We start from the raw sequence: 230686 nt of genomic DNA on the forward strand, positions 1-230686 counted from the left end.
ACCTACACCGACGCGTGGAGCGAGGCCCACATCGGGCAGTACTTCCTCAACAGCGTCTTCGTGGTCGCGATCAGCACCGCCGGGACCATGCTGCTCGGCTCGATGGCCGCCTACGTCCTGGCCCGCTACAAGTTCCCCGGCAACCGGGCGATCTACTACCTGTTCGTCTCCGGCCTGGCCTTCCCGACCTTCATGGCCCTCGCCCCGCTGTTCGGGATCGTGCAGAGCCTCGGGCTGCTGAACACGTTCACCGGGCTGATCCTGGTCTACATCGCCTACTCACTGTCGTTCACCGTGTTCTTCCTGGCCGCGTTCTTCAAGACGCTGCCCCACGAGATCGACGAGGCCGCCCTGGTCGACGGGGCCGGGCACCTGCGCCGGTTCTTCCAGATCATGATGCCGATGGCGAAATCCGGGCTGATCAGCATCACCATCTTCAACATCGTCGGGCAGTGGAACCAGTACCTGCTCCCCGTCGTGATCATGCAAGGCGCCGGCGCCGACTCCAAGTGGGTCCTCACCCAGGGCATCGCGAACATCAGCACCCAGGCCGGCTACCACGCCGAATGGTCCACCCTGTTCGCCGCGCTCACCCTCTCCATCCTCCCGATGATCGTCGTCTACGCGATCTTCCAGCGGCAGATCCAGGCCGGCCTCACCGCCGGCGCGGTGAAATAGCAATCCTGTCGTACCTCACGAGCAGAATGACCATGTGCTCGTAGCGGTACTCCCCGACGGTCGGCTGCAAGACCTGCGTGCCGATGGCGGGCCGGCCGGTCCACCTCACCCGGTGGCCGGCCTGCCCGCAGCTGTCGCCGCGCGCGAGGCGGCCGACCAGCCACGCTGGGTCTGGCCGGCCACCCCCGACGCCTATCCGGCGCTGCTGCGCGCCGGCGTCCGGGTCGCGCGCTGCCACGACCTGGAGCTGACCGAGGCGCTGCTGCTCGGGCACGCCGGGCGCTGGGGTGAGCCACGGGGGCTCGCCGCGGCGACCGCCCGGCTGCGCGGCCTCCCGGTCCCGCCGGATCGCCCCCGGCCGGAGGCCGAGCCGCCCGGGTTCGCCCAGGCCGCGCTCTTCGACGCGCTTCCCCCGCCGGTGCCGGTGTCGGCCGGCGACGTGCTCGCGGTCTACGCCGACCAGCAGCGCCGGATCGCCGCGACCGAGCATCCCGGGCGCTTCCGGATGCTGGTCGCCGCCGAGTCGGCCGGCGCCCTGATCGCCGCCGAGATGGGCCACACCGGCCTGCCGTGGCGCGCCGATGTGCACGACCAGCTGCTGCGCGAGCTGCTCGGCGCGCCCCAGCCGGTCGGCCCGCCGCGCCGGCTGGTCGAGCTGACCGCTGAGATCAACGCGGCGTTCGGCACCCACGGGCTGCACCCGGACCTGCCGGCCGAGGTGGTCCGCGCGTTCGCCCGGGCCGGCATCCAGATCCCGAACACGCGACGGTGGGTGCTCCGCCAGGTCGACCATCCGGCCGTCGCGCCGCTGCTGCAGTTCAAGGAGCTCTACCGGATCTGGACCGCGCACGGGTGGAACTGGCTGGACGCCTGGGTCCGCGACGGCCGCTTCCACCCGGAATATGTCGCCGGTGGCGTGGTCTCCGGCCGCTGGGGCGCCCGCGGCGGCGGCGCCCTGCAGGTGCCCAAGGTGATCCGCCGGGCGGTGATCGCCGACCCGGGCTGGCGCCTGGTCGTGGCCGACGCCGGGCAGCTGGAGCCCCGGGTGATGGCCGCGGTCTCCGGCGACACCCGGCTGGCCCGGGCCGCCGCCGAGGGCGACCTCTACGCCGCGCTCGCCGCCGACTCGTTCGACGGCGACCGGGGCAAGGCCAAGATCGCCCTGATCGGCGCGATGTACGGGCAGACCGGCGGCGACGCGATCCCGGCCCTGGCCGCCCTGCGCCGGCACTACCCGACCGCGTTCGACTACGTCGAGCAGGCCGCCCGCACCGGGGAGACCGGCGGGCTGGTCCGGTCCTGGCTGGGCCGGACCTGCCCGCCGGCGGCCGGGTCGCAGCGCGACGCCGGGCTGGATCCCCCCGACGAGGTGGCGCCACCACCCGGACGGGCGAGGGGACGATTCACCCGAAACTTCGTGATTCAGGCCACCGCCGCCGAGTGGGCGCTGGTCCTGCTCGCCACCCTGCGCACCGCCCTGGCCGGGACGAAAGCCGAGCTGGTCTTCTTCGTGCACGACGAGGTGGTCGTGCACTGCCCCACTGACCAGGCAGAAGAGGTCGCCGACACGATCCGGGAGTGTGCCGCCCGGGCCGGCCGGATGCTGTTCGGCGACACCGAGGTGCGATTCCCGTTGGATGTCTCAGTGGTTGGTTGCTACGCGGACGCCAAGTGAGGGAGTGGGTAAACTCGGTGGTCCGGCCGAGAGGCGCTGCAGCGGGCCCACCCGTCACGCTCGACCGGTGATAGATCCCGAACAAGGGCGCCTCCGACTCTCTCGGAGGTGTACCCAGTGACTGAGACCGTCACCAAGCTGCGCGACCTGCTCGCCGAGCGGGTTCTGGTCCTGGACGGGGCCTGGGGCACGATGCTTCAGGGCGCCAAGCTGACCCCGGCCGACTACCGCGGCGACCTGATCCCGGCGGACCATCCGAAGGATGTCACGGGCGACCCGGACCTGCTGATCCTCACCCGGCCGGACGTGATCCTCGACGTCCACCGGCAATATCTCGCGGCCGGCGCCGACATCACCACCACCAACACGTTCACCGCGACCAGCATCGCCCAGGCCGACTACGGCCTGGAGCACCTGGTCCGGGAGATGAACATCCAGGGCGCCCGGCTGGCCCGGCAGGCCGCCGACGAGGCCGGTGGCCGATTCGTGGCCGGCTCGGTCGGCCCGCTGAACGTGACGCTCTCGCTGTCGCCCCGGGTCGACGAGCCGGCCTACCGGGCGGTCACCTTCGACCAGGTCAAGGCGGCGTACGCGGAACAGATCGCGGCGCTCGCCGAGGGCGGCGTCGACCTGCTGCTGATCGAGACGATCTTCGACACGCTGAACGCGAAGGCGGCGATCGCGGCGGCCAAGGAGGTCGCCCCGCACCTGCCGCTGTGGATCTCGGTCACCATCGTCGACCTCTCCGGCCGGACCCTGTCCGGTCAGACCGTCGAGGCGTTCTGGCGCTCGATCGAGCGGGCGCACCCGCTGGTCGTCGGGGTGAACTGCGCGCTCGGCGCGACCGAGGCCCGCCCGCACGTGGTCGAGCTGGCCCGCCTGTCCGACACCTTCGTGGCCGCCCACCCGAACGCCGGCCTGCCGAACGCGTTCGGCGGCTACGACGAGACCCCGGCGCAGACCGCCCGGCTGATCGGCGAGTACGCCGACTCCGGCCTGGTGAACATCGTCGGCGGCTGCTGCGGCACCACCCCGCCGCACATCGCGGCGATCGCCGAGGCGGTGCGCGGCGCCACCCCGCGGCGGATCGACCCGCCCGCGCCGACCACCCGGTTCAGCGGCCTGGAGCCGTTCGCGATCGGCCCGGACACCGGGTTCGTGATGATCGGCGAGCGGACCAACGTGACCGGCTCGGCCAAGTTCCGCCGGCTGATCGAGGCCGACGACTACCAGGCCGCCGTCGACGTGGCCCTGGACCAGGTCCGCGGCGGCGCCAACCTGCTCGACGTGAACATGGACGCCGACCTGCTGGACAGCGAGCGGGCCATGACCACCTTCCTGAACCTGATCGCCACCGAGCCCGAGGTGGCCCGGATCCCGATCATGATCGACAGTTCGAAGTGGAACGTGCTCGAGGCCGGCCTCAAGTGCGTGCAGGGCAAGGGCGTGGTCAACTCGATCAGCCTGAAGGAGGGCGAGGCGGAGTTCCTGGCGCACGCCCGCAAGATCCGCGAGTTCGGCGCCGGCGTGGTGGTGATGGCCTTCGACGAGCAGGGCCAGGCCGACACCCGCGACCGCAAGGTGGAGATCTGCGGCCGGGCCTACGACCTGCTGGTCGGCGACGGGTTCGACCCCACCGACATCATCTTCGACCCGAACGTGCTGGCCGTGGCCACCGGCATCGCCGAGCACAACGGGTACGCCAAGGCGTTCATCGAGGCGCTGCCGCTGATCAAGGAGCGCTGCCCGGGCGCCCGCACCAGCGGCGGCATCTCCAACCTGTCCTTCGCCTTCCGCGGCAACGACATCGTCCGCGAGGCGATGCACTCGGCGTTCCTGTTCCACGCGGTCAAGGCCGGGCTGGACATGGGCATCGTCAACGCCGGCCAGCTCGCGGTCTACCAGGACATCCCGGCCGACCTGCTGGAGCTGGTCGAGGACGTGCTCTTCGACCGCCGGCCGGACGCCACCGACCGCCTGGTCACCTTCGCCTCCACGGTCACCGGTAGCGCCGCCAAGCGCGAGGTCGACCTGTCCTGGCGGGAGGCCCCGGTCGAGGAACGCCTCTCGTACGCGCTGGTGCACGGCATCGTCGACTTCATCGAGGCGGACACCGAGGAGGCGCGGCAGAAGCTGCCCCGGCCGCTCGACGTGATCGAGGGTCCGCTGATGGACGGCATGAGCGTGGTCGGCGACCTGTTCGGCTCCGGCAAGATGTTCCTGCCCCAGGTGGTCAAGAGCGCCCGGGTGATGAAGCGCTCGGTCGCCTACCTGCTCCCGTTCATGGAGGACGAGAAGGAGGAGGGCGCCCGCGGCCAGGGCAAGGTGGTGCTCGCCACGGTCAAGGGCGACGTCCACGACATCGGCAAGAACATCGTCGGCGTGGTGCTGGGCTGCAACAACTACGAGGTGATCGACCTCGGCGTGATGGTGCCGACCGCGAAGATCCTGGACACCGCGATCGCCGAGGGGGCCGACGCGATCGGGCTGTCCGGCCTGATCACGCCGTCGCTGGACGAGATGGTGGCGGTCGGCGCCGAGATGCAGCGCCGCGGGCTGACCATCCCGCTGCTGATCGGCGGGGCGACCACGTCGAAGCAGCACACCGCGGTGCGGATCGCTCCGGCGTACGACGGGTCCACCGTCCACGTCCTGGACGCCTCCCGCGTCGTCGGCGTGGTCGCCGACCTGCTCGACCCGGAGCGGGCGCGCAAGCTCGACGAGGCGAACCGCGACGACCAGCAGCGCCTGCGCGAGCAGCACGAGAAACGGCACGCCCAGCCGCTGCTCACGCTGGCCCAGGCCCGGGCCAACCGGGAGACGGTCGACTTCGCCGAGCTGCCCACCCCGAGCTTCACCGGGGTCCGCGAGGTGCAGCCGACCATCGCCGAGCTGCGCGAGTTGATCGACTGGCAGTTCCTCTTCCTGGCCTGGGAACTGAAGGGCAAGTACCCGGCGATCCTCAACGAGCCGGTCGCCAAGGAGCTGTTCGACGACGCCAACGCGATGCTCGACCAGATTATCGCGGAGGGCTCGTTCCAGGCCCGCGGCCTCTACGGCTTCTGGCCGGCGCACGCCGAGGGCGACGACATCCTGCTGGCGGACGGCCGTGGCTTCCCGATGCTGCGCCAGCAGACCGAGAAGCCGGCCGGCCGGGCGAACCGCTGCCTGGCCGACTACATCGCGCCGGCCGGGGACCACCTGGGCGGCTTCGCGGTCGCCATTCACGGCGCCGACAAGCTGGCCGCGCGGTACGAGGCCGAGCACGACGACTACAAGGCCATCATGGTCAAGGCGCTGGCCGACCGGCTGGCCGAGGCGTTCGCCGAGTACCTGCACCTCAAGGCCCGCCGCGACTGGTTCGAGCCGGACGCCAAGCCCAAGCTGGAGGATCTGCACGCCGAGCGGTTCCGCGGCATCCGCCCGGCCCTGGGCTACCCGGCCTGCCCGGACCACAGCGAGAAGCGGGACCTGTTCCAGCTGCTCGACACCGGCCGGATCGGGGTCAGCCTGACCGAGTCGTTCGCGATGACCCCGGCCGCCGCGGTCAGCGGGCTGATCTTCGCGCACCCGGAGGCGAAGTACTTCACGGTCGGCCGATTGGGTAAGGATCAGGTCGAGGACTACGCCGCCCGGCGCGGCGTGCCGGTCGCCGAGGTGGAGCGGTGGCTGCGTCCGAACCTGGCGTACTCGATCGACTGACGGGAGTGACGGGGATGGTGCCGATCGTGGTGATGGGGGTTGCCGGCTGCGGCAAGAGCACGGTCGGCCGGGCCCTGGCGGAGCGGCTCGGCCTGCCCTACGCGGAGGCCGACGCCTTCCACCCACCGGCGAACGTGACCAAGATGCACGGTGGGGTGCCGCTGACCGACGCGGACCGGGCGCCCTGGCTGGCCGCGATCGCCGACTCCATCAAGGACGGTGGAGTGGTGGTGTCCTGCTCAGCACTCAAACGGGCGTACCGGGATGTGTTGCGCGGCGGGAATCCGGAGGCCTTCTTCGTGCATCTGGTGCTGACCCCGGAGACGGCGACCGCCCGGGTCAGCGGGCGGGCCGGTCACTTCATGCCGAGCACCCTGGTCGCGTCGCAGTTCGCGATCCTGGAGCCGCTCGGCCCGGACGAGGACGGCGTCGGCGTGGACGCCACCCTCCCGGTCGACGAGATCGTGGCGAAGGCTATTTCGAGGATGCCCACACATCGAGGTTGAGCCGGTCGAGCAGGACCGGGGCGAAGAGGCCGACCAGCGACACCAGGGAGATCACGGTGAACGCGGTGGTCAGCACGACCGTCTCGGTCTTGCCGCCGACCTTGACGGCGAACTGGTTCGGGATGCCGACCATCCGCCACATCCGGTTGCGGCCGGTCGGGATCGGCCAGAAGATCGGTACGCCGTTCTTGGTGATCATGTCGCCGAGCAGGTGCACCACGCAGCCCGCGCCGACCGCGAAGCCGAGCATCGGATAGCCGCGGTCGCCCGGCAGGTTGGCCGCGGTGAACCAGGCGATCGCGGCCGCGGCGAGGGTGACGATCAGCCAGCCGGCCCGCTCCGCCCACTTCTCGAACAGGCCGCGCAGCGCCAGGCCGGCCATGAAGAAGATGATGCCGACCACGGCCCACTTGCCGTACCGCGCGGCCAGCTCGGTGGTGCCCCAGCCGACCAGCCCGGCGAACGGCAGGGTGTGCGTGAACGTCCGGTGCCCGTGGTCGCGCTTCGGGTCGCGCTTCTGCCGCGTCGCCGCGTAGATGCCCAGCGAGATCTTCTCGATCACCTCGGCCACGAACAGCGAGAACACGCCGAACGTCCGGGCGACGGTGGCGCCGCCCTGGTTGGTGGTCACCTTGCCGGACAGGTCGAAGTCGGGCAGCAGCGCGCCGCCGGCGGCCATCGCGGTGCCCACGCCGATCATCAGCGGCGTCTGGTGGTACCCAGCGAACTGGTCGAGCGCCCAGCTGCCGGCCAGCCAGGCGGCCGCCCCCGACAGTGCGTGCGACGGACCCATCATGTGCGTCGTCCCTCCCCGAACAAACTGCGACACTGTCGCAGAGCGCGGGACGAAGATCAACGACCGTCGCATCGACAGCCGGGTGGAGTCGGCCACCCGACAGCCGGCGGTCAGTGGCGCAGCTGCGCCCGCGGCTCCCAGCGACCCTCGCGGGCGTGCCGCAGCAGGCCCGTCACCAGGAAGAACAGCGGGAAGACCGGCCAGAAGAAGGCGGCTCCGGAGAGAACCCAGAGGCCGGTGAGCAGGCCGGCGACAATCAAGACGAAGCTGGCATGTCGCTGCACCGCCCGGCGTGTCGCGGCACGCCGGTGCGGCATCCGGGCGAGCGCCTGGCGGCCGCCGTGCGGCAGGTCCCGGGTCAGCCCGTCCAGCTCGTCGCGGAACTTCGCGGCATAGGCCGCGGTCAGCCGCTCCTCGCCCTCGTCCAGGCTGAGCCGGCCCTCGGCCATCGCGGCCCGCAGGATCTCGGCGATCTCCTCGCGTTCGGTGTCCGAGGTCCGCAGCCGGGCGGCCGATCCGGACCAGGTGGCGTCTTCGGGATGCACGATGTCCTCCTCGCGGGGTTCCTGCCTCCAGGTTCGCCGTCCGGCGCCGGGTCCGCGTCGGCTCCCGGACGGCTGGTTCCTTTCTTTCCGTACGACCGGGGGCGGAGGACGGCGATCTTGTGTACGCCCGGGGGATGACGCCGGAACCCCGTCCCGGGCCGATGCGGCGGGCGGCTCCGGTGCCGTAGTTTCGGCTGCATGAGCAAGCGCGGCCGGGACTGGCGGCGACCGCCCGGCGGTCATCGCGAGGACGGCTGCGGTCATCCCGGCCGGCCGGCGGAGGCCGGTCCCGCCGAGGCGGGCCCGCCCTGGCGGCGGCGCATCCGGGAGGCGCACAACGGCATGCCGCAGAGCGCCGTGGTGCTCACCGCGGTCGCCAACTTCGTCGGGCTGAGCAACATCATCAGTCACGGTGGGCTCTACCGGCCGTGGAACTTCCTCACCACGCTGATGCTGCTGATCGGGCCGATCGCGCTGGTCTGGCGCAAGCGCTTCCCGATCCTGGTCTTCGTGGTCGCCTCGGCCGCGACCATCCTGTTCGCCACCCAGGCCATGCCGCACGCGGCCTACGCGGCCGCTCCGGGCGTGGCGCTCTACTCGGTGGCCCGGCAGGGCCGCCGGCAGGCCGCGCTGATCTGCGGGGTCACCGCCTGGGCGGTCTGGATCGGGGTCACCGTCGGGCTGTCCGGGCCGCTCGGGCTGAACCCGGGGGTGCGCCCGGTCGCCGGCCAGACGTGTCTCGCGGCGATCGGGCTGGGCCTGATGATCCTGCTCGGCGGCGCCGCCCGGATCCGCGCGGAGAACTACGCCGAGCAGGCCCGGACCCGGGCCGAGCAGGCCCGCGCGCAGGAGGAGCAGCAGCGCCGGCAGGCCTCCGAGGAGCGGCTGCGGATCGCCCGCGAGCTGCACGACGTGCTCGGCCACCACCTCAGCCTGATCAACGTGCAGGCCGGGGTCGGGCTGCACCTGATGGACCAGCGGCCGGAGCAGGCCCGGGAGGCGCTGACCGCGATCAAGAGCGCCAGCGCCGAGGCGTTGCGCGAGGTGCGGTCGGTGCTGGGCGTGCTGCGCACCGAGGGCGAGGCGGCCCCGCGGCAGCCCGCCCTCGGGCTGAACCGGCTGGCCGAGCTGACCGCGGCGGCCGGCATCCCGGTCCGCACCACGGTCACCGGCGACCCGCGCGAGCTGCCGGCCGAGGTGGACCGGGCGGCGTACCGGATCGTGCAGGAGGCGCTGACCAACGTCCGCCGCCACCACGCCGGCCCGCAGCCGGAGGCGGACGTGGCGGTGGGATATCTGCCGGCCGCGCTCTATCTGTCGATCCGCAACGACGGGCCGGTGCTCCCCGAGCCGCCCTCGCCGGCGCCGGCCGACGGCGAGAAGGGCAGCGGCATCACCGGGATGCGGGCCCGCGCGGAGAGTCTGGGCGGCCGGCTGGAGGCGGGCTGCCCGCCGACCGGCGGCTTCCTGGTCACCGTGATCCTGCCGACCGGCCGCCGCCCACCGTCCACGGCCGACCCGGACCCGCCGGCGTCGCCGTCCGCCGGCTCGGAGGCCCCGGCGTCGCCGCCCGCCGGCTCGGACGCTCCGGCGCCGTCGTCCTCCGCGCCGGGCGCGGAGGCGTGCGGCGCGGTGGGGGACAGCGGCGCGTCGCCGGAGGACGGCGGTGTGCGGAGAATCAGCGTGCCCGGAGGCGATGCCGGGGTGGGCGGCGCCGGTGGTGGAGCGGGGACCGGTGGCGGCCCGGGCGACCGGGTGACTTCTGAGGAGAGACGATGATCTCGGTGGTGCTGGCCGACGACCAGGCGCTGGTGCGGGCCGGGTTCCGGGCGCTGCTCGACGCGGAGCCGGACATCCGGGTGGTCGGCGAGGCGGCGGACGGGGTGCAGGCGGTCACGCTGGTGCGGGCCACCCGGCCGGACGTGGTGCTGATGGACATCCGGATGCCCGGGGTGGACGGGCTGGAGGCGACCAGGCGGATCGCGGCCGACCCGGCGTGCGCCGAGACCCGGGTGGTCATCCTGACGACGTTCGAGCTGGACGAGTACGTGTTCGAGGCGCTGCGGACCGGGGCGTCCGGGTTCCTGGTCAAGGACACCGAGCCGGTCGAGCTGCTGCGTGGCGTGCGGGCGGTGGCCGCCGGGGACGCGTTGCTGTCGCCGAGCGTGACGCGGCGGGTGATCGGTGAGTTCGCCGGGGCGGGCGCGGGCCGGCGGCCGGAGCCGCCGCGCGAGCTGGACCAGCTCACCGACCGGGAGCGGGAGGTGATGGCGCTGGTCGCCGAGGGCCTCTCCAACGACGAGATCGCCGCCCGCCTGGTGATCAGCCCGGCCACCGCGAAGACCCACGTCAGCCGCACGATGATCAAGCTGGGCGCGCGGGACCGGGCCCAGCTGGTGGTCTACGCCTACGAGGCGGGCCTGATCCGCCCCGGCTGGCTCGCCTGACGCCGGACCGGTCCTGCCGGCTGCGGCCCGGCTCGGGCGCGAGATCGCCGGCTGCGGCCGGGCCGTGCTCAGGACCCGCCCGGGGAGCGGGGTGGCGTGGGCGAGCCGGCGGAACGGGTCAGAAGCCGCCTTCGCCCGGAGCGGCGAAGTAGGGCGGGGCGTTGTCGTCCAGGGCCAGGGCCAGCATGCGGTGGGTGAACGGGTTGAGGTCCGGGAGGGCGGTCAGGGGGAACCACGCGACGGCCAGCGACTCGGTGTCGTTGACCCGGGCCTCGCCTCCGACGGCCCGGCAGCGGAAGAAGATGTTGACCATCTGGCACTGGTCGCCGTTGAGATAGGTGACGTCGTGCGACACCACGCCGGCCAGCCGCTCGATCTTGACCTGGACGGCGGTCTCCTCCTCGACCTCGCGGACCAGCGCGTCGGCCGGCTGCTCGCCCGGGTCCATCAGGCCGGCGATCAGCGTCCAGTGCCCGTTGTCGCTGCGCTGGTGCAGCAGCACCTCGCCGCGGTCGTTGAGGACGATCGCGGACACCGTCGGGAACATGATCATCTCCTGGCCGACGCGGGCGCGCAGGTTCCGGACGTATTCCGAAGCAGGCATGCCCGGACCCTAACCGGGAGCGGTTGCCGACGCGTGAACGACAGGCGCGAGCGACCAGGTCACCCCCGATCGGGACCGGCCCCGCGCTGCGGGCTCAGCTCGGGGCCGGGGCCGGTGCGGGGGCGGACGGGGCGATGACCGAGCGGTTGCGGCCGGCGGCCTTGGCGGCGTAGAGCGCCTCGTCGGCGGCCTTCAGCAGGGTGGCCGGGTCGGCCATCGAGGAGGTGGCGGCGCCGATCGAGGCGGTGACCGTGATCAGGGTCTGGTCGGTGGCCTCGAAGGGGAGGTCGGCGATCGCCTGACGGGTGCGCTCGGCGATCAGCGGCAGGTCGGCCCGGGTGACGTGCGGGACCAGGGCGATGAACTCCTCGCCGCCGTAGCGGGCGAAGACGGTGCCGGCGCGTCTGCCCGCGGTGAGCCGACGGGCCAGTTCGCGCAGGACGCGGTCGCCGGCCGGGTGGCCGTACGTATCGTTGATCTTCTTGAAGTGGTCGATGTCGATCATGAGCAGGCCGAGCTGGTAACCGGCCCGGGCGGCCCGGCGGCACTCGGCGGCCAGCGCCTCCTCGAAGTACCGCCGGTTGTGCGCCCCGGTCAGCGGATCCGTGTCGGCGGCCCGCCGGTGCGCCGCCACCAGGCCCGCCATCCGGGCCACCACCAGCAGGAACATGATCGCGCAGGCGCTGCTGGTGAGCGGCACGTTGAGGTCCTTGCCGGCCAGATGCTCCCCGAGCTGCAGGCCGGGCACCATCAGCACGGCGGCGGTGAGCAGGGCCAGCCGGGCCGGGCCGGCGTCCGGCGCGGCCACCGGGCCGCGCGCGTCGAAGTCGCGCATCGCCGGGTGCAGCGCGCAGGCGCCGAGCAGGCCGATCGAGACCGCCCACAGCGCGGCGGTGAACGGCTCGGTGGTGTTCGCCCCGCCGAGCAGCCCGATCACCGCGTAGCCGGTGTCCGCCACGAACATCAGCCCGAGATAGCCGAAGAGCAGGTACAGCGCGCCGCCGCGGGCACCGGAACCGAGCATCAGCCGGACCGCGAGGATCAACAGCATCAGGTCGAGGACCGGGTACGACACCTCGGTCAGCTTCGCGGCCAGCGGCAGGGTGGAGTCCTGTGCCACCGGCTCGACCAGGAACTCCCAGGTGAGCAGGCCGGCGCTGAGCGCGATCACCAGCGCGTCGACCGCGGTGGCGAAGTCCCAGCCCGGGGTGCGCCGCCGGATGAAGGTGAGCACCGCGGCGCCGGTGAACAGGTAGCTGCTCAGGTAGAGCACGTCGCCCGGGGTCGGCTCGGCCAGCTCGCCGGTGCTCCACACGTCGAAGCTGTAGACCACGTCGGCGGCGGCGTAGGTGGCCTGGCCCACGGCGAGGAGGACCCAGCCGGCCGGGTGGGCCGGCCGGTGCCGGCGGATCCCGGCCAGGATCATCAGCGGGGTGCCGCAGGTGATGATCAGATAGGGGATCTCGTAGCCGAGGAACGGCGCGCCGAGCGGCTGCCCGAGTGCCCGGAGCAGCGCGCAGGCGGCGACCACGGCGAGCCAGAGCCGCCAGGCCACGCTGCTGGGCCGGATGCGTTCCACCGGAACATCGTCGGCGCCGCCGGTTGCGATCTGGGTGCTTCCCCGGTTTCTCCGAATTTCCGGACCGGCGGGTGCCCGGCCACGTTTCTCAGCATGTCCGGACCCGCAGGTGCTCCGCCACCGACCAGGCCTGGAACGGGCAGCCGGTCGCGGTGTGCGGGGCGTCCCCGTCCGCGGTCTCCGAGATCGACCCGAGCCCGAACTCGGTCAGGTGCCGGTCGGCGTCGGCGAGCACGTCGGTGACGTCCACGCCGAGCCGCCGCCAGGCCGATATGTACGGCCCGGTGAGCCACGGCCAGACGGTGCCGGTGTGGTACGCCGTGTCCCGCTCGGCCGGCCCGCCCCGGTGCCGCCCGTGGTACCCGGCCGTTCCGGGCGCCTGGCTGCGCAGCCCCATCGGGGTGAGCAGCGCCGCCCCGATCCGGGTCAGCACCGCCGGGTCGGGCCGCAGCGGCGCGTGCGGCAGCGACCAGGCGAGCAGCTGGTTGGGGCGCAGGCTGTGGTCGCCGAGCACGTCCTGCAGCTGCCCGGAGAGGGTCGGGAAGGACCGGGCGAAACTGTCCCGGGCCCGGGCGTGCACGGCGGCGAAGGGGTCGCCGAGAGTGGCCAGCGCGTTCACCCACAGGGCGTTGATGTCCACCGCCTTGCCCGCCCGCGGGGTGACCGGCACCCCGTCGACGCGCGCGTCCATCCAGGTCAGGGCCTCGCCGGCGGCGCCCTGGACGAGCAGGCCGTCGGCCGGGTCGGCCCGGATGCCGTACCGGGTGCCGGCCAGGTGGTGCTCGATCACCCCGGTCAGCGCGGGACGCAGCTCGGCGGCCAGGTCGGTGTCGCCGGTGAGGGTCACGTGCCGGTCGACCGCGTGCAGGAACCAGAGGGTGCCGTCGGCGGTGTTGTACTCGACGCTGCCGGTGTCCGCGGTGTTCGCCAGCATCCCCTCGGAGAGCGTGGCGGCGTAGGACCGGAGCAGCTCCCGGCCGGTGTCGAAGCGGCCGGTGGCCAGGAACAGGCCCTCGTAGCTGATCATCGTGTCCCGCGACCAGGCGCCGAACCACGGGTAGCCGGCCACCACGTCCGGGCCGGTGCGGGTGCGGACCACGAAGGCGTCGGCGGCCAGGGTGAGCGCGGGATCGGTGGCGCCGGCGGTCAGGGACCGGTTGCGCGCCCGGGCGGCGTCCACCACCGTGGCGGCCGGCGGCGGCGGTTGCTCCAGGTCGTCCGCCCAGGCGACGATCGGGGCGGTCGCCCCGGGGCGGTCGAGCGTGGCGTGGAAGCTCCCGGCGTACCACAAATTCTCTTGATCTTGGAGGCCGCGCGCCGCCTCCGCGCGGTGCCGGACGTTCCGGAACCACTCGCCGGCCGCGGCGAAGCCCGGCCCGGCTATCCGGTAGGCGTCCTCGACGACGCAGCCGTCCGCGGTCGGCGTGACCGCCAGTGACGGGCCCTGCTCGCCGTGGACGTCACGCCAGGCGCAGAGCGCCTCGACCGCGATCCGGACCGGGCCGCCGGAGATCAGCCGATGGACCACCGCGACCGCCGGCCGGCCGGTGACCATCGCGATCTCCCGCTCGATGACGAGGTCGCCGATCCGCCACCGCCAGCGTGGGATGCCATCGATCAGGGAGAAACCGGACAGGTACATGTGACCGGTCGGGGCGACCACGCCACTCGCCCACTCGTGACAGGCCAGCCGCACCAGCGCGCCGGACGGCAGCGTGACCACCGCGTCGAGCGACGCGAGGCCCAGCATCCGGGACGCCGGTGTGGTCCCGGCCACAATCAGCAGCCCGTGGTAACGACGTGTTCGCAACCCTGTAACGGTCCCCATGGCATAGCCCCCGATACCGTCGGGTACCAGCCACTCTCGGGACGACGCGGTGCCCAGATCAGTACACAGCTGCGGTCCGAACTCGATCGGGCACACGGTGGACACGGAAGGGAACCTCCGACCTATGGGCAGAATCGGCGGAGCCGACACACTTGACACCAGACCGTGACAGTCTCAGTGTGATCGACTCCGGGTCGTAATGGTGGGGATGGTGAGAACGGACGTGTCGGAGCGGGATCGGCTGGCCCAGGCCGACTCCGGCGAGCAACCGTGGCGCGCCTGGGGTCCCTACCTCTCCGAAAGGGCGTGGGGCACGGTCCGGGAGGACTACAGCGAGCACGGGACGGCGTGGGACTACTTCCCGCACGACCATGCGCGGTCCCGGGCGTACCGGTGGAACGAGGACGGGATGGCCGGTGTCTGCGACGACCGGCAGACCTTCTGCTTCGCGCTCGCGCTCTGGAACGGCAAGGACCCGATCCTCAAGGAACGGATGTTCGGCCTCGGCGGCGACGGCGGCAACCACGGCGAGGACGCCAAGGACTACTGGTGGTACCAGGACTCCACGCCCACCCACTCGTGGATGCGCTGGCGTTATCACTATCCCCAGGCCGAGTTCCCGTACGACCAGCTGGTCCGGGTCAACGGCCAGCGCTCGCGCACCGAGAGCGAGTACGAGCTGGTCGACACCGGCGTCTTCGACCACGACCGGTTCTGGGCGGTGACCGTCGATTACGCCAAGGCCGGCCCGCACGACATGTGCATCGCGATCACCGTGTCGAACCGCGGCCCGGAGCCGGCCACCCTGCACGTCCTGCCCACCCTCTGGTTCCGCAACACCTGGTCCTGGGGCCTGCCGAACCGGCCGACCCCGTCGCTGGCCGGCACCCCGGGCCGGCTCGCCGGGCGGCACCGGTCGATCGGCCACATCACGCTCGACGCCGAGGGCGCCCCGCCCGCGCTGGTCTGCGACAACGAGACCAACGCGCAGCGGCTGTGGGGGCTGCCCGGGCGCAGTCCGTACCCGAAGGACGGGATCAACGACTTCCTGATCTCCGACATGCCGACGGTCAACCCGAGCGGGATCGGCACCAAGGGATCGCTGCACTACGAGCTCACCCTGGAGCCGGGGGAGACCCGGACCATCCGGCTGCGCCTGGCCCAGACCGACGCGCTGCCGGAGCCGCTCGACCTCGGCGCCGGCTGGGACGCGGTGATGCGCGACCGGCTGGCCGAGGCCGACGCGTTCTTCGGCGAGATCATCCCGGCGTCGGCCTCGGCGGACGAGACCGCGGTGGCCCGGCAGGGCATCGCCGGGCTGATGTGGGGCAAGCAGTTCTACCACTTCGACGTGAAGCAGTGGCTGGTCGGCGACCCGGGCAACTCGCCGCCGCCACCGGGCCGGCGCTACGGGCGCAACAACGGCTGGTGGCACATGAACAGCTTCGACGTGATCAGCATGCCGGACCCGTGGGAGTACCCCTGGTACGCCGCCTGGGACCTGGCGTTCCACTGTGTCAGCATCAGCCGGGTCGATCCCGGCTTCGCCAAGTCGCAGCTGCTCCTGCTGCTCCGCGAGTGGTACATGCACCCGAACGGGCAGATCCCGGCGTACGAGTGGTCGTTCGCCGACGTGAACCCGCCGGTGCACGCCTGGGCCGCGCTGCGGGTCTTCCAGATCGACGGCGGCCGCGACTACGACTTCCTCGCCAAGGTGATGCACAAGCTGCTGCTGAACTTCACCTGGTGGGTGAACCGCAAGGACGTCGGCGGCAACAACGTCTTCGAGGGCGGCTTCCTCGGGCTGGACAACGTCGGCCCGTTCGACCGGTCCGCCGCGCTGCCGGTCGCCGGGGTGCTGGAGCAGTCGGACGGCACCGGCTGGATGGCCATGTACGCGCTGAACCTGCTCGACATGTCGATCATCCTGGCCCTGCACGACCGGTCCTACGAGGACATGGCCACCAAGTTCTTCGAGCACTTCACCTACATCGCGGAGGCGGCGTACCGGCAGGGGCTGTGGGACGACGAGGACAGCTTCTTCTACGACGTGCTGCGCCTGCCGGACGGGCACAAGGTGCCGCTCAAGGCCCGCTCGATCGTCGGCCTGCTGCCGCTCGCCGCGACCACCCGGCTCACCTCGGACACGCTGAACCGGCTGCCCGAGGTGAACGCCCGGGTCCGCTGGATGCTGCACAAGCAGACCGATTACGGCGACGTGATCAGCGCGCGCCGGCTCGGCGGCGCCGATCGGCGCCGCCAGCGCCTGCTGAGCATGGTGGGGCAGGACCAGCTGTTGCGGATCCTGGCACGGTTGCTGGACCCCGAGGAGTTCCTTTCCCCGTACGGCCTGCGCACCCTGTCCCGGGCTCATCTGGAGAAGCCGTTCACCGTCTCGCTGGGCGGCTCGGACTTCACCGTCGGATACGAGCCGGCGGAGAGCACCAGCGGCCTCTTCGGCGGCAACTCGAACTGGCGTGGCCCGGTCTGGATGCCGGTCAACTACCTGCTGGTCGAGGCGCTCCGCGAGTTCGCCGAGTTCTACGGCGAGGACCTGCGGGTGGAGTACCCGACCGGGGCGCAGACCAAGACGTCGCTCACCGAGGTCGCCGACGACCTGGCCCGGCGGCTGATCGCCCTGTTCGTCCCGGGCGAGGATGGGCGGCGGCCGATCTACGGCGCGACCGAGCTGTTCCACACCCACCCGGACTGGAAGGACCTGATCGTCTTCCCGGAGTACTTCCACGGCGACAACGGCGCCGGCCTCGGAGCCTGGCACCAGACGGGCTGGAGCGCCCTGGTCGTCGACTTGGTCCTCACCCTGCACGACAAGAACCGCTGACGCTCGCGGGACCAGAACCGCTGCGGCTCGCACGACCGGGACCGCTGCGTGGCCCGCAGGACAGGAAATCGCTGCGGTCGGCGCGGCGCGGGTCGCTGCGGCGCCCCGGTCCGGGGCGCCCCGCGGGTGGGTCAGTGGGCGTGGCTGACGATCGCCTCGGCCACGTGGCGCAGCTGGGCGTGGTCGGGGTGGAAGCCGGCGGCGATGTCCGGGTGCAGGCCGGCTTTCGCCTGGTCCAGGAGCATCGAGGTGACCTGGTCCACGCTCTCGCCGGCGTAGCGCTGCCGGATCCGGACCGTCGCGGCCTGGAGCGCCGAACTGAGCTGGTCCTCGAGGGGACCGCGCAGTTTCTCCTCCACCGGGTTGAGCGATTGCGGGTCGAGTGTGACGTGCGGCTCGGCCAAGGTGTCCTCCGGAGGTCAACGACGCCGTGCGGATACCCGTCGACCAACCCCCAGTAAACCCCGCGGACACGCACCGCCGCCGGGTTTCCCCGAGATGGGGGACAGGCGGCACGCGCAGCGGGCCAGGCGGCGCGGGCAAAGGCGCGGCGGACGGGATGGATGGTGGTGCGGCGGGGGAGGCGGGGCACGCGGGCCAGGACCGGGCGGAGCTGGGCCGGGCTGACCAGGCACCCGATGAACGTTGCTGGTGCCACGAGGGGCGCACCCGGCAGACGCCGTCCGGTCGCACAGGGGGGCGCATCCGATAGGCGCGAGTCGATGGCCCGGAGGTGCGGAGGCGGACGCGGGTCGGTGGTCCAAGGAGAGGCTCTCGATCGCCTTGGACCACCGACGGTATCTATCGCTACCCGTTCGTGAGCGGGCTAACCACCTCGGCCAGCAACGGCGGCAGAAGTTCCCGGAGCACGTCGATCCCGTCCCGGCTGAGCACCGATTCCGGGTGGAACTGCACCCCGGCGAACGCCCGGCCGCGCAGCGCGTGCACCGCCCCGTCGGCCGGGTCCCGGGCGATCGCAAACCGCCCGTACGCCGAGTCGAGCGGCCCCTCGGCGGCCACCGCGGCGAAGCTGGAGTAGAAGCCGACCCGCCGCACCGACCCGAACAGGTCCACGTCCCGGGCCAGCCCCTGGTACGGCGACTCCCGCCGGATCAGCGACAGCCCCAGTTCCAGGGCGAGCATCTCCTGCCCGAGGCAGACCGCGAACAGCGGGAGCCCGCTCGCCAGCCGGTCCCGGACGATCCCGCGCATGGCCGCCATCTTCGGGTCGCCGGTGTCCTCCGGGTCGCCCGGCCCGGGCCCGACCACCAGCAGGTCCGCCGCCGGCGCCGGGGCCGACCAGGGCACCACCGACACCGTCAGGCCGAGCGCCTTCAGCTGGTGGGCCAGCATCGCGGTGAAGGTGTCCTCGCCGTCCACGATCACCGCGGTCCGCCCGGCCAGCTCCGGCGCCACGAGCGCGCCGGGCGCCCGGGAGTCCAGCCAGAACCGGGCCAGGTCGGTGTTCCGCGCGGCCAGCGCCGCCAGTTCCGCCTCGCCGGGCACCGGGGCGCTCGAGTCCCGTACCGAAAAAGACGCGGAACCGAGCGCGGCCAGCACCCCGGCCGCCTTCGTGTGGGTCTCGGCCACCTCGCCCGCCGCCGTCGAATGCCGCACCAGGGTGGCCCCGACCGGCACCCGCAGGGTGCCGTCGGGGGTGATCTCCGCGGTCCGGATCAGGATCGGCGCGTCCAGGCTCTGCCGCCCGTCGTCGTCGACCGAGAGCAGCGCCAGCACCCCGGCGTAGTAGCCGCGGCCACGCCGCTCGTGGCGGGCGATCACCCGGCACGCGTTCTCGATCGGGCTGCCGGTCACGGTGGGCGCGAACATGGTCTCCCGCAGCACCTCCCGGACGTCCAGCGAACCGCGCCCGGCCAGCAGATACTCGGTGTGGGTCAGGTGCGCCATCTGCTTCAGGTACGGCCCGGCCACCTGCCCGCCGTGCTCGGCGACGGTCGCCATCATCTTCAGTTCCTCGTCGAGGACCATGTAGAGCTCCTCGACCTCCTTGGGATCGCGCAGGAAGTCGAGCAGCGACCCGGACCCGTGCCGGAACGTCCCGCTGATCGGGTTCATCATCACGATCCCGTCGGTGACGCTGACGTGCCGTTCCGGCGTCGCCCCGACCAGCGTCCGGGTCCCGGTGTGCACCAGGAACGTCCAGTAGGTGCCCTGTTCCTGAGCGAGCAGCCGGCCGAACGCGGCCCGCGCGGCGTCCACCGGATCGCCGTCGACGGACGCCTCGAAAACCCGGTGGATCACGAAGTTCGCGCCCTCGCCGTGCCCGATCTCGTCGCGCAGCACGTCCTCGACGATCCGCCCGTACTCGTCGTCGTCCAGGTCGAACCGGCCGCCGGAGACGCGCAGCTCCCCGGCCGGGAAGTCGCTCAGCGGCCGGGTCTCCCGGGAGTCGACCAGCAGGCATTCCAGCGGCGCGCCGTCGTCCACGCAGGCGAAGCCGCGTTCCCGGATCTGCCGATAGGGCACCACGGCGAGCACCGGGCGGCCGGGTTCCAGCGGGATGCCGGCGAGCTGCTCGACGGTGATCACGTCGCCGGTGAGCACCTCGACGTGGTCGGCGCCGTCGCGGTGCAGGTAAGCGAAAGGCATGGTTCCTCGTTCCGGGCCGGGCGGGCGCCGCCGAGGCCGGACCATGCGAAACGGCCGCCTCGGGGAGGCGGCCGCGGGTGGGTTACGCGCGGGGGATGTGGCCGCCGGTCAGGCGGGCCACCACATGCTCAGTCGCGCGTTCATGCCGGGCAGCGTAACCACCTCCGGGACGCCCGCGCCAGCATCGGCGCGCGCCGTCCCGCATGGAGAGACCGATCACCACCGTTCTCGGTACGACCGGAGCGCCCGCCGCGGTCGTACCGGGCCCGGGTCCTCAGGCGGCGAAGGCGTGCCGGACCGCCATCCGCGCCCACCGCATCCGCCCGATCGCGCAGTCCGGGTGCTCGCCGAACTCCTGCGCCACCAGCGCCGCGCAGCCGTGCGCGCCCAGCCGGTCCACGGTCGCGTCGATCGCCGCGCGGATCACCTCCGCGGTCGGCTGCTGGGAACGCTGCAGGTCCGAGACGAACAGCGCTTCGGTACGGACGTCGTCGATCACTGCGCTCATCGGGTCCTCCTCGGTCCTCGGTAGCTCGGCGGTTGCTCGGGAATCAGCACACCGCCGCCGGGATGCCGGCCGGGCGTACCCGGGTTGCGGCTTGGTTGCGGGTACCCGGCCCGTCCCGGCGGTACGTGTCATACCCGGGGTTCGGGGCCCGGAGGCTCGCGGATGGGTCGGACTTCCGACGTACCGGAAATCGGCGGCCCGTGCCCGGAGCGGGCCCGGGGGAATCCGGCGGACCCGGCACCGTGCCAGAAATAACCGGATATCGTCGGGAAAGTAGCCATGCCGATCGAGGGGAGCTGCCGTGACCACGGTCCTGGTGGCCGACGACGACGCCGACATCCGTGACCTGGTGGCCTTCAAGCTGGAGCAGGCCGGGCTCGAAGTGATCACGGTCGGCGACGGTCAGGCCGCCGTGGAGCAGGCCCGGATGCACCATCCCACCCTCGCCGTGCTGGACGTCTCGATGCCGCTGCTGTCCGGGATCGACGTGTGCCGGATGCTGCGCGCCGACCCGTCCACCGCCGGGATGCTGATCATCATGCTCACCGCCCGGGTGCAGGAGCAGGACGTCGAGGGCGGGTTCAGCGCCGGCGCGGACGACTACGTGACCAAGCCGTTCAGCCCGCGTGAGCTGGTGTCCCGGATTCAGGCACTGCTCACGCGGGCTCGCACGTAGCCGGCTTGCCGGTCGGGCTCGATCGGCGGCTCGCCTATCGGGTGAAGTCGTAGCTTCCGCCGGTGCCGGGCACCTTCGCGGGCTGCCCCTTGCGGGCCTGCTCGGCCTTGCGCGCGGTGTCGAAGACGTCCCACAGCCCGCCGATTACCAGGATCGCGATGATCAGGGTGTTCAACCAGGTCCGGGTGCCGCCGCCGTGGAGATCCAGGAAGCCGTGGAACTCCGGGTTGAAGAACCGGTCGGTGGCCAGCAGCCAGACCAGCGGGACCGTGTACGTCGTGACCAGCACCGCGTTCACCGCGGCGACCGTGCGGGTCCGGGTGCCCAGCCTGTAGACCCAGATGTAGTAGAAGCCGCGGAGCAGGAACAGGGCGATGATCACCGGCCACCAGAACGCCCAGTTCGCCGGGTCGAGCAGCGGCACGTCGGAGAACGTGAACTGCTGCAGCACCAGGCCGGCGATCAGCAGCGCCACCCAGACCAGCCCGGTGGCCAGCTCGACCAGCCGGTCCCGGTTCTGCTCGTACTTCGGCAGATCCTTCGGCGACCAGGTGGTCCGGAGATCGGCCCGGCCGACGCCGGTGCGCTCCAGGATCGCGAAGACCAGGGTGACCCAGAAGCAGATCTGGCCGCCGACGGTGAGCAGCGCGGAGATCGACCGGCCGATGATCTTGCCGATGTCCGGGTCCTCGAAGAGCTGCACGGCGATCCCGATCCCGAGGACGATCGGCAGCACCGTCCAGAGCAGCATCTTGAGGAACCGGCGCCAGAGCGGGAAGAGGTCCGGGCCGATCAGGTAGCCCGGACGGCCGGCGTAGCGGTCGGCCAGCCGGTCCGGGTCGCCGAGCTCGGTGAGCGCCGACTCGACGGCCGCCTCCCGGCTCTGCCCGGCGTCCATCCGGGCCTCCACCGCGTCCTCGATCGAGGCCCGCAGCTCGCGGTCGATGTCGGCCCGCTGCTGCTCCGGGATGCGGCGCAGCGCGGTGAACACGTAGCGATCGACGAAGTCGTTCACTTCTCACTCCCCAGGTTGGTGTCGGACAGGTCGCCGATCGCCCGGTCGAGCCGGGCCCACTCGCCGCGCAGGGTGCCGGCGACGGCGTCGCCCTGCGCGGTGGTCCGGTAGAACTTCCGCGGGCGGGCCTCATCGGTGTTCCACTCGCTGGTCAGCAGCCCCTGCGCCTCGAGCCGGCGCAGCAGCGGGTAGAGCGTGTTGGCCTCGACCTCGAAGCCGGCCCGGCTCAGCGTCTCGAGCAACGAGTAGCCATAGCCCGGCTCCCGCAGGACGGTGAGGCTGGCGACGACGACCGTGCCGCGCCGCAGCTCCTGCAGGTGTCCGGCTAGCGTCGCATCCATTGTCATGCCTCAAACGATAGTGTGCGTCGCACACTATGACAAGTGGATACAGCAAAGTGGCCCGCAACCATATGGTTGCGGGCCACGCTCAGGTCCGGTCAGTCGTTCGCTGCCTGGACGAGTTTCCGCAGCGTGTCGGCGGTGACCGGGCTGCCCGGGAAGGCTGCCATCCGCTTGATCGGGATGCTCGCCATCATCAGCATCATCCCGGGATCGGCGGCCATCGCGGCCATCGTCGAGTCGCCGACCTGCTCCATCGCCGCCGCGAAGGCCTCGCCGAGCACCTCGGCGCCGCGCGGGTCGGCGAACCACTCGCCGATGCTGGACTCCTCGGTCAGCGGCACCCGGGCCTCGTCGCCGGCGACCTCGCGGGTCACCGTGGCCCGGATGTCCCGGGACGAGGCGCCGATCTCGAACAGGTACGGGCCGTCCTCGACCACCCACCGGTGCAGCCGGGTGTCCCAGTAGGCCAGGTCGTCGCGCTCGACGCGCAGCGTGACCTCGACCGTCGCGCCGGCCGCGACCGCCACGTTCGCGAACGCCTTCAGCTCGCGCGGCGCCCGCCGCACCCGGGAGCCGGGCCGGCTCACGTAGATCTGCACCACCTCGCGGCCGTCCCGGTCACCGGTGTTGGTCACCGGCACCCGGAACTCCAGCCCGGAGCCGCCCGGCGTGCCGTAGGCGAACGAGGTGTAGGAGAGCCCGAAGCCGAACGGGTAGGCCACCGGGGTGTCCCGGGCGTCGAAACCGCGGTAGCCGACGTGCAGGCCCTCGCCGTACCGGACATGGCCGTGCTCGCCCGGGAAGTCCAGGTAGGACGGGTGGTCGGCGAGCCGGACCGGGATCGTCTCGGCCAGCCGCCCGCTCGGGTTGACCCGGCCGAACAGCACGTCGGCCAGCGCGCTGCCGCCGGCCTGGCCGAGCAGCCAGCCCTCCACGATCGCCGGCACCCGGGCCTCCCACGGGCTGGTCAGCAGCACCGCGCCGTTGGAGAGCACCACGACGGTGTTCGGGTTCGCCGCGGACACCCGCTCGATCAGCGCCAGATGCTCGGCGGGCAGGTCCAGCGACTCCCGGTCGGCGCCCTCGGTCTCGTGCGCCGAACCGACGAAGACCAGCGCCACGTCGCTGCCCCGGGCCACCTCGGCCGCCGCGTCCGGGTCGACGTAGCCCTCCGCGAACGTGACCGTCGCCGAGGTCGAGGCCCGGATCTCGGTGAGCGCGTCGTCCAGCCGGGTCGGCGTGATCTGCGAGCTGCCACCACCCTGGTAGCGCGGGCTCCGGGCGAACTCGCCGAGCACCGCGACCGTCTGCCCCTCCGCGCGCAGCGGAAGCAGCCCGCCGTCGTTCTTCAACAGCACGATCGCCCGGCCGGCGATCTCCCGGGCCAGGGCGTGATGCGCGGCCGCGTCATAGCTTCCGGGTTCGCGCTTCCCGGCGTTCACCACCATTGTCCGTACGAGGTCAGCGGACCTCCGCAGCGCCGCCGGGTCGAGCGTGCCCGCCTCCACCGCGTCCACCAGGGCCCGGTCGCCCGCCTCGTCCGGGCCGGGCATGGTCAGGTCCAGGCCGGCCCGGACCGCCGCCACCCGGTCGACCACCGCGCCCCAGTCGGACACGACCAGGCCCGCGAAGCCCCACTCGTCCCGGAGCACCTCGGTGAGCAGCCAGTGGTGCTCGCTCGCGTAGACCCCGTTCACCCGGTTGTAGGCGCACATCACGGTCCACGGCTGGGCCCTGGTCACCACCCGGTGGAAGGCGCGCAGGTACATCTCCCGCAGGGTGCGCTCGTCGACGTCGGCGCTCACCCGCATCCGGTCGGTCTCCTGGCTGTTCACCGCGAAGTGCTTGAGCGAGGCGCCGACCCCCCTGCTCTGCAGGCCGCGCACCCACTCGGTGGCCAGCACCCCGGTCAGCAGCGGGTCCTCGGAGAAGTACTCGAAGTTGCGGCCGCCGAGCGGGCTGCGCTTCAGGTTCACGCCCGGGCCGAGCAGCACCGCCACGTCCATCGCCCGGCACTCGTCGCCGAGCGCCTCGCCCATCCGGCGCAGCAACTCCGGATCCCAGGTGGAGGCGCTCGCCACGGCCGGCGGGAAGCAGGTGGCCGGGACGCCGGCCAGCAGGTCGCCGCGGGACGCCTGCATCCGGACGCCGTGCGGGCCGTCGGTCACGGTCACCGCGGGCAGCCCCGCGGAGTCGATCGCGGTGGTCCGCCAGAAGTCGCTGCCGCTGGTGAGCGCCGCCTGCTCGGCGGTGGTGAGCTCCGAAGTCATGACCATCCCTTACTCTTACTGAGTACCTACTAGGTAATAACTTAGGACGCCCCTTCCGGCCCGGGCAAGAGGCAGTTGATAGGAAAGAACCCGTGAACAGCGCCCCGCCCCCACCGGAACCCGGCCTCGCCCCGGGCCGCCCGGCAAGCTCCCCGTCGCGCCGCCGCGACCGGGCCCGGCTGCCCGCCGCCGAGCGCCGCCGGCAGATCCTCGACGCGACCACCCGGCTGATCGCCGAGCGCGGCTTCTGGGGCCTGTCGATGCAGGACGTCGCCGACGACTGCGGCCTCACCGTGCCGGGGTTGCTGCACCACGTCGGCTCCAAGGACAACTTGCTGGTCGCCGTCCTGGAACACCGCGACCAGGAGGACCACCGCTCCCTCGCCGCCGAGCTGGGGATCAGCCCCGAGGAGGCCGGACAAGGGGTGATCCGTGCGGAGGTCGTCGAGCGGGTTTCGCTGCCGGAGATCTGCGCGGCGCTGGTCCGGCGCAACGCCGGGCAGCCGGAGATCGTCCGGCTCTTCGCCGTGCTGGAGGCCGAGTCACTGGCCCCCGAACACCCGGCCCACGACTACTTCAAGGGGCGGCAGGACAGCACCATCGCCCAGCTGACCGCGCTGGCCAAGGACCTGACCCCGGAGCCGGAGATCCTGGCCCGCCAGATCATGGCCCTGATGGACGGCCTGCAGATCCAGTGGCTGCGCGACCCGTCCCGGATCGACCTGGTCGCCGCCTGGTCCGCCGCCGCCTCAGCCCTCTTCCCTGCCCCGAAATGGCCCTGATGGACGGCCTGCGGATCCAGTGGCTGCGCGATCCGTCCCGGATCGACCTGGTCGTCGCCGCCTCGGCTCTCTTCCCCGCCAAGAAACGGCCTTGATGGACGGCCTGCGGATCCAGTGGCTCCGCGACCCGGCCCGGATCGACCTGGTCGCCGCCGCCTCAGCTCTCTTCCCCGCCCCGAAATGGCCCTGATGGACGGCCTGCGGATCCACTGGCTGCGCGACCCGGCCCATATCGACCTGGTCGCCGCCGCCTCAGCCCTTCTCCCCGCCCCGAAGTAGCCGCCCGGCTCAGCGGCGCGTCGTCCACATCAGCGCGTTGTCCACAGGCCGGTCCCGCGAGTTCCCGTTTCCGCGCCACACTGTCTTCGGGCGGCTCCCCCTGGGTGGGAGGGGTCTGGGAAGTGGCCGGATCGCTCCGGCTCCGGCTCCGGGGGTGCCGCGAGGTCGGCGCGGGTCCGGGCCGCGGGCGCGCCTGCGGGTCTCGGCTGGCTCTCCAGGGTGTCTCGGGCACCCCGAGACACCCTGGAGAACCAGCCGGCAGCGGGACCGCGTCACGGCCCTGACCAAGGCGAGCCTCGCGTGGGGAGGCGCGGGCGCGATGGCCGCGGCGGGGCTTGCGTGGGGAGGCGCGGGCGGGATGGGCGGGGCGGGGCTTGCGGGGGTGGGCGACGGGCGGGGCGCTCCGGGCGTACCGGAAAGGGGTTTCAGGCGGCGCCGAGCCAGGAGCGGACCTCGGCTGTCTCCTCGTCGCTGAGGGCGATGGCGGCGGCCTCGGCGCGGTTCAGCACGTTGTCGGCGAAGGCGGAGGCGATCTCGGCGGCCGCGGGTGGCGGCTGGCGGTAGAGCGGCGCGCCGCCGAACGCGGTGCCCCGGGTGACGAAGGCGATGGCGCTGCGGCTCACGTCGACGCCCTGCGCGGCCAGCTGGTCGCGGGCCCAGCGGGTCGCCTCGGTGAGGTTGAAGTGGTGGCCGGCGGCGTACTCGGCGAGCGACTGGTAGACCGGCGGCCACATCTCGCGGGGCAGGCGGGGCAGGCTGAGCAGCGCGCAGAGGCGGCCGACCGGCTCCGGCGCGGGGCCGGTGCTGATCCCGGATTCGGGGGGCTCGTGCCGGGCCGCGTCCCAGACGAAGTGGTTGGAGAATTTCGCGCTGGGCAGGGCCAGGCTCTCCAGGGCGCGGACGAACCCGCCGTTGCCGAACCAGTTGGTCTCGTCGACGCTCGGGCCGAGCTGCCGGCGCAGGTCGTGGGCGAGCGAGGCCAGGTTGAGCGGGCCGGTCGCCGCGGTGTAGCGCCAGGTGACCAGGTCACGGAACTGCTCGTAGGAGACCGGGGTGGCCGGGTCGCCGGGGGACACCGGCGCCTCGTCGCTCTCCACCGGCTCGCCCTGCACCAGTTCGAGCAGCTCCTGGCTGGTGATCAGCCGGTCGGCGACCGCGGTGAACGCCTCGGCCGCGTCCGACGGCGAGACGATCGTGGTCCGCCGGTCGGCCCGGCGCAGCCGGACCAGCAGCGGCGTCATGTCGGAGTCGCCGGACGCGATCACGAACTCCTCGAACGACACCGGGTCGGCGAGCGCGTCGACCGCGTCGACCACCATCCGGATGTCCGCGGCGTTCTTGGTGTGGGTCAGCCGCGGGCAGTCGATCACCTCGAAGCCGGCGTTCACGAAGAACGGGCGGAACTGCGAGTAGTACAGCCGCTGCTGGGTGGCGCCGGTGTCCGGGTTGGGCACCCAGCCGCCCGGGTTCATGTAGCAGCGCAGGATCAGCCAGCGACGGGGGCCGTCCACGGTCAGCGACGTGGTCAGCCGGACCAACCACGAGGCCGGGTCCTTGGCGAACTGGATCGCCACGTCCGGGTCCTGCTTGATCAGTCCGCTGAACACGTTGTCGAAGTCCAGGTAGAGTGCGGCGCGTACGCGGGCCATGACCGTGAACCTACCGCGCCCGCGCCGCGCCGTCTCTCAGGCGAGCGATTATCCGATCTTGCGCCGGGCGCCGGCGCCGGAGACCAGCGCCACCCCGGCCGCGGCCAGGCCGACCTGCAGGCCCAGCTCGATCCAGTCGATGCCCGGCGTCTCGTCGACGCCGAAGAGCGCCGCGAGGAACGTGCCGAGGATCCCGGCCACCACGCCGACCAGCAGGGTGGCCCAGATCGGGATGCTCTGCTTGCCGGGCACCACCAGGCGGCCCAGCGCGCCGATGATCAGGCCGAAGACGATGCCGGTGAAGATGCCGTTGATTTCCATCTCAGCTCCTGTCCGTGCTCCGGGAAGGGGTGCCGCTCAGTCCACGTCGACGATCTCCCGGCCGAGCGGCCAGAACGCCACGGGGACCAGCTTGAAGTTGGCGATCCCGAACGGGATGCCGATGATCGTCACGCACAGCGCGATGCCGGCGGTCAGGTGCGCCAGCGCGATCCACCAGCCGAACAGGACCACCCAGAGGATGTTCGCCAGGCCGGAGCCGACCCCGGCGCCCGGGCGGGACACCACGGTGCGGCCGAACGGCCAGAGCGAGTAGAGCGCCAGGCGGCCCGCGGCGACGCCGAACGGGATGGTGATGATCAGGACGAAGCAGATCAGGGCCGCGAAGCCGTAGCCGATGGCGAGCAGGAAACCGCCGCCGAAGATGAACCACAGGACATTGAGGAGGAAGCGCACCCGCTCAGCATGAACCCGGGTGGCCACCCTTAGGGGTCAGCCGTTCCGCCAAGGTCGCACACTCCGGACGCCGGGCCGGGCCGGATCCCGGGTTGAGTGCTGTCGTGCAGCTCGCCCAGGTGCTCGACGTCCTCCAGGAACTCCACATCGCCGGCGGCCATCCGGAGATCGCCGAGGTGGCCCGGTTCGGCGCGGACGGTGTGCCCGGCGGGCCGTCGCCGGCCGGGCTGCGGATCCGCTACGTGACCGGGTCGGAGGCGTACCTGTGGGGTGCGGTCTGGCCGGGCGAGACGGCGATGCCGGTGCCGGAGGTGCTGCCACCGCCGAGCCGGCGCGCGATGCGGGCCGCGGCTTTCGCCGCGCGGCTGCTGGAGGCGGCCCGGCCGGCCGGCTTCCGGGCCTGGGAGCTGGTCGCGCTGCCCGATCTGGGACCGGTCGGCGAGCGCGGCAAGGTGCCGCTCGGCTTGCGGATCACCGCGGCTGACGGTACGTCCGTGCTGCTCCGCGCGACAGCGGCCGGCGGCCCCACGGTGGAGCCGGACACCGAGCCGTACCCGGACTACCGGATCCCCGGGACGGCTCGGTAGCCGCCGGTCCCGACCGTCCGCCGCTCATCGCCGCGCCGGCGCCGCCGGTGGTCGGTAACCGGTCAGGCGGGCTGTTCCCGGACCAGCTCGCGGGTGATCGAGGCGATGTCCCGGGCGCCGGTCAGGGCCATCGTCAGGTCCAGCTCGGCGACCACGTTGCGGATCACCTCGGCCACGCCGTGCGCGCCGGCCAGCGCGAAGCCGTACAGGTGCGGGCGGCCGAGCAGGACCGCGTCGGCGCCCAGGGCGAGCGCGGTGAAGACGTCCGCGCCGGTGCGGATCCCGCTGTCCAGCAGCAGCGTCGGCTCCGGCCCGAGCGCCGCCCGGATCTCCACCAGGGCGTCCAGCGACGCCACCGCGTTGTCCACCTGCCGCCCGCCGTGGTTCGACACCACCAGCGCGTCCACCCCGATCGCGAAGGCACGCCGGGCGTCCTCGACATCCAGGATCCCTTTGAGTACGACCGGAAGGCTGGTCCGCCGTTTCAGCGTGGCCAGGTGCTCCCAGCTGAGGCCGGGGTTGGAGTAGATGTCGAGGAACGTCTCGACGCTGGCCCGGGGCAGCGGCGACCGCAGGTTCGCCCAGAACGACCCCGGGTGGTTGCGGGACATCGCGAGCAGCGCCCGGATCGCGCCGAGCGTCACCTTCGGCCGCTCCTGCGGCTGCCGGGCCCGCTCCGCGGCGATCTCCTGGAACACCGGGTCGGAGGTGTACTGCGCGATGCCCAGGCCCTTGGCGAACGGCAGCGAGCCCAGGTTCAGGTCCTGCGGCCGCCAGCCCAGCACCGTGGTGTCCAGGGTGACCACCAGCGCGCCGGCGCCGATCGCCTCGGCCCGCGCGATCAGGCTGTCCACCAGCCGCTCGTCCTTGCTCCAGTAGAGCTGGAACCAGCGCGGCGTGTCGCCCATCGCGGCCGCGCACTCCTCCATCGGGTTGCAGCCCTGGTTGGAGAAGACGTACGGGGTCCCGGTCGCGGCCGCCCCGGTGGCGATCGCCAGGTCCGAGTCCTTGCCCATCAGCGCGCCGGCACCGACCGGGGCGAGCAGCAGCGGGCTGGTCAGCCGGGTGCCGAGCACCTCGGTGGACAGGTCCCGGTCGACCGCGCCGGCCGCCATCCGGGGCACGATCGCCCACCGGTCGAAGGCCGCCCGGTTGCGCCGCATGGTCCGCCCCTCGCCCGCGCCGCCGGCCACGTAGGCCCAGGCCTCGGCGCTGCTGGCGCGGCGCGCGCGGCGCTCCAGCTCGGCGAAGTCGGTCGGCACCACCGGGCGGCGGCCCAGCGTGCCGGCCCGGTAGACGGTCGACTGACGAACCAATCCGGCGTCCCGCATCGCCAGTCTCCTTAACTTGTCGTACCCGCTGCGTAGGCTGCGGTTCGTGAGGGGGGATCCGAGCATTCTGCACGTGGACCTGGATGCGATGTTCGCCGCGGTCGAGCAGCGCGACAAGGTCTCCCTGCGCGGAAAACCCGTGGTGGTCGGTGGGCTGGCCGGCCGGGGCGTGGTCGCCACCGCGTCGTACGAGGCGCGCGCCTTCGGCGTGCACTCGGCGATGCCGATGTCCCAGGCGCGCCGCCGCTCGCCGCCCGGCACCGCCTACCTGACGCCCCGCTTCGCGGCGTACAAGCGGACCAGCGAGGTGGTGATGCGCCTGCTCGGCGAGGTGTCGCCGCTGGTCGAGCAGGTCAGCATCGACGAGGCCTACGTCGACCTGGCGGTCACCGGCCACGACCTGAGCACCGCCGGGGTGACCGGGCTGGCCCGGCGGATCAAGGCGGAGATCGCCGCGGCCACCGGCGGGGTGACCGGCTCGATCGGCGCCGCCTCCTCCAAGCTGCTGGCGAAAATCGGTTCCGACCTGCACAAGCCGGACGGGCTCACGGTGGTGCCGGCCGGGCAGGAGCTGGCCGTGCTGCACCCGCTCCCGGTGAAACGGCTGGGCGGCGTCGGCCCGGCCACCGAGCAGCGGCTGCACCGCTCCGGCGTGCGCACCGTCGGCGACCTGGCCCGGGTGCCGCTGGACGACCTGATCGACTGGTTCGGGACGGCGCACGGGCACGGGCTGTTCCGGCTGGCCCGGGCACAGGACGACCGGCCGGTGGTGAGCGAGCGGGAGGCCAAGTCGGTGTCGGCGGAGGAGACGTTCGACGTCGACCTGACCGATCCGGTGCGGCTCAACCGGGAGCTGGACCTGCTGTCCGCGCGGGTGGCCGGGCGGTTGCGGGCCGGCGGGCTGACCGGCCGCACGGTGAACATCAAGGTGCGCCACCACGACTTCACCACGGTGACCCGGGCGGTCACCCGGGACCAGCCGACCGACGACGGGCGGCTGGTGGCGCAGCTGGCCCGGCGGCTGCTGGCCGAGGTGGACACGTCGGGCGGGATCCGGCTGCTCGGGGTCGGGGTGTCGACGCTGGCCGACTTCGCCCAGGACGACCTGTTCGCCGGCGCGTTCCCGGAGTTCGCCGCGACGCTCGCCGGGCCGGCCGAGTTCCCGGTGGCGGAGCCGGGCGCGGTGAGCGGCGGGGCGGGGGCCACGGCGGCGGCCGCGGTCGACCTGAGACCGGCGGTGGACGGGGAGCGGCCGGCTGATTCGGAGAGGGGCGCGACCACCGGAGGCGCCTTGGAGGGGCCGCCGCCGGTGTGGCGGACCGGGCAGGACGTGCGGCACGACGAGCACGGGGTCGGCTGGGTCTGGGGGAGTGGGCTCGGGCTGGTGACGGTGCGGTTCGAGGGGCCGCTGACCGGGCCGGGGCCGGTGCGGACGTTCCCGGTCGGGGATCCGCGGCTGCATCCCACCGACCCGCCGGACTGGACCGGGGCCGGGGCGGCCGGCGGCTGACGCGGCGGCGTGGGGGTCGAGCCACGGGACTGTGCCCAGGGCGTACGGCAAACGGGGGTTGATCTTGGGGGTGGGGTGACGGGGTGAGCCGGCGCGGTCTGCCGGGATGTGCGGATGGTGCTTCTCGGCGGGGTTGACCGGAAACGAGGGGTGTGGCGCGGGTTGGCAAGGCGATTTGCGGGGAGTACGAACAGTTCGAGTGCGTCCTCGCAGGAGGCCTGAATGACGACCACCGCACCACGTCCCGTCCAGACCCGGCCGCATCCGGTCCGCCGGTCGGTGCGCGGGTCGTGGCTGGCCCGGACCATCCGCACCACCGATGCCAAGCAGATCGGCATCATGTACATGGTCACCGCCTTCGGGTTCTTCGTCGTGGGCGGGTTCATGGCGCTGCTGATGCGCGCCGAGCTGGCCCGGCCGGGGATGCAGGTGGTCTCGCCGGAGCAGTACAACCAGCTGTTCACCATGCACGGCACGATCATGCTGCTGCTGTTCGCGACGCCGATCCTGTTCGCCTTCGCGAACTTCGTGGTGCCGATCCAGATCGGCGCGCCGGACGTGGCGTTCCCCCGGCTGAACGCGTTCGCCTACTGGCTGTACCTGTTCGGCGGGACGATCGCGGTGGCCGCGTTCGCGACACCCGGCGGCGCCGCCGACTACGGCTGGACCGCCTACGTGCCGCTCAGCGGCGGGGTGCACTCGCCCGGCATCGGCGGCAACATGTGGGTGGTCGGCCTGGCGCTGTCCGGGCTCGGCACCATCCTCGGCGCGGTCAACATGATCACCACGATCCTCTGCCTGCGCGCGCCCGGGATGACCATGTTCCGGATGCCGATCATGACGTGGAACATCCTGCTCACCAGCCTGCTGGTGGCGCTGGTCTTCCCGTTCCTGGCGGCGACGCTGTTCGCGCTGGCCGCCGACCGGATCCTGAACGCGCAGGTGTTCAACGTGAACACCGGCGGGCCGATGCTCTGGCAGCACCTGTTCTGGTTCTTCGGCCATCCCGAGGTCTACGTGGTGGCGCTGCCGTTCTTCGGGATCATCACCGAGGTGATCCCGGTGTTCAGCCGCAAGCCGGTGTTCGGCTACAAGCCGCTGGTCGCCGCCACGCTGCTGATCTCCGGGCTGTCGATGAGCGTGTGGGCGCACCACATGTTCGCCACCGGGCAGGTGCTGCTCCCGTTCTTCAGCCTGCTCAGCTACCTGATCGCGGTGCCCACCGGGATGAAGTTCTTCGTCTGGATCGGCACCATGTGGCGCGGGCAGATCTCCTTCGAGACGCCGATGATGTTCGCGCTCGGGTTCATGGTGACGTTCCTGCTCGGCGGGCTGACCGGGGTGCTGCTGGCGTCGCCGCCGGTCGACTTCCACGTGCACGACTCGTACTTCGTGGTGGCGCACTTCCACTACGTGCTGTTCGGGACGATCGTGTTCGCCGTCTTCTCCGGGATCTACTTCTGGTTCCCGAAGATGTTCGGGCGGATGCTCGACGACCGGCTCGGCAAGGTGCATTTCTGGCTGACCTTCATCGGCTTCCACATGACCTTCCTGGTGCAGCACTGGCTGGGCACCGAGGGGATGCCCCGGCGCTACGCCGACTACCTGTCCACCGACGGGTTCACCACGCTGAACACCTGGTCGACGATCGGCTCGTTCATCCTCGGGGCGGCGACGCTGCCGTTCCTCTACAACGTGTGGAAGTCGTACCGGGCGGGGCAGCCGGTGACCGTGGACGACCCGTGGGGGCACGGGAACTCGCTGGAGTGGGCCACCTCGTGCCCGCCGCCGCTGCGGAACTTCGACCGGATGCCGCGGATCCGGTCGGAGCGGCCGGCGTTCGACGCGAAGTTCCCGGAGCTGGCGGTGTCGGCGGAAGGCGGGACGCCGGAAGAGGGGTCGCTGGTGAAGGGGGAGAATCCGGCGCTCGACGACGACCCGAACGTGGCCCGGTCGTCCGGCGACAAATCGGTCCAAGACGGTAAATAGCAGCATTTGCCGGTATCACCGGATGGCGCGGGAGTGCGGAAGCGGCCGTAGCCGGACAGAGCGGGCGTCCGATGAAAGGTCGGACAGTTTCTCTCCACCGGTAAGGACGCTTCATGCCGCTCGGCCGCCCTCACTCCCTCAGCGCCGCCACCGCCGCCGCCCTCGCGGCCCTGACGGTGCCCGCGACACCCGCCGCGGCCGGCAGCGCCGCCTGCACCCTCGGGTCGTTCAGCGCCACCTCCCAGGCCGACCTCGCGAAGATCACCGTGCTCGACCCGGGACCGCTCGCCCCCGGCCTGCCGGCCCTCGCCGACGTCCGGCTCGCCCCGGCGCACAGCGACGTCGACACCGGCCGGCGGCTCGGCAAGACCCGGGCCACGGCCGGCTACGCCGACGGCCGGCTGCTCGGCATGCGCCTGCCCGGCCTGCCGCTGCGCGACGCCGAAGCCACCCACGTCGCCCCCGGCCAGCGGCCCGGTCCGGTCACCGTCGCGCTCGCCGCGCTGACCGCGGGCGGGCTGGCCGGGGCCGAGCTCGGCAAGGCCACCGCCGCGGCGAGCTGGGACGCCAAGTACCGGTGCGGCGGAATCGGTCCGCTGACCCGGGCGGCCACCATGGTGGAGGGGCTCAGCGTGCTCGGCGGGGGCGGCGCCGTACCGGCTCTCCGGACGGTCAGCGCCCGGACCAGCCTGCTCAAGATCGGGCCGACCGGCTCCACGCAGAGCGCCACCGACCTGGTCACGCTCGGGGGCGGGCGGGTCGGCGTGCGGTCCGGGGCCGGGCTGGCGCTCAGCGACCTGACCCTCTTCGGCGGGACCCCGCAGCAGATCACCGCGAAGGTGCTCACCCAGCCGACGCTGGAGGTGGTGGCCGGCGGCGACGAGAAGCACTCCACGGTCAGCTACCGGCCGGCCGCGCTCTCGGTCAGCTCGGCGGACGGGGCGGTGACCGGGCTGGACGGGGACCACACCAGCGTCTCGTTCAGCGTGCTCGGGCGGCTCGCCGAGAATCGGCCGGCCGCCCCGCTGGCGGTGCGGTTGTCGCTCGGTGAGCCGGTCCAGCGGGTCGCAGGGGCGTCGGCTTCGGCCTCGGTGGCTTCGCTGCGGGTCGAGGTGAGGGTGGGGGCGGCGCATCTGCTGGACGCGGCGATCGGGTATCTGTCGGTGGCGGCTACCGCGCCGAGCCGGGTGGGGGCTTCGGTGCCGCGTCAGCAGGTGTCCGATTCTGATTCGCCGTCCGACTCCTCTGCTCCCGGTTCGTCGCCCTCCTCCGAGGGTCCGGATTCCTCCGCCGGCGCTCCCGGCCACCGGTCGGCTCCGCGGGCCGTCGCCCAGCACACCTCGCCGGCCGATCCGGCTGCGGGCCGCGACGCGACCTCCGGTCCGCTCGTCGCCGGAGGCACCCCCGATTCGGGTACGCCCTCCGTCGCCGGCCTCGCCCTCACCGGGGCGAACGTGGCGGCGGTCGGGCTCGGCGGGGTGTCGTTGATCGTGGTCGGTCTGGGGGCGTTGTTCCTGACCCGGCGGCGGCGCGGGGCCGGGCACTGATACTCGGCCGGTCCCGCTGGGCTCCGCGCCAGGCTCGGTGGGACCGGCCGTTCCACTCGGCTGGTCGTTCCCTCGCTCCGCGCGTGTCTCGCGACGTGGCGCGAAACGGCCGGGCGTGGGTGGTTGCCTTCCGCCGCCGGACATGGTTGTGTCCGCGTCTACGCCGACCTTTGTTCCGTTGTGCCGGGTGGACGCCGCAGGCCCGCTCGGTAGCCGCTCCGGCGGTCGGCCGCCGCCTCACGGACGTGGGGATTCGCTCCGGCGGCCGGCCGCCGGTATTTCCCGGATGGCCCGCTCGCCTCTCCCGGGTCGGCCCACCCGCCTCTTTCCAGGTGCGCGCTGGCCGTGACCGATTCTGACCGGGCCGGAGGGCTCGGGGAAGAGTGCCGATGGGGCCGGTGGGCAGTTGTGGATCCGGCCATAAGATTGATCTCGTGCCAGCGCAGAACCTCCCGCCTCGGGACGCGATCCGTCGAGCGGCCGGCGACTTGTTCGTCCGGGACGGGTACGGCGCCACCACGGTCCGGGCCATCGCGGCGGCGGCCGGGTGCGATCCGGCACTGGTGATCCGGCACTTCGGATCCAAGGAAGGGCTGTTCCTCGCCACCGTCTCGGTCTCCGGCGACCTCACCGGGATCCTGACCGGCCCGCTCGAGTCGATCGGCCGCGAGCTGGTCCGTTACGTCCTGAACGGCGCCGGCAGCCCGGTCGCCGGCGTCTACCGGGCGTTGCTGAGCGCCTCCGACCGCCCGGAGATCAAAGAACGCCTCCGAGCCTCCATGCACGATGTCTTCGTCGGCCCGCTCGCCGAGCGCATCGGCGGCGCCCGGCCGGAACTCCGGGCCCGCTTGGCCGCCGCCCAGTTCGCCGGCCTGATCAACGCCTGCTGGCTGGTCGGCGATCCGGTCCTCGCCCAGGCCGACCACGACGCCGTGATCTCCCTCTACGGCGACGCCATCCAGCGTCTGCTCACCTGCGAGGACCCGCCCCCGTCCGCCGGCTGACGGCCGCTGCGGGCCGAGCGCGAGGGGGACGGTTCGGGCGGGGAGGGCCATGCGAAGGCCGTCCGGCTTGATACCTCCGCATGGCCCTCCCCGCCCGAACCTGCCTGCTCACCGGGGCTGCCGCGGTTTGCGGAAGTGGACGAGGCGCGCGGCTTTCGCCGGCCGCCGGCCCGGTACCGGCTGGTTCTGGCCGGACCGTGAGGCGCGCTCAATGGCCACCGGAGAGAGCGGTCCAGGCCATCCCGCCGCCGGGTGGACTCACCGCTGGAGGTGCTGGTGGGGGCTTGGAGCCGAGTTAGCTGCGGGCGGTGAGGTGCTGGCGGCGGTTGCGGTGCCAGGTGCGGAGGCGGCCCGGTGGGCGTTGGTTGAGGACGCCGGTGTTGCCGTGGCTGGTGCAGAGCCGGGCGGTGGGGATCGGGGCCAGCGTGCCGAGGCAGGCGAGGGCGGCGCTGATGTTGCCGGTGGTCGGGAAGGCCGGGAAGGTCGTCGGGGAGAACGGCTCACCCGTGGTCCCCGGTTCCGCCGAGCTTGCCCATTGCGGCTTGGGCTCGGTGGCGGCGGTTGCCGGGGCGCTGTTCGGGCGGAAGCGACGCGGGCGGCGGCTGACCGCGTTGCGGCGATCAGGTGGTGTCGTGACGGTCGCTTCGGTCGCGGCGGTGGTGGTCACGCCGGCTTCGGTCGCGACGGCGGTCACGCAGGCTTCGGTCGCGACGGCGGTCACGCCGGCTTCGGGTGCGGTCGTGAGGGTCGCGCCGGCTTCGGCTGCACCCGGGATCTCGGCCAGGGCCGGTGCTGGGGTGGCGGGGGTGTGGCGGCGCGCGGCGAAGACCCAGCTTCGGAGGATGAGGTAGCGGGCGCCGCCTACCAGGCTGCCGGTCAGGGCCAGGATCAGGGACTCGGTGAGGGCGGAGGGGTGCGGGCCGGCGATGGCGGCGAACCACGGGGACGCGGCCAGGTTGGCTAGGTAGACGACGACCGAGGTGAGGCCGGCTTCCCAGTGCAGGCGGGCGATCGCGGAGGTGGTGACGTTGAAGGTGATGCGGCGGTGGGCCTCGGTGTTGACCGGGGTGACCACCAGCAGCGCCAGCCAGCTTGCCCAGGTGGCGGCGACCACCTCGCGGACGGAGACGTAAACGATCGTCTGCAGGACCGTGCTCAGTGCGCCGACCAGCATGAACCAGAGGAGCTGGCGGGGCACGGTCGCGTTCCACGCGGGTGGGCGGGCGAGCCGTCCGGACGGACTTGGCATGACTGAACGCTTTCGGACAGCGATGGTTACCGCCGTAGTGTCAACACCGTTGACGACCCATGTCAACGACGTTGACACCGTGATGCGGGTTACCCTGCGCCATCGCTCGGTGGCGGTATGAGGTGGCTTCTGTCCGTTTTCGCGGACCGGTTCAGGGTAGAAGATGCCGTTTTGCCGGGGCGCTACGCCGCGCTCGCCACACTGGCGGCCGGGGGATCTGCAACCTTGCCGTTATCCGGCCGTTTCCGATCGGCGACGCGGCAACTCGGGTCCGATGGGCGCGGCAGATCCCTCGCCGATCGGTGCCGCTCCGGCTCGGTTCCGAGCGGCCCCGGCACAGCCCTCGGTCGGTCGACGCTGCTTGGGCTCGGGGCGGGTGGCCCGGCGGATGTTCCTCGGGCTGCGCGGGTCTGGGAGATTCCTCCACCCTCGGCGATGCGCGGCTCAGGGGACGAGCGGATCCGGCATCTTGTCCCGACGGGTTGCGGCTTCCAGGTGCGGCGGCACTTCGGCGTCCATTGGCCTATGGGGGTTGGGGCTCGGGAAGCCCGGCGACGGGGGGATCGCCGGGCGGGCCGGTCAGGTTTGGGGGAGGCGGGGGACGTGGCCGGTCAGGGCCAGGTCGACGAGCTGGTTGACGGTGTGGCGGTGCAGGGCGGCGGGGCGGCCGCTGAGGCGGTAGGCGACCAGGCCGTGCCACAGGTCCAGCAGGGCGTCGATGTCGATGTCGGCCGGGAGGTCGCCGCGGGCGATGCCGCGCTGGAGGACGTTGCGGGCGATGTCGCGGCGTGGGGTGAGGACCTGTTCGCGGAGACGGGTGAGGGTGCCCGGGTCGTCGTGGGTGGCGGCGACCAGCAAGGTCATCGTGCGACCGTGCCCGGCGGTCAGGTATTCGATGATCATCTCGAAGAGGGCGGCCAGCTCGGCGCGGGTGTCGCCGGTGTCCGGGACCGGGGTGATCCGGGAGTGTTCCACGATCAGGTCGCTGATCAAGGCGGGTTTGTGTGGCCAGAAGCGGTAGACGGTCTTCTTCGAGACGCCGGCCCGGCTGGCTACCTCGTCGATGGTGACGCCGAGGTAGCCCGCCTCTTCGAGGAGGGCTTCGGCGGCGAAGAGGATGCGGGTGCGGGAGTGCGGGTCCGGTGGGCGGCCCCGGCGGCGGGCGGCCGGTGAGGGTTCCACGGCGCTCGTCGGGATCATGGATCTCCTCGCGGGCTTCGGGGGTGCGGCGACTCCGTGGGCGAAGCCGGTTCCTGTGGGGTGGATCCGGTTTCTCGACGAAGTCGCCCTGTGTGGGGTGGAGCCGGTGAACATCATGCCGATGTGCATGGTGGTGTCAATAAAGGAACGTTATGTTTCCTGATGAAGTCTCAAGCCTTGGAAACTCCACGAGGTTTTAGAAACTTGGCGTGTCCTTTATAAGGGGGCGCTTTTAGGGTTTTGGGCCGGTCTGTCTTATGAGGACGGTCACGTCAGCGGCCGAAACCGGCACGGGACCTCAGGGGAACGCCGGCCGCGCGACGGCTGCACCGTTCCGTAGCGGCGGCCAAGGCCGCGGCGACGGGCGCGGCCGCGCCGCGGTGATGGTCGCGGTGGTGAGGAGGCTGACGGCGACGGCGACGGGCGCGGACGCTGCCGCGGTGATGGTCGCGGTGGTGAGGAGGCTGACCGCGACCGCGACGGCGACTGCGGCGGCGGCGACGGTCGGGGCTGCGGTCATGCACGGTCACGAGTCACCCGCCTCACGGCAACGGCGGACGAGTCGCGACCACAACGGCGGGCGCGCCGGGAGGGGTGTGGTGGCCGGATGAGCGGCAAGGATCGGCTGGGCCTGAAAACGGCCGCCGAGGGGAGGTTCCTATCTTCCTAGGATGCACTAGAGGGTGCTAGGCAGGGCTCGGGGTCAGGCGGTACGGGTGGCGGCGGAAGCGGCGGGGTGGGTGGCTAGGTAGTCCGGGAACGAGCGGGTGGGGTGCCAGCCCTGGGCGCGGGCTCGGGAGATGTCCAGGACTACCGGGGCGGTCAGTTGTTCGAGGGCGTACCGGGAAAGGGTGGGCTCCTGGCGGGTCAGGCGGGAGAGTGCGGTGGACAGGGCGGCGGCGGCTCGGGTCACCGGGATGGGGACGTGCCGGACCGGGACGCCGCAGACCGCCGCGATGGTGGCGTCGCGGCTGTACGGGATGGCGTCAGCGATGTTGTAGGCGCCGGGCGGCCAGGCTCGGGCGGCCAGGCAGGCGTCGGCGAGGTTTTCGACGGCGGTGAGGCTGAGCTGGATGTCTGGGCCGGGCATCAGGACGCGGCCGCCGCGCACGGCCCGGCGCAGGCGGGGAAGCAGGTGCGGGTCGCCGGGCCCGTAGACGGCCCGGGGGCGGAGGACGACCGCTCCGGCGGCCAGGGCCAGGCTTTCGCCGGCGGCCTTGGTTCTTCCGTACGCGGTGAGCCCGCCCCGCGGATGATCCTCCCGGATGGGGGCGGGACTGGGGGCGTAGACGCTGGCGCTGCTCACCCAGATCAGCGGGCGGTCGCCGGCGGCTTCCAGCAGGCGGGCGGTGCCGTCCACGTTGACCTGGTGGAACCGGGCGGCGGCGGCGCGTCCGGGCGGTGGGTCGCCGACCGCGGCGGCCAGGTGCACGATCAGGTCGGCGCCGGTGAGGTCGGGGACGGTTCGGGTGGCGTCCCACGGTCGGTGTTCGCCGAGCGGCCCGGGGCGGCGGCCGAGACAGATGACCTGGGCGCCGGCTGCGGCGGCGGCCCGGGCCACGGCGGAACCGCAGAAGCCGCTCGCCCCGGTGACCGCGACCCGCATCCCGCGCCATGGTCCGGGGGTCATCGGGTGGGGGCCAGGATCAGGCGGGACCAGCCGGGGAGGGCGCTGCGGCGGTCGACCCGGGCGGCGGTCACTCGCGGGCGGTGCCGGGCCAGGGCCTGGAGGGCGTCGGCGATCTGGAGCCGGGCCAGGCGGGCGCCGGGGCAGGCGTGCGAGCCGGCGCCGAAGACCAGCTGGGCGACCTGGGGTGGGGCCGGGGCGGCGGGGCACGGGTCGGTGCGGTGCGCGTCGACGGCGTGGCGGGCCACCAGGATCAGCCGGTCGCCGGCGTCGACCGGGCAGGAGCCGAGTGTGCCGGGGGCGGCGGCTACCCGCGGGAGCAGCGGGGTCGGGGCGGTGACCCGGAGGAGTTCCGAGGTGAGGGCATCCGGGGCGGACTCGGCGTAGGCCCACAGGTCGGCGTCGGCGCACCAGGCCGCGGCCCGGGGCAGGGCGGCCACGGTGGTGTTGACCGCGGCGACGGCGAGCATCGCGGCGAGCGCGGACCCGTCCGCGGAAGCGGAAGCAGAAGCAGGAGCGGGAGCGGAAGCGGAAGCACAGGCCGAGGCGGTGGCGGAGGGAGAAGCGAACGCCGAGGTGGGGGAGTCGGTGGAAGCGGACGCCGGGGTGGGGCAGGTGGAGGGCTGGGTGAGCAGGTCGGTGAGGTGGGCGGTCGCGGTTCGGGCGGCGCGGCGGGCGCCGGGGCGGGGTGGGCCGGGCAGGTGTTCGCGGGCGGCGGCGGCTGCTGCGGAGCGGGCCGCGGCGGCCAGGGCGCGGGGGTCGACGTCCGTGCCGAGCAGGGCGGCGGCGGTGGCGCCGGCCATCTCGGCGGTGACGTCGACCAGGTCGATCGGGGTGCCTTCGGCCAGGGGCGCGAGACGGCGGTCGAGCACTTCGGTCCAGATCGGACGGAGGCGCTGGACGCCTTCGGCGCTGAGCGCGTCGGCGAGACCGCGCCGGGAGCCGCGGTGGTCGGCGCCGTCCTGGTTGAACAGCAACTCGCCGCCGGTCAGGTCGCCGGCCGCGCCGCCGGTGGTGCCGGCCGCCGTGCGGTCCAGCGGGATCCTGGTCAGGCCGTCCCGGAACGCCTCCGGGGAGTGGACCAGGAGGGTGCTGCCGAGCTTCCGGACCGGGGTGCGGCGGGTGGCGGCGAGCAGGGCGAACAGCAGGGGATGGCTGGAGAGGTAAACCTGCCGGTCACGCCGCCGGGCCCGCCGCATGCCGGCGGAGGAGGGCCGCGAGGGAGAGGCGCCGGCGGAGGGCAGCGAGGGAGAGGCGCCGGCGGAGGACAGCGAGGAAGAGGTGTCGGCGGAGGACAGCGGAGGAGAGACGCCGGCGGAGGGCCCCAGCGAAGGCGGGGTGCTGGTGGCGGACGGGGGTGCGGCGGCCGGTTCGCCGGGGGGCTGCGGGATCGGGGTCATCGGACGTGCACCTCCGAGGACGTGGGCGGGCGCCACCGCCGGTCCCAGTACCAGAGCAGCGTGCGCCGCGCGCCCCAGGCCCGCAGGCGGCGCAGGCTCGCCTCGACCACCATGTCCTCGGCGCGGATGATCCGGTCGGTGTGCCGGCGGGCGCGGTTGAGCAGGGTGACATCCTCCGAGCCGGCCTCCAGGGGTTCCCGGGCGGTGCCGCCGCAGCGCCGGTAGAGGTCCGCGGTCAGGGCCAGGTTGTGGCCGTGGACCAGGACGTACGGCGTGCGGTACCCGGCCGCCCGGTGCGCGCTGCGGTACCGGCCGTAGAGCGCGGCCAGCCGGACCACGGCGGGGAAGACGTGGCGCTCGGCGAAGGACGGGTGCTCGTCGCGGCGGGGGACGCTGCGGCCGCAGGCCAGGTCGGTTCCGCCGGTCAGGTGGCGGCGGGCGGTGGCCACCCAGTCCGGGGCCGGGCGGCAGTCGGCGTCGGTGCGGGCGAGCAGGGTGGCGCCGTGCGCGATGGCGTACCGGAAACCGGTGTCCGCGGCGGTGCCGGCGCCGCGTTCCGGTTCGGTGATCACCTCGATCGGGAACGGCGCGGCGAAGTCCCGGACCACGGCCGCGGTGCCGTCGGTGGACCCGTTGTCGACCACGACCAGCGTGAAGTCGGTGTCGGTCTGGGCGGCGAGGGCACCCAGCGTGGCGCCGATCGAGGCAGCCTCGTCGAACGCGGGAACGATCACGGCGAGCGGCGTCATGACCCCACCCGGGAGCAAGCGAGCCGCGAAGAGAGAGGCCGCGCGGAGGTGGGCCGCACAGAGGCGGGCCGCGGAGGGGTGAGGCGCGCGGAGGTGGGCCGTGCGGAGGTGGGCCGCGGATGGGTGAGGCGCGCGGGGGCCGCGCGGTGCGGGGTCATCGGCCCGTCCAGGAGGAGGCCGGGTCCGCGAAGGCGGCATGGGTGGCGGCGAGGTGGGCGGCCGCGGCGCGGTCCGGTTTGCGGGAGCGGCCGGCCAGCGGGACCGGGGCGAACAGGACCCGGTCCGGGCGGGCGGCGCCCATTCGGCGCAGCGGTTCGCGCAGGGCGGCGCGGACCGCGGCCGGGTCGGCGCCCGGGGTGGTCTCGACGATCGCGACCACGTCCTCGTCGCCGTCGCCGGCCGGGACGCCGACCAGCACCGCGAGCGCGACGCCGGGGACGTGCAGGGACGGCTCGTAGAGGCCGGGATAGATGTTCTCGGCGCGGCGCAGGATCATGTCCTTGGCCCGGCCGGCCAGCACCACCCGGCGGCCGTCGAGGCGGGCGATGTCCCCGGTGGACACCCAGGGGTGCGGGTCGGCGCCGAGGTAGCGGTCGCACACCCCGGCCCCGGCCAGCCGCAGCTCGCCGGTCGGCGAGAGGTCGGCGCGGACGCCCGGCAGCAGCTCGCCGACCAGGTCGCCGTCGCCGGTATGCGCGGCTTTCTCGGTCGCTTCGACGGCGGCAGCCGGGAAGACCTCGGTCAGCGCGTAGACGCACCAGGCCTGGTCGGCGCCGGCCGCCCGGACCCGGTTGAGCAGCGTGGCGGAGACCGGTGCCGATCCACTGTAGACGCGGCCGTGGAACGGCACCCCGGCGTCCAGCGCGGCGCGCAGCTGCGGCGGCGTCAGATAGGTGGCCTGCGGGCGCAGCGTGGTCACCTGCCGGCCCAGCGTCCGCGCCCGGCGCGACGGCATGGCCACCGGCGCGCCCGCGGCCAGCGACGGGACCAGCACGAAGAACATCCCGCCGAGGATCGGCACGCCGGCCCGTGGCTGGACCAGCTCGGCGACGGAGCGCATCCCGGTCGCCAGCCCGGACCGGGTGTGCACGACCGCGCGCGGGCTCGCGGTGGTCCCGGACGTGAAGATCACCACCGCGTCGCCGTCGCCGTCGTAGGCCGGGGGTGGCGGTCCGCCGGCGGCGAGCGCGGGCGCCGAGCCGGGCAGGCGGCGGCCGACGGTGACCGTCGGGGCGAGCTCGGTCAGGTCGGGCAGGGCCAGGCCGGCCCGGCGGGCGAGCGGCGCGGCCCAGGTGGCGACCGCCTGCGCGGCCGCGTCCGCGACGATCAGCGCGGGCTTGGCCAGCCCGAGGCGGGCGCGCAGGACGTCCGGCCCGGCCGACGGGTCCAGCACGGCGACGCGCAGACCGTTCCGGTACGCCGCGAGCAGCACCGCCAGCGCCCGGGCACCCGGGCGGACGGCGATGCCGAGCGTGTCGCCGGGACGCAGGCCGTGGGCGTGCAGCGCGCCGGCGTACCGGGAAAGCAGGTGAGCGACGTCTCCCCGGGAGACCCGGCGGCGGCCCAGCAACGCCGGGGTGTCGTCGCCGGGCCGCAGGCCGGCGATCAGGTCATCGAGCACGGCGGCCTCGGGATGCGACGGGAAGGTGAGCGGGCACAGCGGCCCGGGCTGCGGCGGGAAGGTGAGCGGGCACGGTCACCTCGGGTCCGGGGTGCGCGGGCCGCTGCCCTTGTCCAGGTACCACTTGGCGGTGCCGAGCACGCCGTAGGCGCGGATCCGGCGGGTGGAGTTCTCCACCACCATGTCGCGGCGGCGGGCGATCGCCGTGGTGGTGCTGCGGACCCGGTTGAGGAACAGCCGGTCGGTCGGCGACGGCCGGCGCGGCATCCCGCCGCACGCCTGGTAGAGCTCGGCGGTGATCGCCATGTTGTTGCCGGCGTGCATCCGGTACGGCGCGAGGTAGCTCGTGCCGCGGTGCGCGGGGCGGATCCGGCCGAACGCGGCAGCGAGCCCGACCAGCCCGGCGAAGACCGCCCGCCCGGCCGGGCCGTGCTCGTCGCGCCGCGCGGTGATCCGGCCGCAGACCATCCCGGCGCCGTCGTCGAGCGCGGCCCGGGCGGCGGCCACCCAGCCGGGGCGGGGCAGGCAGTCGGCGTCGGTGCGGGCGATCCGGGTGGCGCCGGCCGCGATCGCGTGCCGGATCCCAGTGTCGACCGCGCAGCCCACCCCTTTCTCCGGTTCGACCAGGACGTGCACCGGGAACGGGGCGCAGCCGGCGAAGGCGCGGACCGTGTCGGCGGTGGTGTCGGTGGAGCCGTTGTCGACCACGAGCAGGGTGAAGTCGGTGTCGGTCTGCGCGGCGAGGGCGTACAAGGTGGCGCTGATCCGGGCCGCCTCGTTGTAGGCCGGGACGATCACCCACAGGTCGGTGCCCATCAGCGCTCCCAGACCATGGTCATCATGCTGACCCCGCCGCCCAGGCCCATCAGCAGCACCTTGTCGCCCGGGTCCAGCGCCGGGGCGATCCGGGCGAGCTGGACGCCGAGGGTGGCGCTGGCGACGTTGCCCAGGCCGGTGACGGTGACCTCGAGGCGGTCCCGGGGCACTCCGGTGACCTCGACGAACCGGTCCAGGTAGGGCAGCGTGACCTGGTGCACCAGCACCTTGGCGTAATCGGTGTGCTCCAGCCCGGTGCGGGCCCGGACCCGGTCCAGGATGCTGGCGCCGACCTTCTCGAAGACGCCGCGCAGCCGGTGCCCGTCGCCGGCGAAGTAGGTGTGCTCGTCGCCGCGCGGGTACCGGGAGCCGCCGCCCGGGATGCCGCCGACCGTCCAGTGCTGCGAGTGGGTCTCGGTGTCGATGTCCAGGATGCCGCCGCGGGCGACCGGCTCGACCACCACGGCGGCGCCGGCGTCGCCGAAGGTGAACCCGGCGAACGAGCGGCGCGCCTCGGCCAGGCTGTCGATCCGGTCGCGCATCACCCGGCTCGGGGTCTCGCCGGTGACCACCAGGGCGCGGCGGGCCCGGCCGGCCAGGACCATCGAGCGGGCCAGGTCGATGCCGTTGAGGAAGCTGTTGCAGGCGTTGGTGACGTCCAGCGCGTGCGCCCGGCTGCCCAGCTCGGTCTGCACGATGTGCGCGGTGGCCGGTTCGACCATGTCCCGGGACGCCGAGGCGAACAGCAGCAGGTCGATGTCGAGCGGGTCGAGCTCGGCGTCGGTCAGCGCGGCGCGGGCGGCGTGCACGCCGAGCGTCGAGGCGTACTCGTCGGGGCCGGCGATCCGGCGTTTCTCGATGCCGGTGAGCCGGGCGAACAGCCCGCGTGGCAGGCGGACGCCACCGGCCCGGGCGATGCCGTCCTGCAGCTCGCCCGTGGTGACCTCGCGCTCCGGAAGGTACGCGCCCGCCCCGGTGATCCCGACATACATGGCTGCACATTCTGCCTCAGCCGAAACTGGCTCTGATTTCGGTGAGTTTCGGCAGGCTGATGGCCCAATCGGCACGTGGTGTGCGCCACTCCACGAGGTGTGTCCCGTCGACCAGCTGGCGCAGCACGTGCATCGGGCCGGCCTTCGGGTCGGTGTAGGTGAACTCCCAGACCGGCGCCGGCACCGCCTCGATCCGCACCCGCCGGTAGCTCGGCAGTTTCACCGCCCGCTCCTGGCCGATCAGGTCGGCGAGCACGTCCCCGCGCGGGTGCGGCCAGCGGGTGATCCGCAGGGTGATCCGGTCGGCCGGGTCGGTGAACGACAGCGCGCCGGCGGCGCTGTGCGCGGTCCACCCGGTCGGCACCGCCAGCCGCAGCCCGGCCGGGTCCTGCCACCACATGAAGCCGGCCGGCAGCGGGTCGGGCGGGTTCTCCCGGCCCTGCGCGCTGCCGCCCACGGCGAGCGCGGCGAGCAGGGTGAGCGCGGCGGCCAGCGCGGGCACCCGGCGGCGGATCACCGACCGGGGTGGCCGGGCCGCCTGGCGCAGCAGCTCCTCGGCGGCGGCCGGGTCGAGCCGGGCGGCCGGGTCGTGCCGCATCAGCCCGGCCAGCAGCGGGGTGAGCGGACCGGCCCGGCGCGGCGGGTCGGGCGGTCCGGCGGCCAGCGCGCGCAGGGTGGCCGCGGTGCTGCCGCGCGCGTAGGGCGGCTGGCCCTCGACGGCGTGGTAGAGCGTGGCGCCCAGCGACCACAGGTCGGAGCGGGCCGTCGAGGTGCGGTCGAAGAGCCGCTCCGGGGCGATGTACTTGGGGGAGCCGAGCACCACCCGGGCCTGGGTCAGCGCGGCGATCCCGGCCTCGGTGACCGCCGGGCCGAAGTCGATCAGCACGATCCGGCCGTCGTCGCCGATCAGCACGTTGCCCGGTTTGACGTCGAGGTGCAGCAGCCCGGCGCGGCCGGCGGCGCCCAGCCCGTCCAGCACGGCCAGGCCGATCCGCGCGACCCGGGCCGGTGGCAGCGCGCCGCCGGCCTGGATGACCTGCTGCAGCGAGCGGCCCGGGACATATTCCATGACCAGCCACGGGCCGTCCGGGTCGGGCAGCACGTCCAGGGTGCGGATCACGTGCGGGTGCCGGACCCGGGCCGCGGCGTGCGCCTCGCTGAGCGCCCAGGTGCTGACCACCTCGCGCTGCTCGGGGTGCAGTCCCTGCGGGACGGTGCACTGTTTGATCGCGACGTCGACGTGCCGCACCTCGTCACGGGCGAGCCAGACGTGGCTCATCCCCCCGGAGCCGAGTGGCCGGATGATCCGGTAGCGCTCGGCGATGATGACCGCTTCCACTGTGACCAATTTCGGCCCCCACCCATAGGCCAACAGTAATCAAGACGTTACTGCACGTAGAGGCCCGATGGTTGTCGGATTTCGGGCGGGACGGCGAACTCCGGGCGGCGTACTGTCGACTGTGGCCTGCGCGCGACTCCTCGGGCGGTGAGGCGGATGCGGCGTTCACGGTTCCGGCGGGTGTTGCCGGTCCTGCTCGGCTTCGCCCTGCTCACCGGCGGTCCGGCGGCCGGCGTCTCGGTCGCCGCCGCGCCGGTCAGCGCTCCCGACTCCGCGGTCCGGCTGCAGGCGCTGATGGGCCAGCACGCGGTCCTGGCCGCCGACCTGATGCGCAGCCGGATCCGCGGCGACGACGACTTCGTGCAGGCGGCGAACGCGGCGCTGGGGCAGAACACCGACGCGGTGACGGCGCTGATGCGGCAGCTGTTCGGCGCCGACCTGGCCCGCCGATTCGCTCCACTCTGGTCGGAGCACGTGGTCTCGCTGGTCGCCTACGCCAGCGGGGTCGCCGACCAGGACGACGCGGCCCGGGCGCACGCGAAGGCGGAGATCGTCGAGTACGAGGAGGAGCTGAGCCGGTTCTTCGCCGGCGCCTCGCGCGGGCGGCTGCCGGCCGGCGCCGTGCACCAGGCCCTCGACCTGCACGCGCACCACCTGGTCAGCCAGGCCGACGCGTACGCCGCGCGGGACTACCGGCGCGCCGACCGCACCTACCGCGAGAGCTACCAGCAGATGTACGACCTGGGCCGGACCCTGGCCGACGGCCTGCTGCCGGCCCGCGACCGGGACGCCCTGCGCGAGCCGGTCTGGCGGCTGCGCTCCCAGCTGGGCCGGCTGCTCGCCGAGCACGTGGTGCTGGCCGAGGACGTGACCCGGGCCGCGGTCACCAACACCCCGGACTTCGCGGCGGCCGGCCAGCAGATCAACGCGAACACCCGGGACCTGACCGCGGCGATGGACACCCTGTTCGGCGCCCCGGCCGCGCGCCGTTTCCAGCAGGTCTGGGGTTTCCACGTCGAGCAGCTGGTCGGTTACGCGGCGTCCACGGCCGGTCGCGACCAGGCCGGCCGGGAAACCGCCCAGGCCCACCTGCACGACTACGAGCAGCGGATGGGCGCGCTGCTCAGCGAGGTCACCGGGAAACGGATGGACGCGGCGCGGCTGTCCGCGGAGTTCCGCGGGCACGACGAGATGCTGCTGCGGCACGCGGACGCCTACGCGGCGCGCGACTACGTGACCGCGCACCGGCTGGCGCAGCGCACCTACGAGCACGGGTTCGAGCTGGCCCGGGACCTGGCGGACGCGTTCGGGGCGACGGTCGCCGGGCGGCTTCCGGTGGGCGGCCCGCAGACCGGCTACGGCGGGCTCGCGGGGGATCCGCGGGTGACGGGCCGCTGATGGGCGGACCGCGATTCTTCGGTACGGGCCGGGGCGCGCTCACCGCGTACGGGAAAGGTCTGGTTGTCGCTCTGGCCGCCGCGGGCCTGCTGGCGGGGGCGCAGCCCGCGCGGACCACCGGGGCGCGCGGCGGTCCGGTGCCGCCGCCGGTCGTCGCGGGCCCGCTGGTGGCCGGCGGCTTCCGGTCCGAGCGGACGTTTCCCGAGGTGGCCGAGCCGGTGCGGGTGCGGATCCCGCAGCTGCGCGTGGACAGCGCGCTGCAGCGGCTCGGGCAGGCGGCGGACGGGACGATCGCGGTGCCGAGCCGGGTCGAGGTGGCCGGGTGGTACCGGCTCGGGCCGCGTCCCGGCCAGCCCGGGCCGGCGGTGATCCTCGGGCACGTCGACTCGAGGACCGGCCCGGGGATCTTCGCCGGGCTCAGCGGGGTGCGCCCGGGCGCGCTGGTGACCGTCGACCGGGCCGACCGGAGCAGCGTGACGTTCCGGATCACCGAGGTGGTGCGGGTGCCCAAGGTGGACTTCCCGACCGAGGCGGTCTACGCGCCGACCCTCGATCCGACGCTGCGGCTGATCACCTGCGGGGGCAGTTTCGACGCCGCCCGAGGAAGCTACCGGGACAATGTCATCGCCTTCGCCGACCTCGCGTAGCCGGCGGGCGGCCGCCGCGCTGGCCGCGCTCGTCGTGGTCCTGCCGGGGGCGGCCGCCCGGGGCGGGTCCGAGGTGGTGCCGCTGCCGATCACCGCGGTGCTGGCGCGGGCCGGGGAGACCACCCTGGTGGTGGACGTCAGCGCGGCGCCCGCGGCGAGCCGGGGGAGCGTCGCGGTGAACGTCGACGGGGCGCCGCGGCCGGCCCGGCTGCGGCCGGTAGTGTCCGGCGCGCTCGCGGTGTCCCTGGTGGTCGACGCGTCGGCGGACGGCGCGGCGGCGCTGCCGGGCTGGCTCAGCGCCGGGGCGCGGTTCAGCCTGGCGGCGCCGGCCCGGACCCGGACCGTAGTGATCGCCGACCGGGCGCCGGCCGCGGTGGTGGCCGGGCCGGTCCGCGGGCCGGCCGGGGTCGTGCGGGCGCTGGACACCGTCCGAGCCGGCGGCGAGCGGGACACGGCGGCGGCCCTGACGCTGGCCACCGGGCAGTTCGCGGACAGCCCGGCCGGGGAACGGGTGGTGCTGCTCTACACCACCGCCGGCCGGGTCAGCGGCTTCAGCGCCGGGCGGCTGGCGGACCGGTTCCGGGCCGCCGGCATCCTGCTGGTCGTGGTGGGCACCACCGACCCGGACCGGTACTGGTCGACGGCGGCCACGGCGACCGGCGGCTTCTTCGCGCCGGCCGGCGATCCGGTGGTGGTGCCGGCGCTGGACCAGGTGGAGACCGCCTTGAGCAGCCGGTGCCTGGTCCGCTTCGGATCGCCGGAGCGGCCCGGGGCCCGGGTGTCGGTGTCGGTGCGGTCCGGGGACCTGGTCCTGGCCGGCGAGACGGTGCTCGGAGAGCCGCCCCGGGACGGCTCCCGGCGCTGGTGGGTGCTCGGGGCGGTGGCGGCGGTCGTGGCGGCAGCAGCGCTGATCTTCCTCCTGGTGCGTCGCCGGCGGGCGCGGGCCGCGCGGCTCGTCGCCGCCTCGCCCTACGCGGTGCTGCTCGGCGGTCCGCCGCTGCCGCCGGCCGTGTCGCCGCCGACACCCGGCGTCGAGCCGCCGCTCGGGCCGCCCGCGGCCGGGACGATGCGCCCGGCCGCCCGCGGGCGCGCCCCGGTCCCGGAGCCGCCCGACGAGTGAGCCCGGTCATCGATCCCGCAGCGGGATGTCCAGGTAGGAGCCGCCGGTCACGGTGATCGTGTCGCCGGGCGCGTTCTCGTCGTAGTAGAGCGGGTCGGCGGTGTCCACCACCAGGGTGAGCGAGTGGCCGGCCGGCAGGTCGTAGGCGGTGGCGAACAGGTCGACGTCGACGCTGCCGGTCCGGGTCAGCCAGGTGACCGGGGCGTGGGTGATCAGCTTGGCGTTGCCCAGGGCGTCCAGGTCGTACAGGTAGCTGACCAGGGTGCCGGTGCCGGCCGCGCCGGACAGCTCCAGGTGCACCTTCGGCGTGCCGCGCAGGCGCAGCACGGTGGACGGGCGCTCGGCGGCCCAGACGCCGGCCCGGGCCCGGTCGACGAACGGCAGCCAGACGCTCGGCTGCTGCCCGGTGATCGCCGAGGCGCCGTTGGTCAGCAGCACCACGCCGCCGCCGGCCACGGTGTCCTTGCCGGCGGGCAGCTGCTTGGTCCAGCCGGTGGAGGCCGCGCCGCCGAGCAGCCCGGTGCCGTCCAGCAGGCGGATCCGGCCGAGGCCGTAGCGGCGGGTGCTGCCGGTCAGGGCGGACCAGTCCGGGTACGACTCGGTGGCCGCGTTCAGCGGCTTGACCCGCACGGCCGGCGCGGACTCCACCCCGGTGGGCCGGCCGGCCAGGTAGTGGTCGAACCAGTCGTAGAGGCTCTGCCAGGCGTCGTTGGGCAGCCCGAGCACGCCGGTCAGCTCGGCGATCGCGTGGTCGCCGGGGCGCAGTTCCAGGCGTTTCGGGGTGGTCAGCCTCCCGAAGAAGTCGGTCAGCTGGTTCGGCGGGAAGAACGAGTCACCCCAGCCGTTGGCCAGCAGCACGGCCGGCTGGTTCGCGTTGATCGCGTCCAGGGAGGTGCTCGCCGAGCGGGCCCGGCCCCATGCCTTGACGTAGTCGACGTTCCGGTTGCCGTTGAAGTCGCCGAGCATCTGCGTCAGCTCCGGGCTGGGCTTGCCGACCAGCTGCGCGGCCAGCGACAGCAGCCCGGACGACTGCCGGTGCCGGGTGTCGCCGGAGTAGAGCGAGTAGACCAGGTCGGACCAGCCGCTGAGCGCCGCCACCGCCCGGATCCGCCGGTCCGCGCCGGCGCCGAGCAGGCTGATCCCGGCGCCGTAGGAGATGCCGGCCGCGCCGATCCGGTCCGCGTCCGCGGGGGTGTTCGCGATCGTCCAGTCCACCACCCGGGACAGGTCGGCCATGTCCAGCGGCCCGGCCGTGTCGATCGTGCCGCCGGAGAACCACCAGCCGCGCGGGGTGTAGGAGACCACCACGTAGCCCTTGCCGGCCAGGATCCTCGCCTGCGCGAGGTACTCCAGGTCGTTGAGGCCCCAGCTGGACGGGAAGAGGATCGCCGGATGCCGGCCGGTGCCGGCCGGAGCGATCCAGTTGGCCTTGAGGGTCACGCCGCCGGCGCCGGCTATGTCCACCGCCTGGAAGCCGGTGGTGCCGGCGGCCCGGGCGGGGCTCGCGGTGCCGGCCAGGACGAGGACCAAGCCGATGAATACCGAAAAAAGACGGCGTAATGCCATAGCGCACTCCTCGGGCGGATGGGGCGGGTATGGCGACGCGTCGTGGCGGCAGCGTAGGAAGCCGTACCGAGAAAGTGAAGGTGATGACATTCTCGTTACCGACCGGTAACGTGACTGGTCGGTAAGGGGGTGATGAGGATGCTCTACGGAACCCCGACTGCGCGTCGCCGCGACGCTCAGCGCAACCGGGCGGCCATCGTCATGGCCGCGAGCGAGGTGCTCACCGAGGCCGACCCGGTCTCGCTGATGCCGGAGATCGCCCGCCGCGCCGGCGTCGGCCAGGCCACGCTCTACCGCCACTTCCCGGACCGGCACGCGCTCACCGTCGCGGTCCTGGACCACCACCTCGACCGGCTCGAGCAGGCCGCCGCCGACCTGACCGGGCACGCCGAGCACTTCCGTCACCTGCTGCGCTCGGTGCTGCACACCCAGATCGCCATGCGCGGGCTGGTGGTGCTGATCCGGCGCCTCGACAGCGCCACCCAGAACCGCTACCTGCAGCGCGCGCTGACCGCGCTGGGCGGGCCGCTGCGCCGGGCCCGGGAGAGCGGGCTGGTCCGTACCGATCTCGTGCCGGACGACCTGATCCTGCTGTTCACCATGGTCCAGGGGGTCGCCGAGGCCACCGCGGACGCGGCCGCCGCCCGGGCCGCCGCGGACCGCGCGGTCGACCTCATGCTGGACGGCGTCTGCCGCGTCGTCCCGGACTAAATTTCCGCGGCCGCCCGCCGTAATACCCCTCGGAAGTGCCCGGAGGGTGGAGGTGGCGGTGCAGACGCTGGAGCGGACGGACCTGGAACGGCGCGTTTTGGAGATCATCCCGAGTGCGGTGATCGTCCGTGACCTGGCCGGCCGGATCCTCTGGTGGAACGGCGGGGCCGAGCGGCTCTACGGCTGGACCGCGGACGCCGCCCACGGGCACGTCACCCACCGGCTGTTCAGCACCGCGTTCGTCGACGGCGGCACGCTCGCCGAGCAGACCGCGGCGCTGGAGCGCGACGGGCACTGGGACGGCACCGTGCAGCACCTGACCGCGACCGGACGGCTGGTCACGGTGCTCAGCCGGCAGGTCGTGCACCGGCCGGACCAGATCCTGGAGATCAACACGGACGTCACCGCGGCCCGGGCGGCCCAGGAGGCGCTGGCCCTCAACGAGCAACGGTTCCGCGCCCAGTTCCTGGAGTCCCCGGTCGGCCAGGCGATCCGCGCTCTGGACGGCACCCTGATCGCGGTCAACCGGGCGCTCGCCGGGATGCTCGGCCGCCGCCCGGAGGAGGTCGCCGGGCGCAACGTGGACGACGAGATCCTGCACCCGGACGTGCGGCCGGTGATGCACCAGGAGGTGGCGCGGCTGTTCGCCGGGGAGGCCGACTCGTACACGCACGAGGCGCAGATGCGGCACGCCGACGGGCACTGGGTGGACGTGGAGGCCACCGTCTCGCTGGTGCGCACCGCCGAGCAGCGGCCCAGGCACCTGATCGTGGTGGTCAGCGACATCTCCGCGCGGCGCGCCGCGGAGCGCGCCCGGGACCAGGCGGCGGCCGCGCTGGCCGGGCGCAACGCCGAGCTGGAGGCGGCCGACCGGTTCAAGCTCGACATGATCGGGATGCTCGGCCACGAGATCAACAACCCGCTGCAGTCGATCATCGGGTACACCGACCTGCTCGCCGCCGAGATGGACCCGGGCACCCCGCACGGCCGGCTGATCGGCATCGTGAACCGGCAGGCCGAGCGGCTCGACGAGATCGTCCGCGAGGTGCTCGCCATGGTCAGCCTGGACACCGGCGACATCGAGGCGGTCCGCGAACGCCTGTCGCTGCGCGCCGAGCTGGCCCGCGCCCTGGAGGCCGCCGACCAGCGCGACGTCCCGATCCTCGGCCCGGACGCCAGCGTCCTGTTCCACCCCGCCCACCTGCAGCAGGTGGTGGTGAACCTGCTCTCCAACGCCGCCAAGTACGCCGGCGGCGCGAGCGCGCTGCGCATCGAGCCGGCCGGCGACCGGGTCCGGCTGCGGGTCGAGGACCACGGTCCCGGGGTGCCCGCGGAGTTCCGGCCGCGGCTGTTCGAGCGGCTGGCCCGGGCCGACCAGACCGCCGGCACGGTCCGCGGCACCGGGCTGGGCCTCTACATCGTGCGCAGCCTGGCCCAGGCGAACCACGGCGACGTGCGCCACGAGCCGCACCCGGACGGCGGCTCGGTCTTCGTGGTCGAGGCGGACACGGCGCCGTCTGCCGCCGCGCCGCCCTCTGCCACCGCGCCGCCGCCGTCTGCCGCGCCGCCGTCCGCCGCCCCGGGCCGGGCGGTGGCCGGCGGCGGTTGTCAGAAGACGATCGTCCAGCCCTCCCGGGCGCCCTGGTCGGCGGTGTAGGCGACGCCGTCGACCTTCAGCCCCTGGGCGTCGAGGACGGTGATCGTGCCGCCCCGGTTGCCCAGGGCGAGCGGGGCGCTGACCGCCACCCGGACCGTGGCGCCGGCCGCCAGGGTCCCGGTCAGCGGCTGCCTGTTCTTCGCCCGGTCGAGCAGGCTCCAGCCGGTCAGGTCCAGGTCGGACGGTGACGCGTTGAGCAGGGTCACCGACTCGGCCTCGGGCGCCGGGCCGACCGGGTTGGCCAGGGCGCCGACGATGCGGGCCAGGTGGTCGGGCTCGCCGGGACCGGGCGTCGGGGCCGGGCCCGGCTCGGGGATCTCCGGCAGGCGGTGCCCGGTGATGTCGTCGGTGTGCCAGGCCTGCGACTGGAAGGCCAGGAAGATCGCCACCCACGTGCCGGCGAACCGGAGCAGCAGACCGCCGTCCTGATAGACGCCGTCGTCACCGGTGAACCGGCCGTCGTTGCCCTGATTCATGTGCACGTCGTGGATGCCGTTGCCGGGCGAGAAATGGAAGACCTTGTCGGCTTTCGGCTCCGGTCCCCAGGCCTGCCCGAAAACGTAGACCCGGGCCTCCGGATCGCCGAGCGCGCGGCGGACATAATGATCCAGGAAATCGCCGAGGTCGTTCTCCGGGCCGGGCTCGGCGGTCGGCACCGGGCGCATGTCCTGCCGCTGGAACAGGTTGCCCCGGATGTAGTCCAGGGCCGGGCCGCCGGGGCGGCTGTCCAGCTCGGAGAAGCCGTCCGGCAGCGCGGCCAGCAGGTCCAGCACCGGGTGGGCGAAGGCGTCCACGGCCAGATGGAGCAGCTCCGGCGGGGACTGCTGGGAACGCACGTTGACCGCGGCCCGGTAATCGACGCCGGCCGCCCGCAGATGTATTTGATAATGCGGGGTGTCAGTGGTTTCGATCTTGCGATCGATGACGGCGGCGCGCAGCACGCCGTATCGTTTGATCGGCATGCCGGGAAGTCAACTCCGGTCGTTCCACAGTGTCAATCGGCTGATCTTTCCATTGCTTTCCGGGTCACCTTCCGGACACTTTGTATTTATTGACAGGCATGCCTTTCCGGCCTTTCTCTCATTAATCTTGTCGGTCGATGGTCACCGAGGCGGTGCGGGTCGGGAGGATGGCATGAGCCTGTCGTCGATCGCGGAGGACAGCGCCCTGCGGCTGCGCGGGACGCCCGGCGTCTCGCCGCGGACCGCCGCCGCCACCGCGGCCGCGGTCACCGCCGAGCAGATGGCCAAGGGCGCCCCGCCCGACGACGCCAAGATCGCCGGCGAGCTGGCCGCCCGGAGCACCGCCGGCACCAGCGTCGCCGGGTCGGTCCTGACCCAGCTGGTCAAGTACGTGCCGACCGAGACCATCTCGATCTACCTGGCCGTGCAGGCCGCGCTCGGCACGGTCACCGTCCCGCCCGGCGCCCGCGAGTGCGACGCCGACTACACCTCCCGCTGGCTCTGGCTGATCCTGCTCGGCGTGGCCACCGTGCTGCTCACCCTGGGCCTGGCCTACCGCAGCCAGAAACAGGTCGCGCCGGACGACCGCTTCACGATCCCGCTGGTCGAGCCGGCCGCCGCGGCCGCGGCCTACCTGGTCTGGTCCCTGTCGCTGCCGACCACGCCGCTGAAGGACTTCTGCTCCTTCGACGCCCAGGCGTGGGGCCCGGTGATCCTGCTGGCCGGGACCACGATCATCGCCACCACGGCGTACGTCTTCGGCAAGACGGTCACCTGGCAGAAGGTGCTGCAGGGCGAGGAGCGCTGAGGGCGTACCGAAAAGGCGCGGAGCGCGCCACCCGCGGATCCGTGAGTGGCGCGCCCGCCCGGACCGGCGGCTATCCGAAGTAGTGGCCGGCGGCGAGGTCGTCGAGCAGGGTCGGGCGGGTCGGCTTCCAGCCGAGCAGGCGCCGGGTGGCCGCGCTGGAGGCCGGGGCGTCCAGCGCGAACAGCCGGCCGATCCAGCCGAAGTGCTCGTCGATCCGGTCGGCCGGGACCGAGGCGACCGGCAGGCCCAGGCCGGCGCCGATCGCCTCGGCGATGACCCGGGCCGGGACACCCTCCTCGGCGGTGGCGTGCAGGACCGAGCCGGCCGGGGCGTCCTCGATCGCCAGGCGGATCAGCTCGGCGGCGTCCCGCACGTGCACGGCGGGCCAGCGGGTGGCGCCGTCCTCGGCGTAACCGGAGACGCCCCGCTGCCGGGCGGCCGCGACCAGCGCCGCGATGAAACCGTGGTCGCCGGCGCCGTGCACGGTCGGCGCGAACCGCACCACCAGCGGGCGGACCCCCTGGTCGGCGAGGGCCAGCGCGACCGCGGAGTTGGCGCCGCGCGGGTGCACGCCGGGCGCCGGGCCGTCCGTCTCGACGGCGACCGGGCCGCTCCCGGCGTCCTCGCCCCGGCCGGTGGCGGCTCCCTCGTCCCGGCCGCTCCCGGCGCCCTCACCGCGGCCGGTGGCGGCTTCCTCGGCTCGGCCGGTGGCGGCTTCCTCAGACCGGCCGGTGGCGGCCAGGCCGAGGACGCCGGCGGCGATCAGCAACGGACGGCCGGTGCCGGCCAGGCCCGCGCCGAGCGCCTCGATGGCCGCCCGGTCGGTCCGGGCCGCCTCCGCCATCCGGGAGAAGTCGTGGTTGTAGCCGAGGTGGACGACCCCCTCCGAGTCGGCCGCGGCGGCCCGCAGGCCGTCGAGGTCCTCGATGTCGCCGTGGACCGGGGTGGCGCCGAGCGCGCCGATCCGGGCGGCCGCGGCGTCCGAGCGGGCCAGGCCGGTGACCTGGTGACCCGCGGTGAGCAGGGCGGTGACGGTGGCGGAGCCGATCCAGCCGCTGGCGCCGGTGACGAGAACACGCATGACAGCCTCCGTGGACGTGATGTCACTTGATGACATCACTGTAGCGCGGGTGATGTCACGGTGTGACATGACTACGATCACGGCATGGTGCGTTGGGAACCCGGATCGGCCGACCGGCTCCGTGAGGCGGCGATGGAGCTGTTCGTCGAGCGGGGCTACGAGCAGACCACCGTGGCCGAGATCGCCCAGCGGGCCGGGGTGACCGCGCGGACCTTCTTCCGGCACTACGCGGACAAGCGCGAGGTGCTCTTCGGCGGTTCCGAGACCCTGGAGCGGGCGCTGCTGGGCGCGCTGGAGACGGCGCCGGCCGCGGCGAGCCCGATGGCCGTGGTGGCGGTCGCGCTGGACGCGGCGGCCGGTCCGCTCGGGCGCGACCACGCCTGGTCCCGGCGCCGTCAGTCAGTCGTCGAGGCCAACGCCGAGCTGCGCGAGCGCGAGCTGATCAAGATGGCCCGGCTGGGCGGCGCGCTGGCCGGCGGGCTGCGCCGGCGCGGGGTGCCGGACCCGGCGGCGACGCTCGCCGCGGAGGCCGGGATCGTGGTGTTCCGGGTGGCGTTCGAGCGCTGGGTGGCCGACCCGGAGCCGGCCGGCCTCGGCTCGCTGATGCGCGAGACCCTGGCCGCCCTGCAAGCGGTGACCGCCAGCGAACACCGATCCGCCGACCGAGCCGATCGGCCGACCGCCGGCCGCTGACCGCCGGCTGCCGGCCCCGCGGCGAGCACGCGGGGGCTGCGCGACCGGCCCGGCGGTCAGATGCGCAGGAACCGCAACACGGCGAGGACGCGGCGGTGGTCGGCGTCGGTCGGGGGCAGGTCGAGCTTGCTGAGGATGCTGGAGATGTACTTCTCGACGGCGCTGTGACTGACCTTCAGGGTGTCGACGATGCCGTGGTTGGAGCGGCCCTCCGCCATCAGCCGCAGCACCTCCAGCTCGCGGGGGGTGAGCCGGTCCATCGGGTCCTGGCGGTGGCGGACCAGCAGCTGCGCGACCACCTCGGGGTCCAGGGCGGTGCCCCCGGCGGCCACCCGGCGCAGGGCCGCGAGGAAGTCGGACACGTGGGCGACCCGGTCCTTGAGCAGGTATCCGACGCCGCTGGTCCGCACGGACAGCAGGTCGGTGGCGTACCGCTCCTCGACGTACTGCGACAGCACGAGGACGGCGACCTCGGGGAACTGGTGCCGGATGACCAGAGCGGCGCGGATGCCCTCGTCGGTGTGGGTGGGCGGCATCCGCACATCGATCAGTGCCAGGTCGGGACGGTGCTCGGCGACCGCGCGCAGCAACTGCTCGGCGTCCGCCACCGCGTCGACGACGTCGAACCCGCCGTCGGCGAGCAGTTTGGTCAGACCCGCGCGGAGCAGCACCGAGTCCTCGGCGATCACGATCCGCACGGCAGCTCCACGGTGACCGTCGTCGGGCCGCCGGCCGGGCTGTGCACCGCGAACGTCCCGTCGACCGACGCGGCGCGCTGAGCGAGCCCGCGCAGCCCCGTGCCGCCGTCGAGGGTGGCGCCGCCGCGGCCGTCGTCGGTGACCACGACGCGGAGCCGGTCGGCGACACGGTCGACGGTGACCTCGGCCCGGCTCGCGTGGGCGTGCCTGGCGATGTTGGTGAGAGCCTCCGAGACGACGAAGTAGGCGACCGCCTCGACGACCGGCGAGCAGCGCCCCGGCACGCTGACGGCCACCCGTACCGGGACCGGTGCCCGGGCCGCGATGCCGGACAGCGCCGCGTCGAGACCACGGTCGTCGAGCACCGCCGGGTGCAGGCCGCGGACGAAGTCGCGCAACTCGGCGAGCGCCTGGGTGGCCTCGTCGTGGGCCGCCACGATGGCCTGCCGGGCCGGTGCGGGCAGGTCGGTGAGGTTGGCCCGGGCCATGCCGAGATTCATCGCCAGCGAGACCAGCCGCTGCTGGGCACCGTCGTGCAGGTCACGCTCGATCCGGCGGCGCTCGGCGTCGGTGGCGGCGACGACCTCGGCGCGGCTGCGCGACAGCGTCGCCACCCGCACGGACAGCTCCTCGGTGCGGCTCGGCCCGAGCAGCGCCCGGGCCGCCGCGGTGTCGGCGCGCGCCACCACGCGGGCCACCCACGGCGCGGCGACGAGCGCCGGCACCGCGAGGACCAGGGCGACGGGCTCCGCCCAGGCCAGGAGCGTCGCTGACCAGCAGCCCGCCACCGCGGCCGCGCCGGACACCCCGATGACCAGGCTGAGCACGTGGTAGCCGGCCTGCCGCCACCACCCGTGGGACGGCGGGATCTCGACGCCGAGCAGCGCCCGGAACCGCCGGCGCTGCACCGCGGACAGGCCCCGCACCACCCACGGCAGCGCCAGCGTGGCGGTCACGGTGAGCACGATGAACAGGATCGTCAGCGCGAGGTCGTCGCCGGAGGCGTACAGCAGGCTCCAGATCGCGCTGTAGCCGGCGCCGACCGGCAACCCGCAGGTCAGCGCGAAGGCGGCCACGCCGAGCGGCAGCCCGGTCAGCGCGTGCAGGGTGGCACGCCAGGTGCGCGCCGGCCAGAGGGCTCGCAGCACCGTGCGGAGCGCACCGCCGCGCCGGGGTATCGCCATTTCCACCGAGGTCACCGGATCAACCTAGACAGGGCCGCCGGCGCGGGCCATGGTGCCACCCCACCCGCGGGGTGCGGAAAACCCCACCCCGGACCGGCTGCCCGCCCCACCGACAGCGCGCCCGGATCCGGGCAGGGTGATCACCGTTCACCCCGTCTCCCGAGGAGTCGTACCATGCTCGGACCCGCCCCGGCCCTCACCCGCCGGTCGCTGCTGTCGGCCGCCGTCCTGACCGCGGGCCTGACCGCCGGCCTCGGCGTCGTCGCCGGCGTGCCGGCCGCCGCCCGGCCACGATCGGCCGCCCTGGGGTACACGCTGCCCGCTCCGACCGGCCCCGAGCGGCTCGGCACCGTCGCGCTCCACCTGGTCGACCGCACCCGTACCGATCCGTGGGTGCCCGGCCGGCCGGTTCGCGAAATCATGATCCAGATCTGGTACCCGGCCCGGCACCTTCAGGGCCACCCGGTGGCGCCGTGGCTGTCGCCGGGCGCGGTGCCCCACTTCGCCGAGATGTTCGGCCTGCCCGCCGAGCGGGTCCGGGCGACGGCCACGCACGGCCGGGACGGCGCACCGGTGCGCGGCGGCCGTCCGGTCGTGCTCTACTCGCCCGGTCTGGGCGGCGACCGCGGCACCAGCACCGTCCTCGCCGAGGAGCTGGTGAGCCACGGCTACATCGTCGTCACCATCGACCACACCCACGACGCCAGCGAGGTCGAGTTCCCGGACGGGCGGGTCGAGGTGGCGGCCATCCCGCCGGACATCGACGAGCAGATCATCGCCCAGGCCGTCGCGGTCCGGGAGGCGGACACCCGGTTCGTCCTCGACCAGCTGGCCGTCGTCAACGCCGGTGGCAACCCCGACGCGGGGAACCGCCGGCTCCCGGTCGGACTGCGCGGCGCCTTCGACCTGAACCGGGTCGGCATGTTCGGCCACTCCCTCGGTGGCAGCACCGCCGCCGCCACGATGCACCACGACCGGCGGATCAAGGCCGGGGTCAACCTGGACGGCACTCTCGTCGGCGCGGGCGCCGTCGCCGGCTCCGACCGGCCGTTCCTGCTGCTGAGCAGCGACCACGGCACCGACCCGGAGGACCCGACCTGGGACGCGTTCTGGACCAACCAGCGCGGCTGGAAGCGTGAGCTGAGCCTGACCGGCTCGGTGCACGGCTCGTTCAACGACGGCCAGGTGCTGTACCCGCAGGCCGCCTCGGAGATCGGCCTCACCGCCGAGCAGCTCGCCGAACTGGTCGGCACCCTGCGCCCGCAGCGTTCCGTCGCCATCCAGCGCGACTACCTGCGGGCCTTCTTCGACCAGCACCTGCGGGGCCGGAGCAGCCGGCTGATGTGCGGCGCGGACCCGCGCTATCCGGAGATCCGTTTCGTCCGGTAGCGCCGGTCAGCCGCGCGGGGGCGTTCGTCACCGGTACTAGGAGACGCCCCCGACCCGCAGCGCGGCCCAGAGCGCGACCACCGCCACCACCAGGCACGCCGGCACGGTCGCCAGGCCCAGCAGGAGGAATTCCGCGGTACGCGGGGCGGCGTCCCGGGCGTGCAGGATCCGCCGCCAGAGCAGCGTGGCGAGCGAGCCGACGTAGGTCAGGTTCGGTCCCACGTTCACCCCGATCAGCACGGCGAGCAGCAGCCCCGGCGAGTGCGCGGCGGCCGGCAGCAGCACCAGCGTGGCCGGCAGATTGTTCAGCACGTTGGCCAGCAGCGCGGCCAGCCCGGCCACGGCGAGCAGCCCGGCCAGGTCGGCGTGGCCGGGCACCAGGCCGTCGATCCAGTCGCCGAGCCCGTGCGAGCGGACCGCGAGCACCACCACGCCGAGCGCCAGCACGAACGCGCAGAACATCGGGTTGGCCTCGGCGAGCAGCGTGCCGAGCCGTTCCCGGCCGCGCCGGACCAGCGGGACGGCCAGCGCCACCGCGCCGGCCGCCGCCACCCAGGCCGGCTCCACCCCGAGCGGCTGCAACCCGGCGAACCCGGCCAGCGTCGCGGCCAGCACCGTCAGGGCGTAGCGCGGGGCCGGCCCGGGCGGGTCCGGCTGCTCGGCCCGGCCGACCAGGTCGCGGCGGAAGAAGAACCGGAAGATCAGGTACTCGGCGGCGACCACGGCCAGCCACGGAACGGCCATCAGCGCGGCGAACCCGGCGAAGCTCAGCCCGCTGGCCGCGAACGCCAGCAGGTTGGTCAGGTTCGACACCGGGAGCAGCAGCGACGCCGAGTTCGCCAGATGCGTGCAGGCGTAGACGTGCGGGCGGGGCGCCACCGCGGCCCGGGCGGCGACGGTCAGCACCACCGGGGTGAGCAGCACGACGGTGGCGTCCAGGCTGAGGATCGCGGTGGTCACCGCGGCCGCCGCGAAGACCGCGGTGAGCAGCCGGCGCGGGCGGCCCCGGCCGAACCGGGCGACGACCGCGCCGGCGTACCCGAACACGCCGTGCTGCTCGGCCAGGTAGGCCAGCACCAGCACGGCGGCGAGGAACAGCACGGTGGGCAGCAGCTCGGCCACCTCGTGCCCGGCCGCCGACGGCGTGACCAGGCCGAAAACGACGCAGAGCAGGGCGGCCGGCACCGCGGCGGCGGCCTCCGGGAGGCCGCGCGGCCGGGCCACGGCGAAGCCGAGGACCGCACCGAGCAGCGCGAGCGCGACGATCGTGGGCATCGGGGTGGAACGCTCAGGCGACCGGCGCCGTCTCCTCACTGGGCACCGGTCGGAGCCGCAGCCGGGTGATCGCCCGCCCGGTGATCTCGACGACCTCGGCGGTGTGCCCGTCGATCGCCACCGTCTCACCCGGCGTGGTCGGGATGTGCCCGAGCCGGGCCAGCACCAGGCCGGCCACCGTCGTGTAGTCGCCCTCGTCGGCCTCCTCGATCTCGACGCCGATGTCCGGCAGGTCGTGGATCGGGAAGGTGCCGGGCAGCAGCATCGCGCCGTCCTCCTCCCGGACCACCGACTGCACGTCGCGGTCGGTCTCGTCGTAGATCTCGCCGACCACCTCCTCGACCAGGTCCTCCATCGTGACGATCCCGTCGATCGCCCCGCGCTCGTCGACCACCAGGGCGAACTGCTGGCGCTGGGTGCGCAGCTGGCGCATCGCGTCGGCGATCTTCAGCGTCTCGGGCAGGAAGAGCGGGGTGAACATCTGGGTGCGGACCGGGCCCTCGGCGCCGATCAGGTCGCGCAGGTGCACCACGCCGAGCACGTCGTCCAGGCCCATCGGGCCGGTCACCGGGGCCCGCGAGTGGCCGCCCTCGACCAGCCGCTGCAGGCCCTCGGCGGCGGGCAGCTCGGCCGGCAGGATCAGCACGTCGCGACGGGGCACCAGGATCTCGCGCAGGATGCGGTCGGCGATGTCGAAGGCGCCGCTGATGATGGTGCGCTGCTCCGGGGTGAACTCCTGCTGCTGCGCCACCATGTCCCGGATCTCCTCCGGGCTGACCTCCTCGCGGCCCGCGTCCGGGTCGCCGCCGGCCATCCGGACCACCAGGTCGGTGGACTTGCCGAGCAGCCAGACCACCGGGCGGGAGAGCGTGGCCAGCACGTCCAGCGGGCGGGCCACCAGCATCGCCCAGCCCTCGGCCCGCTGCATGGCGACCCGTTTCGGCGCCAGCTCGCCGACCACCAGGGTGAAGAAGGTCAGGATGACGGTGACCACCACGATCGAGACCGGCTCGGCGGCGGAGCCCAGGAAGCCGAGCGGCTCGATCAGCGGCTGGGCCAGCGAGACGGCCGCGGCCGCCGACGCCAGGAAGCCGGCCAGCGTGATGCCGATCTGGATGGTGGCGAGGAACCGGTTCGGGTCCCGGGCCAGCCGGGCCAGGGTGCGGCCGGTGCGGCTCTGCCGCTCCAGACGCTGGAGCTGGCTCTCCCGCAACGAGATCAGCGCCATCTCACTGCCGGAGAAGGCCGCGTTGAGCAGCACCAGTACCACGACGAGGACAACTTGCCAGCCATATCCGCCCACGGCGGACATCAACTCCCTCACGAGAACGAACCGGGCGCCGGGATCCGGCACCCGAGTCAGTCAAGGTACCCAGCCAACCTGAATGACACTCCCAGGAATCGCCGATCCGCGGCATGCTCGCCGACCGCGCGGATCAACCCCGGTTCTCGGTACGCCGGTGAGGTGGCGCCGCCCGTCCCCGGACTGAGAGGGTCGGGGCATGCAGGTGCTGGTGTGGGTGCGCGAGGGCGTCTGGCCGGCGGCGGTCGACGCGGCCCGCGAGGTGACCGGTCCGGCCGACGCGGTGACCCTGGTGCACGTGGTCGACCCGGCGATCGCGGCCGGGGCGCACGGGGCCTACGCCGGGCTGCTCGGCCGGGGCGGATGGCCGCACCGGGGGCACCCGGACCCCGGCGACGCGGTCGAGGCGGCCGGCGCGGCGGCGGAGTCCGAGCTGATGGCAGCGGCGGTGCGGCGGTTCGCGCGGGACGACGTGCGGACCGTGTTCCGGCGCGGCCGGGTGGAGCACGAGGTGGTGGCCGCGTGCGCCGGGATGGACCTGCTGGTGCTGGCCCGGGACGGCGAGCCGGGGCGGGCCGGTCCGCGCAGCCTGGGCCCGGCCGGCCGGTTCGTGGTGGACCACGCGCCGTGCCGGGTGCTGCTGGTCCGGCCGTGACCGGATCTCCCGGCCGGCCGGCCCGAAGTTCCGCTACATCTCTGCGGGAACGGGCCGATTCATCAGGTGACGGCCGGTTCATTCGGTGAAGGAGAAGCAGCGTGCGGTTGTTCGGTTCCCGGCAGGCGAGCCCGGAGGTCACGCGGCCCATCCCTCGTGACGTCGAAGCCCTGGAAGAACTGGTGCTGGCCCTGGAGTCGGCGATCGACGAGACCACCGCCTGGCGGATCACCGTGGCCAGCACGGTGGAGTCGTACGACTTCGGGTACGGCGCGGTCTGGCTCCCGGACAGCGGCCAGCTGCGGCTGCTGCACGAGGTCGGCCGGATCACCTCGCAGGTGCAGGCGGCCAGCGCCGGTCCGGTGGTCCGCCCGGACATCGGGCTGATCGGGCGCGCCTTCCGGACCCGGCAGGCCGCGGTCGCCGAGTCGCCCGCCGACTGCGACGGCGACCGCCGCTGCGAGGCCGCGATGCGGGGCGGGATGGCCGCCGGGGTGGCGTTGCCGGTCACCCGGGGCAGCGAGGTGCTCGCCGTCCTGGAGTACTACTCGGCCACCCCGCTCTACCTGGACGCGGCCCGCCGGGAGAAGTTCGCCGCCATCACCCGGATCGCCGAGCGCGCCCGCAGCGCCGCGGTGGTCGCCGCCGAGCTGCGCCAGGCCGCCGACGACCGGGTCGCGGTCACCACCGTGGTCAACCGGCTCGGCGCGGCCCAGGACAGCCAGTCCGCGCTGCGGGCGGCGCTGGACGCGGTGCGCTCGGCGTTCGGCTGGGCGTACGGGTCGTACTGGGAGATCGACCCGCAGGACAACGTGCTCAAGTTCCAGGTCGAGTCCGGCTCGGCCGGCGACGAGTTCCGCCGGGTCACCCTGGCCGCCACGTTCGCCGAGGGGGTCGGGCTCTCCGGCCGCGCCTGGCGGTCCCGCGACCTGGTCTTCGTCAAGGACCTGGCGGAGCTCACCGACTGCGTGCGGGCGCCCGCCGCCGGCCGGGCCGGGGTCCGCTCCGGGGTCTGCTTCCCGATCATGAGCGGCGACCGGATCGTCGGCACCATGGACTTCTTCACCACCGAGTACATCGACCTGTCCGAGTCCCGGGCGGCCGCCCTGCGCAACGTGCAGCAGCTGGTCAACCAGCGGCTCGACGTGCTGCGCGCGCAGGAGCGGGCGGCCGAGAACGCCCGCGCCCTGCTGGACACCGTGGAACGGCTGCGCAACGCCAGCGGCGACGCCACCGAGGTCGCCGAGCAGGCGGTCACCCGGGCGTCGGCGATGACCGCCGAGGTGGCCGCGCTCGGCCAGGCGTCCACCGCGATCGGCGACGTCATCAAGATCATCGAGTCGATCGCCGAGCAGACCAACCTGCTCGCGCTGAACGCCACCATCGAGGCGGCCCGGGCCGGCGAGGCCGGCAAGGGGTTCGCGGTGGTCGCCGGCGAGGTCAAGGACCTGGCCCGGGAGACCGCCGAGGCGACCCAGAAGGTGGCCGAGCAGATCGCCGGGATCCAGGCCAGCGCCGAGACGGTGGCGGCCGGCATCCACACCACCAGCGAGACGATCGGGAAGATGGACGCGGTCCAGATCCGGATGAACGAGGTCCTCGCCGAACAGGCGGAGATGGCCCGCGCTCTGTAGGGTCTTCTTCCCCACGGGGGCAGCCGTCGGCCGTGGTGATGCGGCATGGTGGGGCAATGACTGGCGTTCGGTTATTGGTAGGCACACGCAAGGGCGCGTTCATCCTCACCTCGGACGGCACGCGCCAGGACTGGACGATCGACGGGCCGCACTTCGCGGGCTGGGAGATCTACCACATGAACGGGTCCCCGGCCGACCCGGACCGGCTCTGGGCCTCCCAGACGTCCGGCTGGTTCGGCCAGGTCATGCAGCGCTCCGACGACGGCGGGAAGAACTGGCAGGCGGTCGGCAACGACTTCGCCTACAGCCCGCCGGTCGGAGACCATCTCTGGTACGACGGCACGCCCCGCCCGTGGGAGTTCAAGCGGATCTGGCACCTGGAGCCGTCCCGCACCGACCCGGACACGGTCTGGGCCGGCGCCGAGGACGCGGCGCTCTACAAGTCCACCGACGGCGGGCAGAAGTGGGAGGAGCTGACCGCGCTCCGCCAGCACCGCACCGGCCCGCAGTGGCAGCCCGGTGCCGGCGGCATGTGCCTGCACACCATCCTGCTGCACCCCACCGACCCGGATCGGATGTACATCGCGATCTCGGCGGCCGGGGCGTTCCGCACCGACGACGGCGGCGCCACCTGGCAGCCGATCAACGCGGGGCTCCGCTCCGAGGGCATCCCGGACGAGGACGCCGAGGTGGGGCACTGCGTGCACCGGCTGGCCCTGCATCCGTCCCGGCCGGACACGCTCTTCATGCAGAAACACTGGGACGTGATGCGCACCGACGACGCCGGCGGCCGGTGGCGTGAGGTCAGCGGCAACCTGCCCACCGACTTCGGCTTCCCGATCGCGGTGCACGCGCACGAGCCGGAGACCATCTACGTCGTCCCGATCACCAGCGACTCGCTGCACTACGTGATGGACGGCAAGCTGCGGGTCTACCGCAGCCGCAGCGGCGGCGAGCAGTGGGAGCCGCTGACCGCCGGGCTGCCCCAGTCGCACTGCTACGTCAACGTGCTGCGCGACGCGATGGCGGTGGACACCCTCGACGAGTGCGGCGTCTACTTCGGCACCAGCGGCGGCCAGGTCTACGCCTCCGCCGACAGCGGCGACAGCTGGACCGCGATCGCCCGGGACCTGCCGCCGGTGCTCTCGGTGGAAGTGCAGGTGCTGCCGTGATCCGGGTGGTCCTGCCGGTCCACCTGCGGACCCTCGCCCAGAGCGGCAAGGAGGTCCGGGTCGAGGTGGCGGAACCGGTCACCCAGCGCGGCGTGCTGGACGCGGTGGAACGCGACTACCCGATGCTGGTCGGGACGATCCGGGACCGGGAGACCGGACGGCGGCGGCCGCTGGTCCGGTTCTTCGCCTGCGAGGAGGACCTGTCGAACGACCCGCCGGACACGCCCCTGCCGGAGCGGGTGGTGCGCGGCGAGGAGCCCTTCATGGTCGTCGGCGCGATGGCCGGCGGCTGATCAGTCCCGGTCGTCGGTCGGGGTCCGGGCGTGCGAGAGCCACCCGGGCCCCGCGAACCCGGTCAGCCTTTCGGCCGGTCCACCGGGATGGTGGTCGCCCCGGCCGGGCCGTTGATGTTCACCACGCGCGGCAGGTCCACGTGCAGGCCGGTGAACGGCCAGCCCTGGAAGTCCAGGTCCACCCCGCGGTCCGTGGTCGTCTGCCGGACGACCGTGCTGCCGTTCTGCCGGACGGTCACCACGGTGTGCCGGTTGTCCGCCCGCCAGGACGAGCAGTCGTGGCGGTCCCAGAGCCCGGTCTCCGCCCCGACCCGGTTGAAGGTCGCGCAGGCGGCCTTGACGTCGTCCCGGTCGTCGGGCGGGCCGGCCTGCGCCGGGCCGGCGGTCACCGCCAGCGCGGCGAGCAGCCCGCCGCCGGCGACGGCCAGTCTCGTGGTCGTTCTCATGTCGTCTCCCCTCCTCGGCTTCGCGCCATGTCACAGGTCAGCTCAGCACGCCGGCGACGGCCGCTCCCGCCGATCGGCGGAAGCGGCCGCGGATCGTGCTCAGCGCCGGGACGGGGTGCTCGGCCCCGAACCGTTGTCGCCGCTGCCGGTGCCGGTGCTCATGGTCCCGGCCGCCGAGGTGGTGGCCGAGCCGGTGCCGGTCGCGCCGGCGGTGCTGTCGTCGGTCCCGGTCCCGGTCCCGACGTCGTTCGTGCCGGTGCCGGCCGGGGTGTTGTCGACGCCGGTCGCGGCCGCGGTGATACCGGCCGCGGAGCCGGTGGCCGGCTCAGCCCCGGTCGCGGGCTCAGCGCCGGTGCCAGTGCCCGTGCCGCCGGTCGTGGGCTCGGTGCCGGTGCCCGTGGTGCCCGTGCCGCCGGTCGTCGGCTCAGTGCCGGTTCCGCCCGTGGCCGGCTCGGTGCCGTTGCCGGTGCCGGTGTCCGTGCCAGCGGTCGTGGGCTCGGTGCCGGTGCCGGTGGTGCCCGTGCCGCCGGTCGTGGGCTCGGTGCCGGTGCCGGTGGTCCCGGTGCCGCCGGTCGCCGGCTCAGCTCCGGTGCCGGTTCCGCCGGTCGTGGGCTCGGTGCCGGTGCCGGTTCCGCCCGTGGTCGGCTCAGTGGTCGCGGCCGGGCTGGGCTCGGTGGTGGCCGGTTCGCTGCTCCCCGCCGGGCTGGGCTCGGAGGTGGCGGGGCCGCCGGCCGGACCCTGCGCTCCCGGAGCCGACGCTGCGGGGCTCGGCGTGGTCGTTCCGGGCGTGCCGTTCGTGCCGGGGCCGGTGTCGGCTCCCGGGCCACCGGTCGGGCCGGGCCCAGCGTTCTGGTCGCACGGGCACGGCGGCCGGTTCGGGCCGCCTTGCCCACTCGTGGCGTCCGGGCCGCCCTGGCCGCTGGTGGCGCCCGGGCCTGTGGTGGCGCCCGGGCCGCCCTGCCCGGTGGTGGCGCCCCCGTTGCCCGGTCCGGGCAGTTCGGGCCAGGCCGGCCAGGTGGGCTGGCCGTTCTGGTCGAAGTCGACAACCAGCACGAATATTCGCCGGACGCCGTGGAATGCCTGCCTGCAATCGGGGTTGTCCCAGGCTCCGACCGCGGCGCCGAGCCGGCTGATCTGTTCGCAGGCGGCCTTGGTGTCGTAGGACCCGAAGACGTCGTCCGGACGGTGACCCTGTGCCTGGCCCGTCATGCCGCCGGTGTCGGGGCCGTTCGCCGGTGCGGCCTGCGCCGGCCCGGCGAGCGCGGCGCCGGCCAGAAGCCCTGCTCCGGCGATGGTCAGGCCTCGTGTGGTCTTGCTCATGTCATCCCTTTCTGGCAGTAGCCAACTCGGGCAAGCTGACCACGGAAACCGCCGCTGTTTCACTCGATCAGGGGAATCAGCGGCATATTTCCGGAAATGAGGGTTCTGATGCGCTATACGAGGTGCCCGGCGTAGCGCGCGAAGCGGATGCCGGCGAGCAGGGAGGCCGGCGAGGCAGGAGGGGCATGGGTGGAACGCGGTTGCGGGCGTCACCCATCTGGGCCGATCCGGGGGCCGGTCGGTGGCACGGGACCGCTCCGGGCGTACCGAAAGAATGTCTCTGGGACAGTGGGCAAAAGCGGCCCGTGACGGACAGAGCCCCGCAAGACTGTCGTCATGGCCACCGGTGCCGCATCGGACCGACGTGGACCCCACTGGAACGGGCGATCAGTGACACCATGCGCAAAGCCGGACATGACCGGACAGTGCTCGACGAGATCCCGGCCGACGTGGGCGGACGACTGAGCCCGGGACGGGCCTGGGCGATGGGCCGGACGCACCCGCACACCCGGGCCCGGGGCGCCGCCGAGCCGGACGCGATCGCCCGCGCCGACCGGATGCCGGCCGGGGTGCCGCGGCCCGCCTTCACCGGCCTCTGCCAGGCCGGATACGCCCGGCTGGGCGGTGACGCGGTCCGGCCCACCGACTCCGGCCAGGAGCAGTTCGACCGGGTCCGGCCTGCCTGGCGGGGCTGGCTGGAGGACTACACGATGACCGATCCCGGCGACCGCGCGCTGCTGGATCAGGCGCTCACGACCATCGGCACCCGGCTGGTCGGCGAGCCGGCGGCGGCCGGTTCCCCCGGCCGAGCCTGATCCCGGTGCGCCGGGTCGGCTAGGGTTCCGCCGTGGGATTGCTCGACCGGTTCGTGTCGCCCCGGCGCCGATTCGCGGCGCTGGCCCTCCGCGTCGCCCGGCGGACCCCCGGGGTGGAGCGCGCGGTGCACCGGCCGGAGGACTTCGCCATCGCGATCTATCGCACCGGCGCGTCCGGCCCGGCACACCTCTACCTCGCCAACATCTTCCGGGAGACCGCCGACATCCCGGCCGCCGAGCGCCGGGAGCGACTGGCCAAGCTGGTCCGGATCATGGCGGCGCCGCCACCCGACGACACCTGGGAGACGGTCCGGCCGAAACTGCGCCCGGTGCTGCGCCCGGTCACCTTCGGCTCGGCCGGCCCGCCCGGGATGCGGCCGCCGATCTCCCGGCCGGCGCTGCCGTACCTCAAGGAGCTGGTCGTGGTCGACCAGCCGGAGGCGATGGCCTACGTGGTGCCGGACCGGGTCGACGAGTGGGGCGTCTCCGCCGAGGAGGTGTTCAGCACCGCCCGGGCCAACCTGGCCGAGATGGCCCGCACCTCGCTGGAGCACCCGTGGCCCAGCGGCCAGCCGCTGATCAGCATGCTCGACGACGGCGACGCCTATTTCACCTCGTTGCTGCTGGCGCCCGGCTGGCTGGCCGAGGTCGGCGAGCGGCTCGGCGGCCCGGTCCTGGCCTTCGCGCCGGACAACAACACGCTGCTGCTCTGCCCGCTGCCGGACACCACCGCGGAGCCGTTCTACGCACTGGTCGACCAGCATTTCAAGGAGGCGCCGCGGAGCCTGTCGCCGGTCGGTTACGTGGCCGGGCCGCACGGCCGGGCGGTCGCCTACACCCCGCCGCCGGGCCACCCGCACTACCTCTCCGCCCGGCGCGCCGAGACCCTGCTCGCGCTGACCGAGTACCAGGGCCAGACCAACTGGCTGGCCGAGCAGTACGCGCAGGCCGGCGTGGAGGTGCACGTCGGCGGCCTGCTGGCGGCCGAGCCGGTGGGCGGCCCGCCGGAGACGATCGCGGTGTGGACCGCCGGGGTGAGCACCCTGCTGCCCAAGGCGGACACCATCGCGTTCGTGCACCCGGACGCCGGGCCGCAGTTCCGCGCGCCGTGGGACGCGGTGGCCGAGCGGGTCGGGCTGGAGGCCGAGCCGCTGCTCGCGCCGGCCCGCTACCGGGTCGAGGACTGGCCGCCCGCCGAGGTGCTGAACGAGCTCCGGCTGAACGCCTAGGGTGCCGATCCCGCCGGACCGTGCCCGGCGGCCGGAGGGCAGACTGGCGCGGTGTCGCCGATCGATGACGAAGAGCGCCGGCTGCGGGTGGGTGCGCCGGCCGACCACGCCGCCGGACTCCGGGCCGTCCGGCTGAGCCTGACCAACGCGGTGCGGCAGATGGGCGTCCGCAAGACGGTCCGCAACCTGCGCCCGCTCAACCAGCACGACGGCGTCGACTGCATGAGCTGCGCCTGGCCGGACCCGCCGGGCCACCGGCACACCGCCGAGTTCTGTGAGAACGGGGCGAAGGCGGTCTCCTGGGAGGGCACCCGGGCCACCGCCGGTCCGGAGTTCTTCGCCGCCCACTCGATCGCCGACCTGACCGGGCGGACCGATCACTGGCTGGAGAAACAGGGGCGGCTCACGCACCCGATGGTGCGCCGGGAGGGTGGCACGCACTACGAGCCGATCTCGTGGGACGAGGCGTTCCTCCTGGCGGGGCGGCAGCTGTCCCGCTTGGGGAGCCCGGACGAGGCCGTCTTCTACACCTCCGGCCGGGCCAGCAACGAGGCCGCCTTCGTCTACCAGCTGCTCGCCCGCGCCCTGGGCACCAACAACCTGCCGGACTGCTCGAACATGTGCCACGAGTCCACCGGCACCGCGCTGATGCGCACGATCGGCGTCGGCAAGGGCTCGGTCACCCTGGACGACCTGCACCAGGCCGACCTGATCGTGGTGTCCGGGCAGAACCCCGGCACCAACCACCCGCGGATGCTGACCGCGCTGGAGATCGCCAAGCGGGACGGCGCGAAGATCCTGGCGATCAATCCGCTGCCCGAGGCCGGCCTGCTGCGCTTCGACAACCCGCAGAAGGCGCGCGGCCTGGTCGGCGGCGGCACCGCGCTGGCCGACCGGCTGCTGCGCGTCCGCTCCAACGGCGACCTGGCGCTCTGGAAGGCGATCGGCAGCCTGCTGCTGGCTCGCGGAGTCGCCGACAAGGAGTTCATCGCGTCGTCCACGGTCGGCTTCGAGGCCTGGGCCGCGCACGTCGCCCGGGTGGACCGGGACGCCGTGCTGGCCGCCACCGGCCTGGACTGGGCGGAGGTCGAGGCCGCGGCCGACATGCTGGCCTCGGCGAAACGGATCGTGCACTGCTGGGCGATGGGCATCACCCAGCACCGCAACGCGGTTGCCACGATCAAGGAGTTCGTCAACGTCGCCCTGCTCCAAGGCATGATCGGCAAGCCGGGCGCCGGCCTCTGCCCGGTCCGCGGGCACTCCAACGTGCAGGGCGACCGGAGCATGGGCATCTGGGAGAAACCGCCCGCGCTCTTCCTGGACCGGCTGCGCGACGAGTTCGGCTTCGAGCCGCCCCGCGAGCACGGGGTGGACGCCGCCGACGCGGTCCGGGCGTTCCGGGACGGCCGGGCCAAGGTCTTCGTGGCGCTGGGCGGCAACTTCGTGGCCGCGATGTCGGACACCGAGGTGACCGCGGCCGCGATGCGCAACGCCGACCTCACCGTGCAGATCTCCACCAAGCTCAACCGCAGCCACCTGGAGGCCGGGCGGACCGCGCTGATCCTGCCCACTCTCGGCCGCACCGAGCAGGACCACACCGGCGGCCGGGTGCAGCGGATCACCGTGGAGGACTCGATGTCCGCGGTGCACGCGTCGCGGGGCCGGTCCGAGCCGGCCGGGCCGCTGCTGCGCTCCGAGGTGGACATCGTCTGCGCGATCGCCGAGGCCGCGCTGGGCGACCGGCACGGCATCCCGTGGGCGGGTTTCGCCGCCGACTACCGGACGATCCGGGAGCGGATCGGCCGGGTGGTGCCGGGCTGCGACGACTACGCCGACCGGATCGACGCCGGCGGGTTCACCATGCCGCACCCGCCGCGCGACTCGCGGACCTTCCCGACCCCGGAGGGGAAGGCGGTCTTCACGGTCAGCCCGCTCGAGGTGCTGACCGTGCCGGAGGGCCGCCTCGTCCTGCAGACGCTGCGCAGCCACGACCAGTTCAACACCACGATCTACGGGCTGGACGACCGGTACCGCGGGATCCGCTCCGGGCGCCGGGTGGTCTTCATCAGCGCGGCCGACCTGGCCGAGCTCGGCTTCGCCGACGGCGAGCTGGTGGACCTGATCTCCGAGTGGCCGGACGGCGAGCGCCGGGCCGACCGCTTCCGGCTGGTCGAGTACGACACCCCGAAGGGCTGCGTGGCCGCCTACTACCCGGAGACCAACCCGCTGGTGCCGCTCGACTCGCAGGCCGAGGAGAGCGGCACACCGACCTCGAAATGGGTGATCGTCCGCCTGGAGCGCCGCTGACTCGCGGTCCGCGTCCGGTTGCGGCGTCCATTTTCTGGTACGACCGGCGCTCCCGTGCGGTCGGCCCGCGAGGCCCGGCCCCCGCACGACCGCCGCGCGGCTCGTGCGGGTCCGCTCGACCTTCCGGTCAGGGGCGCCCGGTCAGGACTCGCGGGCCGGACTCGGTGATGGCGACGGTGTGCTCGGAGTGCGCGGTCCGGGAGCCGTCCGCCGAGCGGATCGTCCAGCCGTCCTCGTCGAACTTGATCTTATCGGTGGACTGGCAGAACCACGGCTCGATGGCGATCGTCAGCCCGGGGTCGAGCTTCATGCCGCGACGGGGCCGGCCGCTGTTCGCCACGTGCGGCGCCTCGTGCATGGTCCGCCCGATGCCGTGGCCGCCGAACTCGCCGTTCACCCGGTAGCCGTAGGAGTGGGCGACCTCGCCGATCGCGGCCGAGATGTCGCCCAGCCGGCCGCCGGGCTGAGCGGCGGCGATGCCGGCGACCAGGGCGACCTCGGTGGCCTCGATCAGTTTCTGGTCGGCCGGGTCCGGCTCGCCGACGATGACCGAGAGCGCGGAGTCGGCGACCCAGCCGTCGATGCCGACCGCCATGTCGATGCTCAGCAGGTCGCCGTCCCGCAGCACGTAGTCGTGTGGCAGGCCGTGCAGCACCGCGTCGTTGACCGACAGGCAGAGCACGTTGCGGAACGGGCCGCGCCCGAACGACGGGGCGTAGTCCCAGTAGCAGGACTCGGCGCCGCGTTCCTTGATCCGGCGGCGGGCGTGGTGTTCGAGGTCCATCAGGTTGACCCCGACCGCGGCGACCCGGCTCAGCTCGGCGAGCAGCTCGCCGACGAACTGGCCGGTCACCGCCATCCGGCCGATCTCCTCGGCGGACTTCAGCTCGATCACGACAGCCTCCCTCTCTGGTGCGGTATTTTTATACCACGCGGTATTTTTATACCACCGTCGCGCGGGATATCCTGCTGGCATGGTTCGCCAACCGCTCACCGCCGAACAGATCGCCGCGGGCCGGCGCCTCGGGGCCGCCCTGCGGGCCGCCCGGTCCGGCCGCAGCCTCGTCGAGGTGGCGCTGGCGGCCGGCATCTCCCCGGAGACGCTGCGCAAGATCGAGGCGGGCCGGCTGCCCGCCCCGGCGTTCGGCACCGTGGTCGGCCTGAGCCAGGCCCTCGACATCCCGCTCAGCGAGCTGGCCGAGGTCTGGCTGGCCGACACGGCCATCGGCAAGGCGTCCTGACCGCCTCGATCTTGCGCAGCTTCTCCGGGGAGACGCCGGCCGACACGGCCCTCCGCAAGGCGTCCTGACCACTGCCGGCCCGCGGTCCGAGCGAGGTGCCCGGAGATCAGTCGGCGGTCGGCTCCAGCACGCCGGCGAGCGCCTCGACCCCGCCGCCCCAGGCCGCGGCCAGCACCGCGGCGATCACCGTGACCGCGCGCAGCGCGTGGAAACCGCCCCGGCCCATCAGGGCGTGGGCCAGGCCGCGGACGAAGGCCCGGGGCAGGGTCCGCTTCAGGTAGTCCGCCTCGGCGCCGAGCTTCTGCTCCTTCGGCAGCAGCCCGGCCATCTGCACCTTGCCGCGGCCCTCGTGGTAGCAGCGCGACATCAGGAATGCGAACGTCGACCGGGACCTCGGCACCTCGTGGTCGATCACCGCGTCCGGGACGTACATCCAGTGGCCGCCGTTCACCGCGCTCATCCGCAGGCAGAGCTCGGTGTCCTCGGGCCGGTTCCGGTCACCCAGCTTGCCGAAGCCGGTGCGGAACCCGCCGACCGCCAGGAACGCGTCCCGGCGCACGATCATGCTGGCCGACCAGACGTTGCGGATCGGCGCGGTGCTGGTCGGCATCCCGGTGTACGACACGCCGACCGCCCAGAGCAGCTCGTCCGGCCACCAGCGCGGCCGGCGTCCCTCCCAGTTCGGGATGATGCCGCCGCCGGCGCCGACCACCCGCGGATCCCGGAACGGCATGATCAGCCCCTGCAGCCAGGTCGGCGCGGCGACCGTGTCGTCGTCCAGGAAGGCGATCAGCGGGGTGCGGGTGTGGAAGGCGCCGGTGTTCCGGTTGCCGGAGGCGCCCCGGGCGTACGCGTTCTCCAGCACGGTGACGCCGGGGAACTCCTGCCGGACCCGGGTGGCCATGGCCGGGTTGTGGTCGACCACGACCACCACCTCGCCGGCCGGGTATGTCTGGTGCTGTGCCGACCGGATGGTCCGGGACAGCGAAGCCCACCGCCGTTCGGTGTGCGTGGGAACGACGATGCTGACGGCGGGATTGCCGAAAGGCTCCAAAGCTGGCTGCTCCTCAGTCAACTGCACGGGGCGCAGTCATGCGGATCGGGCGGGCCCCGACGCTACGGAGCCGTTTCTGTGCTGTGGAATTGTTGGAACGGGGGACCGGAACTCCGCCGAAAGGCTGAAGCGCTGCACGCGGTGATCGGGCGTTCCCGCACCGTGCACCTTCGTCCGTCCGGAGGGTCGATCCGGCCCTTTCGGAAGTCGAATCTGGCCCTTCTCGCTGTGCCGGACCTGTGGTCCGGCGCTATTCGCCGGGCGATCTTGATCACTGCGGTGACGTGCGAATATGGGGCGGATGAGCCAGAAAAGCCGCGATGGGGACGACAGCTGGCCGGCCGCGGCCGCCGACCGGGTGGTGACCTGGGCGCGGGGTCTGGGCCCGTCCGCGGGGGACCGGCGGGTGCTGGCCATCGAAGGTCGTTCCGGCTCCGGGAAGAGCAGCCTGGCTGCGGCGGTCGCCGATCGGCTCGGGGCGGCGCTGATCCGGATGGACGATCTGTACGCCGGGTGGGACGGGCTGGACCAGGGTGTGTCCGCGCTGCGGGACTGGGTGCTGGCGCCGCTCGCGGAGGGCCGTCCGGCGATCTGGCGGCGGTGGGACTGGGCGGCCGGGGAGTACGCCGAGGAGCATCGGGTGCCGGACGGCAGGTGGCTGGTGGTCGAGGGGGTGGGTGCGGGCGCGCCGCGTTCGTACCTCAGCGGCCTGGTCTGGCTGGCCAGCCCCGCCCCTGTCCGCAAGCAGCGTGCCCTGGCCCGCGACGGCGACCTGTACGCCCCGCACTGGGACCGCTGGGCCGGCCACGAGCAAGCCTTCTACACCGCCAACCCCGTCCACTCCCAAGCCGACCTGGTCCTCGACAACTAACCCGTCCCGGCTGGCAACTGTCCCGGCCCGTCCCGGCCCGTCCCGGCGCGGCCCGTCCCGGAGCGGCCCGTCCCGTCCCGGCCCGGCCCGTCCCGGAGCGGCCCGTCCCGGCGCGGAGCGGCTGGCACGGCCCGGCGTGGACCGGCTGGCGACTGGCCCGTCTCGGCGTGGACCGGCTGGCAACTGGCTTGTCCCGGCGCGGACCGGCTCGCGACTAGCTCGGCCCGGCGCGGACCGGCTGACAGCTCGCCGGGTCGGCCAGTTCGGCGCACGGGCGGAGGCCGTGCGAGCGGAGGATGTCGGCGCCGGTCTGGGTGGTCAGGAAGCGCAGGAAGCTCGCGGTCAGCGACCGGGCTGCCGGCTCGCCAGTGGTGTAGGCGTACTCGGTCTGCCAGAACGGGTAGAGGTGCGCGTCCGCTTCGGTCACCGTCGGCGGGTGATCGTCGATCCGGACCGTGACCACGCCCTCGGTGGCAGCCGCCGCCCCGGCCTCGCCGTAGCCCAGCGCCCCGCTCGTGTCCGCGACCGTGGCCAGCAGTTTCTCGGTGTCGCCGACCTCGCACACGAACGGCTCACGGCCGCTGTCGTGCGGGCAGACGTCGACCGTCGGCGGCGCCTCCACGGTGGCGCCGAGGACCCGCTCCTTGAACGCCGCCCGGGTGCCCGACCCCCGGTGCCGGGTGATCAGCCGGATCGGCACGTCGTTGCCGCCGACCGCCTTCCAATTGGTGATCTTCCCGGCGTAGATGTCCCGCACCTGCGCCAGCGACAGGTCGCGCACGCCCGCGTCCGGGTTCACCGCCAGGGCGAACAGGAAGAAACTGATCGGCCGGCCGAGCAGCGCGGGCATGCCGTCGGCCTTGCGGCCGTCAGAGAACGCGATGAACTCGCCCTTGTCCCCGGCCCGGCCGTGGTCGTCGAGCACCGCGACCCCCTCGCCGCTGCCCTCCATGGTGAACGCGAACGACGCGCCCGCGCACACGTCGCGGTAGGCGTCGGCGGCCTCGGTGACGATCGGCTTGAACGCGGTCGAGCCGTAGATCGTGACGTGCCCGGTGGCGCAGTCCAGCGGCGCCCCGCTGTTGCTGCGCAGGAAGACCGCCAGCTGCGCGACGATCAGCAGGACCAGGAAGCTGACCAGGGTGATGACGCGCTTCGGGGTGTTGGTCCGGCTCTGCGTCTCCTGGATCCGGCCGTCCTTGATCTCGCCCTCCAGGGTGGGCGGGGCCGGCTCGCCGGTGACTCCGGGGACCCGTTCCAGGGCGGCGAGAACCTTGTAGTGCGCGTTCCGGTTCATCGGCACCTTGGGCAGCTCGATGACGCCGCCGGCCGGTCGCCGATCGGTCTCCTCCCGGAAACTGGTCCGCAGATCCCGGAAGTTCGCCCGCAGCGAATCGTTGCTCAGCTCGGTGATGACCGTGCCGACGACCTTCCGATTCGGGAAGAAGAACCGGATGCCGACCCGATCGTCATCGAGCGCCACATAGTCGTGGGTGTCGATGTAGGTGAATCCGTTGTTCTCCACCCGCAACAGCACGAGCGACGCGTGCTTGAGCGGAACGCCGTGATTCTGCAATTCCAGCAGCGCCCCGGGCAGCTCCGCGTCGGTCTCCGCGACGTTGGTCGTCGTGGTGTCCATCTGAACGCGATAGCCGAGGCGTTTCCGTCCTTTGAGCACGAACTCGTAGAACGCCGCGACACTGGGCACCACGATACCGAGCGTCGCGAGCGCCACGCTCCACCAGAATTCGATGACCGCCTCCGCACCCCATGAAGACCCTCGATGCTATGCCGATCGATCCCACGCCCCCGCAGCCCACCCGAACCTTTCAACCAGAGTTCATCCTCCCTTCCGCCCTCCCAGCCCTCCGTTCCTCCCAGCCCTCCGTTCCTGCCGGCCCTCCGTTCCTGCCGGCCCTCCGTTCCTGCCGGCCCTCCGTTCCTGCCGGCCCTCCGTTCCTGCCGGCCCTCCGTTCCTGCCGGCCCTCCGTTCCTGCCGGCCCTCCGTTCCTGCCGGCCCTCCGTTCCTGCCGGCCCTCCGTTCCTGCCGGCCCTCCGTTCCTGCCGGCCCTCCGTTCCTGCCGGCCCTCCGTTCCTGCCGGCCCTCCGTTCCTGCCGGCCCTTTCCGTCCTGCCGGCCCTTTCCGTCCTGCCGGCCCACCGGGCCGTCGGCTCCTTCCGCTCTGCGGCCCCTTCCGCCTTTCCGGCCCACCGGGCCGTCAGCCCTTCCGCCGCGCGGCCCCTTCCGCCTTCCCGGCCCACCTTCGCTTTTCGGCCGCAGTCCTCCCGGCCCACCTTCGCTTTTCGGCCGCAGCCCTCCCGGCCCACCTTTCGCCATTCGGCCGCAGCCCTCACTCGCCCGCGCCTCCGCTGTGGCTCGGTCAGGCGCCGGCTGAGCGACTGCCGTGGTCAGTCCCGCCCGGCGAGCAGCGTGGCGACCGAGGTCGGTGGGCGGCCGGTGAGATCCGCGACGTGCGTCGTGACGCCGGCCAGCTCGCCGGCGGCGATCGCGGTGTAGGTGGACACCCAGGCGTCGAGTTGCCATTTCGGAGCGCCGTAGGACTCGCGGGAGGCGTAGGCCTCCTCGATCGTCTCCGGCTGGTATCTCGCGCCGATGATGGTGGCCACCTCGGCCAGGGTCAACGCCTCCGGCCCGGTCAGCGAATAGGTCTGGCCGGCGTGCGCGGCCGGATCCCGGAGCACCGCGACCGCGGCGTCGGCGATGTCGTCCTGCGCCACCGCGGCGACCCGCCCGTCACCGGCTGGACCGCGGATCACCCGGTCCTCCCCGGCCAGCATCGGCAGGAAGTCGGCATAGAGGTTGTCCCGCAGGAAGGTCGCGGCCAGCCCCTGGGACTGGATGTGCTGCTCGGTGGCCCAGTGATCGCGGGCCAGGGTGAACGTGGCGTCCGGCGCCGCGCCGTAGAACGAGATGTACACCAGGTGCTCGACCCCGGCGTCGACCGCCGCGTCGACGAAGGTGCGGTGCTGCTCGACCCGGTCCGGCGTCTCCGAGGCCGACACCATCAGCACGGTCCGGAGCCCGCGCATGGCCTCCCGGCAGGTGTCCCGATCGTGGAACGGCGCCACGTTGGCGGTCGCTCCCGGCAGGTCCGGCGCTCGGGCCACATCCCGGACCAGCAACCTCTGCGGCACACCCGACTCCGAAAGCCGCCGTGCCACCCGCCCACCGAGCTGCCCGCTCGCTCCGGTCACTCCGACCCGCTGCTCACTCATGCCCCGATGTTGCCTCACCAGCCCACCACCGAATTACCGCGCTGAGAAATTGACGCTTACCGCCGCGAGGAGGAACGCGGCAGCATGGTCGTGCGAGCCCGCCGGGGCCGCCGACAGCTACGAGGCGTGGCAGCCACCACGCCGGTGAGGAGGGCAAGGCACGGCCGTCGCCGCGCTGGTGAGGAGGGCATGGCGCGGCCGTCGCCGCGCTGGTGAGGAGGGCAAGCCCGGCAATCGCCGCGCTGGTGAGGAGGTCCGGACGCGGGACCGCCGGGCCGACAAGGGCGGCGAAGCGCGGGAACCGCCGCGCCGGTGAGGAGGGCCGAGGGGTGCTGGGCCGGTGAGGAGGGCGGAGCACCGAACCAGCGGCCGGGGGCGTCGCGCGGGCCCGTCGTAACGCTGAGTGAGGGAGCGGTGGGATGGGTCCGCAGGGTGATCGAGGGGCCGTCAGATGAGGTGGGTGAGGGGGTGGATGCGGAGCGTGGCCAGGGTGAAAATGGCCTACACCAGACCGGGTCGGGTGATCGACGGCAGGGGATGGTGGGCCGTATGGTGGTCCGGCGGTTGAACGCAAGGTAACGGAGGGTGCTCCGATGCTTGGTTCTGTCCTGGAGATCAGTACCGCTGACGACGGCACCGTGATCATCTGCCCGCACGGGGCCGGTGACTCGGTCTGCGGCGCCGAGCTTCGTCTTGCGCTGGTGCATCTGCTGCGCCGGGTGCGGCCGCTCATGCTGATCGTGGACCTCTGCGGCCTGGCCGAGCCGGATCCGTTCTACGTCGGGTCGGTGGCGGCCGCCTGCGACCTGGGCGACGACCATCAGGTGGCGGTCTTCGTGCGTAGCCCGAGCGGCGCGATGACCGATCGCCTCACCGCGGCCGGCGTGCCCCGCCAGCGAGTGAACCCGGTCTGGTGACCGGCTGACCGGCGGCGTTCGGCGTGCGCTGGTGGTGGGTGAGCCCGGTGTGGTGGCTGGTTGGCCGGCGGCGTTCGGCGTGCGCTGGTGGTGGGTGAGCCCGGTGTGGTGGCTGGTTGGCCGGCGGCGTTCGGCGTGCGCTGGTGGTGGGTGAGCCCGGTGTGGTGGCTGGTTGGCCGGCGGCGTTCGGCGTGCGCTGGTGGTGGGTGAGCCCGGTGTGGTGATTGGTTGGCCGGCGGCGTTCGGCGTGCGCTGGCGGTGGTGAGCCCGGTGTGGTGATTGGTTGGCCGGCGGCGTTCGGCGTGCGCTGGCGGCGGGTGAGCCCGGTGTGGTGATTGGTTGGCCGGCGGCGTTCGGCGTGCGCTGGCGGCGGGTGAACCCGGTCTGGTGACCGCGGCCGGCGTGCCCTGGCGGAGGCCCCCGGGTGGTCGAGGCGGGGCGATCAGAGGCGGGCGATCACATGCCCAGGCAGAAGCCGCTCCACGGTAGGAACAGAACGTGCCGTTCGGTCAGCTGGTGGTGACCGTGTCGGGGGTCTGGGGGACCGGCTCCGCGTCGTGGGCGATGGCGCCGCTCAGCGTGAACGAGAAGATCGTGCCGCCGCCCGGGTTCGGGGCCGCGTCGATGTGGCCGCCGTGCCGCTCCACGATCCGGCGGCAGATGGCCAGCCCGAGCCCGGTGCCCGGGTGCGCCATGCCGTTGCTGGCCCGGTGGAAGCTGTCGAAGACGGCGGCGTGCTCGCCGTCCGGGATGCCGATCCCACGGTCGGCGATCCGTACCCGGACCCCGCCGTCCTCGTCCTCCCGCGCGGTGATGTCGATCCGCGGCGCCTGCCCCGGCGGGGTGTACTTGATCGCGTTGCCGACCAGGTTGTCGATCACCTGGCGGAGCAGCACCGGGTCGGCGTGCACGTCGGGCAGCGGGCCGACGAAGATGTCCGGCCGGGCTTCCGGCTCGTGGCCGGGCGCGTCGGTGCGGGCGGTCACCACCTCGTCGACCAGTGCGCGCAGGCTGAGTCGTTCGACGCGCAGGGTGGCGTCCCGGGCCGCGGTGTAGTCGAGCAGCTCGTTGATCAGCCGCTGCATCCGGCCGGCGCCGTGCAGCACCTTGGCGGTGCCCCGGCGGGCCTGGTCCAGGGTGGGCGCGCCGGATCCGCCGGCCAGGTCGTCGAGCGCCTCGGCGACCAGCTCGGCATACGCGCTGACCAGGGTCAGCGGTGCTTTCAGGTCGTGTGCCACCATGCCGGCGAAGGCGCGCAGCTCGGTCTCCACCCGCTTGCGATCGGTGATGTCGTGGAACACCGCGACCGCCCCGCGCCGGCCGCCGGCCGTGTCGATCGGCCGGGCCGACACGCTGATCAGCCGCCCGTCCGGGTGCGTGGCGTTCCGGACGGTCATCTCCATCTGGTCGACGTTCTCCCCGGCCAGCGCCCGGACCAGCGGCATCTCCCCGGTCGGCACCGGCGTGACGCCGTCCGGCCGGTAGAACCCGAAGTGCTGCTGCCAGCTGTCCGCGCCACCGGCCGGCGGCGCGGCCTGGCCGAGGATGGCGTGCGCGGCCGGGTTCTCCATCAGCAGCGTGCCGTCCGCGCCGGCCACCGCGACGCCCTCGCTGATGCTGTCCAGCACCGCCTGCAGCAGGGTCGCCTGCCGGCCGGTCTCGGCCTGCTCGGCGATCAGCTCGGTGGTGGCCGCCTCGACCCGGGCCTGGGCCCGTTCCCGGCCGGTGGCCAGCACCCAGACCAGCACGGTGAGCAGCAGGGTCAGGCAGACGCCGCCGCCGGCCACGGCGGCCGGCAGCCCGGTCCGCCCGCCGGGCAGATCCCGCCGGGCCGCGGTGAGCCGCAGCGTCCAGGTCGAGTCGGCCACCGGTACGGCCACCGCCCGCTCCAGGTCGGCCCGGTGCCCGGCCGGGTTGTGCACGGTGGCCACCGTGACCACCTGGCCGGTCACCTCGTCCGCTTCCAGCCGCAGGTCGGTGAGCCCGGCGCCGGCCGACTGCAGGATGCCGCCCATGAAGTCCTGGCCGCGGATCCCGAACAGCAGCCAGCCCAGGAAGTTCTCGCCGACGCCCTGGTAGACCGGCGCGGCCAGGACGAACGAGTTCTGGCGCCGCTCCGGCGGCAGCGTCCGGTCGACCAGCAGCTGATAGGTGTCCGAGACGGCGACCTCCCGGCTGCGCCGCGACTCGGCCAGCACCGCGGCCGGCGCCGCGGCCTGGGTCATGTCCAGCCCGGTCCGCCCGGTGCCGCCGTCCAGCGCGGCGACCAGCACCGTGAAGGCGTGCTCGCCGACCCCTTGCGGCCGCAGCGTCAGGCCGGTCGCGCCGCGGTCCCGCCAGGTGCGCTCGACCTGGGCCACCTCGCCGTCGGTGGCCGGCACGACGAGCGCCATCGAGGTGGCACCGGCCAGCCGCATGCCGCGCAGTGGGGCGGTCAGCGCGGCGTACTCGGCGGCGGTGAGCGTCTGCTGGGCGCCGACCGCGGCGGCGGTGGTGCGGAGCGTGTCGACGTACCGGCGGGTCTCCGCCCGGACCGCGGCGACCGCGGTGGCGGTGAGCCGGTCCATCTGCACGGCGGCAGCCGTCCGCTCGTCGGCGCGCAGCACCGCGCCGACGCCCAGCGACACGGCGCCCCCGATCAGGGCCACCAGCGCGCTGACCGCGGCAGCCCGGCGCCAGGGTCGATCCCACCTCCAGCTCACAACTGACCTATCGGAGCGCAAACCGGATCTCTAAGCGCCATCGGGCCGGCCTCAGGGCAGCAGCCACCCGACCCGGCGCACCAGGTCGGCCGCGTTCAGCGGCTTGGCCAGGTACTCCTCGGCGCCGGAGACGAAGGCCAGTTCGATGTCGGTGGGGGTGGCCATGCCGCTCAGCATGATCACCGGGATGTCCGCGGTGGCCGGGTCGGCGTGCATCCGGTAGCAGACGCTCAGCCCGTCCAGGCCGGGCATCGCGATGTCCAGCACCACCAGGTCCGGCCGTACCTCGGTGACCAGGGTGAGCGCGGTGCAGCCGTCCGCCGCGGTCACCGTCCGGTACCCGGCCATCTCGAGTTTGAACGCGGCCAGGTCCCGGATGTTCTCGTCGTCGTCGACGACCAGGATGGTCCGGCCGGTCACGGCCGGGCGAGAGGCGGGGGCGGATTTCAGGGCGACCGTCGTCATGCTGACTCCCAACGTCTCCGGGTGAGGTGCCCGGAGTCATCGGCCCGTGTTCCGCCCGCGCCAGTCAAACCAGAGTTGCTAATGGGATGCGGACTGCCACTGCTCGGAGCCGAACACCTCGTAGCGGATCCGCTCGTCCGGGATGCCGCGCCGGTGCAGCCCGGCCCGGATCTGCTGCATGAACGGGACCGGCCCGCACAGGTAGACGTCAGCCTCCGGGGACAGCGGGATCTGGTCGACGTCGACCCGGCCGGTGCTGTCCTCGTACCAGGTCTGGCTGGTGAACGAGCGCAGGCGGGCGCCGGTGAGACCCATCTCGGCGCGCAGCGGGTGCCGGTCCGCGCTCCGGTCGGCGTGCACGGCGACCACTTCCCGGGCCGGCGTGGTGCGTGCCACGTGGTCCAGGATGGCGGCCATCGGGGTGATCCCGACCCCGGCGCTGACCAGCAGCAGCGGGGCGTCGCCGGGACGCAGCACCAGATCGCCGTACGGCTGGCTGAGCCGCAGCTTGTCGCCCGCCTCGACCCGGTCGTGCAGGAATCCGGAGATCAGCCCGTCCGGGGCGCCGTCTCGGCCGCGGACCCGGCGCACCGTGATCCGCAGCGCGCCGCCGCCCGGCGCCTGGGAGAGCGAGTACTGCCGGAGCTGGCGGGAGCCGTCCGGCAGGTCCACCGCGACCGTGACGTACTGCCCGGGGAGGAAGTGCGGCGCCGGCTCCCCGTCGACCGGCGCGAGCAGCAGGGACACCGTGTCGTCCGCCTCGGCGACCTTGTTCAGCACCAGGTAGTCGCGCCAGGGGTCGGTGCCGTCCACCCCGGCCGCCGCGTAGATCCGGGCCTCCCGGCCGATCAGCCGCGCGGCGAACAGCCAGTACACCTCGTCCCAGGCGGCCGCGATCTCCGGCGTGACCGCGTCGCCGAGCACCGTGCCGACCGCGCGGAGCAGGTACTTGCCGACCGTCGTGTACTGCTCCGGGCGGATGCCGAGGGCGCAGTGCCGGTGCGCGATCCGGTCGATGATGTGCTCGAACGCCGGGCCGTCCGGGCCGGCGCCGATCAGGTGCGCGGCGAACGCGGCCACCGCGCCGGCCAGGGCCTGCCGCTGCTCGCCGGTGGCCTGCGCGCTGCGGCTGAACAGGTTGGTCAGCTCCGGGTTCTCGCCGAGCATCGACTCGTAGAAGACGCGGGTGATGGCGTCGAGGTGCTCACCGACGACCGGCAGGGTCGCCTCGACCACGGGCACGCTGGATGCAGACAGCATTGTTCGGTTTCCTCCCCAGGAAAATCGACATTCAGCGTCTCGCGCGCCGGCGGCCCGGCGATACCTTGGGGGCGGCCCCTCATGGTCACGGAAATGCAGGACTTTGTGCCCTGTTGTTCAGGCATTCGCCGTTGCGGCCGAACTGGGTGTTAGAGCAGCCGGCCACCCACACGAGGCGATCCCTGATGAGTCTTCGGATGTTGCCCAGCACCGTGCGTTTCGCGGCGCTCTACCTGATCGCGATCCTCGCCGGGCAGCTGACCATCCTCGGGAAGCCGGACGCTCTGCCGGTGATCTGGCCGGCCACCGCGGTCGCCGCGGTCTGGCTGGTCAACCGCAACGACTCGCGCTGGCGCTGGGCCGACGCCGGGGTGCTCGGCCTGCTCACCGCGCTCGCCCTGGCAGCCACCGGGACGCCACCCGGGCCGGCCCTGGTGCACGGCGGCGCCGCGATGCTGGAGGCGCTGATCTTCGCGGTCGCCGCGGCCCGCTGGCTGCCCGGCGTCTGGGCCGGTGACGCCGGCCGGCCGCTGCGCACCCTGACCGACCTGCTCCGGGTGCTGCTGGTGGCGACGGCCGGCGCGCTCTGCGGCGGGGTGCTCGGCGGCCTCGGCGACCGGATGATCACCGGCGACCACTCGGTCACCGCGATCGCGATCTGGGTGGTTCGCGACGTGGTGAGCGTGCTGATCTTCGGGGCGGTGGCCCGCCGGCTGCGGGACCTGCCGCGCGGCCAGGAGGCCTGGATGGAGGCGGTGATCGTCTACTTCCTGTCGGCGGCCGCCTACTTCTACGTGTTCTCCCTGAACGAGCGCCTGCCGATCGGGTTCGCCCTGCTCGCCATCACGGTCTGGGTCGGGCTGCGGCTGCCGACCGTGCTGGCGATCGGGCACACCATGACCTTCGGCACCGCCGCCGCGGTCTTCACCCTGCACGGCACCGGTCCGTACGCGATGACCGGCGAACCGGGCACCCGGGCCCTGGTCATCCAGCTCTACATCGGGATCCTGGCACTGGTCGGCCTGGCCCTGGCGTTCAGCCGGGACGAGCGGACCGCGCTGATCGAGCGGCTCCAGTCCTCCGAGCACGAGGCCACCGAGAAGGCCGAACTGATGACCACGATCATCAACTCGATGACCGAGGGCCTGGCCATCCTGGACCAGAGCGGCCGGCTGGTGCTCCGCAACCCGGCCGCCGGGCGGCTGCTGGGCAGCACCAACACGGTGGCCGGCGGGGCCGCGCTGGGCAGCGACTACGGATTCTTCCACCCGGACGGCGCCCCGCTCGCCGACGCCGAGCTGCCCTACCAGCGGGCACTGGCCGGCGAGGACGTGCAGCCGATGGACGTGCTGATCCGCAACGCCGCGGTGCCCGAGGGCCGGATCGTCCGGTTCAACGTGTCCCGGCTGGCCAGCCCGTCCGGCCTGCAGCACGTGGTGGTGGTCTTCCACGACGTCACCGCGGACCGCCGGCACCGGGACGAGCTGATGTCGTTCGCCGGGGTGGTGGCGCACGACCTGCTCAACCCGCTGACCACGATCGAGGGCTGGGCCGAGGTGCTGGAGGCCGAGCTGGCCGGGTACAAGCCGGCCGAGCGGGTCAGCCGGATCCAGCGGGCCGCGGCCCGGATGCGCACCTTCCTGAACGGCCTGCTCGCCTACACCGCGGCCCGCGACGGCAAGCTGATGCCCACCACGATCAACCTGCAGCTGCTGCTCACCGACATCGCCAACAGCCGGTACGACCAGGCCGAGACGGCCGGTGTGCATCCGCCGCAGTTCGCCCTCGGCCAGCTGGACGCGGTCGAGGCCGACCCGGTGCTGACCCGGCAGCTGCTGGAGAACCTGATCGACCACGCGCTGGAGCAGACCGTGCCGGGCGTGCCGCCGGTGGTCAGCGTGGCCGCCCAGCCGGCCCCGAACGGCATGCTGCGGATCGACATCCTGGACAACGGGCGGGGCATCCCGCCCGGCCTGCGCCAGGCGATCTTCACGAACTTCCACCGCGGCGAGGGCGGCAGCGGCTCCGGGCTGGAGCTGGCCGTCTGCAAACGGATCGTGGAGCGGCACGGCGGGACGATCGAGGCGACCGCCAACCCGTACGGCAACGGCACCCGGATGACGTTCACGCTGCCGGCCGGGCGGTCCGCGTACGCCCGCACGCTGGAGAGCCAGTGGCAGCACCGCTCTGCACCCGCGGTTGGGCTCAACCCTGGGGCCAGGTGACCGAACATCCAGCGGTAGGGGAAGCGCACCGCGACGAGGGGACACCGATGGCGGCCACGCGGATTGCCGGCGAGATGCTGGAACAGGAACGCCTTGCCGCCCTGCACGGCTACCAGATCCTGGACACCCCGGCCGAGGGCGACTTCGACGACATCGCGAAGCTCGCCGCGCAACTCTGCGACAAGCCGATCGCCATGATCAGCCTGGTCGATCAGCACCGGCAGTGGTTCAAGGCGCGGATCGGCACCGATCTGTGCGGCACTGCCCGGGACGACTCGATCTGCGCCCAGGCCATGTTCGGCGACGACGTCACGCAGGTCCCGGACGCCCGGCTGGATCCGCGGTTCGCCGGGATCCCGACGGTGGCCGGGCCGCCGTACATCCGGTTCTACGCCGGCGCGCCGCTGGTCACCCCGTACGGCCGGCCGCTCGGCACGCTGTGCGTCGCGGACGGCGAGCCCGGCCTGCTCACCCCGGCGCAGCGGGACGGCCTGCGGGCCCTGGCCCGGCACGTGGTCAATCAGCTGGAGCTGCGCAAGTACGCCCGGGACATGCGCAGCCTGAACGACCGGCTGCGGGACGCCGAGCAGATCAAGGACGAGTTCATCGCCCGGGTCAACCACGAGCTGCGCACCCCGATCACCTCGATCCACGGCTACCTGGAGGTGCTCGGCGACCCCGAGCTTCCCTCCGCCACCCGGGACGGCTTCCTGCAGCGGGTGCAGCGCAACTCCGACCGGCTGCTCGCCCTGGTCGACGACATGCTGCTGGCCGCGCAGGTCAGCGCGGGCAGCCGGGACTTCGAGCGGACCCCGGCCGATCTGGCCGTGCTGGCCCGCAGCGTGGTCGCCGCGAACCTGCCGCTGGCCGAGGCGAAGGGGCTGACCATCGACGCCGAGACGACCGGGCCGGTCTTCGCCGACGTCGACCTGCGCCGGATGGGTCAGGCCCTGGAACGGCTGATCCTGAACGCGGTCAAGTTCACCGAGACCGGATCCATCACGGTCATCGCCGCGACCCGCAACGGGCGGGCGACGCTGCTGGTCCGGGACACCGGGATCGGCATCAGCGGGGCCGACCAGCAGCGGGTGCTGGCCCCGTTCCGCCGCGGCGCCGACGCCGAGCGGGCCGAGGTGCAGGGGCTCGGGCTGGGACTGAGCATCGTGAAGGCGATCGCCGAGGGCCATGACGGCACGGTCACCATCGACAGCGGCCTGGGTCGGGGCAGCACGGTCGGGATCGAGGTGCCCGCGACGGGCCCGTACCCCAACTGATCCTCATCGGTCGCTGAAGGCGGCCTCGAGGTCCTCCTCGCGCAGCGCGCGAGTCCGGAAACCGGTGGTCCCGGTGGTCAGCAACTCGCGCGCCGCGTCGCGCAGGGCGCCATAGGCCGCCCAGGCCAGCGAGCCACCCGTGGAGACGCGGCGCACGCCGAGCGAGGCCATTTCCGGTACGGCCGGAGCCCCCGCGACGGCCAGCACGTTGACCGGAGCGGCCACCTCGGCGACCACCCGGCCGATCTCGGCGGGAGTGCGCAGCCCCGGCGCGTAGACCACGTCCGCGCCGGCCGCCCGGTAGGCCCGCAGCCGGGCGACCGTGTCGTCGAGATCGTCGTGCCCGTAGAGATGGTTCTCCGCGCGGGCGGTCAGCACGATCCCGTGCCGGGCGCAGGCCTCGGCCGCCGCGGCCACCCGCTCCGCCCCGGTCTCCAGCGTCTCGATCCGGTCGGTGGCCGGGTCGTAGTCCTCGATCGAGATGCCCGCCGCGCCGGCCGCGGCCAGCAGGTCCACGGTCTCCCGGATCCCGGCCGCGGTCTCCGCGAAGCAGCGCTCGGCGTCCACGTTGAGCGGGATGCCGACCGCCGCGGTCAGCGCCGCCACGTGCGCGACCAGCTCGTCCCGGGTGACGTGCTGGTCCCGCTTGCCCAGGGTGGCCGCGAAGCCGGACGACGTGGTGGCCAGCGCCGGGAAGCCGAGACTCGCCAGCAGCCGGGCCGAGCCGGCGTCCCAGGGGTTCGGCATCACGAACGTGCCGCTGTCGTGCAACTCCCGGAACTGCTCGCGTACCGTCGTCATGGGGCGACCCTAGACGGTCAGGACCACCTTGGCGCGGGCGTGTCCGGTCTCCAGGTAGCGCATCGCGTCGGCGGCCTCGGCCAGCGGATAGCTCCGGTCGATCACCGGGGTCACCCGGCCGGATCCGGTGAGGTCGCGGAGGGCGTCCAGGGTGGCACGGCCCGGCGGGGGAGCGGGCAGCAGGATCCGCTGCCGGACGAACCGGGCGGTCAGCAGGGCCCGGACGACCAGCGGGAACGGGCCGAGGAGGCTGCCGCCGGTGGAGGTGCCGCCGCCGGAGAGCACCAGGACGCCACCCTTGCTGCGCAGGTCCGGCAGGCTGCGGTTGCCGACGAGGTCGAGCACCACGTCGAACCGATCCCCGGTCGCCACGAAATCCTCGCGCCGGTAGTCGATGACGTGATCGGCCCCGAGCTTGCCGACCAGCTCGACGTTGCGGGTGCTGCAGACCGCGGTCACCTCGGCGCCGATCGACTTGGCGATCTGCACCGCGAAGGTGCCGACCCCGCCGGACGCGCCGTTGATCAGCAGGTGCTGCCCCTCGGTCAGGCCGGACTCGCGCAGGCAGCCCAGCGCCGCGCCGGCCGCCAGCGGCAGCGCGGCCGCCTCGGCGAAACTCAGGTTCGCCGGCTTCGGCGCGACCAGCTCCTGCGGCGCCCGGACGAACTCGGCGAAGGTCGCCTGCAGCGGGCCGAGATCGGCGAAGACCGCCTCGCCCACCCGGAAGCCGGTCACGCCCGGCCCGACAGCGGCGATCTCGCCGGCCACGTCCCGCCCGCGGATGCTGACCCCCGGCCGGGTGAGGTGACGGGGGAGCCGCATCACGTACGGATCGCCGCGCATGAAGTGCCAGTCCCAGGCGTTCAGCGACGCCGCCCGGGTCCGGATCAGCACCTCGCCGTCGCCCGGTTCCGGAGTCGCCACCTCGGTCCAGCGCAGCTGCTCCGGGCCGCCGTACCGGTCCTGCACGATCGCCCGCATGGCCGCCTCCCTCTCCGGTGTACGGCGTACACCTCCGTTCCTCCGAGGGTAGGTGTACGGCGTACACCAGTCAATCGGCGGTATTAGGGTTGGCACGTGGATGTTGCCGAGCGGCGGGTTCCGCTCAACCGCGAACGCGTGCTGCTGGCCGCCGTCGACCTGGCCGACCGCACCGGGCTGGACGCGCTGAGCATGCGCAACCTCGCCCAGGAGCTGGGCGTCGTGCCGATGGCGCTGTACAAGCACGTGGCCAACAAGGACGAGCTGCTGGACGGCATGGTGGACACGGTGGTGGCCGGCATCCCGGCGGCGTCCCCGGCCGGCGACTGGAAGACCGCGGTCCGCGAGCGCATCCTCGGCGCCCGCCGGGCGCTGCTCCGCCACCCCTGGGCCTGGCGCGTGATCAACTCGCGCACCGATCCGACCCCGGCCATGCTCGCCCACCTGGACGCGGTCATCGGCCTCTTCCTGACCGGCGGCTTCACCCCGGACCAGGTGCACCACTTCATCCACACGCTCGGCACCCGGCTGCTCGGCTACACCCCGGAGCTGTTCAACGACGCCACCCCGCTCCCACCGGAGGCGCAGCTGGAGATGGCCCGCGCGATGGCCCCCCGCTTCCCGAACCTGGCCCTGATGGCCATGTCCGCCGCCCACGAGGCGGCCACCGTGGTCGGTTCCGGCTGCGACGACCAGTTCGAGTTCGAGTTCGCCCTGGACCTGCTGCTGGACGGCTTCGACCGCCTGCCCCGCCCGGCCTGACCGCCGGGTCAGCCCGTTCGCACCGTTCCCTGGCCCGGCTGCCGTGCCCCGCCGGACCGCCGGACCGCCGGGTCAGTCGCCGGCGACGGTGCCCTGGTCCGGGCAGTCGTCGGGCGCGGTGGTACCCGACGTCGGCTGCGCGCAGACCGGCTCCGCGTCACCCGACGAAGGGCATCCGCCCAGCGTCAGCCCCACGACGACCGCCACGCCACCGGCCACCACGGCGCGGCACACCCGCCGGAAGATCACTCGCGTCCCCATGGCCACATTGTCCGACGCGGCCACCTGTCCTGCTATCGGCGGAGAAGGCGCGGGATCCGTCGCCACCCGGCTCGACCGGCGTCCCTGGAGCGGTCGCCGAGGACAGGCGGGCCTCGGTCGTACCGGAAGGGTCTGGTAGGAAAAGCGGTGTGACGCCGGAAACGGCAAGGCCGGAAATCGGGTGACGCCCGCCCCGCCGTGTGCGAGGGTCCGACCCCATGGAACCGATCAGTGAGGCAACGATCCGAACCTCGTTCGTCAACTGCAGCAAGGGCGAGGCCTCCCGGATCAAGCTGCCCGCCGACTTCCGCGCCACCCCGTGGGCCGATCTGGACTTCTACGGCTGGATCGACCCGGCCGCCCCGCAGCGCGCCGCCATCGTGGTCCCGCGCGACGAGGGCCCGGTCGCCGTCCTGCTCCGCAAGGCGGAACGCACCGGCGCCGGCAGCGCCGCCCGCTCCAGCATGTGCCAGGTCTGCCTGACCGACCACGCGGCCGGCGGCGTCAGCCTGTTCACCGCCCCGCTGGCCGGCGCCGCCGGCCGCAACGGCAACTCGGTCGGCGAGTACCTCTGCTCCGACCTGGCCTGCTCCCTCTACCTCCGCGGTAAGAAACGGCCCAAGCTGCGCCTGGTCCGCTTCGAGGAGACGCTCACCCTCCCGGAGAAGATCGACCGGTCGCTGACCAAGCTGTCCGCCTTCACCTCCCGCATCACCGCCGCATAACCCGATTTCCGGTACGCCCGACGCGCCGTCCCGTGCGTGCCCTCCGCGAGGCCCGCTCCCGTCCGGGCCGCGCCCCGGCCGGTTGATCCCGGTAGGTGTCTCAGGGGCGCAGAGGCACCCGCTGACCCTCCCGGCGATGCGGCGCAGGCGCGCAGTGATCCGGCCACTTCCCCCTCCCCGCCCACCCAGGGGTCCTGCCCGAAGACAGTGTCGCGCGGATAGGCGGCCGCACCCGGGGCCGGCGTAGGGCGCTGCGCTGACCGAAGAAGGCGGCAGAGCCGGGCGGAGACGGCGTCAGGACGGCGGGCGAAGAAAAGGGCAGCGGGCGAAGAAGGGTGTCAGGGCACCGCGCCGAGCATCGTGAGGACCCCGGTGAACAGGGCGGTGGTGGCCACCGGGTCGAGGTGCTCGGCCTGCCAGCCGCGGGTGCGCACGCCCTGCAGCACGCCGGTCATCACGGTCCGCACGGTGCGCAGGGTGGCCGGGGCGAGCAGCACCGCCGAGGTGCCGTCGGCGTGCGCGGCGCGGGACGCCGCGCCGAGCGCGACCAGTGCGGCCGCCGCCCCGTTCAGGATCTGCGCCACGTGCAGGCGGTCCCGGTCCAGGTTGAAGGCGGCCACGTGGACGGCCAGGCCGAGCCCGGTCAGCAGCCGCCCGGTCTCGTCGCCGCTGAGCACGGCCGGCATGGTCGCCGAGTCGTCCTCGGCCGCCGCGCTGCCGTCGCCGAGCCCGGTGATCAGCTCGGCCGCCACGTCGGCCGGCACCCGCACCTGGGCCACCGGAACGTCCGGGAAGCGGCGGCGCAGCGCGGCCTCGACCGCGTCCCGGATGACGTAACCGGGGACCACCCGGTGCTGCTCGGCAAGCCGCCGCATGATCACCTCGACCAGCTCGTCGGGGGTCATCGGCCGCTCCATCCACCTACCGTATCGGGGCTCAGGCCACGGCGGGCAGGGTCACCCGGGCGGTGGTGCCGGCCGGGCCGCTGGTCAGGGTGAGGTCACCGAGGTGCGCGGCGATCGAGGCGCGGGCGATGGTCAGCCCCAGGCCGACGCCGGGAATGGCCTGGTCGCGTGCGTGCCGGCCGCGGAAGAAACGGTCGAAGACGTAGGCCAGCTCGTCCTCCGGGATGCCGACCCCCTGGTCGGTGACCTCCACGGTGGCCCGCGGCCCGGCGCTGACCCGGACCGTGATCGGCCGGTCGGCCGGGGTGAACAGCAGCGCGTTGCGCAGCACCTGCTCGATCGCGTGGGCCAGCCGGGCCAGGTCGGCCCGCACGATGATCTCCGGCCCGGGCTGCACGTCGATCGGCGCGGCGCGCAGCGCGGTGAGCGCCCGGCACGCGGTCACCGCGGCGGCCACCACGGTGTTCAGGTCGACCGGGCCGACCGGGGCGGGCAGCGGGGCGTCGTGCGGGCGGGTGCCGGAGAGGATGTGGTCGACCATCGCGACCAGCCGCTGCCCGTTGCGGTGGATCGGCTCGATCAACCGCCGGTACGCGGTCAGCTCCTCGTTCTCGCTGAGCAGCTCCAGGTACCCCTGGATGCTGGTCACCGGGGTACGCAACTCGTGCGTGATCGTGGCGACCAGGTCGTCCTCGCGCTGCGCCGCCCGGGCCAGGTGATCGCCGAGGTCGGCCAGCCGCATCCGGTTGCGGATCGCGGACAGGTGGGTGGCGGCCTGCCCGGCGAACGTGCTGAGCGCGTCCACCTGCCGGTCGCTGACCTCCCGCGGCACGTCGTCGATGACGCACATCGCGCCGAGCACGTGCCCGTCCTCGTCGATCACCGGGGCGCCGGCGTAGAACCGGATGTTCGGCGCCTCGATCACGTTGCGGTAGGACGAGAAGAGCGGGTGCGCGGTGGCGTCCGGGACGATCAGCGGGCGGCGGGCCGGCACCACCTGCGCGCAGAACGACACGTCGAGCGGGGTCTGCGCGTCGGCCAGCCCGATGCTGCCGGCGAACCACTGCCGGTCCCGGTCGACCAGCGAGACGGCGGCCATCGGGGTGTCGAACATGGTGGCGGCCAGCCGGGTGAGGTCGTCGAGCACCGCCGCCCGCGGTTCGTCCAGCACCCGGTAGGAGCGGAGTGCGGCGAGCCGGGCTTCATCGTGGACCTCGTCGCTCATAGCCTGACCATCGGCGCGACATCGGCGCGCCTGAGGGTCTGAGATCCGTCACACGGTGAACCAGAGCCGCATCCGGTCGGTGTGCCCGGACCAGGTGAGGGTGAGGTCCCAGCAGCCCGGCTCGGGGATCTTCACCGACGACGGCCCGGCCCCGTTGGGCAGCTCCTGGGTGGCGGTGAGACCGTCCAGCCGGACGCCGCTGATGGTCAGCGGGGCGGCCGTCTCGACCGGGAGCTTGGACACCCAGAGGATCTTGGTGCCGTCCACCGGGTCGGCTCGCGGCGGGGCGAACAGGATCGCCATCAGGCCGCCCTGGTCGCCGAGCCGGTGCGGGACACCGGACCCGTCGAAGTTGAAGCCGTCCCGGGCCCAGACCGGGAGGGCGTCGGTGCTGATCCCGGCGTTGCAGTCGGCCGAGGAGACGGCGGCCGCGGCGACCGGGGCGGCGGACGCGGCGGGCGGGGGCGCCGGGTCGGCGGCCGGGCCGGTGCAGGCGCCGCCGAGCAGCGCGACGACCACGAGCGTGGTGCAGGCGGCGAACGTACGCAAAGGAAACCACCTCCCGCCTGGCACTGTGGCACCCACCGCGACCCACGGACCAGCCCGGGCGCCGTGAGGCGCGCCATCTGACCGTCGGCGGCGGATCGGGAACCGAAGTGGCTGTGCAAGATCCGTGAAACCCGACAAAAACGTCAGATATGCGATAGAACGGCGATAAGTAGGCACGAGGGAACGCGACGAACGGGGCACGAGCGGTGGCTACTCCAACGCAGTCCGAGATCCGCGACGAGGAGCACGAGCACCGGCGCCGCAGCCTGAGCACCGCCGCGGCGCGGAACCTGACCACCACCACCAAGACCGCTCCGCAGATGCAGGAGATCTCCTCCCGGTGGCTGCTGCGGAAGCTGCCCTGGGTCCAGGTCGCCGGCGGCGCCTACCGGGTGAACCGGCGGATGACCTACCGGATCGGCGACGGCCGGCTCAGCTTCACCAACGTCGGCGCGCACGTCCGGGTCATCCCGGGCGAGCTGCGCGAGCTCTCCGTGCTCAGCGAGTTCGACGACGACGCGGTGCTGGCCGCGATGGCGGACAAGTTCGTCCAGCAGGAGTACCAGCCGGGCCAGGTGATCGTCGAGTTCGGCTCGGTCGCCGACCACGTCTACCTGATCGCGCACGGCAAGGTGAACAAGGTCGGCGTCGGCGACTACGGCGACCCGGTGAACCTCGGCGTGCTGGCCGACGGCGAGGCGTTCGGCGAGCAGTCGCTCACCGAGGACGAGCGGATCTGGGACTACACCGCCAAGGCGATGACCGCGGTGACCCTGCTGACCATGCCGCGGTCCGCCTTCGCCGAGCTGCTCGGGCACAGCGACCGGCTGCGCGCGCACGTCGAGCGGTTCCGGGCCAAGAACCGCCGGCCGCAGAACAAGCACGGCGAGGCGGCGATCGCGGTCGCGGCCGGCCATACCGGCGAGGCCACCCTGCCCGGCACCTACGTCGACTACGAGCAGGCGCCGCGGGAGTACGAGCTGAGCGTCGCGCAGACCATCCTGCGCGTGCACACCCGGGTCGCCGACCTCTACAACGAGCCGATGAACCAGCTGGAGCAGCAGCTCCGGCTGACCATCGAGGCGCTGCGCGAGCGCCAGGAGTACGAGATCATCAACAACCGCGAGTTCGGCCTGCTGCACAACGCCGACCTGCGGCAGCGGATTCACACCCGGAGCGGGCCGCCCACCCCGGACGACCTGGACGAGCTGCTCAGCATGCGGCGCGGCACGAAGATGTTCGTGGCGCACCCGCAGGCGGTCGCGGCGTTCGGCCGGGAGTGCACCAAGCGCGGCATCTACCCGCCGATGGTGGAGCGGGACGGCGGCACGTTCCTGTCCTGGCGCGGGGTGCCGATCCTGCCGTGCGGCAAGATCCCGGTGACCGAGACGCACACCACGTCGATCCTGGCGATGCGGACCGGCGAGGCGGACCAGGGCGTGGTCGGGCTGCACCAGACCGGGATCCCGGACGAGTACCAGCCGAGCCTGTCCGTCCGGTTCATGGGCATCGACGAGCAGGCGATCATGTCCTACCTGGTCAGCGCGTACTACTCGGCGGCGGTGCTGGTGCCGGACGCGCTCGGCATCCTCGATCACGTGGAGCTGTCGCACTGATGCTGCTCGCCGACCTGGGCAGGGAGATCCTGCGCGACCTGAGCGGGGCGCCGCCGGCCGATCTCGCGGCGGTGCTGACGGCCGTACCGAAAACTGTCGGTCTCAAGCCGAGCGGACTCGGCACCTCCGCAGCTCGCGCCTTCCTGCCCCCTCCCCAACCGACAGCAGAGCCGCGGCTCTTCTGCCCCGGCCCGGTGCGCGACGACCCGGCGCTCGGCGAGCAGGTCAACGAGGCGGTCGTGCGCTGGGCGGCGGAGGCCGGCATCTACCCCGGGCGCCTGGAGAAGCTGCGGGCGGCGAACTTCGGCCGGCTGGTGATGCTCACCCACCCCGCCACCGACGACCCGGACCGGCTGCTCGCCGCCACGAAATGCCTGGTCGCCGAGTGGGCGGCGGACGACTACTACGTGGACGAGGTGGCGCTGGGCGCGGATCCCGCGGTGGTCGGCTCGCGGCTGGCCAACCTGTACGCGGTGGTCGATCCGCCGGGCCTGCCGCGCGCCTACGCCGGCGACCTGACCCGGCACCACCGGGCCCGGCCGATCTCGGTGGCCTTCCGCGGCGCCCTGGACCACCTGTCCCGCTACACCACCGCGGCGCAGTTCGGCCGCTTCCAGCACCAGCTGGCGATCCAGTCGCTGGGCTGGGGCCAGGAGGCGGACTGGCACGCCAACCGGCGCACCCCACGGGTGTGGGAGTACCTGGTGCAGCGGCACCTGAACAGCTTCCTGCCGCCGATGCTGCTGATCGACGTGCTGGCCGGGTACGTGGTGCCGCCGGACGAGTTCCACGATCCGCGCACGCGTCGCGCCTTCACCACGGCGGGTACCGCCGCCGTGCTGGTCAACGATCTGTATTCGGCGAGCAACGAGTCCGATAACGATCACAATCTGCCGTCCGTGCTGGTAGCCACCGAGGGGCTGAGCCATCGGGACGCCGTGCTGCGCACCGTGGAGATCCACAACGAGCTGATGACCGACTTCGTGACCGCCGCGGCCGCGCTCGGCGCGACCGGGTCGCCGCAGCTGCGCCGGTTCCTGGCGGACACCTGGGCGTGGCTGGGCGGCAGCCGGGAGTGGCACGCGACCAGCGGCCGCTATCACTCGTCCGATTCAGGGGGAATCCTGTGTTAACCGCACCCGTGTCACCGCTGCGGACCGATTTCGAACGCTCGGTCGCCGCCTACTGGAACACCAACCGGGCCGACCCGGTCAACCTGCGGCTCGGTGAGGTGGACGGCCTCTACCACCACCACTACGGGGTGGGCGAGCCGGACTGGACCGTGCTCGACGGGCCCGGCGAGGGGGTGATCGCCGAGCTGCACCGGCTGGAGAGCGCGCAGGCCGACCTGCTGCTCGACCACCTCGGGCCGATCGAGCCGGGTGACGCGCTGCTGGACGGTGGGTCCGGACGGGGCGGCACCAGCATGATGGCCAACGCCCGGTTCGGCTGCCGGGTCGACGGGGTGTCGATCTCCGAGTACCAGGTCGGCTTCGCCAACGAGCAGGCCGCCCGGCGCGGGGTCGCCGACCAGGTCCGGTTCCATTTCCGGAACATGCTGGAGTCCGGGTTCGCCGACCGGTCCCGGCAGGCGATCTGGACGAACGAGACGACGATGTACGTCGACCTGTTCGACCTCTACGCGGAGTTCGCCCGGATGCTCGCGTTCGGCGGGCGGTACGTGTGCATCACCGGCTGCGCGAACGACGCGACCGGCCGGCGGTCCAAGTCGGTCAGCCGGATCAACGAGCACTACACCTGCGACATCCACCCGCGCAGCGACTACTTCAAGGCGCTGGCGGCGAACAACCTGGTCCCGATCACCGTGCTGGACCTGACCGCGGCGACCATCCCGTACTGGGAGCTGCGCGCCCGGTCGGAGGTGGCGACCGGGATCGAGGAGGCTTTTCTCACGGCGTACCGGGAGGGCAGTTTCCACTACCTCCTGATCGCCGCCGACCGGGTCTGACCACCCCGGCCGGATGCGCCGCCGCCGGGGGCCTCGGCCCCCGGCGGCGGTTTGTTTTCCCGCGTCGGGGTACAGGATCGGCATGGCGCTGCCGATCGAGGACTACGCGATCATCGCCGACACCCAGACCGCCGCGCTGGTCGGCCGCAACGGCTCGATCGACTGGCTGTGCGTGCCCCGGTTCGACTCCGGGGCGATCTTCGCGGCGCTTCTCGGCTCGGCCGACAACGGTCACTGGACCCTGAGCCCGGCGGGCGTGGTCACCACCCGGCGCCGCTACCGGGACGAGACGCTGGTGCTGGAGACCGAGTTCGAGACCGCCGACGGGGTGGCCCGGCTGATCGACTTCATGCCGCCGCGGACCGGCTCGCCGTCGGTGATCCGGATCGTCGAGGGGGTCCGCGGCCGGGTCGACTTCAGCATGGAGCTGCGGCTGCGCTTCGACTACGGCAAGGTCGTCCCGTGGGTCTACCGGGAGGGCGAGGCGCTGGTCGCGGTGGCCGGTCCGGACGCCGCCTGGCTGCGCACGCCGGTGGAGCTGCGCGGGGAGAACCTGACCACCAAAGCGGCCTTCTCGGTACGGGCCGGTGACCGCGTCCCGTTCGTGCTGACCTGGCGTCCCTCGCACCTGCCCGCACCCGAGCCGCTCGACCCGTCGCACGAGCTCGGCGTCACCGAGGGCTACTGGCGCGGCTGGGTGTCGGCGTGCACCTACGAGGGCGAGTGGCGGGACGCCGTGGTCCGCTCGCTGCTCACCCTGAAAGCGCTGACCTACGCCCCGACCGGCGGCATCGTCGCGGCCGCCACCACCAGCCTGCCGGAGAAGCTCGGCGGCGTGCGGAACTGGGACTACCGGTTCTGCTGGTTGCGCGACGCCACCATCACCCTGCAGTCGTTGCTCTACTCGGGCTTCCAGAGCGAGGCGATCGCCTGGCGCAAGTGGCTGCTGCGGGCGATCGCCGGCAACCCCGAGGAACTGCAGATCATGTACGGCGTGGCCGGCGAGCGCCGCCTCGACGAGTACCTCGCCGACTGGCTCACCGGGTACGACGGCAACCCGGTCCGGATCGGCAACGCCGCCGCCGAGCAGTTCCAGCTCGACGTCTACGGCGAGGTGATGGACGCGCTGCACCAGGGCCGGCGGGCCGGGCTCAAGGCCGACGACCCGTCCTGGGGGCTGCAGGTCAAGCTGATGGAGTTCGTCGAGGAGCACTGGCAGGACCCGGACGAGGGGATCTGGGAGGTGCGCGGCGGTCCGAAACAGTTCACCCACTCCAAGCTGATGGCCTGGGTGGCGGCGGACCGGGCGGTCAAGGCGATCGAGGAGTTCGGGCTGCCCGGGCCGCTGGAGCGCTGGGCCGGGCTGCGCTCCCGGATCTACGACGACATCCTGGCGAACGGGTACGACCCGGTGCGCAAGACGTTCACCCAGTACTACGGCTCCGAGGAGCTGGACGCCGCGATGCTGATGGTGCCGCTGGTCGGTTTCCTGCCGGCCGACGACGAGCGGGTGGCCGGCACCGTCGCGGCGATCGAGAAGCACCTGCTGGTCGACGGGTTCGTGCAGCGGTACACGCAGCACCCGGAGACCGAGGTGGACGGTCTGCCGCCGGGCGAGGGCGCGTTCCTGGCCTGCACGTTCTGGCTGGCCGACAACTACGCGCTGATGGGCCGGCACGACGAGGCCCGGGAGACGTTCGCCCGGCTGCTCGCGCTGCGCAACGACGTCGGCCTGCTCTCCGAGGAGTACGACACCGAGGCCGGCCGCCTGGTCGGCAACTTCCCGCAGGCCTTCAGCCACGTCCCGCTGATCGACACGGCCCGGACCCTGAGCAGCGCGCTCGCGCCGACCGAGGCCCGGGCCGAGGAGGGCCGCAAGTAGGCCCGGTCCGTCCGGTCAGCGCTTCTCGCAGGCCACCCCATCGGAGTCCCGGTCCATCTTCTTGTTCGCGTTGTAGAGCTTGGTGTTGACGTAGAACGTGGTGACCGGCTTCGTCGCGCCGCGCACCTTGTCCTTCGCGCCCTTCTTGCCGACGCCGTGCTTATACGCCTTGTTCAGCGCGGTGCAGTTCTGGTACGTCTTCACCGTGGCCGCCCCGGCCGGCGCGGCGAGGCCGGCACTGCCGCCCGCGACCAGCGCCAGCACGACCGCCCCGCGAATCAGGTTCCGCATTGGTCTCCTCATCGGTAACGCCTGGAGACACCATGCTGCCCGACCGATTCTGGTCACCCGATCCACTGACCGGCCGACCCCCCATCGGCACAACGTCGCGCGGATCGGCACCGGCCACTGGGGACGTGCGGCGACCGATAACCGACGGGTTAACCGGCGGTTCGATCTTTCGCGTTGTTCCCGGTGCCCGCGGGGACGATCGTGAGTGCCATGCGGGAGATCCGGATCGACATGGTGGTGGGGCGGCGCCGGGCGCTGGCCGGGGTGGCCGGGCTGGGGCCAATCATTCCGCTGGGGCCGCCGACGCCGGTGCGTGGGCGGCGGCCCGGAGCGGACCGGACCATCGGAGGGGTTCACGCTCGCCGGTGGGGGCGGCGTCCGTAGCGTGGGGGCATGCGGGAGAGAAGACTGGGAGACCTGGCGGTCTCGGCGATCGGGTTCGGCGCGATGGGGATGAGCCACGGCTACGGGCCGGGGCCGGACCGGGAGGCGAACATCGCGCTGCTGCGGTCCGCGGTGGAGCGCGGGGTGACGCTGTTCGACACGGCCGAGGTCTACGGGCCGTGGGTGAACGAGGAGCTGGTCGGCGAGGCGCTCGAGCCGTTCCGGGGGCAGGTGGTGATCGCCACCAAGTTCGGCTTCGTGATCGATGCGGACGGTCGGCAGCAGGCCGGGGTGGACAGCCGGCCGGAGAACATCCGGAAGGTCGCCGAGGCCTCGTTGCGCCGGCTGCGGGTGGACACGCTGGACCTGTTCTACCAGCACCGGGTGGACCCGGACGTGCCGATCGAGGAGGTCGCCGGCACGGTGCGGGAGCTGATCGCGGCCGGCAAGGTGCGGCACTTCGGGATGTCCGAGGCGGCGCCCGGGACGATCCGGCGGGCGCACGCGGTGCAGCCGGTCACCGCGGTGCAGAGTGAGTACTCGCTGTGGTGGCGGCGGCCCGAGGAGGAGCTGCTCGACACCCTGCAGGAGCTGGGCATCGGGTTCGTGCCGTTCAGCCCGCTCGGGCGCGGCTTCCTGACCGGCAAGATCGGGGCGGACACGGTCTTCGCGGAGAACGACATGCGCAACGGGCTGCCCCGGTTCTCGGCGGCGGCGCGCGAGGCGAACCAGGCGCTGATCGAGCTGATCGGGCGGATCGCGGCCGGCAAGGCGGCCACCCCGGCGCAGGTGGCGCTGGCCTGGCTGCTGGCCCAGCGGCCGTGGATCGTGCCGATCCCGGGCACCCGCCGGCTGGACCGGCTGGACGAGAACCTGGGCGCGGAGCGGATCGAGCTCACCGCGGCCGACCTGGCGGAGATCGAGACGGCCGCGGCGAAGATCGAGGTGCGCGGCGAGCGCTACCCCGAGCAGATGGAGAGGATGACCAACCTTTAGGGCAGGCCCTAAGCGACCGCGGCGCGGCGCGGGGAGTACTCCTTCTCCTCGTACTGCTCGGTCCAGCGGCGGCTGCTCGACTCCAGCGGGTCGGTGTCGTAGACCGACCGGCCGTGGAACCGCTGGGAGTAGTCGAGCATGCCGTCGACCAGGCGGTCCACGTCCGGCGCGGGGCGCACCACGAGACGCATGAACTGGCTGGTCATGCCGAGCTTGTTGCCGCACTCCCGGGTCATGATGCCGTGGTTGGCGACCAGGAAGTCGCGCAGCGCCACGCCGGACCACTCGGTCGGCAGCTTGACCAGGAAGAAGTTGCCCTGCGACGGGAAGACGGTGAGGCCCGGGATGCGCTGCAGCTCCCGGCCCATCGACCGGCGGTCGCGGCTGAGCAGGCGCAGGCTCTCCTCGTACTCCATCTCGTGCTGCTGGATCATGTGGACCACCTTCTCCGCGAGGGAGTTCAGGTTCCACTTCGGCAGCGCCTTCGCGATCTTGCCGGCGATCGCCGGGTTGGCCAGCATGTAGCCGAAGCGGATGCCGTGCAGGCCGAAGTTCTTGCCGAGCGACTTGAGCACCACGGTGTTCGGCCGGATCACCGCGTCCGGGCCGACCGACGGGTAGCGCTCGGCGTCCGAGAAGTCGATGAACGACTCGTCGATCACCACCAGGTCCAGGTCGCTGAGCTGGTCCATGAACCGGATCACGTCCCGCCGCGGCAGGTAGTTGCCGTCCGGGTTGTTCACGTTGCAGACCACCGCGACCCGGGACCGGCGCTCCCGGATGAACTCGACGTACTCCTCCAGGTCGAGCCGGAAGCCGTCGCGCTCCTGCAGCGGGAACATGTCCACCCGCTTGCCGGTCTCCAGCGGCTGGTCGGTCCACCGGCCGAAGGTCGGGATCGGAATCGCCAGGCTCTCCTTGACCAGCAGGTGGTCGATCCAGGTGATCAGCTCGGTGGAGCCGTTCGCCATCGCCACCGTCTGCGGGTGCAGGTTGAGCACGCTGGCCAGCTTCTTGGTGATGGTGGCCGAGTCGCTCGGGTAGTACTTCAGGATGCTCTTCAGCTCCCGGGTGAGCTCGTCGAACATCTCCGGGGTGGGGAAGTACGGGTTGCACGGGATGCAGAAGTCGACGATCTCCGCGCCGTCGCCGGCCGCTCTGGCCAGGTCGAAGTAGGACGCGCTGTGCGCTCCCTTGTGCAGGATCGCGGTGTCGATTCCGGTCCGTGCCACGGTGTCCTCCCGATGCCTCGGTGACGTTGCCGCACCCGGGTACGCGCCTCGGAGCCCGATCGTTCACACCATCGTTGATCCACCCGGAGGTTTAAGCCGGAGGAAAGGAACATCATGCGGGGGATCGTGCGTACCGGATTGATCGGATGTGTGGTGCTCGGATCGGTGACCGTGGCGGACGAGGCGCGCGCCCGGCCCGGCAGCGGGGAACCGGTGCGGGCCGTGCGGTGGACGGTGGACGGCGCCCACCGGCCACCGCTGCTCGGGGACCTGCGCGGGGGTCGCTGACGCTTTCACCCCCGTCGGATGAGGCGGTCATGGCCGGGGCCCGGCGATCCTCAGCGCCATGACCGTCGAACCTGTCAAACCCACTGTCAACGCCGGGAAGCTGTGGGCCGGCGGGGGCGCCACCGCGGCGGTGGCGGCATTGATCGCCATCGCCGGGATTCTGCTCGGGCGCGGAATCTTCGACGTCGACGTGCTCGCGCCGAAGGGCGAGGGCGCCTGGGGGGACGCCAGCACCGGCTGGTACGCCCTGGGCGCCGCCGGCGCCGCGCTGCTCGCCACCGGCCTGGTGCACGTGCTGATCCTGACCACCCCACGGCCGATGCGGTTCTTCGGCTGGGTGGTCGGGCTGGCCACCGTCTCGGCGATGCTCGCGCCGTTCGTCACCGACGCCAGCCGGGCCTCGCAGTTCTACACCGCCGGGCTCAACATGATCATCGGCATCGCGATCGGCTCGCTGGTCGCCGGCACCGCCCGGGCCGCGACCCGGCTGGTCCGCAGCACGCCGCCCGCGCCGCGGCCCTACCCGCAGCAGTACCGGTAGAGGGCGGCCGCGATGACCGTCACCTATCACGTGCTCACCGTCCCCGAAGCGCTCGAAGCCGAGCAGGTCGACCAGCAGCGGGGGTTGAGCACCGCGGAGGCCGAGGCTCGCCGGCAGAAGTACGGCCCGAACAAGTTCGCCGAGGCCAAGAAGGAGCCCTGGTGGCGCTCCTTCGTCCGGCAGTACGCCGACCCGATGCAGATCGTCCTGCTCGCCGCCGGCATCGGCAGCCTCTACCCGCTGAAGCAGTGGGGCACCGGCGTCATGCTGATCGCCCTCACCCTGCTGAACGCCTTCCTCGGCCTGCACCAGGAGGGCAAGGCGGCGGCCGCGATCGACGCGCTGCAGAAGATGATGATCATCAAGACCCGGGTGCGCCGCGACGGCAAGCTGGCCGAGCTGCCCGCCGAGGAGCTGGTGCCCGGCGACGTGGTGCAGATCGAGGCCGGTGACGTGGTCCCGGCCGACGGGCGGCTGCTCCGGGCGGCCACCCTGGAGATCGCCGAGTCGGCGCTGACCGGGGAGAGCCTGCCGGTCGCCAAGAACGTCGAGCCGCTCGAGAAGGTCGACGCCGACCTGGGCGACCGGTCCGACATGGCGTACATGAACACCAACGTGACCCGGGGCTCCGGCGAGCTGCTGGTCACCGCGACCGGGATGAACACCGAGGTCGGCCGGATCTCCGGGATGCTGCAGGCGGCCAAGGACGAGGACACGCCGCTCACCCGGCAGCTCGCCAAGCTGACCAACCAGATCCTCTACATCGCCGGGTTCGCGCTGCTCGCCTCGGTCGTGATCAACCTGGCCCGGGGCAACGAGTTCACCGTGGTGTTCACCGCCGCGGTCGCCTTCGCGGTCTCCGCCATCCCGACCGGCCTGCCGGCCGTGGTCACCACGATCCTGTCGCTCGGCACCCAGCTGCTCGCCAAGTCGAACGCGATCGTGAAGCGGCTGCGCTCCACCGAGACGCTCGGCTCCACCTCGGCGATCAACTCGGACAAGACCGGGACGCTGACGCTGAACCAGATGACCGCCATCGAGATGGCGATCCCGGGGCGGCGCTACGTGATCTCCGGGACCGGTTACTCCACCGAGGGGACGATCAAGCGGGTGGCCGGGGAGCCGGACACCCCGCTGGAGGAGTACCTGCTGCCGATGATCCTGGCCTCGGACGCGGTGATCGCCGACGGCGACATGATCGGCGACCCGACCGAGGGCGCGCTGGTGGTGCTCGCCGAGAAGGGCGGTCTGGACACCGAGGCGACCCGGCAGAAGTACCCGCGGGTGGCCGAGCTGCCGTTCGACGCCGCGTACAAGATGATGGCGACCTTCCACGAGATGTCCGGGAAGATCCGGTGCTTCGTGAAGGGCGCGCCCGACCAGATCCTGGCGCGCTGCACCGTCACCCCGGAGCAGCACGAACGCTATCTCGCCGAGAACGAGCGGCTGGCCGAGCAGGGCTTGCGGGTGATGGCCACCGCGCGCAAGGACTTCGACACCTTCGATCCGTCGGGCGACCTGCTGGAGATGCTGACCGACCTGGAGCCGCTGGCCCTGGTCGGCATCGTCGACCCGCCGCGCCCGCAGGCCAAGGCCGCGATCGAGGAGGCGCACGCGGCCGGCATCGAGGTCCGGATGATCACCGGGGACCACGCGATCACCGCCGCCGCGATCGCCGGCAAGCTCGGCATCCGCGGCCGGGCGATCACCGGCGCCGAGTTCGCCGCGATGGACGACGACGAGCTGGACCGGGAGATCGGCGGGATCGGCGTGATCGCCCGGGTCACCCCGGAACACAAGGTGCGCCTGGTCGAGGCGCTCAAGCGCAAGGGCCACATCGTCGCGATGACCGGCGACGGGGTGAACGACGCGCCCGCGCTGAAGAAGGCCGACATCGGCATCGCGATGGGGATCACCGGCACCGAGGTGAGCAAAGAGGCCGCCGCGATGATCCTCACCGACGACGACTTCGCCACCATCGTGAAGGCCGTCGAGCTGGGCCGGGCGCTCTACGCCAACCTGAAGAAGTACATCTTCTTCCAGATGGGCGTGCTGGCCGCCATGATCGTCACGTTCCTCGCGGCGAGCATCGGCAACATCGCGGCCGGCGTGCCGTTCGTGCCGCTGCAGACGCTGTGGCTGAACTTCACCACGCAGGTCTTCCAGTCCGTCGGCCTCGGGTACGGCAACGCCGAGCCGGACATCATGAAGAACAAGCCGCGCCGCTCCGACGAGCCGCTGCTGAGCAACCGGGTGCTCGGCTGGCTCAGCCTGCTCGGCGTGTTCATGGGTGTGATCACGCTGGTGGTGATCTGGTTCGCCGAGCGGGACAAGAACGTGGACGTCGCCCGGACCATGGGCCTGACCGCGTTCTCCCTGATGAACCTGATCTTCTCGTTCACCGTGCGCAGCGACGTCCGCTCGGTGTTCAGCCTGGAGACCTTCAACGACCGGCGCTTCGTGATCACCAGCGGGATGTCGCTCGCCGCGATCGTGCTGGCCACCGAGCTCGGCCTGTTCCAGCGGATCCTGAACACCGAGCACCTCGACCTCGGCCAGTGGGGGATCTGCCTGGCCGCCGCGCTCACCGTGATCGTGCCCACCGAGATCCGTAAGGCGGTGCTGCGGCGCCGGGCAGGAGGTTCCTGATGATGGGATTCATCCAGCTGGGAGATGTCGCCATCGGCGTCGCCTTCCGGGTGGGGGAGAAGAGCGCCGACAAACTGGCCGAGCTGCGCTCCCGGCTGGACAAGGAGAGCTTGCGTACGGCCGGCGAGGCCTGGGCCCGGTGGACCGTGTTCGCCGAGCGGGGCGCCGCGGAGCGCGAGCGCGGGGTGCGCGGCGCCCAGCGGGCGGTGGACGCCGCGGTCGAGAAGCTGGCCCACTCCAGCATCGTCGAGCGGGTGGTGGACGCTCAGCTGGACCGGGTGTTCGGGATCCTGGAGAAGGATCCGGACCGGGTCCGCGGGCTGGTCCGCGGCCAGCGGGACAGCATCGTCGGCGAGGCGGTCGGCCGGGTCCGGACCGTCGCCTCGGCCGGGGACAGCGCCGTCGACCGGCTCACTCTGCGGATGCGGCGCGGCGAGGCGCCATGACCGGGTACGCCGGGCTGGTCAGCCGGAGCTTGGCGTACCTGATCGACACCTTCACCGTCGCGCTCTTCGCCGGGGCCGGGGTGGCCGCCCTCGGGATGGTCGCCTCGGTGATCGGCACCCGCGCGCACCAGTTCGCCGAGGCGATCGTCTCCGGCTACCTGGTCTTCCTGCCGGCGCTGCTCGCGGTGTACTGCGCGCTGTTCTGGAGCCTGGCCGGGCGGACGCCGGGGATGGCGGTGCTCGGCGTCCGGGTGATCCGGGCCGACGGGCGGCCGGTGCGCTGGTTCGCCGCGCTGGTCCGCGGGCTGCTGCTGGCCTACCTGCCGATCCTGGCGCTCTGGCTGGTCGTCGACCGGCGGCACCAGGGCCTGCACGACAAGATCGTCCGGACGTCGGTCATCCGCCCTGGATGACGTGTCCGGCACCGGTCGCCACCCACGATCGTCACGTGCTGACGATCGGTGTCGAAGAGGAATTCCTGCTGCTGGAGGCGGACGGCGCGGTCGCGCCGGTCGCCCCCTCGGTGGTCCGCCAGGCCCGGGTGCCCGGCCAGATCAAGCCCGAGTACATGGCCTACCAGCTGGAGACCAGCAGCCGGGTCTGTCACGACCTGGACGAGCTGCGCCGGGACCTGACCCGGCTGCGGATGATCGCGGTGGACGCCGCCGAGCGGACCGGGGTGCACCTGGTCGCCACCGGCGTGGTCCCGCTGAACGGCGGGCCGCGGCAGGCGCTCTCCGACGACGAGCGTTACCGGGAGCTGGCCCGCCGGTTCCCGGACGCGTCGTCGGCCGGCGGGATGTGCGGCTGTCACGTCCACGTCGGGGTGCCGGACCGGGAACTGGCCGCCGCGGTGCTGACCCGGCTCCGGCCGTGGCTGCCGGCGCTGCTCGCGCTCACCGTCAACTCGCCGTTCGCGGTCGCCGAGGACACCGGGTGGGCCAGCTCCCGCTATCCGGCCCAGCTGCGCTGGCCGAGCTTCCGGCCGCCGGGCGTCTGGGCCGGCGCGGAGCACTACGACCGCGCGGTGCGCCAGCACGTCGAGGCCGGTACGGCCCTCGATGTGGCCGGCGTCTACCTGATGGCCCGGCTCTCCCCGCGCTATCCGACCATCGAGGTCCGGATCGGCGACACCTGCCTGGACGTCGGCGACGCGGTGCTGCTCGCCGGGGTGATCCGGGCGCTGATCGGGGCGCTGCTCGACGACGTGCGCCGGAACGAGAAGGTGGTGCCGGCCTCCGACGCGTGGCTGGACGCCCACCTGGAACTGGCCGCCCGGGGCCGGCTCGGGCACACCGACCGGCTGCTCGCCAAGATCACGGAGTACCTGGACGAGGATCTCGGCACGGTCTACACGGAGATCGAGCGGCAGCGCCGGGAGGGGACCGGAGCGGACCGGCAGCGGCGGCTCTGGGCCCGGCACGGCGGCGGGGAGCCGTTCGTCCGCGGGCTGGCCCGGGCCACCACGCCACTGGCCATGGCGTACTGAAAGAGGGGAGCCGGTCGTTGCCGACCGGCTCCCCTCTCGTCGAGCGGCTCAGTTGCCGAGGATCTTGGCCTTCTGCACCTCGACCTCGGCGTCGCTCAGCAGACCCTGCGCCTTGAGGTCGGAGAGCTGCTTGAGCTGCTCCAGCTTCACCGACATCGGGTCCGGCGCCGGGGCGGCCGGCGCCGGTTCCGGCTCATAGGCCGGTTCCTGCTGCTGGTCGTAGTACTCCTGCTCCTGCGCCTGCCGCGACCAGCGGCCGGCCTGCCGCCGCGACACCCGGTTGGACACCGCGGTCGCCGTCCCGGCGATCACCGCGGTCCGCGCGATTCCCCTGATCAGACCCGGCATCGTCGATCAACTCCCGCTCGTGATGGTGGACTGCTCGTCCCGCTGGTGGTCGGCTTCCGTCTCGTCCAGTGCGGCCAGCAGGTGCTGGATCGGGATCCGGCCGCCGGCGACCAGCTGCGCGCCGACCTCCCGCAGGGTCCGGGCCAGCGGCGCCGCCCAGGTGTTCTCGTAGACCAGGACCACCGCGGCCGCACCCGGCGCCAGCACGGTGCCGATCTCCCGCAGGTCGTCCCCGCCGAGGATGCCGGAGGCCGCGCCGTGGAACGCGCCCAGCCCGGCCACCTCCAGCTCGGTGCCGTCCAGGGCGACCACCGAGCCGTCCGTCGCCTTGCGGACGAAGAGCAGGTCGAGGATCCGGATGGTCTGCTGGTCCACCAGGTCCAGCAGCAGCGGGAGGGCCTTGCCGGTCAGGCTGCCGTGCGGGAACTCGATGCACAGGTAGTCGACCGGTCCCATCTCGTCGAGGTCGGGCATCACGCACCCACCGATTCGAGACGGCGGTCGGCGGCGTCGGCGACCTCGGCCACCGGTTTCGGCGCGCGGCGGCGGGTGACCAGTGACTCCAGGCCCAGCGCGATCATCGCGCCGCCGGCCGCGGCGATCAGTGGCAGCACCACGAGAACGCCGTAGGACGGCCGGGCCGGTCGGCCCCGGAGCACCAGGTAGGCGTCCCCGGCTCGTTGCTTCGCGATTTCTCTCCTGGTCATCGATTCCCCTCAGCTCGTGGTGGTCAGCACGACCATGGCCGGGCGCTCCCGGGAGGTGGATCAGCTCGGTCGCCGGCCGGCCTCACGCCGGGTCCGCCGGGAGCCGGCCCCCATGCCATTGGCCCCAGCGTGCTCGCCGACCACAGCGGGGTCCTCATCCGTCGGGGGTGAAAGCGACCGGTCCGCCCGGGGTTCATCCCCACCGGGTGAGGCGGGTCCGCGCGGCGTCGGCGACCGTCGGCGAATGCCGGCGTCCGCGCCTCGCGCGGCCCGCGCCGGCCAGGGCCGGCAAGGGAGAGATCATGACAAGCTCCGCGAGTTCGTCACCAGCCGCGGCATCGGAAGACCCTTTCCCGGTACGCCCGGAAGCCCCGCCCGTGGTGGACACCGTCGACGGCGCCGCGCCGGTGGCGGCCGACCAGCTCGCCGGGGGTGACCCCGCCGGGGGCGACGCCGCCGAGTTGGACCGGCTGCGCGCCGAGGTCGCCTCGCTGCGCGCGCAGCTGACCGGGAGGCCACCGGTCAGGCGGCGTACCGGCGGCCACCCGATCCGCGGCACGATCGCCGCGATCCTCGCCGCGATCGCCGCGTTCGCCCTGGTCACCAGCGTGGTCGGGCTGTGGGCGGCGCGCACCACGCTGAACACCGACCGCTACGTCGCGACGGTCACCCCGCTGCCCCAGGATCCCGCCGTCTCCACGGCCGTGGCTGCCTACGCCACCACCCAGCTGTTCGAGGTGGTCGACGTGGACGCGCGGCTGCGGGCGGTGCTGCCACCGCAGGCCGGCTTCGTGGTCGGCCCGCTCACCGGCCAGCTGCGCGAGCAGGTCGACAAGATCGTGACGAACGTGCTGCGCAGTGACCGCTTCCAGCCGATCTGGGTGGAGCTGAACCGGCGGGTGCACCAGCGGGTGATGGCGGTCCTCAACGGCGACAGCGAGGTGGTCACCGCCTCCTCGGACAAGATCCAGATCGACCTGCTGCCACTGATCAACCAGGCGATCCGGGCGCTCAGCGACCAGCTGCCGACGATGTTCGGCAAGACCATCACGCTGCCCGACCTGAGCAGCGGCGAGATCCCGGCGAACCTGCGGGAGCGGGTGTCCGAACAGCTCGGTGTCACGCTGCCGGCCAACTTCGCGCAGTTCACCGTCTACGACTCGGGGCAGCTCTACGCCGCCCAGCAGGCGGTGGTGGCCGCCAAGCGCTACCTGGTCCTGTTCGTGGTCGCCACCGTCCTGCTGGTGATCGCCGCGTTCCTGATCTCGCCGCGCCGCCGCCGGACCGCCGTCCAGCTGGGGATCTGGCTGGTCGTGGCGGCGGTGGCGATCACCGCGATCCTGCGCGCGGTGCGCCGCGAAGTCCTCGAGCAGGTGCCGGAGGGGGTCTATCGCAACGGTGTGGACGCCGCGATGACCACCGTGTTCAGCCTGCTCCGGGAACGCGGCCAGCAGATCATCTGGATCGGCGCGCTGCTCGCCGTGCTGGCCTACCTGGTCGGCCCGGGCCGCTTCCCGGTCTGGCTGCGCCACCAGCTGGGGCGCGGTGGCCGGGCGGCCGGCCGCGGCCTCCGCTCCGGTTCCCGGGTGCTGGCCGACCGCGGCCCCGGCTTCGTCGCCACCTACCTGGACCCGTTGCGGATCATCGGCGTGGTCATCGCCGCGATCTTCGCGCTGATCCTGTCCTCCTGGACGTCGCTGCTGGTCATCCTGATCCTGCTGGCCGCCTACGAGGTCGCCATCACCCTGGTCGCCAGAAGGCGCGAGGAGATGCCCGCGCAGCCGGTGTGACGAGGCGGCCGGGCGGTGCCGGCGGTCCGTGACGCGCGTCGTGGTCGTGCGGGGCGGTGTCCCGGTGTGACAGCGGACCCGCACGACACGCGCCGCGGTCGTGAGCGGGCCGGGCATCGCGGGCCGATCGCCACGGAGCCGCCGGTCGTACCGGAAGAAGAACCGCAAGAATCCGCGGCGGGCATCGCGGCAGCGGAGATGGTTCTGGCTGGCGCTCAGGGGTGTCTCAAGACTCTTGAGACACCCCTGAGCGCCAGCCGGGGAGCGGGCACCGCGGCCGCGACAGTGACCAACAGCGGAAACCGCGGTGCACCTGGAACGAGAGACGGTCAGGACTTGGTCGCCGCCTTGAAGGCGGCGTGGTCGCGTTCGGTCTGGGTCGCGTAGGACTCGGCGAAGTCGGCCAGCGCCCGTTCGAACCGGTCACTGCGGCCCAGGTAGGCGGCGATCGCGATGCGGTCGCCGCTGCGGGCGTGCGCCCGCGCCAGGGTCCAGGCACAGACCTCGGCGTACGCCCGCAGCCCCTCCGGCACCATGCCCTCGGTGGTCATCGAGCCCTTCCAGTCGCGCAGCTGGCGGACGTAGAAGTCGCGGGTCTGGCCGTCGATGCCGGCGGCCTGCTGCCAGCCCAGGAAGATGTCGCTGGTGGCCTGCATCAGGCGCTGCCCGGCGACCACCCGGTGCCCCTCGCCCAGCGGGTCCGGGGTGTCCGGGCCGAGCACCGACCGGGTCGCCTCCTTGACCTGCAGCAGCAGCGGGTCACTGTCGTCCCGGCCGGTGAGCAGCACGATCCAGCAGCGGGTGCCGACGCTGCCCACGCCGACCACCTTGCGGGCCAGGTCGACGAACCGGTACGCGTCCAGCAGGTGCCGCCGGTCCTCGGCCAGGGTCTCCCGGTACTGCGCCAGCAGCCCGCGGATCTGCTCCTCCAGCTGGATCCGGTCCATCTCGGGGAGCAGGTCGGAGACCGGCACCAGCAGCGGCGGGTCGGCCACGATCCGCCGCCGGTCGCCGACCAGCTCGGTCAGCTTCCGGTACGCCTGCAGGCTGGTCCGGGACCGGGCCTTGGCGCCGGCCTCGGCCGCCTTGCGGCGGCGTTCCTTGTCCAGCCGGGTGACCAGGTCGTCCAGGTCGGCGTGGGCGTACCAGACGTCCAGCTCGCCGAGCTTGGCGAAGGCGGCCATCGCGTCCCGGTAGCGCCGCGCGGTGGCCCGCAGGATCCAGGCCCGGTCCCGGCGGCCGAAGTCGTTCGCCCGGCCGGCCAGCGCGACGCTGGCCAGCAGCCGTTTCACGTCCCACTCGAACGGGCCGGGGAAGGTCTCGTCGAAGTCGTTCAGGTCGAAGACCAGCCGCCGCTCCGGCGAGGCGAACAGCCCGAAGTTGTAGAGGTGGGCGTCCCCGCAGAGCTGGACGGTCAGGCCGGAGTGCTCCTGCGCGGCGAGGTCGGTGGCCATCACGGTGGCCGCCCCGCGGTAGAACGCCAGCGGCGACGCCCGCATCCGCTTGTGGCGCAGGTCCAGCAGCTCGGGGAGCCGGGTCGCCTCCTGGGCGAAGAGCAGGTCCACCGGATCGGGGCGATCGGAGGCGGGCCGGAACGAGCCGTGCCGGTCGAGCGGGACCCGTTCCCGGGCCGCCCGACCGGCGGCGGCGCGTGCCGATGGACCGGCGAGGTCGGTGCTCATGGCCTGTGGTCACCGAAGGTCTCGAGCAGCTCGTCGCGCTCCTCGTCGGTCAGGTTGGTGGCGATCAGCTGGTTGCCCATCCCGTGGAACCGCTCACCCAGCCGGTCCAGGTTGCCCTCGTCGGTGACCAGGAACAGCGCCGAGGTGCCCTCGGTGACCTCGAGCCGGATCTTCTCCAGCGTCTCCTTGCTGATCCCGGTGCCCTCGGTGGCCTTGGCCAGCGCGCCCACCCCGGCGCCGACCACGCCGCCGATCACCGGGATGAAGAACAGGCTGCCCAGCACCACGCCCCAGAAGGCGCCCCAGCCGGTGCCCCGCCAGGTCCGGTCGTGGGCGTGGTGGGTGTCCGGCTTGGCGGCCCCCTGGGGCCAGGTCACGATCGCGTGGTCGACGATCTTCACCAGATCGTCCGCGGCCGCGTACTTGATGGCGTCGAACGCGTGCTCGGCGCCCTTCGGATCGTCGTACTTCCATACCGTGAAGGTCGTCATGCCGTCATGGTTGCGGTGCCGGCGTGGCCGCAGCCTCATCCTGCGCGGGGGAATCGGAGAGCAGGACGTTCATCCACCGCGTGCTCGGGTCGATGTCCACCAGCAGACCCTTGGCCAGCAGGGTCAGCGGGATGGCCAGCAGCGCGCCCAGGCCGCCCAGCACCCAGGCCCAGAAGATCAGCGCCAGGAACGAGATGGTGGTCGACAGGCCGACTGCGTCGCCCACCACCTTCGGCTGGATCACCGACTGGATGATGAAGTTGACCAGGCAGTACAGCACGATCACGGTGATCATCAGCTCCGGCCCGCCCTGCAGCAGGCCGAGCAGGGCCGGCGGGATCACGCCGATCACGAAGCCGATGTTCGGGATGTAGTTGGTGATGAACGACAGCAGCCCCCAGAGCAGCGGCAGCGGCACGTCCAGCGCCCACAGCAGCAGCGTGTCGAAGACCGCCACGATCAGCCCGAAGACCGTGCAGACCACCAGGTAGCGGCGGGTGCCGCCGGCGAACGAGCGGAGCGCGGCGACCACCTGCGGCCGTTCGCCGACCACGGCGCGCAGCCGGGCCGGGAACTCCACCGCGTCCAGGCACATGAACAGCAGCACGGCGACCAGGAACACGGTGTCCGACAGCACCGAGGCCAGCCCGCCGAACAGCCAGCCGATGGCGTGCAGCACCGAGTCCGGGTTGGCGCCCTTGACCGCGGTCTCCACCTGCTGGGTGCTCACGCCCAGCGAGCTGAGGCCGTTGACGATGTCCGTCCGCAGGTCGCTGAACTGGTCGGCGTACGTCGGCATCAGGTCGATCAGCTTGGTGATCGAGATCGCCAGGGCGCCGCCCAGCGCGGCCAGGATCGCGTAGATGACCAGGACCGTGACCAGCGCGGCCAGCCAGCCCGGCACCCGCCGGCTGCGCAGCCACCCGGTCAGCGGGCTGACCGTGACCACCAGCATCAGTCCCAGGAAGACCGGGCCGATCAGGTCGGCCACCCAGCGCAGCCCGGCCACCACGACCACCAGGCAGGCGCAGCCGAGCAGCACCAGCGCCCCGCGCGGCAGCATCGCCGGCGGTGGTGGCGCCGTGCCGTTGCGGCGGTGTCCCGGCCGCACCACCGGGCGGCTCATGACCCGGCCCGGCCGGGGCCGCCTCCTCGTGCGGCCCCGGCCGGGCGGGCGTCAGGCGCGCAGCTCACGGCCGTGCGCCACGATCGCATAGATGCAGATGATGTTCATGGCGACGACGATGCCGCACCAGAACGGGTAGGCCGGCAGGTAGAGCAGGTTGGCGAAGGTGCTCACCATGGCGAGCAGCACGGCCGCCCAGCGGGCCACCGTGACGCCGCGCAGCACCCCGATCCCGACCAGCACGGTCAGCGCCCCGAGGATCAGGTGGGTCCAGCCCCAGGCGGTGAAGTTGATCGGGATGGCCAGCTGGTCGGCGGTGGCCTGCCTGATGTCGTCGCGGTAGAGCGTGACCAGGCCGTCGATCACCTGGAACGCGCCGAGCAGGATCAGCAGCACACCGGCGAACAGGACCATGCCCACCCAGGGCGACGGGGTCCGCGCGGTCCCGGTGAAGCCGGGGGTCGATGAGGTCATCGTGTCTCTCCCAAAGAGGTCAGGCAGACCACCTGCACGCCGGACTTGTCCAGGGTGGTGAGCAGGCGTTCCAGGTCGTCGTCGGAGAGCCGGCCGCGGATCGTGCTCTGCCGGGGAATGGGACGGATCCGCAGATCACCGAGGGTCCTGCGGAGCAACGGGCCGAGGAAGCCGCGTACCCGGATCTCGTAACGCTCCTGCATGACCTGCTCCCCTCGTACGGAAAAGTTGGTCTCCTGACCCTCGCGGTCCGGGCCTGCCCGCTGCATCGCCCACCGGGGATGAACGAACCCGGCGGCGGGCAGCGAATCGGGAGAAGTCATCCGTCCGGAATGAGGATGGGCGCGGCGCGCCGTGGCTGACTTGGCAGCACGCCGCCGGGCCGCGCCGCGGTGGCGACACGATGCGGAAGGAGCACGACATGTCAACACTGGTCGCCATCGGCTACCCCGACGAGACCACCGCGACAGCGGCGTCGCTGGAGGCCGACCGGCTCGCCAAGGATCTGATCATCCAGCCGGACGCGATCGCCGTGATCATCCGGGACCGTGAGGGCAAGTACCACGTCACCACCAACCACCACGCGGTGGGCGGCGGAGCCACCTGGGGCATGTTCTGGGGCCTGCTGTTCGGCATGCTCTTCTTCGTCCCGGTGCTCGGCATGGCGGTCGGCGCGGGCCTGGGCGCGCTCACCGGCAAACTCGCCAAGAACGCGATCAACAAGGAGTTCCAGGAGCGCATCCGCGAGGAGCTGCAGCCCGGCACCTCGGCGCTCTTCCTGGTGGTCGAGGCGGTCACGCCGGACAAGGCGGTCGAGGCGCTGAGCAAGTTCGGCGGCACCGTGCTCAAGTCCTCGCTGCCGAAGGAGACCGAGGAAGAGCTGCAGGACGCGCTGCACGGCGGCGCCGGCCAGTAAGGTCCTCGATCATGGAGAGTGGACGCCGCCCGGCTTGGCTGGGCGGCGTTTTCCAGGTGAGCCGCAAGCACGCCGGCCGGGACGTGATCGCCGGCCTGGTGCTGACCACGCTGCTGGTGCCGCAGGGCATGGCCTACGCCGAGCTGGCCGGGCTGCCGGCGATCACCGGCCTCTACACGAGCATCCTGTGCCTGGTGGCCTACGCGCTGATCGGCCCGTCCAAGGTGCTGGTGCTCGGGCCGGACTCGTCGCTCGGGCCGATGATCGCCGCGGTGATCGTGCCGATCGTCGCGTCCGGCGGCGACGCGGTGGCGCTGGCCTCGATGCTGGCGCTGATGGTCGGCGTGATGATGACCGTGGCCGCGGTGGCCAAGCTGGGCTTCGTCGCCGACCTGCTGTCCCATCCCACCCAGCTGGGCTACATGAACGGGCTGGCGCTCACCATCCTGATCGGTCAGCTGCCGAAACTCTTCGGGTTCTCGGTGGACGCCGACGGGCTGTTCGCCGAGGCGGGCGGCTTCCTCCGCGGGGTGGCGAACGGCGAGACGGTGCCCGCGGCCCTGGCCCTCGGCGCCGGCGGCCTGGCGGTGATCCTGCTGCTGCGCCGGTACGCCCCCAAGGTGCCGGGCATCCTGCTGGTGGTGGTGGCCGCGATCGTCGTGGTGACGCTGTTCGACCCGCCGGTCGACGTGGTCGGCGCGCTGCCGCAGGGCTTCCCGCCGTTCACGCTGCCGCACGCGAGCTGGTCCGACCTGGGTCTGCTGGCGGCCGGCGCGCTCGGCATCACGCTGGTCTCGGTGACCGACACCATCTCCACCTCGTCCGCCTTCGCCGCCCGGACCAACCAGGAGGTGCAGGGCAACCGGGAGATGCTCGGGATCGGCGCGGCCAACCTGAGCGCCGCGTTCTTCCAGGGCTTCCCGGTCAGCACCAGCGGCTCGCGGACCGCGGTGGCCTTCCAGGCCGGCGCCCGCAGCCAGCTCACCGGGCTGGTCGGCGCGGCGGCGATCACCCTGCTGCTGGTGTTCGCGCCGGACCTGCTGAAGAACCTGCCGCAGCCGATCCTGGGCGCGGTGGTGATCGCGGCCTCGCTGTCGCTGGCCGACCTGCCCGGGATGCGCCGGTTGTGGCGCCAGCGCCGGGTCGAGTTCTCGCTGGCCGCGGCGGCCTTCCTGGGCGTCGCGCTGCTCGGCGTGCTGCCCGGCATCGCGGTCGCGGTCGGGCTGTCGGTGCTCAACGTGTTCCGCCGGCTCTGGTGGCCGTACCGGACCGTGCTCGGCCGGCCGGCCGGGGTGAACGGCTACCACGACGTGCGGTCCTTCCCGGACGCCGTGCTGGAGCCCGGGATGGTGCTCTTCCGGTTCGACGCGCCGCTGATCTTCGCGAACGCCCGGACGTTCCGCGAGGAGGTGCGCGCCCTGGCCCGGGCCGAGCAGAAACCGCGGTACATCGTGGTGGCCGCCGAACCGATCACCGATGTGGACACCACCGCCGCGGACATGCTCGAGGATCTCGACGAGGAGCTGAACCAGGCCGGGATCTCGCTGGTCTTCGCCGAGATGAAGGACCCGGTGCGGGAGAAGATCGACCGCTACAAGCTGACCCGGACGATCGACCCGGCGCACTTCTTCCCGACCGTCGAGGACGCGGTTTCAGCCCTCCGGGAGGATGCCCGCTGAGCTTCCACTGCTCAGTTTGGCGGTATGAGCGCAAGCGAGAACGCCGAGCAGCGGCGCCTTCGGGACGCCGACACCGCCGCCGTGGACTGGCGGCACTGGGGGCCGTACCTCAGCGAGCGGCAGTGGGGCACGGTCCGCGAGGACTACAGCGAGGGTGGCGACGCCTGGAGCTACCTGAGCCACGACCAGGCGCGATCCCGGGCCTACAAGTGGGGCGAGGACGGGATCGGCGGGTTCAGCGACGACCGGCAGAACCTGTGCCTGGCGGTGGCGCTGTGGAACGGCCGGGACCCGATCCTCAAGGAACGGTTCTTCGGCCTGACCAACTCCGAGGGCAACCACGGCGAGGACCTCAAGGAGTACTACTTCTACGTCGACGGGACGCCGACCCACTCGTACATGAAGATGATCTACAAGTACCCGCACCGCGAGTTCCCCTACACCGACCTGGTCGCCACCAACCGGCAGCGGGGGCTGAACGAGTTCGAGTACGAGCTGGTGGACACCGGGATCTTCGCCGAGGAGCGGTACTTCGACGTGGAGATCGAGTACGCCAAGACCGGCCCGGAGGAGATCCTCACCCGGATCACCGTGCACAACCGCGGCCCGGAGCCGGCCGAGCTGCACGTGCTGCCGACCGTCTGGTTCCGCGCCACCGAGGACCAGGGACGGCTGGTCGCCGGTGAGGACGCGACGGTGCAGGCCGACCACGATCAGCTCGGCACGCGCTGGTGGAGCTGCCTGGGCCAGCACTCGCTGCTGTTCACCGAGAACGCGGACGGGCGCAAGGACGCGTTCCACCGCTACCTGATCCACGGCGAGAAGGAGGCGCTGAACGCCGAGCCGGCCGGGTCCAAGGCCGCGGCGGTGGTGTCCGGCACGGTGGCGGCGGGCGGGACCATGGTCGTCCGCGCGATGCTCAGCGACCGGCCGCAGACCGTGACCGAAGCGGAGTTCGACGCGGTCGTCGAGGCGCGCCGGGCGGAGGCGGACGAGTTCTACGGCGGGCTGTTCGCGCCCGCGCTGGGCGAGCCGGAACGCCACGTGGCCCGGCAGGCGCTGGCCGGGATGCTGTGGAGCAAGCAGTACTTCGGCTACGACGTGGAACGCTGGCTCAAGGAGCACGGCAAGGACCCGCTCGGCGCGCCGGACATCCGCAACGGCGAGTGGTTCCACCTGGACGCGCACGACGTCATCTCGATGCCGGACACCTGGGAGTACCCCTGGTTCGCCGCCTGGGACCTGGCCTTCCACACGGTCGCCTTCGCCGCGATCGACCTGGGCTTCGCGAAGAGTCAGCTGGAACTGCTGCTCAGCCGCCGCTACCTGCACCCGAACGGGCAGATCCCGGCGTACGAGTGGAACTTCAGCGACGTCAACCCGCCGGTCCACGCCTGGGCCACCTACCTGGTCTACGAGCTGGAGAAGGCGCGCACCGGCACCGGCGACCGGGCCTGGCTGGAGCGGCAGTTCCACAAGCTCTCGAAGAACTTCACCTGGTGGGTGAACCGCAAGGACATCGACGGGCGCAACGTCTTCCAGGGTGGGTTCCTCGGCCTGGACAACATCGGCGTCTTCGACCGCAGCGCCCCGCTGCCCACCGGCGGCCACCTGGACCAGGCCGACGGGACCGCGTGGATGGCGCTGTACTGCCAGAACCTGATCCAGATCGCCCTGGAGCTGGGGGCCGACGACCCGGTCTACGTGGAGGAGGCGCAGACCTACTTCGAGCACTTCGCCTGGATCGCGGCGGCGGTGAACAACACCGGCGGCGGCGTCTCGATGTGGGACGAGCAGGACGGCTTCTTCTACGACCTGCTGCGCACCCCGGACGGGTCGGCGCAGCCGCTCCGGGTCCGGTCCATGGTCGGCCTGTTGCCGCTGGCCGCCGCCACCGTCTACGACCACGGCGTGGTGGAACGCCATCCCACGGTCATCGACGAGATGCGCCATTTCCTCGAGCGGAACCCGGGCGTCATGGCGACGCTCGCCAGCGGCCGGCGCGGGCAGCGGCTGCTGTCGCTGTTCGACGAGGGGAAACTGCGCCGGATCCTGGCCCGGATGCTGGACGAGAACGAGTTCCTCAGCCCGTACGGCATCCGCGCGCTGTCCCGCTACCACGCCGAGCACCCGTTCGAGTTCGACGCCGGCGGCCAGGTCTTCCGGGTCACCTACCAGCCCGCCGAGTCGGACACCGGGATGTTCGGCGGCAACTCCAACTGGCGCGGCCCGATCTGGTTCCCGATGAACGCCCTGATCATCCGGGCGCTGCTCAACCTGTACGGCAGCTACGGCGACGAGTTCACCGTCGAGTGCCCGACCGGCTCCGGCCGGCAGATGACGCTCTTCGAGGTGGCCCGGGAGATCTCCGACCGGCTCACCCGGATCTTCCTGCCCGACGCCGACGGGCACCGGCCTTGCTACGGTGGCCAGGGGACGTTCGCCGGCGAGCACTGGCGTGACCTGATGTTCTTCTCCGAGTACTTCCACGGCGACAACGGAGCGGGCATCGGCGCCGCGCACCAGACCGGCTGGACCGGCCTGGTGGCGGTCTTCCCGAACCTGTTCGCCGGCCTGACCGGCCAGCACCTGCTCGAGCGCGGGATGACCGGTATCTTCCAGAAAATGGAACAGAGGATGAGCGGCGTCACCCAGACAGCGGAACAGAGGGAGGACCGATGACCGGCTGGCCGCCCACCCCGGCGATCTACGAGATCGACACCTGGCCCTGGCTGACCGGCGTGTCCCGCCGGATCGGCCGCCCGGTCACCCTGGCCGACGTGCCGGCCGAGATCTGGGACGAGGTCGCCGCCCCCGGCCTGGACGGGGTCTGGCTGATGGGGGTCTGGGAGCGCAGTCCGGCCGGCCTGGCCGTGGCGCACGCCAACGACGGGCTGCAGCGGGCGTTCCGCGGCGCGCTGCCCGACCTGACGCCGGACGACGTGGTCGGCTCGCCGTACTGCGTCCGCCGGTACCGGGTCGACGACCACCTCGGCGGTCCGGCCGGCCTCGCGGTCGCCCGCCGGGAGCTGAGCCGGCGCGGGCTCAAGCTGATCCTGGACTACGTGCCGAACCACGTCGCCCCGGACCACCCCGCGGTGCTCGCCCATCCGGACTGGTTCGTGCAGGGCACCGAGGACGGCTTCGAGGCCGGCGGCCGGATCATCGCCCACGGCCGCGACCCGTACTTCCCGCCCTGGCCGGACGTGGCCCAGCTGAACGCGTTCTCGCCGGGGATGCGGGAGGCGAGCCTGGCCGCCATGTCGAGCATCGCCGAGCAGTGCGACGGGATGCGCTGCGACATGGCCATGCTGCTCACCAACGAGATCTTCGCGCGCACCTGGGGGCAGTACGTGGGACCCGCCCCGGAGGCGGAGTTCTGGCCGGAACTGATCGGCCGGCTGCGCGAGCGGCACCCGGACGTGGTGCTGATCGCCGAGGCGTACTGGGACACCGAGTGGATGCTCCAGCAGCAGGGCTTCGACTACTGCTACGACAAGCGGCTCTACGACCGGCTGGTGCACGAGGACGCCGGCGCGGTCCGCAAGCACCTCACCGCCGGCCGGGACTATCAGGACCATCTGATCCGCTTCCTGGAGAATCATGACGAGCCGCGGGCGGCGGCCACCTTCCCGGCCGGCCGGGAGCGGGCGGCGGCGGTGGCGATGGCGACCCTGCCGGGCGCGACCCTCTGGCACGACGGGGAGTTCGAGGGCCGGCGGACCCACCTGCCGGTCTTCCTGGCCCGCTATCCGGACGAGCCGGCCGACGCCGGGCGGCGCGACTTCCACCGCCGGCTGGTCAAGGCCGCGGCGGCGGTCCGGCGCGGCGACTGGCGGCTGCTGGAGACCCACGGCTGGCCGGACAACTGGTCGCACCAGGATCTGCTGGCATGGTCCTGGGACCGGGCGGCGGTGGTGGTGAACTTCTCCGGGCACCCGGCCCAGGCCCGGGTCGCGCTGCCCTGGCCGGACCTGTCCGGGCGGGCCTGGCGACTGGTGGATCAGCTGGACGGCCGGGTGTTCGAGCGGTCCGGCAGCGAGCTGGCCACCGACGGCCTCTATGTTGATCTGCCGCCTTGGGGATCACACGTATTAACTTTCGAGTAACCGGACCAGGACTAACGGTCACGGATTATCCGATCCGGACGATGCGCCGGTCCGCTGCCCCGGGAAGTCTGAACGAGGAGATCGCGAACGGGGTCGACCTCGGAGGTAGCGGACGTGACCATCACCCAGATCACCGACTCACCCGACATATCCGGTTCCCTACTCGCCTCGAAATTCGCGGTGCCGGCCGCGCCGCCGTTCATGGTGGCCCGGCCGGCCCTGCTGGACCGGGTGAGCGAAGGGGTACGCGGCCCGGTCACGCTGGTGACCGGGCTGGCCGGCAGTGGCAAGTCGCAGCTGCTCGCCTCCTGGGTGCGCGCCCGCGCGGTGGACTGGCCGATCGCCTGGGTCACCCTGGAGAACGGTGACGAGCCGGCGCCCACCTTCTGGTCGTACGTTCTGGAGGGCCTGCGCCGGGCCGGCGTGCCGGCCCCGGAGCCGGCCGTGCCCAGCGCCTCGGCCAGCCGGGCGGTGCTGGCCCGGCTGGCCGACGTGATCGACGAGCAGCCCACCCCGGTGGTGCTGGTCCTGGACGGCGCCGCCCAGCTGCCCGGCCGCGAGTGGGCGGCCGGGCTGGAGTTCCTGCTGGCCCACGTCCGCGGGCTGCGGGTGGTGCTGGCCGGCCGGTGGGACCCGCCGCTGCCGCTCTACCGGTACCGCCTGGCCGGTCAGCTGCGCGAGGTGCGCACCGCCGACCTGGCGTTCACCGCCGAGGAGACGGCCCGGCTGATGGACCTGCACGGGGTGCCGGTGGCCGGGAAGGATCTCGCCGCCCTGCTCGAGCACACCGAGGGCTGGGCCGCCGGGATCCGGCTCTGCGCCTGCGCGATGCAGGGCAGCGAGGACGTCACCCGGATGGTCAGCGCGATCTCCGGCGACGAGTCGACGATCGCCGAGTACTTCATCGGCGAGGTGCTGCGTACCCAGTCACCGGCCGTGCGGCGCTTCCTGCTGGAGACCAGCATCCTGGACACCTTCTCCGCGGAGCTGGCCGCCACGGTCACCGCGCGGCCCGACGCGGCCCGGCTGCTGGCCGTGCTCACCCGGGAGAACGCTTTCATCCAGCCGGTCGGTGAGGGCGCCGACCTCTATCGCTATCACCGGCTCTTCGCCGAGCTGCTGCGCGCCCAGCTGTCCTGGGTGGAGCCCGAGCAGATCGCGGTGCTGCACCAGCGCGCCGCGCGCTGGCTGTCCCAGCACGGCCGGCTCACCGACGCGGTGGAGCACGCGGTCGAGGCCGGCGACTGGGGGATCGCCGCGGCCATGGTGGTCGAGGACTTCGCGGTCGGCCGGCTGGTCGTCGAGGGCACCGCGGGCCGGCTCGGTGGGCTGCTCGCCGCCCTGCCCGAGCACCTGGACCTGCCCGAGGTGGTGCTGGTCCGCTCCGCCCTGGCCTGGGGCGACGGCCGCCCGGACGAGGCCCGCGAGCTGTTCACGCTGGCCAGCAACCTGCTGGCGATCCAGGGCAGCGACTGCGACGAGGGGGTCACCCTGGCCTGCTTCCTGATGCGGTTGCTGCTGCTGGCCGGCGGCCCGGAGCCGGAGCAGGTGGCGGAGCTGGCGCCGGTGGCGAACGCGTTCCTGGCGGTGGCCCCGGCCCGGAAACTGGCCCGCCGGCCGGAGCTGCGGGCGGTGCTGCTGGCCGCCGAGGGCCGGGCGCGCAACGCGTGCGGCGACGTCAACGGGGCGGTCACGGTGCTCACCGAGGCGGTGACGGCGACGCCGGCCGGCTACGAGACGCTCACGATGGACTGTCTGCGGACGGTGGCGGTGCTGGAGGCGTACCGGGGGCGGCTGGGCCGGGCGGAGAGCGCGGCGCGGCAGGCCCTGGACCTGGCCACCCAGTGCGGCCTGGACCGGGATCGCCGGCCGGCCGCCGCCGAGGTGACGCTCGCCTGGGTGGCCCTGGAGCGGTACGACATCGAGGCCGCCGACCGGCACCTGCGCGCCGCGCACCTCGGCGACGACCCGCTCGCGATCGCCGCGCACGCCGTGGTCAAGTCACGTCGTCTGCAGGTCCGCGGCGAGCTGCGCGGCGCGCTGACCGCACTGATCCCGGTCCCGGGCGCGCCGTCCTGGCTGCGCCGGGAGATCGACCTGGCCCGGGCCCGGCTGCTGATCGGCGCGGTCCGGCTGGACGACGCGGCCGAGGTCCTCAGTGTCCACACCCACCGGCGCAGCGCCGACGTGGCCGTGGTCGAGGCCGGCCTGGCGCTGGCCCGCGGCGACACGTCGCGCGCGCACGAGGTCGCCCGGACGGTCGCCGACGCCGCAGGGGTGGCGACGCCGGTGGCCCTGGACGCCTGGCTGCTGCTGGCCATGCTGGCGGCCGGCGCGGACGACGCGGCCGGCGCCCGGGAGGCGCTGCGCCGGGCGCTGCGGGTGGCCGGGCCGGAGAACGTCCGGCGGCCGGTGCACCAGGTCTGGGGCGCGCTGCGACGGGTGCTGCGCGACGACGAGAAGCTGGCCGCGCTGGGTGGCCCCTCCGGTAGCCCGGCGGTCGGTGAGCCGGTGGTGGTGGAGGCGCTCAGCAAGCGGGAGCTGGACGTGCTGCGCGGGATGGCCGAGATGCTGCCGACCGAGGAGATCGCCGCCTCGATGTACGTATCGGTCAACACCGTGAAGACCCACGTGCGCAGCATCCTGCGCAAGCTGTCCGCGTCCCGGCGCAACGAGGCGGTGCGCCGGGCGCGGGCCCTGAACCTGATCTAGTGCTGCTTCCGCACGGCCCCGCCGTGCGCGGCCAGGGTGTAGATGATCAGCACGTCCATGCCGATCAGGATGGAGGCCCAGACCGGCTGGGCGGCGATGAACATGAAGTGCAGCAGGGCGCCGAGGAAGGCGATCAGGATGCCGATCGCCCGGCCCCAGATCCGGCCGAGGAAGACACCACCCGCGGCCACCAGCGACAGCAGGCCGAGGCCGACGTGCACCCAGCCCCAGGTGGTGTAACTCATCTGGAGCACGAGCGCGTCGGAGGACACCAGGTAGAAGTGGTCCTCGTAGAGGGCCACCAGGCCCTCGGTCAGCTGGAAGACACCCAGGGTCAGCAGGAGGACTCCGGCGAAGACCACCATGCCGGCCCAGCCGGTGGCCGGCGCGGCGGGCGCGTCGGCCCCGGTCGGTCGCTCACTTGCGTAGCTACTGTTCGACATGCACCTAGAAGACCTCTTGCGGCCGGTTCACACCTCCCGCGTCAAGGGTGAACCTCACTCAAGATCGTGCAACTTGCACGTTGGAATGCGCGGTACGTGCGAATACGGGGGGTTGCCGGTCTTGCACGCCCTGTGATTCCGTGTCGGGGTGGCCCGACCGGTCGCGCACTGATCGTCACGGCTGTGGCTCTGGGGGCGGGGCTCGCAGCGTGAAGCTTCAACTATCAGTTACGGACAGTGATGTCGGCCGGTTCCAGGCCAACAATGCTTTCGGGGGGTTGGGGGCATCATGCGAGAGGCAGCGGGCAGTGGCCCGCCGGCACACATAGCGGCCCGGGTGGCCCGTCCGCGACTGCCGCAGGGGGTGATCTGGCGGACCCGGCTGGCCGAGATGATCGACGTCGGCGCCCGCCACGCGGTGACGCTGATCTGTGCCGGGCCGGGCTGGGGCAAGACCGCGCTGGCCTCCGCGTGGGCCGGCGCCCGCTCGATGGGCGGCCCGATCGCCTGGATGTCCTGCGAGGCCGGGCACAACGATCCGTACGTGTTCTGGTCCGACCTGATCCTGGCCCTGCGCACCAGCGGCGCGGTCCGGCCCGGCACCCCGATCCCGGACCGCGGGCCGGTGCTCTCCGTCGACGCCCCGGCGTTCCTGCGCCGGCTCGGCTCCGGCCTGGCCACGATGCCGTCGCCGGTCGTGGTGATCCTGGACGACCTGCAGGAGATCCGGGACCCGCGGGTGCTGGACGGGCTCGGCGGCCTGATCCGGAACCCGCCGGAGCGGTTGCGCCTGGTGCTGATCAGCCGGGCCGAGCCGGACCTGCCGCTGCACCGGCTCCGGGCGGCCGGCGAGCTGACCGAGATCAAGGCCCACGACCTGGCCTTCCGGGTGGACGAGGCGGGCGAGCTGCTCGCCCTGCGCGGCCGCCGGCTGCCGGTGGACCGGCTGGCCGAGCTGGTCCGCGGCACCGAGGGCTGGGCCGCCGGGCTGCGCCTGGCGCTGGACGCGCCGGCCGGCGTCGGCCCGGACGAGGCGGCCGCCGACTACCTGGTCCGCGAGGTGCTGGCCGGGCAGCCCCCGGAGGTCCGCGAGTTCCTGCTCTGGACCAGCGTGCCGGACCGGGTCTCCGGCGCCCTGGCCGAGGCGCTGACCGGCCGGCGCAACGGCGAGCAGCTGCTGGCCGAGCTGGAGCGGGCGAACCTCTTCCTGGAACGGGTCGGTACGAACGGCTGGTTCCGTTACCACCGGCAGTTCCGTGCCGCGCTGCGCCGCCAGCTGCTCTTCGAGCAGAACGGCACGGTGTCCCGGCTGCACCTGCTGGCCGCCCAGTGGCACGCCCGGGTGGGCAACCCGCTGGCCGCGCTCAACCACGCCGCCACCGCCGGTGACTGGCAGCTGGTCGGCCGTCTGGTGGTCGACTACGGGATGCCGCTGTTCGGCTCCTCGGACCGCACCGACATCGCCGCGCTGCTCCAGCGGATCCCGGCCGAGCGCCTGGACGACAGCGCCGAGCTGGCCTTCTGCGCGGTGCTGCGGACCTACGCGCTCGGTGACGTGGCCGGCGTGGCCGGCCGGGTCGCGCACTGCCGGGCGATGCTGGCCGACCGGAGCGCCGAGGACCGCCGGGTGATCGGGCTGGCGCTGGACATGGTCGAGGCGGTCATCGTCTTCCGCTGGCGGGGGGACATGCCCCGGCTGGTGGACGCCTTCACCGAGGTGCTCGCCGAGCTGGGCCGGCTGCGCTGGGACCAGGTGCCGGCGATGCCGCAGTACCGGGCGCTCGCCCTGCTCAACAAGGGCATCGGGATGATCTGGACGGACCGGTTCGACCACGCCGACCGCTACCTGTGGGCGGCCGCCACCGGCGCCCGGGCGGCCGGGGTGCCGATCGTCGAGATCAGCGCGTTCGGCCACCTGGCGCTGCTCAGCGTGATCCAGGGCTCGATGGTGGAGGCCCGCGAGCACGTCGCCGCGGCGGTCGGGGTGGCCCGCCGGATCGACGCCGAGGACCGGGCGCCGGTCGCCGCGGCCCTGCTCGCCCAGGCGGTGATCGACCAGGAGCAGGGCCGGGAGGCGGAGGCCGAGGAGTCGCTGCGGCGCGCGCTGCACGCCTCGGGCGAGCAGCCGGAGGCGGCGCTGGCCGTGCTCACCGGCGTGATCCGGGCCTACCTGCTGATCGACCGCGGCGAGGCGAACTCGGCCCGGGCGCTGCTCGGCGTGGTGGCCGAGGAGGCCGGGCCGGGTCTGGTCGCGCCGATCCTGCAGCGGATCCTCGACGTCGCGCACAGCGAGATCGATCTGGCCCGCGGCCGGCCGAACGCGGTGCTCGACCGCTACGCCGGGCGGGCCGGGCTCTACCCGGCCGAGCAGCTGCGGGTGGCGCAGGCCTGGCAGGCGGCCGGTCTGCCGGCCCGGGCCGAAGAGCTGCTGGCCCGGGTCCGGGAGGGCACCGACCGGCTGGCCGCGGTCTCCGCCTGGCTGCTCACCGCGCTCGCGGCCGACGCGCAGGGCCGCGGGCAGCGGGCCGCCGACGCGATGGCCCGCGCGCTGGCCGGGGCCGAGCCGGAGCACCTCCGGCGGCCGTTCCGCCGCTTCGACGCGGACCGGGTGCTGGTGCTGGCCGAGCGGCAGCAGTGGCTGACCGAGTCGCCCGGCCCGTCCGGGGAGAGCGTGCTCGCCGAGATCACCGGCGAGATCCCGATCATCGGGGGGCCGGCGGCCGGTCCGCTCAGCGAGCGGGAGATCGACGTCCTGCAATATCTGCCGACCGTGCTGACCGCCGGCGAGATCGCCGAGAACCTCGGCATCTCGGTGAACACGGTCAAGGCGCACATGCGCTCGATCTATCGCAAGCTGGGCGCCGGGCGTCGCCGAGAGGCCGTGGTCACGGCTCGTCAGCTGGGGCTGCTGTGAGGAATTCCCGGCTGAGCAGGTTGCCGATGATCGCCGCCAGCAGCAGGCAGAAGGAGAGCACGTAAAGCCAGCCGATGTAGGTGAAGGCCAGCCCGATCGTGCCGTACCGGTCGGCGCTGGACTGCAGCGCCCGGGGCAGATAGATCGCCCCGGCGCCGCGCACCGCGATCATCAGCAGGCCGAAGACCAGACCACCGGCCAGCAGCGGGCCCTTCGGGGCCCGCCGGCCGAGCAGCAGCCAGGGCAACAGGACCGCCAGCGCGCAGTCCGCGACGAAGGCGACCAGCACCCCGGAGACGTGCGGGGCCGGCAGCAGCGAGGCCACCCAGCCCAGCACCCGGGCGAAGAGCAGGAACACCACCAGCACCACCACGGTGCCGATCTGCCGCCCGGACGCCGCCGCGCCGCCGGGCTTCTCCCGCACCGTCCACACCACCAGGTAGGAGCGGACCAGCGCCCGGCTCAGCCCGGTCGCCGAGAGCAGCACGATCAGGCAGCCGACCACGCCGAACGCGTTGCTGTGGCTGCCGCTGAGCGCCTGCTGCAGCAGCCGCTCGCTGGTGGCCGGCAGGTGCAGCACCTCGGCCAGCCGGGCCCGGTGACCGGCCCCGACCAGCGCCGCCAGCATGATCAGGAGCGGGAAGACCGAGGTGAACGACTGCGCCGCCAGGGTCATCGAGCGGTCGAAGATCTGCACCCGGACCAGTTCCCCGGCGCCGTCCAGCACCAGCCTGCCGACCCGCCCGCCGAGCCACAGCGCGGCCCGCGGCCGCAGCCAGGCCGGGATCCGCGACTCCCATCCGGTCGGTTCCGGCATGGCGACTCACCTCCGGTGGCTCACTGTCCGCGAGCCGCCGCCGGGCCACCCCATCCCACGGGAGTGAAAACCGCTTTCCGGTACGACCGGAGCGTCCCGCCGCCCGGGCCCGCCCCGCCGCCCGGCCGTCCGGCCGTCCCTTCCCTCCGTCGGTCGTTCCGCCGTTCACCCCGCCGGAGTGAGGTGGCGACGCCGGCCGGCCGGGACGCTGAGGCGATGCGGGTCAGGGAGCTTCTCGTCACCATCGGGCTCGGGACCGTCGTCGTCGGGGTGACCATCGCCGTGCTCCCCGGGATCAGCGCCGACGACGGCTGGTCGGTGCTGGCCGTGGCGATCCTGGTCGGCGCGCTCGGCGCGGTGGTCCGGCCGATCGTGGTGCGGCTGCTCTCCGCCCTCGGCTGGATCGGCGTGGTGGCCGGCTGGCTGGTCTGCCAGGCGCTGGTGGTGTGGGCCGCGCTGCTGCTGGCGCCGGGGGTGCACGTGACCGAGTTCTGGGCCGCCTTCGTGGCCGCCTGGCTCGGCGGGGCGCTGATGAGCGTGGGTCTCTGGGTGGTCACGGCGGGACAGGACGGCGCGGTCACCCAGCATCTGCTCCGGGTCAACCGGCGGTTCCGCGAACAGGTGCCGCGGACCGAGACGCCGGGCGTGCTGTTCCTGCAGATCGACGGGCTCTCCGCGCCGCTCGCCCGGTGGGCGATCGACGCCGGCAACCTGCCCACCCTGGGCCGCTGGCTGGCCGGCGGCAGCCACGCGCTGGTCGAGTGGCACGCGCAGCTGCCGGCCACCACCCCGGCCAGCCAGGCCGGCCTGCTGCACGGGGCGAGCGCCCAGGTGCCGGCCTTCCGGTGGTACGAGAAGGACACCGGCCGGCTGGTCGTCACCAACCACCCGCAGGACGCCGCGCTGGTGGAGAGCCGCTGCTCGGACGGGCAGGGGCTGCTGGCCGACGGCGGGGTGAGCGTCAGCAACGTGTTCTCCGGCGACGCTCCGACCTCGCTGCTGACGATGAGCACCGCCCGGCGCGGCAACGCCCCGGCGCACTACGTCAGCTCGTTCCTGCTCGACCCGTTCGGCCTGACCCGCTCGCTGGTGCTGACCGTCGGGGAGATCGTCAAGGAGCTGCACCAGGCTCGCCGGCAGCGGCTCCGCCGGGTCCAGCCGCGGATGCGCCGCACCTGGTCGTACGTGCTGCTGCGGGGCGCCACCAACGTGATGCTGCGGCACCTGAACCTGGCCGTGCTGGCCGAGCAGATGATGCGCGGGGCGCCGTCGGTCTACTGCGACTTCGTCGACTACGACGAGATCGCGCACCACGCCGGGCCGGCCCGGCCGGAGTCGCTGGCCTCGCTGGAGGGGATCGACGCGGCGCTGGCCACGCTGGAGGAGGTCGCCGCGGCGGCGCCCCGGCCGTACCGGTTCGTGGTGCTCTCCGATCACGGCCAGAGTCAGGGCGCGACGTTCCGCCAGCGGTACGGGATCCGGCTGGAGGACCTGCTCGCCGAGCTGACCACGACCCGCGACGTGGTGGTGGCGGAGGAGGACGAGCAGGGCGGGCGGGCGCGGAATCTGCGGGCCGGCGTCGGGGGCGCCGCGCGGCGTGCGCCGCGGCGTACCGGGAAGCCGGAACCGGAAGGGACAGCGGACCGGGCCGAGCTGGTGGTCGCGGCGTCGGGAAATCTGGCGCTGGTCTATTTCGCGCGGCGACCGGGGCGGGTCACCCTCGAAGAGATCACCGAGTGGCACCCGGAGCTGCTGCCGGGCCTGACCAGCCACCCTGGGGTCGGCTGGGTGCTGGTCCGCTCGGAGCGGGAGGGGCCGATCGTGCTCGGTCGTGACGGGCGCCGCTGGCTCGACGACGACCACGTCATGGGGGTCGATCCGCTGCTCGGGTTCGGGCCGCACGCGGCCGACGACCTGCGCCGGCACGACCGCCTCGCGCACACCGGCGACCTGGTGGTGAACAGCCTGTGGGACCCGGTCAGCCAGGAGGTCGCCGCCTTCGAGGAGCTGATCGGCTGCCACGGCGGGCTGGGCGGCCAGCAGAACCGGCCGGTGCTGATCCACCCGCGGGACTGGGCCGCGCCCGGCGAGCTGATCGGCGCCGACGACGTCTACCGGTACCTGAGCGGGTGCCTGAAGAAGCTCGCCCCACCGGGGTGAACCGCACACTGAGAAGGAGTCGCGATGTGTCGCTGGCTGGCGTATTCGGGCACCCCGATCCGCCTGGAAGAGCTGCTCTACAAACCACGGTATTCGCTGATCGACCAGAGCATGCACTCCCGCCAGGGGGTGGAGACCACCAACGGCGACGGCTTCGGGGTCGGCTGGTACCCGGTGGACGGCCCGGCCGAGCCGGCGCTGTTCCGTGGCGTCGGGCCGGCCTGGAGCGACGCCAACCTGCGCGAGATCGCCCGGTCCACGGTGTCGCCGCTGTTCCTGGCGCACATCCGGGCCAGCACCGGCACCGCGGTGCAGCAGACCAACTGCCACCCGTTCCGGCACGAGAACTGGCTCTGGCTGCACAACGGCTCGATCCGGGAGTTCGCCAAGCTCAAGCGTGACCTGGTGCTGGCCGTCGACCCGCGGCTCTACGCGTCGCTGGCCGGTTCCACCGACTCCGAGGTGATGTTCCACCTGGCGCTGACCTTCGGGCTGCGGGACCGGCCGGTGGCCGCGGTGGAGCGGATGGCCGGGCTGGTCGAGGCGGTCGGCCGCGCGCACAACGTGGACAATCCGCTGCAGATGACGGTGGCCACCACCGACGGGGACCGGGTCTGGGCCTTCCGCTACTCCAGCGAGGGGCACAGCCGGTCGCTGTACTACAGCACCGAGACCACCGCGCTGCAGCGGCTCTACCCGGACAACGCCCGGCTGCAGCAGCTCTCCGAGGAGTCCCGGCTGGTCGTCTCCGAGCCGCTCGCCGATCTCGAGGGCGCCTGGCAGCCGGTGCCGGAGTCCAGCTACGGGGTGATCCAGAAGGGCGCCGACGAGCTGGGCCGCTTCGAGCCGGCCGCGCCCTGAGCCGGGACCGCCATGCCCCGCGCGCTGCCGCCCGGCGAGTCGGTCGTGATCATGACCGATGGCGAAGGTCGTTCCTCCCGGTGAGTGTCGTCGCCGCACTCACCGCGCCGGCCCGGCTCGGACCGCGTCCCGCCGGGCCGGCGCCATGCTGACCATCGCGCACCTGTCCGACCTGCACCTCGGTGCGCACGAGCCGGACTCGGTGCCGGCCCTGCTGGCCGACGTGACGGCTGCCGCGCCGGTGCTCACCGTGGTCACCGGGGACTGGACGATGCGCGCCCGGCCCCGGGAGTTCGCGCTGGCCAAGGCGGTGCTGGACGCGCTGCCGCAGCCGGTGCTGACGGTCACCGGCAATCACGACCTGCCGCTGCTCAGCCCGCTGCGGCTGGCCGAGCCGTACGAACGTTACCGGGCCTGGATCCACCGTGACCTGGACCCGGCCGTCCGCCTCCCCGGACTGGTCGGCCTGGGCCTGCAGTCGATGCCGCGGTGGCGCTGGAAGGACGGGCTGATCACCGGCCGGCACGTGGACCGGATCGCCGAGGTCTTCGGGTCCGCCGCGGAGAGCGACGTCAAACTGATCGCGCTGCACCACCCGCCGATCGGGGTGAGCCTGGCCGGCCGGGGCCGGTTGCTGCGGGCGGCCCGGGCGGCCGGCGTCGACCTGGTGCTCGCCGGGCACACCCACGTCCCGGACGTCCGCCGGATCGACGGCGCCGCGGTGGTGGTGGCGGGCACCGCGACCAGCCACCGGACCCGGGGCACGGCGCGCTCCTGGAGCCTGATCCGGGTGGACGCCGAGGCGATCACCGTCACCGAGCGGTACTCCGGGGAGCGCGGCTGGGAGACCGGCCGGATCATGACGCTGCTCCGCTCCCTCCGACCGGTCTGACCCGGGCCGATCCGCGCGTCGCGGTCCCACGGGCTGGGCGTGAGGGGTGCCTCAAGGGACTTGAGGCACCCCTCACGCCCAGCCGAACACCGCGAGGCGCGGTGCGGTCCGGGTCGATGCGCGCGTCGCGGGGTGGGTGGGCTGGGCCTCAGGGGTGTCTCAAGTCCCTTGAGACACCCCTGAGGCCCAGCCCACCAAGCCGGAGGCTCAGTGCAGCAGGGTCTTGAGGATGACCAGGGCGGCGCCGAAGGAGCCGGCGACCAGGGTGGACACCACGCGCTCGCCGGTGGTGAGCCGGCCGCCTCCGCCGACCCGCCAGCCGGCCAGGCAGAGCAGCAGCGTGCTGACCGCCAGCGAGGCGATCTCGGCGGTGACCAGTTGGGCGCCGGTCAGCCGGACCGCGATCAGGGTGAGCAGCGGCAGCACCGAGGCGGTGACCATCTCCCAGCCGCTGGTGAGCTGCTCGCGCACGATGTGCCAGGCGGGGCGGTGGCCCTCGTGGATCCGCTCGGCCACGATCCGCGCGTAACGTTCCGCGGCCCAGTAGACGACCAGCGTGATCAGCACGGCCAGGACGTCCCGCCAGGCGGTCAGCGCGTGGCTGGCGACCAGGACGGCCGCGCCGACGATGATGCCGTAGATGCCGGATGCCGTGGCTTCCGCGGACTCGTGGGTGAGGCGGATTCGGGTGCCGGTCATGGGGACAGCGTGGCCGCAACCGCGCCGGGCGGCCCTCACCCAGGCGGGGTGAATCGCCGTGACCCAGGCCGGCGGGGTGGATCGCCGGGACCGGGGCCGGCGGGGTGGATCGCGGTGACCGGGGCCGGGTGAATCACCCGTGGCGAATGGCGACGGGTGCGGTTCGCCACTCAGATCATGAAGGCCCCGGTGCGCCGATGTGCGTCGTCGGCACAGGTTCCCGGGTGATGCTCGGGAGACCTGCGAGGAGCGCGGGGGAGAGGGAGCTGCCACATGATCGGGCGTCGGGTCGCGCGCCGGTTCGGCTGGGAACGCAACGTGCTGCGCCGTACCACCGACCGGGTCGAGAGTCTCATGGTGTTCGTGCTGGTCTTCTCGTTCCTGGCCGGGGCGCCGCTGCTGGCCTGGTGGGCCGGCGAGGCCAGTTACCGGCAGGACCTGCGGGCTCAGCAGTGGGAGCGCAAGCACATCTTCCAGGTCGACGCGGTGCTGGTCGAGGACACCTCGACGACCCTGGCGGAGGGCGCCCGGACGGCTTCCCCGCAGGCCGCCAAGGCCACCTGGACGGCGCCGGACGGGTCGGCGCGCAGCGGGGTGGTGCAGACCGGCGTGGACGCGAAGACCGGCGCCCGGATCCCGGTCTGGGTGGACGACAGCGGGACGCTGCGGATGCCGCCGGCCAGCCGCAACCCCACCTCGCAGGCGGTCCTGGTGGGCGCCGCGGTGACGCTGAGCCTGTGCGCCGCCCTGGTCGGGCTGCACCGGATCGGCCGCGGGATGCTGGACCGGCGCCGGGACCGGGCCTGGGGCCGGGAGTGGATGGAGGTCGGCCCGCGCTGGAGCCGGGACAGCCGCTGGGGTGGCCGGTACTGACCGCCGTACCGGAAAGCGGGGTTGACGTGCCCGGTGTTGCCGCGCCGGGTCATGCGCCGGGGAGGATGCCCGGAGCTGCCGCTGCGGGCAGCGTTCGCCGAGAGGAAGCGTAGTGACGGCGGACGACTGAAGGCGGTGCCGCGATGGTGGAACAGACCAGGACCGGGCGTTTCTCGCCGGCGCTCAGACGGGCGCTGATCCCGTTCGCGCTGGCGCAGTTCATCTGCAGCTTCGCCGGGTCGAACATGAACGTGATGATCAACGACATCAGCCAGGACCTGAACACCACGGTGGCCGGCGTCCAGCTGGCCATCACGATCTTCCTGCTGGTGATGGCCGCGCTGATGATCCCGGGCGGCAAGCTGACCGACCGGATCGGCCGGAAACGGTGCCTCACCATCGGCCTGCTGGTCTACGGGGTGGGCGCGCTGATCAGCGCGGTCTCGCCCGGCCTGGGCATCCTGATCCTGGGCAACTCGATCCTGGAGGGCATCGGCACCGCGATGCTGATCCCGCCGGTCTACATCCTGACCACGCTGCTGTTCACCGACCTGACCTCGCGGGCCCGGGCGTTCGGGATGATCAGCGCGCTGGGCGGGATCGGCGCGGCGACCGGCCCGCTGATCGGTGGCTTCATCTCCACCGCGATCAGCTGGCGGGCCGCGTTCCTGTTCCAGGCCGCGATGGTCCTGCTGATCGCGGTGCTCAGCCGCCGCTGGGTGACGGACCCGCTGCCGGCCGACCCGACCCGGCCGACCGACCCGCTCGGCGCGGTGCTCTCCGCGCTCGGCCTGGTGCTGGTGGTCTCCGGCATCCTGGCCGCGGACGACAACGTCGGGGTGATGCTCGGGCTGCTGGTCGCCGGCGCGGCCGTGCTCGCCGGGTTCTTCGCGCACGTGCGGTCCAGGGAACGGGCCGGCAAGGAGCCGCTGCTGTCCACCAAGCTGTTCCACAACCGCACCTCCAACCTCGGCATGATCACGCAGAGCGCCCAGTGGCTGATGCTGATGGGCACGTCCTTCGTGGTGTCCGCCTATCTGCAGGTGGTGCGGGGGTACAACGCGATCGAGACGGGCGTGGTGTTCACCGCGACCACGGCCGGTCTGCTGATCTCCTCGCTGGCCGCGGAACGGTTCGCCAAGCGGCGCGCGCAGCGGACGCTGATCCTGGCCGGCTTCGTGATCACCGTGGTGGGCGTGGTGCTGCTGCTCACCCTGGTGGTGATCTCCAAGTCGGTGTGGATGTTCGTGCCCGGCCTGTTCGTGATCGGTTTCGGACTGGGCGGCATGCTCACCCCGTCGGTGAACGTGGTCCAGTCGGCGTTCGGCGAGGACCTGCAGGGCGAGATCTCCGGGTTGTCCCGCAGCGTCTCGAACCTGGGGTCGGCGCTGGGCGGCGCGGTGGCCGGGACGATCCTGGTGGCCGGGATCGGCTCGCGGCCCGGGTCGGCCTACAGCATCGCCATGGTGGCGGTCGCGCTGGCCGGCTTCATCGGTCTGGCGGCGGCGTTCTACCTGCCTCGGCAAAACGCTCCTGCTCCCGCTTGAGCAGCTCGACGGCGCGCCGGTCGGCGGCCGTCGGCCGGGACGGGTCCAGGGCCCGGGGCCAGAGCCGGGCCCACCGGACGGCGGCCACCTCGGCGGCCAGCACCAGGGCGTTGCTGAGCAGGTAGAGCAGCGTGAAAATGCCGGCCACGGTGGCGAACCCGCCGTAGACCAGGCCGGCGCCGCGGATCAGCCGGGGCAGCAGCGCGGCGCCGAGTTCCAGCATCAGGGTCACCGCGCCGGCGCCGAGCAGCAGGGCCGGCCAGAGCGCCCGCAGCGGCGCCGGCCGGTCCAGCAGCAGCCGGGTGAGCAGCCACAACACCAGGAACGCGGCGACGAAGGCGGCGGCCGCGGGCAGCAGCGCGGTGGCCACGATCCCGGCCAGCAGAACGGCCAGGGCGCCCAGGACGCGCAGGTACCGGGAGAGGTAGCCGGGCCGGTTCCGCCAGGGCACGGCCGCCACGTGGTTGAGCGTGAAGTAGGCGGAGAGCACCACACCGGCCGCGGTGTAGGCGAGGCCCAGGACGCCGACGATCCACGCCGCGTGCGAGGTGGGCAGGCTCGCCACCGCGGCGTCCACCTCGGGGCGCAGCGAGACCGGCACGAACCCGTCGATGATCCGCTGGCGCAGCTCCGGGCGGTTCCGCAGGGCCTCGGTCACGATGGTGACGGCGAGCAGCAGCACCGGGAACAGGCTGAGGAACCCGTAGTAGGTGATCAGCGCGGCCTCCCTGGGGCCGCCGTCGTCGAGGTACTTGCAGACGACGGCGTACCCGAAACCGGGCACCCGCCGCCGTCGCTGCCAATCGTCGAGCCGGCGGATCACCGGCCGTACGCGTCGGCGACCTCGCCGCCGTGCGCCACGACCGCCCAGGCGATCAGCGTGGCCAGCGCGATCGCGATCACCGACCAGGCCGGGTGCACCGCGATGAACGCGAAGTTGACCAGCGCGGCCAGCAGCGCGATCCCGAGCGCCACGAACCGGGCCCAGGTCACCCCGCGGACCAGCCCGACCCCGGTGACCAGGGCGACCACCCCGAGCACCAGGTGCACCCAGGCGAGCGCGGTCAGCGGCACCGACAGCAGGTGCTCGGCCCGGGTGTCGGCGAGGACCTCCGGCTTGAGCAGGGCGACCAGGCCGATGGTCAGGTGCACCGCGCCGAGCAGCACCAGCAGGATGCCGCCGAACAGCACCCAGGCGACCCAGCCGCTGGCCCGGCTCTCCTCGATCTCCATGGCGTCCTCCTCAGCAGGTCGAGCCCATGGCGGTGTGCAGACTGTCGGCGCTGGTCCGGACCTCGGCGACCGAGCTGCGCACGGCGGCCAGCGTGGTCCGGTCCGGGTTGGCCCGGGCGGTCCGCAGGTCGTCGCCGAGCTGCTGGGCGGCCGCCTTCAGCGCCTCGGCCTGCGCCGCGAACTGCGCCTTGGCGTCCAGATAGAGCTGGCTCAGCTGGTCCTTGAGCTGGGTCAGGTACGGCTGCAGCGCCGACAGCCCGTTCTCCGAGACGTTGACGTTCTTGATGTGGCCGACGGTCACCTGCACCGCCTCCCAACTGTCACAGACCGGCGGCGTGGCCGCGGTGCCGGACGAGGACGAGCAGCCTGCCAGGCCGAGGAGCAGCACGAGAACGACGAGGATCCGCTTCATGGTGGTCAGCGTCCCGCGAGCGCCGGAGCCGGGGCCTCACCCGTGCCGGATGAGGCGCTACCCGGGCCGCCGAACAGAGGATCGGGGCAAAGGCAGGGATTCGAGAAGGAGCGACAAATGGCCATCGGACCCGTCCAGTTGATCGTGCTGGGTTTCCGGCACCCGGACTTCCACGGCGAGGTCATCGCCGAGCTGGAGCGGCTGCGGCAGAGCGACACGGTGCGCGTGATCGACGCGCTCGCCGTCTACAAGGACGCCCAGGGCGAGGTGGAGGTCGAGCACCTGAGCAACCTGACCAAGGATGAGGCCGTCGAGCTGGGCAGCAAGATCGGCGCGTTGATCGGCCTCGGCATCGAGGGCGAGGACGGGATGGTGGCGGGCGCCCGGCTGGGCGCGGCCGTGGCCGAGGAGGACGGCCAGGTCGCGGTCTTCGACGACCCGCAGGCCTGGGACGTCCTCGAGGACATCCCGAACGACAGCGCGGCCGCGTTGCTGCTGATCGAGCACCACTGGGCGGTGCCGCTGCGCGACGCGATCGCCCGGGCCGGCGGGTTCCGGCTGGCGGACGGGTTCATCAGCCCGCTCGACCTGATCGCCATCGGGCTGGTCAACGCGGAGGACGCCAAGATCCTGCACGACCTGGAGACCGCGGGTTCCTGAACGCCGCGTCGTCCGACACGGAGAGGAGACTGACATGTTCGGTTCACGGAGAGTCGCCCGGCGTACCGGCCGGCGCACCGCCCGACGGGTGACCCGGCGCGTCGACCGCCGCCGGTAGCGGCCGGTCCCGGCATGACGCCGAGGGGCCCGGAAACGACTCCGGTCGTTTCCGGGCCCCTCGGCGTCGGCTCTCAGGGGCCCACTGCCGCGGAGGCGGCGCCATGGGACACCGCCAGCCGCCGCAATCGTGTCCAGTCGAGTTGCGGGGGCGGCGTGGGGACGCCGGGCCGCTGGCGGGGGACCCGGACCCGGAGCGCGCCGGGCCGGATCTCGCAGCGCACCGGCGTCGGCAGGACCAGGGCCTCGCCGTCCACCCCGACCGGGACCTCGGGCAGGTCGGCGTCGATCACCGCCTCGTGCGCGGTCCGGACGGTCAGCGCCCGGGACCGCCCGCGCCGCCCGATCAGCCCGGCCGCGTCCAGTGCCCCGCGCACCGTCACCGCCAGCACGCCCAGCTCGCCGCGGTCCATCGCGGACCGCTGCCCGGAGTCCGTCCGGTACGCGTTGTTGCTGATCAGTACGGCCTGCGGCCCGGTCAGCGTGGTCCCGTCCACGGTCAGCTCCAGCGGCGACTGCCCGTCGAGCGCGGCCGGCAGCAGGTCCAGCGCGGTGCCGATCTTCGCGTCCCGGTACTCCGGGCTCTGCACCACGGCCGCGTAGGCCCCGAACGACGCGTTGTTGACGAACGTGCGGTCCCCGATCCGGCCCAGGTCGATCCGCACCTCCTCGCCGTCGGTGAGCGCGTCCAGGCAGGCCGCCGGGTTCTCCCGGTCCAGACCCAGATCCAGGGCGAAGTGGTTGCGGGTGCCCGCGGAGATCACCAGGAACGGGATGCCGTGCTCGGCGGCCACCCCGGCGACCAGCGCCTGCGTGCCGTCCCCGCCGGCCACCCCGAGCAGGTCGGCGCCGTCCCGGATCGCCTGCCGGGCCACCTCGGCCACGTCCACCGCCGGGCCGTCCAGCAGGAACACCTCGGCGCCCAGCTCCCGGGCGCGCTCGTCGAGCCGGAACCGGCCGACCTTCCCGCCCCCGGAGCGCGGATTCATGATCAGGAACGGTCGTCGCGGCGGCGGGGTGCGCAGCACCACCGGGCTCGCCGGCTCGGTGGCCAGCGCCCGCCGGCCGGCCGTCATCGCGGCGCTCCAGAGCAGGCCGAACACCAGCACCACCCAGATCAGGCTGGCGCGGGCGAAGAGCACCGCGACCACCACCGGGGTGAGCACCACGACCAGCCCGGCGGCCCAGCGGAGCACGCCGCGGTGGGTGAGGAAAAGCCAGGCGGCGGCCAGCGTCACCGCGCTGCCGACCACGCCGGTCAGCAGCAGCGCGAGGCTGCCGCGCAGGCCGGCGACCGCGAGGACCAGCACGGTGGCGGCGGCGGCCGCGACGAACGCGAGGCGGGCGAGCCAGCGACGCTCACGGTTGTCGATCACTTCGGCTCCTTTTCCGGTACGACGGACGCGGCTCCGCCCGGGTGACCGCGGGCGGGTGCTCCGGTCGTACGAAAGCCATGGCGATCGCAAGCGCCCGCGGCCCGGCGGCGAACCGCACTCCCTCTGCTGCCGACAGCCTCGCCGCAGCCTTTGCCTGCGGCCTCATTCCAGCGGGATGAGGTGCGGGGGCTCTCCCGGGTGAAGGGTCGGCAGGGAGCCGCGGCGCGCCGATCCGCGGGCCGATGAGGAGAGGAGATGGGCTGTGTCGACGTCATCAGCGGTCGGCAAGCGCTTGCGGCACCCGGCCGAGATGCCGTTCTACGTGTTCATGGTGGTGCTCAACCTGATCATCATCTGGGTGATCCTGCAGGCCGCGATCGCGCTGCCCTTCCTGCCCGACCGGGTGGTCGACTCGGGGTGGGGCGCCGCGATCCGCAGCGCCTTCTTCGGGCTGCTCCTCCTGGTGCCGGCTCTGGTGATCATCCGGGAGACGCAGCGCGCCGCGGTCCGCGGCACCGCGGTCGAACTGAACCCGCACCAGTACGGCGACCTGTACCGGACCGCCGACGACTTCGCGCACCGCCTCGGGCTGCCCCGCCGGCCGTCGCTCTACCTGGCCAACGGGAACGGCACGCTGAACGCCTTCGCGGCGCAGGCCACCGGGCACGACTACGTGGTGCTCGCCAACGAGCTCTTCGTGAACCTGCGGCAGAACAACCGCGAAGGGCTGCGGTTCATCCTCGGCCACGAGCTGGGCCACATCCGGCTGCACCACGTCTCGCTGTGGTACCAGCTCTCGGTCGCCTACTCGGAGCGGATCCCGGTGCTCGGCCCGACCCTGTCCCGGCTGCGGGAGTACTCCTGCGACCGGCACGGCGCCTTCCTGTGCCCGTCCGGCGCGTCCGGCCTGGTGCTGCTGGCCTCGGGGCGGCACACCGAGCACACCACCGACGTCGACCAGTTGTTGCGCCAGGGCAAGGCACTGCGCGGGTTCTGGGTGGAACTGGCGCAGCTGCCGCAGTCGCACCCGTTCACGGTGCGCCGCATCGAGCGGCTGTTCCGGCTCGGGCTGCTGAAACATACGCGGCCCTCGCCCGCGGCCGGCTCCGAACAGTTCGTGAAATAGGGGGCGAAGTGATGCCGGATGCGACCTACCAGGTCCGAGTCTCCGGGGTGATCCCGGAGGAGGTGCTCGCCGAACTACGTGACTTGACGGTGAGCGTCGAGCCGCCGGAGACCGTGTTGCACGGGAATCTGCCGGATCAGTCCGCGGTGGTCGGCCTGATCTCCCGGATCCACGGGCTCGGGCTGCGATTGATCGAGGTGCGCCGCCTACCGGCGGACGACGACCCGGCCGGATGAACCTCCGCTACGGGTACGGCCTGGTCCTGCTCCTGATCGTGAGCACGTACGTGCTGGCGCTCTCCGCGGAGCAGCGATGGCTGGTGACCCTGCTGCTGTTCGTGCAGACCGCGACGGTGTGGCAGTCGCTGCGGGTGGCCGGGGCGCACCGCGGGCTCCGGGTGGCCGGCGGGCTGGTCTTCCTGCTCGCCATCGTCACGGCCACGGTGAACGCGTTCAGCCAGGCGCGGACGTTGAGCGGGGTGGCCTTCTCCGCGGCCAGCGCGCTGTACCTGCTGGCGCCGATCGCCATCGTCCGGGACCTGGGGCGCCGGCACCGGGTGGACGGGCAGACGATGCTCGGGGCGCTGGCGGCGTACCTGCTGATCGGGATGGCCTTCGGGTTCGCCTACGGATGTGTCGCGGTCTTCCAGCCCGGTCCGCTCTTCGGCGCGCAGGGCGATCCGTCGCTGGCCGACGCGCTGTTCTTCAGCTTCGTCACGGTGACCACCACCGGCTACGGCAACTTCGTCCCGGCCGGCAACCCGGGCCAGACGATCGCCGTGATCGAGGCGCTGGTCGGGCAGCTCTTCCTGGTCACCGCGGTGGCCAAGGTGGTGGAGGCCTGGCGCCCCCGGAACTGGAAACGGGACTCATCCACCGGGGATGACGCGACCGAACGGGAGGTCCGGTGACGATATCGACGTCCATCTTCGTCTTTGTCCTGCTCCTGGCGCTCGCCGTCGGACGGGAGCGGCGCAAGCGCCGGGCCTTCGCCGAGGACGGTCCCACCTTCGAGTGCCGGATCCGGACCGTCGGCCGGCCCCCGGCGGGCTGGCGGCGCCTCCGCCGGCGCTGGTCCCGGTGGATGTGGGCGCGCTGGTCCGGTGAGGTGCTGGTGATCCGGCGCGGCCCGGTCCTGGACCGGACCGTCCGGCTGGCCGCGCAGGTCACCCCGAAAGGCGTCTACGTGCTGCCGCTCCGCGAGGGGCGCAAGTGCGGGCGCAACCCGATCGCGGTGCGGCTGCGCACCGCCGACGGCGAGGTGATCGAGGTGGCCGCGCACGCGGCGGCCCGCACCGAGCTGGTCGGCATGTACCTGGCCGCCGCGTTCAGCGACCTCCCTCGGGCGCCGCTCCGGCGCCCCGAGAACCTGAACTGAGAGGAATCGACATGGCAGACCTGCGGGATCAGGAGACCCCCTACCTTCCGCCGACGGCACATCGCGAACCCACGGCCTGGGTCGGCATGGTGGTCTTCGCCGGTGTCATGCTGCTGCTGATGGGCGGCTTCCAGGCCATCGAGGGCCTGGTCGCCATCTTCAAGGACGAGTACTACGTCGCCACCGAGTCCGGCCTGGTGCTGAACGTCGACTACACCGTCTGGGGCTGGACCCACCTGCTGCTCGGGGTGATCGCGGTGCTCGCCGGCATCGGGATCTTCCTCGGCCAGATGTGGGCCCGCGTGGTGGGCATCATCATCGCCGCGGTGAGCGCCCTGGCGAACCTGATGTTCCTGCCCGCCTACCCGGTCTGGTGCACCATCATGATCGCCACCGACGTCCTGATCATCTACGCCCTGTCGGTGCACGGCCGCGAGGTCCGGTACCGCTGATCACGGTGGGACCCGGCCGGTCGGCCGGGTCCCCCTCTTGCCTTGAGGGGGCATGAATGGGACGAAAAGCGGGTTGGCTGGCCCTGGTGGCCGGGGTGCTCGCCCTGGTGCTGGGCATCGTGGCGTTCGCCTGGCCGTCGGCGACACTGAAGGTGGTCGGGTTCCTGTTCGGACTGAATCTGCTGATCGTCGGCGTGATCCGGGTCCTGCAGTTCGTCTTCACCCCGGACTCGCCGGTGGCCGGCCGGGTGCTCGGGGTCATCTTCGGGGTGCTGGTCGGCCTGCTCGGCATCCTCTGCATGCGCAACCTGGCCGGATCGGTGACGTTGCTGCTGGTCATCGTGGCGCTGGGCTGGCTGCTGGAAGGGCTGGCGGAGATCTTCACCAGCATCGGGCACCGCGGCGAGGGCGTCGGCTGGCGGATCGGCCTGGGCGTCTTCGCGGTCCTGGCCGCGATCGCGGTCCTGGTCTGGCCGGGCCTGGGCCTGGCCACGTTCGTCTTCATCGGCGCCACGACGCTCTGCTTCGTCGGCATCGGCGGCATCATCACCGGCATCGCCGGCCTGCGCTCCAGGGATCCGGTGGCGGTGTGATTCACGGCGTAGAGGAGTCCGGGTGCCCCGGGCTCCTCTACGCCTTTCCGTGGCGAACTCCGGAGATCAATTTCAAGATCCTCGTTGACGCGGGTCCGCCGGGGTGCGGATCGCATGCTCCCGCGCGGGGCAGGGGTCGGTGATCAGGACGCTGGCGCGTCCAGAACGATCACCGACCCCCTTCGATGTCCGCGGTTGGTCACCGAAACCCCGTCGTCCGCCCGGCCTCGTCGCCCGCCCGCTTCGGCCAGGCCGCAAACCGTGGGGTCGCGTCGTGGCCGACGTGGGCCGCGGCCTCGCGGTTTCCCCCGGCGGACCCGCACGACACGCGCCGTGGCCGTAAGCGGGCCGCAGCCTCGCGGGCCGGCTCGCACAGCGCTGCGAGTCGTACCAGAAAGCCATCCGCAAGAATGTCAGCGGCATCGCGGCAGCGGGGATGGTCCTCGACCAGAGAACGAAGGGCCCGGCGCCTTCCTCCAGCGCCGGGCCCGGTTCCGCGGGGTTACTTGGTGTATCGCTGCAGGAAGAGCGCCTCCGCGAGGGCCAGGTTGGCGATCTCGGTGGGGTCGACGCTCTCGTTCGGGGCGTGGATGAGGGCGAGTGGCTCCTCGACGCCCATCAGGACGATTTCCGCGTCCGGGTAGGTGTCGGCGAAGACGTTGGCCAGGGGGATGGAGCCGCCCTGGCCGAGACTGGTCATCTCCCGGCCGTAGGCGTCCCGCATCGCCCCGGCCAGCGCCCGGTAGGCCGGGCCGCCGGTGCGGGCCTCGAAGGGCTGCCCCAGCGCCTCCTTGACGACCTCCACCCGCACTCCCCACGGCGCCGCCGCGTGCAGGTGCGCGATCAGCGCGTCCTGCGCCTTGACCGCGTCCGTGCCGGGCGGCACCCGGAGGTTGAGCCGGGCCCGGGCGCGCGGCTGGATGGCGGCCGCCGAGCCGATCACCGGCGGGCAGTCGAGGCCGAGCACGGTGACCGCCGGCCTCGCCCAGATCATGTCCGAGACCGATCCGTCGCCGAGCAGGCCGACGCCGTCCTGGAGGCCGGCGTCCGCCCGGAACTGCTCGGTCGGGTACGGCGCGCCGGTCCAGGTCTGGTCGTGGGTGAGCCCGGCGATCGTGGTGTTCCCGGCCCGGTCCCGCAGCGTGGACAGGATCTGGATGAGCGCCGCGAGGGCGTCCGGGGCGGCCCCGCCGAACATGCCGGAGTGCAGCTCCCCGTCCAGGGCCGAGACGGTGACCACCACGTTGACCAGGCCGCGCAGCGTCACCGTGGTGGCCGGCTGGCCCACCGCCGCGTTGCCGGTGTCGCAGACCAGGATCGCGTCGGCGCGCAGCAGCTCCGGGTTGCCGACGACGAAGTCCTCCAGCCCGCCGGTGCCCTGTTCCTCGGAACCCTCGACGATGAGTTTCAGGTTGACCGGGACGCCGGCGTCGCCGAGGGCCCGGAGCGCGGTCAGGTGCATGACGATGTTGCCCTTGCAGTCGGCGGCGCCCCGGCCGTACCAGCGCCCGTTCGCTTCGGTGAGCTGGAACGGCGGGGTCCGCCAGGCGTCGTCGTCGAGCGGTGGCTGCACGTCGTAGTGCGCGTAGAGCAGCACGGTCGGGGCGTCCGGGCGGTTCGCCGCCCGCTGCCCGTAGACCGCCTTGCTGCCGTCGCTGGTCTCGTGCAGGCCCAGGTCGGTGAAGCCGACCTCGGCGAACCGGTCCACCACCCAGGTAGCCGCCCGTTCGCACTCCTCCGGCGGGAACTGCCGCGGGTCGGCCACCGAGCGGATCGCCACCAGGTCGGCCAGGTCGGCCCGGGCCCGGGGCATCAGCTCGCTGATGTTGGCTCGCAGGTCCACGCCGTCACACCTCGGCCTTCTTGACGTTGTCGATGATCTCCTGGAACGACTCGATGTACTGCGGGCAGTACACCTTGATGATCAGCAGCTGGCCGGTCAGGATGCGGCTGTCCACGATGACCGGACGCTGGCCGGGGCCGGCCGCGCCGTTCGTGATCATCCCGTAGAGGACGCCGCGCCGGAGCGCGTCGCCCGGGTCGTAGCAGATCGCGCCGCCGTCGTCGCCGAGCACCCGGGCGATCTGTTCGGTGGACGGCACCCGCAGCCCGGCCGCACCCAGCTCGGACTGCAGCTGCTCGGCCTTCGCGGTGGCCTGCTCGGTCTCCTTCTTGCCGTGGTAGCGGACCAGCCCGACCCCGGCGAGCAGGACGAACAGGATCCCGCTGACCAGGTAGACGAGGAACCGTTTCTCGCTCATGCCGGCACCTCCTCCTCGGCCGACGCGGTCTTCCAGGACGGTTTCCGGGCCCGGTAGAACAGGTAGGGCACCAGCAGGCCCAGCCCGAGCGCGCCGCCCGCGACGATCGCCAGGTAGGTCCAGACGCTGCCGCCGCCGAACTGCGACGACGGGACGAAGCCGATCAGCAGGGCGGCCAGCGAGGCGGCGAAACCGACCCCGCACAGGGCGGTCAGCATCGGGGCCCGGTAGCCGCGCGGGTGGTCCGGCTGGTTGCGGCGCAGGCGTACCGCGGCCACGAACATCAGCAGGTACATGATCAGGTAGACCTGGGTGGTGATCACCGAGAAGATCCAGTACACACTGGACACGTCCGGGATGAACGCGTAGGCCAGCGCGATCACGGTGGTGACCAGGCCCTGGACCACCAGGATGTTCTGCTGCACGCCGTTCTTGTTCAATTTCTGCAGGTACGGCGGCAGGTACCCCTCGGTCCGCGAGATCAGCAGCAGGCCGCGGGACGGCCCGGCCAGCCAGGTGAGCATGCCACCCAGCGACGCGGCCACCAGCATCACGCCGAGGATCGGGGTGAGCCACTGCGAGTCGAAGGCGGCGAACACCGCGTCGAACGCCTGCATCACGCCGGCGGTCAGGGACAGCTCGTCGGCCGGCACGATCCAGCTGATCGCCAGGGCCGGCAGGATGAAGATCAGCAGCACCAGGCCCATGGCCAGGAACATCGCCCGCGGGAACTCCTTGCCCGGCTGGCGCAGCGAGGAGACGTGCACCGCGTTCATCTCCATGCCCGAGTAGGACAGGAAGTTGTTCACGATCAGCACCAGGCTGGACAGCCCGGCCCAGGCCGGGAGCAGGTGGTCGGCGGTCATCGGAGCGGCCGACTCGTTGCCCTGGCCGAGGAAGGCGATGCCGAGCACCACCAGCAGCACGCCGGGGATCAGCGTGCCGATGATCAGTCCGCCGCTGGCCAGGCCGGCGACGCCCTTGGTGCCGCGGGACGACACCCAGACACCGGTCCAGTAACAGACCATGATCACGATGGCGGTCCACAGGCCGCTGGAGGCCAGGTCCGGGTTGATCACATAGGCCAGCGTGCTGGCCACGAAACCGAGCAGGCTCGGGTAGTAGAAGATGGTCATCGCGAACTGGCACCAGACCGCGAGGAAGCCCATCGGCTTGGACAGGCCCTGGCTGACCCAGTTGTAGACGCCGCCGTTCCAGCCGGACGCCAGCTCCGCGGAGACCAGCGCGGTCGGCAGCAGGAAGACGATGGCCGGCACGATGTAGAGGAAAATGCTGGCGAGGCCGTAGACCGCCATGGTCGGCGCCGGGCGAAGGCTGGCCACCGAGCTGGTGGTCATCAGTGCCAGTGCCACCCAGGAGATGTAGGACACCGCGCGCGCGGACTTCGGCGGCGAAGTCGCCTGGTTTTCCGCCTCAGCGCTCACGCTGACTCCCTTCGGATAGGTGTGATCCCGGCGGAATCATCGGCGTGCCTGGATGCGGATCGCCTCATCCCTGGAGAACGGTTCGGATCGAGGCGTCCGCCGAACCACGAGGCGGCCAGCGCCGACCCGCAGCCGAGCAGTTCCAGCAGGAAGAGGCCGGGATCGACGGTGCGGTCGCCGGTGCGCACCCGGATCATCGCGAGCACCGCGAAGAGGAACAGCACCCCCAGGTCGGCGAGCAGGATCGCGGCCCGCGGGCGGCCGATCACCGCGGCGAGGACGCCGCCGGCCAGACCGGCGAGCACATTCCAGTACGCCAGGGTGCCCACCATCGACGGCGCCCCGGCCAGGGTGGCCAGGTCCAGGATGGCCGCGACCAGGAAGAGGCCGAGCGGGAACATGAGCAGCGCCGGCTCCACCGGGTTACGTCTCCGCATATCCCCCGACGGTCCGGGTTCCGGCGGCCGGGAGCGTCACCCCGTACGGATGAACCGTCCGACCGTTGCCGCGCCGACCAGCATCCCGACCGCGATCGCGACCAGCAGCGAGACCATGTCGGCGAGTCCGGTGACGCCCTGGATCGGGTCGCCGCCGATCCAGCTCTCCAGCCCGCGCAGCCCGTGCGAACCCGGGGTGAGCACGTAGAACGCGCCCAGGTAGAGGACGTAGGCGGGAGGCATGCCGGGCCGCCGGCCGAGCAGCAGCGCGGTCGCCATCATCACCACCGCGCCCAGGAAGGTGCCGGCCGGGTCGCCCAGCGAGCGGGTGCCCACCTCGGTCACCGCAGCGGTGAGCAGGACCAGGCCGAGCGCCCACGGGAAGTCCCGCGGGGCCATCGAGAAGGTCAGCATCACCCCGGCGGCGAACAGCACCCAGCCGCCCCACACGGCCACCGGGCCCAGATTGCCCGGGACGGTCACGTCGTACAGGGCGCTCTGCGGCACCTGGAGCAGCACCGTCGCCATCAGTGCGCCGAACGCCAGGATGAGGAGCACCACCATGCTGTAGACCAGCCGGGCGGCGCCCGCGGTCATCCGGTTCACCGCCAGCTCCAGGGCGGCCGCGGTGATCGCGTCGCCGGGGATGAAGTAGAACAGCGCCGGGACGATCAGCTGGATCGGGCCGCCGGCGATCAGGTCGTGCTGGTGCAGGGTCAGCACCACCGCGGTGACCAGCAGCGAGGCGAGGAACGGCTCGATCAGCACCAGCCCGCGGCGCCGGCCGCCGGCCACCACCAGCAGGCCGATCAGCAGGCCGGTCAGCGCCGAGACGCCGACCTGCTGCCAGGTGGCCTGGACCGAGATCCCGAAGCCGACGGTGAACGCGACCAGGCCGAGCACCTGCCAGGGCCTCGACCAGCGGCCCGGCAGCCGGCGGATCGCGTGGAGCTGGTCCGTCGCGTCCGAAGCGGACAGACCGCCGCTGTACACCCTGCTCAGCAGCGCTTTGATCAGGGAAACTCGGTGCAACGGCGGCACCCCGGGCTCCCGGGCGAAGGACAGCGTGCGCTCGCCGACGGTGAGCACCGCCGCGTCGGCCAGGAAGGTCACCTCCACGGTGTGCCCGTACGCGGCGGCGACGTCCCGGACGATCGCCTCGCACCGCATCGTCCCCTCGAAGCTGGACGCCAGCAGCATCCCGGTGAGCGGCCCGAGGAACTGGAGCAGCTCCCTCTCGGTGGTGGTCATCGGGTCATCGCCCGGACCAGCGGGTGCCCGCACAGCACGCCGAGCGCGATCGAGACCATCGTGCCGACCGAGCCGATCAGGTCCTGGATCCCGCGGACCGTGTCCTGCCCGAGGTACTCGGTCACCCCGATCAGGGTGAGCGCGCCCGGCACCAGCAACCAGAACCCGGGCAGGAAACAGACCAGCGCCGGTGGCCCGGACGGCCGGCGTTCCACCAGGTAGGCGACCACGGTCAGGGCGAGCGCGCCGACGAACCCGCTCAGGTAGCCGCCGAGCACCAGGTTGCCGAGGAACTGCGCGGCGAATCCGGAGTAGAGCACCAGCAGCAGCCACCAGAACGACCGCCGCGGCCCGGCGTGCAGCAGGTAGTTGCCGATCCCGACGATCAGGACCCCGGCCCAGGGCGCCCACCAGCCGACCGTGTTCGCCGCGACGTCGGTGGGCGCGGCCGGCGCCGGCACCCCGGCGACATGCGCCGCGCCGATGATGCCGAAGGCCAGCAGCAGCAACTGCAGGGCGCCGGCCACCAGGCGGCTGGAGCCGGTGATCATCTCGTACGCGGACAGCTCCACCACGCCCATGGTCAGCATCGCGCCGGGCAGGAAGGTCACCAGCGGGGCCACCATGGCGCGCAGGTCGGCCTCCGCCCATCCGCTGCCGGCCAGCCAGAAGGTCACCGCGGAGACCGCGAACGCGGCGATCACCGGCATGATCATCTGGGCGCTGGCCCATCGGGCGCCGACCAGCCGGAGGATCCCGACCAGCACCCCGAAGACCGCGGACAGCGCGATGTCACCCCAGGTCGGCGCCAGGATCAGGCAGATACCGACGATCAGCACGGCGTGCCCGGTGACCCGGGTGGCCGGGCCGAACCGGGGCGGCATCTCCACCGCGGCGAGCACCTGACGGCTGCCCAGCGCGGGCGGCAGCTTGCCCTGCTGCGCCGCCCGGAGCAGGTCGAACACCGCGGCGGTCTGGTCCAGCCGGAGCCCGCCGCGCAGCTGCCGGGTCGGTTCCAGGGTGGCCGGCCGGCCCGGTTCCAGCGCCACCACGAGATAGGTCGGCAGCACGCTGACCCGGGCCTGCGGGGCGCCGTAGACGGCCGCCACCTTGAGCAGGTGCTCCTCGATCTGGTTGACCGCCTCGCCGGCGGCGGTGAGCGCGCTGCCCAGGAAGAGCAGGAACTGCTGGAGGTCCTGTTCGTCCGCCGGAGCGAGCGACATGGTCGACTCGGCCATGGGCTCCGAAGGTAGGCGGTGCGCGGGCCCAGCGATTCATCCGGCGCGAGCGATGCCGGTCCGCGGCGCCGCCGGAGAGGCTGGCGGCATCGAAAAAGGGAGGGGCGGCCGATGGCGGCGACGGATTCACCGGCACAGACCAATCGCGCGGCAGGACTCGGTGTCCTGCTCGCCGCCTGTGTGTCCGCCCTGGTGGTGAACGCGAACACGTCGGCCGTGACGATCCTGCTCCCGGCGATCAGCCAGGACGTAGGCGCCTCGGTGGACACCCTGCAGTGGGCGGTGACCGGCTACATGCTGGTCGGCGCCGCGGTGATCGTCACCTCCGGCGCGCTCGGCGACGTCTTCGGCCGCCGCCGGATCTTCCTGGGCGGCCTGGTCCTCTTCGTGCTCTCCTGCGCGTTGATCGCGCTCTCCTCGGCGGCCGCCGGGGTGATCGCCGGCCGGATGATCCAGGGCGCGGCCGGCTCGACCATCCTGGCCTGCGGGATGAGCCTGCTCTCGGTGGGCTCGTCCGGCGCCGGGCAGATGAAGGCGATCACGCTGTGGGGCGCCGCCTCGGCGGTCGGCGGCGCGGCCGGCCCGCTGATCGGCGGCCTGCTGGTCGGCTCCACCGGCTGGCAGGGCCTGTTCTGGATCGACGCGCTGATCGCCGCCCTGTGCATCCCGCTGACCTGGTTCACCGTGACGGAGTCGCGCGATCCGGACCGGCCGCGGCAGATCGACGTGCTGGGCACCGTGCTGGTCGCGGTCCTGCTGGTCCCGCTGGTGCTGGCACTCAGCGAGGGCAGCTCGTGGGGCTGGTTCTCGCTGCCGGTGATCGTCTGCCTGGTGGTCTCGGTGCTCGGCGGCGTCGGTTTCGTCTTCGTGGAGCGCCGCGCCGCCGCGCCGCTGGTCGACCTCCAGTTGCTGCGCAACCGGGTGCTGGTCGGCGCGGCGCTGGCGATCCTGCTGGTGGCCGGCGTGATCAACGCGCTGATGTACCTGCTCAGCCTCTACTTCCAGGATCCCAACGGGTTCGGCATGACGGCGCTGGAGGCGGGCCTGGCCACACTGCCGGCCGCGGCCGCGATGATCGCGATCACCCCGCTGATCACCCCGCTCGCGGTGAAGATCGGCCCGAGGTACGCCGTCGCGATCGGGTTCGGACTCTCCACCGTCGGCTGCGTGGCGCTGGCGTTCGTCAGCCCGTCCTGGAGCTACGGCGCCTTCGTCCTCCCGCTGATCGTCCTCTCGATCGGGCTCGGGCTGGCCAACGGCCCGGCCTCGTCCGCGTCGACCAGCGCGGTCGACGACGACCAGGTCGGCCAGGCGTCCGGCATCTCCAACATGGCCCGCTACGTCGGTGGATCGCTCGCCGTCGCGGCCGCCGCCACGGTCTCCACCGCGGCCACCGACGGGCGGGACACCGCCGTGGGGCTGGCCGACGGGCTCGGCGCCGGCGCGGTGCTGCTGGCCCTGATGTCGGTCAGCGGGGTGGCCCTGGTGCTGCTGCTGCGCCGGCACCGGGCGGAGCGGGCCGCCGCCGTCCACCTCGCGGCGGCCGCCGCGGCGACCAGCCACACGATCCCGACCCGGCCGCAGCCGGCCACTACCGGAGGACCTCGATGACCCCGTTCACCAGCAAGGACTACATCCAGCGGATGGAACGCGCGGTGGCCCAGGCGGCCGAGGCCGGCCTCACCGGGCTGCTCGTCACGCCGGGCCCGGACCTCACCTACTTCACCGGGTACCAGCCGACCGCGATCACCGAGCGGATCACCATGCTGGTCCTGGACGCCGACCACGACCCGCACCTGATCGTGCCGGTGCTGGAGCGCCCGGACGCGGAGGGCGCCCCGGTGGCGATCACCGACTGGGCGGACGGCAGTGACCCGTACGCCGCGGCGGTCCGGCTGCTCGACCCGAGCGGCCGGTACGCGATCTCCGACTCGGCGTGGGCGATGCACCTGCTCGGCCTCCAGCAGGCGCTGCCCGGGTCGTCCTACACCTCGATGACCGGGAGCCTGCCGATGCTGCGGGCGGTCAAGGACGCCGACGAGGTGGACCGGCTCGCGGCGGCCGGCGCGGCCGCCGACGCGGCCTACGAGCAGATCATCTCGGTACGGTTCGAGGGTCGCACCGAGCGCGAGATCGGCACCGACCTGGCCCGTCTGCTCACCGAGCACGGGCACTCCCAGGTCGACTTCACCGTGGTCGGCTCCGGGCCGAACGGGGCCAACCCGCACCACGAGATGGGCGACCGGGTGATCCAGCGCGGCGACATGGTGGTCCTCGACTTCGGCGGCCTCAAGGACTCGTACGGCTCGGACACCACCCGGACCGTGCACGTCGGCCCGCCGACCACCGAGGAGCAGGAGATCTTCGACGTGGTCCGGCGGGCGCAGCAGGCCGCGTTCGAGGCGGTCCGCCCGGGCATCCCCTGCCAGGAGGTGGACCGGATGGCACGGCGGGTGATCGACGAGGCCGGGTACGGCGAGTACTTCATCCACCGGACCGGGCACGGCATCGGGCTGACCACGCACGAGCCGCCGTACCTGGTCGAGGGGGAGGAGCAGCCGCTCGTCCCCGGGATGTGCTTCTCCATCGAGCCGGGGATCTACCTGCCCGGGCGGCTCGGTGTGCGGATCGAGGACATCGTCACGGTGACCGGGACCGGTGGCCGGCGGCTGAACAACACCAGCCACGACCTGCAGGTCGTGGCCTGACCGACCTCTCCTCAGGGAGCGCCGCGGCCGATGGGGGTCGCCCGTGGCGTTGCGGGGCGCCGGCCGTAGTACCGCCACTTGTTTGGCCGGCGCCCCGCCATCCCGCCCCGACGCCTTCAGGAAAGACGCCTTCAGGAAAGAGGAACCGATGGAGTCTCCGCGTTATCGGCGTCCGCTCGCGGCGCTCGCGGTGGCCGGGGTGCTGCTCGGCGGCCTGTCGGCGTGCAGCGGGGAGAACAAGCCGGAAGGGTTGCCGTCGACCCGGCCGTCCGTGGAGCGCACCGCGGACCGGACCACCCGGCCGACGCCCACCGAGGAGCAAACCACCGAGACCGCGCAGCCGGAGCCGACCCGCACCCGCGAGACCCGGACCGCCGAGCCGACCCGGACCCAGGAGCCGACGAGGACGCAGGAGCCGACGAAGACGCAGGAGCCCACCAAGACGCAGGAGCCGACGAAGACGCAGGAGCCGACGCCGGCCGCGACCTCCACCTCCGCCGTGGTGGCCGCTCCGGCCGCCGAGGAGGGCGACGGCGGCGACGGTGGCGTCTGGGGCTGGCTGCTGCTGATCGCGCTGCTCACCGGGCTGGTCGGGGTGCTGCTCTACGGCCGCAACCGGAAGGTCACCGCCTGGGACGGCGAGTCCCGCGGACTGGCCGGGGAGACCCGGACGGTGCTCGGCAGCCGGTTGCCGCCGGTGCTGACCAGCGCGGACGCCGGGCAGCGGGGACTGGCCTGGCCGCCGGTCCGCGACGATCTCACCTCGCTGGAGGCGCGCTGGGCGGCGATCGTGCAGACCGCGCCGGACGAGGAGCGGTCCGCCTACGCCGGCGGGATCAGCGGCATGCTCCGCGACCTGGTGATCGCGGTGGACGCGGAGAACGAGGCGGTGGCGGCCGGCCGCGACTGGCGGATGCTGCGGCCGCGGCTGGACGCCATCCTCGCCGCGCTCACCGCCGCGCTGGAACCGGCCCCCGGCCCCACCACGGTCTACCCGGCCCAGCACGCCGCCCCCGCCGACGCCACCCCGCCGTCCGCGCCGGCGCCGAGGACCACGGAATACGGCGAGCCGCTCGACGACGACCCCGACAACTACCCACCACCCCGGCACGCGGCCAACGGCACCACCCCGCCGCAGCCTCGGCCGGACGACCCCGGTTACCCGGACTACGGCGACCCGGACGACCCGGGACCGGGTGGCAACTCCCAGCCGCCCTACTGACCGGGCCGGGGCGGCGTGGCAGGATGCCTGGGGTGAGCAGGTCGGGGCGCGAGCAGCGGCTGCGGGACCTGGTCCGGCTGCGGCGGGTCCGGGACCGGATCGACCGTGACTACGCGCAGCCGCTCGACGTCGAGGCGCTGGCCCGGGGTGCCGCCATGTCGGCCGGCCACCTCAGCCGGGAGTTCAAGCTGGCCTTCGGCGAGTCGCCCTACGGCTACCTGATGACCCGGCGGATCGAGCGGGCCATGACCCTGTTGCGCCGCGGCGATCTCAGCGTCACCGAGGTGTGTTTCGCGGTCGGCTGTTCCTCGCTGGGCACCTTCAGCACCCGGTTCACCCAGCTGGTCGGCGTCTCCCCGAGCGAGTACCGGCGGACCGAGGCCGGCGCCACCGACGGCATCCCGGCCTGCCTGGCGAAACAGGTGACCAGACCGGTCAGGAATCGAGAAGTCCGGCCGGTCGCGCGTTCCTAGCATGGGCGGCATGGACATCAGCATTCACGCGAGTTTCCTTCCGCACGACGACCCGGAGGCGGCCGTCACGTTCTACCGTGACGTGCTCGGTTTCGAGGTCCGCAAGGACGTCGGGTACGGCGAGATGCGCTGGATCACGGTCGGGCCGAAGGGCCAGCCGACCTCGATCGTGCTGACCCCGCCGGCCGCCGATCCGAGCATCACCGAGGATGAGCGGCGGATGATCGCCGAGATGATGGCGAAGGGCACCTATGCCGGGCTGGTGCTCGGCGCCGAGGATCTCGACGGCGTCTTCGAGCGGCTGGTGGCCGCCGGCGCGGACGTGGTCCAGGAGCCGACCGACCAGCCGTACGGGATCCGGGACTGCGCCTTCCGCGACCCGTCCGGCAACATGCTCCGGATCAACCAGCTCTAGTTCGACCAGGACCGGGTGGAGAGGACCAGGCGGTACCCGTCCGGGTCGGCCACGGTCACACCCCAACGGTCCCAGTACTCGCCCTGCGGGACCACCGTCCCGCCGTGTGCCACCAGCCGGGCCACCAGCGCCGGGTCGACCGGCTCACCCAGGTAGAGGACGAGCAGATCCTCCTCGGTCGGGGTGGGCCGCAGGTGGCCGGCGACCAGTTCCAGGTGCCAGGACCCGCCGCGCGGGCCGGCCATCAGCAGGTCCGGCTTGCGGAAGAGTTCGGCCAGCCCGAGACCGTCGAGGTAGAAGCGCCCGACGGCGTCCAGGTCGGTGCACGGCCGGGCGATCCGCAGCGCCGCGTGTTCGATCGTCATCGGACGATCATGCAAGCTGAAGCCGAGTTGAGGGCAAGATCGAACCGGGTCGAGGTCGCCGCCCCCGGGCGCGCGTGACCTCCCCGGTCTCTTCCAGATCAACACCGGTTCGCGGTACGGCCGGAAGCCCCGCGTACCCGTCCTGACCAGCCCGGACGGCTTCGCGTGCGGGGTCGCGTGATCGATCTTGATAGATCAAGTGCCCGACTCGTACCCTATGGATGTTTGTGCACACGAGTCGGCCGATAAGCGGAGGCGGTCGGCCCGCCGCCTGCGTCGCCGTCCGTACGTGAGCGTTCACATCGCGGTGATGTCACGTTTCGTCCCGGTTACCGTTAGGGGTCTTGACAGATAACGAGCGTCGATGGGTGAATGTGTGAGTTCCTGATCGGACGAGTGAGTGATCCACCATCGTTTGCGTGTGAAGCCGTTTGGCTTTGAGGGGGCTCCATGTTCAATAACGTCATTTTCGTGCGCCCGAAAACCGTTGCCGCCACCTTCGCCGCCGCTGCGCTCCTGCTCGGCGCCGGCGCCTGTGCCAAGAGCGAGGACTCCGGCAGCAGCGGCGGCGGCTCCAGCGCGGGCCCCGCCGCCACCCAGGTCGTCCAGTCCGCCGCGGCCGGCTCCGCCACCTGCACCGCGGAGCAGTACGGAGCCTCCAAGATCGACCTGAAGACGGCGCAGGTCGGGTTCTCCCAGTCGGAGAAGGAGGCGAACCCGTTCCGGATCGCGGAGACCCAGTCGATCAAGGACGAGGCCGCCAAGCTGGGCATCACCAACCTGAAGACCACGAACGCGAACTCGCAGTTCCCGAAGCAGATCGCCGACGTCGAGCAGATGATCGACGGCGGCGTGCAGCTGCTGATCATCGCGCCGCTCAACTCGGACGGCTGGGACTCGGTCTTCGCCAAGGCGTCGGCCAAGCACATCCCGATCATCACGATCGACCGGAAGATCAACGCCACCGCCTGCAAGGACTACCTGAGCTTCATCGGCTCGGACTTCGCCGAGCAGGGCAAGCGGGCCGCCGACGCGATGGCCAAGGCGCTGGGCAACAAGGGTGAGGTGGCGATCCTGCTGGGCTCGCCCGGCAACAACGTGACCACGCTGCGGACCAGCGGCTTCAAGGACCAGATGGCGAAGATCGCGCCGGACATCAAGATCACCTTCGAGCAGACCGGCAACTTCTCCCGGGAGGACGGGCAGAAGGTCGCCGAGCAGTTGCTGCAGTCCAACCCGAAGATCAACGGCATCTACGGGGAGAACGACGAGATGGCCCTGGGTGCGATCACCGCGCTGAAGGGCGCCGGCAAGAAGGCCGGTGACGTGAAGATCGTGTCGATCGACGGCACCAAGGGCGCCGTCCAGGCGATCGCCGACGGCTGGATCTCCTCGGTCATCGAGTCGAACCCGCGCTTCGGCCCGCTGGCCTTCTCCACCGCGACCGACTTCTTCGGTGGCAAGCCGGTCGGCCAGGACATCATCATCCAGGACCGGGCCTACGACGAGAGCAACGCCAAGACCGACCTGAGCAGCGCGTACTAAGTGATCCTCCGGCGCCCGGCCTGGTCGGCCGGGCGCCGGTCCGGCACGGAGGAGGGCGGCGCATGGCGCTGCTGGAAGTGGCCGGTGTCTCCAAGATCTTCCCGGGTGTGCGCGCGCTGGACGGGGTGTCCTTCACCCTGGATCCGGGTCAGGTGCACGCGCTCGTGGGGGAGAACGGAGCCGGCAAGTCGACGTTGATCAAAGTACTCACCGGGGTCTACCAGCCGGACGGCGGCGAGCTGCGCTACCAGGGGGAACCGGCCCGGTTCGGCACCCCGCTGGACGCCCAGCGCGCCGGGATCTCGACCATCTACCAGGAGGTCAACCTCGTCCCGCTGATGAGCGTGGCGCACAACCTGTTCCTCGGCCGCGAGCCCCGCAACCGGTTCGGGCTGCTGGACGAGGCCCGGATGGTGCACCAGGCCACCGAGATCCTGTCCGGTTACGGGGTCCGCGCCGACGTCCGCCGCCGGCTCGGCACCCTGCCGCTCGGCGCGCAGCAGATGGTCGCGCTGGCCCGGGCCGTGATGATCGACGCCAAGGTGGTGGTGATGGACGAGCCCACCTCGTCGCTGGAGCCGCGCGAGGTGGAGACGCTCTTCGGCGTGATCCGGGACCTGCACGCCCGGGGCATCGGCATCATCTATGTCTCGCACCGGCTGGACGAGCTCTACCAGATCTGCGACGCGGTCACCATTCTGCGCGACGGCAAGCTGGTGCACACCGGCCGGATGGCCGACCTGGAGCGCCGCAAGCTGGTCTCGCTGATGCTGGGCCGGGAGTTCGGTGCGGACTTCACCAGCTTCACCGAGGTGCCGGTGCGCGACGAGACCGGCGAGCCGGTGCTGAGGGTGACCGGCCTGACCAGCCGGCCGCGGCTCGACGACATCAGTTTCGAGGTACGCCCCGGCGAGGTGGTCGGGCTCGGCGGCCTGCTCGGCGCCGGCCGCAGCGAGACGGTCAAGGCGATCGGCGGCGCCTACCCGGTGGACGCCGGCGAGATCGAGGTGGACGGCGTCAAGCTGGGCAAGCCGAGCACGGTCCACGCGGTCAGGGCCGGCGTGGCCACCCAGCCGGAGGACCGCAAGGCGGAGGGCATCGTCCCGGGACTGTCCATCCGGGACAACATCGCGCTGGCCATCCTGCCCCGGATGACGCGCTTCGGCCTGGTCAGCGACCGGAAGATCGACGAGGTCGTGGACACCTACATGAAGCGGCTGCGGATCAAGGCGTCCAGCCCGCACCAGGTGGTCGGCGATCTGTCCGGCGGCAACCAGCAGAAGGTGCTGCTGGCCCGGCTGCTCGCCACCGGCCCCAAGGTGCTGCTGCTCGACGAGCCGACCCGGGGCATCGACGTCGGCGCCAAGGCCGAGGTGCAGGCGCTGATCGACGAGCTGGCCGGCGAGGGGCTCGGCGTCGTGCTGGTCTCCTCGGACGCCGAGGAGCTGGTCGAGGGCGCCCACCGGGTGGTGGTGCTGCGCGACGGCGCGGTGGTCGGCACCCTGACCGGCGACCGGGTGACCACCGAGGCCCTGATGGCCACGATCGCGGAGGCCGCGGATGACCACTGACGCTCTCGCCCGCCCGCGGTGGGCGGTCAACAAGGCCTGGCTGCCGAAGTACGGCGTCTACGCCGCGATCCTGCTGCTGATCCTCTACAACGTCGCGTTCACGCCGTACTTCCTGACCCTGAGCAACCTGCGGATCCAGCTGATCCAGGCGGCGCCGGTGGTGATCGTCGCGATGGGCATGGCCCTGGTGATCGGCACCGAGGGCATCGACCTGTCGGTCGGCTCGGTGATGGCGCTGGCCGCCGCGCTGATCCCGCTCTACCTGGGCTACGGCGTGATCGCCGCGATCGCCGTCTCGCTGCTGGCCGGCGTCGCGGTCGGCCTGGCCAACGGCGTGCTGGTGGCGAAGGTCGGTCTGCAACCGATCGTGGCCACGCTGGCGTTGTTCGTCGGCGGCCGCGGCCTGGCCGTGGTGATCTCCGGCGGTCAGCTCAAGGACGTCCGCAACGAGGACTTCCTCTACCTCGGCTCCGGTGACCTGCTCGGCGTGCCGGTGCTGGTGTGGATCGCCGCGCTGCTGGTGCTGGTGGTCGCGTTCGTGATCCGGCGTACCGTCTTCGGCCGTCGGCTGCTCGCCATCGGCGGCAACCGGCCCGCCGCCGAGCTGGCCGGCCTGCCGGTCAAGCGGGTGCTGATCGGGGTCTACGTGCTCTGCGCGGTGCTCGCCTCGATCGCCGGGCTGCTCTCCGTCGCCCGGATCCAGTCCAGCGACGCCTCGGCGGTCGGCCTGCTGATCGAGCTGTCCGCGATCACCGCGGTGGTGGTCGGCGGCACCCCGCTCACCGGCGGCCGGGTCCGGGTGCTCGGCACCGTGGCCGGCGCGCTGCTCATGCAACTGGTGGTCGCCACCATGATCAAACACGATCTCCCGCCGTCCACCACCGAGATGGTGCAGGCCGTGATCATCCTGGTCGCGGTCTACGTGGCCCGGGAGAGGAGGACCCGGTGACCATGTCCGCCACACTTCCCGCCAACCCCGGCCGGATGGCCGGCGTGGTGCAGCGCCAGGGCGCGCTGGCCGTGCTGTTCGCCGTGGTGGTGGTCAGCCTCGCCCTGTTCCCCGGCTTCCGCAGTGTGGACAACGCCGGGACGATCCTGATCGCGGCGGCCCCGCCGATGCTGATCGCGCTCGGGATGACCTTCGTGATCATCACGGGCGGCATCGACCTGTCGGTCGGCTCGCTCTACGCGCTCGGTGGCGTGGTCGCCGCCTGGGCCTCGCCGTACGGGTTCGTCGCCGCGCTGGCCGCGCCGCTGCTGCTGTGCGGGGCGATCGGCGTACTGAACGGGGTGTTGATCTCCCGAACCGGGATGGCGCCGTTCATCGTGACCCTGGCCTCGCTGCTCGGCGCCCGCGGCCTGATGCGCAGCATCAGCGACGAGGGCTCGACCACCTACCTGGTCGAGAACGACGCCTTCCACCGGATCGGCACCGGCTCGCTGCTCGGCGTCGGCATCCAGGTCTGGCTGGCCGCGGTCCTGGTCGTCCTGGGCGTGCTGCTGCTCAACCGCACCCGGTTCGGCCACGGGGTGCAGGCGATCGGCGGCAGCGAGGACGCCGCCGCGCTGATGGGCCTGCCGGTGCGCCGGATCAAGGTCTGGGTCTACCTGCTCTCCGGCCTGCTCGCCGGGCTGGCCGGCGCGATCAACGCGGCCAAGCTCGGCTCCGGCGTCACCGTCCTCGGCAGCGGCATGGAACTCGACGCCATCGCCGCCGTGGTGATCGGCGGCACTCTGCTCACCGGCGGCGCCGGATCCATCGCCGGCACGGTCGCGGGTGTGTTGCTGCTCGGCGTCATCCAGAACCTGATCAACCAGAACGGTGACGTCAACAGCAACTGGCAACAGGTGATCAGCGGCGCGTTCCTCGCCGCTGTGGTGGTGGCCCAGACCTACCTGGCCCGGGCCAGACGCACGAAATCCCCCTAAGGAGTCAGATGCGCCGCCTCGTCCTCCGAGCGGTGGCCGCATTCGCGCTGGTCGCCGGTGGCATCGTGGCCACCGGCGGGCCGGCCGCGGCCGTCACCCCCAAGACGCCTCCGCTCACCACGCCGTGGACCAACCAGGTCTCCACGACGAACCCGCTCCCCGAGTACCCCCGCCCGCAGATGACCCGTCCGGACTGGCAGTCGCTCAACGGCGAGTGGCAGTTCCTCAATCCGACCACTGTGGACCGCAACGCCGCGCCGCCGATCGGGCAGGCCCTGCCGGAGCGGATCCTGGTGCCCTACCCGGTGGAGTCCGCGCTCTCCGGGATCATGCGCAACGACGACCGGGACCTGATGTTCTACCGCCGGACCTTCACCGTGCCGGCCGGGTGGGCCGGGCGGCGGGTGCAGCTGCACTTCGGCGCGGTCGACTACGAGGCCACGGTCTGGGTCAACGGCCGGCAGGTGACCACCCACAAGGGCGGCTACGACCGGTTCGAGGTGGACGTCACCGACGCGCTGAACGGCGGCACCAACGAGATCATCGTGCGGGTCTACGACCCGACCAACGGCCGGGGCGAGGAGCAGCCGGCCGGCAAGCAGACCACCAACCCGAGCGGCATCTTCTACACGCCGAGCTCGGGGATCTGGCAGACGGTGTGGCTGGAGCCGACCGCCCCGTCGTCGATCTACTCGGTCGACATCTATCCGAACATCGCCGCCAAGACGGTCCGGGTGCGGGTGTTCACCCGCGGCGATGTCACCGGGTTCAGTGCCTTCGCCGAATCCATGGCGGGCTCGACGGTCGTCGGCAGCGCCACGGGTGGCTTCACCGAGTTCACCGTCCCGGTGCCCAGCCCGCGCCTGTGGTCGCCGGACGACCCCTACCTCTACAACCTGCGCGTCTCGCTGCGTACCGCGTCCGGCGTCACCGTCGACCAGGTGACCAGCTACTTCGGCATGCGTGAGGTCGGCACCAAGGTGGTCAACGGGGTGCTCCGGCCGACCCTGAACGGCGAGTTCGTCTTCCAGGCCGGCACCCTCGACCAGGGTTTCTGGCCGGACGGGCTGTACACCGCGCCCACCGACGCGGCGCTCGCCTTCGACCTGCAGAAGCACAAGGACCTGGGCTTCACCATGGTCCGCAAGCACATCAAGGTGGAACCCGCCCGCTGGTACTACTGGGCGGACCGGCTCGGCCTGCTGGTCTGGCAGGACATCCCGTCCGGGGGTGACGACACCAAGACCGCCGCGCAGATCGCCGAGTACGAGAAGGAAGCCCGCGAGATCGTCGACGAGCACCGGTTCAGCCCGGCGGTGATCACCTACGTCCCGTTCAACGAGGGCTGGGGCGAGTGGAACCTGGCCGACACCCAGCGGATCACCCGGGACCTGAAGAACTACGACCCGACCCGGCTGATGAACCCGCACAGCGGCTTCAACTGCTGCGCCTCCAAGGGCGACCCCGGCACCGGGGACATGATCGACTGGCACATCTACACCGGACCGGACTCACCCACGCCCAGCTCGTCCCGCGTGGCGATCCTCGGCGAGTTCGGCGGGCTCGGCCTGCGCACGCCGGGGCACGAGTACAGCCCGAACGGGCAGTTCTTCGCGTACGAGCAGATGTCCTCGAACGCCCAGCTCAACGACCGGTTCACCGGGATGATCCGGGACTCCGAGCGGCTGATGACCTCGAAGGGCCTGTCCGGCTTCGTCTACACCGAGATCACCGACGTGGAGGGCGAGTACAACGGGCTGCTCACCTACGACCGCCAGGTGCAGAAGGTGGACACCGGCCAGGTCCGCACCGCGCTGACCAACCTGATCAACGCGTCGAAGAACCTGAACGCGGCGGTCCCGCTCACCCTCGGGCACGTCCGGTCGTTCCAGGTGACCAACCCCGGGCTGACGAACCGCTACCTGCGGCACGCGAACTCGCTGGCCCGTACCGACGTGATCGCCGGGGACACCGCGCGGCAGGACGCGTCGTTCCGTACCGTCGCGGGTCTGGCCGACCCGCACTGCTACTCGTTCGAGGCGGTCAACTTCCCGGGCAGGTTCCTGCGGCACGCGGCCGGCCAGGTCCGGATCGACTCGGACACCGGCGGCACGTTCCGGGCCGACGCCACCTGGTGCTCGCGTGCCGGGCTGGCGGCCGGCGGCACGTCGTTCGCGTCGTACAACTTCCCGGGCTCGTTCCTCCGGCACCAATCGGAGAACGTGGTCCTCGGGGCGAACGACGGCAGCGCGCAGTTCGCCGCCGACGCCACCTGGAACGTGAGCAACCCGGCGCAGTGGCGCAGCTCGGTCGTCCTGCCGTTCGACGTGCGGCGCTCGCTGCAGGTCACCACGTGGGGCTACACCGACCGTTACCTGCGGCACGCGAACAGCCTGGGCTGGACCGAGCACGTCGACGCGGGAAGCGGCGCCCTGCTCAAGCAGGACGCCACCTTCACCCTGCGGCACGGTCTGGCCGACTCGTCCTGCTACTCCTTCGAGTCGGTCAACTTCCCGGGCCAGTTCCTCCGGCACGCCGACAGCCGGATCCGGCTGGCCGGCAACGACGGCTCGGCGCTGTTCGCCGCGGACGCCACCTTCTGTGCCCGCCCGGGTCTGGGCGGTACCGGGGTGACCTTCGAGTCGATCAACTTCCCGGGCAGCTACCTGCGCCACTACGACTCCCAGGCGTGGATCTCGGCCGGCGTCGGCGCCGACCGGAACCGTCCGCAGCAGCTTTCCGCGGACGCTTCCTGGACCGTGGCAGCGGCCTGGTCCTAGAAGCCGATCTCGGCGGCGAGCGGCCGGTGGTCGCTCGCCGTCGGGGGCAGAGCCCGCAGCCGGGTCACCCGCATCGACCGGGTCAGCACCTGGTCGATGCGGGCGACCGGGGCGGCGGCCGGCCAGGTGAAGGCGAAGTCGGCCGGTAGTGGTGTCGTCGACGAGGCGATCGGACGGAGACCGCGGTCGTCCACGGTGGTGTTCAGGTCCCCGAGCACGATCAGCCGGGGGATCGGCTCGGCGGCGATCAGGGCGCCGAGCTTACCGGCGGCCTCGTCCCGGCGTGCCGAACGGAATCCGCCTGCCGTGATCCGGACGGACGGCAGGTGGGCGACGAACACCGCGATGTCGCCCGATGGCGTGTGGGCGACAGCCCGCAGCCCTCGGTTCCAGTCCGGACCGAGGTCGTGCGGCCGGATGTCGGCCGCGGCCGCGGCCGACAGCGGGAACCGGGACCACAGGGCGACCGTCCCCTGGACCGTGTGGAACGGCAGCTCGGCGTCGAGCACGCTCGCGTAGGCCGGCGCCGCCGAGGGCAGCAGCTCCTCCAGCGCGACCAGGTCCGGATGCGCCGCGAGCAGCGCGCGGGCGGTGCCGGCCGGGTCCGGGTTCTCGTCGCTGACGTTGTGCTGCATCGCGATCAGACCGGCGGCCGGGGTGTCCCTGGGCAGCAGGTGCCCGCCGAACGGGATCAGCCAGGCGGCCAGCGGCAGCAGCGCGGCGGCCAGGCCGAGCAGTGAGCGCCGCACTGCGGCCAGGGCGAGCAGCGCCGGAACGGCCAGCACGAGCCACGGCAGGAACGCCTCGATCAGGCTGCCGAGATTGCCCAGCGCGTTCGGCACGAGGCGGTGCGCCAGCAGGAGTGTGGCGGTGACCACAGCGGCACACAAGATCGGCATCGCGTGATGTTACCTTATTTCGCATGCGAAATAACGAGACGGTACGGATCCCGGTCGCCACCGGCGGTGCCATCACGGCCACGCTGTTCTCGCCCGATGCGCCGGCCGCCGTCCTCGTCCTGCACCCGGCGACCGCGACCCCGCAGCGCTTCTATGCCGCCTTCGCCGACTACCTGGCCGACCACGGGATCGCCACGGTCACCTACGACTACCGGGGCACCGGCCAGTCCGGCCACCCGCGCGACCACCGTGACGTCGGCATGCGCGACTGGATCGGGGTGGACGCGCCGGCCGTCGCGGCCTGGGCCCGGGACCGGTTCCCCGGCCTGCCCCGGCTCGCCCTCGGGCACAGCCTGGGCGGGCACGTCATCGCGCTCGGCGCGGCCGGCACCGACCTGGCCGCCTCGGTCATCGTCGCCTCGCACGTGGCCGCGATCCGCACCATCCCGAGCCGGATGGAGCGGTTCCGGGTCCGCCTGCTGCTGCACCTGCTCGGCCCGCTGGCCGGCCGCTTCTACGGCTACGTGCCGGCCCGCCGCCTCGGACTCGGCGAGGACCTGCCGTCCGCCGCGATGGCCGAGTGGGGCGGCTGGACCCGGATGGACAACTACTTCTTCGACGATCCGTCGATGCGCGCCCGGGACCGGGCCGCGACCCTGACCGGCCCGGTCCTGGCCGTCGGCACCTCGGACGACCCGTGGTCCACGCCGGGCCAGATGGACGCGCTCACCACCTACCTGACCGGCGCCGAGGTGGAGCGGCGGACCTTCACGCCGGCCGCCGCCGGGGTGCCGATGATCGGGCATCACGGGCTGCTGCGCCGCACCGTGCGTGACGCGGTCTGGCCGGAACTGGTGGCCTGGTTGCACGCCCACGCGGCGAAGGCGACAAGATGACCGCGTGCGCCTGCCTCGCCTGATCTTCCTGCTGTTCAACGCCGACCGCGCGGTCCGGCGCTGGATCGACGCCCGTTCCGGGGACACCGGGATCGGCGCGTCCGGCGCCGGCGTGCTCTTCTACCTCGCCGGCCACGAGAACGCCCTGATCGGGGACGTGACCGCGGCCCTCGGCGCGTCACCGTCCGGGATGAGCGGCCTGGTGAACCGCCTGGAGCGGGGCGGCTGCGTGACCCGCTCCCCGGACCCGGCCGACGCCCGCGCCGTGCGGCTCGCCCTGACCCCGCGCGGGCACCAGGCGGTCGGCCGTGCGCGAGAGCTGGTCGACGACCTGAACGCGCAGCTCACGGCCGGCTTCAACGAGGCCGAGGTGGCGGTCGTCCAGCGCTGGCTGGAGCATGTGACGCGGGTCTCGATGCATCGGGAATGATCGATGGCTGCTCCCGGTCGACGAGGCCCGCGCGCTGAACCCGGAGCTGCTCTCCTTCGACCAGCGGCCGGCCGTTCACCGGAGTGACTTCCGATGAATCGCTAAACCCCGGCCGGGGATCGCCGAACGAAGACGGCGTGGGCGCCCACCGGGCGCCCACGCCGCTGTCTTTCGAGCCTGTCCGAGGAGACCCATGACTGACTCCGTCGTCTACGACCAGATCCCCGTCGTTCGCGCCATCGGCCGGGGCACCACCTCGCTCGCCGCCTTCCACGACGCCCTGGTGACCATGGAGTGCGGCTTCTACAACCTGGTCCGTCTCTCCAGCGTCATCCCGCCCGGCACCACGGTCGACGCCAGCGGCAAGGCGCCGGTCCCGGTCGGCGCGTGGGGCGACAAGCTGTACTGCGTCTACGCCGAGCAGCACGCGACCCAGGTGGGTGAAGAGGCCTGGGCCGGCATCGGCTGGGTGCAGCGGCGCGACGGCAAGGGCGGCCTCTTCGTCGAGCACGAGGGCACCAGCGAGTCGTTCGTCCGCGAGGCGATCAAGGCCAGCCTGCGGGACCTGGTGAAGGGTCACGAGGACGAGTTCGACGGCCCGGACTTCGTGGTGCACGGCGCGGTCTGCGACGGCGAGCCGGTCTGCGCGCTGGTGCTGGCGCCCTACGAGACCGCGTCCTGGCGCGGGATCCGCGCCACCGACCCGCCCGGCATGAACTGATTCTTTCGGTACGCGGTAAGCGCTCGTCTCAGCGGCAAGGCCCCGCTCCGGTGTGGAGCGGGGCCTTCCTGCTTCCGGCGCCTCCGCCACTCCCGGTCCCCGGCTGGCTCCCCGGGATGCCCCGGCCCACCCCGTCGGCTTGCTTCGCGGTCCGGTCCGTTCTCAGGGGCTCGCCGCCAGGAACAGGAACGCGGCCAGCAGGCTCAGATGGACGCCGCCCTGCAGGACGTTGGCGCGACCCGGGACGACGGTGAGCGTGCCGACCACCACGGTCAGCGCCAGCAGCACCATCTGGGTGCCGCCCAGGCCGAGCAGCAGCGGGCCGTCCAGCCAGATCATCGCCACCGCGATCGCCGGGATGGTCAGCCCGATGCTCGCCATCGCCGAGCCGAGCGCCAGATTGAGGCTGGTCTGCATCCGGTCCCGGCTCGCCGCCCGGACCGCCGCGATCGTCTCCGGCAGCAGCACCAGCAGGGCGATCACCACACCCACCACGGACTGCGGCAACCCGGCATCGACCACGCCCGACTCCACCGCCGGGGACACGCCCTTGGCCAGCCCGACCACGCCGACCAGGGCGAGCAGCAGCAGGCCGAGGCTGATCAGGGTGTCCCGGTTCGTCGGCGGGTCCAGGTGCTCCTCCTCGTCGACCACCCGCCCCTCGGTGGTGATCGGCAGGAAGTAGTCCCGGTGCCGGCGGGTCTGCACGGTCACGAAGAGCAGGTAGAGCCCGAGCGACGCGATCGCCGCGAACCCCAGCTGGGCCGGCGAGAACTGCGGCCCGGGCCGGCTGGTGGTGAAACTCGGCAGCACCAGACTGAGCGTGGCGATCATCGCCACCGTGGCGAACGCCGCGCCGGTCCCCTCCGGATTGAAGACCGCGATCCGCCGCCGCAGCGCGCCGACCAGCAGCGACAGCCCCAGGATCCCGTTGCAGGTGATCATTACGGCGGCGAAGACGGTGTCCCGGGCCAGCGACTGCGACTTCTCGCCCCCGCTGATCATCAGCGTGACGATCAGGGCGACCTCGATGATGGTCACCGCCACGGCCAGCACCAGCGACCCGAACGGCTCGCCGACCCGGTGCGCGACCACCTCGGCATGGTGCACGGCGGCGAGCACCGCCCCGGCCAGCAGCACCGCGAGCAGCCCGACGACGGGCGGCGGCAGGTCGCGTCCCCAGGTCAGCACCAGCGTCGCCACCGCAAGCACCGGAAGATAAACCGTCCAGTGCGAAAGATAAGACCGAATCTTGGGCGTCATCCACCAACTCTGCCAGACAGCCCACCCCCGAACCCCGCTTCCGCCAACCTCCGCTCGACCTCGCCAACCTCCGCTCGACCTCACCAACCTCGCTACCACCAACCTCCCTCGACCTCGACCTGTCGCCAATCACCCTCGACCTGTCGCCAACCTTCCTCGCCCTGTCGCCAACCTCCTTTGACCTCCCACCAATCTCTCGCCCTGTCGCCAACCTCTATTGGCCTGTCGCCAACCGAACTCGTCGCCACGCCGCGATCTCGTCGCCGCACCCTGACTTCGTTGCCACGCCGCACTTCGCCGCCTGGCGCCCGCCGCTTGCCGCCCGCGGCCGTTTCGGGGCGGGTTCGGTTCGGGCGGCGAGGGTGGCGGGCATACTCGGTCGTTGTGAATGCGCGGACGCCCCGGCTGGAGATCGAATACTGCACGCAGTGCCGCTGGTTGTTGCGGGCGGCGTGGCTGGCGCAGGAGTTGCTGACCACGTTCCCACGCGATCTGGGTGAGGTGGCTCTGGTGCCGGGGATCGGCGGGGTGTTCGAGGTGCGGCTGGACGGCGAGACGCTGTGGAACCGCAAGCCCGACGGCTTCCCCGACCTGCCGCAACTCAAGCGGATGGTCCGCGACCGCGTCGCCCCGGGCCGCGACCTGGGCCATTCCGACCGCTCCACCCAGCCCGCCACCGACACCGAGTAAGAGTTAATACCGCTCATAACCCTTACCCAGGCCGCGAGGCGGGAAGCCTGCGAGGCGGGAAGCCTGCGAGGCGGGCAGGTCGCGGGGCGGAAGCCTGCGAGGCGGGCAGGTCGCGGGGCGGAAGCCTGCGAGGCGGGCAGGTCGCGGGGCGGAAGCCTGCGAGGCGGGCAGATCGCGGGGCGAGAGGTCTGCGGGGCGGGCAGGTCGCGGGGCGGGCAGGTCGCGGGGCGGGCGGGTCGCGGGGCGGGCGGGTCGCGGGGCGGGAAGGCTGCCGGGACAGGAAAGGCTGCAGGTAGGACGGGCTGCCCGGTGGGGAAGGCGCGTGGGGCGGGTCAGAGGTCGGGGCTGTCTTCGGGGGCCATGATGCGCAGGGCGTTCGGGTCGATGGCGATGCGCATCGGGGTGGCGCCGCACGGCTCGCCGTCCACCTCGACGGCGGCCGGGCGGTCGGTTTCCAGCCAGAGTTCGCGGACCGCTAGAAACGGGCGTTCGTGCAGCGTGCGCCGGTGGCCGGTGGCGGCGTTGCGGGCCGTTTCGCGGAGCAGCTCGCGGCGGGACGGGCCGCCGACCGGGTACGCCACCAGCAACCGGTCGTCGGCGTGCGCGTCCGCGGTGATCGGGCGGCCGGCGTGGAAGCCGCCGTTCGCCACGTACACCTGGTGGGTGTGGAAGTGCAGCTCGCGGCCCTCGGCGCGGATCGTGGCCCGGAGCGGCCGGTGCCGGGCGAGCAGGCCGAGCGCGGTGAGCGGGTAGGCGATCCGCCCAGCCAGCCGTTTCAGCCGGCCCGGCACGCTGATCATCACCTCGGCGGAGAGCCCGATCCCGACGTGGTTGGTGAACGGCCGGTCCCCGGCGACGCCCAGGTCCACGTCGATCACCTTGCCGTCGACCAGGGTGCTGACGGCGGCGTCCAGGTCAGGCTCGATGCGTACGGTCCGGGCGAAGTTGTTCGTGGTCCCGAGCGGCAGCAGTCCGAGCGCGACGTCCCGGTGCGCGAGCAGCCGCCCGGCGGTGCTGATCGTCCCGTCGCCCCCGCCGGCGATCAGCAGGTCCGGCCGTTTGCCGAGCGCGTCCTGGAGCAGCGCCTCCAGCTCCCCGGACCGCTCCATGGCATACGTCCCGAGCAGCTCGAACCCGGCCGCGAGCAGCCGGTCCCGGGCGTCCTCGTAGAGCTGCCGCCCACGCCGCGACCGCGTGTTGACGACCAGCGCCGCCCGCCGGTCCCGGCGGATGTCCTCAGTGAGCCGCTGCTTGCTCCGCACCCGCCGACCCTATCCGCCCACCCCGCCCGAACCCCCGCGCCGAACCACGCGGCGCCGCGCCCCGGACCCAACCGCGCGCCCGACCAAACCGCCCGACCGGCCAAATCGTGCACTGGGCCGACGTGCGCCCGGCCAAGCCGCACACCCGGCCAAGCCGCACACCCGGCCAAGCCGCACACCCGGCCCGGCAGCGCGTCCGGTCCAGCCCGCGTCCGGTCCAGCCCGCGTCCGGTCCAGCCCGCGCCCGGCCCGGCCGCGCGTCCGGTCCAGCCCGCGCCCGGCCCAGCCGCGCGCCTGGTCCAGCCCGCGCCCGGCCCAGCTCGCGCCCGGCCCAGCCGCACGTCGGCCCAACCGGCCGAGTCGCCCGCCGTGTCAGTCCGCCGCGATGAACTCCGGGTGGCCCAGCAGGAACCCGTCGATGTTGTCCTTCTTCACCGCCTGCAGCAGGCGCACACTGTCGTCGGTGAGCAGTTCCACGCTGCCCACCCCGGGCACCGACTGCGAGTTCAGCTTGCCGGCGTTGGTCTTGATGGTGATCAGCCGGTCCGGTTTCAGACTGCGCATCCCGAGCGCCCAGTCGGCCAGGCTGATCCCGCCGCTGTCCACGGTCATCGACTTGCCGAACGCGCTGAGCAGCGCCGGCAGCTTGGTCGGCGAGTCCAGCCCGTCGGTCACCGCCTGGTTGATGATCGCCTTGAAGAACTGCTGCTGGTGCCGCTGCCGCCCGTAGTCCAGAGACTTGTCGCCGAGCAGGTCCCGCTGCCGGACGAAGTCGAGCGCGTCCGCCGGGTTGAAGCAGTGATCGCCCTTCGTATAGACCTTCGGTTTCACCCCGGCGATCCGGGACCGCAGCGTGCCGTCCTTGTTGATCACGAAGGGCGCGGCCGGCTTGCCGTTGGCGTCGGTGCCCCGATGGATCGAGGTGGTCTCGGTGTCCACGTTCATGCAGACCCGGCCGAGCACCTTGACCACGTCGCGGAAGCCCTGGAAGTCGATGATCGCCCCGGCGTCCGGGGTGATCCCGGTCAGCTGCTTCACCGTCATGGTGAGCAGCTCGAAGCCGTGTTTCAGCGCCTCCTTGCCCTTCAGTCCCCGGGTGCCGAAGGCGAACGCGGCATTGATCTTCAACTTGCCGCCGGCGAAGGGCTGGGCGCCGTTGTCATAGGCGGGGATGTCGACATACGTATCCCGGGGCAACGAGATCAGATAGCCGCTCGAATGATCTTTGTTGATGTGCACCAGGATGATCGAGTCGGACCGCAGCGGCTCGCCGTTGATCTGGTCGGGGCGCTGATCGATGCCGACCAGCAGCAGATTCTTCGCCCCGTCGAGGTTCGCGTTCTTCTTCTCCTGGACCGGTTTCGCACTGCCGAGCAGCTCCTCCTGACCGACCTCGGCGGTGGCCGCGGCCACCGCGAAGCGCACCCCGACCGCACCGCCGCCACCGGCCACCAGCAGCACCGCGCCGACGACCACGGTCCAGAACGCCCAGCGTGGGGTGCGGCGTCGACGCCGACTGGTCCTGCGCAAGAGAGTCTCCTCGTCCTCGGCGGTCATTCCACTCATGAAGACGGGTCCGGCCGCCGGAAAGATTGCCGCCGGCAGATGGAATTTTTCCGAGCGGCCGGTTGCCGCCGGTTGAACCGCAGGTCAGTCGCGGTGCGTTGCTCGCCTGTTACTCGCTGACCCGATCACTTCCGTTCACTGTCGCGCCTCCGGCGGCCCATAGGTTCCAGATCACCATTCCCCGCCTGAAGCGAGCTGACATGTCCCCTCAGCCCGATGTCAGTGTTGTCATCCCGACGTGCAACCGGCCGGAACTGGCCGTCCGCGCGGCACGCAGCGCGCTCGGCCAGACACACCGGAACCTCGAAGTGATCGTCGTGGTGGACGGCCCCGACGACGTCACCGCCCGAGCCCTGGCCGAGATCGGCGACCCCCGGCTGGACGTGATCGTGCTCCCCGAGCGGCGCAAGGCCCCGAACGCCCGGAACACCGGCGCCCGGCACGCCCGCGGCCGGTTCACCGCGATGCTCGACGACGACGACGAGTGGCTGCCCACCAAGCTGTCCGTGCAGCTGGAGCTGGCCGCCGGCGCCCGGTCCGCGGCACCGATCGTGGCCTGCCGGATGGTGAACCGGACCCCGCGCGCCGATTCGGTCATGCCGCGGCGGTTGCCCGCTCCGGGCGAGCCGATCAGCGAGTACTTCACCGTACGCAAAGGTCTGTTCTATGGCGACGGGTTCATCCAGACCTCGACGATCATGGCGCCCACCGAGCTGTGGCGGACCGTGCCGTTCACCGTCGGGCTGCGCCGCCAGCAGGAGCTGGACTGGGCGCTGCGGGCGCTGCGCGAGCCGGGCACCGAGCTGATCTACGCGGCCGAGCCGCTGGTCCTCTGGCACCAGGACGAGGACCGGGAGCGGATCAGCCTGGAGAACCCGTGGCGGGAGCAGCTGGACTGGCTGCGCGGCAGCCGCGAACTGTTCACCCCGCGGGCCTACGGCGCCTTCACGCTCAGCGTGCTCAGCTCGATGGCCGCGCCGACCCGGGACGGCAAGCTCTTCCGGGAGCTGCTCGCCGAGGCCCGCCGGCACGGCCGCCCGGGTGTTCTGGACTACCTCACCCACCTGCAGATCTGGGCGCTCCCGCCGAGTCTGCGGCACCGGCTGCGCGACCTCGTCGTCGGCCGCAAGCCGGCGAGCCGGCCGGCCGAGTCGCCCCAGCAGGTGCTGGTCGATGTCGACTGAGCGCCGGGTGGCGATCTGGCGCAGCGCGATGCTGCCCGGCTCGGAGACGTTCATCCGCCATCAGGGCGACGCGCTGTCCCGCTGGACCCCGGCCTATGTCGGCGCCACCCGGATCGATTCGGCGCTGTCCCGCCCGGATGACGTGATCGCTTTCCCGGACCGCCGCGGCTTCCTGCGGCTGCGCTTGACCGGGACTTCGCCCCGGCTGCACAAGACCCTCCTTTCGGTACGGCCGCACCTCGTCCACGCGCACTTCGGCGGCGACGGCTGGCTGGTCAGCCAGACGGCCGCCCGGCTCGGCGTGCCGCTGGTGGTGACCGTGCACGGCCACGACGTCACCCGGCAACCGGCCAGCTCCGGTGCCAAGGGCGTACGGTACCGGCGCAACCTGCAGGCCGTTTTCGATCGCGCCACCCTGGTGCTCGCGGTTTCCGACGTGATCCGGGAGCAGGCGGTCCGCTGGGGCGCCGACCCGGCGAAGGTCCGGGTGCACCACATCGGCGTGCCGGTCCCGGCCGCCGTCCCGATCGTCCCGAAGCGCTGGGACGTGGTGTTCGTCGGCCGGTTCGTCGCCAAGAAGGGTGTCGACGACCTGCTGGCGGCGCTGGCCCGGATCGAGCGGCCGCGCCCGCGCGCGCTGTTCATCGGCGACGGCGAGCTGATGCCGGCGATGCGCGCCCGGGCCGAGCAGCTGCGGGTCGACGCCACGTTCGTGGGCAGTGCGTCGCCCGCGGCGGTGACCCGGCACCTGTCCGAGTCCCGGATCCTGGCCTGCCCGTCGAAGACCGCCCCGGACGGCGACACCGAGGGCCTGCCGACCACGGTCATGGAGGCCGGAGCGCTCGGCCTGCCGGTCGCCGCGACCCGGCACAGCGGCATCCCGGAAGCCGTCGTCGACGGCGAGACCGGCCTGCTCACCGCGGAGGCCGACCCGGTCGGGCTGGCCGCCTCGCTGACCCGGCTGCTCGGCGACGCGGAGCTGCGGCACCGGCTCGGCGCGCAGGCCCGCCGCCGGATCGGCACCCACTTCGACCTGGTGGAACAGACCCGCCGCCTGGAGCATCTCTACGACGAGGCGACCACCGGGACCGCGGTGGCCGGCCGCCGCTGACCGGTCCCCGGTCACCATCATTTCCGGTACGCCGAAGTGCCGCCGAGCGCGGTCCGGAGATCAACTCGCCTCGTGCCGATACCCTGCGCCGACGGGAGCATGGGAGGACAGCATGATCTGTTCGCACTGCGGTTCCACCGCCGTACCGTCCACCGGCGTCTGCCCGGCCTGCGGTCACGCCGGCCCACCGCCCACCAGCCAGACCGACCCGCGGTACCCGGCAACGGCCGCGATGCCGACGTCCCCCTACGGCGTGCCGTCCGACCCGTTCTCCGGCCCGGTCACCGGCGACCCGTTCACCCCGCCGCCGGTCCACACCGACCCACTGAGCGCCGGCCCGCCGCAGCCGCCCGCCACCCCGCCGCCGTCGTCTCACGACCCGTCACCGTCCTCAGGGGCACCTGTGCCGCCCCATGGCGCGCCGGCCTCAGGCGCACCTGGCCCGGCCTACGGCTCACCGGTCCAGCCCTACGGCGCGCCCGGCCAGCCGCACGGTGCGCCCGGCGTTCCGCCGCAGCCCTACGCCGCGCCCTACCCGCCGGCCCAGGGCTATCCGCCGGCCCAGGCATATCCGGGCCAGCCCTACCCCGGCCAGCCTTATGCGGCCCAGCCCCATCCCGGGCAGCCGTATCCGGGTCAGCCCTATGCGGGCCAGCCGCCCTACGGCCAGGGATATCCCTACCCGGTCGCGCAGGGCAACACGCTCAGCGTGATCTCGTTCGTCCTGAGCGCCATCGCGATCTTCCTGCTCCCGCCGCTCTTCGGCGGCGTCGCCATCTTCTTGGCCAGCCGCGCCAAGCGCAACGGCGAGCGCCTGGCCCCGACCGCCATCCGGGTCGCCATCACCTGCCTGCTGGTCGGCATCGCCTTCGGCATCCTGGTCCGCCTCAACTGATCCCTCCGCCGGGAGAGCGGCCCCGGGGTGGCGACCCCGGGGTCACTCTTCCGGCCGGAGCCTGCGGAGCGCGGCGCGGGCCATCCGCTTGCCGGAGCGCAGCCCACCGGCCACCGCGGTCGCCGCGCGCCCCGGAGCGGTGGCTTTCAGCGCGGTGATGACGCGGTTGGCGCGGATCAGTTCGGCGTCCCGCTGGGCCACCCGCTGCTCGCACCAGGCGACCTGAGCACGAGCTTCGGCCAGTTCACGCCGCAGCCGGTCCCGCTCCGCCACCGTCTCCCGCAGCGTAGGCGGCTCCATACGCGACCGTCCGGTCCCGGCCGGGCCGGGCCAGTTCGGTGCCTGCTGGCCGGCCATCTCGGCGAGCAGCGCGGTGACTTCGGCTTCGTCGGCGGGTGTCGGCCAGAGGTGCGCAAGCCCTTCGTCGAACATCGCACACGCGAAGTTCCGAAGCGCCTCGCCCGGCAGCCCGCCGCCCGAGCCGTCTGGCAGCCCGTCTCCGGAACCGTCCGGCAGCGCATTTCCTGAGCCGTCCGGCAGCCCGTCTGTCGAGCTGTCCGGCAGCCCACCTCTCCAGCCGTCCGAGACTCCACTTGCCGAGCCGTCCGGCAACCCGCCTGCCTGGTCGGTCAGGGGGAGAGGGTCTGCCGAGCCGACCGGACCTACCGGTTCGGGCGAATTGCCGGAATCGCTCGACCCGATGGGTTCGGGTGACCCGCCCGAGACGATGTCCCCGATCGGACCGGACTGAAAGGCCGGATCGGCCGAATCGATCGGGTTGATGCACAGGCTGCCGTCGGAGCTGACGACGATCTCTTCCGCGTCGATCTCCGCCAGTGGGCCGCCCTGCCAGGCCGCCAGCAGACCGCGCATGGCCGGCTGGTCGTGACCCCGGGCCGTGGTGATCAGCAGATCATGCAGACAGCGGCCCGCCGGCAGCGCCACCGCGGTGCTGCCGCCGGGCACGCGACATACCCACCCGCGGACGGGATCACGGTCGATCCGGCTCGCCGCGGCGTGTCCGGGCGCGGTGGTCAGCGCGTGCGGGCCGGGCGGGGCGACCAGCGCCCGCGAGCCCGGCGGGGCGACCAGCGCCCGCGAGCCCGGCGAGGCCGTCGGCGTCTGCGAGACCGGCGAGACGATCAGCGTCCGCGGGACAGATGGGGCTGTCAGTCGTTGCGGGACAGAGGGGGCGACCAGGGCATGCGGGACCGGTGGGGGCGGCAGCGGGCCGGGGCGGCTGGCGACCACGAACCAGGCTGGGGCGGTGCTCACGGCCAGCCCGGCGCGGAGGAGGCGGCGGGCGATCGGGCGGGGGTCGGCGAGCAGCGGCGTCGTCGGGATCAGGGCCCGGCGCAGGGTGGACTCCACGACGCCGCGCATCGCCGGGTCGGTGAGGAACTCCTCGCTGAGCAGGGCGGTGGGAGCGGCCGGGTCGGGGAAGGCGGCGTAGCCGCGGTCCACTTCGAGGCCGTGGGACCGGAGCAGTCCGGTGAGCTGGGCGAGACCGGCTGGCCGGGTCGGGTCGTCCTCGGCGGGGGCGGACCAGTCGGCCGGGGAGGGTTCGGCGGGGAGCGCCACCAGGTGGTGCAGGCCGGCCGGGTTGGCCAGGCCGAGCAGGAGGCGGCCGCCGGGGAGCAACGCGGTCAGGACCCGGGACAGAGCCGCCGGCCAGGGGAGATCGGGTGACTCGGTGGAGCCGGTCCGGTCGAGACCGCCGAGGGCCAGGATCGTGTCGAAGGCCGGCTCGGCGGGCAGGTCGCCGAGGCTCCCGCGCCACACCTCGACGTGGGGGCCGGGCTCGGCGGGGTGCTTGCCGCGTACCGGAGCGGGGTGCTCACCGCGTACCAGAAATGTCAGCTCGCGGGCCGTGAGCCGATCGACGATCTCGGCCGCGTGCGGTCCGATGACCAGGGTCTTGCCGTGCGTCGCGGCGGCGAGCGCGGCCAGTGCCGGACCTCGCGCGCCGGAGTCCGCCGGCTCGGACCAGTGGGGCATGTCGGCACCGATCGACCGCACGCTCATCGGGCCATGCCTTTCGCGGGGGACACCTCGTGCGGCGCTGCGGGTGCGCTCGGGAAAGGCGTGTGGACAGCGACCGGTGCGGAGGCGGGTGCCGGAGAGGCCGCCGTGGCCGGGGTGGGCCAGTGGAAGAGGCGGCGGAGCTCGGCGGGGGAGCGCAGACGGTCGGCGCCCAGCTCGGCCACCGCGATCGAGCGGGCCAGTTCCGGGTCGACGTGCCGGCCGTGCAGCGGCGCCCATTGGCGTTCGATCCGGGACTGGCCGCCGAACGACGACCGCTCGCCCTCCAGCCGCATCGGGTCGCCGTAGACGGCCGGCTGGCAACCGGCCAGGATGCCGTAGAAGATCGCGCTGCACAGCCGGTTCGACGCCACCCGGCGGTGCCGGCGCTGTTCGGCGAGCTGCCGGGCGAGGAACCGCGGGTCGAGGTCCTTGTACCAGCCGCCGCGGTAACCGTGGCAGATCACCCGGAACCCGGCCCGTTCGTAGCGGCGGCGCAGGCGCGGCGAGCGGTACTCCTGCCAGTACAGGCAGACGGTGACCGGCCCGTCCTCGGTCGCCCGGATCTCCTCGATCAGCCGGCCGTGGTCGCCGACGATGTGCTGGCCCTCCCAGCCGTGGAACGGGTAGTAGATGGTGCCCTCGCGCGGCTCGTCTCCGGTGATCGGGTCCATCGCCAGCAGGTACGCCCACGGGGCGCCGATCACGTGCACCGGCCGCCGCCCCAGCGACCAGGCGCGGCGGCGGGTGATCTCGCTCCAGACGAACAGCGGGATGCCGGGGGTGAACTCGTGGTCCGGGGCCATCCCGTCGCCGATGTTCCAGCCGTGCTGCAGGTACCCCCGGATCTCGTGGACCTCGTCCGGGTCGAGACCGCAGTACCGGGCCAGCACGTGGGAATGCCCGTAGTAGTGGTTCGCGTGGTGCACGGTCGCCCATCCCACACCGCCCGGGCATACGGCCGGCGAACTCGCCGTGACTACGGCCTGTCCTGCCGATCAAGCGGGGCTGCGTCATGGCCCGGGTGGTGGCCGGCGGCCGGGAATTCCCGGGTGGCGGCGCGGTCCACCGCCGTGTCGAGGTCGTCGGCCGGGCCGTCCGGGTCGCCGGTGGCCTGCCGGGCCAGGTGATGGCTCTGGTCGTCGGCGGTGACCGGCAACCCCAGCTCGGCGCGCGCCCGGATCGCCGCCGCGAGCAGCCCGGCGGCCACCGGCGTCTGCCCGGCCAGGGCGAACGACGCCGCGACCCCCTCCACCGCGCGGACCATCCCGATCCGGTCGCCGAGTTCGCGGAAGGCGGCCAGCGCCGACCGGAAGTGGGTCACCGCCCGGTCCGGCCGGCCGGCGGTGAGCTGCAGGATGCCGACACTGACCGCGGTACGGGCCACGCCCCGCTCGTCGGCCGTCCGCCGGTGCCGGGCCAGGCTGTCCAGCAGCAACTCCAGGGCCGCCGGCGGGTCCTCGAACCGGATCGCCATCGCCAGGTTGTGCTGCACCAGCGCGATCAGCTGCTCCGCGCCGGCCGGCCGGATCCGCTCCAGGGCCCGCCGGTAGTGCTCGGCGGCCTCGGTGACCGCCCCCTCGTCGAGTGCGACGTTGCCCAGGTTGTTGAGGCAGCTGCCGGTCGCCAGGTCGTCGCCGAGCGCGGTGTACAAGGTGGTCGCCGTGCTCAGGTGGCGCCGGGCCGGCACCGGGTCGGCCTGGTCGCGGGCCAGGCAGCCGGCCGCCTTGTGCACCTCGGCGCGCACGGCCGGGTCCGGCGACGGCAGCGCCAGCACCTGGTCGATCCGCTGCCGGGCCTCGGTCAGGTCGCCGCGGATCTCCCAGTACCGCCACAGGCCGGCGGCCATCCGGTGCGCGTCGGCGGGCCGGGGCCGGTCGATGGCGTGCCGCAGCGCGGCCCACAGGTTGTTGCGTTCGTCGTCGAGCCGGTGCAGCTCGTCGCCCTGGCCGGCGCCGACCAGCCGGCTCGCCGCCGTGGTGGCCAGGTCGGCGTACCAGGCGGCGTGCCGGTCGGCGGCCGCGGCGCGCTCGTCGCCGGTGAGCGACGCGATCGCGTAGGCGCGCACCGTGTGCAGCATCGTGTAGCGGTCCCCGGACCGGCCCGGGACGACCCGCACCAGTCCGACATCGATCAGCCGGACCAGGGCCTCCTCGGGGGCGAAGACGGAGGCCGCGTCCAGGCAGAACGAGTCGGTGAAGACGCCGAGCCGGCCGAACGCCTTCTGTTCGGCGGGGGAGAGCAGGGCGTGGCTCCACCCGATGGTGGCTTCCAGGGAGCGCTGCCGGTCGGGAGCGTCGGCCGGGCCGTGCGACAGGATCGCCGGACCGGCCCGGACCCGGGTGGCCACCGTGGCCAGGCCCAGGTGCCGGACCCGGGCGGCGGCCAGTTCCAGGGCCAGCGGCAGCCCGTCCAGGTCGCGGCAGAGCCCGGCGACCGTGTCCAGCCCGGCCGGTTCGGGCACCCCGGCGGCGGCCAGCCGGTCCAGGAACAGCCGGCAGGCCGGGTGCCGGGCGGCCTCGGCCGGGTCGGTGCCGGCCGGCGGCACGGCGAGCGGTTCCAGCGGGACCAGCCGTTCGGCGCGCAGGTGCAGCGGGCCGCGGCTGGTGGCCAGCACGGTCAGGTCAGGGCAGCCGGCCAGCAGCCCGGCGACGGCGGGGGCGGCCGGTTGCAGGTGCTCGAAGTTGTCCAGGACCAGGAGCAGGGGGCGCTCGTCGAGGGCGCGGGCCACCGTGGACGGCACCAGGTCCGGCTCGGTGAGGCCGGCGAGCGGGACCACGGCGACCGGGACGCCGGACGCGGCGGCTCGGCGGGCCACCTCGTACGCCAGCCTGGTCTTGCCGACCCCGCCCGGCCCGATCACCGTGATCAGGCGGTGGTCCGGCCGGTTCAGCAGGGCGGCCAGGTCGTCCAGTTCGCGATCACGGCCGGTGATCGGCGTACCGGGAAGCAGTCCGTCGGGAAGCGGCGCCGGTGTCGCGCCGCCGCGCGCGACCAGCAGGAATCGCTCGCGCTCCGGGCCGTCCAGGCGCAGCGCGCCGGCCAGCGAACGGGCGCTGTCCCGGCGCGCTGTGGGGTAGACGCCGCGTTCCAGGTCGCTGACCGTGCGGGCGCTCAGCCCGGCCCGCTCGGCCAGCTCCTCCTGGGTGAGCCGGGCCGAGCGGCGCAGCCCACGGAGCAGCTCACCGAAACTCACAGGAGTGCTCCCGTGGGTGCACCCTCATGGTCCGCACCCCGCCCGGCTGCGAGCGTGGACGCACCGCAGCAACGAGAGGGGACTTCCATGAAACTCCTGATGACCGCGACGATCCTCACCGCCACGGTGCTCACCGGCAGCCCGGCGCAGGCCGCTCCGGCAGCCCTGGCGACCTGGAACGTGACGATCGACGGGACCGCGTCCGGTACCGCGTTCCGGGCCGGCGGGACGGTGACCATGCACCGCACGGTCACCTCGGCCGGCACCACCAACGGGGTCAACCCGCTGGACGTCTGCCTGCGGTCGGGCTTCCCGGCCGGGGCCCCGGCGACCGGCGCGATCTGGCTCGGCAGCACCAGCGCCTGCTTCCCGCTGCGCCGGTCCGACCTGGACATGGCCGGGGTGAGCGTCGCCGGCAGCCGGGTCACCGTGGTCCCGGACGGCCGGCTGCAGGCCACCATGGTGAACAACTGGACGGCGCGCACCTCGGTGACCGGCTGCATCTACTCCCCGACGTCCGGCTCGGCGGTCTATCAGGTGAACGCCGACGGCTCGTTGTCCGGCTCGATCCAGCTCCGCGGTTACGGCGGCGCCTTCTGCGGCTGGAGCACCTACTCGGCCAGTCTGACCGGGCGGCGGGCGGCCTGAGAAGCCCCCGGAAGTCTGACGCGGCCGCGCATCAGCACCGGGTACAGCACGCCGGTGACCAGGATGCCGGCCGGCAGCGACAGGTCGATGCCGGCCAGGGCGCGGGCGACCGGCCCGAGGTAGAGGTCGGTGTCGGCGCAGAGCGCGGCCGCGCCCATCCCGGCGAGCAGCGCGGCCGCGCCGTGCCAGTTGACCCCGGCGGTGTACCAGAACGGCGAGCCGGGCGTCTCGTCGCCGAGCTGCGCGCCGTCGTAGTTGTTGCGGCGCAGCAGGATGTCCGCGACGTAGATCGCCACGCTCGGCCCGACCAGCACGATCGACAGCTGCAGGGCCTGGCTCACGGTGTCCAGGAAGTTCGTCGAGAGGAACAGGGCGTAGAGGGTGACCAGGACGCCGACCGTACCGTCCAGCAGCACCGAGACGGACCGGCGCAGCCGCACCCCGATCGCCTGCAGCGCGAGACCGGAGCTGTACGCCGTCATCGCGTTGTTGGCGATCAGCCCGAGCACCACGGCGAGCAGGAACACCGGGTAGAACCAGGCGGGCAGGATCGCCCGCAGCGTGGTCTGCGGATCGGCCATGTCGATCACGGTGCCGGCCAGCACGCCGAGCCCGGAGATGAGCGTGCTGGGCAGGAACGCGCCCAGGAAGGTCCAGCCGGCCACCGACCGGGCCGGGGTGTCCCGCGGCAGGTAGCGGGCGAAGTCGGCGCTGTTCAGATAGGACAGCGGCCCGGACGCGATGATCGCGATCCCGGCCATCCAGCCGGCCACGAGCGCGCTGCCGGACAGCGGCTCGGCCGGCCGCCAGTCCCAGTCGGTGTGCGCCAGCACGAAGCCGCCGAGGATCGCGAAGGCGCCTGCCAGCACCGCGGAGAACGGCTGGTAGAGCCGGGTGATGGTGGCGTGGCCGTAGACGCTCAGGGCCAGCGTCACCGCGGCGATCACGATCACCAGGACCACCTGGCCGGGCGTGCCCGGCTCCCAGCCCAGCACGCCGGCCAGGGCGAACGCGGCGAGCGAGGCGGCCGCCAGGTTCAGCGCGATGTACGAGACGCAGAGCAGCCACCCGGCGACCGCGATGTTCACCCGGTTCCCGCGCACCCCGAACATGGTCCGGGAGACCACCTCGCTGGGCGTGCCGGACGACGTGCCGCTGACCGCCAGGATGCCGATCAGCACCCAGAACAGGTTGCCGACGACCGTGATCACCAGACCGCTCCGCCAGCTCAGCCCGAGCAGCCCGGTGAGCATCCCGCCGAGGGTGAGCGAGACGTAGTTGACGTTCGGCGCGGCCCAGAGCGCGAACAGCTCACGGGGGCGGCCGTGCCGTTCGGCGTCCGGGACGTACTCGATGCCGCGTTGTTCGATCTGCCCGGCCCGATCGCCCGGCAGCACCTCGGTAGACGTCATGGGACCTCTTTATTGGTCAAGCGCCCAATTGCTTATTGGTCACACACCCAATAGCCTGCGATGCATGACGTCAAGCCCCTCCCCGTCCCGAACCCGGAAAACCGCGACCGACCGGCGGGCCGAGATCGTCCGCGCGGCCGGCACGGTCGCGCTGGCCGAGGGCCTGGAGAGTGTCACGCTCCGCCGGGTCGCCGACGAGCTCGGCGTCCGCCCCGGCCTGATCAGCCACTACTTCCCGGCCGCCGAGGAGCTGGTCGCCACGGCGTTCGGCGCGACCGCCTCGGCCGAGCTGGACGAGCTGCTGCCGGCCTCGGACGCCCCGCCGATGGAGCGCTTCCGGCGGTTCTTCGCAGCGGCCATCGGCGAGATGTTCGACGACGTGAGCCGGCTCTGGCTGAACGCCCGTCACCTGAGCCGGTACCGCCCGGTGCTCTCCGCCGAGGTGAACCGCCAGCAGGACAACTGGCACGGGCGGCTGACCGCGGTGATCGCGGACGGGATCGCCGCCGGCGAGTTCCGGGCCGGGGACGCGGCGGTGGCCGCCACCCGCATCCTGGTCGCGGTGGACGGCGTCAGCACGTACGTCAATGTCGGTCAGATCCCGCCGGAAGCCGCCGCCTTCGCCGTGCTCACCGCCGAGCGTGAGCTCGGCCTGCCCACCGGATCGCTCTAGGAGTCGTGGTGTCCGACCTCGTCCTGCTCAACGGCCGCCTGCTCGACCCGACGACCGGCGATTTCCTCCCGCACGGCTCGCTCGCCGCGCACGGCGGCGACATCGTCGCGGTGGGCGACGAGTCTTCGGTACGGCCATGGATCAGTCCCGCCGCGACCGTCGTCGACCTGCGCGGCGCCGTGATCACTCCCGGTCTGATCGACGGCCACTGCCATCCGGTCTCCGGCGCCGACCTGACCCGCGGCGCCGACCTGTCGGCCTGCGTCGACCTGCCTGGCCTGCGCGCCGAGCTGGACCGGGCCCGTCGCGCCCTGGCCCCCGGCGAGTGGCTGCACGGCTGGGGCCTCGACCCGAACCTCTTCGGCGACCTCCCGATCAGCGCGGACACGGTCGGCCCGGTGCTGGCCGGGGTGCCCGCCGTGCTGCGCCTCTTCGACGCGCACTCCACCCTGGCCAGCCACCGCGCCCTGGAGCTGGCCGGCGTCACCGGGCCGCGCCGCTTCGACGAGGCGGCGGAGATCGTCTGCGACGAGCGCGGCCGCCCGACCGGACTGCTCCTGGAGGAGCCGGCGAGCATGCTGGTCGAGGAGGCGGCGCCGAAGCCGAGCGACGAGCAGTTCCGGGCCCGGGTGGCCGAGGTGCTGCGCGGGATGGCGGCGGCCGGGCTCACCGGCGGGCACATGATGGAGGGCGACCGGGCCGAGCGGGCGGTGCTGCGGGCGCTGGACGAGCGCGGGGAGCTGCCGCTGCGATTGCGGCTGGCGCCCTGGTGCCGGCCCGGGGACGCGGTCGGCGAGCTGATCGCGGCGCAGGGGGACGGCGGAGCGCTGTGGCGGGTGGCCGGCGTGAAGCTGTTCCTGGACGGGACGATCGACAACGGGACGGCGTGGCTGGAGAAGCCGGACTGTCACGGGGAGTCGATGCACCCCTATTGGCCGGATCCGGCTGCCTATACCGCGGCGGTCGTGGCCTTCGACGCGGCCGGGGTGCCGACCGCGACGCACGCGATCGGCGACGCGGCCATCCGCCATGTGCTCCTCTCCCTGGAGAAGTCCCGGACCATCGGGCACCGGATCGAGCACATCGAGACGCTGCCCGACGACCTCGTGCCGCGCTTCGCCGAGCTGGGCGTGACCGCCTCCATGCAGCCCACCCACTGCTGCGAGTTCACCCGGGCCGACCACACCGACAACTGGTCGCGCCGCCTCGGCGAGGAGCGCGCCGCCCGGGCCTGGCGCTGCCGCGACCTATGGGAGGCCGGGGCGACCGTGGTGCTCGGCTCGGACTGGCCGATCGCGCCCTACCCGCCGCTCGGCGTGATGGCCGGCGCCCGGCACCGGCGGCCGGCCCGCGACCTGAGCCAGCCGCCGCACGGGCTGGACCAGGCGCTCACCCCGCTGCAGGCGTTGCGGGGGATGACCGTGAACGCGGGATCGGGGCGGCTGGCGGTCGGGGAGCGGGCCGACCTGACCGTGCTCGCCGACGATCCGCTGCGGGTGTCAGATCTGGACCTCGCCGCGCTGCCGGTCCGGCTGACCGTCACGGCGGGCCGGGTCACGCACCGGGCCGCCGACCTGTGACTGCCGGTCCGCGACTTGGCCGGCCTTGTGGCCGGCCACTTGCCCGGCTTTTGGTCCGGTCGCTTGCCCGGCTCCTGGCCCGGCCCGCCGGTCGTCGCGCCGGTTCGCCAGCAGGCTGGTCGCGGTCACCGTGGCCAGCACCGCGGCGATCACCGCGAGGGACAGCACGGTCGGCACGTCCGGCACCGCGTCCGGCCACACCTTGTGCGCCCAGTGCAGGATCAGTTTCGCCCCGATGAAGGCCAGGATCACCGCGAGCCCGTAGTTCAGGTGCCGCAGCCGGTCCAGCACGTTGCGCAGCACGAAGTACAACGCCCGCAGCCCGAGCAGGGCGAACGCGTTGGTCGCGAAGACCAGGTAGGGATCCTCGGTGACGCCGTAGACAGCCGGTACCGAGTCGACCGCGAAGACGATGTCGGTCATGAAGACCGCCACCACCACCAGGGCCAGCGGGGTCAAGGTCCGACGACCCCGTTCGCGTACGGTCAGCGCCCCGCCGTGATACTCCGCCGTCACCGGCATCCACCGCCGGACCAGCCGCACGCTGCGCATGCTCTCCACGTCGACGGTGTGCTCGTCGCCCCGGACCGCGTCCCGCAGCACCTTGGACGCGGTGGCCAGCAGCACCGCCCCGAAGAGCAGGAACGCCCACGCGCCGGAGTGCAGCACGGCCGCCCCGAGCGCGATGAAGACCGCCCGCAGCACCAGCGCGCCGGCGATCCCGTAGAGCAGCACCCGCTGGGCCAGCGCGGGCGGCACGGCGAACGCGGTGAGCAGCAGCATGAACACGAACAGGTTGTCCACCGACAGGGACTTCTCGACCACGTAACCGGTGAGGAACTCGACGGCCGGGCGTTGGTCGTACGCATGCCAGAGCAGCACGCCGAACGCGGCCGGAAGCGCGAGATAGAACAGCGACCACCCGACCGCCTCGCGCATCCCCACCTCGTGCGGCCGCCGCGTGACGACGAAGTCGGCCACCAGCAGGGCGAGCAGGACGGCGATGGTGATCGCCCACAGGGCGGGCGAGGCGATCGACGGCACGGGGTCCCCCTCGGACAGACGTCAGCGTCCGAGGTCTCTCTCACCCGCCGAGTGCCATTCCCCCGTCAGCGGGCGGACGCGCGGGGACACGATCGCGTGCCCGTGATGACCGCAACGCCCCGGTCGGAGGTACTCCCCTCGCCGCACACAATAGCCGCTGCGGCGGCCGGAAGCGCCTGCCGAACCCCGATGAATACCGGGGCAAGGTCGCCCGCGAGAGGTCCACTGCGGACTAGGGTCGGTCGCATGGGCGAACATTTCGATCTTGTCGTGCTGGGCGCCGGGCCGGGCGGGTACGTGGCCGCCATCCGCGCCGCCCAGCTCGGGCTCTCCACCGCCGTCGTCGAGGAGAAGTACTGGGGCGGTGTCTGCCTCAACGTCGGCTGCATCCCGTCGAAGGCGCTGCTGCGCAACGCCGAGCTGGCGCACATCTTCACCCACGAGGCGAAGACGTTCGGCATCGACGGCACGGTCACCTTCGACTACGGGGCCGCCCACCGGCGCAGCCGGACCGTCGCCGACGGCCGGGTCAAGGGCGTGCACTACCTGATGAAGAAGAACGGGATCACCGAGATCCCGGGGCGCGGCGTCTTCACCGACGCGACCACGCTGCGGGTCGGCGACCGGCAGGTCACCTTCGACCACTGCATCCTGGCCACCGGGGCGAGCACCCGGCTGATCCCGGGCACCACGATCACCGACCGGGTGGTCACCTACGAGGAGCAGATCCTCGACCCGGAGCTGCCGCGCAGCATCATCGTCGTGGGCGCCGGCGCGATCGGCGTCGAGTTCGCGTACGTGCTGCGCAACTACGGCGTCGAGGTGACCATCGTGGAGTTCCTCGACCGGATGCTGCCGCTGGAGGACGAGGACGTCTCCAAGGAGCTGTTCCGGCAGTACCGCAGGCTCGGCGTCGACGTGCGGGTCGGCACCCGGGTGGAGGGCATCGAGGAGCGCGCCGAGTCGGTCCGGGTCACCGTCTCGCGCAACGGCAGGACCGAGGTGCTGGAGGCGGACAAGGTGCTCCAGGCGATCGGCTTCGCGCCCAACACCGAGGGGTACGGGCTGGAGACCACCGGCGTCAAGCTCACCGACCGCGGGGCGGTGGAGATCGACGACCATTGCCGTACGAATGTCCCGGGCTTCTTCGCGATCGGCGACGTCACCGCGAAGCTGATGCTCGCGCACACCGCCGAGGCGATGGGGATCGTGGCGGCCGAGACGATCGCCGGGGCCGAGACGATGCCGCTGGACTACCGGATGATCCCGCGGGCCACCTACTGCCAGCCGCAGGTGGCCAGCTTCGGGTGGACCGAGGCGCAGGCCCGGGAGCAGGGCTTCGACGTCCAGGTGGCGAAGTTCCCGTTCACCGCGAACGGCAAGGCGCACGGCCTCGGCGACGCCACCGGCTTCGTCAAGATCCTCAGCGACGCCCGTCACGGCGAGCTGCTCGGCGCGCACCTGATCGGCCCGGACGTCACCGAGTTGCTGCCCGAGCTGACCCTGGCCCAGCAGTGGGACCTCACGGTCACCGAGGTGGCCCGCAACGTGCACGCCCACCCGACCCTCGGCGAAGCCGTCAAGGAAGCCGTTCACGGCCTGGCCGGCCACATGATCAACTTCTGACCGCCGAGCCGGGCGGGCCCCGGTGGTGGGTGCGCGTCATCCGTCCCGCGATGTAGTCCCTCGGGCGGTCTCCGCCGGAAGTACCACGTCCGTGGTATCCCGCAATGCCTCCCCGCGGATGACGACCACGCGGCGCGTTTCCGGAACGCTGAATCCGTGACCGTGACCGCCCAGCCGGCCCCGCCCGGCGTCCCGCCGACACGCCACGTGCCGCGGCCGGGACGCCGGCGCCCGGCCCGCTCCCCGGCCGGAGCGGACACCGACGCCGACCCCGACCCGGCCCGCGGCAAGGTCTGGCGCTGGCTTCGCTACCTCCCGTTGCTGCTGGTCGCGGCGTTGGCGTTGGGCACGCTCCGCGGCCGCCTCCCGGACCCGGCGGATTTCCTCGGCGCGCTGCGCGCCGCCGACTGGTGGTGGGCACTGCTGGCGGTGGCCGCCGGATCGCTCTCCCAGTTCGCGTACGCCGAGCAGCAACGCCACCTCCTAGCCGCCTTCGACGTCCACGTGCCGTCGTGGCGCGCCCTGGCCATGACCTACGTCCGCTCCGCCTTGAGCATGGCCCTGCCGGCCGGCTCCGCCGCGTCCGCCGCCTACGCCTTCCAGACCTACCGCCGCCACGGCGCCACCCCGGCCATCTCCGCCACCGCCACCCTGCTCTCCGCCGCGGTGACCGTCGCTTCCCTGGTACTCCTCTACTCCGCCACCTGGTCCACCACAGTCACCCTCCTGACCACCGCAGCCCTCACCCTCCTGTGGCTACGCCGCCGCCTCCGCCCCACCGCCCCACGTCCCGCCGGGGCGTCGGGTGCCGCCATCCCGCCGGCCGCGTCGGCCACCCCGGGTGCCGCTGCGGGGTCGGGTGCCGCCATCCCGCTGGCCGCGTCGCCCACCCTCGGTGCCGCCGCGGGGTCGGGTGCCGCCATCCCGCCGGCCGCGTCGCCCACCCTCGGTGCCGCTGCGGGGGCGGGTGCCGCCATCCCGCCGGCCGCGCCGCGCACCCCACGTCCCGCCACCGTGTCGCGTCGCGGCACCCCGCCTGCCGCGCCGGCTGCCCGTTTCGCCGGGCTGGGTCGTCGGATCGTCGCGCCAGCGGTGCGGCTGGTGCGGCGGCCGGCCGTGGCGCAGGCGTTGCGGGACGCCCGAGCGGTGCCCCCGAAGACCTGGATCGTGGTCCTGCTGGCCAGCGTGATCAACTGGCTCCTGGACCTGTGCTGCCTGGTCCTGGCGGCCGCCGCCGTGCACGCCGAGATTCCGTGGCACCGGCTGGCTCTGATCTACTTGGCCGTCCAGGTGGTTCGGCAGATCCCCCTGACCCCGGGCGGCATCGGCCTGATCGAGACCAGCATGCTGGCCGGCTTGATCGCCGCGGGCTGCCCCGAGGTGACCGCCGCCGCCGTAGTCCTGATCTACCGCCTCATCTCGTTCTGGCTGATCCTGCCCACCGGCCTGGCCGCCCATCTGACGCTCCGCCGCCCCACCGGCACGAACGCGCTCCCCACCGCCGGCGGCTGACCCCCAGTCCGACCGCTGGCGCAGGTCACGGGCTCAACTGGCACGCAGGGATGACCTTGCCGGTCGATGCGGTGGCGGCTCGGACCGATCCCGCCACTTGCCAGTCCCCGCCCGCCACTTGCCAGTCCCCGCCCGCCCAGGGGGCCTCCCCGAAGACAGTGTGGCGCGCAGGCCGGATCTTCGGCGTCGTGGCTGTGGACAACGCGCTGATGTGGATAACCCGGCTGGCCTCGCGTGGAGCTGGAGGCAGGGGTGGACGGGCACTCGGGACTTGGCGGCGGCGGGGCCGCTGGGCGTACCGAAAGTGGGGTTGGCCGTGGGAAAGCGAGGTCAGGCCCGGTCGAAGTGCTGAACCACGGCGCCGAGGCCGAGCGCGAGGGCCGGGCCGGGAAGGCGGGAGTCGGGCCCGTAGCGGCGGCCCGGGTTCTTGCGGTCGACCAGGTCTTCCCAGAGGGCCGCGACCGGATCGCGGACGGCCGGACGGGCGGCGGGATCGCCGGCCGGTGGCAATCTGCCGGGGTCGTGGAACGGCGGGTGGTTGGCGCGGTCGCCGGTCGGTGGCAGCCTGCCGGGGTCGTGGAACGGCGGGTGGTTGGCGGGATCGCCGGTCGGTGGCAGTCTGCCGGGGTCGTGGAACGGCGGGCGGTCGCCGGTCGGTGGCAGGCTGCCGGGGTCGTGGCACGGCGGGTGGGTGGCCGGATCGGCGGAGCCGCTGCCGGAGCCGGGAAAGGGCGGAGCAGAGGGCGGCCCGGCGGAAGGTGGCGGGGGAGACGAGGGTGGGGGTGGGTAGGTGGTCGGGAGCGGCAGCGGCCTGGGGGCGAGGCGGTGGCCGGCCGCTTCCAGGAGGCGGGCCAGGTCGTTCTGCTGGCGCAGCTGCTGCTGTTCGAAGATCTTGCTCCACTGCATCAGGGAGATGGAGCCTTCGAGTGAGTCCGGCACCGTCTCGTCCAGCATCGGCAGGGGGCGGGCGGCAGCCCAGGCGGCCAACTGCGCGCCGGTGACCGTGTCCGGGTCGCCGTCCTGGCTGCGGGCCAGGGCGTAGGACAGCAGGGCGGTGGTCTCGACCAGCAGGTGCTGCACCGGAACCAGGCCGGGCGGGTCGAGCCACCAGTGGTCCGCCTCCAGCAGGTCGGCGGTGTGCCGGGTCGCCACCCGCCACCAGCCCTCGTCGCCGGCGGCCAGGGCATCGGTGTACGACCACAGGAAGGTCACCCTTCCGTGCCTACCAGCGCGATTAGTCACGAGTCAATCACGCTATCGCGTGGCGGCGATCGCCTCGATCGAGATCAGCAGGCCGTGCGGGAGGGCGACGTTCGCCGGGGCGGAGCGGGCCGGCGGCGGGTCCGGCATGTGCCGCCCCAGCACCTCGTTGATCACCGGGAAGTCCTCGACGTGTGCGTAGAAGATGGTCAGTTTGACCAGCTGGTCCAGCGCGGAATCGGCCGCTTCCAGGACGGCCGCGAGGTTGCGCAGGGCCTGCTCGGTCTGCGCCTCGATGCCGGACACCGGTTTGCCGGTCGCCGGGTCGATTCCGGGCATCCCGGAACAGAAGACGAATCCATTGGCGACGATTGCTTGGCTGTACGGTCCGAGCGCCCGTGGTGCGCGCTCACTCGACACGGCGACTCTTCCCATGCCCGCAGAGTGTGGCGCATCCAGCATCGACAAGCTTTCAGCTAGCCGACAGTGGAGGCGGGCGGGCGGCGGCTTCCGAAGATCCCGGAAAACCCCTTTCCCGGTACGCTCTCCGCCCCGTCCGTGACCGTCCCGCGAGGCTCGCGGCTCTTTCGGGGATTGCGGCGAAGGTAGCGTTTGCCCTGGTCAGCGTGGCTAGGCTGAGAAAATGCAGATTATCAGGCATAAAACGGTCAAAGCTGCGTTCGGGCTCCCACTGGCGATCGCCCTCTCCGCGGGACTGGGCCTGGCGGCGGGGGCTGCGCGACCGGCGAGCGCCGGGACGGTGGCGCCCGGCAGCCGGACCGGCACCGCGCCCGCGGCCGGCTGGAACGTCGCGATCGCTCAGCTGATGGCGGACGCCGCGGCGCCGGCACTGATCACCAGCGCGGCGCTGCCCGCCGAGCTGGCCGGCGCGACGCTGCTGCCCGGGGCGTCACCGCTGCCGGCGGCCGCGGCGGACGGCAAGCCGGACCCGGCTCGGCTCAAGGCCGCGCTGCTGGTGCAGACCGACCTGCCGCACGGGTACGCGCCGATGCCGGACGCGTTGAAGGCCTTCGCCGACACCGGCTCCACGATCGGGGCGTGCGACAAGGCGGCCGAGCCGCCCGCGGACAAGCCGGGCACGCCCGCCGCCAAGCCGGGCACGCCCGCGGGGAAGCCGGGCACGCCCGCCGGACCCGGGATCGCGCAGCCGGTGGCTCCGGATCGGCCGGTCGCGCCCGGTGAGCCGACCGGGCCGGGCCTGCCGGTCCAGCCCAGCCTGCGGGTCGCCGCGTCGCCGACCGGCGGCCCGAAGCCGGTCAGCGACACCGTGCGGACCGCCTTCATGAAGGGTGAGACCGGTCCGATCCTGATCGAGGCGCTCAACCCGGCCGGTGACCGGGCCGCCCGCGACATCGTCGCCCAGGTCGCCGACACGCCGCGCCGCTGCCCCGCCTACGACGAGGGCAAGCCCGGCTCGCCGGACGCGCTGCACATGGCCACCCATCCGCTCACGGTGCCGCGGCTCGGCAGCAAGGCGGCGGGCATCCGCTTCGAGGTCGTGATGACCAGCCCCCGGGTCACCGTGCACGGCAAGATGATCGCGGTCGCCGTCCGGGGCGTCGCGCTGACCGTTCTGCTGGCCAATCTGGAGGAGCCGGACCAGCACGAACTCGAGGCGATCACGCGCGCCGCCGTACGGAAACTCAAGAATCAGAAATAGCCGCGGACCGCGAGCGGACGGCGGCGTCAGAGTGACGCCGCCAATTTCTGCAGGGCCTCCTTCGCGCCGGAGGTGAGCGGCTCGCCGTGACCCGGCAGGATCGCCTTGATGTCGAGGCCGGCCAGTTTCTTGACCGACGCGACCGCGGCCGCCTCGTCCGCGGTGAACTGCGGATCGGACCCTTGCAGACCATTCTGGGTACGCAGCGCGTCACCGGCGATCAGCGTCCCGGTCGAGGTGTCCAGGATCGAGATGTGCCCGGCGGTGTGGCCCGGCGTGTTGACGATCCGCAGTCCGAAGACGTCGTCGCCCTCGTTGAGCGGCTTGATGTCGGCGTCCGAGACGATGTTCCCGGCGTCCCCCGCGCCGGCGTAGAACGTGCCCTTGACCTTGGGTACCAGGTCGTCCACGCCGCCCGCGTGATCCTGGTGGTAGTGCGTGATCAGCACGTGCTTCACCGAACCCCAGTCGGTGCCGGCCGCCTGCAGCCCGGTGTGGATCGACTCGCCGGAGCCGGGCGTGCCGGTGTCGACCACCGCCGCCTCCTTGCCGCGGACCAGCACATAGGCCGAGACGAATCCGAGGGTGATGCGTTTCCAGCCGGTGGCGGCGGCGCTTTCCGCGGCGCTCGCGGCGGTGGCCGGCGCGTTCCCGGTCGGCGCCGCGTCCGAGGGCGTCGACGAGGAGGAACAGCCGGTGATCGTGTTGTAGACGGCAAGACCGAGCACCCCGGCCCCGCTGGCGACGAAGAGACGACGGTTGATCCGATAAGCGGTCATGCCTCCTGCTTAGCGCAGTCGACCGGCAACGCGCAGCTATGCTTCGGCATTTACCTCTGCCTATAGTGCTGACATGCCGGTCCAGCGCCTGGTGGGGCACCTGCGCGAGCTGGGATTCTCTCCGTACGAGGCACGCTGTTACGCCGGGCTGCTCGGCGCCGGCGCGCAGACCGGGTACGCCGTCGCCAAGCTGACCGGCGTCCCGCAGCCCAAGGTGTACGAGACCCTGCGCCGCCTGGTCGCCCGCGGCGCCGCCGAGCAGATCCCCGGCCCGCCGACCCGGTTCGCCGCGGTCGACCCGAAGCTGCTCCTGGACCGGATGGCCGGCGCCCACGCCGCCTCGATCGCCGGCGCCCGGGCGGCGGCCGCCGAGGTGGAACGGTCCACCTAAGATCGACAACCGTGTCTGTGAGTCTGCTGGCCGGTGCCGCCGTCGTTCTGCTCCTCGTCTACCTGGCCATCTTCGTGGCCCTGCACCTGCGAGGCACCGGCTACAGCCCGGTCCGCAACGCGGTCAGCGACTACGGCGTCGGCCGGACCGCCACCCAGTTCCGGGTCGCGATCGTCGCGAACAGCCTGGGCATCCTGGCCCTGACCGGGGCGCTGGCCGCCGGCTTCGGCCGCGACCCGTTCCGCACCGCCGACTACGTGATCCTGCTGCTGATCCCGGTGACCCGGCTGGCCATGGCGTTCTTCCCGACCGACGTCCCGGGACAGCCGGTCACCGTGACCGGCCGGATCCACCTGCTGCTGGCGATCGCGTCGTTCACCTTCGTCTACCTGTCGGTGGCCGACCTGACCCCGCACCTGAGCGACCTCACCGCCACCTCCACCGCCTCCGTGCTGCTCGCCCTGAGGTGGCTCGCCGCGGCCGGCCTGGCCGGTGTCGTGGTGACGATGGTGGTGCCGGCCCTGCGCCGCTTCTTCGGCCTCGCCGAGCGCTTGTTCCTGATCAGCACCAACCTGTGGTTCTTCCTGGTCGCCCTGGTCCTCGCGGTCCGCTGACTAGAGGTTGTTCGGGCTGAAGTGCATGTAGTCCTTCAGGGAGTGCCAGCGGCCGCCCCAGGCGAAGCCGTTGGTGGTGAAGGCCAGCTCGGCGCCGTTGTCGTGGATCATGCCGGTGCGGTAGGGGGCCCGGGGGATCCACGGCTCGCTGTGCGGCGGGTCCAGGTAGTCACCGCGGATCATCGGGTTCTGCCGCGGGTTGACGTCGATGGCCAGGCCGTAGGCGTGCTGCGACCACTTCGTCGTGCCGGCCACGGTGCGGCACTCGTAGCCGCTGGTCAGCACGGTGCGGTCGGGGAAGTCCGGTGCCGGGGCCATCGCCATGACCGGGAAGCGCCAGGCGTACAGGAGCGCGAACGCCCGCTGGGTGGCCGGGACGATCGAGCGGTGCACGATCAGGTTGCCGTCGCGGACCACGCCGTCGAAGTCCAGGTACTTCACCCAGACGCGGCGTAGCTCGGCGGGCGGGACCGGGCACTGCTTGCGCGGGTCGCCGTTCGCCTCGGTGGCGGTGACCGGCTCGGCCCGGGTGCGCCAGGCGGGCCGAGCCTGGTAGGGCGCGGAGAGGCGGAGCGCGCCGTCCGGGCGCAGCACCTCGTCCGGGGCCAGGCCGTTCCAGCGGCGCAGGTCGGCGACGTCCAGACCGTAGTGGCCGGCGATCGCGGAGAGGGTGTCGCCGGGACGCACGATGTGCCCGGGCGGCAGCGTGACCGGGGCCGGGGCGAGAGCCGGGGAGGGCAGCAGCAGGAGGCCCGCGAGCAGGTGTTTCAGCACGACGACCAGGGTCCGGCGGCGAGTGCCGGTCGCGCAGCCGAACACCGCGGTTCGACTCGGAAGGGGGGTGCTTACCGCGTACCCGAATGTGGTCTTGCGGGAAAAGGTGGGACAGCAGCGGGCGGGAACGTTCAGATTCCCGAGTATCCGGTCGATCAGCAGGAGTGCAGACGGATACGGAATGAGTGCGTTCGGTGACGGATATCCCCCAGGTGCACACCAGTGGCCCGCGTGCCGCTGAGCTGACCGGCCTCCAGGTGGTCGACGAGCTCGGCCGTGGTGCGTTCACCATGGTGCACCAGGTGCGGCGCGGCGGCCGTGAGTACGCGCTGAAGCGCCCGCTCGCCGACGCCGGCGAGCCCGCCGAGATCCAGAGCGCGTTCCAGCGTGAGGCCGCCCTGCTGGCCTGCATCGACGACCCGGGCGTGGTCGGCGTGCACGCGGTCGGCGAAGTCGACGGGGTGCCCGGCCTGGTGCTCGAACACCTGTCCGGCGGCGCCCTCTCCGACCTGCTGGTCCAAGGCGTGCTGAGCCAGGAGCGGACCGTCGAGCTGGCCGCCCAGCTGGCCCGCGGGCTGGCCGCCGCGCACCGGGTCGGCCTGGTGCACCGGGACATCAAGCCGGACAACATCATGATCGCCAAGGACGGCCGGGCCAAGCTGATCGACTTCGGGCTGGCCCAGCTCGGCCGGGACATCACCGCCGAGGAGGCGGACCAGGCGGTCGGCACCTTCCTCTACACCTCGCCGGAGCAGTCCGGGATGCTGCGCCGCCCGGTCGACGGCCGCTCCGACCTGTACTCGCTCGGCGTGGTGCTCTACGAGTGCCTGACCGGCCAGCTGCCGTTCGAGGCCGACGACGTCGGCGAGCTGCTCCGGCTGCACCTGGCCGCCCCGGTCCCGGACGTCCGGGAGAAACGCCCGGAGGTCGACCCGGAGCTGGCCGCCGTGGTGCAGCGGCTGCTCGCCAAGGACCCGGACGACCGCTACCCGGACCCGGCCGCCCTGCTCAGCGCGCTGCGCCGGTGCCCGGGCGGCGCGGCCGCCGAGGAACCGGCCGCCGGTCGCTGGCCGATGTGCGGCCGGGACGCCGAGGCGGACCGGCTGGCCCGCCGCTGGGAACGCGCCCGGGCCGGCCTGGGCGGCGTGGTGGCGATCCACGGCGCGCCCGGCTCCGGCCGGACCCGGCTCGCCGAGCACGCCGCCGGACTGGCCGCCGCGGACGGCTGCCCGGTGCTGTGGGGCACCTGCCGCCCGGACGAGGCGGTCCCGCTCGCCGTGCTGCGCGAGGCCGTGCAGGGCTCGATGGGCCGGGTCCACCGGCTGCCCGCCGAGGCCCGCGAGGTCGCCGAGAAGAACATCATCGAGGCCGCCACCACGGCCGGCGTCGCCCAGGTGATCAAGCTGTTCGGTGACCTCGGCCTGCTCACCGCGGCCGGCCCGGTCGTCGGCGGTGACGAGCACGTCTTCACGGCCGGCGCGGCCTTCCTCGGCGACCTGGCCCGGCGCGCCGACGGCATGATCCTGGTGATCGACGACGCGCACCTGCTGGACGCGGCGACCCGGCAGCTGCTCGCCGCGCTCGCCCCGGACCTGCCGCACCTGCCGCTGCTGGTGCTGTTCACCGACACCGGCGAGGAGCCGGCCGTGGACCTGGGCGTGCCCGGCACCCTGGAGCTGACCTGCACCCCGCTGCCGCCGCCGGTGGTGGCCGAGGTGGTCGCCTCCCGGCTGCCCGGCGCCGAGGTGCCGGCCGAGCTGGCCCGGCACGTCACGGTCCGCACCGACGGCACCCCGCTCGCGGTGGTCACCTACCTGATGCGGCTGCTCGACGCCGGCCTGCTCGGCCCGCTCTGGGGCACCTGGCGGCTGGACGCGGCCGGGGCCGACGCGCTGCCGTCCACGGCCGGGGTCCGCGACCTGCTCGCCGCCCGCCTGGCCGGCCTGCCCGAACCGGTCCTCGACCGGCTCACCACCGCCGCGGTGGCCGGCGTGCGGTTCCGCCCGGAGGGGCTGCCGGACGGCGACACCGAGGACACCCTGGAGGCGCTGCGAACCGGTCTGGAACGGCACGTCCTCGAGGTCCGTCCGGGCGGCTGGTACGCCTTCGTCCACCCCCAGCTCCGCGACAACCTGCTGGAGCGGCTCCCCGCCGACCGGCTCAGCCACTGTCACGCCGCGCTGGCCGCCGTCCTCGACCGGCTGCCCCCGGAGCTGCGGGACGAGGGGCACGCGTACACCGTCGCCCGGCACTACCAGCGGGCCGGTGACGCCGCCCCGGAGGCCGACCGGCGCCGCAGCGTGGCCGTCGCCGGGCTGCAGGCGCTGGCCGACCAGGCGCCGGTCGACGCGATCGGCTATCTCACCGACGCGGTCGACGGCGACCCGGCGCCCGGCACCCCGCTGCTGCACGCGCTCGCCCAGGCCTACCTGAAGGCGGGCCGGGTCGCCCAGGCGGACGCGGTCCTCGACCAGGCGCTGGCCGCCGAGACCGACCGGGTGCAGCGCGCCCGGCTCTACACCACCCGGATCGAGCTGCACCACACCGTCTGGGACGACACCCAGGCGCTCGAGGCGACCCGGCAGGCGCTGGCCGAGCTGGGCCGGCCGCTGCCCGCCAACGGGCTGCTGCTGATCCTCTCGACGCTGGCGTACGCGTTCGCCGGTGGCGTCGTCCGGCGTACCCGGCTCGGCTTCGGCACGGCCGCCGGCCAGCGGCGGGAGGCGCTCGCGGTGCTGACCGCGGCGCTGGACGCCGGAGGCTACGCCGCCGTGGTCGGTCTCCGCCTGCGCGAGGGCATCGTGCTGGCGATGCGCGCGCTGTGGGCGGTGAACCGGCTCGGCCCCAGCCGCGAGTACGCCCACGTGTACGCGCTGATCGGTTACGTCACCTCGGTGATCAGGCTGCACAGCGTCGGGACCAGGTGCCTGCGCCGCGCCAGCCGGGTGGCCACCGAGCTGGGTGACCCGGCGCTGGTCGCCTACGTCGAGTGGATCCACGGCTGCGCGATGCTGTTCGGCGGCTACGACGACGGCTCCACCTGGGAAAAGACCATCACCAAGAACGCCCGCTGGTACGAGCCGGCGCAGACCCTGCCCGGGCACGCCTCGCAGGGGCTGCGGCTGCTGCTGCGCGGCTACACCGGCGAGGCCGAGCGGGAGTACGAGCGGGGCCTGCGCGCGCTGGCCGACCCGGCGCAGGCGATGGGCACCTCGCTCGGCATGCTGGGCGTCATGGTGCCGGCCTACCAGGGCCGGACCGGCGAGGCCGCGGCCGCCCTGCAGAAGATGCGGGAGGCCTACCCGGCCGGCGCCGGCACCCGGGTGCAGCGGGCCAACATCCTCACCGCGGCCGCCTGCGCGCTGCTCGAACAGGGCGAGATCGGCGAGCCGTTCGACGAGGTGATGACCGAGTTCCGGGACCTCGGGCTGCGCCGCGGCGACCTGATGGCCCAGCACAAGTGGATCTTCGTGTTCCACGCGCACGCCAAGCTGATCCGGATGCGCTTCGCCACCGACGAGGAGCGGCCGGCCCGGCGGGCCGACGCCGTCGCGGCGATCCGGGAACTCGGCCGGGCCGGCGGCACGCCGCTGACCCGGCTGGCCCACACCATGCTGCAGGCCTCGCTGAGCCAGATCAGCGGCGAGCACGAGCGCAGCATCAAGCTGGCCGACGAGGCGGAGAAGCGGGCCCGGGCGCTGGACGCCCCGCTGGCCCTCTACGAGCTGCACCGGATCCGGGCCCGGGCGATGCGTGCCCTGGGCCAGGTCCACGAGTCCGAGCGGCAGGCCCGGTCCGCCCTCATGCTGACCGCGTTCTACGGCTGGGAGCCGCGCCGGCGGCAGACCCGGACCGAGTTCGGCGTGGACGAGGGGGCGAGCACGCATCGGCGTACCGTCGCCGACCGCCGCGGCGGCGGCACCGGCACCACCGGCCGCAACCGCCGCCTGGAAGCCCTGCAGCAGGTCAGCACGGCCGCCGCCACGGTGCTCGACCCGCGGCAGCTGGCCCAGGTCACGCTCGACGAGACGCTGCGCATCCTGGGCGCCGAACGGGCGCTGTTCTTCCTGCTCGACGAGGCGGGCGAGCCGGTCCGGTTCGCCGGCCGGGACGCCGAGGGCGAGCTCACCGACACCACCGGGTACGGCACCACCCTGGTCCGCCGGGTGGCCGAGACCGGTGAGGCGGTGGTGGTCACCGGCACCGAGCAGGGCGCCGCGCTCGGCTCGCGCAGCGCGGTGCAGCACGGGCTGCGCAGCATCCTGGTCGCCCCGGTGCAGTTCAAGGGCCGCCTGATCGGCGTGGTCTACCTGGACAGCCGGCTCGCCCGGGGGATCTTCACCGACGACGACGTCGAGGTGCTCACCGCGGTCAGCAGCCACGTCGCGGTCTCCCTGGAGACCGCCCGGGCCGCCCAGCTGCACCTGGCCGTGCAGGCCGCCCAGCAGCAGCAGGCGCTCGCCGAGATGCTGCGGGCCAGCCTGGCCGAGCTGACCGGCATCCTGGAACCGGACCGGCTGCTGCGCCGGCTCAGCGGCACCCTGCAGACCTCGCTCGGCGCCGTCACCGGCTGCCTGGTCAGCCCGGACGGCGAGGTGCTGGAGCCGGCCGAGGTGGCCGGCACCCGGCTCACCGCGGAGGAGACCGCGCTGCTCGGCGGCCTGACCGAGCCGGCTCTGCTGGACCCGGCCGGCACCGGCGCGCTGCGCGAGCGGCTGCTGGCCGCGCAGCCGGTGGCGCTCGCCGTGCCGCTGGACGGCCGGGACGGGCGGGCCGGGGTGGCGCTGCTCGGCGGCGACGCGCTGGACGACACCAGCCGGCAGGTGGCGGCGGCGTTGTCCTCGCAGGGGATGACCGCGTACGACAACGCCCGCCTGTTCACCCGGGTCCAGGAGCTGGCCACCACCGACGAGCTGACCGGGCAGCACAACCGCCGGCACTTCTACGCCGTGGCCGGGGCGCTGGTGCAGGCGGCGGCGCGCAACGGCCGCCCGCTGGCCGCCGCGATGCTGGACATCGACAAGTTCAAGAGCGTGAACGACACGTACGGGCACGGCGTCGGCGACGAGGTGATCCGTACCGTGGCCCGGCGGATCCGGGCCGTCCTGCGGGTCTCCGACGTGCTCGGCCGGTACGGTGGCGAGGAGTTCGCGATCGTGCTGCCGGACCACGACGGCGAGGCGATCGCGCTGGCCGAGCGGGTCCGGATGGCGGTCGGCGGCGAGCCCGTCAATACTCAGGCCGGGCCGCTTCCTATCACCATCAGCATCGGCCTGACCCGACTGGGTGACGGGGATGGCGCCCTGGACGACCTGCTGGCACGCGCGGATCACGCCCTTTACCGGGCAAAGGAAGCGGGCCGCAACCGGGTGATGGCTGACTGAACCGAAGATGCGCAGGTGAGGGGGGTCGCGGGGCATAGACGGGAACCCTTATCATCTGTGCGCCTTCCTTGATCACGAGGTGTGCCGTTGCGAACCTTCTCCGTGCCAGAGCGGATCGGTGGCTTCGGCGTGCTCGCGGCCGGAGCCGCCGCGGTGTGGCCTGCTGTCACGACCAGCAGCGGGCTGGGTCTGCCCTGCCCGTTGCGGACGCTGATCGGCGTGCCGTGCCCGGGCTGCGGTTTGACCACCGCGGCCGTCGCGCTCGTGCGCGGCGACGTCGCGGCGGCCTTCCACGCGAACCCCGTGATCTTCGGTCTGGCGGCTCTTGCGGTCGCCGTCGGCCCGCTCGTGGCGTTCCGCGCCGCGGGTGTGCTGGCCCCACCGAGGCCGTGGTCGTCCGCCGGGCGGCGACGGATGGGATGGTCGGCCGGACTGCTGGCGACGGCGAGCTGGCTCTTCCAACTGCACCGGCTCGGCGTGAGCTGGGCCTGATAAAAGGACTTCTGACATGTCATACCCTCCCCCCAACGACCCCTACGGTCAGGGCCAGCAGCAGCCTTACGGCCAGGGTGAGCAGCCGCAGTACGGGCAGCCGCAGCAGCCTTACGGCCAGCCGCAGCAGCCGCAGTACGGCCAGCCGCAGCAGCCGTACGGCCAGCCCGCCCCGGGTTACGGCCAGCCGGCCTACGGCGCGCCCGCCCCGGGCTACGGCGCGCCCGGCTACGGCGCCGGCGTGCCGGTCAGCTACGCGAACTGGATCCAGCGGGTCGGTTCCTACATCATCGACGGCCTGGTCACCGTCCCGTTCAGCATCCTGGCCGTGACCATCGGCCGGGGCACCGACGAGTACGGCTTCCCGACCGTCAACGCCGCGTACTACATCTTCCTCCTGCTCGGCATCGCCGTTTCCGGTTACAACCGGTGGTACCTGGCCGGCACCACCGGCCAGAGCTGGGGCAAGAAGGCGCTCGGCCAGAAGCTGGTGGACCAGAACACCGGTCAGACCATCGGTGCCGGCAAGGCGTTCCTGCGTGACCTCGCGCACATCGTCGACGCCATCATCTGCTACATCGGCTTCCTGTGGCCGCTGTGGGACGAGAAGCGGCAGACCCTGTCCGACAAGATCTGCAGCACCGTCGTCATCCGCTGATCCCACTCCGCGGTTGATCTCGAGCCCCGCCGGCGTCCGCGCCGGCGGGGCTTTCCCGTTCCCGCGCTTCCCGTTCCCGCGCTTCCCGTTCCCGCGCTTCCCGGCCTCGCGGCTTCCCTGTTCCCACGCTTCCCGGTTTCGGGCTTTCCCGTTCTCGCGCTTCGCGGCCTCGCGGCTTTCCGTTCCCCGCGCTTGCCGGCCTCGCGGCGGTAGGTTGACCGGATGCGCGACTTGTTGCGGCCGGTCGTGGTCGCGCCGATGGCCGGCGGTCCGTCCACCCCGGAGCTGGTCGTCGCCGCCGCCCGAGCCGGCGCGCTCGGCTTCCTGGCCGCCGGATACAAGACCCCGGAGGCGGTCGAGGCCGAGGTCCGCGCGGTGCGAGGCAGCAATTTTCGGTACGGTTTGAACCTGTTCGTCCCGTCACCCCCGCCTGCGGCGCCGCAGGCCATCGAGCGCTACCGGGCGGCGCTGCGTCCCGAGGCCGAGCGCTACGGGGTGGAGCTCCCGCCGGTGCGGCTGACCGACGACGACCACTTCGCCGCCAAGCTGGAGATCGCCGTCGAGCACCGGGTGCCGGTGGTCAGCTTCACCTTCGGCGTGCCGCCGGCGGACGCGGTCCGGGCGTTGCGGGCGGCCGGCTCCGCGGTGCTGATCACCGTGACGACAGCGGACGAGGCCCGGCAGGCCCTGGCCGCCGATCCGGACGGCCTGATCGCCCAGGGCGGCGACGCGGGCGGTCACTCGTCGACGTTCCGCCCGGCGACCTACCGGGGTGACCGCACCGCGCGGGAGGTGCTGGCCGAGGTCCGCTCGGTCACCGGCCTGCCGGTGGTCGCGGCCGGCGGGGGAGACGTGCCCGGCCTGCTGGCGGCGGGCGCCGCGGCGGTCCAGTGCGGCACCGCGTTCCTGCTCGCCGACGAGGCCGGGACCCGGCCGGCGCAGCGTGCCGCGATGCTCTCCGGCGACTACCCGGAGACCGTGGTGACCCGGGCCTTCACCGGCCAGCCGGCGCGTGCGCTGCGGAACCGCTTCGTCGCGGCGTACTCGCCGATCGCCCCGCTCGGCTACCCCGCCGTCCACCACCTCACCGCCCCGATCCGCGCGGCGGCCGCCCGCCTGAGTGACCCGGAGGCCCTGAACCTCTGGGCCGGCACCGGTCACGCCTCGGTCCACCCCGCCCCGGTCGCCGCCCTGCTCGATCGGCTGCGGGCCTGACTGATTTGTTGCTCCGGCGCGGTTCACAATGACATACATTAACGATAGTTAATACTTAACAAATTGTTCTTCGCGAGGTGCGATATCTGCGTGTCGCCCGGGTGTAGATTCTGTTTCGGGTTGATGAGCCGACCGGGTGAAGAACCATCCGGCGGCGGTCACTTCCGCGTCGCGGGAGATCCTCGCGGCGATTCAGAAAAGGATTCTTGAAATGCGTAGTGCTCTGCTCGCAGGCATCATCCCGGCCGTGCTCGTCCCCGGGGTGGCGCAGGCGGCGCCGTGCCCGACGACCGACGTGCTCGGCACCTACCAGTTCGGCCGGGCCGCCGCGATCGGCGCGGCCGGCGAGGCCGCCGGCGTCTGGTCGTCCCCGGCGATCCGCTCCGGCATCGCGGGCGACGACCTGGTGATCACCTACACCCCACGCCACACCGCCTCCGCCGTCGAGCGCCAGGTCTACACCGCCTTGTACACCGAGGTCGCCCACCCCGACGCCGAGTGCGACCGAGTCGGCGCCGACGGCGTCGCCAAGCACGTCTGGGTCTCCTACCGCTGCCGCACCGGCGTAGCCCCCAACTACACCCTCCTGGTCCGCTGACCCTTAGCCCCGGCCCACCCCAGACCTCTTGGCCCGATCCACCGCTGACCCCTTCGCCCCCGCCCACCCCACCGCTGACCTCTTGGCCCCGGCCCGCCGCTGACCCCTTAGCCCCGGTCCACCGGCCGCTGACCCCTTAGCCCCGGTCCACCGGCCGCTGACCTCTTGGCCCCGGTCCACCCGCCGCCTGACAATTGGTCCACCCCGCCCCGGCCCTCTGAGCCTCGCCAGCGGGAAAGGCAGCCGCCCTTTGTCCGCTCCCGGCGCGCTGACCGTCTCACAGTCCGCCGCCCGTTGTCCGGTTCCGGCGCGCTGACCGCCCGACAACCCGCCGCCCCTTGTCCACTCCCAGCGCGCTGACCGTCTCGCAGTCCGCCGGCCCTTGTCCGGTGCCAGCGCGCTGGTCGCCCCACAACCCGCCGCTCTACCGTCCGCTGCCGACGCGCTGACCGCTCGCAAGCCGCTGAGTCGCACTCGCCGCGGCCAGTCCCGCCGCCGCGACGACGGTGCGCCACCGCCACGGCCAGCCCCGCCGCTCGCCACACAATGGTGACGCAGGCACCATTTCGCCGATCCTGATTCGGCGAACAGCAATTCTGGACCTTCCTGGGGGGAGCCCGGTTTCCGCCGTTGTGAGAGCGGCGGCGGAAACCGGGCCATAATCCTTTTCCCGCCCGTGATGAGCCTTCCGCGCCGCCGCGCCCCGAAATCACATCGCCCAGGCGAATATCCCGTGCCCCGCCCCACGCGAAGCCCGCCCGCGCACGGTCTCGGCTGGCGCTCGCGGGTGTCTCGCATGTGCTGAGGCACCCGTGAGGGCCAGCCGGCGACCGTGGGCCGTGCGGCGGTCCGGGCGCGCCCCGGAGTCACATCGCGCAGGCGAAAGTCCCGTGTCCGGCCTCACGCGAAGCCCGTCCGCGCACGGTCTCAGCTGGCGCTCACGGGTGTCTCGCATGTGCTGAGGCACCCGTGAGGGCCAGCCGGCGATCGTGGGCCGTGCGGCGGTCCGGGCGCGCCCCGAAGTCACGTCGCGCAGGCGAAAGTTCCGCGTCCCGCCCCGCGCGAAGCCCGCCCGCGCCGCGCACGGTTCTCGGCTGGCGTTCACGGGTGTCTCGCATGTGCTGAGGCACCCGTGAGGGCCAGCCGGCGACCGTGGGCCGCGTGGCGGCCTGGATCGATCGCGGGCTGGCGGCGCGGGCTGACCGGGCGGGCTGAGCGGGCGGGCTGGCGGCGCCGGTGGGCGTGGGCGGGTGGGGTGGGTGGGGTCAGTGGGGGGAGGGGAGGACGTGGCCGGTCACCTCGCCGAAGGAGAGGCGGGTGCCGTCGGGGGCCGGGGCGGTCGCGGTGATGGTCACCTCGTCGCCGTCCTCCAGGAACGTGCGGGTCGAGCCGTCCGGGAGTTTGAGCGGGTCCTGACCGTTCCAGGACAGCTCGATCAGGGAGCCCCGGGAGTCCGGGGTGGGGCCGCTGACCGTGCCGGAGGCGTAGAGGTCGCCGGTGCGCAGCGAGGCGCCGTTGACCGTCATGTGGGCCAGCTGCTGGGCCGGGGTCCAGTACATCCCGGCGAACGGCGGGCGGCTGATCACCGTGCCGTTCAGGCGGACCTCCAGGGAGATGTCCAGGCCCCACCGGGCGTCGTCGTCGGACAGGTAGAGGAGCAGCGGCTCGTCCCGGGCGGGCGGGTCGACCCGGGCCGCGGACAGGGCCGCCAGCGGGACCACCCACGGGGAGATCGAGGTCAGGAAGGACTTGCCGAGGAACGGGCCGAGCGGGACGTACTCCCAGGCCTGGAGGTCGCGGGCGGACCAGTCGTTGACCAGGCAGACGCCGAAGACGTGCGACGCGAAGTCCCGGACCGGCACCGGGGTGCCGAGCGGGGACGGCGTGCCGACGACGAAACCGACCTCGGCCTCGATGTCGAGCCGGCGGGACGGGCCGAAGACCGGAGCCTCGTCCGGGCGGCGGGACTGGCCCCGCGGGCGGACCACCGGGGTGCCGGAGAGCTGCACGGTGCCGGAGCGGCCGTGGTAGCCGATCGGCAGGTGCTTCCAGTTCGGGGTGAGCGGCGGGGAGCCGGGGCGGAACATCCGGCCCAGGTTCTCGGCGTGGTCCTGTGAGCTGTAGAAGTCGACGTAGTCGGCGACCTCGATCGGCAGGTGCATGGTGACCGCGGAGCGCGGGATCAGGTGCGGCTCGACCCGCTCGCGGTGGGCCGGATCGGTCAGCCAGGCGGTGATCATCGCCCGGGTGGCGGCCCAGGACTCCGGGCCCTGCGCCATGAACGCGTTCAGCGAGCCGGTCGCATGCACCGGATCGCCGGTCAGCCCGGCCAGGTCCAGCACCTGGTCACCGATCGCGACGCCGGTGCGGGCCGCGCCCGGCGCGGCAGGGCCCCATGCGGCGTGGCCGGCGGCGGAGGAAGAGCCGGCTGGAGAAGAGCCGGCAGGCGAAGATCCGGCGGGGGAAGATCCGGCGGGGGAAGAGGCGGCGGAGGAAGATCCGGCGGGGGAAGAGCCGGCGGCGGAGGAGCCGGCAGAGCCGGCCGGGGCCGGGGAGAAGATGCCGTAGGGCAGGTTGGCCAGGCCGAAGCCGGTGTCCGAGGGCAGTTCGAGCCAGGTCATGCGGTGATTCTCTCCGGGAGCAGGCCGAGATGGACGAGATCGTGGATCGGGTCGCCGATGTCGCAGGTGCCGAACGAGGTGAACACCTCGCGGGCCCGCGCGGCGCGGGTGGGTGACCAGGTGCGCAGCTCGGCGGCGACCTCGGCGGCGTCGGTCCGGGCCAGGTGGTCGGCGGCCCGGGACGGTTCGTCGGCGGCGAGCAGGACGTTCAGGAAACCGTGATGGTGGAAACCGGTCACCGGGTCGGTGTGCTGGATGGCGTGGTGCAGTCCGGCGGTGCATTTGAAGGCGATGCCCCGGTCGACGCACGCCCGGATCGTCGCGGCCAGCTCGCCGACCGGGGGGAACAGGTCGGCGCGGACCCCGCCGGTGCGGAGTTTGGCCCGGAGGCCGGTGCCGGCCAGCGCGTCGAGCACCTCGTCGCGTCCGCCGGTGCGCGGGATCTCCACCGCCACCGGGAGGTCCGGGGGCAGGCAGGCGGCCAGCGTGCGTACCGTGGATCGGGCCTGCGCGGCATCGACCGCGACCGTGGCCTCGACCGCGGCCAGGCGCAGTCCCGGGTGGTCGGCGATCGCGCCGGCCGCGGCCGGCAGATCGGCCGGCGCTGCGATCAGCGCGAGGTCGAGCGGTGGCCCGGACCGATCGAGGTGTACGTCCACCTCCGCCAGCCGGGACGCGGGCAGCACGAACGGCCCGACCAGGCCGCCCCGGAACGCGAGATGCGCGGGCACGGCCGTGGCCATCGTCGCGTTCCCGGGCGGGAAGAGCGCCGCGTCGTCGAAGAACCGCGCGAACAGTTCCTCGGCGGCGGGCGGGACGGGGAGGGGTGGGGTGGCCGGGGCGGTCATGCGGCCGGGCCGCGGCCGGACCAGGACCACGCGTAGCGGCCGTCGTCCGAGGCCAGACCGGCCTCGCCCAGGTCGAGCGGCCGGAACGTGTCGACCATGACCGCCGTCTCGTCGAAGAACTCGACGCCCAGGGACCGCTCGACCGCGCCGGGCTGCGGCCCGTGCGAGTGGCCGCCGGGGTGCAGCGAGATCGACCCCTTGCCGATGCCGGAGCCCTTGCGCGCCTCGTAGTCCCCGTCGACGTAGAACATCACCTCGTCCGAGTCGACGTTCGAGTGGTAGTACGGCACCGGGACGGCGAGCGGGTGGTAGTCCACCTTGCGCGGCACGAAGTTGCAGATCACGAAGTTGGCGCCCTCGAACACCTGGTGCACCGGCGGCGGCTGGTGCACCCGCCCGGTGATCGGCTCGAAGTCGGCGATGTTGAACGCGTACGGATAGAGGCAGCCGTCCCACCCGACCACGTCGAACGGGTGCTCCGGCACCACGTGGACCGAGCCGCCACCCCGGTGCTTGATGTAGACCTCGACGTCGGTGCCCTCGGCCAGCATCGGCTCGACCGGGCCGCGCAGGTCCCGCTCGCAGTACGGCGCGTGCTCCAGGAACTGCCCGTACCGGGACAGGTAGCGTTTCGGCGGCGCGATGTGCGAGCTCGCCTCGATCGCGTAGGTGCGCAGCGGCTCCGGGCCGGTCGGGATCCACCGGTGCGTGGTGGTCCGCGGGATGATCACGTAGTCGCCCTGGCCGACGGTGAGCGCGCCGAAGACCGTCTCCACGGTGGCGCCGCCCCGCTCGACGTAGACGCACTCGTCGCCGATCGCGTTGCGGTACAGCGGCGACGGCTCGGTCGACACCGCGTAGGAGATCCGGACGTCGGCGTTGCCGAGCACCAGGCGGCGCGCGGTGACCGGGTCGGCGTCCTTGAACTCCAGGTCGTGCAGTTTCAGGTGCCTCGGGACCAGCGGGGCGTTCGCGGTCAGGGTCTGGTCGGGGAGCTCCCACGGGCGGGCGTCGACGATCGCCGACGGGATGCCGCGGTGGTAGAGCAACGACGAGTCGGAGGAGAAGCCCTCCTCGCCGACCAACTCCTCGGCGTACAGCCCGCCGTCGGGACGGCGGTGCTGGGTGTGCCGCTTCGGCGGGATGCTGCCCACCTGCCGGTAGAACGTCACGCGTCTGACCTCCAGAGGTTCCTGCGGACCACCTCGGCGGGTCGCGCCGCGGTGATCCAGGACCATGCGGCCGTCACCAGGGGTGGTGGTGACGACTGCATGTGCTACGGAATTTACGGAGCCGTAACAGGGCGCACAAGGGGATGCGCGGATTCGCCACAGCCGATCAAGCCGGTAGCCTGACGTCCGGAGAAGGGGGCCACCGTGCCGAAGATCGTTGATCACGACCAGCGGCGGTCCGAGATCGTCGAGGCGTATCTCGCGGTGGTGGCCCGGGACGGGCTGGCCGCGGCGACCAGCCGGGCGATCGCGGCCGAGCTCGCCATCGGCACCGGCGCGCTGTGGCACTACTTCGACGGTTTCGACGACGTGGCCGCCGGGGCGTACCAGCGGATCGTCGAGCGGACCAACGGGCGGATCGCCGCGGTCACGGCCGGGCTGCGCGGGCTGGACGCGTTCTACCCGATGATCCGGGAGATCCTGCCGCTGACCAAGGAGACCCTGGACGAGGCGCACGTGGTGGTCGGCTTCTGGGGCCGGCTCGCGGCGAACGCCAAGATCGAGGAGACCCAGGAGGACCTGGGCGACTACTGGGGCGGGTTGATCGCCGGCTACTTCGCCGAGGCGATCGAGGACGGGGTGCTCGATCCGGCCATGCCGATCCCGGACGTGCTCGACGTGCTGCTCACGATCTGCCTCGGGCAGCAGGTGAACGCCGTGATGGCGTCGCCGATGGTGGACCCGAGCCGGCAGCTCGGCATGGTGGACCACTGCCTGCGTCCGTGGCGGCTCTGAAAGAACTTGCAAGGCCCTGACCTCCGGGCGCTTACCCCGTACCGAAAACGCCTGAGCCGCGAGGACGGGCGGCCGTGTGCCGCGCGGATGGGCATATTGACGGGAATCTCTTTCAAGTTCTGAAAGAACTTGCTACCTTCCGTTCACACATGAACGCCGGGTTTCCGGCTTGTCACGCCCCACGCATCTCGCAACAGCGCCGTTCCCCCATGGCCTGGAGGCTTCCTCGTGTTCACCTTTCTCCGCAGAATGCTGGCCGCGCTCTGCGTCATCCCCCTGCTGGTGCTCGGCGCACCGGCGGCGCGCGCGGCCAACTCGGTGACCGTCTACTACCGGGCGCCCAGCTCCTGGGCCACGGTCAACATCCACTACGCGCCGACCGGCGGCGCCTGGACCACCGTGCCCGGCGTCGCGATGACCGCTTCTGGTTGCACCGGCTGGTACCAGAGGACGGTCGACCTCGGCACCGCGGCCGGCATGCAGGCCGTCTTCACCAACGGCTCCGGCACCTGGGACAACAACTCCGGCAAGAACTACGCCCTGGGCACCGGGGTGACCACGGTCAACGCCGGGGTGGTCACCGCGAACGCGACCAGCCCGTGCGTCACCGCGCCGGCCGACACCACCGCGCCCAGCGCGCCGGCCGGGCTCACCGCCACCGCGCGGAACACCACGGTCTCGCTGACCTGGACCGCCTCGACCGACGACGTCGCCGTGGCCGGCTACCAGATCGTCCGGGGCGGCACGGTGCTCACCTCGTCGACCAACGCCTACACCGACCGTGGCCTGGCGGCGAAGACCGCCTACAGCTACACGGTCAAGGCGGTCGACGCGGCCGGCAACGTCTCCGCGGCCAGCAGCGCGGTCAGCGTCACCACCGGTGACGCGGTGCCGGTCACCCAGGGCGAGATGCTCGGCGGCGACCCGCGCAAGGACAGCATCTACTTCGTGCTGACCGCGCGCTTCTACGACGGGAACACCGCCAACGACCGGGGCGGCAGCCAGCACGTCGCGTCCGGCAACGCGGCGAACGGCGACCCGATGTTCCGGGGCGACTTCCAGGGGCTGGTCGACAAGCTCGACTACATCAAGGGGCTGGGCTTCTCCGCCATCTGGATCACGCCGGTGGTGCTGAACCGGTCCGACTACGACTACCACGGCTACCACGGCTGGGACTTCTACCGGGTCGACCCGCGGCTGGAGTCGGCCGGCGCCTCCTACCAGGACCTGATCAACTCGGCGCACGCCAAGGGCCTCAAGATCTACCAGGACGTGGTCTACAACCACAGCTCCCGGTGGGGCGCGAACGGCCTGTTCACGCCGACCGTCTACGGGGTCCGGGACAGCCAGTGGAGCTGGTTCTACTCCGAGAAGGTGCCCGGCGGGCAGTACGACCCCCTGGAGGAGAACGCCAAGGGATACCCGTACAACGGCGACCTGTGGAGCAGCACCGCGCCGGCCGGGAACACCTGCCCGAATTACGGCACGCCGACCGGCGGGAAGAGCAGGGAGGGCTACACCCTCTACCACTGCCAGTGGCCGTCGCCGACCGCGAAAATGTTCCCGTCCGACCTCTACCACCAGTGCTGGATCGGCAACTGGGAGGGTGAGGACGCCCGGTCCTGCTGGCTGCACGAGGACCTGGCCGACTTCGACACCGAGAACGCCACCGTGCAGAAGTACCTGATCGACGCGTACAACAGGTACATCGACATGGGCGTCGACGGGTTCCGGATCGACACCGCCGTGCACGTTCCGCGGGTCACCTGGAACCGGCGCTTCCTGCCCGCCCTGCACGACCACCTGGTGCAGAAGTACGGCGCCGCGAAGGCGGCCGACTTCTACGTCTTCGGTGAGGTCGCGGCCTTCGTCAACGACAAGTGGAACCGCGGCTCGGTCAACCACTCGGCGCAGTTCTACACCTGGACGGAGCGCGAGACCTACTCCGGCAACGACGTGACGGCGGCGCTCGAACAGTTCACCCACGAGAACAACCTGGGCACCGGGAACCAGCCGGCCAGCACCAACGCGTTCCTCAGCGGGAACACCTACCACGCGCCGGACCACAGCCAGTTCTCCGGCATGAACATCATCGACATGCGCATGCACATGAACTTCAGCGACGCGCAGAACGCGTTCAGCAACGGCAAGGACTCGGACGACTCGGTCAACGACGCGACGTACAACGTGGTCTATGTCGACTCGCACGACTACGGCCCGAACAAGTCGTCGACGCGCTACTCCGGCGGCACCGACGCGTGGGCCGAGAACATGTCGCTGATGTGGACCTTCCGCGGCATCCCGACGCTGTACTACGGCTCGGAGATCGAGTTCCAGGCCGGCAAGCAGATCGACTGCGGGCCGACCTGCCCGCTGGCCACCACCGGCCGGGCGTACTTCGGCGACAACCTCTCCGGAACGGTCACCGCCGCCGACTACGGCGTGGTCGCCGCGGCCAGCGGGAACGTGGCGACCACGCTGTCGAGACCGCTGGTCAAGCATCTGCAGCGGCTCAACCTGATCCGCCGGGCGGTGCCCGCGTTGCAGATGGGCCAGTACTCCACCGACGGCGTCTCCGGCGGCATGGCGTACAAGCGCCGCTACACCTCCGGCGGCGTGGACAGCTTCGCGCTGATCACGGTCTCCGGCAGCGCGACGTTCAGCGGCATCCCGAACGGCACCTACGTCGACGCGGTCACCGGCGACCGGAAGGTGGTCACCGGCGGTTCGCTCGCGGTCCCGCTGAACGCCAAGGGCAACCTCCGCGTCTACGTTCTCGACCAGGCCGGGAATCCGGCTCCGGGCAAGGTGGGCGCCGACACGACGTACCTGAAATAGCCGGTCCCCGCCGTTTCTCCCCGAAGCGGCGGGGCATTTCCCGGCCATTTTCCGGTACGACTCGGGGTCTCGTGGCGGTCGGCCCGCGACCTCCGCTCCACTACCGGCCGCGGCGCGTGTCGTGCGGGTCCGCGGGTGGTCACGGTCAGACCTTCGAGGTGACCGTGAGCGGCAGCGAACCCGCACGACACGCGCCGCGGTCCGCAGTGGCCGCAGCCTTGCGCACTGTCCAGACCCGGAACGGCAAGTCGTACAAAATCCATTTTCTTGGGCATGGGAAACGGACCGGTCGGCGCGTGGCGACCGTGCGGATGCCGCAGCCGTGGGCGGTCAGGGTTGGGCGGGCAGGGAGCGGACGAAGGTGGCCAGGCGGCGGAGGCCCTCCTCCAGATCCGCGCGGGAGGCGGTGTAGGAGAGGCGGACGTGGGATTCCGCGGTGGAGGCGCCGAAGTCGCGGCCCGGGGTGACCGCGACGTGCGCCTCGGCCAGGGCGCGGCGGCAGAACTCCCAGGCGGTGAGGCCGGTCGCGGAGACGTCGAAGTAGATGTAGAAGGCGCCGTCCGGCGGGACCGGGACCGGGAGACCGATCTCGGCCAGGCCGGCCAGGGCGATCGCGCGGCGGGCGGCCAGTTCCCCGCGGCGTTCCTCGCAGACCGCCAGGGACGCCGGGGTGAAGCAGGACAGGGCGGCGATCTGGGCCGGGGTGGAGGCGCAGAGGAAGTAGTTCATCGCCAGCCGCTCGACCGCCGGGACCAGCACCGGCGGCAGCACGCACCAGCCGAGGCGCCAGCCGGTCATCCCGAAGTACTTGGAGAAGCTGTTGATCACGATGGCGTCCGGGTCGGCCGTCAGGATGGTGCGCGGCGGGACGCCGTCCGGGGACGGATCGGCCAGGTCCAGGTAGATCTCGTCGACGATCCGCCAGGCGCCGCGCGCCTCGGCCCGCCGGCAGACCTCGACCAGCTCGGCGAACGGGATCGAGGTGCCGGTCGGGTTGGCCGGGCTGGCCACCATCACGGCGCGGGTCCGGTCGGTCCAGGCCCGGTCGACCGCCGCGGTGTCCAGCTGGTAGCGCGAGCCGGGCGTGGTCGGTGCGGTCACCACGACGCCGCCGAAGGTCTCCACCAGCTGCCGGTTGCACGGGTAGGACGGGTCGGCCAGGATCACCTCGTCGCCCGGGTCGGTGGTCGCGGCCGCGGCCAGCAGCAGCGCGCCGGACGCGCCCGGGGTGACCGCGATCCGGGCCGGGTCGACCGTCACCCGGTGCCGGTCGCGGTAGAAACCGGCGATCGCCTCGCGCAGCGCCGGCAGGCCGAACGCCGGCGTGTAGGGCAGCGGCCGCCCATCCATCACCTCGCGCATCGCCGCCCGGACCGCCGGCGGCGCGCCGAAGTCGGGCTCGCCGAGACCGAGCCGGATCACCCGGTGCCCGGCCGCCTCCAGCCGGCCGGCCTGCTCACCGAACGCCATCGCGTGGAACGGCTCGGCGGACTGGGCACGCTGCGACAACCTCATGGCCGCAGCATGCCACGCCCCGCGCCGGCGATCGTCGACTCGCGGGCGGGGAGCGCCAGGAGCACTACTGGGCGTCGACGCGTTCGGCCGGCTCGCCGTCCGTCTCCGGCACCACGTCCGGGACCGGATCGCTGAGCTGCTCGCGCAGGTAGTTCCAGACCACCGCGATCAGCGCGGCGACCGGCACGGCGAGCAGGCTGCCGACGATGCCGGCCAGGTTGCCGCCCAGGGTCACCGCGAGCAGCACCACGGCGGCGTGCAGGCCCAGGCCGCGGCTCTGGATCATCGGCTGGAAGACGTTCCCCTCCAGCTGCTGGACCAGCAGGATGATGCCGAGCACGATCAGCGCTTTCACCCAGCCGGTGAAGACCAGCGCGATCAGCACCGCCACCAGGCCGGCGAAGACCGCGCCGACGATCGGGATGAACGCGGTGACGAAGGTCAGCACGGCCAGCGGCAGTACCAGCGGAACCCCGGTGATCCACAGGCCGAGGCCGATGAAGACCGCGTCGAGCAGGCCGACGAACGCCTGCGAGCGGACGAACGAGCCGAGCGTGTTCCAGCTGCGGGCGGCGATCTCCGGCAGGTCGGTGCTCAGCCGGCCGGGCAGCTGACGGCTCAGCCAGGGCAGGAACCGCGGCCCGTCCTTGAGGAAGAAGAACATCAGGAACAGCGCGAGGATCGTGGTGACCAGGCCGTTCACCACCGTGCTCACCCCGGTCAGGGTGGCGTTCGCGATGCTGCCGACGCTGGCCTGCACCTTGTCGATCGCGCTGTTCAGCCCGCTGTTGACCTGGTCGTCGGTGATGTGCAGCGGCGGCCCGGAGGCCCAGTCCCGGACCGTCTGGATGCCGTCCACCACGCCCTGGCCGAGCTTGCCGCTCTGCGCCGACACCGGCACCGCGATCAGCACCACGATGCCCGTGATCAGGCCCAGGAACAGCACCGTGACCAGCGACGCGGCCAGCGCCGGTGGCCAGCCGTGCCGGCGCAGGAAGCGCACCGGCGGCCAGGTCAGCGTGGTCAGCAGCAGCGCGACCACCAGCGGCCAGAGGATCGACCAGGCCATCCCGAGCAGCCGCAGGACCACGTAGGTGAGCAGCAGGATCAACAGGCTCTGGCCGGAGACCCGGGCGGCGTTGCGCATCGCCGTCCGGGTCTTGGTCGCGCTCAATGTGGGCATGTTGATCACCTTACGGTGAACCACGCCTGCCGGGTTTTCTTCCACCGGGCTCGCCACACCCGGACCGTGCGCAAGGCTGCGGCCACTGCGGACCGCTACCCGTGCCACCAGGTCGTCAGAAGACCTGAAGGCCGTGGGCGCGGAACTGCTCGTGCACCCGGGTCAGCAGTCCCGGACTCGGCGCCGGGGTGCCGGCCAGCGGGAACGGCAGGCCGAGCGCCGCGTACTTCGGGGCGCCGAGGCGGTGGAACGGGAGCACCTCGACCCGCTGCACGGTGCGGACGGCGGCGCAGATCGCGGCGACCGCCTCGACGTTCTCCTCGGCGTCGGTCAGGCCGGGGACCAGGACGAACCGGACCCAGATCGGGATGCCCCGGCCGGCCAGCCGGTGGGCGAAGCGGACGGTGGGCGCCAGGCGGCCGGTGCCGGTCACCCGGCGGTAGGTCGCCGGGTCACCGGACTTGATGTCGAGCAGCACCAGGTCGGTCGCGTCGAGCAGCGCGTCGTCCGCCCGGTCGCCCAGGAAGCCGCTGGTGTCCAGGGCGGTGTGCAGCCCCCTGGCCCGGCAGCGGTGCAGGATCTCGCGGACGAAGCCGGGCTGTTCCAGGGGTTCGCCGCCGCTGATCGTGACGCCGCCGCCGGCCACCTTGATGAACCGCTCGTAGCGCGCGATCTCGGTCATCAGGTCGTCGGCCGTGGTCGGCGTCCCGGTTCGGCGGTGCCAGGTGTCCGGGCTGTGGCAGAACTGGCAGCGCAGCGGGCAGCCGGCCAGGAACGCGACGAATCGCGTCCCCGGCCCGTCCACGCCGGTCGAGACGTCGAACGAGTGCAGGCTGCCGGTGAGCAGGGCGGTTGTCACAGCGCACCGTGGAAGGTACGGGAGATGACGTCGCGCTGCTGCTCGGTGGTGAGCTTGACGAAGTTCACCGCGTAGCCGGAGACCCGGATGGTCAGCTGCGGGTACTTCTCCGGGTGCAGCATCGCGTCCTCCAGGGTGGCCCGGTCCAGCACGTTCACGTTCAGGTGGAAGCCGCCGGCGTCGGTGTAGCCGTCGAGCACGCCGACCAGGTTGCCGATCCGCTCGTCGCGGCTGTGGCCCAGCCCGTTCGGGGTGACCGTGGTGGTCAGCGAGATGCCGTCGCGAGCGCTGCGGTAGGGCAGTTTCGCCACCGAGAGGGCGGCGGCGACCAGGCCGTGCCGGTCCCGCCCGTTCATCGGGTTGGCGCCGGGCGCGAACGGCTCGCCGGCCCGCCGCCCGTCCGGGGTGTTGCCGGTGTGCTTGCCGTAGACCACGTTCGAGGTGATGGTCAGGACGGACAGGCTGGGCTCGGCCCCGCGGTAGGTCGGCTGCCGGCGGATCTTCGCCATGAACCGCTCGACCAGGTCCACCGCGATCGCGTCGGCCCGGTCGTCGTTGTTGCCGAAGGCCGGGAACTCGCCGTCGATGGCGTAGTCGACGACCAGGCCGGTCTCGTCGCGCAGGGCCTTGACCTGGGCGTACTTGATGGCGGCGAGGCTGTCCACGGCGACCGACAGGCCGGCGATCCCGGTGGCGAGGAAGCGGTGCACGGGGTAGTCGTGCAGGGCCATCTCGATCCGCTCGTAGGCGTACTTGTCGTGCATGTAGTGGATGACGTTGAGCGCGTTGACGTAGGTCTCGGCGAGCCAGTCGAGCACGTGATCGAACTTGGCCAGCACCTCTGCGTAGTCCAGGACGTCGTCCGCCACCGGGTCGAAGGGCGGTGTCACCTGCGAGCCGGACATCTCGTCCCGGCCGCCGTTGATCGCGTAGAGCAGGGCTTTCGCCAGGTTCGCCCGGGCGCCGAAGAACTGCATGTCCTTGCCGACCCGCATGGCCGAGACGCAGCAGGCGATCGCGGTGTCGTCGCTGTAGGCCGGGCGGATCAGGTCGTCGTTCTCGTACTGGATGGCGCTGGTGTCCAGGCTGACCTGGGCGCAGAACCGCTTGAAGCCGTCCGGCAGCCGGGGTGACCAGAGCACGGTCAGGTTCGGCTCCGGGGCCGGGCCCAGGTTGTAGAGAGTCTGCAGGTAGCGGAAGCTGGTCCGGGTGACCAGCGGCCGGCCGTCCCGGTCGAGCCCGCCGAGCGACTCGGTGACCCAGGTCGGGTCGCCGGAGAACAGCTGGTCGTACTCCGGGGTGCGCAGGAAGCGGACGATCCGCAGCTTGATCACGAAGTCGTCGACCAGCTCCTGCGCCTGCTCCTCGGTGAGCAGCCCCTCGTCCAGGTCGCGCTGCAGGTAGATGTCGACGAACGACGAGGTGCGGCCGAGCGACATGGCGGCGCCGTTCTGCTCCTTGATCGCGGCGAGGTAGGCGAAGTAGAGCCACTGGATCGCCTCCCGGCCGGTGGTGGCCGGGCCGCTGATGTCGAACCCGTAGCGGCCGGCCATGAACCGCAGGTCCTCCAGCGCGCGGATCTGCTCGGCCAGCTCCTCCCGGTCGCGGATCACCGCTTCGCTGGACGGCTGCCGGTCGAGCGCGCTCTTGCGGGCGTGGCGCTCGGCGACCAGGTGGTCGACGCCGTAGAGGGCGACCCGGCGGTAGTCGCCGATGATCCGGCCGCGGCCGTAGGCGTCCGGCAGGCCGGTGATGATGTGCGAGCGGCGGGCCGCCAGCACCTCCGCCGGGTACGCGTCGAAGACGCCGTCGTTGTGCGTCTTGCGGTACTGGCTGAAGATGGTGCGGACGGTGGAGTCCAGCGAGTAGCCGTAGGCGGCCAGGCCGTTCTGCACCATGCGCAGCCCGCCGGCCGGCATGATGGCGCGGCGCAACGGGGCGCTGGTCTGCAGGCCGACGATCAGCTCGTGGTCGCGGTCGAGGTAGCCGGGCGCGTGCGAGGTGATCGTCGACGGGGTGTGCGCGTCCACGTCGTAGATGCCGCGCGCCCGCTCCTCGGGGAACATCCGGCTCAGCTGCGCCCAGATCCGCGTGGTACGGGCGGTGGCGCCGGCCAGGAACGCCGCGTCCCCGGTGTAGGGGGTCACGTTGTCCCGCACGAACGCGCCGACGTCGACCGTCTCGCGCCAGGCCGCCCCGTGGAACCCCCGCCAGGCCGTGTTCGTCATGATGCCTCCTCCGTCTGCCTCTCCAGCCTGCGCTCCGCGCTTCTCGCCGGACAGGGACCAAGGTCCCGACTGATTCGGGACAGGGGACTGACGTTCGACTGTGGACGGCGTAGCGTCGGCGGTCATGAGTGACTCAATCGAGAAACGTCTCTCGGGGCTGCTCGCGGCCGGCGCCACCGCGCTGGTCGTGGTGGCCGGACTGGCCGCTCCCGCCCAGGCGGGCGGCGGGTCGGCGAGCCCAGGTTCGGCCGGTCTCGGTGACCGGCTGTACCCGCTGCTCGGCAACGGTGGGTACGACGTGCAGAACTACGACCTGCGGATCCGCTATCCGCAGAAGGACCCCAAGCAGCAGGTCACCGGCGACGTGACGATCATCGCGGTGGCCACCCAGAACCTGTCCCGGTTCGACCTCGACTTCGGCGGCGACGGGGTCGGCAAGGTGTCGGTCAACGGCAAGCCGGCCCGGTTCAGCCGGGACGGCGACGAGCTGATCATCACGCCGAGCCGGTACCTGACGAAGGGCAAGCGGTTCTGGGTCACGGTCAGCGGGTTCACCGCGACCCCGATCCCGGCCAACGCGGACTCGCCGGCCGGATTCGTCACCACCCCGGACGGCACCATCATGGCCGGCCAGCCGGACCAGTCGCACCAGCTGTTCCCCAGCAACGACCACCCGCGCGACATGGCGACCTACACGATCGCGATGACCCGCCCGTCCGGCTGGGCCGCGGTGGCGAACGGGGTGCACGTCGGCGACCGGACCAGCGGCACCACGGTGACCTCGGTCTACCGCGAGTCGAAGCCGATGGCCAGCGAGCTGATCCAGCTCGCGGTCGGCGCGTTCACCGTGCACCAGCGCCCGTCGGTGGGCGGCGTGCCGATCCGGGACGTGGTGCCCACCCGGCTCGCCGGCGACCTGCTGCCCAAGGCCGACGTGGAGCGCGCCCAGCTGGCCTGGATGGTGGGCAAGGTCGGGAAGTACCCGTTCGAGAACTACGGGTCCCTGGTGATCGACGCCGACCTGGGCTTCGCGCTGGAGACCCAGACCCTCTCGCTGTACGACACCGGTCTGTTCGGCTACCCGAAGTTCGTCCTCGACCCGATCATGGCGCACGAGCTGGCGCACATGTGGTTCGGCGACAGCGTCGCGCCGGCCCGGTGGAGCGACGTCTGGCAGAACGAGGGCCACGCCACCTGGTACGAGCTGACCTACGCCGACGAGTTCGGTCACCTCAAGGACTACACCGGCCAGCCCGACCTGGAGTCGTACTTCAAGCAGGTCTACAGCCGGGGCGACCAGTACCGGCAGGACTACGGCCCGGTGGCCTACCCGCTGCGGTCCGACTCGATCTGGGACGTCTTCAACCCCAACGTGTACGACGGCGGCGCGCTCGTCCTCTACGCGCTGCGGCAGAAGATCGGCGCCAAGGCGTTCGACAGCCTGGAGCGCGCCTGGGTCGCCCAGAACCGCGGCAAGTCGGTCACCACGCAGGACTTCATCGCGCTGGCCTCCAAGGTCGCGCACCGGGACCTGCGCGGCTTCCTGAACGACTGGCTGTACGGCACCACCACGCCGCCGATGCCGGGCCACCCGGACTGGACAGTGACCCCGCCGCAGCCGCCCTCGGCGCCGGCGGCCGCCGTGGCGAAAGCGCGGAACAACCGCTGATCAGCCGACCATCTGCTCGGCGAAGGCCACCAGGCGCTGCGCCATGGCGTCGTCGGTGACCAGGAACTGAAGGCCGATCTCCTGCTGGCCGGGGGAGTCGACCACGTTCACCACCCGTGCGGGCACGGTGAGCGTGTCGTCGGTGACCCCGGTCAGCTCGGCGTCGGCCGTGGTGCCCTCGGCGAAGGCGGCCGTGCCGGCCACGATGCAGCGCAGGCCGCCGGCGCTGACGTTGATCAGGACGGCCGGGGTGGCCGGCTGGCCCGGCCGGCGCAGGGCGACCTTGCCGGCCGCCGCGAGCCGCTCGTGCTCGCGCCGCTCCAGCCGGCTGGCCAGGTCGGTCATCTCGTCGACCCGGCCGAGCGTGGCGCTCATCTGCCCGGCCAGCCGCTCCATCAGCGTGCCCTGGTCGGCGGCGACGGTGCGCAGCGAGGTGGCCGCGTCGCCGACCCCGCCGATGCCGTCGATCATCGTGGTGATCGTGTCGGACATCGCGGTGGTGTCCCGGCGCAGGTCGTCAATGGTCCGCAGGATCTGGTCGGTGGACTCGGCGGTGTGCATGGCGAGCTGCTTGACCTCGTCGGCGACCACGGTGAAGCCGTACCCCAGCTCGCCGGCCCGGGCCGCCTCGATGGTCGCGTTCAGCGCCAGCAGCCGGGTCTGCCGGGCGATCCCGGTTACCAGTTCGGCGGTCGAGGCGACCCGGCGCAGGCTGTGCTCCAGCGACGAGATCACCTGCTCGGCGTCGTGCGCCTGGCCGACGATCGCGTTGGTCGCCGCGTCCGCCACGCTGATCCGGTCGTCGATCACGCCGGCCGTGGTGCGTACCTCGCTCACCTTGTCGGTGACCTGCCGCAGCTCCTCGGCGATCACCGAGGTCGACTCGTCGATGATCTCCTGGGTCCGCCGCCGGAACTGGGTCTCGGCCTGCCGCTGGTGCAGGAATCCGGCCCGCAGCTGCTGCTCCCGGGCCACCTCGGCCTGGGCCAGGGCGGCCTCCTGGTCCTGCAGCCGGGTGCGGGCCACCACCAGGGCCCGGCCGATGTCGCCCATCTCGTCGCGCCCCTCGGGCAGCGGCCGGGGCGCCAGGTCGGCGCCGGCGATCGCGGTCACCGCCGCCACCGTCCGCCGCACGTCGTGGCTGGTCCGCCAGAGCACCCCGGCGGCGCACCAGAGGGCGAGCACGAACCCGCCGAGCGAGATGCCCAGGACCAGGCCGCGTTCCAGGGCGTTCTCCCGGGTGCGGGCGCTGAGCAGCGCGGTCAGCTCGTCGGTCAACGGCCGTACGGCGGCGGTGGCCGCCGCCGCCACCTCGGCCGGGTCGGCCGCGCCGGGCGTGTTGAGCGTCTCGGTCAGCCGCTTGTCCAGCGCGGTGATCGTGTCGGCCAGGGTGAGCACCGGGGTGAGCCGGCCGGTCAGCCCGGCCCGGCCGGTGTGCTCCGCCGCGGTCGCCACGTCGTTGCGCAGCGCGTCGGCGATCGCCTCCAGCCGGCCGGCCAGCACCGCCTGGGCGGCCATCGCCTGCCGGCTGGTCAGTTCCGGGTCCGGGTGGGCCGCGGCCAGCGTGGCCAGCAGCGCCTGCGGCACCTGCACCACCTGCGCGTCCATCACGTAGAACGAGTCCAGGTCCGGGTCGAGGATCAGGTTGGAGGCGTTGCCCAGCACCGCGATCAGCCCGGCCAGCCCGGCCGCCGTGGCGCTCCGGGCGGCGGCCGACCCGTCGCCGATCTCCGGCACCTCCGCCATCGTGTCGCCGAGCTCCAGATCCGGGTGCGCGGCGATGGCCGCGCGGATCGGTCCCAGGTCGGGTGTGCGGCCGGCGGCGGTGTCGGCGAGCGCGGTCAGGGCCGGCCCGAGGACGGTGACGCCCTGCTCCTCCCGGTCGGTGAAGGACAGGTCGTGGTTCTTGGCGGCGGTGTACATCCCGGTGGCCAGACCGCCCGGCACCAGCAGGACGACGACCAGCAGGCCGAGCCGCATGCCGGTGCGCAGCCGGTCGGTGACGGCGAGAACCGGCCGGAGGAGGAGGGGTGGCGAACTCAGAGCCGGCCTCCCTCCTCGGATACGGTGGGTACGGGTCTCCCCACCTGTCGGTATTTTCCCGTTTTCCCCCGTCGGCGCGGCGGGAAGTCCGAAACCCGCGCCGTTGCCTTTCTTTACTGAGCCGCAGTAGCGTGATCGCCGTCACTATCGAGGGAGTGCGGTATGAGAGTGGCGGGCCGGACCCTGGTGGTGATCGGCGCGGGCAGCGACATCGGCCGGGCGGTCGCCCTGGAGGCGGTCCGGCGCGGCGCGCGGGTCGCCGCCGCCGACCGGGATCCGGTGGCCCTGGGCGAGACCGCCCGTCAGGTGGTCGCCCCGCAGCAGCTCTCCACGCACCCGGTGGACGCCACCGACCGGCTGGACATCGAAGCGCTTCCCGCCGCGGTGATCGAGCGGTGGGGCCGGGTGGACGGCGTGATCGACCACGCCGGGACGCTCTACCGCGCGTTCCTGCCGCTGCTGCGCACCCGGCCGGAGGCCCACCTGGTGCACCCGGCGGCGGCCGGGACGGCACAGACCGGAGCCGGCATCCGGGTCACCGTGGTGCTGCCGGGCGGGCCGGAGCGGTCCGCGGACGAGGCCTACCGGGCCGCCTGCGACCTGCTGGACGCGATGGAGCGCAACGCCGGCCGGGTCCGGCTCGGCGCGGACCGGTGGTGGGAGCGGCTCAGTAGGAGCTCGAGAAGAACAGCATGAGCAGCATGGCGACCTGGACGAGCACGCCGGCCGAGCCGCAGACCAGTCCGGTGATCGCCATCGCCCGGCCGTTCGGCACCTGACGGCCCTTCAGCGCGACGATGCCGAGCACCGTCGCGACGATGCCGGTGAGGCCACCCAGCAGGCAGGGGGCGAGCGGCAGCGACAGCAGGCCGAGAACCATCGCGAGCAGCGGCATCCTGCCCCGGTCGGCCGGTGGGGGCGGCGGGGTGACCGGGTGTGCCAGCACCGGCACCGGCAGGTCGTGCACCACTGTGGACAGCTCGCCCCAGGTCCGCGACGCGTAGGCCTGCCGGGACCGCTCGCTGAACTCCTCGATGGTGAGCCGGCCCTCGGCGGTCGCGGCGCTCAGCTGCGCCACGATGGCCTCACGGTCGGCATCCGAGACGCGGACGTGCGGCGAGCGATACATGCCGGAAAGGCTACCGGCGCACGCCGGCGCCCGCGTCCACCGGCCGGGCGTAATCCGACCGGGGTGATCTTGGTTACTCGACGGCCCCGATTCGTGGACTTCTCCATCCTCATGTAGGACCGTGCCCACCCGACTGACTTGACAGCATCGGACAGAATCCGGGGATGTCGATGCCGGGCATACGGGGGTAGACCATGGCACAAGTAACGGCTCCATGCTGAACCGGCGCGCGTTCCTGCGCACCGCGGCGGCCGGGGTGGCCGGTGCCGCCGTCGGCGCGGCCGGCATGAAGACGATCCCGCACCTGTGCGGCTGGGACCGCCCCCCGGTGGCCGGTGGCTACGCCGCGGCCGCCGACGTGCTCGACGCGGTGCACCACCCGGGCGTCGCGGTCCGCTACTACGTCGAGACCACCGAGCCCGTGGTGGCGTTCACCTTCGACGACGGTCCCGCGCCGCACTGGACCCCCCAGGTGCTCGACGTGCTGGACCAGGCGGACGTGCCGGCCACCTTCTTCATGGTCGGCCGCAACCTGGCGCGAAACGCCGACCTGGTGCGCGGCCGGATGGACCGGCACGAGATCGGCAACCACTCGTGGGCGCACGACGACCTGGCCACCCTCGACCTGGCCGGGGTCACCGAGTCGCTGCGGCGCACCGAGGACGAGATCCACAAGCAGTTCAACCGGCCGGTCACCCTGCTCCGCCCGCCGTTCGGGCACATCGGCGGCTCCACCATGCTGGCCGCCGACTCGATGGGCTACGACGTGGTCCTCTGGTCCAAGGCGATGCGCGAGCTGATGTTCAAGGGCGACCCGGAGGGCCAGGCCCGGGACATCATCGACTCGGTCCGCCCCGGCTCGATCCTGCTCGCCCACGACGAGGGCGACGAGCGGCGGCTGGTGACCATCCGGGGGCTCGCCACGATGTTCGAGGGTCTGCGCCGCCGCGGTTTCCGGATGGTCACCGTCTCCGAGATGATCGCCGGCTCGAAGAAGCAGTCCGCCGGCTAAGATCAAGATCCTTTTTCGGTACGACTCGGAGCACCGTGCCGGTCGGCACGCGCGGCCCGGCCCCCACCGGACCGCAGCGCGTGTCGTGCGGGTCCGCCGTCCCGCACGGTTACGTCGCGCTTGCCCGCCGCGGCCGGACGCACCAGCAGCCGCACCTCGTCGATCAGCGCGGTTGTCGCCCGGCGCCGCTCAGGACAGGAAGTCGCCGATCCGGTCCGGCCAGGTGCGCACGTCCGCCGAGGTGGCCGAGACGTGCAGCCGGGCGTCCGGCAGCACCTTCGCCAGCAGCTCGGCGCTGTCCACCGGGTGACCCGGGTCGGTCTCCCAGGCCAGGATCAGCACCGGGTGGGTGACCGCCCGGAGCGCCTCGTCGCCGGGCAGGTCGGTGCGTGCCGCGCCGCGCAGCACCGACGGCAGCAGCGGCTCCGGCACGTCCGCGTCGAACTCCCAGCCGGGCACGTCGGCGAAGATCGGCGCCGGCGGGAAACCCCGCATGATCGTCATCCAGGCGTCCTTGCTCCGGGCCTCGACCCCGGCCGCGCCGGACAGGTACGCCTGCCGCGACGCCACCCGCCCGTCCCGCACGGTCGGCGGGATCATCAGCACCAGGCGGCGGAACCGGTCCGGCTTCCGGGCCGCCGCCCAGAGCAGCGTGCCGGTGCCCATCGACGACCCCGCCCAGTCCACCGGCCCCTCGCCGGCCACCGCCAGCAGGTCGCCGGCCAGGCTCGACCAGGTGTAGAGCTCCGGGTCCGGCGCGCCGGGCGACAGGCCGTGCCCGCGCTGGTGGTAGCGCCGGATCCGGCGGGCGCCGGTGATCCGGGACCAGTCGAGCAGGCCGAGCCGGTCCTCGACCCGGGGGCTGAAGAAGACACCGTGCGAATAGCCGAGCAGCGGGCCGGAACCGAACTCCTCGACGAACAGATCAGTCACCCGAGAAGGATAGACACGCCGCGATCCCGGCCAGATCCTTCCCGGTCAGCGTGAGGTCGGCGCCGGGCAGCCAGCCGGCGATCTGCTCGGGGCGGCGCGCGCCCACGATCGCCCCGGTCACGCCGGGCCGGGCCAGCACCCAGGCCACCGCGACCGCGGCCACCGGCACGCCGTGCCGGTCGGCGACGGCCCGCAGCGCGTCCACCACCCGCAGGTTCGCCGGCAGCCGGGTGGTGAAGTCCGGATGGCCGCGCCGCCAGTCGTTCGCCGGCAGCGCCGCCACCCGGGCCGCGTCGAACGCCCCGGTCAGCAGTCCCGAGTGCATCGGCTGGTAGACGATCACCCCGGTGCCGTTCCCGGCGGCCCAGTCGATCTGGTCGGCGGCGTCCCGGACCAGCACCGAGAACGGCGGCTGGATCGCGTCCACGTGCGCCACCTTCTCGGCCCGCTCCAGCTCGGCGACCCCGTGGTTGGACAGGCCGATCGCCCGGACCTTGCCCTCGGCGCGCAGATCGGCCATGGTCTGCCAGTACTCCTCCAGCTCGCAGCCGTCGACCGGCTCCGACCCGTCGTCGTCGCCCCAGGTCAGCAGCCTGCCGTCGGCCGGCCAGTGCACCTGGTAGAGGTCGATGTGGTCGGTCCGCAGCCGGCGCAGCGACGCCTCCAGCTCGCGGCGCGCCGAGGCCGCGGTCAGCACCCGCCGCGGCGGCGCGTCCCGCCGGGCCGGGTCGTCCCAGACCAGGCCGGCCTTGGTGAACAGCAGCGGGCGGTCGGCGGCGGGCAGCGCGGCCACCGCCCGGCCGACCACCTCCTCGGAGTGCCCCAGCCCGTAGGCGGCCGCCGTGTCGATCCAGTTGATCCCGGCGCCGACCGCCGCGTGGATGGTGGCGATCGAGTCGGCGTCGTCCTGCGGGCCCCAGGCGTACTGCCAGTCGGCGCCGCCCATCACCCACGCGCCGAGTCCGGCGGTGGACAGTTCCATCCCGGTCGTGCCGAGTGCTCGGGTTGTCGTCATGGCACCGATCCTCCGGTCGCCGGGCGGGCGTCAGCCAGGGCATGACGTGACCAGGCTGGGCGGGCGGCGACCGGGAATACTGGGGGGCATGATTCTGGACCGGCGCGCCGAGCTGGGCGAGTTCCTGCGCTCCCGGCGGGCCCGCATCGACCCGGACGAGCTCGGCCTGCCGCACAGCGGCCGGCGCCGGGTGCCCGGGCTGCGGCGCGAGGAGCTGGCCCGGCTGGCCGGCGTCAGCGTGGACCACTACGTGCGGCTGGAGCAGGGCCGGACCCTGCACTTCTCCGAGTCGGTGCTGGACGCGGTGGCCCGGGCGCTGCGGCTCGACCCGGTCGAGCGGGACCACCTCCACCGGCTGGCCCGGCCGTTCGCGCCGGCCGATCCGGGGCGCGCGCAGCGGGTGCGGCCCGGCCTGCGGCGCCTGCTGCAGGCGGTCGGCGACGTCCCGGCCTACGTGATCGGGCGCGACGCCGACGTGCTGGCCTGGAACGATCTGGCCGCCGCCCTGCTCACCGACTTCGGCGCGCTGGACCCGGGGCAGCGCAACATGGCCCGCCTGGTGCTGCTCGACGAGGGCATCCGCCGGCTCTACGTGGACTGGCCGGCGAAGGTCCGCGACGTGGCCGGCTTCCTGCGCCTGGACGCGGCCCGGCACCCGTCCGACCCGCGCAGCCGGGCGCTGATCGACGAGCTGCGCGCGGCCAGCCCGGAGTTCCGCGCCGCCTGGGCCGAGCACGGCCTCAAGGAGAAGACCCACGGCACCTACGAGTACCGCCACCCGGTCGTCGGCCGGCTGACCCTCGGCTTCGAGGCCCTCCGCCTGCCCGACGATCCCGACCAGGCACTCGTGGCGCACACCGTCGAGGAGGGCTCGCCGTCCGAGACCGCCCTGCGCCTGCTGGCCACCTGGACGTACCAGTCCGCCCCGGCACGGTAGTCCCGCCGAGGCCGCACTGTTCCGAGCCGGCGGGCGCGGGGCTCCGGTCGTACCGGAAGCGGGTGGTCTTGGTGCGGTCAGGCTATGAAGTGGCCGTTCTCCAAGTAGTACGACGTGTTCTCCTGGCGGGCCCGGGCAGCCGCGGTGACACGGCGGGCGAGCGGCTCGGGGAGCAGCGTGGCGGCTTCCGGGAGAGTGCACCAGGCCCAGCTGCGCAACTCGGCGGCGGGGAGGCGGATCCGGGCGGTCTGGTCCGGCGGGAGCAGGCCGCCGTCGTAGATCAGCATCAGGCCCTCGGTGCGCTCCGGGGCCGGCGGCGTCCAGTCGGTGACCAGCAGCCGGCCGACCCGGACCAGCACGCCGAGCTCCTCCCGGAGCTCCCGGTTCACCGCCGCGTACGGTGACTCGCCGGCCTCCACCGAGCCGCCCGGGACCTCCCAGTACGGCACATAGGTCGGCTCGACCAGCAGCACCCGTCCGAACTGGTCGGAGAGCAGGGCGCCGGCACCCATCCGTTTACGCGCCAGCGTGGCGGTGTAGTCGCTCGCGGTCACCGCGTCAGGTTAACGGTGACCACGCCGCATCGGGGGACGGCGATGTCTTGTTCGCCCGCCGGTTGCCTACGCTTCGCCCACGGTGTCGTCGTCGCCCGGGACCTCGTCGCCCGCACCGTCGTCGCCCGGGACCTCGTCGCTCGGGGCGTCGTCGCCGGGCAGCTCGGCGTCCGCCGGGTCCTGCGGGTCGGTCCCGCCGGTCAGCTCGTCCAGGTCGGTGACCCCGTCGCCGTCGCTGTCCTCGTCGGCGTCCAGCACCCCGTCGCCGTCGGTGTCGTCGCTCTCCGGGTCGTCGCCGAGCAGGAACTCCTGCGCGTTGCTCAGCCCGTCGGCGTCCAGGTCCTCCTCGCCGTCGGTGACCTCGTTGTCGTCCGAGTCGGCCGCCTGCGGGTCGTAGCCGAGCTGGTACTCCTGCACGTTGCTGAGCCCGTCCTCGTCCGGGTCCTCGTCACCGTCCGGGATGTCGTTGTCGTCGCTGTCCGCGACCCGCGGGCGGTAGCCGAGCTCGAACTCCTGCGCGTTGCCCAGCCCGTCGTCGTCCGGGTCGGCGTCCGCGTCGTCCTTGCGCGGGTTCAGCCGGTTGGTCACCTCCCAGCCGTCGGGCAGCCCGTCCCGGTCGGTGTCCGCGCTCTTCGCGCTGGTCCCGGCCTTGTACTCGGCCTTGTTGGCCAGGCCGTCCCGGTCCTTGTCCAGCTTGGCGTCGTTCTTCTTGACGTTCAGGCCGTTCGCCTTCTCCCACGCGTCCGGCATGCCATCCCGGTCGGTGTCCTTGCTGGCGGCGGCCGTGGACGGCTTGCCCGCGGCGCTCCGCGTGCCGGCCGCCATCGCGGCGCCGGACATCGACAGCATGGTCACGGTGGCAGCGGCGGCAGCGATCGCGACGGAGACGGAACGACGACGGTTCACGGTGGGGGCCTCTCGTGACTCTTACGGGGAGTCACCACCGTAGAGCCCGCCGTGACCGCGTGGCGCCTTCGGACCCGAGCCACCCCGGACTCGCTCCCGTTCAGCAACTAAGCCGGCGGGCGCCCCGCTCCCTCGGGTGCGCTCGCGGTCCGCTTCGTCACGGCGGTCCGCTTCGTCACGGCGGTCCGCTTCGTCACGGCGGTCCGCTTCGTCACGCGGCTCGCGGTCCGTTGCGGCACGCGGCTCGCGGTCCGCTTCGCCATGAGCACAGGTCCGCTTCATCACGCGCACACGGTCCGCTTCGCCACGCGCACACGGTCGCTGCGCGGCGCGTTTCGGGGCTCGCTTTCCCCGGCGCTCGTGGTGGCTTCCCAAGACACGCTCGCGGCTGCTTCTCTTGCGCTCGCGGTCCGCCTTCCCGCGCGTTGCGTTCTGCTTCGCTGCGCGCTCGCGGTCGCTTCCACGAGCGGTCGCTGTTCGCTTTCACGAGCGGTCGCGGTCCGCTTCCACGAGCGGTCGCTGTTCGCTTCATTTCCTGCGGTTGCCGGCCAGCGCGGTTCGCCGATTTCCGGTACGCCCGCCGCATACCGGAAATGGCGGACCGCAACTGGGAGCGGCCTTGCGTGCGCCGCGATGGGGAGCGGCCTCGTGTGGACTGCAACCGTGAGCGGCCCCAGGTGAACCGCAGGCGGAAGCGGCTTCCCGTGAACCGCAGGCGGAAGCGGCTTCCCGTGAACCGCAGGCGGAAGCGGCTTCCCGTGAACCGCAGGCGGAAGCGGCTTCCCGTGAACCCGCAGGCGGAGCGGCCGGTGTGAACCGCAAGCGGAAGCGGCTTGCCGTGGACCTCAGGCGGGAGCAGCCCCGCGGGACCGCAGGCGGGAGCGGCCTGGTGCGGGCCGCGACCGGGAGCGGCCTCGCGGGGGCCGCGACCCGGAGCGGCCTCGTGCGGAGTGGATCAGGACAGGGTCTTGGCGAAGTGCTCCAGGGACTCATTGATCAGCGGCGTCAGGTCGGTGCCGGTGAAGCAGTGGTCCGCGCCGGGGATGAGCCGCAAGGCGACCGGGGCGCTCAGGGCGGCCAGCCGGTCGTGCAGTTCCTCGCTCTGGCCGGCGGGCACCACGCGGTCGTCGGCGCCGTGCATCAGCAGGATCGGCGGCGCCTCGGCGGACACGTAGGTGACCGGGCTGGCCGCCGCCGCCTCGGTGGGCAGGGTCTGCACCGGGCCGCCGACCAGCAGGCTCTCCGGGGCGTCCGGCGCGTCGTGGTCCTGGACGCCCTCCGGGTGGCTCTGCGCGGCCATGGTCAGGAGGTCGCTGGGGCCGTACCAGACGACCGCGGACTGCACCGCGTCCGAGACGCCCAGTATTCCGTTGCGCCCGGCCAGCGCCGGATCCGGATCGTCGCCGGTCAATGCGATGAGTGCCGCCAGGTGGCCGCCGGCCGATTCGCCCCAGACGCCGAACCGGGACGGGTCCAGGCCGAGTTCCGCGGCGTATCTCCGGAGCCACCGGACCGCCGCTTTGACGTCGTGCAACTGGGCCGGGAAACGGGCTTCGCCGCTCAGGCGATAGGTCACCCGGGCGACCGCGAAACCGGCCGCCAGAATGCGCGAGGTGATGTCGGCGGGGGCCAGTTGCGGCCCGTCGGCCTTGTTGCTGCCGAACAGCCAGGCGCCGCCGTGGATCCAGATGATCAGGGGGTGGGGCTGCTCGGACCCGACCGGCCGGAACAGGTCCAGGGTGAGCGGCCGGAAGCCGGGGACCTCGGCCACCGTGGCGTCGCGCCGGCACACCCGGTCGCCTTCGGTGACGGGCGGGGGCGGGGAATACCGCTGCGGTTCGTTCAATTGTGCGGTCACGATCTCACCTCGTACCAGAAAGGACGTCGGGGTAGGGCCGGACGGCAATCAGCGCACCGGAAAGATGCCGCTCGCGAGGGGTGAATGCGAAGCGGGAAGCGCCGGGTTTCTGGTCGGCGCGCGGTCCGCCCGGGTCGGGGCGGGTCCAATTACGGTACGCCGCCGGCGTCGCCCGGCGATCGACAGCCGTCGGTGGTGCGTCGCGGATGTGGGGTGCCCGGTCATTGACGGCCGTCGGTGGCTCGTCGCGGATGCGGGGTGCTCGGTCATTGGCGGTGGCCGGTGGCGCGTCGCGGGCAGGAGTGCCGGCCGATCGATGGGGGTCCGTCGCGCGCGGCGGGTGCGGGTCGGCGGGCGGTGGGGGCGGGACGGAGTCGTACCGTCAAGCGGGGTGATCGGTCGTGGTCGCAGCGGCCGTGACAAAACGGAAATGTCGTCTTAAAACACGTCACGGCAGTGTTGCCGGCTCGTTGATCGTCAGCGTGGACACGACGGGTCTGGTGAAGGTCATGTACATCGCCGGGTGGGGCCGCAGCGGCACCACCATCGTCGACAACATCCTGAATTCCTATGACGGGGTGTTCTCCACCGGCGAGCTGTTCTATCTCTGGAGCCGCGGACTCATCGAGGGCCGCAAATGCGGATGCGGCGTGACGTTCCCGCGCTGCGGATTGTGGGCGGACATTCTCGACGCCGCTTTCGGGACCGGGCGGCCGGATCCGCGGCGGGTCTTCCGGCTGCAGCGGCAGGCCATCCGGGTGCGGCACACCCGGGCGCTGACCGGGCCGGTCGCCGGACCGGAGGCGGAGGAGTACCGGCAGGTCACCAACCGGCTCTACCGGGCCATCGGCGAGGTCACCGGGGCCCGGCTGATCATCGACTCGTCGAAGATCCCGTCGGCGGCCGCGCTGCTGCCCGGGATGGCCGGCGTGCAGCCCTACCTGCTGCACATGATCCGCGACCCGCGCGCGGTCACCCACTCCTGGATGCGCAAGATCCCGCAGGTGGACCGCCGGAAGCCGGCCATGATGCACCGCGAGGCGCCGGCCGCCAGCACCATGCACTGGCTGGTCCGCAACGCGCTCGCCGAGCGGCTGGCCGGCGCCTACCAGGGGCGCTACCGGATGCTGCGCTACGAGGACTTCGTGGCCGGGCCGCGGGCCACCATCGAGAGCCTGCTCGACTTCGCCGGGGTGGACGCCGGGACCGGGCCGTTCACCGACGAGAACACCGTGCGGCTGGAGGTGAACCACACGATCGCCGGGAACCCGGGACGGTTCCGGACCGGCGAGGTGGCGCTGCGGGTGGACGACCGCTGGCGGCAGGAGCAGACCGCCGGGCCACGGCTGACCGCCACCGCGCTCGCCCTGCCGCTGCTGCACCGGTACGGGTACCGCGCTCGGACGAGCCGGCCCAACCGACCGGCTCCGGGTGGCGCGCCGCACGTACCGGAGCAGGCGACCGTCTCCTGACCAGAGCTCACGTGCTCGCCGGCGAGTCGTTGATCACGGGGTCGCCCCGAGGGCGCCGGATCGCCACCCCCGCTGACTAATGTTGTACCGGTCAGTAACAGCGGGCCGGTTAGGCGGGAGTGCGGATGCGGTACGTCGCGATCGGGGACAGCTTCACCGAGGGGATGGGCGACACCCAGCCGGACGGCAGCGAGCGGGGCTGGGCCGACCTGGTCGCCGCCGGTCTGGCCGCCGGCCTCGGCGAGCCGATCCAGTACGCGAACATGGCGATCCGCGGCCGGCTGCTCCGCCCGATCGTCACCGAGCAGCTGGACGCGGCGCTCGCCCTCGACCCGAAACCGACGCTGCTCTCGCTCAACGGCGGCGGCAACGACATGATGCGGCCCGGCGGCGACCTGAAAACCCTGGTCGCGATGACCGAGCAGGCGATCCGGCGGTGCCTGGACAACGGGGTGCGGGTGCTGCTGCTCTCCGGCGCCGACCCGTCCGCGCGGCTGCCGCTCGGCGGCTCGATGCGGCGCAAGGGGGAGGCGCTGACCGCCGCCTGCGCGCCGTTCGCCAAGAGCTACGACCTGACCTTCGTCGACGTCTTCCACGACAAGGAGATCCAGCGGGCCGGGTACTGGTCGGCGGACCGCCTCCACCTGAACGCCAACGGCCACCGCCGGGTGGCCAGCCTGGTGCTGACCGCGCTCGGCCACCCGACGCCGGCGCACGTGATCGATCCCGGTCCGGGGGCGCCGGGTGGGCTGCTGGCCGAGGCCCGGTACTACCGGGAGCACGTGCTGCCGTGGGTGCAGCGGCGGCTGCGCGGCCAGTCCTCCGGCGACAACCGCACCGGCAAGTACACCAACTGGATCTCCGTCCCGGCCACCCAGCCCGCCTGACCGGTTCCGGTTGTGGGCTGGCGCTCAGGGGTGTCTCGCGGCGGTTGAGGCACCCCGGAGGGCCAGCCCGCCTGACCGGTTCCGGTTGTGGGCTGGTGCTCACGGGTGTCTCGCGGTGGTTGAGGCACCCGTGAGGGCCAGCCGGCCGACCGTGAGGCGCACTGCGGTCCGGGGTGATGCGGACCGGGCGGGGTGTGGGGTTGGCGGTCGTCGCCACCCTCGGGCGTCGCCCTGGAGGGCCGGGCGTTCTGGACGCGCCAGCGGCCAGCCCGGCCCGGAAGGGTCCCTGGCGGGAGCGACGATCAGTGATCAGCGCGGATCCGAGTCATGGATTTCTTGATCTTGAATGGGACCGCCCGGTCCTCGCCGGTCAGCTCGGGAATCAGCGGTCAGCTCGGAATCAGCGGTCAGCTCGGGAATCGGCGGTCAGATAGGGATTGGCCGTCAGCTGACGATGGGCCGGCATGACGAAGGCCCGCCGGCCAGGTCAGCGGCGGGCCCGTCGGGTGGTCGTCAGGCGAAGACGATCGTGTGGTTCTCGTGGCGGATGACGCGGTCCTCGCTGTGCCAGCGGACGGCTCGGGAGAGGACGGCGCGTTCCACGTCGGCGCCGCGGCGCTGCAGGTCGCGGACGGTGTCGGCGTGGGAGACGCGGATCACGTCCTGTTCGATGATCGGGCCCTCGTCGAGGTCCTCGGTGACGTAGTGGGCGGTGGCCCCGACCAGCTTGACGCCGCGCTGCTTGGCCTTGGCGTACGGGCCGGCGCCGATGAACGACGGCAGGAAGCTGTGGTGGATGTTGATGATCGGGACGCCGACGCGCTCGATGAAGTCACCGGAGAGGATCTGCATGTAGCGGGCCAGGACGATGAAGTCGACGTTGCCCTGCAGCAGCCGCAGGTGCTGCGCCTCGGCGGCGGACTTGTCCGGGCCGGCGGA

General features: G+C 72.7%; 202 protein-coding genes and 1 pseudogene (2 of these 203 cut by a window edge). 104 read left to right on the plus strand and 99 right to left on the minus strand.

The features are described from left to right. The 4 genes from BJY16_RS17445 to BJY16_RS17460 form a co-directional block, all read left to right on the plus strand. On the plus strand, positions 1–678 hold the 3' portion of the coding sequence (locus BJY16_RS17445; RefSeq protein WP_185040471.1) for a carbohydrate ABC transporter permease. 225 nt of this gene lie to the left of the window's left edge; only the last 678 of its 903 coding nucleotides appear in the window; its start codon lies off the left edge, out of view; it ends in the stop codon at positions 676–678. Between the two features lie 34 nt (positions 679–712). Next, positions 713–2353, plus strand: a complete 1641-nt coding sequence (locus tag BJY16_RS17450; RefSeq protein WP_185040472.1) for a bifunctional 3'-5' exonuclease/DNA polymerase — start codon at positions 713–715, stop codon at positions 2351–2353. Positions 2354–2461: 108 nt separating this feature from the next. After that, positions 2462–6055, plus strand: coding sequence for a methionine synthase (metH, locus tag BJY16_RS17455; protein WP_373873458.1), 3594 nt, complete (start codon positions 2462–2464; stop codon positions 6053–6055). Positions 6056–6087: 32 nt separating this feature from the next. Continuing rightward, on the plus strand, positions 6088–6561 hold the full coding sequence (locus BJY16_RS17460; RefSeq protein ID WP_239177537.1) for a gluconokinase: 474 nt from the start codon (positions 6088–6090) through the stop codon (positions 6559–6561). On the opposite strand, the gene BJY16_RS17465 is transcribed toward BJY16_RS17460, so the two are convergent. Next, complete coding sequence (locus BJY16_RS17465; protein WP_185040474.1) at positions 6530–7357, minus strand: metal-dependent hydrolase; 828 nt, start codon at positions 7355–7357, stop codon at positions 6530–6532. The two genes, BJY16_RS17460 and BJY16_RS17465, sit on opposite strands and share 32 nt — an antisense overlap. A 110-nt stretch (positions 7358–7467) precedes the next feature. Next, positions 7468–7902 (minus strand): DUF1707 domain-containing protein, encoded by a 435-nt coding sequence (locus BJY16_RS47175; RefSeq protein ID WP_239177504.1) that lies wholly within the window; start codon positions 7900–7902, stop codon positions 7468–7470. Between the two features lie 198 nt (positions 7903–8100). On the opposite strand from BJY16_RS47175, the gene BJY16_RS48435 reads away from it, so the two are divergent. Together BJY16_RS48435 and BJY16_RS17480 are read left to right on the plus strand one after the other, a co-directional pair. Next, a complete protein-coding gene (locus BJY16_RS48435) occupies positions 8101–9681 on the plus strand; it encodes a sensor histidine kinase (protein WP_275408073.1) in 1581 nt (526 codons plus the stop codon). Beyond that, positions 9678–10349: a response regulator gene (locus BJY16_RS17480; protein WP_185040476.1), complete on the plus strand. Its 672-nt coding sequence runs from the start codon at positions 9678–9680 to the stop codon at positions 10347–10349. Before BJY16_RS48435 ends, BJY16_RS17480 begins: the two co-directional genes overlap by 4 nt. A 118-nt stretch (positions 10350–10467) precedes the next feature. On the opposite strand, the gene BJY16_RS17485 is transcribed toward BJY16_RS17480, so the two are convergent. The 3 genes from BJY16_RS17485 to BJY16_RS17495 form a co-directional block, all read right to left on the minus strand. Further along, entirely contained in the window at positions 10468–10953 is a 486-nt protein-coding gene (locus BJY16_RS17485; RefSeq protein WP_185040477.1) for an NUDIX hydrolase, read from the minus strand. Positions 10954–11047: 94 nt separating this feature from the next. Further along, positions 11048–12532, minus strand: coding sequence for a GGDEF domain-containing protein (locus BJY16_RS17490; protein WP_239177506.1), 1485 nt, complete (start codon positions 12530–12532; stop codon positions 11048–11050). 88 nt (positions 12533–12620) lie between these two features. Then, positions 12621–14456, minus strand: a complete 1836-nt coding sequence (locus BJY16_RS17495; protein ID WP_185046508.1) for an amylo-alpha-1,6-glucosidase — start codon at positions 14454–14456, stop codon at positions 12621–12623. Between the two features lie 112 nt (positions 14457–14568). Between BJY16_RS17495 and BJY16_RS17500 the strand changes: the two genes are divergently transcribed. After that, a complete protein-coding gene (locus BJY16_RS17500; RefSeq protein WP_185040478.1) occupies positions 14569–17202 on the plus strand; it encodes an MGH1-like glycoside hydrolase domain-containing protein in 2634 nt (877 codons plus the stop codon). A gap of 131 nt (positions 17203–17333) precedes the next feature. On the opposite strand, the gene BJY16_RS17505 is transcribed toward BJY16_RS17500, so the two are convergent. The 3 genes from BJY16_RS17505 to BJY16_RS17515 all read right to left on the minus strand — a co-directional run bounded on the left by BJY16_RS17505 (position 17334) and on the right by BJY16_RS17515 (position 20320). After that, a complete protein-coding gene (locus BJY16_RS17505) occupies positions 17334–17606 on the minus strand; it encodes a hypothetical protein (protein WP_185040479.1) in 273 nt (90 codons plus the stop codon). Positions 17607–18009: 403 nt separating this feature from the next. Continuing rightward, positions 18010–19812 carry an anthranilate synthase family protein gene (locus BJY16_RS17510; protein WP_185040480.1) on the minus strand — a complete coding sequence of 601 codons (1803 nt, stop codon included), beginning with the start codon at positions 19810–19812 and terminating at the stop codon, positions 18010–18012. A 274-nt stretch (positions 19813–20086) separates the two neighbouring features. Continuing rightward, positions 20087–20320 (minus strand): hypothetical protein, encoded by a 234-nt coding sequence (locus BJY16_RS17515; protein WP_185040481.1) that lies wholly within the window; start codon positions 20318–20320, stop codon positions 20087–20089. Positions 20321–20621: 301 nt separating this feature from the next. On the opposite strand from BJY16_RS17515, the gene BJY16_RS17520 reads away from it, so the two are divergent. Further along, positions 20622–20996: a response regulator transcription factor gene (locus tag BJY16_RS17520; RefSeq protein WP_185040482.1), complete on the plus strand. Its 375-nt coding sequence runs from the start codon at positions 20622–20624 to the stop codon at positions 20994–20996. Positions 20997–21030: 34 nt separating this feature from the next. On the opposite strand, the gene BJY16_RS17525 is transcribed toward BJY16_RS17520, so the two are convergent. The 3 genes from BJY16_RS17525 to BJY16_RS17535 form a co-directional block, all read right to left on the minus strand. Then, positions 21031–22011 carry a permease prefix domain 1-containing protein gene (locus BJY16_RS17525; RefSeq protein ID WP_185040483.1) on the minus strand — a complete coding sequence of 327 codons (981 nt, stop codon included), beginning with the start codon at positions 22009–22011 and terminating at the stop codon, positions 21031–21033. Continuing rightward, positions 22008–22358, minus strand: coding sequence for a PadR family transcriptional regulator (locus BJY16_RS17530; protein WP_185040484.1), 351 nt, complete (start codon positions 22356–22358; stop codon positions 22008–22010). The genes BJY16_RS17525 and BJY16_RS17530 overlap by 4 nt, the downstream gene beginning before the upstream one ends. Positions 22359–22450: 92 nt before the next feature. Further along, entirely contained in the window at positions 22451–24625 is a 2175-nt protein-coding gene (locus BJY16_RS17535; RefSeq protein ID WP_185040485.1) for a glycoside hydrolase family 3 C-terminal domain-containing protein, read from the minus strand. 92 nt (positions 24626–24717) lie between these two features. Between BJY16_RS17535 and BJY16_RS17540 the strand changes: the two genes are divergently transcribed. After that, positions 24718–25407: a TetR/AcrR family transcriptional regulator gene (locus BJY16_RS17540; RefSeq protein ID WP_185040486.1), complete on the plus strand. Its 690-nt coding sequence runs from the start codon at positions 24718–24720 to the stop codon at positions 25405–25407. A 704-nt stretch (positions 25408–26111) separates the two neighbouring features. Here the strand turns inward: BJY16_RS17540 and BJY16_RS17545 are convergent. The 3 genes from BJY16_RS17545 to BJY16_RS17555 are packed head-to-tail and all read right to left on the minus strand — an operon-like array spanning position 26112 to position 28070. Continuing rightward, complete coding sequence (locus BJY16_RS17545; protein WP_185040487.1) at positions 26112–27335, minus strand: NYN domain-containing protein; 1224 nt, start codon at positions 27333–27335, stop codon at positions 26112–26114. 48 nt (positions 27336–27383) lie between these two features. Then, entirely contained in the window at positions 27384–27656 is a 273-nt protein-coding gene (locus BJY16_RS17550) for a GlsB/YeaQ/YmgE family stress response membrane protein (RefSeq protein WP_185040488.1), read from the minus strand. Positions 27657–27692: 36 nt separating this feature from the next. Then, the gene (locus BJY16_RS17555; RefSeq protein ID WP_239177508.1) at positions 27693–28070 is read right to left on the minus strand and encodes a YccF domain-containing protein; all 378 of its coding nucleotides are present in this window, start codon (positions 28068–28070) and stop codon (positions 27693–27695) included. 92 nt (positions 28071–28162) lie between these two features. Here BJY16_RS17555 and BJY16_RS17560 point away from each other — a divergent pair, with 92 nt between their 5' ends. Then, the gene (locus BJY16_RS17560; protein ID WP_221501988.1) at positions 28163–28657 is read left to right on the plus strand and encodes a hypothetical protein; all 495 of its coding nucleotides are present in this window, start codon (positions 28163–28165) and stop codon (positions 28655–28657) included. A gap of 62 nt (positions 28658–28719) precedes the next feature. Here BJY16_RS17560 and BJY16_RS17565 read toward each other — a convergent pair whose 3' ends face one another. Further along, on the minus strand, positions 28720–29988 hold the full coding sequence (locus tag BJY16_RS17565; RefSeq protein ID WP_185040490.1) for an alpha-hydroxy-acid oxidizing protein: 1269 nt from the start codon (positions 29986–29988) through the stop codon (positions 28720–28722). 46 nt (positions 29989–30034) lie between these two features. On the opposite strand from BJY16_RS17565, the gene BJY16_RS17570 reads away from it, so the two are divergent. The 4 genes from BJY16_RS17570 (at position 30035) to BJY16_RS17585 (ending at position 36038) form a co-directional block, all read left to right on the plus strand. Further along, positions 30035–31498: a DNA polymerase IV gene (locus BJY16_RS17570; protein WP_185040491.1), complete on the plus strand. Its 1464-nt coding sequence runs from the start codon at positions 30035–30037 to the stop codon at positions 31496–31498. 222 nt (positions 31499–31720) lie between these two features. Continuing rightward, a complete protein-coding gene (gene ctaD, locus BJY16_RS17575; RefSeq protein ID WP_239177510.1) occupies positions 31721–33487 on the plus strand; it encodes an aa3-type cytochrome oxidase subunit I in 1767 nt (588 codons plus the stop codon). Positions 33488–33600: 113 nt separating this feature from the next. Then, positions 33601–35034 carry a hypothetical protein gene (locus BJY16_RS17580; RefSeq protein ID WP_185040492.1) on the plus strand — a complete coding sequence of 478 codons (1434 nt, stop codon included), beginning with the start codon at positions 33601–33603 and terminating at the stop codon, positions 35032–35034. A 434-nt stretch (positions 35035–35468) separates the two neighbouring features. Then, a complete protein-coding gene (locus BJY16_RS17585; RefSeq protein ID WP_185040493.1) occupies positions 35469–36038 on the plus strand; it encodes a TetR/AcrR family transcriptional regulator in 570 nt (189 codons plus the stop codon). A gap of 295 nt (positions 36039–36333) precedes the next feature. Here BJY16_RS17585 and BJY16_RS17590 read toward each other — a convergent pair whose 3' ends face one another. From BJY16_RS17590 to BJY16_RS17635, 10 genes are all read right to left on the minus strand, one after another. Continuing rightward, the gene (locus tag BJY16_RS17590; RefSeq protein ID WP_185040494.1) at positions 36334–37287 is read right to left on the minus strand and encodes a GtrA family protein; all 954 of its coding nucleotides are present in this window, start codon (positions 37285–37287) and stop codon (positions 36334–36336) included. A gap of 579 nt (positions 37288–37866) precedes the next feature. Beyond that, the gene (locus tag BJY16_RS17595) at positions 37867–38487 is read right to left on the minus strand and encodes a TetR/AcrR family transcriptional regulator (RefSeq protein WP_185040495.1); all 621 of its coding nucleotides are present in this window, start codon (positions 38485–38487) and stop codon (positions 37867–37869) included. Between the two features lie 298 nt (positions 38488–38785). After that, positions 38786–39007, minus strand: a complete 222-nt coding sequence (locus tag BJY16_RS17600) for a hypothetical protein (RefSeq protein ID WP_185040496.1) — start codon at positions 39005–39007, stop codon at positions 38786–38788. 183 nt (positions 39008–39190) lie between these two features. Continuing rightward, positions 39191–40093 (minus strand): NAD-dependent epimerase/dehydratase family protein, encoded by a 903-nt coding sequence (locus BJY16_RS17605; RefSeq protein WP_203759055.1) that lies wholly within the window; start codon positions 40091–40093, stop codon positions 39191–39193. Between the two features lie 20 nt (positions 40094–40113). Next, positions 40114–41514 (minus strand): cytochrome P450 family protein, encoded by a 1401-nt coding sequence (locus tag BJY16_RS17610; RefSeq protein WP_239177512.1) that lies wholly within the window; start codon positions 41512–41514, stop codon positions 40114–40116. Further along, positions 41511–42263 carry a glycosyltransferase family 2 protein gene (locus BJY16_RS17615; RefSeq protein WP_185040498.1) on the minus strand — a complete coding sequence of 251 codons (753 nt, stop codon included), beginning with the start codon at positions 42261–42263 and terminating at the stop codon, positions 41511–41513. The genes BJY16_RS17610 and BJY16_RS17615 overlap by 4 nt, the downstream gene beginning before the upstream one ends. A 154-nt stretch (positions 42264–42417) precedes the next feature. Then, complete coding sequence (locus BJY16_RS17620) at positions 42418–43884, minus strand: class I adenylate-forming enzyme family protein (protein WP_185040499.1); 1467 nt, start codon at positions 43882–43884, stop codon at positions 42418–42420. Between the two features lie 75 nt (positions 43885–43959). Continuing rightward, entirely contained in the window at positions 43960–44700 is a 741-nt protein-coding gene (locus tag BJY16_RS17625; protein WP_185040500.1) for a glycosyltransferase family 2 protein, read from the minus strand. Then, positions 44700–45692, minus strand: a complete 993-nt coding sequence (locus BJY16_RS17630) for a 3-oxoacyl-ACP synthase III family protein (RefSeq protein WP_185040501.1) — start codon at positions 45690–45692, stop codon at positions 44700–44702. The genes BJY16_RS17625 and BJY16_RS17630 overlap by 1 nt, the downstream gene beginning before the upstream one ends. Positions 45693–45708: 16 nt before the next feature. Then, complete coding sequence (locus BJY16_RS17635) at positions 45709–47031, minus strand: serine/threonine-protein kinase (protein WP_185040502.1); 1323 nt, start codon at positions 47029–47031, stop codon at positions 45709–45711. A gap of 156 nt (positions 47032–47187) precedes the next feature. Between BJY16_RS17635 and BJY16_RS17640 the strand changes: the two genes are divergently transcribed. The 3 genes from BJY16_RS17640 to BJY16_RS17650 are packed head-to-tail and all read left to right on the plus strand — an operon-like array spanning position 47188 to position 50196. After that, positions 47188–48429 carry a hypothetical protein gene (locus BJY16_RS17640; RefSeq protein ID WP_239177514.1) on the plus strand — a complete coding sequence of 414 codons (1242 nt, stop codon included), beginning with the start codon at positions 47188–47190 and terminating at the stop codon, positions 48427–48429. Next, a complete protein-coding gene (locus tag BJY16_RS17645; protein WP_185040503.1) occupies positions 48429–49076 on the plus strand; it encodes a class F sortase in 648 nt (215 codons plus the stop codon). The genes BJY16_RS17640 and BJY16_RS17645 overlap by 1 nt, the downstream gene beginning before the upstream one ends. After that, positions 49048–50196: a vWA domain-containing protein gene (locus BJY16_RS17650; RefSeq protein ID WP_185040504.1), complete on the plus strand. Its 1149-nt coding sequence runs from the start codon at positions 49048–49050 to the stop codon at positions 50194–50196. Before BJY16_RS17645 ends, BJY16_RS17650 begins: the two co-directional genes overlap by 29 nt. Before the next feature lie 6 nt (positions 50197–50202). Here the strand turns inward: BJY16_RS17650 and BJY16_RS17655 are convergent, their stop codons facing one another. Continuing rightward, positions 50203–51726, minus strand: coding sequence for a CocE/NonD family hydrolase (locus BJY16_RS17655; RefSeq protein ID WP_239177516.1), 1524 nt, complete (start codon positions 51724–51726; stop codon positions 50203–50205). 174 nt (positions 51727–51900) lie between these two features. Between BJY16_RS17655 and BJY16_RS17660 the strand changes: the two genes are divergently transcribed. Together BJY16_RS17660 and BJY16_RS17665 are read left to right on the plus strand one after the other, a co-directional pair. Next, positions 51901–52473: a TetR/AcrR family transcriptional regulator gene (locus BJY16_RS17660; protein ID WP_185040506.1), complete on the plus strand. Its 573-nt coding sequence runs from the start codon at positions 51901–51903 to the stop codon at positions 52471–52473. A gap of 58 nt (positions 52474–52531) precedes the next feature. After that, positions 52532–54130, plus strand: a complete 1599-nt coding sequence (locus BJY16_RS17665) for a PAS domain-containing sensor histidine kinase (protein ID WP_185040507.1) — start codon at positions 52532–52534, stop codon at positions 54128–54130. Here the strand turns inward: BJY16_RS17665 and BJY16_RS17670 are convergent. Next, positions 54082–55092: a DUF2278 family protein gene (locus BJY16_RS17670; protein WP_185040508.1), complete on the minus strand. Its 1011-nt coding sequence runs from the start codon at positions 55090–55092 to the stop codon at positions 54082–54084. The genes BJY16_RS17665 and BJY16_RS17670 overlap by 49 nt on opposite strands. Before the next feature lie 172 nt (positions 55093–55264). Here BJY16_RS17670 and BJY16_RS17675 point away from each other — a divergent pair, with 172 nt between their 5' ends. Further along, a complete protein-coding gene (locus BJY16_RS17675; protein WP_185040509.1) occupies positions 55265–55900 on the plus strand; it encodes a hypothetical protein in 636 nt (211 codons plus the stop codon). A gap of 70 nt (positions 55901–55970) precedes the next feature. On the opposite strand, the gene BJY16_RS17680 is transcribed toward BJY16_RS17675, so the two are convergent. Next, the gene (locus tag BJY16_RS17680) at positions 55971–56981 is read right to left on the minus strand and encodes an SDR family oxidoreductase (protein WP_185040510.1); all 1011 of its coding nucleotides are present in this window, start codon (positions 56979–56981) and stop codon (positions 55971–55973) included. Between the two features lie 84 nt (positions 56982–57065). Between BJY16_RS17680 and BJY16_RS17685 the strand changes: the two genes are divergently transcribed. Further along, positions 57066–57674, plus strand: a complete 609-nt coding sequence (locus tag BJY16_RS17685) for a TetR/AcrR family transcriptional regulator (protein WP_185040511.1) — start codon at positions 57066–57068, stop codon at positions 57672–57674. A 56-nt stretch (positions 57675–57730) separates the two neighbouring features. On the opposite strand, the gene BJY16_RS17690 is transcribed toward BJY16_RS17685, so the two are convergent. Beyond that, positions 57731–58372: a response regulator gene (locus BJY16_RS17690; protein ID WP_185040512.1), complete on the minus strand. Its 642-nt coding sequence runs from the start codon at positions 58370–58372 to the stop codon at positions 57731–57733. Continuing rightward, positions 58360–59571, minus strand: coding sequence for a sensor histidine kinase (locus BJY16_RS17695; protein ID WP_185040513.1), 1212 nt, complete (start codon positions 59569–59571; stop codon positions 58360–58362). Before BJY16_RS17695 ends, BJY16_RS17690 begins: the two co-directional genes overlap by 13 nt. A 159-nt stretch (positions 59572–59730) precedes the next feature. Here BJY16_RS17695 and BJY16_RS17700 point away from each other — a divergent pair, with 159 nt between their 5' ends. Then, entirely contained in the window at positions 59731–60945 is a 1215-nt protein-coding gene (locus tag BJY16_RS17700) for an alpha/beta hydrolase family protein (protein ID WP_185040514.1), read from the plus strand. 36 nt (positions 60946–60981) lie between these two features. Here BJY16_RS17700 and BJY16_RS17705 read toward each other — a convergent pair whose 3' ends face one another. Beyond that, a complete protein-coding gene (locus BJY16_RS17705; protein ID WP_185040515.1) occupies positions 60982–62220 on the minus strand; it encodes an SLC13 family permease in 1239 nt (412 codons plus the stop codon). A 13-nt stretch (positions 62221–62233) separates the two neighbouring features. Further along, entirely contained in the window at positions 62234–63532 is a 1299-nt protein-coding gene (locus BJY16_RS17710) for a hemolysin family protein (RefSeq protein ID WP_185040516.1), read from the minus strand. A gap of 190 nt (positions 63533–63722) precedes the next feature. Between BJY16_RS17710 and BJY16_RS17715 the strand changes: the two genes are divergently transcribed. The 4 genes from BJY16_RS17715 to BJY16_RS17730 all read left to right on the plus strand — a co-directional run bounded on the left by BJY16_RS17715 (position 63723) and on the right by BJY16_RS17730 (position 67277). After that, entirely contained in the window at positions 63723–64178 is a 456-nt protein-coding gene (locus BJY16_RS17715; protein ID WP_185040517.1) for a universal stress protein, read from the plus strand. Positions 64179–64279: 101 nt separating this feature from the next. Continuing rightward, a complete protein-coding gene (locus BJY16_RS17720) occupies positions 64280–65812 on the plus strand; it encodes a methyl-accepting chemotaxis protein (RefSeq protein WP_185040518.1) in 1533 nt (510 codons plus the stop codon). Positions 65813–65868: 56 nt separating this feature from the next. Beyond that, the gene (locus BJY16_RS17725) at positions 65869–66984 is read left to right on the plus strand and encodes a WD40/YVTN/BNR-like repeat-containing protein (RefSeq protein WP_185040519.1); all 1116 of its coding nucleotides are present in this window, start codon (positions 65869–65871) and stop codon (positions 66982–66984) included. Next, complete coding sequence (locus BJY16_RS17730) at positions 66981–67277, plus strand: MoaD/ThiS family protein (RefSeq protein WP_185040520.1); 297 nt, start codon at positions 66981–66983, stop codon at positions 67275–67277. The genes BJY16_RS17725 and BJY16_RS17730 overlap by 4 nt, the downstream gene beginning before the upstream one ends. Before the next feature lie 62 nt (positions 67278–67339). Here BJY16_RS17730 and BJY16_RS17735 read toward each other — a convergent pair whose 3' ends face one another. Beyond that, complete coding sequence (locus tag BJY16_RS17735) at positions 67340–67723, minus strand: hypothetical protein (RefSeq protein ID WP_185040521.1); 384 nt, start codon at positions 67721–67723, stop codon at positions 67340–67342. Between the two features lie 99 nt (positions 67724–67822). Continuing rightward, positions 67823–69043, minus strand: a complete 1221-nt coding sequence (locus tag BJY16_RS17740; protein ID WP_185040522.1) for a hypothetical protein — start codon at positions 69041–69043, stop codon at positions 67823–67825. Between the two features lie 398 nt (positions 69044–69441). Between BJY16_RS17740 and BJY16_RS17745 the strand changes: the two genes are divergently transcribed. The 3 genes from BJY16_RS17745 to BJY16_RS17755 are packed head-to-tail and all read left to right on the plus strand — an operon-like array spanning position 69442 to position 73394. Next, a complete protein-coding gene (locus tag BJY16_RS17745; protein ID WP_185040523.1) occupies positions 69442–69858 on the plus strand; it encodes a hypothetical protein in 417 nt (138 codons plus the stop codon). Positions 69859–69890: 32 nt separating this feature from the next. Continuing rightward, complete coding sequence (locus BJY16_RS17750; protein WP_185040524.1) at positions 69891–71087, plus strand: DUF1444 domain-containing protein; 1197 nt, start codon at positions 69891–69893, stop codon at positions 71085–71087. Positions 71088–71138: 51 nt separating this feature from the next. Continuing rightward, positions 71139–73394, plus strand: coding sequence for an FdhF/YdeP family oxidoreductase (locus BJY16_RS17755; RefSeq protein ID WP_185040525.1), 2256 nt, complete (start codon positions 71139–71141; stop codon positions 73392–73394). A gap of 127 nt (positions 73395–73521) precedes the next feature. Here the strand turns inward: BJY16_RS17755 and map are convergent, their stop codons facing one another. Further along, entirely contained in the window at positions 73522–74289 is a 768-nt protein-coding gene (gene map, locus BJY16_RS17760; RefSeq protein WP_185040526.1) for a type I methionyl aminopeptidase, read from the minus strand. 79 nt (positions 74290–74368) lie between these two features. Between map and BJY16_RS17765 the strand changes: the two genes are divergently transcribed. After that, positions 74369–74635 (plus strand): helix-turn-helix domain-containing protein, encoded by a 267-nt coding sequence (locus BJY16_RS17765; protein ID WP_185040527.1) that lies wholly within the window; start codon positions 74369–74371, stop codon positions 74633–74635. Between the two features lie 106 nt (positions 74636–74741). On the opposite strand, the gene BJY16_RS17770 is transcribed toward BJY16_RS17765, so the two are convergent. After that, positions 74742–75689 (minus strand): glycosyltransferase family 2 protein, encoded by a 948-nt coding sequence (locus tag BJY16_RS17770; RefSeq protein ID WP_185040528.1) that lies wholly within the window; start codon positions 75687–75689, stop codon positions 74742–74744. A 301-nt stretch (positions 75690–75990) separates the two neighbouring features. On the opposite strand from BJY16_RS17770, the gene BJY16_RS17775 reads away from it, so the two are divergent. Beyond that, the gene (locus tag BJY16_RS17775) at positions 75991–76560 is read left to right on the plus strand and encodes a nucleoside/nucleotide kinase family protein (RefSeq protein WP_185040529.1); all 570 of its coding nucleotides are present in this window, start codon (positions 75991–75993) and stop codon (positions 76558–76560) included. A gap of 214 nt (positions 76561–76774) precedes the next feature. Here BJY16_RS17775 and BJY16_RS17780 read toward each other — a convergent pair whose 3' ends face one another. Together BJY16_RS17780 and BJY16_RS17785 are read right to left on the minus strand one after the other, a co-directional pair. Further along, positions 76775–78295 carry a substrate-binding domain-containing protein gene (locus BJY16_RS17780; RefSeq protein WP_239177518.1) on the minus strand — a complete coding sequence of 507 codons (1521 nt, stop codon included), beginning with the start codon at positions 78293–78295 and terminating at the stop codon, positions 76775–76777. 673 nt (positions 78296–78968) lie between these two features. After that, positions 78969–79796, minus strand: a complete 828-nt coding sequence (locus BJY16_RS17785; protein WP_185040530.1) for an SDR family oxidoreductase — start codon at positions 79794–79796, stop codon at positions 78969–78971. Positions 79797–80389: 593 nt separating this feature from the next. Between BJY16_RS17785 and BJY16_RS17790 the strand changes: the two genes are divergently transcribed. Further along, complete coding sequence (locus BJY16_RS17790) at positions 80390–80713, plus strand: hypothetical protein (protein WP_221501991.1); 324 nt, start codon at positions 80390–80392, stop codon at positions 80711–80713. Positions 80714–81222: 509 nt separating this feature from the next. Here the strand turns inward: BJY16_RS17790 and BJY16_RS17795 are convergent. From BJY16_RS17795 to BJY16_RS17805, 3 genes are all read right to left on the minus strand, one after another. After that, positions 81223–83415: an ATP-binding protein gene (locus tag BJY16_RS17795; protein ID WP_239177520.1), complete on the minus strand. Its 2193-nt coding sequence runs from the start codon at positions 83413–83415 to the stop codon at positions 81223–81225. 51 nt (positions 83416–83466) lie between these two features. Beyond that, positions 83467–83880, minus strand: a complete 414-nt coding sequence (locus tag BJY16_RS17800; protein ID WP_185040531.1) for a response regulator — start codon at positions 83878–83880, stop codon at positions 83467–83469. A gap of 78 nt (positions 83881–83958) precedes the next feature. Next, positions 83959–85140, minus strand: a complete 1182-nt coding sequence (locus BJY16_RS17805; protein ID WP_185040532.1) for a globin domain-containing protein — start codon at positions 85138–85140, stop codon at positions 83959–83961. A 185-nt stretch (positions 85141–85325) separates the two neighbouring features. On the opposite strand from BJY16_RS17805, the gene BJY16_RS17810 reads away from it, so the two are divergent. Next, a complete protein-coding gene (locus BJY16_RS17810; RefSeq protein WP_185040533.1) occupies positions 85326–87365 on the plus strand; it encodes a sensor histidine kinase in 2040 nt (679 codons plus the stop codon). 47 nt (positions 87366–87412) lie between these two features. After that, positions 87413–88639, plus strand: coding sequence for a GAF domain-containing sensor histidine kinase (locus tag BJY16_RS17815; RefSeq protein ID WP_185040534.1), 1227 nt, complete (start codon positions 87413–87415; stop codon positions 88637–88639). A gap of 3 nt (positions 88640–88642) precedes the next feature. Here the strand turns inward: BJY16_RS17815 and BJY16_RS17820 are convergent, their stop codons facing one another. Together BJY16_RS17820 and BJY16_RS17825 are read right to left on the minus strand one after the other, a co-directional pair. Beyond that, positions 88643–89440 carry an isocitrate lyase/PEP mutase family protein gene (locus BJY16_RS17820; protein ID WP_185040535.1) on the minus strand — a complete coding sequence of 266 codons (798 nt, stop codon included), beginning with the start codon at positions 89438–89440 and terminating at the stop codon, positions 88643–88645. Positions 89441–89449: 9 nt separating this feature from the next. Then, positions 89450–90421 carry an NAD(P)-dependent alcohol dehydrogenase gene (locus tag BJY16_RS17825; protein WP_185040536.1) on the minus strand — a complete coding sequence of 324 codons (972 nt, stop codon included), beginning with the start codon at positions 90419–90421 and terminating at the stop codon, positions 89450–89452. 96 nt (positions 90422–90517) lie between these two features. On the opposite strand from BJY16_RS17825, the gene BJY16_RS17830 reads away from it, so the two are divergent. Then, the gene (locus BJY16_RS17830) at positions 90518–91183 is read left to right on the plus strand and encodes a TetR/AcrR family transcriptional regulator (RefSeq protein WP_203759053.1); all 666 of its coding nucleotides are present in this window, start codon (positions 90518–90520) and stop codon (positions 91181–91183) included. Positions 91184–91255: 72 nt separating this feature from the next. Here BJY16_RS17830 and BJY16_RS17835 read toward each other — a convergent pair whose 3' ends face one another. Then, a complete protein-coding gene (locus BJY16_RS17835; RefSeq protein ID WP_185040537.1) occupies positions 91256–91444 on the minus strand; it encodes a hypothetical protein in 189 nt (62 codons plus the stop codon). A gap of 218 nt (positions 91445–91662) precedes the next feature. Here BJY16_RS17835 and BJY16_RS17840 point away from each other — a divergent pair, with 218 nt between their 5' ends. After that, positions 91663–92169 carry an FBP domain-containing protein gene (locus tag BJY16_RS17840; protein WP_185040538.1) on the plus strand — a complete coding sequence of 169 codons (507 nt, stop codon included), beginning with the start codon at positions 91663–91665 and terminating at the stop codon, positions 92167–92169. 338 nt (positions 92170–92507) lie between these two features. Here the strand turns inward: BJY16_RS17840 and BJY16_RS17845 are convergent, their stop codons facing one another. Genes BJY16_RS17845 through BJY16_RS17855 form a run of 3 tightly spaced genes read right to left on the minus strand, consistent with a single transcriptional unit; the run spans position 92508 to position 94848 of the window. Continuing rightward, entirely contained in the window at positions 92508–93086 is a 579-nt protein-coding gene (locus BJY16_RS17845) for a hypothetical protein (protein ID WP_239177522.1), read from the minus strand. A gap of 19 nt (positions 93087–93105) precedes the next feature. Continuing rightward, a complete protein-coding gene (locus BJY16_RS17850; RefSeq protein ID WP_185040539.1) occupies positions 93106–94299 on the minus strand; it encodes a GAF domain-containing sensor histidine kinase in 1194 nt (397 codons plus the stop codon). A gap of 48 nt (positions 94300–94347) precedes the next feature. Beyond that, the gene (locus tag BJY16_RS17855; RefSeq protein ID WP_185040540.1) at positions 94348–94848 is read right to left on the minus strand and encodes a hypothetical protein; all 501 of its coding nucleotides are present in this window, start codon (positions 94846–94848) and stop codon (positions 94348–94350) included. Positions 94849–95054: 206 nt separating this feature from the next. Here BJY16_RS17855 and BJY16_RS17860 point away from each other — a divergent pair, with 206 nt between their 5' ends. From BJY16_RS17860 to BJY16_RS17875, 4 genes are all read left to right on the plus strand, one after another. Beyond that, the gene (locus tag BJY16_RS17860; protein ID WP_185040541.1) at positions 95055–96464 is read left to right on the plus strand and encodes a family 2B encapsulin nanocompartment shell protein; all 1410 of its coding nucleotides are present in this window, start codon (positions 95055–95057) and stop codon (positions 96462–96464) included. Next, the gene (locus BJY16_RS17865; RefSeq protein WP_221501992.1) at positions 96464–97597 is read left to right on the plus strand and encodes a family 2 encapsulin nanocompartment cargo protein terpene cyclase; all 1134 of its coding nucleotides are present in this window, start codon (positions 96464–96466) and stop codon (positions 97595–97597) included. The genes BJY16_RS17860 and BJY16_RS17865 overlap by 1 nt, the downstream gene beginning before the upstream one ends. Next, positions 97591–98433, plus strand: a complete 843-nt coding sequence (locus BJY16_RS17870) for a geranyl diphosphate 2-C-methyltransferase (protein ID WP_185040542.1) — start codon at positions 97591–97593, stop codon at positions 98431–98433. Before BJY16_RS17865 ends, BJY16_RS17870 begins: the two co-directional genes overlap by 7 nt. 82 nt (positions 98434–98515) lie before the next feature. Then, positions 98516–100315: a glycoside hydrolase family 15 protein gene (locus tag BJY16_RS17875; protein WP_185040543.1), complete on the plus strand. Its 1800-nt coding sequence runs from the start codon at positions 98516–98518 to the stop codon at positions 100313–100315. 15 nt (positions 100316–100330) lie between these two features. Here the strand turns inward: BJY16_RS17875 and BJY16_RS17880 are convergent, their stop codons facing one another. Then, on the minus strand, positions 100331–100606 hold the full coding sequence (locus BJY16_RS17880) for an excalibur calcium-binding domain-containing protein (RefSeq protein ID WP_185040544.1): 276 nt from the start codon (positions 100604–100606) through the stop codon (positions 100331–100333). Positions 100607–100999: 393 nt separating this feature from the next. On the opposite strand from BJY16_RS17880, the gene BJY16_RS17885 reads away from it, so the two are divergent. Continuing rightward, on the plus strand, positions 101000–101986 hold the full coding sequence (locus BJY16_RS17885) for an aldo/keto reductase (protein ID WP_185040545.1): 987 nt from the start codon (positions 101000–101002) through the stop codon (positions 101984–101986). Between the two features lie 8 nt (positions 101987–101994). Here the strand turns inward: BJY16_RS17885 and BJY16_RS17890 are convergent, their stop codons facing one another. After that, a complete protein-coding gene (locus BJY16_RS17890; protein WP_185040546.1) occupies positions 101995–103218 on the minus strand; it encodes a pyridoxal phosphate-dependent aminotransferase in 1224 nt (407 codons plus the stop codon). Positions 103219–103332: 114 nt separating this feature from the next. On the opposite strand from BJY16_RS17890, the gene BJY16_RS17895 reads away from it, so the two are divergent. From BJY16_RS17895 to BJY16_RS17920, 6 genes are read left to right on the plus strand one after another with little or no spacing between them, the layout of a single operon-like run. Then, positions 103333–103506, plus strand: a complete 174-nt coding sequence (locus tag BJY16_RS17895; RefSeq protein WP_185040547.1) for a hypothetical protein — start codon at positions 103333–103335, stop codon at positions 103504–103506. 58 nt (positions 103507–103564) lie between these two features. Continuing rightward, positions 103565–104047: a DUF6069 family protein gene (locus BJY16_RS17900; protein WP_185040548.1), complete on the plus strand. Its 483-nt coding sequence runs from the start codon at positions 103565–103567 to the stop codon at positions 104045–104047. Positions 104048–104059: 12 nt separating this feature from the next. Beyond that, entirely contained in the window at positions 104060–106696 is a 2637-nt protein-coding gene (locus BJY16_RS17905; RefSeq protein ID WP_185040549.1) for a cation-translocating P-type ATPase, read from the plus strand. Beyond that, positions 106696–107142 (plus strand): hypothetical protein, encoded by a 447-nt coding sequence (locus tag BJY16_RS17910; RefSeq protein WP_185040550.1) that lies wholly within the window; start codon positions 106696–106698, stop codon positions 107140–107142. Before BJY16_RS17905 ends, BJY16_RS17910 begins: the two co-directional genes overlap by 1 nt. Beyond that, entirely contained in the window at positions 107139–107555 is a 417-nt protein-coding gene (locus BJY16_RS17915; RefSeq protein ID WP_185040551.1) for an RDD family protein, read from the plus strand. Before BJY16_RS17910 ends, BJY16_RS17915 begins: the two co-directional genes overlap by 4 nt. A 35-nt stretch (positions 107556–107590) precedes the next feature. Beyond that, complete coding sequence (locus tag BJY16_RS17920) at positions 107591–108631, plus strand: carboxylate-amine ligase (RefSeq protein WP_185040552.1); 1041 nt, start codon at positions 107591–107593, stop codon at positions 108629–108631. Between the two features lie 48 nt (positions 108632–108679). Here BJY16_RS17920 and BJY16_RS17925 read toward each other — a convergent pair whose 3' ends face one another. Genes BJY16_RS17925 through BJY16_RS17935 form a run of 3 tightly spaced genes read right to left on the minus strand, consistent with a single transcriptional unit; the run spans position 108680 to position 109686 of the window. Continuing rightward, on the minus strand, positions 108680–108979 hold the full coding sequence (locus BJY16_RS17925) for an SHOCT domain-containing protein (protein WP_185040553.1): 300 nt from the start codon (positions 108977–108979) through the stop codon (positions 108680–108682). A gap of 6 nt (positions 108980–108985) precedes the next feature. Next, positions 108986–109453 carry a DUF6325 family protein gene (locus BJY16_RS17930; RefSeq protein WP_185046517.1) on the minus strand — a complete coding sequence of 156 codons (468 nt, stop codon included), beginning with the start codon at positions 109451–109453 and terminating at the stop codon, positions 108986–108988. Continuing rightward, positions 109453–109686, minus strand: a complete 234-nt coding sequence (locus BJY16_RS17935; protein WP_185040554.1) for a hypothetical protein — start codon at positions 109684–109686, stop codon at positions 109453–109455. Before BJY16_RS17935 ends, BJY16_RS17930 begins: the two co-directional genes overlap by 1 nt. A gap of 377 nt (positions 109687–110063) precedes the next feature. Between BJY16_RS17935 and BJY16_RS17940 the strand changes: the two genes are divergently transcribed. After that, entirely contained in the window at positions 110064–111476 is a 1413-nt protein-coding gene (locus BJY16_RS17940; protein ID WP_185040555.1) for a hypothetical protein, read from the plus strand. 329 nt (positions 111477–111805) lie between these two features. Here the strand turns inward: BJY16_RS17940 and BJY16_RS17945 are convergent, their stop codons facing one another. The 5 genes from BJY16_RS17945 to BJY16_RS47185 are packed head-to-tail and all read right to left on the minus strand — an operon-like array spanning position 111806 to position 115572. Then, positions 111806–113158 (minus strand): DUF2252 domain-containing protein, encoded by a 1353-nt coding sequence (locus tag BJY16_RS17945; protein ID WP_185040556.1) that lies wholly within the window; start codon positions 113156–113158, stop codon positions 111806–111808. After that, positions 113155–113649: a DUF1269 domain-containing protein gene (locus BJY16_RS17950; RefSeq protein WP_185040557.1), complete on the minus strand. Its 495-nt coding sequence runs from the start codon at positions 113647–113649 to the stop codon at positions 113155–113157. Before BJY16_RS17950 ends, BJY16_RS17945 begins: the two co-directional genes overlap by 4 nt. Positions 113650–113653: 4 nt before the next feature. After that, the gene (locus BJY16_RS17955) at positions 113654–114775 is read right to left on the minus strand and encodes an AI-2E family transporter (RefSeq protein ID WP_185040558.1); all 1122 of its coding nucleotides are present in this window, start codon (positions 114773–114775) and stop codon (positions 113654–113656) included. A gap of 51 nt (positions 114776–114826) precedes the next feature. Continuing rightward, the gene (locus BJY16_RS17960; protein WP_185040559.1) at positions 114827–115249 is read right to left on the minus strand and encodes a DUF7144 family membrane protein; all 423 of its coding nucleotides are present in this window, start codon (positions 115247–115249) and stop codon (positions 114827–114829) included. After that, the gene (locus tag BJY16_RS47185; RefSeq protein WP_239177524.1) at positions 115246–115572 is read right to left on the minus strand and encodes a DUF8691 family protein; all 327 of its coding nucleotides are present in this window, start codon (positions 115570–115572) and stop codon (positions 115246–115248) included. Before BJY16_RS47185 ends, BJY16_RS17960 begins: the two co-directional genes overlap by 4 nt. A 98-nt stretch (positions 115573–115670) precedes the next feature. On the opposite strand from BJY16_RS47185, the gene BJY16_RS17970 reads away from it, so the two are divergent. The 5 genes from BJY16_RS17970 (at position 115671) to BJY16_RS48440 (ending at position 124665) form a co-directional block, all read left to right on the plus strand. After that, a complete protein-coding gene (locus BJY16_RS17970; protein ID WP_185040560.1) occupies positions 115671–116165 on the plus strand; it encodes a DUF1269 domain-containing protein in 495 nt (164 codons plus the stop codon). Positions 116166–116176: 11 nt separating this feature from the next. Next, the gene (locus tag BJY16_RS17975; protein ID WP_185040561.1) at positions 116177–117844 is read left to right on the plus strand and encodes a SulP family inorganic anion transporter; all 1668 of its coding nucleotides are present in this window, start codon (positions 116177–116179) and stop codon (positions 117842–117844) included. Positions 117845–117868: 24 nt separating this feature from the next. Next, on the plus strand, positions 117869–120526 hold the full coding sequence (locus BJY16_RS17980) for an MGH1-like glycoside hydrolase domain-containing protein (protein WP_185040562.1): 2658 nt from the start codon (positions 117869–117871) through the stop codon (positions 120524–120526). After that, positions 120523–121953: an alpha-amylase family protein gene (locus BJY16_RS17985; protein ID WP_185040563.1), complete on the plus strand. Its 1431-nt coding sequence runs from the start codon at positions 120523–120525 to the stop codon at positions 121951–121953. The genes BJY16_RS17980 and BJY16_RS17985 overlap by 4 nt, the downstream gene beginning before the upstream one ends. 114 nt (positions 121954–122067) lie before the next feature. Continuing rightward, entirely contained in the window at positions 122068–124665 is a 2598-nt protein-coding gene (locus tag BJY16_RS48440; protein ID WP_185040564.1) for a winged helix-turn-helix domain-containing protein, read from the plus strand. Here BJY16_RS48440 and BJY16_RS17995 read toward each other — a convergent pair. Further along, on the minus strand, positions 124662–125108 hold the full coding sequence (locus BJY16_RS17995) for a DUF7144 family membrane protein (protein WP_185040565.1): 447 nt from the start codon (positions 125106–125108) through the stop codon (positions 124662–124664). The genes BJY16_RS48440 and BJY16_RS17995 overlap by 4 nt on opposite strands. A 337-nt stretch (positions 125109–125445) precedes the next feature. On the opposite strand from BJY16_RS17995, the gene BJY16_RS18000 reads away from it, so the two are divergent. Continuing rightward, entirely contained in the window at positions 125446–128022 is a 2577-nt protein-coding gene (locus BJY16_RS18000) for a winged helix-turn-helix domain-containing protein (RefSeq protein ID WP_239177526.1), read from the plus strand. Here BJY16_RS18000 and BJY16_RS18005 read toward each other — a convergent pair. Continuing rightward, positions 127994–128839 carry a YhjD/YihY/BrkB family envelope integrity protein gene (locus tag BJY16_RS18005; protein ID WP_185040567.1) on the minus strand — a complete coding sequence of 282 codons (846 nt, stop codon included), beginning with the start codon at positions 128837–128839 and terminating at the stop codon, positions 127994–127996. The genes BJY16_RS18000 and BJY16_RS18005 overlap by 29 nt on opposite strands. Before the next feature lie 216 nt (positions 128840–129055). Between BJY16_RS18005 and BJY16_RS18010 the strand changes: the two genes are divergently transcribed. From BJY16_RS18010 to BJY16_RS18020, 3 genes are all read left to right on the plus strand, one after another. Continuing rightward, the gene (locus BJY16_RS18010) at positions 129056–130999 is read left to right on the plus strand and encodes a phage holin family protein (RefSeq protein ID WP_185040568.1); all 1944 of its coding nucleotides are present in this window, start codon (positions 129056–129058) and stop codon (positions 130997–130999) included. A 24-nt stretch (positions 131000–131023) separates the two neighbouring features. Then, a complete protein-coding gene (locus BJY16_RS18015) occupies positions 131024–131860 on the plus strand; it encodes a class II glutamine amidotransferase (protein ID WP_185040569.1) in 837 nt (278 codons plus the stop codon). 145 nt (positions 131861–132005) lie between these two features. Next, on the plus strand, positions 132006–132752 hold the full coding sequence (locus BJY16_RS18020) for a metallophosphoesterase family protein (RefSeq protein WP_185046519.1): 747 nt from the start codon (positions 132006–132008) through the stop codon (positions 132750–132752). Between the two features lie 207 nt (positions 132753–132959). Here BJY16_RS18020 and BJY16_RS18025 read toward each other — a convergent pair whose 3' ends face one another. Then, positions 132960–133451, minus strand: a complete 492-nt coding sequence (locus BJY16_RS18025) for a hypothetical protein (protein WP_185040570.1) — start codon at positions 133449–133451, stop codon at positions 132960–132962. Between the two features lie 273 nt (positions 133452–133724). Between BJY16_RS18025 and BJY16_RS18030 the strand changes: the two genes are divergently transcribed. Both BJY16_RS18030 and BJY16_RS18035 read left to right on the plus strand, forming a co-directional pair. Further along, entirely contained in the window at positions 133725–134324 is a 600-nt protein-coding gene (locus BJY16_RS18030; protein ID WP_185040571.1) for an Rv1733c family protein, read from the plus strand. Between the two features lie 143 nt (positions 134325–134467). Further along, positions 134468–135871 carry an MFS transporter gene (locus BJY16_RS18035; protein WP_185040572.1) on the plus strand — a complete coding sequence of 468 codons (1404 nt, stop codon included), beginning with the start codon at positions 134468–134470 and terminating at the stop codon, positions 135869–135871. Here BJY16_RS18035 and BJY16_RS18040 read toward each other — a convergent pair. The 3 genes from BJY16_RS18040 to BJY16_RS18050 are packed head-to-tail and all read right to left on the minus strand — an operon-like array spanning position 135813 to position 137516. Then, complete coding sequence (locus BJY16_RS18040) at positions 135813–136694, minus strand: YihY/virulence factor BrkB family protein (RefSeq protein WP_239177528.1); 882 nt, start codon at positions 136692–136694, stop codon at positions 135813–135815. The genes BJY16_RS18035 and BJY16_RS18040 overlap by 59 nt on opposite strands. Continuing rightward, entirely contained in the window at positions 136691–137104 is a 414-nt protein-coding gene (locus BJY16_RS18045; RefSeq protein WP_185040573.1) for a DUF7144 family membrane protein, read from the minus strand. Before BJY16_RS18045 ends, BJY16_RS18040 begins: the two co-directional genes overlap by 4 nt. Before the next feature lie 10 nt (positions 137105–137114). Next, the gene (locus BJY16_RS18050; RefSeq protein ID WP_185040574.1) at positions 137115–137516 is read right to left on the minus strand and encodes a lipoprotein; all 402 of its coding nucleotides are present in this window, start codon (positions 137514–137516) and stop codon (positions 137115–137117) included. A gap of 117 nt (positions 137517–137633) precedes the next feature. Between BJY16_RS18050 and BJY16_RS18055 the strand changes: the two genes are divergently transcribed. Continuing rightward, positions 137634–138176, plus strand: coding sequence for a hypothetical protein (locus tag BJY16_RS18055; protein WP_185040575.1), 543 nt, complete (start codon positions 137634–137636; stop codon positions 138174–138176). A gap of 191 nt (positions 138177–138367) precedes the next feature. Here the strand turns inward: BJY16_RS18055 and BJY16_RS18060 are convergent, their stop codons facing one another. Next, positions 138368–139669 carry a diacylglycerol/lipid kinase family protein gene (locus BJY16_RS18060; protein WP_185040576.1) on the minus strand — a complete coding sequence of 434 codons (1302 nt, stop codon included), beginning with the start codon at positions 139667–139669 and terminating at the stop codon, positions 138368–138370. 262 nt (positions 139670–139931) lie between these two features. On the opposite strand from BJY16_RS18060, the gene BJY16_RS18065 reads away from it, so the two are divergent. From BJY16_RS18065 to BJY16_RS18090, 6 genes are read left to right on the plus strand one after another with little or no spacing between them, the layout of a single operon-like run. Continuing rightward, a complete protein-coding gene (locus tag BJY16_RS18065) occupies positions 139932–140795 on the plus strand; it encodes a M48 family metallopeptidase (protein WP_239177530.1) in 864 nt (287 codons plus the stop codon). An 11-nt stretch (positions 140796–140806) separates the two neighbouring features. Next, positions 140807–141031, plus strand: a complete 225-nt coding sequence (locus BJY16_RS18070; protein ID WP_185040577.1) for a DUF8691 family protein — start codon at positions 140807–140809, stop codon at positions 141029–141031. After that, positions 141028–141705 carry a potassium channel family protein gene (locus tag BJY16_RS18075; protein ID WP_185040578.1) on the plus strand — a complete coding sequence of 226 codons (678 nt, stop codon included), beginning with the start codon at positions 141028–141030 and terminating at the stop codon, positions 141703–141705. The genes BJY16_RS18070 and BJY16_RS18075 overlap by 4 nt, the downstream gene beginning before the upstream one ends. Further along, a complete protein-coding gene (locus tag BJY16_RS18080) occupies positions 141702–142172 on the plus strand; it encodes a hypothetical protein (RefSeq protein WP_185040579.1) in 471 nt (156 codons plus the stop codon). The genes BJY16_RS18075 and BJY16_RS18080 overlap by 4 nt, the downstream gene beginning before the upstream one ends. An 11-nt stretch (positions 142173–142183) precedes the next feature. Continuing rightward, entirely contained in the window at positions 142184–142624 is a 441-nt protein-coding gene (locus BJY16_RS18085) for a DUF7144 family membrane protein (protein ID WP_185040580.1), read from the plus strand. Positions 142625–142680: 56 nt separating this feature from the next. Further along, positions 142681–143217: an HdeD family acid-resistance protein gene (locus BJY16_RS18090; RefSeq protein WP_185040581.1), complete on the plus strand. Its 537-nt coding sequence runs from the start codon at positions 142681–142683 to the stop codon at positions 143215–143217. A 502-nt stretch (positions 143218–143719) separates the two neighbouring features. Here the strand turns inward: BJY16_RS18090 and BJY16_RS18095 are convergent. From BJY16_RS18095 to BJY16_RS18120, 6 genes are read right to left on the minus strand one after another with little or no spacing between them, the layout of a single operon-like run. After that, a complete protein-coding gene (locus tag BJY16_RS18095; protein ID WP_185040582.1) occupies positions 143720–145060 on the minus strand; it encodes a dipeptidase in 1341 nt (446 codons plus the stop codon). 4 nt (positions 145061–145064) lie between these two features. Continuing rightward, complete coding sequence (locus BJY16_RS18100; protein WP_185040583.1) at positions 145065–145478, minus strand: hypothetical protein; 414 nt, start codon at positions 145476–145478, stop codon at positions 145065–145067. Continuing rightward, positions 145475–146923, minus strand: coding sequence for a glutamate/gamma-aminobutyrate antiporter GadC (gene gadC / locus BJY16_RS18105; protein WP_185040584.1), 1449 nt, complete (start codon positions 146921–146923; stop codon positions 145475–145477). The genes BJY16_RS18100 and gadC overlap by 4 nt, the downstream gene beginning before the upstream one ends. Then, entirely contained in the window at positions 146920–147360 is a 441-nt protein-coding gene (locus BJY16_RS18110; RefSeq protein WP_185040585.1) for a DUF2231 domain-containing protein, read from the minus strand. The genes gadC and BJY16_RS18110 overlap by 4 nt, the downstream gene beginning before the upstream one ends. 36 nt (positions 147361–147396) lie before the next feature. After that, positions 147397–148611, minus strand: coding sequence for a threonine/serine exporter family protein (locus BJY16_RS18115; RefSeq protein WP_185040586.1), 1215 nt, complete (start codon positions 148609–148611; stop codon positions 147397–147399). Next, on the minus strand, positions 148608–149849 hold the full coding sequence (locus tag BJY16_RS18120) for a threonine/serine exporter family protein (protein ID WP_239177532.1): 1242 nt from the start codon (positions 149847–149849) through the stop codon (positions 148608–148610). Before BJY16_RS18120 ends, BJY16_RS18115 begins: the two co-directional genes overlap by 4 nt. 111 nt (positions 149850–149960) lie before the next feature. Here BJY16_RS18120 and BJY16_RS18125 point away from each other — a divergent pair, with 111 nt between their 5' ends. The 5 genes from BJY16_RS18125 to BJY16_RS18145 all read left to right on the plus strand — a co-directional run bounded on the left by BJY16_RS18125 (position 149961) and on the right by BJY16_RS18145 (position 154667). After that, positions 149961–151460, plus strand: a complete 1500-nt coding sequence (locus BJY16_RS18125) for an MFS transporter (protein WP_185040587.1) — start codon at positions 149961–149963, stop codon at positions 151458–151460. Next, positions 151457–152557 carry an aminopeptidase P family protein gene (locus BJY16_RS18130; protein WP_185040588.1) on the plus strand — a complete coding sequence of 367 codons (1101 nt, stop codon included), beginning with the start codon at positions 151457–151459 and terminating at the stop codon, positions 152555–152557. Before BJY16_RS18125 ends, BJY16_RS18130 begins: the two co-directional genes overlap by 4 nt. Positions 152558–152705: 148 nt before the next feature. Beyond that, a complete protein-coding gene (locus BJY16_RS18135; protein WP_185040589.1) occupies positions 152706–153779 on the plus strand; it encodes a hypothetical protein in 1074 nt (357 codons plus the stop codon). Between the two features lie 32 nt (positions 153780–153811). Further along, entirely contained in the window at positions 153812–154252 is a 441-nt protein-coding gene (locus BJY16_RS18140; RefSeq protein ID WP_239177534.1) for a helix-turn-helix transcriptional regulator, read from the plus strand. A gap of 10 nt (positions 154253–154262) precedes the next feature. Next, entirely contained in the window at positions 154263–154667 is a 405-nt protein-coding gene (locus tag BJY16_RS18145) for a VOC family protein (protein WP_203759054.1), read from the plus strand. Here the strand turns inward: BJY16_RS18145 and BJY16_RS18150 are convergent. After that, on the minus strand, positions 154664–155032 hold the full coding sequence (locus BJY16_RS18150) for a VOC family protein (protein ID WP_185040592.1): 369 nt from the start codon (positions 155030–155032) through the stop codon (positions 154664–154666). The two genes, BJY16_RS18145 and BJY16_RS18150, sit on opposite strands and share 4 nt — an antisense overlap. Positions 155033–155503: 471 nt before the next feature. On the opposite strand from BJY16_RS18150, the gene BJY16_RS18155 reads away from it, so the two are divergent. The 5 genes from BJY16_RS18155 to BJY16_RS18175 all read left to right on the plus strand — a co-directional run bounded on the left by BJY16_RS18155 (position 155504) and on the right by BJY16_RS18175 (position 162857). Further along, positions 155504–156577: an ABC transporter substrate-binding protein gene (locus BJY16_RS18155; RefSeq protein WP_239177536.1), complete on the plus strand. Its 1074-nt coding sequence runs from the start codon at positions 155504–155506 to the stop codon at positions 156575–156577. Between the two features lie 62 nt (positions 156578–156639). Further along, positions 156640–158148 carry a sugar ABC transporter ATP-binding protein gene (locus tag BJY16_RS18160; protein ID WP_185040594.1) on the plus strand — a complete coding sequence of 503 codons (1509 nt, stop codon included), beginning with the start codon at positions 156640–156642 and terminating at the stop codon, positions 158146–158148. Further along, positions 158138–159097, plus strand: a complete 960-nt coding sequence (locus BJY16_RS18165) for an ABC transporter permease (RefSeq protein ID WP_185040595.1) — start codon at positions 158138–158140, stop codon at positions 159095–159097. Before BJY16_RS18160 ends, BJY16_RS18165 begins: the two co-directional genes overlap by 11 nt. A 2-nt stretch (positions 159098–159099) precedes the next feature. Further along, positions 159100–160077, plus strand: a complete 978-nt coding sequence (locus BJY16_RS18170) for an ABC transporter permease (protein WP_185046523.1) — start codon at positions 159100–159102, stop codon at positions 160075–160077. 8 nt (positions 160078–160085) lie between these two features. Continuing rightward, complete coding sequence (locus tag BJY16_RS18175; protein WP_185040596.1) at positions 160086–162857, plus strand: AbfB domain-containing protein; 2772 nt, start codon at positions 160086–160088, stop codon at positions 162855–162857. Here the strand turns inward: BJY16_RS18175 and BJY16_RS18180 are convergent. After that, positions 162854–163756, minus strand: a complete 903-nt coding sequence (locus tag BJY16_RS18180; RefSeq protein WP_185040597.1) for an endonuclease/exonuclease/phosphatase family protein — start codon at positions 163754–163756, stop codon at positions 162854–162856. The two genes, BJY16_RS18175 and BJY16_RS18180, sit on opposite strands and share 4 nt — an antisense overlap. Positions 163757–163779: 23 nt before the next feature. Here BJY16_RS18180 and BJY16_RS18185 point away from each other — a divergent pair, with 23 nt between their 5' ends. From BJY16_RS18185 to BJY16_RS18195, 3 genes are all read left to right on the plus strand, one after another. Continuing rightward, on the plus strand, positions 163780–164652 hold the full coding sequence (locus BJY16_RS18185; protein WP_185040598.1) for an alpha/beta hydrolase family protein: 873 nt from the start codon (positions 163780–163782) through the stop codon (positions 164650–164652). Positions 164653–164656: 4 nt separating this feature from the next. Next, positions 164657–165082, plus strand: coding sequence for a MarR family winged helix-turn-helix transcriptional regulator (locus BJY16_RS18190; RefSeq protein ID WP_185040599.1), 426 nt, complete (start codon positions 164657–164659; stop codon positions 165080–165082). Between the two features lie 193 nt (positions 165083–165275). Beyond that, positions 165276–165803: a pyruvoyl-dependent arginine decarboxylase gene (locus BJY16_RS18195; protein WP_185040600.1), complete on the plus strand. Its 528-nt coding sequence runs from the start codon at positions 165276–165278 to the stop codon at positions 165801–165803. A 162-nt stretch (positions 165804–165965) separates the two neighbouring features. Here the strand turns inward: BJY16_RS18195 and BJY16_RS18200 are convergent, their stop codons facing one another. Further along, entirely contained in the window at positions 165966–167066 is a 1101-nt protein-coding gene (locus BJY16_RS18200) for a calcium:cation antiporter (RefSeq protein ID WP_185040601.1), read from the minus strand. Positions 167067–167450: 384 nt separating this feature from the next. Here BJY16_RS18200 and BJY16_RS18205 point away from each other — a divergent pair, with 384 nt between their 5' ends. Continuing rightward, positions 167451–167756, plus strand: coding sequence for an Rdx family protein (locus tag BJY16_RS18205; protein WP_185040602.1), 306 nt, complete (start codon positions 167451–167453; stop codon positions 167754–167756). 332 nt (positions 167757–168088) lie between these two features. Here the strand turns inward: BJY16_RS18205 and BJY16_RS18210 are convergent, their stop codons facing one another. Both BJY16_RS18210 and BJY16_RS18215 read right to left on the minus strand, forming a co-directional pair. Further along, positions 168089–169018 (minus strand): diacylglycerol/lipid kinase family protein, encoded by a 930-nt coding sequence (locus BJY16_RS18210; RefSeq protein ID WP_185040603.1) that lies wholly within the window; start codon positions 169016–169018, stop codon positions 168089–168091. Positions 169019–169390: 372 nt separating this feature from the next. Next, the gene (locus BJY16_RS18215; protein ID WP_185040604.1) at positions 169391–170548 is read right to left on the minus strand and encodes an LCP family protein; all 1158 of its coding nucleotides are present in this window, start codon (positions 170546–170548) and stop codon (positions 169391–169393) included. Positions 170549–170784: 236 nt separating this feature from the next. Between BJY16_RS18215 and BJY16_RS18220 the strand changes: the two genes are divergently transcribed. From BJY16_RS18220 to BJY16_RS18230, 3 genes are all read left to right on the plus strand, one after another. Next, complete coding sequence (locus BJY16_RS18220) at positions 170785–171768, plus strand: glycosyltransferase family 2 protein (protein WP_185040605.1); 984 nt, start codon at positions 170785–170787, stop codon at positions 171766–171768. Further along, positions 171758–172879 carry a glycosyltransferase gene (locus tag BJY16_RS18225; protein ID WP_185040606.1) on the plus strand — a complete coding sequence of 374 codons (1122 nt, stop codon included), beginning with the start codon at positions 171758–171760 and terminating at the stop codon, positions 172877–172879. The genes BJY16_RS18220 and BJY16_RS18225 overlap by 11 nt, the downstream gene beginning before the upstream one ends. A 112-nt stretch (positions 172880–172991) precedes the next feature. Beyond that, entirely contained in the window at positions 172992–173774 is a 783-nt protein-coding gene (locus tag BJY16_RS18230; protein WP_185040607.1) for a hypothetical protein, read from the plus strand. A gap of 42 nt (positions 173775–173816) precedes the next feature. Here the strand turns inward: BJY16_RS18230 and BJY16_RS18235 are convergent, their stop codons facing one another. From BJY16_RS18235 to BJY16_RS48445, 3 genes are read right to left on the minus strand one after another with little or no spacing between them, the layout of a single operon-like run. Beyond that, positions 173817–175799: a hypothetical protein gene (locus BJY16_RS18235; RefSeq protein ID WP_185040608.1), complete on the minus strand. Its 1983-nt coding sequence runs from the start codon at positions 175797–175799 to the stop codon at positions 173817–173819. Then, positions 175796–176725, minus strand: a complete 930-nt coding sequence (locus tag BJY16_RS18240) for a hypothetical protein (protein WP_239177542.1) — start codon at positions 176723–176725, stop codon at positions 175796–175798. The genes BJY16_RS18235 and BJY16_RS18240 overlap by 4 nt, the downstream gene beginning before the upstream one ends. Positions 176726–176775: 50 nt before the next feature. Next, on the minus strand, positions 176776–178992 hold the full coding sequence (locus BJY16_RS48445; protein WP_185040609.1) for an ATP-binding protein: 2217 nt from the start codon (positions 178990–178992) through the stop codon (positions 176776–176778). A gap of 87 nt (positions 178993–179079) precedes the next feature. Here BJY16_RS48445 and BJY16_RS18250 point away from each other — a divergent pair, with 87 nt between their 5' ends. Next, complete coding sequence (locus BJY16_RS18250; protein ID WP_185040610.1) at positions 179080–179640, plus strand: hypothetical protein; 561 nt, start codon at positions 179080–179082, stop codon at positions 179638–179640. Here the strand turns inward: BJY16_RS18250 and BJY16_RS18255 are convergent. After that, positions 179604–181052, minus strand: a complete 1449-nt coding sequence (locus BJY16_RS18255) for a purine-cytosine permease family protein (RefSeq protein WP_185040611.1) — start codon at positions 181050–181052, stop codon at positions 179604–179606. The genes BJY16_RS18250 and BJY16_RS18255 overlap by 37 nt on opposite strands. A 64-nt stretch (positions 181053–181116) precedes the next feature. On the opposite strand from BJY16_RS18255, the gene BJY16_RS18260 reads away from it, so the two are divergent. Both BJY16_RS18260 and BJY16_RS18265 read left to right on the plus strand, forming a co-directional pair. Next, positions 181117–181725, plus strand: a complete 609-nt coding sequence (locus tag BJY16_RS18260) for a TetR family transcriptional regulator C-terminal domain-containing protein (RefSeq protein WP_185040612.1) — start codon at positions 181117–181119, stop codon at positions 181723–181725. An 8-nt stretch (positions 181726–181733) separates the two neighbouring features. Further along, entirely contained in the window at positions 181734–183305 is a 1572-nt protein-coding gene (locus tag BJY16_RS18265; RefSeq protein WP_203759058.1) for an amidohydrolase, read from the plus strand. Positions 183306–183380: 75 nt separating this feature from the next. On the opposite strand, the pseudogene BJY16_RS18270 reads toward BJY16_RS18265, so the two are convergent. Further along, a pseudogene (locus BJY16_RS18270) lies at positions 183381–184349 on the minus strand (TerC/Alx family metal homeostasis membrane protein); the annotation flags it as partial. A gap of 246 nt (positions 184350–184595) precedes the next feature. Here BJY16_RS18270 and lpdA point away from each other — a divergent pair. Both lpdA and BJY16_RS18280 read left to right on the plus strand, forming a co-directional pair. After that, positions 184596–185975: a dihydrolipoyl dehydrogenase gene (lpdA, locus tag BJY16_RS18275; protein WP_185040614.1), complete on the plus strand. Its 1380-nt coding sequence runs from the start codon at positions 184596–184598 to the stop codon at positions 185973–185975. A gap of 156 nt (positions 185976–186131) precedes the next feature. Continuing rightward, positions 186132–187487: a lysylphosphatidylglycerol synthase transmembrane domain-containing protein gene (locus tag BJY16_RS18280; RefSeq protein WP_185040615.1), complete on the plus strand. Its 1356-nt coding sequence runs from the start codon at positions 186132–186134 to the stop codon at positions 187485–187487. Positions 187488–187817: 330 nt separating this feature from the next. On the opposite strand, the gene BJY16_RS18285 is transcribed toward BJY16_RS18280, so the two are convergent. Then, on the minus strand, positions 187818–188699 hold the full coding sequence (locus BJY16_RS18285; RefSeq protein WP_185040616.1) for a hypothetical protein: 882 nt from the start codon (positions 188697–188699) through the stop codon (positions 187818–187820). 42 nt (positions 188700–188741) lie between these two features. Continuing rightward, positions 188742–189149, minus strand: a complete 408-nt coding sequence (locus BJY16_RS18290; protein WP_307835782.1) for a Rid family detoxifying hydrolase — start codon at positions 189147–189149, stop codon at positions 188742–188744. A 181-nt stretch (positions 189150–189330) separates the two neighbouring features. Here BJY16_RS18290 and BJY16_RS18295 point away from each other — a divergent pair, with 181 nt between their 5' ends. Next, the gene (locus tag BJY16_RS18295) at positions 189331–190368 is read left to right on the plus strand and encodes a hypothetical protein (protein ID WP_185040618.1); all 1038 of its coding nucleotides are present in this window, start codon (positions 189331–189333) and stop codon (positions 190366–190368) included. 26 nt (positions 190369–190394) lie between these two features. Here BJY16_RS18295 and BJY16_RS18300 read toward each other — a convergent pair whose 3' ends face one another. Next, positions 190395–191147 (minus strand): MBL fold metallo-hydrolase, encoded by a 753-nt coding sequence (locus BJY16_RS18300; protein ID WP_185040619.1) that lies wholly within the window; start codon positions 191145–191147, stop codon positions 190395–190397. A gap of 73 nt (positions 191148–191220) precedes the next feature. On the opposite strand from BJY16_RS18300, the gene BJY16_RS18305 reads away from it, so the two are divergent. Together BJY16_RS18305 and BJY16_RS18310 are read left to right on the plus strand one after the other, a co-directional pair. Continuing rightward, positions 191221–191538 carry a TrmB family transcriptional regulator gene (locus BJY16_RS18305; protein ID WP_185040620.1) on the plus strand — a complete coding sequence of 106 codons (318 nt, stop codon included), beginning with the start codon at positions 191221–191223 and terminating at the stop codon, positions 191536–191538. Between the two features lie 11 nt (positions 191539–191549). Continuing rightward, positions 191550–192152, plus strand: a complete 603-nt coding sequence (locus BJY16_RS18310; RefSeq protein WP_185040621.1) for a DUF998 domain-containing protein — start codon at positions 191550–191552, stop codon at positions 192150–192152. On the opposite strand, the gene BJY16_RS18315 is transcribed toward BJY16_RS18310, so the two are convergent. Then, on the minus strand, positions 192153–192926 hold the full coding sequence (locus BJY16_RS18315; RefSeq protein ID WP_185040622.1) for a M15 family metallopeptidase: 774 nt from the start codon (positions 192924–192926) through the stop codon (positions 192153–192155). 194 nt (positions 192927–193120) lie between these two features. On the opposite strand from BJY16_RS18315, the gene BJY16_RS18320 reads away from it, so the two are divergent. The 5 genes from BJY16_RS18320 to BJY16_RS18340 all read left to right on the plus strand — a co-directional run bounded on the left by BJY16_RS18320 (position 193121) and on the right by BJY16_RS18340 (position 201273). Next, complete coding sequence (locus tag BJY16_RS18320) at positions 193121–198310, plus strand: diguanylate cyclase (RefSeq protein WP_185040623.1); 5190 nt, start codon at positions 193121–193123, stop codon at positions 198308–198310. A gap of 81 nt (positions 198311–198391) precedes the next feature. Then, positions 198392–198802: a DUF2752 domain-containing protein gene (locus BJY16_RS18325; protein ID WP_239177540.1), complete on the plus strand. Its 411-nt coding sequence runs from the start codon at positions 198392–198394 to the stop codon at positions 198800–198802. Between the two features lie 16 nt (positions 198803–198818). Further along, a complete protein-coding gene (locus tag BJY16_RS18330) occupies positions 198819–199460 on the plus strand; it encodes an RDD family protein (protein WP_185040625.1) in 642 nt (213 codons plus the stop codon). A gap of 222 nt (positions 199461–199682) precedes the next feature. Continuing rightward, the gene (locus BJY16_RS18335; protein ID WP_185040626.1) at positions 199683–200675 is read left to right on the plus strand and encodes a nitronate monooxygenase; all 993 of its coding nucleotides are present in this window, start codon (positions 199683–199685) and stop codon (positions 200673–200675) included. Between the two features lie 211 nt (positions 200676–200886). Continuing rightward, the gene (locus tag BJY16_RS18340) at positions 200887–201273 is read left to right on the plus strand and encodes a hypothetical protein (RefSeq protein WP_221501995.1); all 387 of its coding nucleotides are present in this window, start codon (positions 200887–200889) and stop codon (positions 201271–201273) included. Between the two features lie 1265 nt (positions 201274–202538). Here BJY16_RS18340 and fahA read toward each other — a convergent pair. From fahA to BJY16_RS18355, 3 genes are read right to left on the minus strand one after another with little or no spacing between them, the layout of a single operon-like run. After that, positions 202539–203894, minus strand: a complete 1356-nt coding sequence (gene fahA / locus BJY16_RS18345) for a fumarylacetoacetase (RefSeq protein WP_203759059.1) — start codon at positions 203892–203894, stop codon at positions 202539–202541. Further along, complete coding sequence (locus tag BJY16_RS18350) at positions 203891–204742, minus strand: hypothetical protein (protein ID WP_185040628.1); 852 nt, start codon at positions 204740–204742, stop codon at positions 203891–203893. The genes fahA and BJY16_RS18350 overlap by 4 nt, the downstream gene beginning before the upstream one ends. Continuing rightward, on the minus strand, positions 204739–205914 hold the full coding sequence (locus BJY16_RS18355; protein WP_185040629.1) for a homogentisate 1,2-dioxygenase: 1176 nt from the start codon (positions 205912–205914) through the stop codon (positions 204739–204741). The genes BJY16_RS18350 and BJY16_RS18355 overlap by 4 nt, the downstream gene beginning before the upstream one ends. Positions 205915–206118: 204 nt before the next feature. Here BJY16_RS18355 and BJY16_RS18360 point away from each other — a divergent pair, with 204 nt between their 5' ends. Together BJY16_RS18360 and BJY16_RS18365 are read left to right on the plus strand one after the other, a co-directional pair. Beyond that, positions 206119–206709 (plus strand): TetR family transcriptional regulator C-terminal domain-containing protein, encoded by a 591-nt coding sequence (locus tag BJY16_RS18360; RefSeq protein WP_185040630.1) that lies wholly within the window; start codon positions 206119–206121, stop codon positions 206707–206709. Positions 206710–206958: 249 nt separating this feature from the next. Next, a complete protein-coding gene (locus BJY16_RS18365) occupies positions 206959–209547 on the plus strand; it encodes an alpha-amylase family glycosyl hydrolase (RefSeq protein ID WP_185046526.1) in 2589 nt (862 codons plus the stop codon). A gap of 330 nt (positions 209548–209877) precedes the next feature. Here the strand turns inward: BJY16_RS18365 and BJY16_RS18370 are convergent, their stop codons facing one another. From BJY16_RS18370 to pflB, 4 genes are all read right to left on the minus strand, one after another. Then, positions 209878–211062, minus strand: coding sequence for an aminotransferase class I/II-fold pyridoxal phosphate-dependent enzyme (locus BJY16_RS18370; RefSeq protein WP_185040631.1), 1185 nt, complete (start codon positions 211060–211062; stop codon positions 209878–209880). Between the two features lie 64 nt (positions 211063–211126). After that, positions 211127–212245 (minus strand): AI-2E family transporter, encoded by a 1119-nt coding sequence (locus BJY16_RS18375; RefSeq protein ID WP_185040632.1) that lies wholly within the window; start codon positions 212243–212245, stop codon positions 211127–211129. A gap of 115 nt (positions 212246–212360) precedes the next feature. Next, positions 212361–213104, minus strand: coding sequence for a pyruvate formate-lyase-activating protein (pflA, locus tag BJY16_RS18380; RefSeq protein WP_239177541.1), 744 nt, complete (start codon positions 213102–213104; stop codon positions 212361–212363). Beyond that, positions 213101–215332: a formate C-acetyltransferase gene (gene pflB, locus BJY16_RS18385; protein ID WP_185040633.1), complete on the minus strand. Its 2232-nt coding sequence runs from the start codon at positions 215330–215332 to the stop codon at positions 213101–213103. The genes pflA and pflB overlap by 4 nt, the downstream gene beginning before the upstream one ends. Positions 215333–215456: 124 nt before the next feature. On the opposite strand from pflB, the gene BJY16_RS18390 reads away from it, so the two are divergent. After that, the gene (locus BJY16_RS18390) at positions 215457–217001 is read left to right on the plus strand and encodes a M1 family metallopeptidase (protein WP_185040634.1); all 1545 of its coding nucleotides are present in this window, start codon (positions 215457–215459) and stop codon (positions 216999–217001) included. Here BJY16_RS18390 and BJY16_RS18395 read toward each other — a convergent pair whose 3' ends face one another. Then, positions 217002–218981 carry a methyl-accepting chemotaxis protein gene (locus tag BJY16_RS18395; RefSeq protein WP_185040635.1) on the minus strand — a complete coding sequence of 660 codons (1980 nt, stop codon included), beginning with the start codon at positions 218979–218981 and terminating at the stop codon, positions 217002–217004. It abuts the gene before it with no gap. A gap of 225 nt (positions 218982–219206) precedes the next feature. Here BJY16_RS18395 and BJY16_RS18400 point away from each other — a divergent pair, with 225 nt between their 5' ends. Continuing rightward, positions 219207–219740, plus strand: a complete 534-nt coding sequence (locus tag BJY16_RS18400; protein WP_185040636.1) for an SDR family NAD(P)-dependent oxidoreductase — start codon at positions 219207–219209, stop codon at positions 219738–219740. Here BJY16_RS18400 and BJY16_RS18405 read toward each other — a convergent pair. Beyond that, complete coding sequence (locus tag BJY16_RS18405) at positions 219712–220173, minus strand: DUF1707 and DUF4190 domain-containing protein (RefSeq protein WP_185040637.1); 462 nt, start codon at positions 220171–220173, stop codon at positions 219712–219714. The two genes, BJY16_RS18400 and BJY16_RS18405, sit on opposite strands and share 29 nt — an antisense overlap. 214 nt (positions 220174–220387) lie before the next feature. Here BJY16_RS18405 and BJY16_RS18410 point away from each other — a divergent pair, with 214 nt between their 5' ends. After that, positions 220388–221185 carry a polysaccharide deacetylase family protein gene (locus tag BJY16_RS18410; protein WP_185040638.1) on the plus strand — a complete coding sequence of 266 codons (798 nt, stop codon included), beginning with the start codon at positions 220388–220390 and terminating at the stop codon, positions 221183–221185. A 189-nt stretch (positions 221186–221374) separates the two neighbouring features. Here BJY16_RS18410 and BJY16_RS18415 read toward each other — a convergent pair whose 3' ends face one another. Both BJY16_RS18415 and BJY16_RS18420 read right to left on the minus strand, forming a co-directional pair. Then, on the minus strand, positions 221375–222118 hold the full coding sequence (locus BJY16_RS18415) for an alpha/beta fold hydrolase (RefSeq protein ID WP_185040639.1): 744 nt from the start codon (positions 222116–222118) through the stop codon (positions 221375–221377). Further along, a complete protein-coding gene (locus tag BJY16_RS18420; protein ID WP_185040640.1) occupies positions 222111–223133 on the minus strand; it encodes an aldo/keto reductase in 1023 nt (340 codons plus the stop codon). The genes BJY16_RS18415 and BJY16_RS18420 overlap by 8 nt, the downstream gene beginning before the upstream one ends. Before the next feature lie 88 nt (positions 223134–223221). On the opposite strand from BJY16_RS18420, the gene BJY16_RS18425 reads away from it, so the two are divergent. Beyond that, positions 223222–224070, plus strand: a complete 849-nt coding sequence (locus tag BJY16_RS18425; protein WP_185040641.1) for a helix-turn-helix transcriptional regulator — start codon at positions 223222–223224, stop codon at positions 224068–224070. A 77-nt stretch (positions 224071–224147) separates the two neighbouring features. Here BJY16_RS18425 and BJY16_RS18430 read toward each other — a convergent pair whose 3' ends face one another. From BJY16_RS18430 to BJY16_RS18440, 3 genes are all read right to left on the minus strand, one after another. Next, positions 224148–224624, minus strand: coding sequence for an NUDIX domain-containing protein (locus BJY16_RS18430; RefSeq protein ID WP_307835786.1), 477 nt, complete (start codon positions 224622–224624; stop codon positions 224148–224150). A 66-nt stretch (positions 224625–224690) separates the two neighbouring features. Then, on the minus strand, positions 224691–225530 hold the full coding sequence (locus BJY16_RS18435; protein WP_185040642.1) for a Midasin: 840 nt from the start codon (positions 225528–225530) through the stop codon (positions 224691–224693). Between the two features lie 955 nt (positions 225531–226485). Continuing rightward, on the minus strand, positions 226486–227388 hold the full coding sequence (locus BJY16_RS18440) for an alpha/beta hydrolase (protein ID WP_203759061.1): 903 nt from the start codon (positions 227386–227388) through the stop codon (positions 226486–226488). A 482-nt stretch (positions 227389–227870) separates the two neighbouring features. On the opposite strand from BJY16_RS18440, the gene BJY16_RS18445 reads away from it, so the two are divergent. Beyond that, positions 227871–228860, plus strand: a complete 990-nt coding sequence (locus BJY16_RS18445; RefSeq protein WP_185040643.1) for a sulfotransferase — start codon at positions 227871–227873, stop codon at positions 228858–228860. 125 nt (positions 228861–228985) lie between these two features. Then, positions 228986–229747: an SGNH/GDSL hydrolase family protein gene (locus tag BJY16_RS18450; protein WP_185040644.1), complete on the plus strand. Its 762-nt coding sequence runs from the start codon at positions 228986–228988 to the stop codon at positions 229745–229747. 513 nt (positions 229748–230260) lie between these two features. Here BJY16_RS18450 and purU read toward each other — a convergent pair. After that, positions 230261–230686, minus strand: partial view of a formyltetrahydrofolate deformylase gene (purU, locus tag BJY16_RS18455; RefSeq protein ID WP_185040645.1) — the end only. The gene runs 480 nt beyond the window's last position; only the last 426 of its 906 coding nucleotides appear in the window; its start codon lies beyond the right edge, outside the window — the gene reads right to left on this strand; its stop codon occupies positions 230261–230263.

This window comes from Actinoplanes octamycinicus, assembly GCF_014205225.1.
GTDB lineage: Bacteria > Actinomycetota > Actinomycetes > Mycobacteriales > Micromonosporaceae > Actinoplanes > Actinoplanes octamycinicus.

Coding starts and splice junctions, on each gene's coding strand:
- BJY16_RS17460 (WP_239177537.1), top strand. CDS start 6,088: ATGGGGGTTGCCGGCTGCGGCAAGAGCACGGTCGGCCGGGCCCTGGCG.
- BJY16_RS17465 (WP_185040474.1), bottom strand. CDS start 7,357: ATGATGGGTCCGTCGCACGCACTGTCGGGGGCGGCCGCCTGGCTGGCC.
- BJY16_RS48435 (WP_275408073.1), top strand. CDS start 8,101: ATGAGCAAGCGCGGCCGGGACTGGCGGCGACCGCCCGGCGGTCATCGC.
- BJY16_RS17480 (WP_185040476.1), top strand. CDS start 9,678: ATGATCTCGGTGGTGCTGGCCGACGACCAGGCGCTGGTGCGGGCCGGG.
- BJY16_RS17485 (WP_185040477.1), bottom strand. CDS start 10,953: ATGCCTGCTTCGGAATACGTCCGGAACCTGCGCGCCCGCGTCGGCCAG.
- BJY16_RS17500 (WP_185040478.1), top strand. CDS start 14,569: ATGGTGAGAACGGACGTGTCGGAGCGGGATCGGCTGGCCCAGGCCGAC.
- BJY16_RS17510 (WP_185040480.1), bottom strand. CDS start 19,812: ATGCCTTTCGCTTACCTGCACCGCGACGGCGCCGACCACGTCGAGGTG.
- BJY16_RS17515 (WP_185040481.1), bottom strand. CDS start 20,320: ATGAGCGCAGTGATCGACGACGTCCGTACCGAAGCGCTGTTCGTCTCG.
- BJY16_RS17530 (WP_185040484.1), bottom strand. CDS start 22,358: ATGACAATGGATGCGACGCTAGCCGGACACCTGCAGGAGCTGCGGCGC.
- BJY16_RS17535 (WP_185040485.1), bottom strand. CDS start 24,625: ATGACTTCGGAGCTCACCACCGCCGAGCAGGCGGCGCTCACCAGCGGC.
- BJY16_RS17545 (WP_185040487.1), bottom strand. CDS start 27,335: ATGGCCCGCGTACGCGCCGCACTCTACCTGGACTTCGACAACGTGTTC.
- BJY16_RS17550 (WP_185040488.1), bottom strand. CDS start 27,656: ATGGAAATCAACGGCATCTTCACCGGCATCGTCTTCGGCCTGATCATC.
- BJY16_RS17565 (WP_185040490.1), bottom strand. CDS start 29,988: ATGCGGGACGCCGGATTGGTTCGTCAGTCGACCGTCTACCGGGCCGGC.
- ctaD (WP_239177510.1), top strand. CDS start 31,721: ATGACGACCACCGCACCACGTCCCGTCCAGACCCGGCCGCATCCGGTC.
- BJY16_RS17580 (WP_185040492.1), top strand. CDS start 33,601: ATGCCGCTCGGCCGCCCTCACTCCCTCAGCGCCGCCACCGCCGCCGCC.
- BJY16_RS17590 (WP_185040494.1), bottom strand. CDS start 37,287: ATGCCAAGTCCGTCCGGACGGCTCGCCCGCCCACCCGCGTGGAACGCG.
- BJY16_RS17595 (WP_185040495.1), bottom strand. CDS start 38,487: ATGATCCCGACGAGCGCCGTGGAACCCTCACCGGCCGCCCGCCGCCGG.
- BJY16_RS17600 (WP_185040496.1), bottom strand. CDS start 39,007: ATGACCGCAGCCCCGACCGTCGCCGCCGCCGCAGTCGCCGTCGCGGTC.
- BJY16_RS17605 (WP_203759055.1), bottom strand. CDS start 40,093: ATGCGGGTCGCGGTCACCGGGGCGAGCGGCTTCTGCGGTTCCGCCGTG.
- BJY16_RS17610 (WP_239177512.1), bottom strand. CDS start 41,514: ATGACCCCGATCCCGCAGCCCCCCGGCGAACCGGCCGCCGCACCCCCG.
- BJY16_RS17615 (WP_185040498.1), bottom strand. CDS start 42,263: ATGACGCCGCTCGCCGTGATCGTTCCCGCGTTCGACGAGGCTGCCTCG.
- BJY16_RS17625 (WP_185040500.1), bottom strand. CDS start 44,700: ATGGGCACCGACCTGTGGGTGATCGTCCCGGCCTACAACGAGGCGGCC.
- BJY16_RS17630 (WP_185040501.1), bottom strand. CDS start 45,692: ATGTATGTCGGGATCACCGGGGCGGGCGCGTACCTTCCGGAGCGCGAG.
- BJY16_RS17640 (WP_239177514.1), top strand. CDS start 47,188: ATGCGGCGTTCACGGTTCCGGCGGGTGTTGCCGGTCCTGCTCGGCTTC.
- BJY16_RS17645 (WP_185040503.1), top strand. CDS start 48,429: ATGGGCGGACCGCGATTCTTCGGTACGGGCCGGGGCGCGCTCACCGCG.
- BJY16_RS17650 (WP_185040504.1), top strand. CDS start 49,048: ATGTCATCGCCTTCGCCGACCTCGCGTAGCCGGCGGGCGGCCGCCGCG.
- BJY16_RS17660 (WP_185040506.1), top strand. CDS start 51,901: ATGCTCTACGGAACCCCGACTGCGCGTCGCCGCGACGCTCAGCGCAAC.
- BJY16_RS17670 (WP_185040508.1), bottom strand. CDS start 55,092: ATGCCGATCAAACGATACGGCGTGCTGCGCGCCGCCGTCATCGATCGC.
- BJY16_RS17675 (WP_185040509.1), top strand. CDS start 55,265: ATGAGCCTGTCGTCGATCGCGGAGGACAGCGCCCTGCGGCTGCGCGGG.
- BJY16_RS17680 (WP_185040510.1), bottom strand. CDS start 56,981: ATGCGTGTTCTCGTCACCGGCGCCAGCGGCTGGATCGGCTCCGCCACC.
- BJY16_RS17685 (WP_185040511.1), top strand. CDS start 57,066: ATGGTGCGTTGGGAACCCGGATCGGCCGACCGGCTCCGTGAGGCGGCG.
- BJY16_RS17700 (WP_185040514.1), top strand. CDS start 59,731: ATGCTCGGACCCGCCCCGGCCCTCACCCGCCGGTCGCTGCTGTCGGCC.
- BJY16_RS17705 (WP_185040515.1), bottom strand. CDS start 62,220: ATGCCCACGATCGTCGCGCTCGCGCTGCTCGGTGCGGTCCTCGGCTTC.
- BJY16_RS17710 (WP_185040516.1), bottom strand. CDS start 63,532: ATGTCCGCCGTGGGCGGATATGGCTGGCAAGTTGTCCTCGTCGTGGTA.
- BJY16_RS17715 (WP_185040517.1), top strand. CDS start 63,723: ATGCAGGTGCTGGTGTGGGTGCGCGAGGGCGTCTGGCCGGCGGCGGTC.
- BJY16_RS17725 (WP_185040519.1), top strand. CDS start 65,869: ATGACTGGCGTTCGGTTATTGGTAGGCACACGCAAGGGCGCGTTCATC.
- BJY16_RS17735 (WP_185040521.1), bottom strand. CDS start 67,723: ATGAGAACGACCACGAGACTGGCCGTCGCCGGCGGCGGGCTGCTCGCC.
- BJY16_RS17740 (WP_185040522.1), bottom strand. CDS start 69,043: ATGAGCAAGACCACACGAGGCCTGACCATCGCCGGAGCAGGGCTTCTG.
- BJY16_RS17745 (WP_185040523.1), top strand. CDS start 69,442: ATGCGCAAAGCCGGACATGACCGGACAGTGCTCGACGAGATCCCGGCC.
- BJY16_RS17765 (WP_185040527.1), top strand. CDS start 74,369: ATGGTTCGCCAACCGCTCACCGCCGAACAGATCGCCGCGGGCCGGCGC.
- BJY16_RS17775 (WP_185040529.1), top strand. CDS start 75,991: ATGAGCCAGAAAAGCCGCGATGGGGACGACAGCTGGCCGGCCGCGGCC.
- BJY16_RS17785 (WP_185040530.1), bottom strand. CDS start 79,796: ATGAGTGAGCAGCGGGTCGGAGTGACCGGAGCGAGCGGGCAGCTCGGT.
- BJY16_RS17790 (WP_221501991.1), top strand. CDS start 80,390: ATGCTTGGTTCTGTCCTGGAGATCAGTACCGCTGACGACGGCACCGTG.
- BJY16_RS17800 (WP_185040531.1), bottom strand. CDS start 83,880: ATGACGACGGTCGCCCTGAAATCCGCCCCCGCCTCTCGCCCGGCCGTG.
- BJY16_RS17805 (WP_185040532.1), bottom strand. CDS start 85,140: ATGCTGTCTGCATCCAGCGTGCCCGTGGTCGAGGCGACCCTGCCGGTC.
- BJY16_RS17810 (WP_185040533.1), top strand. CDS start 85,326: ATGAGTCTTCGGATGTTGCCCAGCACCGTGCGTTTCGCGGCGCTCTAC.
- BJY16_RS17815 (WP_185040534.1), top strand. CDS start 87,413: ATGGCGGCCACGCGGATTGCCGGCGAGATGCTGGAACAGGAACGCCTT.
- BJY16_RS17820 (WP_185040535.1), bottom strand. CDS start 89,440: ATGACGACGGTACGCGAGCAGTTCCGGGAGTTGCACGACAGCGGCACG.
- BJY16_RS17825 (WP_185040536.1), bottom strand. CDS start 90,421: ATGCGGGCGATCGTGCAGGACCGGTACGGCGGCCCGGAGCAGCTGCGC.
- BJY16_RS17835 (WP_185040537.1), bottom strand. CDS start 91,444: ATGGGGACGCGAGTGATCTTCCGGCGGGTGTGCCGCGCCGTGGTGGCC.
- BJY16_RS17840 (WP_185040538.1), top strand. CDS start 91,663: ATGGAACCGATCAGTGAGGCAACGATCCGAACCTCGTTCGTCAACTGC.
- BJY16_RS17845 (WP_239177522.1), bottom strand. CDS start 93,086: ATGGAGCGGCCGATGACCCCCGACGAGCTGGTCGAGGTGATCATGCGG.
- BJY16_RS17850 (WP_185040539.1), bottom strand. CDS start 94,299: ATGAGCGACGAGGTCCACGATGAAGCCCGGCTCGCCGCACTCCGCTCC.
- BJY16_RS17865 (WP_221501992.1), top strand. CDS start 96,464: ATGCTGCTCGCCGACCTGGGCAGGGAGATCCTGCGCGACCTGAGCGGG.
- BJY16_RS17875 (WP_185040543.1), top strand. CDS start 98,516: ATGGCGCTGCCGATCGAGGACTACGCGATCATCGCCGACACCCAGACC.
- BJY16_RS17880 (WP_185040544.1), bottom strand. CDS start 100,606: ATGCGGAACCTGATTCGCGGGGCGGTCGTGCTGGCGCTGGTCGCGGGC.
- BJY16_RS17885 (WP_185040545.1), top strand. CDS start 101,000: ATGCGGGAGAGAAGACTGGGAGACCTGGCGGTCTCGGCGATCGGGTTC.
- BJY16_RS17895 (WP_185040547.1), top strand. CDS start 103,333: ATGCGGGGGATCGTGCGTACCGGATTGATCGGATGTGTGGTGCTCGGA.
- BJY16_RS17900 (WP_185040548.1), top strand. CDS start 103,565: ATGACCGTCGAACCTGTCAAACCCACTGTCAACGCCGGGAAGCTGTGG.
- BJY16_RS17905 (WP_185040549.1), top strand. CDS start 104,060: ATGACCGTCACCTATCACGTGCTCACCGTCCCCGAAGCGCTCGAAGCC.
- BJY16_RS17910 (WP_185040550.1), top strand. CDS start 106,696: ATGATGGGATTCATCCAGCTGGGAGATGTCGCCATCGGCGTCGCCTTC.
- BJY16_RS17915 (WP_185040551.1), top strand. CDS start 107,139: ATGACCGGGTACGCCGGGCTGGTCAGCCGGAGCTTGGCGTACCTGATC.
- BJY16_RS17925 (WP_185040553.1), bottom strand. CDS start 108,979: ATGCCGGGTCTGATCAGGGGAATCGCGCGGACCGCGGTGATCGCCGGG.
- BJY16_RS17930 (WP_185046517.1), bottom strand. CDS start 109,453: ATGCCCGACCTCGACGAGATGGGACCGGTCGACTACCTGTGCATCGAG.
- BJY16_RS17935 (WP_185040554.1), bottom strand. CDS start 109,686: ATGACCAGGAGAGAAATCGCGAAGCAACGAGCCGGGGACGCCTACCTG.
- BJY16_RS17945 (WP_185040556.1), bottom strand. CDS start 113,158: ATGAGCACCGACCTCGCCGGTCCATCGGCACGCGCCGCCGCCGGTCGG.
- BJY16_RS17950 (WP_185040557.1), bottom strand. CDS start 113,649: ATGACGACCTTCACGGTATGGAAGTACGACGATCCGAAGGGCGCCGAG.
- BJY16_RS17955 (WP_185040558.1), bottom strand. CDS start 114,775: ATGAGCCGCCCGGTGGTGCGGCCGGGACACCGCCGCAACGGCACGGCG.
- BJY16_RS17960 (WP_185040559.1), bottom strand. CDS start 115,249: ATGACCTCATCGACCCCCGGCTTCACCGGGACCGCGCGGACCCCGTCG.
- BJY16_RS47185 (WP_239177524.1), bottom strand. CDS start 115,572: ATGACTTCTCCCGATTCGCTGCCCGCCGCCGGGTTCGTTCATCCCCGG.
- BJY16_RS17970 (WP_185040560.1), top strand. CDS start 115,671: ATGTCAACACTGGTCGCCATCGGCTACCCCGACGAGACCACCGCGACA.
- BJY16_RS17975 (WP_185040561.1), top strand. CDS start 116,177: ATGGAGAGTGGACGCCGCCCGGCTTGGCTGGGCGGCGTTTTCCAGGTG.
- BJY16_RS17980 (WP_185040562.1), top strand. CDS start 117,869: ATGAGCGCAAGCGAGAACGCCGAGCAGCGGCGCCTTCGGGACGCCGAC.
- BJY16_RS17985 (WP_185040563.1), top strand. CDS start 120,523: ATGACCGGCTGGCCGCCCACCCCGGCGATCTACGAGATCGACACCTGG.
- BJY16_RS17995 (WP_185040565.1), bottom strand. CDS start 125,108: ATGTCGAACAGTAGCTACGCAAGTGAGCGACCGACCGGGGCCGACGCG.
- BJY16_RS18005 (WP_185040567.1), bottom strand. CDS start 128,839: ATGCCGGAACCGACCGGATGGGAGTCGCGGATCCCGGCCTGGCTGCGG.
- BJY16_RS18010 (WP_185040568.1), top strand. CDS start 129,056: ATGCGGGTCAGGGAGCTTCTCGTCACCATCGGGCTCGGGACCGTCGTC.
- BJY16_RS18015 (WP_185040569.1), top strand. CDS start 131,024: ATGTGTCGCTGGCTGGCGTATTCGGGCACCCCGATCCGCCTGGAAGAG.
- BJY16_RS18020 (WP_185046519.1), top strand. CDS start 132,006: ATGCTGACCATCGCGCACCTGTCCGACCTGCACCTCGGTGCGCACGAG.
- BJY16_RS18025 (WP_185040570.1), bottom strand. CDS start 133,451: ATGACCGGCACCCGAATCCGCCTCACCCACGAGTCCGCGGAAGCCACG.
- BJY16_RS18030 (WP_185040571.1), top strand. CDS start 133,725: ATGATCGGGCGTCGGGTCGCGCGCCGGTTCGGCTGGGAACGCAACGTG.
- BJY16_RS18035 (WP_185040572.1), top strand. CDS start 134,468: ATGGTGGAACAGACCAGGACCGGGCGTTTCTCGCCGGCGCTCAGACGG.
- BJY16_RS18045 (WP_185040573.1), bottom strand. CDS start 137,104: ATGGAGATCGAGGAGAGCCGGGCCAGCGGCTGGGTCGCCTGGGTGCTG.
- BJY16_RS18050 (WP_185040574.1), bottom strand. CDS start 137,516: ATGAAGCGGATCCTCGTCGTTCTCGTGCTGCTCCTCGGCCTGGCAGGC.
- BJY16_RS18055 (WP_185040575.1), top strand. CDS start 137,634: ATGGCCATCGGACCCGTCCAGTTGATCGTGCTGGGTTTCCGGCACCCG.
- BJY16_RS18070 (WP_185040577.1), top strand. CDS start 140,807: ATGCCGGATGCGACCTACCAGGTCCGAGTCTCCGGGGTGATCCCGGAG.
- BJY16_RS18075 (WP_185040578.1), top strand. CDS start 141,028: ATGAACCTCCGCTACGGGTACGGCCTGGTCCTGCTCCTGATCGTGAGC.
- BJY16_RS18085 (WP_185040580.1), top strand. CDS start 142,184: ATGGCAGACCTGCGGGATCAGGAGACCCCCTACCTTCCGCCGACGGCA.
- BJY16_RS18090 (WP_185040581.1), top strand. CDS start 142,681: ATGGGACGAAAAGCGGGTTGGCTGGCCCTGGTGGCCGGGGTGCTCGCC.
- BJY16_RS18100 (WP_185040583.1), bottom strand. CDS start 145,478: ATGAGCGAGAAACGGTTCCTCGTCTACCTGGTCAGCGGGATCCTGTTC.
- BJY16_RS18110 (WP_185040585.1), bottom strand. CDS start 147,360: ATGCGGAGACGTAACCCGGTGGAGCCGGCGCTGCTCATGTTCCCGCTC.
- BJY16_RS18115 (WP_185040586.1), bottom strand. CDS start 148,611: ATGACCACCACCGAGAGGGAGCTGCTCCAGTTCCTCGGGCCGCTCACC.
- BJY16_RS18120 (WP_239177532.1), bottom strand. CDS start 149,849: ATGGCCGAGTCGACCATGTCGCTCGCTCCGGCGGACGAACAGGACCTC.
- BJY16_RS18125 (WP_185040587.1), top strand. CDS start 149,961: ATGGCGGCGACGGATTCACCGGCACAGACCAATCGCGCGGCAGGACTC.
- BJY16_RS18130 (WP_185040588.1), top strand. CDS start 151,457: ATGACCCCGTTCACCAGCAAGGACTACATCCAGCGGATGGAACGCGCG.
- BJY16_RS18135 (WP_185040589.1), top strand. CDS start 152,706: ATGGAGTCTCCGCGTTATCGGCGTCCGCTCGCGGCGCTCGCGGTGGCC.
- BJY16_RS18145 (WP_203759054.1), top strand. CDS start 154,263: ATGGACATCAGCATTCACGCGAGTTTCCTTCCGCACGACGACCCGGAG.
- BJY16_RS18150 (WP_185040592.1), bottom strand. CDS start 155,032: ATGACGATCGAACACGCGGCGCTGCGGATCGCCCGGCCGTGCACCGAC.
- BJY16_RS18160 (WP_185040594.1), top strand. CDS start 156,640: ATGGCGCTGCTGGAAGTGGCCGGTGTCTCCAAGATCTTCCCGGGTGTG.
- BJY16_RS18165 (WP_185040595.1), top strand. CDS start 158,138: ATGACCACTGACGCTCTCGCCCGCCCGCGGTGGGCGGTCAACAAGGCC.
- BJY16_RS18170 (WP_185046523.1), top strand. CDS start 159,100: ATGTCCGCCACACTTCCCGCCAACCCCGGCCGGATGGCCGGCGTGGTG.
- BJY16_RS18175 (WP_185040596.1), top strand. CDS start 160,086: ATGCGCCGCCTCGTCCTCCGAGCGGTGGCCGCATTCGCGCTGGTCGCC.
- BJY16_RS18180 (WP_185040597.1), bottom strand. CDS start 163,756: ATGCCGATCTTGTGTGCCGCTGTGGTCACCGCCACACTCCTGCTGGCG.
- BJY16_RS18185 (WP_185040598.1), top strand. CDS start 163,780: ATGCGAAATAACGAGACGGTACGGATCCCGGTCGCCACCGGCGGTGCC.
- BJY16_RS18195 (WP_185040600.1), top strand. CDS start 165,276: ATGACTGACTCCGTCGTCTACGACCAGATCCCCGTCGTTCGCGCCATC.
- BJY16_RS18200 (WP_185040601.1), bottom strand. CDS start 167,066: ATGACGCCCAAGATTCGGTCTTATCTTTCGCACTGGACGGTTTATCTT.
- BJY16_RS18220 (WP_185040605.1), top strand. CDS start 170,785: ATGTCCCCTCAGCCCGATGTCAGTGTTGTCATCCCGACGTGCAACCGG.
- BJY16_RS18225 (WP_185040606.1), top strand. CDS start 171,758: ATGTCGACTGAGCGCCGGGTGGCGATCTGGCGCAGCGCGATGCTGCCC.
- BJY16_RS18230 (WP_185040607.1), top strand. CDS start 172,992: ATGATCTGTTCGCACTGCGGTTCCACCGCCGTACCGTCCACCGGCGTC.
- BJY16_RS18235 (WP_185040608.1), bottom strand. CDS start 175,799: ATGAGCGTGCGGTCGATCGGTGCCGACATGCCCCACTGGTCCGAGCCG.
- BJY16_RS18250 (WP_185040610.1), top strand. CDS start 179,080: ATGAAACTCCTGATGACCGCGACGATCCTCACCGCCACGGTGCTCACC.
- BJY16_RS18255 (WP_185040611.1), bottom strand. CDS start 181,052: ATGACGTCTACCGAGGTGCTGCCGGGCGATCGGGCCGGGCAGATCGAA.
- BJY16_RS18260 (WP_185040612.1), top strand. CDS start 181,117: ATGACGTCAAGCCCCTCCCCGTCCCGAACCCGGAAAACCGCGACCGAC.
- lpdA (WP_185040614.1), top strand. CDS start 184,596: ATGGGCGAACATTTCGATCTTGTCGTGCTGGGCGCCGGGCCGGGCGGG.
- BJY16_RS18290 (WP_307835782.1), bottom strand. CDS start 189,149: ATGCTGGATGCGCCACACTCTGCGGGCATGGGAAGAGTCGCCGTGTCG.
- BJY16_RS18295 (WP_185040618.1), top strand. CDS start 189,331: ATGCAGATTATCAGGCATAAAACGGTCAAAGCTGCGTTCGGGCTCCCA.
- BJY16_RS18300 (WP_185040619.1), bottom strand. CDS start 191,147: ATGACCGCTTATCGGATCAACCGTCGTCTCTTCGTCGCCAGCGGGGCC.
- BJY16_RS18305 (WP_185040620.1), top strand. CDS start 191,221: ATGCCGGTCCAGCGCCTGGTGGGGCACCTGCGCGAGCTGGGATTCTCT.
- BJY16_RS18330 (WP_185040625.1), top strand. CDS start 198,819: ATGTCATACCCTCCCCCCAACGACCCCTACGGTCAGGGCCAGCAGCAG.
- BJY16_RS18335 (WP_185040626.1), top strand. CDS start 199,683: ATGCGCGACTTGTTGCGGCCGGTCGTGGTCGCGCCGATGGCCGGCGGT.
- BJY16_RS18340 (WP_221501995.1), top strand. CDS start 200,887: ATGCGTAGTGCTCTGCTCGCAGGCATCATCCCGGCCGTGCTCGTCCCC.
- fahA (WP_203759059.1), bottom strand. CDS start 203,894: ATGACCTGGCTCGAACTGCCCTCGGACACCGGCTTCGGCCTGGCCAAC.
- BJY16_RS18350 (WP_185040628.1), bottom strand. CDS start 204,742: ATGACCGCCCCGGCCACCCCACCCCTCCCCGTCCCGCCCGCCGCCGAG.
- BJY16_RS18365 (WP_185046526.1), top strand. CDS start 206,959: ATGCTGGCCGCGCTCTGCGTCATCCCCCTGCTGGTGCTCGGCGCACCG.
- BJY16_RS18370 (WP_185040631.1), bottom strand. CDS start 211,062: ATGAGGTTGTCGCAGCGTGCCCAGTCCGCCGAGCCGTTCCACGCGATG.
- BJY16_RS18375 (WP_185040632.1), bottom strand. CDS start 212,245: ATGCCCACATTGAGCGCGACCAAGACCCGGACGGCGATGCGCAACGCC.
- pflB (WP_185040633.1), bottom strand. CDS start 215,332: ATGACGAACACGGCCTGGCGGGGGTTCCACGGGGCGGCCTGGCGCGAG.
- BJY16_RS18390 (WP_185040634.1), top strand. CDS start 215,457: ATGAGTGACTCAATCGAGAAACGTCTCTCGGGGCTGCTCGCGGCCGGC.
- BJY16_RS18395 (WP_185040635.1), bottom strand. CDS start 218,981: ATGCGGCTCGGCCTGCTGGTCGTCGTCCTGCTGGTGCCGGGCGGTCTG.
- BJY16_RS18400 (WP_185040636.1), top strand. CDS start 219,207: ATGAGAGTGGCGGGCCGGACCCTGGTGGTGATCGGCGCGGGCAGCGAC.
- BJY16_RS18405 (WP_185040637.1), bottom strand. CDS start 220,173: ATGTATCGCTCGCCGCACGTCCGCGTCTCGGATGCCGACCGTGAGGCC.
- BJY16_RS18410 (WP_185040638.1), top strand. CDS start 220,388: ATGCTGAACCGGCGCGCGTTCCTGCGCACCGCGGCGGCCGGGGTGGCC.
- BJY16_RS18420 (WP_185040640.1), bottom strand. CDS start 223,133: ATGACGACAACCCGAGCACTCGGCACGACCGGGATGGAACTGTCCACC.
- BJY16_RS18425 (WP_185040641.1), top strand. CDS start 223,222: ATGATTCTGGACCGGCGCGCCGAGCTGGGCGAGTTCCTGCGCTCCCGG.
- BJY16_RS18450 (WP_185040644.1), top strand. CDS start 228,986: ATGCGGTACGTCGCGATCGGGGACAGCTTCACCGAGGGGATGGGCGAC.